Source organism: Proteus sp. GOKU (assembly GCF_015475555.1).
Classification (GTDB): domain Bacteria; phylum Pseudomonadota; class Gammaproteobacteria; order Enterobacterales; family Enterobacteriaceae; genus Proteus; species Proteus mirabilis_B.
In genome coordinates this window covers 3797672-4028357 of sequence record NZ_CP034105.1, presented here as the reverse complement: position 1 = coordinate 4028357, position 230686 = coordinate 3797672, and the positions used below count along the sequence as shown (strand labels likewise).

Here is a 230686-nt window from a genome sequence, read left to right as displayed (position 1 = left end):
GGGAAAACCAAAATCGTAATTTTCGATACCAACGGCGTATTCACGAATAAGAATAAGATTGTCATCAATGATAGGAACAATCATAACGGCTTCACGATTAGCTGGTTTCATTCGCTCATAAGTACGTTTTTCTCCGTTACTAAACTCCAGATTAACGGATTGGATCTGAAATAATCGAGAACGGGCGATGTTATCAACGCTTAATATATTGGGTTTTTTAAGTTCTTTCATAACAGTCCCTGGCAGAATAGAGATTAACCTGAATTTAACACATTAATGACAAAATAAATCTAACAATTAGATTTAGCTTTTAAAGGAAAATTGAGTACACTCCGCTATCCAACCTAGTTATTTATTGATTTTTTGAGAATATTATTATTTATTGATTCGCTATTTTACCTGAAGATAGCGTTGTTAGCGGATATAAACTTGATAAGAGATATAAATTATAACGCGACAGCAAAAATATAATCTATTGTATTTAAATAAAAAATAGAACAAAAGAATAGGAATTGCCTTATGTTAGGCAGGGTTTTAAATTTGTTATTGTTACTACGCAGCATCAGTATAAGCATGGGGAAAAAATGAGATTATCAGTCATTATATTGGCTATCTTGATGATAAGCCTATTTATAATGGCCGCCTTTCTATTCTTTAAAAGAAGGCGGCTTGATGGCTCACATCATCTCCCATCCCTCGCTAAACCTACTTATCGCAAGCTCACTTCTGATGACTATGGGCTTATTAGTGATTATTTATCTTATTTTGGTACCTCTGATTTCTCTTCTGGCTATTCATTACAAAACTTCCCCGAGATGCCAGTTAAAGGCGAAGTCGTTACTACATTAAGAAATATCGTTAATCGCTTTGCGGGTTCTAGTGAAGGATTAAATCATTGGCGTTACTATATTGATGCTGTTGAAATTCATATTCCCCCACTGCTTGTTCCTTATCTTCAGCAAGAAAACGTTCTTGATGTTGTCTGCACCCCCTCGATCCCCATCGTTGTGGGTGTGAATGGTCATTTCTTAAAAGATGAAAAAATTCATTTTTCTGCTTTAAGTTTAAAGCAGCTTTCTGAGCCAATATTGGCAAATGGTTCATCAACAATTCAAAAGAATGAAGGTGATGCGGCTCACTTATTACAAATCCGAGAAGAAACAAACGAAGAATATCGATTACATAACTCATCTGGTTTTTGGGATGGTTCTTTTATTTGTATAGGGTTTACGTTGTGCCTAACAGCCTTAATGATGCCTCAAGTTTTTCTTCCTTGGATCCTAGCGACCGGTAGTGCTTTTCTTGCTATTGGTGTTTTTCTGATCCACAACCCTTTGATCAAACCTCGTAAACAAGAAATCCACTGCTTTAAAGGACGTTTAAAGCGCTGGGGGCTTTTTGGTAACTTTGATCATGGGCAGGTAAAAAATGTTTCTTTAGGGGGGATTGATCTCATTTATCCGCCTCATTGGGAGCCTTACATTCAAAGCGATATTGATAAGGTGACTTATTTAGAAATGTACCCAAGTCATCATGTTGTAAAGCAAGGAAATTACCTTTCATTGCATGATGAAGAAAAAAATTATCCATATAAACGCTATATTAAAAATATTATCTTCGTTTTCTGGAGCCTGTTTATTATTGGCATGTTGTATCTCTATCAGCCTCTTTCTCTTTCAATGAAGCTCAGTTTTTCATGGCTTAAAGATACAGAACCTCACTTAGTCACCAATTTTACCGAGTTGGAAACAACTGATTTGCATGTCGGAGATATTATTCAAGCGAAAGGGGTTGGGATGTGTTATATGCCACCTAATTTATCAAGTAAGAATAATAAAACGATTTTTGCACCTTTTGATTGTTCGGGAATTTACTGGAATAACAGTAATCCAATGCCAATGCCTGAATCGAGCACGATAGAAAAAGCCGCTGCTTTATTGCATATGGTTGAAGAGCAATTACATCCTGTTTCTAATAACCGAGTTAACCCAAGTTTAGGGCAAGCTATTACTAAATCAGGGATGAACCTATTAGATAATTTTGATGGCATTGTGTTGAAAACACAGGATTTATGCCCAAGAGAAAACGAGTGTATTCGCCTTAAAATGGCGCTAGTAAACTTAAGTAATGTCAATGATTGGGCTGCATTAGTTCAACGAGCTGAAAGTGGTAAATTAACTGGAACCAATGTTTTATTGCGTGCAGTAAGTGCTGAGGCCTTGGAAAAGCTTATCGACACCACCACATCTTCTTTTATCTACCGAGAAATAGATAAAGCCGCAATACTGTTAAACAGTCCTCCACCGGGGGGGGTGCTGTTAATCAGTGATGAAAGAAAACAGCTTGTTGATTACGCTTCAAGTTCAAACTCTGTGTTTGAACCTACTCCGTTAGAACAGTGGCGAGAACTACAACGTTTATCCGATATTTTATTGCATACACCTTTTGATACAGGTGGAGTAATAACGGGCATGGTTGTCGATGCGAATGGTACGCTACAGATATTTTTACATAGCCTGCCTGATTCGATGACGATGTTATATTACATCGGGAATACGTTATTATTGTTTATCGCTATTGGGTTCTTAATATTGAACCTATTTCTTATCATCCGGCGTCGGCGACAAAATAACCAACGCATGAATAAAATCAGTCTCTACTATGAGCACTGTTTTTATCGCCCTCCTCAGTAAGTCCCTTGTTGTGGAAGGCTATGTGTTTACACTATCGCCTTCATAAAGAAGTTGAAGTTAAGGAGAAAGGGATGAGTCAACCATCGCAAGAAAGTGGCGTCCGTTTAGATAAATGGCTTTGGGCTGCACGTTTCTATAAAACGCGCGCAATCGCTCGCACAATGATTGAAGGCGGCAAAGTTCACTACAATGGTGTGAGAGGCAAGCCAAGTAAAATCGTTGAAGAGGGTGCTGAAATACGCCTACGACAAGGTAATGATGAACGGACAGTAACCATTCTTATGGTAAGTTCACAGCGACAAGGTGCTACGCAAGCACAAGCACTTTATTGTGAAACACCAGAGAGTATTGCTAAAAGAGAAAAAATTGCTCTAGCAAGAAAAATGAATGCGTTAACAATGCCTCATCCTGAACGTCGTCCCGATAAAAAGGAAAGACGCACCTTACTTCGCTTAAAACAGACAAATTTACAAGAATCGGATTAACCGATTCCCTGAAATGAGAGAAAATCATGTCTAAAAAAGACTCTTTATCACGTTTTTTATTTGAAAAAAACGCGGTACGTGGCGAATTGGTCAATGTGACTGAAACCTATCAATCAATGCTTGAAAATCACCATTATCCTGAGCCAGTTCAACACCTTCTGGGGGATTTGCTGGTGGCTACCAGTTTGTTAACAGCTACGCTTAAATTTGAAGGCGATATTACGGTTCAAATACAAGGTGATGGTCCTGTGCGACTGGCAGTGATCAATGGAAATAACAATCAACAAATGCGTGGTGTTGCGCGTATTGGGGATGATGTTAAAGCAGGTAGTAGCTTAAAAGAGATGATCGGGAATGGTTTTATGGTCATCACGGTAACACCTGAGAAAGGTGAACGTTATCAAGGGATTGTTGCTCTTGATGGCGAAACTATCGAAGCCTGTATTGATAACTACTTTAAGCAATCAGAACAGTTACCTACACGCGTATTCATTCGCAGTGGTACGCAAGCAGGCAAACCAGCCGCAGCGGGTATGTTATTACAAGTATTGCCAGCATCAGAAGAGTTCACCGCAGAACATACGGCTGAGCATTTTGAATTGCTCACACAGTTAACACATACAATCAAGGCTGAAGAGCTATTTACGCTAGATACTAAAGAGATCTTACATCGCTTATATCACGAAGAAGATGTCACTCTTTATGATCCTCAAGTTGTTGAATTCCATTGCACTTGTTCGCGAGAACGTTGTGAAAATACATTAGTAACATTGTCGAAAGAAGATGTGAATCACCTGTTGCAAGAACAGGGAAATATTGATATGGAATGCGAATATTGTGGAACACATTACATCTTCACAGAGAATGATATTAATAATATCAATAAGTTGGATGGGTCTGAATTGCACTGATTCGATTTAGCAAGACCATTTTATCCAAAGGACGCTATTTTGCGTCCTTTTTTATTCAACAATATTTCTTTAGTTTTGTGCATTAGCTCTCGTTCTTAACATAAAAAAATTATAAATTTTCAAAATATTGATAACAATCGCTGTTAATTACTCGTAACACCTTAATATTATTCGTAGAAAGGTCTATTTATCAGGAGCGAAACTATGAGCGTTAAAGGTCTTACCCCTAAGGATCTCCAGCAGTACGGTATTAAGGACACGAGTGAAATCATTTATAACCCAAGCTACGAGCTGTTATTTAATGAAGAAACCAAGCCTGGATTAACAGGTTACGAGCGAGGCACTCTAACCTCGTTAGGCGCTATTGCCGTTGATACAGGTATATTTACTGGACGTTCTCCGAAAGATAAATACATTGTTCGTGATGATGTTACTCGTGACACCGTATGGTGGGCTGATCAGGGTAAAGGTAAGAACGATAATAAGCCACTTTCACAAGAAGTGTGGGCTGACTTAAAATCGTTAGTTACTAATCAGCTATCAGGCAAACGTTTGTTTGTTGTCGATGCGTTTTGTGGTGCGAATGCGGATACACGTTTAAAAGTGCGTTTTATCACAGAAGTTGCTTGGCAAGCGCATTTTGTTAAAAATATGTTTATTCGTCCTGAACAAGAAGAGCTGGAAAATTTCACACCAGACTTTATTGTGATGAACGGAGCGAAATGTACAAATCCAAATTGGAAGGCACAAGGTCTGAATTCAGAGAACTTCGTTGCTTTCAATTTAACTGAACGCATTCAGTTAATTGGTGGTACTTGGTACGGCGGCGAGATGAAGAAAGGTATGTTCTCTATGATGAACTACTTCCTTCCTCTTAAAGGTATGGCTTCTATGCACTGCTCCGCAAACGTTGGCGAAAGTGGTGATGTTGCTATTTTCTTTGGCCTATCTGGTACAGGTAAAACAACTCTTTCAACAGATCCTAAGCGTAAGCTAATTGGTGATGATGAACATGGTTGGGATGATGACGGTGTGTTTAACTTTGAGGGTGGCTGTTACGCAAAAACAATCCACTTATCCAAAGAAGCTGAACCCGATATCTATGGTGCAATTAAACGCGATGCACTATTAGAAAACGTGGTTGTGTTATCTGACGGCTCTGTTGATTTCGATGATGGCTCAAAAACAGAAAATACCCGTGTTTCTTATCCTATTTATCATATCGACAATATCGTTAAACCCGTTTCCAAAGCAGGTCACGCTAAGAAAGTCATTTTCTTAACAGCGGATGCTTTTGGTGTGTTACCTCCTGTTTCACGTTTAACACCAGAACAGACGCAATACCACTTTTTATCAGGTTTCACTGCTAAACTTGCGGGAACTGAACGTGGTGTGACAGAACCAACGCCAACATTCTCTGCTTGTTTTGGTGCAGCATTCTTATCTTTGCATCCAACACAGTACGCTGAAGTATTGGTAAAACGTATGCAAGCATCTGGTGCAAAAGCCTACTTGGTTAATACAGGTTGGAACGGTACAGGTAAGCGTATTTCAATTAAAGATACACGTGCGATTATTGATGCCATCTTAAATGGTGATATTGATAAAGCACCGATGAAAACATTACCAGTGTTTGATTTAGAGATCCCAACAGCATTGCCTGGTGTTAACAGCGAAATCTTAGATCCTCGTGATACTTATGCTGATAAAACACAATGGGATACTAAAGCAGACGATCTTGCCGATCGCTTTGTGAAAAACTTCGATAAATATACAGATACCCCAGCAGGTCAAGCGTTGACTAAAGTTGGGCCAAAACGTTAATTTTTATTAGTATAAAAACATGGTATGAATAAAAACATAGCGTGAATAAAAACACCAAACTCATAGGATGTGATTTTGGTGTTTTTTTATTTTTGAGATTTTTGAGAAAAAAAATCCCTGAAATGCGAGAAGATTTCAGGGAATAGAAAAATAAAGTGAAATAGTTTATTAGAGAAAAAGTGGCTTTAGAGGGTGATAGCCCAACTATGCTGTTACAGGAGGTAAGTCAAACAGTAAGATTTCACTATCTTCATCACCAACGAAACGGATCATATCTTCATTAGCAATTGCTACACCATCACTGGTGGTCGCAATAATGTCATTAATCGTTATTTTACCTTTCACAACTTGTAGCCAAACATGGCGACCCGCTTCGGCTTGATATTGTGCTTCTTCACCTTTTTTCAGATTCCAGCGCCATAAGGTCATATCTTGGAAGACTTTTAAAGAGCCATCACGGGCATCTGGCGATAAAATGAGCTGTTTGCTTACTGTCGTATCAAAACGGCGTTGATCGTAACGTGGTGTGATACCGACGGTATTTGGCATAATCCAAATCTGGTAAAAATGCAGTCCTTTATCACTATTCGGATTATATTCTGAGTGAGTAATACCTGTACCTGCACTCATTATTTGAAACTCACCAGCCGGGACATTTTCTTTATTACCCATGCTGTCTTTATGCTCGATATTACCTTCAAGCACATAGGTTAAAATTTCCATATCTTTATGTGGGTGAGTACCAAATCCTTCACCGGGTATGACGCGATCTTCATTAATAACTCGTAGTGCAGAAAATCCCATAAAATCACGATCGTAATAATTTGCGAAAGAGAAGGTATGCCAGCTATCTAGCCAACCATGATTAGCGTGTCCTCTTTCACTTGCTTTGCGTAGATAAATCATAATGTGTTTCCTTCTCTGAAGTTGTTGAACACAGTTTACTCAATAGCGCAAAGTAAAAAAGCGGAGGAATTTAACCTGAGAATTCAAATAATTTGAATAAGAGGAAACAAAAACATCGAATAAGTTCTAGAAAAGAAAAAGCCAGCACCCGGCTGGCTAAAGTAAAACACTGGAAGCAATGTGAGCAATGTCGTTCTTTCATATGACCCTGAAGGTGGTGCATCTGAAAGTGTTATTGATGATAATAGTTCTCAGTATCATTTGTAAAGTCCTTTTTTTAAGCAAATTAGAAAAAAGAGTCAAAAAAGTCATAACTCACTGATTAACGAGTTATTTTATTTTAATAATTTTTTAAAACATTAATATAACCAAATAGTTAACAATATTCTTTATAGGGTCATTTATAGGAAAAAGAAGAGAAAATGCGGCATAAAACCAGAAAAAAGGAAAGGGTATAAGGTATTTTGGATCTCTACCAAGAAATACAAGAAGAAAAAGCCATCACTGATTGATGATGGCTGGTTTTTATTATGTATGACTTATAAGTTTAAAGAATTATAAAACTAATATTTATAACTTTAACATTTACAGATTTATTCATTATTACTCAACAAAAGTCGATTTGGATGTTGAGATAAGGCTCTGCGCACAGGCATAAGCTGAACTCCACGCCCACTGAAAGTTATATCCACCTAACCAACCCGTCACATCAACCACTTCTCCAATAAAATAGAGCCCTTTTACTTTTGTGGCTTCCATTGTTTTAGAGGATAGGGTTCGAGTATCTACGCCTCCTAGCGTGACTTCTGCGGTACGATATCCCTCAGTACCATTGGGTTGAACTTGCCATTCTTGTAGTAACGTTGCAATTTGCGTAATACGTTCATTACTAAGTTGAGTCAGAGAAATATCAGGTAACTGTTTGTTTTCTATTATTATTTCAATAAATCGCTTTGGTAATAAGCGAGAAAGCGTATTTTTTAATGATTGATTCGGATGCTCTTGACGTTTTTCTTGTAGAAAGCTTTCAAGATCAGTATTTGGAAGTAAGTTAATACTTACATACTCACCTGGTTGCCAATAATTAGAGATTTGCAAAATAGCCGGTCCTGAAAGGCCACGGTGAGTAAAAAGAATGTTCTCTTTAAAACTCGTCCCATTCTTTGCCGTCACAATAGCAGGTATAGCCACGCCAGATAGCTGGCTTAGTTGCTCAAGTTGAGGTTTATGCAATGTAAAAGGAACCAATCCTGCACGTGTTGGTAAAACTGGAAGCCCAAATTGCTCTGCAACTTTATAGCCAAAAGGAGTGGCACCTAAACCGGGCATAGAAAGTCCGCCACTGGCAATAACCACCGAAGGCGTCGTAATAGTTTTTCCATCAACAAAAACAGCAAAGCCTACATCTGTTTTCTCTATTTGCGTGACTTCGCTACGTAAGCGAACACTTACTTTCCCTTTTTGGCATTCAGTGAGTAATAAATCAACAATTTGTTGTGCTGAATCATCACAAAATAGCTGCCCTAGCGTTTTTTCATGGTAGGCAATGTTATGTTTTTGCACTAACTCAATAAAATCCCATTGTGTATAGCGAGCAAGTGCTGACTTACAGAAATGTGGATTCTCTGATAAGTATGCCGAAGGTTCGATATACATATTGGTGAAATTACAACGCCCACCACCTGACATTAGAATTTTACGGCCTGCTTTTTTACCATTATCAAGGACTAAAACAGATAATCCTGCTTGTCCTGCTAAAGACGCACAAAAAAGCCCCGCGGCACCTGCACCTATAATTACTGTATCGTATGATCCCACAATGATGTCTCGTTCTTGGTTTTCTCTGACTACTTAATCAATGATTTTCGCGTAAGATCAGAGTGTTTTTGTAAAATTATATGGAGAAATCTGCATTTTTCACCTAAATTCTTATTAGCAAGGAAAAAAATTGTCAGAAATTTACTTTTTTTTTATTTTTATTAATTAAATGATATATAAGGAATTATCTTAAAAAGGCTCTGATTTTCTTGGTTATCAAATCAAAAAAAGGTTAAATTTCGCTTCCACCGTTCGCATTTGTCGCTGATAATGCGCCGCGTTCATGTCCAACTAACTGGCTTAACGTCTATGCTACATTTGTTTACTGACCTAGAATTTCATACAGGTTTAATGTTGGTTTTAGCACTGTTATTTGTGCTATTTTATGAAGCTATTAACGGCTTCCATGATACCGCAAATGCGGTAGCAACTGTTATCTATACTCGTGCTATGCGTGCGCAATTTGCGGTCGTGATGGCGGGTGTATTTAACTTCCTTGGAGTTTTGCTCGGTGGATTGAGCGTAGCTTATGCTATCGTTCACTTGTTACCGACAGATCTTCTGCTGAATGTGAGCTCGGCTCATGGCCTTGCCATGGTCTTCTCGTTGCTGTTAGCCGCCATTATCTGGAACTTAGGTACATGGTATTTCGGTATTCCAGCATCAAGTTCACATACGCTGATAGGTGCTATCATTGGTATTGGTTTAACAAATGCTATCGTGACAGATTCGTCTATCGTTGACGCATTAAACATACCAAAAATGATCAGTATCTTCCTATCTCTCATTCTTTCACCAATTATCGGCTTGGTTATTGCAGGCGCGATGATTTTCTTACTGCGCCGTTACTGGAGTGGTACGAAAAAACGTCGTCGTATTCACCTGACACCAGCTGAACGTGAGAAGCAAGATGGTAAGCGTAAGCCACCATTTTGGACTCGTACTGCACTGATTTTATCTGCAGTTGGGGTAAGTTTCTCTCATGGTGCAAATGATGGGCAGAAAGGTATCGGTCTTATCATGTTGGTATTAATTGGCGTGGCGCCTGCGGGCTTTGTCGTCAATATGAGTGCGAGCGGATACGATATCACCAAAACTCATGATGCAGTTGTACACTTACAACAATATTATGAGAAACACCAGCCAGCACTACAACATGCTATTGAGAATACACCAGTAGTACCAGCACAAGCTGATGCTAGTGATACAGATTTCCATTGTAATAGCGCAAGAACGCCAGTTGTTCTGAATCAAACAGAACAGATGCTTGCAAATATTAGCTCTTATGATGAGCTAACAGCAGACCAGCGTGCTCAAATGCGTCGATTACTTATGTGTATCGCTGATACCGCAACAGAAGTGGCTAAATTACCAGAAACTAGCGCCCAAGATGCACGGTTCTTAAAAACATTGAGTCGTGACCTGCTAAACACAGTGGAATATGCTCCGATTTGGATCATTATCGCAGTGGCATTAGCGCTCTCTATCGGGACAATGGTAGGTTGGAAACGCGTTGCAGTAACAATTGGTGAGAAGATTGGTAAAAAAGGTATGACTTACGCTCAAGGGGTTTCTGCTCAGGTAACAGCAGCAGTTTCCATTGGTGTAGCAAGTTATACGGGTATGCCTGTATCAACAACACAAGTTTTATCATCTGCAGTTGCAGGTACCATGATTGTTGATGGTGGTGGTGTTCAAACGAAGACAGTGAAAAATATTGCACTGGCTTGGATCTTAACATTACCAGTTAGCATTGGTTTATCAGGTTTACTTTATTGGATATCACTGACATTTATTGTGAATAGCTGATAACAGTAACTTACCCAAGTTTGTTTATAAACGGTGACTTTTAGTCACCGTTTTTTTGTTTTTGTCGCTACCAGAAAAGCATCGCAATTAAACTTGCGACAGCCAAAATACAAAAACGGCTAACAAGATAAAATTGCCGATAAATTCGTTCGCAACGCATAATAACTTCAGGATTATGATGGTTGATGTATTGGCGTTGGTTAATATAGCGGATAAGTCGTAACTGTTTTGAAAATTGCCCATGCATAGTAAAAAATCCATTGCCATCTACCGATTGGTAAAGCAAAGGATCAGATTGGCGCAATATGGTGAGTAATACCCGAATAGATGAGAAATAACGCACCATATTAATTAGGCAAAGAATACAGAGTGCCCAAAAGACAACAATGACATTAAACATAATCCCCTCCCTAGAATAATAGATTCTGAGATGAGAAAACCTTTACCAACAAAGGTTACTTTTTTCTCTAATTTAAGTTTAGGCGAAATTAAGCAATAAACAAAAGTGACTTTTTCAAGTTGTTTCCTTTTTCAGAAAAAAAGATAAAAAATAACTCTAAAAGGGTGTTTTTGTTGTTTTTTATACTCAATTCTCATTATTATGATGATATTGTCGGTGAATGACATCGTGCTAATCTAAAATGGTGTATATTGTTATTTATCGATAGATGCTTTCTTGATGAATTTGACATAAGTTGTGATCAAGACGACATCTAACTTTCATCTTAAAACGTTATATTTAATACATAGGATTTAGGCTTAACCGCCTTTCCAACCGATTAATCAGCTTATGGAAGGAGTTCACGATGGCTTATAAGCATATTCTAGTGGCAGTTGATTTATCCCCTGAGAGTAACGTCTTAGTACAGAAAGCTGTATCTATGGCAAAACCCTATAATGCCAAAGTTTCCTTAATTCACGTTGATGTTAACTACTCTGATCTTTATACCGGTCTAATTGATGTCAACCTCGGTGATATGCAACAACGTATTACTGATGAAACCCGTAACGCGTTAAAAGATCTCTCTGATAAATCAGGTTATGAAATTCAGGAAACCCTGAGTGGTAGCGGTGATTTAGGTCAAGTTCTGGTTGATGCGATTAAGAAATACGATATGGATTTAGTCGTTTGTGGCCATCACCAAGACTTCTGGAGCAAATTGATGTCATCAGCACGCCAACTAATTAATACTGTGCATGTTGATATGCTAATTGTTCCTCTGAAAGATGACGAATAATAATCGCTTGCTTGTTTAAGCAAAAAAAATGCCTGCTTATGCAGGTATTTTTTTGCCTAAAATTCCCATTTTTCCTGCTGTTAAATAGAGTCAATCTTTTTTTTTTGTCTAATTATGAAAAAAATGTCTTGAAGTGTGAATGCATTTTAATGATATATTCAAGAAGCAAAACAACATCAACCTCACAAAACCCAAAAATATTCCGAATAAATGAGGTTATGCCAACATCACATTACACAAAAAAGGAATAGCTGAATGAATATATCTGGCTCATTATCTTCGTTTTTAGAAGGGGTAGAAAAATATAACGCTCATCAGCCTGAGTATCATCAGGCGGTTCGTGAAGTTTTTACCACTTTGTGGCCTTTTTTAGAGAAAAATCCACAATATCGTGAACAATCATTACTTGAGCGCTTAGTTGAGCCTGAACGTATTATTCAGTTTCGCGTCTGTTGGTTAGATGATAAAGGGCAAGTGCAAGTTAACCGTGCATGGCGTATCCAATTTAACTCAGCCATTGGTCCTTACAAAGGTGGTATGCGTTTTCACCCATCAGTGAACCTTTCTATCCTAAAATTCTTAGGTTTTGAGCAAACATTTAAAAATGCATTAACTACATTGCCGATGGGAGGAGCCAAAGGGGGCTCTGATTTTAACCCTAAAGGCAAAAGCCATGGGGAAGTGATGCGTTTTTGTCAGGCATTAATGACTGAACTTTATCGCCATTTAGGCGCTAATACGGATGTTCCTGCCGGTGATATTGGTGTGGGTGCACGAGAAGTTGGCTTTATGGCAGGAATGATGAAAAAGCTGTCTAATAGCAATGAATGCGTCTTTACAGGTAAAGGCCTTTCATTCGGTGGTAGTTTAATCCGCCCAGAGGCTACTGGATACGGCTTAGTTTACTTTACTAATGCGATGCTTAAACGTCATGGTATGTCTCTTGAGGGAATGCGTGTGGCGGTTTCCGGTGCAGGTAATGTTGCGCAGTTCACTATCGAAAAATGTTTAGAGTTAGGTGCAAAAGTCATAACCGCATCAGATTCAGGTGGCACTGTAGTTGATGAAGCCGGATTTACGACTGAAAAATTAGCTCGTCTCACTGAAATTAAAAATAATTACGGTCGTGTTGAAGAGTACGCAAAAGAATTTGGTTTAACGTATCTTGAAGGGCAACAACCTTGGGCTGTTCCTGTTGATATTGCTTTGCCTTGTGCAACACAAAATGAATTAGATTTAGAAGCAGCTAAGGTTCTTATCAAAAATGGTGTTAAAGCTGTTGCTGAAGGTGCGAATATGCCAACAACGATTGCAGCAACAGATGCCTTTATCGAAGCTGGTGTCCTTTTTGCACCAGGTAAAGCGGCTAATGCGGGTGGTGTTGCAACCTCTGGTTTAGAGATGGCGCAGAATGCGGCACGTTTAAGCTGGAAGGCAGAGAAAGTGGATGCTCGCTTACATCACATCATGTTAGATATTCACCATGCTTGTGTTAATTACGGTGGTGAAGGTAAGCAGACTAATTATATTCAAGGCGCAAACATTGCAGGCTTTGTTAAAGTCGCTGATGCAATGCTGGCGCAAGGCGTACTGTAAATTTCACCTATTCTGAACGGGTGTTAAACACCCGTCAGATTTCAAACCTATTTATTTTTTCCTAATGTGTAAGTGGTTACACACAAGGATAAATATCAAAACGGTGATTTTTGGTTGTTACATTGGCATGTGCAGGCTGATTATTTAATGGCTCTGCATAATCGGGTCGTTTTACGACGACACGCTTTTTCGCCAAAGTCATTGCAGGTTCGAGTAATGCATCTGCATCTTCATCAGCACCCACTAAAGACTGAAACACTCGCATCTCTTTTTTGACTAATGCGCTTTTCGCCTTATGTGGATACATCGGATCAAGATAGACGACATCAGGGGGAGGCGTGATCTCAGCCAGTGCTTGGGCTGAAGAGGCATGAATTAACGTCATTCTCTCTTGCATCCATTCGCCAATATCCGCATCAAGATAGGCTCGCTTTAGGCCATCTTCAAGTAATGCAGCAACGACGGGATGGCGCTCTACCATTCTAACTTTGCAACCAATAGACGCTAATACAAATGCATCTCGACCAAGTCCTGCTGTCGCATCAACAACATCGGGTAGATAGTCTTTTTTGATCCCAACAGCTTTTGCCACCGCCTCACCTCGACCACCGCCAAATTTACGACGATGTGCCATTGTACCCTCTACAAAATCCACATAGATGCCACCTAATTTAGGTTCGTCTTGTTTGCGTAATTCAAGGTGAGTAGGCGTTAACACTAAAGCCATGATCTGCGTTTCGTCGTGAACTAATCCCCAACGTTGCGCTAAATCAGATAAGGCGCTGTTATCAGCGCCTTCTTCACAAAGTAAACAGATATTCACATATCATCCTTTAATGCCGTAGCCTTTAAGCATAGCATCAAGTTTTGGCTCACGACCACGGAAGCGTTTGAACAGCTCCATTGGCTCTTCTGAACCACCACGAGTTAAAATATTATCAAGGAATGATTGACCCGTTTCGCGGTTAAAAATGCCTTCTTCAGAGAAGCGAGAGAAGGCATCAGCTGCCAGGACATCCGCCCATAAATAGCTGTAATAACCTGCGGCATAGCCACCGGCAAAGATATGGCTAAAGGCATGAGGAAAACGCGCCCACGGTGTTGAAGGAACAACAGAAACTTGCTCTTTCACACTAGTTAAGGTTTCCATTACACGAGCTCCCTTAGCGGGATCATATTCAGCATGTAAACGGAAATCAAACAGACCAAATTCTAATTGGCGTAATACAAACATTGCTGACTGATAATTTTTTGCTTTAAGCATATTATCAAGCATTGCCTGTGGTAATGGTTCGCCAGTTTCATAATGACCAGAAATAAAGGCTAACGCTTCTGGCTCCCAGCACCAGTTTTCCATAAATTGGCTTGGTAATTCAACGGCATCCCAAGGCACGCCATTAATACCTGCAACATCAGCGGTATCGATTTGCGTTAACATGTGGTGTAAGCCATGACCAAATTCATGGAACAGTGTGGTGACTTCATTATGAGTAAACAGTGCAGGTTTATCACCTACTGGCTTATTGAAGTTACAAGTGAGATAAGCAACAGGGTTTTGTAGCTTGCCATCTGCATGACGCATTCTTCCCATGCAATCATCCATCCAAGCACCGCCACGTTTGTGTTCACGCGCATATAAATCAAGATAGAAGCTACCACGTAAGGTATTGCTTTCATCATAAAGCTCAAAGAAACGGACATCATCATGCCAAGTGTCGATATCGTTACGCTCTTTGGCTGTTAAACCATAGATACGATGAACAACTTCAAATAAGCCACTTAGAGCACGTTGTTCAGGGAAGTAAGGACGTAGTTGCTCATCATCGATTGAGAATAGGTGTTGTTTCTGTTTTTCGCTGTAGTAAGCCAGATCCCATGACTCTAATTTATCAACGCCATAGTGTTCTTTTGCAAATTGAGTGAGTTCAGCTAACTCTTCTTCACCTTGCGGATGAGCACGTTGAGCTAAGTCAGTTAAAAAGCTAAGGACTTGCTCTGGAGATTCAGCCATTTTTGTAGCAAGTGATTTTTCAGCGTAATTTTTAAAACCAAGCAGTTGAGCAAGTTCGTGGCGTAGTGCGAGGATCTCGGCAATAATTTCGCTATTATCCCACTGACCTGCGTTTGGACCTTGATCCGAGGCACGCGTGCTATAAGCGATGCTCATCTCTTTTCTAAGTTCACGATTATCTGCATAGGTCATCACAGGAAGGTAGCTAGGCATATCAAGCGTTAACAGATAGCCGTCTTGCTCTTTAGATTGTGCGATAGCTTTTGCCGCATCAATAGCACTTTGAGGCATACCTGATAAATCTTCTACATCAGTAACTAATTTAGACCAACCCATTGTGGCATCTAATACATTATTACCGTATTTAGCACCTAACTCAGACATACGTGCGCTGATTTCACCAAAACGCTGTTGTTTCTCTTTTGGTAAACCGATACCTGATAATTCAAAGTCACGTAATGCGTTTTCAACCGCTTTTTTCTGTGGTTGAGTTAACGCATTAAAATCAGCACTTTCTTTAATTGATTTATAAGCTTGATATAAGCCTTCGTGCTGTCCCATCCATGTACTGAATTCAGATAGCAACGGTAAACTCTGCTCATACGCTTCACGTAGTTCAGCACAGTTTTTAACAGAATTTAAATGGCTAACAGGGGACCAAACACGAGAAAGTTTATCGCCTGCTTCTGCCAATGGTTGGCAAAGGTTATCCCAGTTAAATTGAGTATTATCAGCCAGTAATTTTTCAACTGTTTCACGATATGCGGTTAAAACTTCTTTTAGTGCAGGAACAACATGTTCTGGTTTGATAAGGGAAAATGCAGGTAATCCCGTTGTGCTAAGTAATGGATTTGACATAAAAAACATCCTGTATTTTGGTTTGCAGTGACGTAAAACACACCACTGAGTTTATTCGTTATAGATAGTAAGATGAGGATGAAACTGTATAAGTTCAATAGTATCGCGGTAATTATCGGAGGTTTTACTCAAAAACGGGATTATTTTATTTGAAAGGGGTTTTATTGATTTGATGCACTTGGGATTAAAAATAATTCAGCGTATAATCATCCCGTTATTTCCTTTTGACCCATTCAAAAATGGAAGATCATCGTCCCCGGTGGGGCGGCTGGACTTCAAATCCAGATGGGGCCGCCAGCGGTCCTTGGCAGGTTCGACTCCTGTGATCTTCCGCCACTTCTTGTTTTATCACTTCCCAATAAAGCCTCTTGTTATCTCTTTATCATATTGTTTTTTGGAAAAATAATAAGTTTATTATCTATTTACAGTCACCCTTATTTTTTGGATAAACATGGTATATTGTTACTCACGGTTTATTTATAACGTATAGAGTGGGGGCAGTGTAATGAGCGAAAATCTTCCTGAAGCACCACAGGGTGAATTTGTTTTATTTCGAAGTGAAGATGGTAAAACTCGCGTCGAATGCCGTTTTGAATCCGATACACTGTGGTTATCTCAATCATCAATTGCTGAGCTGTATGGAAAAGATGTTCGTACAATTAACGAGCACCTTGTTAATATTTTCTCTGAAGGAGAACTTGCTCAAAACGCAACCATCCGGAAATTCCGGATAGTTCGATTAGAGGGAAATCGTCAGGTTTCCAGAGAGATAGACCACTATAGTTTACCCGCCATTCTTGCTGTTGGTTACCGCGTCCGCTCTGTTCGCGGAACACAATTTCGTCAGTGGGCAACGCAAACGCTGGAGCAGTACTTGATCAAAGGGTTTGTGATGGAGGATGAAAGGCTGAAGGGGCAAGGGCGAATATTGCAGCGCTAAAAGACTTGCTGAAAGCAAGTAAGCAGAAGAAGTAGCTTTCAAGCTTTCGTGATACTTTACTTCCTAATCTTTTATCAGGATAACTGACGGTTCATAACAACGAAAAGTATATTAAGAACCTTTCAGTATTAGTCGATCATTACAGGTTTTAGTTGAGCTAATTATCTAACTAGAAATCAGTCTTAGAAAAACCGGTCATTCCCTCTAGACCCATTTCGCGGCCTAATGCCGTCATTGGATGGACAATTACCAAGCCTCGCACAGCTTTCTTCAGCTTACCAATATCAGCTTGTTCTTTCTTAGTGATGAGGCGTTTGAATGGCATATTCTCTAATTTCTGTGCTTCTTTGCTTAGTTTATTGTTACGTACTGCCTTCAGACGAACAATTTCAGCTTCCAGCTCTACTTTTTCTTTCTCAAACTCTGCGTATTTTTCCGCTTCTTCCGTCAGTGAGATACTTGCCATTTTATGACTAATAAGGTCTAAACGGTCGCTAAGGAGTTTAATTTTTGCTTTTTCAATTTCTTTCATTATTAATTAACCGTGAACAAATTTCTTGTTGGCAAGTATACACCATTCTGTGTAAGAGCGTGAAAAGGGGAACCGATTGACTGCTTTACACCAAAGCAGACAATACCTTCACTATTTTTTCTTATTGAGCATCGACTTTAAATCAGCAAAAGGATTATAGGTTGCTGCTCCTACATCATCTTGTGCATCTTCACCGGCGACAACAGTTGTGCCGTATTGGTCTGCTTCTGTGTATTTAGAGTGTTCATGATCATGGCAAAACAGACACAATAACTCCCAGTTACTACCATCTTCTGGGTTATTGGTATGGTCGTGATCAATATGATGAACGGTTAGTTCACGTAAGTTTGAATAGACAAATTCACGCGCACAACGTCCACATACCCACGGGTAGATTTTCAGTGCTTTTTCACGGTAGCCACTTTCTAACCGTGCATAGTTTTTTGGGATCAGAGCCATTGTTAGTATTACCTGTTATAAGAGAAAGTTTGACGATAGTTTTTCCAATATACTCTGAATGTACGGATAGGTTCAAATCTCACAATGTCTATTTCCCCTAATAAAGTTCCAATCTTACAATCTAATGCACTCTTAGAAATTACAGGTATAATTTCAAAAATTATTTATCAGATTTAGGCATAAAAATGGCAAAACTTACCTTACAAGAGCAAATGTTAAAAGCAGGGCTTGTGACCAGTAAAAAAATGGCAAAAGTCCAAAGAACGGCAAAAAAATCACGCGTTCAGGCACGAGAAGCGAGAGAAGCCGTAGAAGAAAATAAAAAAGCTCAACTTGAGCGCGATAAATTGCTGAGTGAACAACAAAAACAAGCAACTTTATCGAAAGAGTATAAAGCGCAAGTTAAGCAACTTATTGAAATGAATAGAATTACACCAAAAAAAGGCGATATTGATTTTAACTTCACTGACAATAATGTGATTAAAAATATTGTGGTGGATAAACTGACGCAATCTCAATTGATTAGTGGACGTCTCGCTATTGCTCGTCTGGATAATGCAGATAAAACGGAATACGCAATTATTCCAGCCAGTGTTGCGGATAAAATTACACAAAGAGATGTGGATTGTATTTTGTTAAATAACGCACTTAGCGAGACAGAACAAGATGAAGACGATCCTTATGCTGATTTTAAAATCCCAGATGATTTGATGTGGTAATCAGTAAAGTAGCTTATTAGTTCAAAGGCATAGTCTGTATAAGCATTGTGCTTTATACTGCATCTGGAAATTTTTGTAGATAAACGATTAAGTAGGCGATAATGGCAATGAACGGAATAATCACAAAGTGGTTTGAAGATAAAGGTTTTGGATTTATTAAAGATGAAAACGGTGATAACCGTTATTTTCATGTGATTAAAGTTGCCAACCCTGCTTTGATAAAGACAGATGCAAATGTCACGTTTGAGCCAACTACAAATACCAAAGGCTTGTCTGCTTACGCGGTGAAAGTGATCCCAGACAGCAAATACGTTTATATTGCAGGTGAGCGAGTTAAACTGACCTCCATTAAATCATTTCGAATTTTTAGTGAAGATGTGTCCGCAGATACGCATATCAATAAAGAAAACACCGTACTTTCTGTTGGTACTTTAATGAATAGTATCAGACCAAAATCAGCGGATAACTCTAATAATATGCGCACGTTAAGAAAGCTTGCGATCACCACAATGCACGGAACAGAAATCGTTTTCACTGAAGATGAACTTGATATCGATGAAACAATAAAAGCACTTAAACTGTAATTATCGATTTTTAAAACGGACTCTTGCTGTGCGCTTTTATTGGCGCTTGGCTAATGGGGTGAACAAAATGAAGTTCACTCGCATGAAGCATCAGTCGCGGAGTCCGTTCAGTTCCTTCCATCACTTTAATGAAATCGCTATCGCATCCACCATATAAATCACAACCTAAAATAGGATGTCCTATAAACTGGCTGTGAATACGAAGTTGATGTGTCCTTCCTGTTTCAGGCACAAATTGTACCCGCGTTAAAGGCAATAACGTCCCATCTTCTAACGTATGATAAAAACGCTCAATAACGTGATAACGAGAGCGTGCAGGCTTGCCATTAATCGGGCAAATTGACATGCGTGGAAATAGAGCGGGATCTTTTGCAATTGGTGCATCAATTATGCCTTCATTATCATCCACATGCCCACACAGTAGTGCATGATATATTTTGGTTACACTGCGCTGGCTAAATTGCTGGCACAAAAGGGCATTGATTGCTTTATTGCGTGCCACAACCATCAATCCAGATGTACCAAAATCAAGTCGATGAACAAGAGTACATCCCGGAAATAGCTTCACTAATCGATAATGTACTGAGTCTCTATTTTGTGGATTTTTTCCTGATAAGCTCAATAATCCTGTCGGTTTATTGATAAGGACTAAGTGTTCGTCTTGATAAAGGATCTCGATTTCATCATGGCAAGGTGGAGCAATAAAAGTATCGATAATCGTAGACATCAGCTTATCCGCAAAAAAGAAGGAAGTGGATGATAGCGAATTTTAGGTCAACAGGCGAATGTAGAGATATACTCTTGGTAATTCGAATATGGTGAGTATAAACGTTAATCCTTGGGGACAACTTATGAACAATGAAATCCACTTTAAATATTATGATATGGTCGAAGAGTATGCGATGGAATCGACAGAGCCAGTTGCTGAAGCAGAAGAAGATGCGCTTGCTCTCTACTTCCAGTTGCTACTTACTCGATTAATGAATAACGAAGAAATTAGTGAGAACGCACAGCAAGAGATGGCAAAAGAAGCGGGTATTGATAAAAAACGCATTGATGATATCGCCATGTTTCTTAATCGCTGGGGTAACGAATAACACGCATTGAGCTCATTAAAAAATGGGCTCAATATTATCCTAATTCACAAAATACTACTCTGCTCCTACATAACTGTATGATTTAACGTATACTCGTTATGCACTTTATTTCACATAAACTCGCAAAAAGAACAGAACTGCTTTTTTGATGCGTGCTGTTTTCATAAGATGTTTTAGATTAATTTATTGGGTGAGATATGCTGGATTTTTTAAAAAATTATGACAATTTAACCATCAGCGAAAAGAAAGTATTAAAATATCTCACCGATAATATTGCGGATATTCCGTATTTAAATATTAATGATTTAGTCGCTAAAACCTTTGTATCAAAAACGGTTATCATTAATTTATCGCAAAAGTTAGGATTTAGTGGATTTAAAGAGCTTAAATTCCAAATTAATAATTATATTCTGACGAGAAATAAAGTCGAAAAAACTAATGCAGCATCTTATAAAAAACAATTAGAAAAAAACATTCATAAAACATTTACCTTAATTAATGAAGAACAAATTCAGGAGTGCGCGAAAACCTTACGCCATTCTAGAAATATTTTTATTGTCGCAAGAGGTACGAGCAAAGCGGTAGGGTATTACCTTGAGCATCTATTGTTTGCATTAGGTCTACATTGCTTTTTTATTAATGATTACAACTTATCTGATTCGTTTACACGTCTTGTTAATGAAGACGACACAGTTATCTTTATCTCTCTTTCTGGTGGGACTAAAAAAATCATCGAGACAGCAAAAATTGTGCAGTTAAAAGATGCCAATATCATTAGTATGACGGCATTTAATACCAATGAATTAACCACTTATGCAACTCATGCTCTATTTTGTTTTGCTGATAATCATGATACTAAAAAAGATGATACTAAATCCCGTATTGGCTTTTTTATGCTGGTGGATTTACTGATTAATGAGCTGGAAAATCTACTTTAAAAAGAGATAACAGTGCCTATATTTCATTACTAAATACTCTTTTTAATGATTAAAGCGTGAATAGTATTAATATATCTCGTCAGATTAATCATCGTTTATTCTAAAATAGCCTTTCTTTTCAATCTTACTTCCAAGTCCTAAAATAAATATTATTTAATAGAATAAAATGATTTATTCACTGTTCTTTATTAAGTCGATAATTAATAAAAAGACCTAAGTCATAAAGTATGACCTGAGATAATATTTAAAACCAGCGCGTCATTCATTTCCTATAATCCCTAAGATAGAGTACCTCGGTAATTCTTTTATATTCGAGAAGTCATAAGGAAAAAAATATGGCCAGGAAAAAGTTCAGCGAATCTATTCAGCGCTTTGGTAGAACCCTACTTCTACCTATCGGCGTATTGGCACCTATTGGTATGATCTTAGGGATCAGTGGTGCTTTAGTTCAGTCTTATATGATTGCACGCTTTCCTTTCTTAGGAAATGAAACAGTTAATGCTCTATTAGTCAGTATCCGTACTATTGCAGGCGTAGTGTTTGACAATATTCCACTCTTATTTGCAATGGGTGTGGCATATGGTATGAGCCACAAAGATAAGGGGATCGCGGTCTTTGCCTCCGTTGTCGGCTATTTAACCTTGATAAGTACTATCAATATCTGGTTGGTATTGACAGGAAAACTTGCTGATCCTGCGATTATGACGCAGGTGGGGCAAATCAAGGTGCTTGGTATACAAACCATGAATATCAGTGCCGCAGGGGGGATTATCACAGGATTAATCGCCGCATGGGCAACAGATAAATTCTATAACCTTGAATTACCGACTGCATTTGCCTTCTTCTCAGGGAAAAAATCTGTCGCCATTATTATGGTCGGGTTGATGATCTGTGTAGGTGCATTACTGCCATTTATTTGGGAAGTATTAGTGATGGGCTTAACTAAGCTCTCGGCTGTCTTCTTAAGTCCTGTCGGACCTTTCTTTACCGCAGGTGGTGAGCGTCTATTTATTCCATTTGGTTTACACCACGTCTGGAACGTTCTGTTTAGATTTACCGAAGCCGGTGGTTCTTATGTGATTGATGGACAAACCTATGTGGGCGTTGTTCCAGCAATGACAGAAGTGTTATTTAACCAAGGGCCAAGCAGTGAATATTGGGCAATGATGCCAAGCCTGACACGTTTTATGGCTCAGCAACAAATGTTGGTGACGCTGTTCTTATTCCCGGCGATTGCATTAGCGATTTATAAAACCTCGAAAAAAGAGAACCGTGCTGAAGTTAAATCAATGCTGGTGACGATGGTCTTAACTGCAATGTTAGGTAACGTTACCGAACCGCTTGAATTTACCTTTGTCTTTATCGCACCGTTACTTTATTTAATTTACGCGATTATCGTGGGTATTGGTGCAGTTCTGCTCTCTTTTGCAGGTGTTGCGATCGGTTATATCCGAGGCACAGTCTTTGACTTCACTATCTTTGGTTTACTGTACGAACACACGAACTGGATCTTCTTAGTGCTGATTGGTAGTGCGCTTGCTGTTGTGACCTACTTCATTTTTTACTGGGCTATCGTCAAATTCGATATCAAAACACCGGGTAGAGAAGAATCAAGCAATATGAAAAATACGTTAATCAAAGAAAAGCGTTATGGCGAAATTGCAGAGATTTTAATCCAAGCGTTAGGTGGCAAACAAAATATTCGTAATGTTGATAACTGTATTACACGACTACGTATCGACATTAATGAAGTTAATCAAATAGATAAAGAATTAATGTTGGAGTCTGGATGTACAGCATTCTTCTTTCCGGCAGCAAACCATGTCCATGTCGTTTATGGCCCTAAAGTCGAATTTGTTCGCAATGCTGTTGATGAAGCAATGAAGAAATAAAAGGATACATGATGAGAGCGTTATACGATTCTAAAAGTAAAACAATCGACGATCGCGGTATAAAAAATCTGCTGTCCAATGAAGCTAAATATTCAACTTGGTTGATGTTTGAAGCAATGTTAGCGCAAGCACAAGCTGAACACGGTTTTATTCCACAGTCTGCCGCTGATGAAATTAAAGAAAAGGCGATTATTGAGAATATCGATTTCGAAGAGATGAACCGTATTTATCAAAAAATCGGTCATGGCTTTGTGCCTTTCTTAAAAGTACTGGTGAATGCATGCTCTGAAGAGAGCGGTAAATATGTGCATTACGGCATTACTACGCAAAACATACAGCAAAGTTCACAGCTGTATATGATGAAAACAGTACACGATAAGTTCATGTTATTGTTGAGCGAAATTATTGAAAACTTGTCAAATCTCGCTGAAAAAACAAAACATATGGTAATGGCAGGTAGAACACACGGTCGTCATGCTATTCCTATTACTTACGGATATAAAGTTTCAGTGTGGATCAGCGATTTTATTGATTGCTACCAGCGCATGAAAGAGAGTGAGAAACGTGTATTCACCATTATGATGGGTGGCGCAGTAGGTGCTTTTAACTCAATGCCTGAAGTGGGAATGAAAGTACAAAAACGCGTTGCTGAATTAGTGGGTATGCAAGCAATGGAAGTCCCATCACGTAACCTAAGTACGCATAAATTAGAGTACATGATGAACTTGGCACTGATGGCAAATATCTGCCATAAAATTGGTGAAGAAGTTTATAGCACCACATTAGAGGAAATTGCTGAGGTTTCTGAAGGGTTTACAAAAGGCACTGTGGGTAGTAGCACGATGCCTCATAAAATTAATCCAAAATTGGCGAAAGGTATTATTGCTAACTCACAGAAACTGTACTCGTTACCTAATGTTGGTATGTACTCTGCGGTAAGACCTTATGAAGGTGACAGCAGTTCTTATATGTTATTCGATGGCTTAATTGAAGAAGCATTAGAATTAACAACAGAAATCTTATTAAGAACGGAAGAGCTTTCAAGAACCATCGTTCCTCATGAAGAGAGAATGCTACATAACGTGATGAGAAATAAGGGTTTAGATAATACCGAATACGTTATGATGAAAATGGCAGAAAAATTAGGTAAAGATAAAGCGCATTCACTGTTATATGAAGAAGCCATTAAAACGGCTGCAGACGGTGAAGATTTTTATACTAACCTGATGAAGAATGAAACTATTACTGCGGCCTTTAATGCTGATGAAATTAAGGCAATGCTTGATCCTCGTTCTTATATCGGTTTATCCGTTGAACTTGCTGAGAAAGAAGCGAAACGTGGATTAGCGATTTCTAAAGAAATTAAACAGAGCTATAAATAAAGTCATCAAGTATCCATAAATAAGTCTTTATCAGTTATATCAGGAGCCACTCTATTGAGTGGCTCTTTTTTATTTAAGAGGTAAAAAAATGCCTTTTCCTATAAAAAGAACGATATGTTCAAAAAAATAAAACAATGTTTTATATTTTTATTGATGGTTGTGTTTTTTATTGATATCGTGTCCCTATAAAAGTGATGCATTTTCACACATTATCATTAATGCCTATCAAGGCTAGGAATTGAGGTTCATTATGCAAACTCGTCAAAGCATTCATAGCGACCATGCCAAACAACTAGATACAGAAGGCCTGCGCCGCGAGTTTCTGATAGAAGAAGTTTTTAGCCCTAATAAACTGACGATGACTTATAGTCATATTGATCGAATTGTATTTGGCGGAATTATGCCGGTGGACTCTACACTTACTTTTTCTAATGAGTTAGGTAAGTCTTTTGGTGTCACCTACTTCCTAGAGCGCCGTGAATTAGGCCTTATTAATATTGGTGGCGCAGGTGTGATTACGGTTGATGGCACAAATTATGAAGTGGGTAAAGCGGAAGCCCTTTATGTAGGAAAAGGCGCTCGCGATGTCAGCTTTAAGAGCGTTGACTCCGCTCATCCAGCTAAATTCTATTATAACAGCGCACCCGCACATACCACTTATCCAACACGTAAAATCACACAAGATCAGGCTTCTCCTGAAACATTAGGGGATGCAAGCACCAGTAATCGCCGTACTATTTATAAATACTTAGTTCCTAACGTATTACCGACCTGCCAATTAGTAATGGGTATGACCCAGCTAGAGGAAGGAAGTCTTTGGAATACCATGCCTTGCCATACACATGAACGCCGTATGGAAGTCTATTTCTATTTCAATATGAAAGAAGATGCAGCGGTATTCCATATGATGGGTAAACCAGATGAAACCCGCCATTTATTAGTTCACAACGAGCAAGCCATTATTTCACCAAGTTGGTCTATTCACGCAGGTGTTGGAACACAAGCTTATACCTTTATTTGGGGTATGGTGGGTGAGAATCAGGTCTTTAGCGATATGGACCACGTTGCGGTTCGCGATCTGCGCTAATCAGATAAATGTATTACTCATAATAAAGTAGCCACCAAGTATATGAATTGGTGGTACATATTTCCTATATTCGAGGTAATAGTATGATCCTGAATGCATTTGATCTGAAAGGTAAAGTCGCCATTGTAACTGGCTGTAATACAGGTTTAGGCCAAGGTATGGCATTGGGGCTTGCTCAAGCTGGTTGCGATATTGTGGGGATCAACCTTGTTGAACCGACAGAGACTATCGCTGAAGTAGAAGCACTTGGTCGTCGTTTTTTAAGTTTACAAGCTGATGTGAGTAAAACAAATGAGTTGCCGGGGCTGGTGGATAAAGCCGTCGCTCATTTCGGACATGTTGATATTTTAGTCAACAATGCCGGTATCATTCGTCGGGAAGATGCGATTAATTTTACAGAAAAAGATTGGGATGATGTTATGGATCTCAATATTAAAAGTCTCTTTTTCATGTCTCAAGCGGTGGCTAGAAAATTTATCGCTCAAGGCACTGGCGGTAAAATTATTAATATCGCATCAATGCTCTCATTCCAAGGTGGCATACGTGTGCCGTCTTATACCGCATCTAAAAGTGGCGTTATGGGCGTAACCCGTTTGTTAGCAAACGAATGGGCAAGTAAAGGCATTAACGTGAATGCTATCGCTCCGGGCTATATGGCAACAAATAACACTGCGGCTCTACGTGCTGATGAAGAGCGTAATGCGGCTATTTTAGAGCGTATTCCGGCTGAGCGTTGGGGCGTTCCAAGTGACATGATGGGGCCTGTTGTTTTCTTAGCATCTTCGGCTTCTGATTATGTTAATGGTTATACCATCGCAGTTGACGGTGGTTGGCTAGCGCGTTAATACGCTATTGTTGAAGAAGGCGCCCAAAGGCGCCTTTTTTCGTTGAGCTGTGATAAGGGGGTTGCATGTTTTTTGAAAATTATTGGTTTGCCCAAGGTATTGGTGTTCTGGGGTGCCTTATTGGTGCAACTGCCTTTATGCAACGACAAGATAGCAAACTGAGATTTCAGCTCACGCTCAATGGCCTTTTGATGTCTATTCATTTCTTTTTGATAGGCTCAACAGTCGGAGCTATTAACTGTTTACTTTGTGCAATCCGAAATTGGGTATCGGGCTATTCGCGTAATATTGGGATCATGTTGATCTTTATTGCTTTAGCATGGTTTTTAGTGATCCCAAAAATCATCCATCCAATACAATTCTTAACGTTATTCGCGACGACATTAACAACCTATGCACTATTTCGCTTTAACGGTATTGTGCTTAGATTGTGTATGTTAACCAGTACGTTATGTTGGTTAACGCATAATATTTGGGCAGGTTCAATTGGTGGAATAGTACAAGAAAGCCTTTTCTTGGTTGTGAATAGCCGAACTATTTTTAAACTCTATAAAGCGAAATTACAGGGTTCGTTATGACAAAGAAGAATAAAAAAATCCATTAATATATTATTAATGGATTTTCATTATAAACAAAGAGTTAGGTTTGATTTTTAAATGTTTTCAGCCAAGACATTGGTGTCTGTGTAGCTAAAAGGGTAGTCGTGGAAACCTAATCCAGCAGAAATATTTGCTGCTGCTTCATGTAATTGCGCGATTAACGCAACTTTATTCTCTTCTTGGAAACGAATTAAAGGTAGAGATAAAGAAAGGCCGGCAATAATTCTGCCCATACGGCTATAAATAGGCACAGCAAAACAACGTAAGCCATGTTCCATTTCTTCTTTATCTTCTGCGTAACCTTGTTTGCGAACTTGTTCTAATTCAACAAGTAAAGCATCGATATCTTTCAGTGTGTATTTTGTAAAAGGTTCAAAAGTCACATTAGCCAAAATAGCGCGAATTTCCGTTTCTGGAAGCCAAGCAAGCATAATTTTACCTAGCCCAGTGCTATAAAGTGGACGGCGACGACCAATGCGAGAATACATCTGTAAATTGTATTCAGAGTCTATTTTATGCAGATAAACAATGCTGTCTTCGTCTAATGTACCGAGATGAAGCGTTTCTTTGGTTAGTTTTCCAAGGCGATACATTTGCTCATCAGCAAGTTTAATCAAGTCTTGGTTTTCAAGTGCTTTTGCGCCTAACTCAAATAATTTTAAGTTAAGAGAATACTTATCTGTTTCACCTTCTTGGGAAACATACCCTAACGTTTTCATCGTTTGTAAAAAACGATAGACGGTGCTTTTAGACATCATGATCCGCAAGGATAACTCTGTCACACCAATCACTTTTTCCTCGCCAAGTGCTTGTAATATAGCGAATACTTTGAGTACAGAGGAAACTGAATCAGGAGTGTTTTCTATTTCAGACATTGTGAGTCCTAAAAAATGATTTATTGTTTCATTATATTTGAAATGCTACAAAAATTATAGCGATTAGCGATGATGATTCAATAAGCTTAACGAGTTTTCATCATGTAACGTGTTGCTAATCACAGTATTTTTAAATGAAAAATATCTAAATTTGATATTTTTTATGTGTGTATCACTTTGAATTTAAAGTAGATAGAGATAAATAGCCGTCATGGTTTTGTGTATGCTATTGGGTATCTGAGCACGCGATAACATGATGAGTACTTTATGGCTTTTTATGGATCTTCTTTAAACTTACTTTTTTATGCATTTTGAAAACAATGACAATATCACAAAATTAATGAAATGTTGTTTTAAATCTTTTTAATTGAATCGATTTAAAATAAAATGACCTTACTGCTAATGTGAAAATGGAAAGCGCTATGGCTATCAATGTGGCTGTTATTGGCGAATGTATGATCGAACTATCCGAAAATCAGGCGAATATTGTGCGCCATTTTGGAGGAGATACTCTTAATACTGCTGTTTATTTGACTCGCGCAAACCCCAATTTATCTGTTCATTATGTAAGTGCATTAGGTACGGATCCAATGAGTAGTGCCATGTTAGAGCAATGGCAAAAAGAAGGGGTACATACTGAATTAGTCCAGAGATTAGATAATAAATTACCCGGACTTTATCTCATAAACACGGATAACCAAGGAGAGCGTACCTTCCATTATTGGCGTAACGATGCCGCCGCGCGATATTGGTTACGATCACCAAAAGCCCCAATGATTTTTCAGCAACTGCTTGATTTTGATTATATCTATTTAAGCGGTATCAGCTTGGCGATTTTATCTCCTGAAGATAGAGAACTGCTTTTACAACAATTAGCTAAGTGTCGAGAAAAAGGTGTGAAAATCGCCTTTGATAATAACTATCGCCCAAGATTATGGGAAAGCCTCGATGCTGCGCAAAAAGCCTATCAAGCTGTATTGTCACTCACTGACTTGGCTTTTCTCACATTAGACGATGAATTTCTTCTTTGGGGGGATAGTGAAGAAGCGCAATGTGTGTCTAGGACGATTGAATTTGGTGTTGGGGAAATCGTTATTAAAAAAGGCGCAGAACCTTGCCTGATTATACAGCAAGGACATTGTGATGAAGTTCCCGCCATAAAACTTGATAAGCAAAGTGTGATTGATACAACTGCCGCTGGTGATTCATTTAGTGCAGGTTATCTTGCTACGCGATTAGCGGGTGAGTCAGTTGTAATGTCTGCGCGTTATGCACACTTACTTGCAAGTACGGTTATTCAACATCGTGGTGCGATTATCCCAATAGTCGCGATGCCACATTCTTCAATAAAAGCGCCACTTATTCATTCAACGAGACACACTATGTCAACATTACTTGAACAACTTTCGGCACTAAAAATTATTCCTGTTATCGCAATTAAAAATGCAGATGATGTTGTTGCATTGGGTAAAGCATTAGTTGAAAACGGTATGCCTAGTGCTGAAATAACTTTTCGTACTCCTGCGGCTGCAGAAGCTATTCGCCAGTTAAGAAATGAATTCCCGAAAATGATCATTTGTGCCGGTACGGTATTAACGAAAGCACAGGTTGATCAGGCAATCGAAGCCGGTGCAGATTTTATTGTGAGTCCGGGATTTAACCCTCGCATTGTGCAGTATTGCCAGCAAAGAGGCATTCCTATTATTCCGGGTATTAACACGCCAAGTTTAGTTGAAGAGGCAATGGAACTCGGCATTAATTTATTGAAGTTTTTCCCAGCAGAACTTTCTGGTGGTATTGGCATGCTTAAAGCGTTGAGTGCCGTTTATCCTGTCTCTTTTATGCCGACAGGCGGAGTTAATGCCAACAATGTGAAAGATTACCTCGCATTACCTCGTGTTGTTGCTTGTGGTGGTACATGGATGGTGCCTTCAGATCTCGTTGATAATCAAAAATGGGAAGAAATAGGCGCTCTTGCTAAAGAAGCAATGGCAGCTTTGTAATTAAATTTAAACATGGATTTAAGAGGGTAACCCAATGATCACTGGAAATTTAAAGCAACTCGATGCAACAATGCTGCCGCCTGCACTGTTAAAATTACTCACTCAAAAAGAGTTATCGTTAAACGCTTTGCAAGAGAAGAGTGAAGGGACATATAACATTATTAATAATGATGTTTTTTATATTATTTCCACACCAACTACCGATCGTGAAGAAAACTTAAAAAGTGAGTTTCATGATCATTATCTTGATATTCAAGTTGTGCTTAAGGGGCAAGAGATGATCTCTACCAGCACAACAATTACTTATCCTCATCAATATCAAGAGACAAAACCAGATCTGATTTTCTTAGATAACCCACCTATTACGACACGTTTATTGCTTGATACAGGGGATTTTGCCATTTTTTATCCCGGAGAAGTTCATCGACCTACTTGTCAGGTAAATGCTTCGCAAAAAATTAAAAAAGCGGTTTTTAAAATCAGCAAAACATGGCTGGTAACCCAGAAATAATAACTAGGATCTTCATCCTATTATTCCCCATTCTAAATATGATTATCGGCTACTTCCCTGCTTAATAAGTAGCCGATAATTCAGATTCAAAGCGAGTTTGTAGTTTATTCCAGAATATATATTTTCTATTTCTTTACCGCTAAATTATCTTTTTTAGATAATTTAATGCTTTTTTATCAATAGGTTATTGTATTTACAAAATTGAAAATATAAAAGTGGTAATCTATTTTCAAAAAATAGGAACGCCATTTCATTTTCTTGAATTCGATCACTGAAATATCGTCAAATTCAAGTAGGATTAGCACTATCAAAATACGCAAACCCATAAGGGGTTCACATGCATACAATGAATGTTTTGCCTAAGTTATCTCTTATCAGCACCGTTGTAGTCGCTAGTCTTTTTTTAGCGGGATGTGGTGAAGATGACAAAACAGATAGTCCTGTTATTTTGAAAACGGCTTTTAACCAATCTGAAAAAAATCCTCAATACAAAGCATTGGAAGATTTTAGTCAAAAATTAGAAGCTGCTACGGGGGGTAAATATAAACTCGAAATTCATCCTAATGAATTATTGGGTGACCAACGTGCCGCTCTTGAATTAGTTCAATCAGGTGCCATTCAATTGGCTGTGGTTGCCAATCCTCTTGTTGAAAACTACAACAAAAACTTCTCTGTTCTGGCGATGCCTTACATCTATAACGACTCAGAACACCAAAGAAAAGTTTTTACAGGCGATATGTTAGATGGCCTATTTAGCTCAACCAAAGGAAATGGTTTCGAGGTACTTACTGCCTATACCGCAGGTGCTCGTAGTATGTATGTGAAGGGAACACCTGTTCAAACACCTGAAGATATGAAAGGAAGAAAGATCCGGGTCATGCAATCTGACACTATGGTGAAAATGTTATCTTGCATGGGTGGAACAGGTGTTCCTATGGGACAGGGTGAAGTTTATTCCGCTATCCAACAAGGTGTTCTTGATGGCGCTGAGAATAATGAAATCACTTATGCTGACTTAAAACAGTATGAAGTTGCACCGAGTTTCTCTTATACCCGCCATGTCATGGTTGCCGACTTACTTATCGTGAATGAAGCATTCTTAAATAAGATGAGCCCTGAAGATCAGGCGACTTTCCGTAAGTTAGCAAAAGAAAGTACGGTTACTGAGTTTAATTTATTTAACCAAGCGTTAGACACTGCCCGACAATCTGCTATTAGCCAAGGTGCAACATTTACTGAGGTTGATATCAAGCCATTCCAAGAGCGTTGTAAACCGCTGCAAGAATCGATGCTGACCACACCAGAACAGAAAGATATCTACAATAAGATCCGCGCATTAGCCAACTAATGCCGTTTGTTGCAAGGGGCTAAGTTTTTAGCCCCTATTATAAGGATCAACCATGGAACCTTCAGAGAAATTACCCTCTTCAAACGACTCTAATACGCCTGTTGCAAAAAAGGATTTTTATACTTTTTTAACAAGCATTAAGCTAAAAATAGATACCATCGTCGCTTATTTTTGTATTTTTCTTGTGGGTTTAATGACGATATTGGTGACTTACCAAGTTGTGACCCGTTACCTATTTAACGATCCTAGTGCAGTCAGTGAAGTGCTTTCTCGCTACCTATTTATCTGGTTAATTTTAATTGGTAGTGCTTATGTGTTTGGATTACGTGAACATATTGCGATTACGTTTATGCGTGATCGGATGCCCTATAAAGTCCGTATTTGCCTTGAAATTTTAGGTGAGTTTGCCACAACCGCTTTTGTGTTATTGGTACTCACTATTGGTGGTTACATCGGTATGAGCCGCCAAATGGGACAATTGGATTCGGCACTGCAAATCCCTATTGGGGTTATCTATGCAGCTATACCTATAAGCGGTGTTCTCTCTGTTTTCTATTGCTTATATAACCAATATGGATTGGTTAGACAACTTTCTTCAAAGCAAAAGGTGTAACCATGGATATTGCAATTGTTGTTGCCCTAGTCATGTTTATTGGTGCATTCCTTCTCTTATTTATTGGTACACCAATCAGCGTCAGTATTGGACTCTCTTCTTTCTTCGCCATGGCAATGATATTGCCTTTTGATGGCGCTATTTTAACGTCAGCTCAACGCGTGTTTGTGGGGTTAGACTCTTTCGCTCTGTTAGCAATCCCGTTCTTTATTCTGGCGGGTAACTTAATGAATAACGGCGGTATCGCTATTCGCTTAATTAACTGCGCTAAGTTAGTGAGTAACTTTTTACCGGGGCCTTTAGCGCAAACTAACGTTGTTGCCAATATGCTGTTTGGCTCAATTAGTGGCTCTGGTGTTGCTTCTGCGGCGGCGATTGGTGGCATCATGTCTCCAATCCAAAAGAAAGAAAATTACGATCCCGCTTTTAGTGCCGCAGTGAATATTGCATCAGCACCAACGGGTATGTTAATTCCACCAAGTAACACACTGATTGTTTATGCCACCGTTGCAGGAAGTGTTTCGATTACAGCTCTGTTTATGGGTGGCTATATTCCCGGTATTTTATGGGGATTGGGTGTGATGTTAGTGGCAGGTTTTATTGCTAAACGTCGCGGTTATGTGGCCGAAAAAAATACCATGAAAGGGCAAGCGTTTAAGCTTGTGCTGGATGCTGTTCCTAGCTTAATGATGATTGTGGTTGTTATCGGTGGGATCTTAGGTGGGATTTTTACTGCAACAGAAGCTTCAGCCATTGCAGTTGTGTACTCTTTAATCTTAGGTATGTGTTATAAAAATATCAAAGTAAACCATTTGCCTGCTATTTTCTTAGCCACCGCAAAAATGACGGCAATTGTTATTTTGATGCTTGCAACATCATCCATTATGTCTTGGGTAATGGCATTTACTAAAATTCCTGCCATTATCGCATCAGGCTTACTCTCCTTTACTGATAGCTTCTTAGTTATCTTACTGATTATGAACTTGGTTTTACTGTTGGTTGGTACCTTTATGGATCCAACACCTGCGGTGTTAATCTTTACTCCAATCTTCCTACCGATTTGTGCTCAATTTGGTATGGATCCGGTTCAATTCGGTATCATGATGGTGTTTAACCTTTCATTAGGTACGATAACACCGCCAGTAGGTCCTATTTTATTTACCGGCTGTAAGATAGGTGAAATTAAGATTGAAGGTGTAATTAGACCGTTATTGCCTTTCTTCGCTGTGATTATTCTTGTGTTGTTATTAGTGACATATATTCCTGCAATTTCGATGTTCTTACCTCAAGCAATGGGATTGGTTGGGTAATATTGATAAAGCTGCTAGGGAAAAAAGTAATATAAAGTATCCAAAATAAAACAAGCCGATAATAAAAAGGCTGTTATAAAACAAGAAAAAAGAGAGGGTCATTTGACCCTCTCTTTATGTTTAATAAGCTGTTTTTATCGGGGATCTGTTTAGCCAATCAATCCATGAACTAAAATAATACCGATACAAATTGGACCAATATAACGCCACACCAGTAATAAGCTTTGACGTTTTAATCCAGTGATATTTTCAGGAATAAATGCATTCGCTCTACGTGACCAACCAAAGATCAAACACATTGCAATACCAAACAGTGGCATCAAAATATTGGAAGTCAGGTAATCCAACAAATCAAAGACTGTTTTACCCCCTAATGTCACATCACTCATCGGGCCGAAAGATAATGAAACTGGAATACCCATCAGCATAATTGAGGCGGTAACGACTAATCCAGCACGACGACGAGTCCACTGAAAACGCATCTGCACATAAGCCACGATATGCTCAAGTAATGAAATAGCAGAGGTTAACGCTGCCATTAATAACAAGACAAAGAAAGTCACTGCTAAAATATTACCGCCGGGTAAGTTGGCAAAATAAACTGGCATAGTCATAAAGGTTAAACCGGGGCCTGCATTCGGCTCTAAACCTGCGGCAGATAAGGCAGGGAAAATCATTAATCCGGCAAGTACACATACCATACAAGATAAAATAACCACCCACATACTGGAGTTAGCAATACCTTTGTTATCTGCTAAATAAGCACTGTAAGTGATATGAATACCTAAACCGATAGACAGTGAGAAGAAGGCTAATCCTAACGCATCTAATACGCCTTGTGGGGTTAGCTTACTAAAATCAGGGTATAAAAATAATTTTAAACCTTCAGAAGAGCCGGGTAAGCTGATACCAACAATAATCAATAAAATCATAATGATAAACAACATCGGCATCATGATTTTAACTGCTTTTTCTAATCCACGTTGTACACCTGCTAAAACCACGAAACAGGTTAATCCAGCAAAGGCAAGGTGAGCCAAAATAGGCCATAAAGGATCACTAATAAAGCGGGTAAAAATACCGGTTAATTCAGCGCTATCGGTAATATTCAACTGACCTGTTGCCGCCATAACGGTATAGCCAATTGTCCAACCACCAACAACACTATAAAAGCTATAAATACACCAAGAGCTGAATACACCAATAACGCCAATGATGACCCAATTGCGTCCCATCATTCTTTTAAATGCGTTAACAGCCTCAGCGTGTGTGCTACTGCCCAAAATATTCTCAGCCAGTAATACTGCAAGCCCAATAACAAAACTAAATAACAAGAAGACAATTAAAAATGCACCGCCACCATTATTGGCTGCGACATAAGAAAACTTCCAGATTGCGCCAATACCGATTGCAGAGCCTGCGGCTGCTAAGATATGACCGACTCGTGATGTCCATTGTTGGCTCATTTTGCCCCCTGTGTTATCGAATGAGTGATAGAGGCTATTGCCATACAGTGGCTTATTGGTAAGACGTTGTAACTCATCATCCTAATGGTGAAACTAAACATCATAGAAACTCCCCTAAAAAACAGTTCCACCAGTAGGGGCACAACAAAAAGCCACCTTACTGGTGGCTTTTGCAAAAAAATGAACGTGCTCGGCCACCTAACGAAGGAGTAGTAGGTTTAGGCCTAAGAGTCGGTTGTTGGTGTTCATATTCATCTTTTTGCTCTTTATTGAAATGGATATAATCGCAATGCAATATGAAATATTGTTTTTCAAAATGCGTATTTATTATTTATATCATAAATTCAAACTAAAGAAATAAATTTTATTAGAATTCAGTATTAATTTTTATTTCTAAATGTTTCGCTGATGCTAATTTCTTAATTCCGTAATAAATTAGCCCTATTTGTGCAAAGTGAGCACCGACAAAAATGACGAAACGATTATCAAATATTATTTTGTTTTTGTATCTCATTGATTATATTTTGAAAATTAATTGGCATAATTCCTGCTTAGTTGAACGTTCTTTATGACTCTTTTACTCCCTAGTTAGGGGAAAGGATATCAAATGAACAAAATCAACTCCGTCTGTCCTTACTGTGGCGCTGGCTGCAAAATCAATCTCTGTGTCGAAAATGGTCGCATAATCAAAGCTGAAGGTGCCAATGGTGTCACCAATCAAGGAGAACTTTGCTTAAAAGGGCTCTATGGTTGGGATTTTCTTAATGACAATAAACTTCTGACAGCCAGAATACATGAACCCATGATCCGCCGACAAAAAGGGGCTGATTTTGAAATTGTGAGTTGGAATGAAGCGATTCAATTTACTGCAAAAAAATTACTGGAAATAAAAGAAAAATACGGTGCGAAATCCATCATGTGTACTGGCTCTTCTCGAGGTACTGGGAATGAAACCAATTTTGTGATGCAAAAGTTTGTTCGTGCAGTATTAGGTAATAATAATGTCGATTGCTGTGCTCGTGTTTGCCATGGGCCTTCTGTTGCAGGTTTACAAGAGACATTAGGCAATGGTGCCATGAGTAATTCTATTGCTGATATTGAAGATTCAGACTGCTTATTAGTCTTTGGTTATAACTGTGCTGACTCTCATCCTATTGTGGCGCGCCGTGTGGTTAAAGCGAAACAAAAAGGTGCAAAAATTATTGTTTGTGATCCTCGTAAAATCGAAACAGCCAAAATTGCTAACCAATATTTACCATTAAAAAACGGTACAAATATGGCGTTAGTGAATGCATTCGCATATACGCTAATTGATGAAGATCTTTATGATAAGGATTACGTCAGCCGTTATACCGAAGGTTTTGATGAATATAAAAAACAACTCGCAGATTATAGTCCTGAAGCAGTACAAGATATTGTCGGTATCCCAGCCATTGAAATCCGTAAAGCAATGCGCACTTATGCAGGAGCTAAAACAGCAACTATTATGTGGGGCATGGGAGTAACGCAATTTGGTCAAGCAGTTGATGTCGTCAAAGGGTTGTCTGGTCTTGCGCTATTAACGGGTAATTTAGGTAAACCGCATGTTGGCGTCGCACCAGTTCGTGGACAAAATAATGTTCAAGGTGCTTGTGACATGGGTGTTTTACCTAACATGTTCCCAGGATATCAATATGTCACTGATCAAAATACGCGTCAGAAATTCGCTAAGGCTTGGAATATTCCTGTTGAACAACTTGATCCTGAAGTGGGATATCGTATTACTGAAGTACCTCATTTAGCGATTGAAGGTAAAGTGAAGGCTTACTACATCATGGGTGAAGATCCTCTTCAAACAGAAGCCGATTTAGGCTTAGTAAGAAAAGGCTTTGAAGCCCTCGATTTTGTCGTAGTTCAAGACATCTTTATGACAAAAACCGCAGAGCAAGCCGACGTGATTTTACCTTCAACCAGTTGGGGTGAACATGCAGGTATTTTTACATGTGCAGATAGAGGTTTCCAACGTTTTGAAAAGGCCATTGAAGCACGTGGCAATGTAAAACGAGATTGGGAAATCATTAGCTTACTCGCCACTGAAATGGGCTATCCGATGTCTTATGAAAATAATGAAGAGATCTGGAATGAAGTCCGAGCATTATGCCCACTCTTCTTTGGCGTCACTTATGAAAAATTGGCGGGTTTAGCGCATATTCAATGGCCTTGTACTGATATTGAAGATAAAGGAACACCTTATTTATATTCAGGTAACCAATTCACCACACCATCTGGTAAAGGCCAGTTATTCGCGACACCATGGCGAGCACCAGCTGAATTACCAGATGCCGATTATCCAATGATCTTATCTACAGTGCGTGAAGTGGGGCATTATTCTTGTCGCTCTATGACGGGTAACTGTAAAGCCTTGGCATCACTTGCGGATGAACCCGGTTATGTTCAAGTCCACCCAGAGATTGCTAAAGAAGTGGGTATTCGTGATCAAGAAATTGTCTGGGTTGAATCACGTCGAGGTAAGGTGATGTCTCGTTGCAATGTAAATGAGACAATCAATAAGCAAGCGATTTATATGACTTATCAATGGTGGATTGGGGCATGTAATGAGCTGACTCAGGATAATCTTGATCCTGTCTCTAAAACACCTGAAACTAAATATTGTGCAGCTAAAGTGATAAAAATTGCCGATCAAAAATGGGCAGAAAGCCAAGTTTCTCAACACTATCACACAATGAGAAGTCGATTAATAAACTTAGTGGAGCAAGCAAAAACAGCAGCACATTAAGTTAAGCGTTGATTTAAAATAGAAATGGAGGCGATTAAGCCTCCATTTTTCTCACATCTACTTTATAGAAGTAAAAGCAGTCTATTATTTTTGATTTGCTTTGTTTTCTGCTTCTTTTTTCTCTTCTTCTAAGATCTCACGATACCAGCGCGGGTGATGTTTTTTCGCCCAACCACGAGTTACCCAACCTTCAATCATGCTACGAATTGAACCTTTCACCCAAAACGCGGCATAAGCATGAACAAACACCGTTATGATAAGCAAAATAGCTGACAGTGAATGAGCCAGTAAGGCAATGCGAATAACAGGGATAGAGAAATAGTCCGCGAAATAAGGACGCCAAATCATGATGCCGCTAATGGTAAGCACGATAAGGCTGATACTTAATGTCCAATAAATCCCTTTTTGACCCAAATTATAATGCCCGATATCGCCGGCTTCTTCGTTTTGTAGCACTTTATGGATATTTTTCGCCCATACTAAGTCGTCTTTATCAACAAAGTTATGTTTTAGATATCTAAAAAACATAAAGATAAAGAAGAACACCATCGCAACACCCGCAAATGGATGCAGTAAGCGCGAAAGTTGTGGTGTACCTAAAATATTCATAAACCAGTTTAGAGATGGGAAGAAAAAGCCTAGCCCACTAAAGGTGGTAAAGATAAAGAAAATCGCCACAACCCAGTGATTAATACGCTCTGAGGCAGTATGACGAAGGATTTTATCGCTTTTCTTCTTCATTATTTCTGCTCCTCTTTATTCACTGAATTTTGTGATGCTTCCATCTCTTTTTGTGCCTCTTCTTCATCTTCTTCTGTGGTGTGGTTAGGACCAATACCTAAGTAATGGAATATAGCGCCCGCAAAGGTGGCAGCAAAACCAACCGCTGCTAATGGTTTCCAAATACCTTTCCAGAATTTAACCGTTGAGCTAATTTCTGGGTTTTCTGGTAAGCCATGATATAAGTTAGGTCTATCCGCATGGTGAAGTACATACATAACGTGAGTTCCGCCAACACCCTGAGGATCGTATAAACCTGCTTTGTCATAGCCTCGGGTATTGAGTTCTGCAACACGCTCGTTTGCAAGGTGAGTCATCGCTTCTTTAGAGCCAAAATGAATAGCACCTGTTGGACAGGTTTTTACGCAAGCTGGCTCTTGACCGACTTCAACACGATCAACACACAATGTGCATTTATAAGCGCGGTTATCTTCTTCATTAATACGAGGAACATCAAAAGGACAGCCCGCAATACAATAACCACAACCAATACAATGCTCTGATTGAAAATCAACAATACCGTTAGCGTATTGAATGATGGCACCTTCTGCGGGACAGGCTTTTAAACAGCCCGGATCAGCGCAGTGCATACAGCCATCTTTACGAATTAGCCACTCCAGCTTGCCGTTTTCTTCAACTTCAGAAAATCGCATCACGGTCCACGATTTAGCGGTTAAATCCATCGGGTTATCATAAACACCGACGTTAAGACCGACTTTGTCACGAATATCGTTCCATTCTGAACAGGCAACCTGACAGGCTTTACAGCCAATACAAGTCGTCACATCGATAAGCTTTGCTACTTCTTCTTTAAAGTCACGTACCTGTGGTGCTGGCGTGAGAGAATTAGTCGCAGAACGACGAATAATATCTTGAGATTGCAATGACATTAGTTTCCCCTTATGCCTTTTCGATATTGACTAAAAACGCCTTATATTCAGGTGTGAATGAGTTTGCATCACCCACTGATGGCGTTAATGTATTGGCAAGGAAACCTTTACGTGTTGCTCCCTCAAAGCCCCAGTGGCAAGGAATACCGATAGTATCAACGACTTTGCCATTTATCGTTAGAGGTCTAATTCGCTTAGTCACCACGGCTTTGGCTTTGATATAGCCACGTTTAGCGCTGACTTTAACTTCATCACCTTGAACAATGCCTTTACGTGAAGCAAGTTGCTCACCAATCTCAATAAATTGATCGGGTTGTGCAATGGCATTAATTAATGAGTGTTTTGTCCAGTGACGGAACAATTCAGTAATTGAGTAGGTTGTTGCCACATAAGGGAATTCATCTGCTTTACCTAAATGTTCAGCATCGTAGCTGTATAAACGTGCAACAGGGTTACGAGAGACTTTCGGGTGCAGAATATTATCTTCTGTTGGCGATTCAAACGGTTCGTAGAATTCAGGGAATGGACCATCAGCCATTTTATCAACAGCAAATAAGCGTCCCATACCTTCGGGTTGCATAATAAACGGGCCTACGCCGCTATTAGGTGCTGCATTGCTATAGTCTGGCACATCAGGACCAACCCATTGATTACCATTCCATTTGATAAGTTGACGTTTTGCATCCCAAGGTTGGCCTTGTGGATCAACAGATGCGCGGTTATATAACACACGACGGTTTTGCGGCCACGCAAAAGCCCAACCCGGTGTACAACCTAGCCCTGAAGGATCGGCGTTATCGCGGTTCGCCATTTGGTTGCCTTTTTCAGTCCAACAACCGGAATAAACCCAACAGAAACTTGCCGTTGAGCCATCTGATTTCAGTTGATGGAAACCATCAAGTTGTTGTCCTTTTTTAAACAACAATTTGCCTGTTTCATCAAAGATATCTTGCATGGCTTGACCATTCGCTTCTTTTGCGACTTCTTCTGGTTGTGGATCGTAAGGGTCAACGTAGTTCCAAGAAAGATTCATGATAGGCTCAGGGCAAACACCGCCTTCTTCACGATAAAGCTCGCGTAGACGCATTAATAAATGCCCTAAAATTTTACCATCGTGCCATGCTTGTGCTGGTGGTTTTGCGCCAGCCCAGTGCCATTGTAGCCAGCGGCCTGAGTTTGCAATCGAGCCATTTTCTTCAGCAAAACATGATGAAGGTAAACGGAAGATTTCAGTTTGAATATCTTGTGGTGAAACTTCATTCATCTCGCCGTGGTTTTGCCAAAAATTAGATGATTCTGTCACTAGAGGATCAATGACAACCATATATTTTAGTTTGGCTAATGCGGCGCTACATTTATTTTTATCGGCAAAGGCGGCTAATGGGTTAAAACCTTGAACGATGTAACCATTCATTTTTCCATCGATCATCAATTGGGTTTGCGCCATGATGTCGTAGCTTTTATCCCATTTTGGTAACCAGTGATAACCCCATTCGTTTTGTGCCGTTGCGTGCTCACCCCAGAAGCTTTTTAGCAAACTAATAAAGAAATCAGGGGTTCTTTTCCAGTAGTTAACTTGGTCTGCAACCACGGTTTTTGGTGTTACCTGAGATAAATAAGTCTCTAACGATGTCTGCTTCTCATTAGGCAGAGGCATATAACCCGGTAGGTTTAATGATAATAAACCCAGATCGCTATAGCCTTGGATATTAGAGTGCCCACGTAATGCATTCACACCGCCACCCGGCATACCCACGTTACCTAATAATAACTGGATCATACCTGCTGCACGGATAGTTTGAGCACCACCAGTATGGTGTGTCCAACCGAGGGCATACAAAATAGTCGAGGTTCTGTCTTTTACACTGGTGGAAGCAAGAGCTTCACAGATATAGGTGAAATCTTCTAAAGGTGTACCACAAAGTGTAGTAACAATTTCAGGGGTATAACGTGAAACGTGTTGTTTTAAAAGATTCCACACACAACGAGGATGTTGCAGTGAGTTATCTCTTAATGCCAAACCATTCTCATCAAGCTCATAGTGCCATGAGGTTTTATCATAGCTTTGATTCTCTTTATCAAACCCACTGAAAAGACCTTCATCAAAACTAAAATCTTCACGCACAATTAAAGAAGCATTGGTATAGGCTTTCACATATTCATGCTGAATTTTATTGTGTTCAATAAGGTAATGAATAACACCTAATAAGAATGCAGTATCAGAGCCGGCACGAATAGGAGAGTAAAGGTCGGCAACGGCAGCACTACGGTTAAAACGGGGATCGACAACGATAACCTTCGCATTATTCTTAATTTTAGCTTCGATAACCCATTTAAAACCGACAGGGTGCGCTTCAGCAGGGTTACCGCCCATGATCAGCACAACGTTAGCGTTTTTAATATCAACCCAGTTATTGGTCATTGCACCACGACCAAAAGTGGGCGCTAATGCTGCAACGGTTGGCGCATGGCAAAGTCTTGCCTGACAATCGATAGCTATCATGCCTAATGAACGAGAAAACTTATTATCTAAAATTCCGGTTTCATTACTGGCAGCAGAAGAACAAAGCATACCAGTGGTAAGCCAGCGGTTAACTTCTTGCCCTTTTTCATTATGGGTAACAAAGTTTTCATCGCGATCTTTTTTCATTAAACGGGCGATTTTATCAATCGCTTCATTCCATGAAATGCGCTCCCACTTATCAGAGCCCGGTTTACGATATTCAGGATATTTCAGGCGATTTTCACTGTGGATATAATCGACAAGCCCAGCGCCTTTCGGGCATAGAGAGCCACGGCTAACAGGATGATCAGGATCGCCTTCAATGTGATAAATACTTTTATCGACATTCTTTGCACCATCACCAAGGCTATACATCAAAATACCGCAACCCACAGAGCAGTAAGTGCAGTTATTACGGGTTTCAACGGAACGTAATAATTTATATTGGCGAGCATTCGCAATAGATACTTCAGGTGCCAAGCCGAGTAATGCAGCAGATGTGCCTGCCATACCGCCAGCACAGATCTTAAAGAAAGACCTACGACTGATTTGCATCAGTGTCTCCTTGATAAATTGATAAATAACATCCGTCCCGGGCGTTTAAAAAACGTCCAGTAAAGATACGATTTCATTTTTCAATCATTCAAGACAGACCTGAGTATCGTTTTGTGAACTCAATGTGATGAACTACTACTTAAAATGACGCTGGTGATTATAACGAGGAAAAAAAATAAATCCATACTAACAATGCGGATACAAAATATATTAAAAAATAACAATTTAGTTTGATTTCCATCATGTTAAATAACCAATTTTTCAATTAACACACAAGGTAAAAATGAGCATTTAATTGATTAAAAAGACTCTTGAAATAAAACTCCATTTTTACCTGTGTCATAAAATTTTTTTACTGTAAAAGAATTAACATTATATTCTGCATAAAATCTCAATAATAAATTATTGAGACTGTTTTCTATTCTATTGTCAGATTTTTATTCCTAAATTTGATTTAAAGAAAGTTGTAAAAATATAAGATTAAAAAATAGACATTTTGATCGCCTTCACAATTCAGAAAAGATCGATTTGAAGTTTAACTCCGAAAATAATTATATATTGGAGTGATATTTAAGATACAAGAAAAAACCCTACTTGATGACAATAATAAGAGCTAATAAGTATGAACAGAATAAAGAAAATATCTTACTCCTGTCTTTCTGTAATGCTAGTGTCGGCAATATTCACGTCTACTAGTTTTGCAGAAAAACTACCTAATTTACCTGTAACATTTAAAAGTGGTGCTGGAACAATCAGCGAAAATGTTATTTATGTTGGTTTGGGTACAGCGGGAAAATCATGGTATAAGCTTGATCTCAATCGTTCGACAAAACAATGGGAAAGAATAGCAGACTTTCCTGGAACACCAAGAGATCAATCTATTGCTCTAGAATTAAATAATAATATTTATATTTTTGGTGGAGCAGGAAAAGAAAATGAAAATAGCGAAACAATTAGTGCGCTTACAGATGTTTATCGCTATTTACCAAAAGAAAATAAATGGGAAAAGGTCAACACTCGAGCACCTTATGGATTAGTAGGGCATACGGGAGTTAATATTAACAATGATCAGGCTATTATTCTTGGTGGAGTTAATCAACAAATCTTTGACGGTTATTTCGTTGATTTAAATCGTACTAAATTGAATGAATCTGAAAGTAAAAAAATCACTAGTGATTATTTTAATAAGCCAGCTGAAGGTTATTTTTTTAATCGAAATATAATGGAATATAATGCTGAAAATAATCAATGGCGATTATTAGGTACTACGCCATTTAATGGAACAGCAGGCTCTGCATTAGCTTATGATGGCAATAAAATCACTTTAATCAATGGTGAAATAAAGCCAGGATTACGCACCAGTGAAGTGCAAACCGCCACATTAAAAAACAATCAATTACAATGGAATTCTGTTGCTCAGAAATTACCTGATCCTATGTCTAATCAGCCGCAGGACGGTTTAGCTGGTGCGTTTGCCGGTTACAGTATGCACACTTTACTTGTTGCTGGCGGGGCAAATTTTCCGGGAGCTCAGGCAAACTATTCACAGCAACATTACTTTGCACATCAAGGATTAGAAAAGACATGGCATAAAGAAATTTATGGCTTTATTAATAATCAATGGAAAATCATTGGTGAATTACCTCTTCCTCTTGGTTATGGCGTTACTGTTTCACATGATAATTCACTTTATTTAATTGGAGGCGAAACAAATAAGGGTGAAGCTGTTAATTCAGTTATTACTTTAACGATGAAAGATAAACAATTAATTATTGAATAATCTCTTCCTAAATATAAATTAAAATAATTCATAAAGATCTCCTTTGTTAATACAGGGGATCTCACCTTTTTGGAAAACTATTATGCTAAATAAAAAGAAGAAACTTTTATTGTCATGCTGTACTTTATTAATGTCATCTCAATTATATGCGACTACATTAGACTTTCGTCATGAATATGCAGACTCTACTCGAATTAATAAAGATAGAGTTGCATTTATTCACTCTTTTTCAAATGGTGTTGGTTTCTATATTGATGCTAGCGTTAAATCGGGTGGTGTAGATGGTGAGAAAGATAAACTGTTTAGTGATGTTGTTAATAATGCTATTGAAATGGGATTAAGTTATAACTATAAAATAAATAATCATATTACATTACAGCCTGGTCTTATTTTTGAAACTGTAACAGATACTTCTATATATAAACCCTATTTAAAAGCACAATATAACTTTGATAATGGGTTATATATTGCAGGACGTTATCGTTTTGATTATGCCCGTAAAACAAAACAAGGTGTTGATGATGAAAAAACAAATCGTCTTGATGGTTTTATAGGTTATAAATATAACAAATTTAAAGTGGAATATGATTATACTCAAATGTATAGCGACGCCATAAAATATGATAATAAAAAACGCAATTATGAGCATAACGTCGCTTTCTCTTATCAACTCAACAGTACTTTCACACCTTATATTGAAGTTGGCAATATGGCTGTAAGCCCTCTTAGTGATGCTCGCCAGACACGTTATCGAGTTGGGTTGCAGTTTCATTTCTAATTTAAGTTAAGTAATGCGGAATAAAAAAGAAGAAGAGTGGTGGAAACATCACTCTACTTTTATTTTATTTATTTATCAGTAAGTTGTGAGTCATTGATTATTGTTTGATCTTCTTCACAAATTACTGTTTCTCTGGTTGAGAAATTAAACTCCGTAAAATACTATAATTTGGAGTTACATTTCAAAAGAAGAGAGCAGTGAGTTCAAAATGGCGCTAATTGAAAAGATGACTAAAGATATTCAACAAAAAGGTGGACTGATTGTGTCTTGCCAGCCTGTTGATAATAGCCCAATGGATAAGCCAGAGATTGTTGCTGCAATGGCTCAAGCCGCGGTAAATGCAGGAGCAATCGCAGTGCGTATTGAGGGAATTGATAATTTAAGAGCAACTCGTCCTCTTATTGATGTGCCGATTATTGGCATTGTGAAGCGTGATTTACCTGATAGCCCTGTAAGGATCACTCCGTGGCTTAGTGATGTTGATGACTTGGCTAAAGCGGGTGCTGATATTATTGCTTTTGATGGTACTGATCGTGTGCGTCCTGTACCAGTGAAAACACTATTAGATCATATTCATCGTTTAGGAAGATTGGCGATGGCAGATTGTGCCACCTTTGACGAAGGCATGTATTGCCAAGAGTTAGGCACTGAATTTATTGGTTCAACGATGTCGGGCTATACCGGTGGTGAGATACCAAAGCTACCTGATTTACAACTTGTCACCGCATTGGCTGAAAAGGGATGCCGAGTGATTGCTGAAGGGCGTTATAACACACCAATGATTGCCGCAAGAGGAATGCAAGCTGGTGCTTGGGCTGTCACGGTAGGCTCTGCATTAACGCGCCTTGAGCATGTCTGTGATTGGTTTACTCAGGCATTAAAGTGGCAGCAGGAGTTAGATAAATGAATACATTAGCAATTGATATTGGAGGAACAAAAATTTCGGCGGCACTAATTAGTCGAGATAACCAATTGACACAACATACTCAGATAGCCACACCAGCAAGTGCATCACCAACGCAACTTTATAAAGCTTTAGTTGATATTACTACACCACTAAAAAGCTATGCAGATAGTGTTGCTGTCGCATCAACAGGGATTATTTGTAATGGCATTTTGACCGCATTGAATCCAGATAATTTAGGTGGACTAAAAGGTTTTCCTTTAAAAGAAACACTCATCGCACTTACAGGATTGCCTTGTTGGCTACTCAATGATGCTCAAGCAGCTACATGGGCTGAATATGATCATCGTCGTGAAACGATTTCTGATATGGCATTTATTACTGTATCGACAGGTGTTGGTGGTGGCGTTATTCAACAAGGACAACTCTTTACAGGAAAACGAGGTATTGCAGGTCATTTAGGTCACACGCTTGCCGATCCTCATGGCCCACTTTGTGGTTGTGGTCGCTATGGTTGTGTTGAAGCCATCGCTTCTGGTCGTGCAATTGCGTCGCAAGCGACACAGGAGCTTGCTGGAAAAGATGCAAAAGCGATTTTTGCTGCCTTTCACCAGGGAAATTCACAAGCAAAATCAATTATTGAACGTTCAGCAAACACTATTGCAAATTTGGTGACCGATATTAAAGCCACAACGGATGCTGATTGTGTCGTTCTTGGTGGAAGCGTTGGGTTGGCAAAGGGATATATCGAACTCGTTCAAGCTGCCCAGATAAAGCAACCAGTTGCATTACAAGTGCCGATATTATCGGCCCACTATCATCATGATGCCGGGCTCTGGGGCGCTGTCCTTTGGGCTAGAGAGCAATAAAAAAACTGTCGTAAAACTTACCTTTTACCCTACATATGGCAGGACTAAAAAATGCAATTACATGATTTTGGTTTTATTAACTATGCAGTGCTGTTTGGTTATTTAGCTGCAATGTTACTCGTGGGTGTTTATTTCTCTAAACGCCAAAAAACAGCGGATGATTATTTTCGTGGAGGTGGTCGAGTTCCAGGTTGGGCAGCAGGGGTTTCTGTTTTTGCGACTACTTTAAGTTCTATTACTTTTATGTCGATCCCAGCAAAAGCTTATACTTCCGACTGGACTTTTATTATCGGGCAATATTTGGCTATCGCTATTTTGCCATTAGTTTTTTATTTTTATATTCCTTTCTTTAGAAAATTAAAAATCACTTCGGCTTATGAATATTTAGAAGCACGTTTTGATGTACGCAGTCGTTTATTTGCCAGCCTTTCATTTATGTTATTCCATATTGGTCGGGTTGCCATTATTACTTATTTAACTGTACTTGCTCTACGCCCTTTTATGGGTATCGATCCTGTTGTCTTAATCGTACTAATTAGCTTGCTCTGTATTATTTATACTTGGATGGGCGGCATTGAGGGTGTTATTTGGACAGACGTTATTCAAGGGTTATTACTTTCAGGTGGTGCAGTTCTTATTTTTATTATGATCTGCTTTAAAGTTGATGGTGGATTTACTGAAATTTTCACTGCAACATCACAAGCTGATAAATTCTTTCCTACGACTCAATTTCGTTGGAGTTGGACTGATAGCACCATCCCTGTTTTGATGATCGGTTTTTTATTCGCTAATATTCAACAATTTACAGCAAGTCAGGATGTTGTACAGCGCTATATTGTGACGGATTCCATTGAAGAAACAAAACGTACACTGATAACAAATGCAAAATTAGTTGCCATTATTCCTATCTTCTTCTTTGCTATTGGATCTGCCTTGTTTGTGTATTACAAACAGAATCCTAATTTTTTACCAGAAGGCTTTAATACAGGAGGTATTTTACCTCTGTTTATTGTGACTGAAATGCCTGTCGGCATTGCTGGATTAATTATTGCAGCTATTTTTGCCGCTGCTCAATCTAGTATTTCGAGTAGCTTAAACAGTATATCAAGCTGTTTTAATTCTGATATCTACACTCGTTTAAGTAAGTCTGAACGCAGTGCCGAACAAAAAATGAAAGTCGCAAGATTAGTCATTATTGTTGCTGGCGTCTTTAGTAGCTTGGCTGCAATTTGGTTAGTTTTATCTGATGAGTCCGAAATTTGGGATGCCTTTAATAGTCTGATTGGTTTAATGGGTGGCCCAATGACCGGTTTGTTTATGCTGGGTATTTTTGTCAAACGTGCAAATGCAGGTAGTGCAGTTGTCGGGATCATTGTCAGTATTATTGCAGTATTAGCTGCGCGTTATGGCAGTGATCTTAATTTCTTCTTCTACGGAGTGATTGGCGCGATGTCTGTTGTTATTGCAGGAACAATTACAGCACCGCTTTTCGCATCAGCAAAACAAATTTCATTAGATGATAGTGAAACATCAGGAAACTAATAGGGAAAAATCTATGTTATTTGGGCACATATCAGATTTGGCTACAATGCCAGAAATGAATCCCGCGTTGCGTGATGCGGTGGAAAAAGCATTAGCACTTGATCCCGCTTCACTTGCTCCAGGTAGTTATAAAATCGATGGTGAAACGCTATTTATGAATGTAATGACGTTTGAAACACAGCCTCGTGAACAGAAGCGAGCTGAGTTACACCAGCGTTATATTGATATTCAAATATTGCTTAGTGGTGAAGAAATTATTGATTTTGGTATACAGGGTTCTGCTCAAAGTGTAACGCCTTATAATGAGGCTGATGATTACCAACTAACCGATACAATAATAGGTCAACAAACCTTAACGCTTTCATCAAGCATGTTTGCTGTTTTTATGCCCTATGAACCTCATAAACCAGGAATTTCGGCTGAAAAGGGTGCAAACACACTGAAGAAAGTCGTTGTTAAGTTAGATGTCACTGCATTGACTGACTAATAATTACTATTTTTATTAAGCGCTTTATTTCTGATGTATCAGTAAGTTGTATTCTGATGCTATTAAGGAATAAAGCGTTTTTTATTATCATATTATTGTATGAGCAAGGCTTTTTTTAACCTGTTGGAATTGGTACTCTTGTTGGCAGAATTTTTTTCCGTGTATCTTCTGCAACCAAGGATAATCTCCATGACAGAACAGGCAACGACTCGATTAAAGCCGGGTAAAATACTTGATACGCTAGGCGCAATGAAAAATAGTCTAACGCGAGTATCACAGCGTATTGCAGACTATATCCTGTTCCATCCTACAGAAGTTACTCAACTCTCTATTGCTCAACTTTCACAAGCGACAAAAGCGGGTGAAGCGACGGTTGTGCGTTTTTGCCGTACATTGGGTTATAAAGGGTTTCAAGATTTTAAAATGGATTTGGCGATTGAAATGGCGACCTCTGATAATGAAGAGTCACCTATTCTTGATGCAGAAGTGACCCATCAAGACGATATCCATACCATTGGTTTAAAACTTCAAGCAACGATTAATAACGTACTATCAGAGACATTGAATCTGCTCGATATGAAGCAAGTTCAAGGTGCTGTAAATGCTTTATTATCAGCAAATTATATTTTTATTTGTGGTGTTGGCTCTTCAGGAATTACAGCAGAAGATTTAAAAAATAAACTTATGCGAATTGGTTATCGTGTTGATGCTGTTACAAATAACCACTTTATGTATATGCAAGCTTCGTTATTAAAACCAGGCGATGTGGCTATTGGAATTAGCCATTCCGGTAATTCTCCTGAAACGGTCCATGCTCTTAAATTAGCTAAAGAAGCAGGAGCCAGCACGATCGCATTGACTCATAATTTAGGCTCACAAATTATGGAGTATGCTGATCATCATTTAATTAATGGTAACCGACAAGGGAAACTGCAAGGTGACTCTATTGGTACAAAAACAGCACAACTCTTTGTATTAGATCTTCTTTATACGCTATTAGTGCAAGCTCAGCCTGATATGGTTAAAGAGCAAAAATTGCGAACATTGAATGCGTTAAAACAGACTCACTCCGCATAAGTTTATCTCTACATTGTGTGATTTTTAGTGAAAATTGGCTAAAGATCACACTTTCATTTTTCTCTTCCTTTAATGCTCATTTCGTTATTGCGTTCTGAAGTATTGCTCCCTAATATAGAGTTAAGCTCCATAAAATTAATAGAAAAGAAATTAACCTCCAAAGGAAGTTATCATGAACAAACTCTCTGGACTGATTGCCGCACCTCATACTCCTTTTGCAACTGATGGTAGCGTTAATTATTCTGTCATTGATGAAATAGCAAAACACCTAATTGCAAGTGGTGTGACAGGTGCTTATGTATTAGGAACAACAGGCGAAGGTATTCATTGTTCTGTTGAAGAACGTAAGAAAGTAGCTGAACGCTGGGTTAATGCAAGTCAGGGTAAACTTGATCTTATTATTCATACAGGTGCATTAAGTATTGCTGATACGCTAGAACTTGCTCGCCATGCCGAAACCTTAGATATCAAAGCAACATCCGTTATTGGCCCTTGTTTCTTCAAACCGGGTAATGTTGATGATCTTGTAGAATATTGTCGTTTGGCCGCTGCTAGCGCACCTTCTAAAGGTTTTTACTATTATCACTCCACCATGTCAGGTTTAAATATTGATATGGAAAAATTCCTACAAGTAGCGGGTAAAACAATACCTAATTTATCTGGTATGAAATTTAATTCCCCGGATATGTATGAATTCCAGCGTTGCTTACGCGTAGATGGCGGAAAGTACGATGTTCCATTTGGTGTTGATGAATTTATTCCTGCTGGATTAGCCTGTGGTGCATCAAGCGCTGTCGGTAGTACATATAACTATGCTGCGCCATTATATCTTGAAATTATTGAAAAATTTAAAGCTGGTGATCATGAAGGCGTTACCGCTTGCATGGATAAAGTAATTGCGATTATTCGTGTTTTAGTCGAGTACGGCGGTGTTGCAGCTGGAAAAGTAGCAATGCAGTTACATGGTATTGATGTAGGCTCTCCTCGTCGTCCACTACGCCCAATGACCGCAGAGCAAAAAGCCGATGCATTAGCGAAGTTTAAAGCGGCTGATTTTCTGTAATCAATTTAGCTTTAATTGAATTATTTATAGATAGACCCATTTTTTAACATCTCTCCCCCTTTGATGTGACAGTGGCTTTTAGAAGAAAGCCACTTTTTTATTATTGACTCTAAAACTTGATTTTAAATGCCACTCAAACCAAAGTACGAGTTACTATTTTATTCTTATTAAGGTGTACGGATGGCATACGAATTCCTGACACAAGCAACACTCAAAAAACTGGCAACGGGTGAAACTTGGCAACGGCAATTAAATAACGAAAGTATTATTGATGTCAGCTTAAATGCAGGGCAATTAATGATTTCTCAGCCTGAAGTTGAGGAAAGCTTTATTCCTTTTAGTCAGAAACTAATAGCTTATTGCGAACAGCTTGCGCTTAAATTTCCCTTTATTGAATTTACTCAGCAACAAGAATTTCACTCCACATTATTAACGATTTTTAATCAACAAAATGAGCAGTTTAAACTGCAACGGCCCGTATTATTATCGTGGTGTCATGAGATTGCAAAAACCTTTAATCAAATAAAAAGTATCGAAATTTTATTTAATAACGTTGTACTTACATCCAATGGTAGTTTGATATTAACGGGTATCTCAGAGGAATTAACACGCTTTAGGCAGCAGATTTATCAGCAAATCCCAATTGAGAGTGCACTTCATAAAGACATTATTCATATCACGCTTGGGCGATTAGGTGAAAATACGTCATCAACAGAAATGAAGCAGCTTTATGATGAGTTAGAGCAAAACCGATCATCATTAATGCATCATACTATTAATACCCCAATCATTATTCGACATCCAAAATTTGTGGTAAGCAAAGGTTCGCTTTCATCTGAAGTGCAATTAGGTTTAACGATGGAATTTAATCAGTTATGGCCATTTCGGTGCTATTAATATTAAGTATTAAATAGCTATTTATCTTTTTGTGACTAAAGCGATATAGCTAATTAGTATATAATCCAGCGATTCTTTTTATTCGGATTATGTGTTTGGATTATGAATGTCAAATATCGTGCTGATGTAGATGGTTTAAGAGCGGTCGCTGTTATTCTGGTTATCCTTTTTCATTTGGATAATCGCTTAATTCCGTCTGGGTTTATTGGTGTTGATATTTTTTTTGTGATCTCTGGTTTTTTGATTTCGCTGATAATTAAAACTTCATTGTCACAAGGTAATTTTTCATTTCGTGATTTTTATAATCGTCGATTATGGCGATTACAACCACTTTATCTTGTTGTATTAATTTCAGTTCTAGTGATTTCTGGGCTTTTTTACCTACCTAGTGATTATTTAGATATTACAAATAGCGAGAAATATGCCTCAGCCTTTCTCTCTAATAAATATTTTGCGAGAGCGACAACCAGCTATGCAGCGCAAGATGCACTCTTTTTACCGTTATTGCATACATGGTCTTTAGCGATAGAGTGGCAATGGTATCTTTTTTTACCTTTTGCACTTTATTTTCTACATAAAATCAATGCAAAAGAAAGGATTAATCATTTTTATCTAGTGGTGTTAGTCACTGCTATTTCATTTATTCTGGTGTTTTATTACCAAAAAGATCAACCGAAAAACTACTACTATTTTAGTACGCGGATATTCGAATTTATGTTGGGAGCTTGTGTTGCCTACTTCCCAACAAAGATAAAACCTAATCAAAGAATAAATGACGTTATTAGCTTAATTGCGTTAGGTGTTATTGTTTGGGTTGCATTTCAAAACGATATTATTGCAGGTTATCCGAACCTTAATACGTTGTATGTTTGTCTTGGTGCTGCGCTAATCATTTATACCGGACAACATGGAAGCATTATTGAAAAAATACTCTCACTAAAGCCAATCGTGATTATCGGGTTATTATCTTTCTCTCTCTATTTATGGCATTGGCCATTATTTGCAGTTGCACGTTATATTGGTGTGTTTAATACAGAACTGCAAAAGGGATCGATGTTAGCATTAACCTTATTGCTATCGATTAGCTCTTATTTTCTGATTGAAAAACCGTTTAGAAGAAAGCGCTTAGCCTTTAAATATTCCATCACTCTCTTATTAATTATTCCTATTTTATTTGCTTTTGGGCTAAATGCATTGAATGAAAAATATCAAGGTATTGGAGCAAGGCTTGGTCAAAATTACGTTAATTTAGAAGAAAAATTGAATCAGTTTGATTATCCCAATCGAACTAAATGTATGAATTTTGAAGCCACTGATCCAGATAAAATGTGCCATATTGGTGAAGTAGGAAGTCAGAAAAAAGCCTTTTTATTTGGTGATTCTCATGCAAATCATTATTGGGGCTTTATGGATATTTTGGGTAAAGACGCCAAGATAGATGTATATGCACAAGCAACTTCATCGTGTATTACGCTTCCTAATATTTATCTTTATGACTGGTCTAATCATAAAAATACAGTTTATCAACGTTGTTACGATCAAACGGCGAAATATTATCAACTTATCAAGAATAGCCACTTCGATTATGTAATATTTGGGCAAGTTTGGAATAACTACGCGTCAAATCATGTCATTAATAAGATAGGTGATGTTAGAACCGTTGAAGAGTCTCGCAAACGTGTTGAGAAAGCGATGCGTGAAGCTCTTGATATGATTATTGCCACGGGCGCTAAACCTGTTTTTATTAAAACAGTCAATTCTATGCCAAGTGGTTTTATGACCTGTTTTTATGAAAATGCAAAATTAAGAAAGGATTTTGCAGATAATAACTGTAACCCAAAAAACTATAAAGGTGAGGGAAACACATGGATGAACCAGTTATTTGCCAAGTTAAAAAAGGACTATCCGACTTTAATTATCATCGACCCTAAAGACGTGCAGTGTGATAAAAATGTCTGTCTAACCGATATAGAAGGTGTGCCAGTTTATCGTGATGTAGGACATATTACAGACTATGCTTCAACAATCTTTGGCATGATGTATTTAGAACGTTTTGGTAATCCGTTAGTCGTGAAAAATCCTTAATAAGACAATTAATCGATCATCAAAATAATAAAAAAGTGCGCAGTTATCTTAGATAAAGCGCACTTTTTATTTTTTGAGTATATTAATGATCCAAAGAAACAGAATGAACATGTTCAAGCTGTTTTAATGAGCAATAAAATTCGGGTAAGGTAATTTTTTGCCGAACTAACAGTTTCAAGTTCACTTCAACGCGCTCTTTTTTAATATCGCGAATAGTCAGATTCTCAATGACATCTTTATGGCTTTTTAAATACTCAATTAAAAGAGGAACACCGCTTTCATGAGTAAATAACATGCGCACTTTAATCTTACCTAAGCGTTGGTTTTTCATCTGAAATAGCACCACTTGCGGGCTAAGTTGAATAGCCATAAAAAAGAGAACAGTCACAATCATGGCATGCCAATAAAAACCTGAACCACAAGCAATACCCACACCTGCTGAAGCCCATACTATGGCTGCGGTCGTCAGACCTGAAATTGCATCATCACGTCGATGTAATATAACGCCAGCGCCAAGAAAGCCGACACCGCTGATAATTTGTGCCGCTAATCTCATGGGATCACTACGAATATTGTCTGAAATATTGGCGTAATATTCTGCAGATTGAATAGAGACAATGGTTAATAAACAACTGGCAACGGCAATAATGACACAGGTTTTAAAACCGACAGGTTTTCCCTTTGATTCACGCTCTAAGCCAATAAGGCCACCCAAAATAAAGGCGGCCAGTAATTTAGCGATACTTGATAGTGATAAAGGGCCAATGCTGCCAACAAACTGAATTAATGCGTCCACGGTTTGCTCCTAACGTTGGCCTATTATTCTAAGACTAAGGAGTTACTGCACCTTCTGGTGCTTTCTTGTCTTCGTTATTTTTCTTTTTACTCACATCATCTTTAAAGAAGAAGATAAAGAATAGGGTGACAACGGCGGCAACGATTGCTGGATATATCCAGAATGTTGACCACTGTGGTAATGCAGCATCACCTGTTTCTGTTACGGTTGAATTAAAGATTTGACCACAAATAGTGGAAGCAAATAATAAGCCGAAACCATTAGAGACAATAAAGCGTAGGCCTTGTGCTTGAGCACGTATTTCCGGTTTGGCTTTGCGGTCAACATAGATATCACCAGCAGTAAAGAAGAAGTCCCAACATAATCCCTGTAACATTAATCCGATAACGATAAAATAAAACTCTGTATTTACCGCGGCATAAGAGAAGAATATTGAGCGAATGATCCAGCTAACAGCACCTAAAAGTAATGTAATTTTGAAGCCAAACTTCATTAAGAAGAATGACAATACGAACATAAACAGAACTTCACAGGCTATACCTATTTGCATAATAGACGCCGCGTTATTAAAACCTAATGCTTTAATAAAAACGGGAATATAAGCGGAGTAAGCTGTTTTTGGGATCATTAAAATAAAGATACTAAACATTAAGATAGCGAAATAACGATCTTTAAATAATGAAAGCGCATCTAAACATAAAATATCACGAGTAGAGAATGGCTTACCTTTTGCTTTCGGTGGCGTGTTAGGTAAGGTAAAGCAGTAGAAACCAAGTAAAACACCCACAGCAGAAGCGATATACCAAGTCATCGTACTACCAGAGAAGCCCATTTCACCTAATATAAATCCGATAGCCATAAAACCAAACGTACCGAATACACGAATAATAGGGAAATATTTCACGCCATTAATATGGGAGAAACTAATACTATTTGAAAGCGCAGTTGTTGGATAAAATAATAATCCAATAATGAAAATTAAGAATAAAGTCATGCCACTGTTTTGTGCTTCAATAAATTGAGGAACACAAATAATGACTGCGGCATTAATTAAATGAAGGATGCCCATGACTTTTTGTGAAGCAAAGAAACGGTCAGCCACCATACCAATAAATAATGGGGAGATAATGGTAGCGACACCTAATAAAGCGTAGGCATTACCAATAATGCTTGCCATACCATAGCTACTTAATACCAGCCCCATAGTCATATTCCACGCACCTTGCATGAAATATTGCACAAACATCATTATCAGTAAGCGAGAGGTTATTTTCATATCCATCATCGTTCTCCTCTTAATTTGTTTCTAACGTTAATCCGTCGTAGGCAACGCGGATATTATGAGGAGCACAAACAGCTTCTAATTCGTGATGAAGCAATTTGCCGCTATGTGAAATATGCGAAACGGCAATTTGTGTATCTTGATGTAAACAACCTTGCTGTTGCAGTTTTTCTTTCGCTGCAAATACCGTTTCTAGGCTCATATGATTATCGGTACGATCTTTACCATTGAGTCCATAAGTACATTCAAAAACAACGATATCTAGTGGTTTATTTTCTAACCATTTCCATGTTAATTCAGGGAACCAACCAGAATCATGTCCATAGAAAATAACCTTGCCATCTTTCTCAATATGATAAACATAGCAAAGTTCCCATTTCGCATGATTAGCGAGTAATGGTGTAATTTTATAGCCATTTCTTTCAACAGTAACAAAAGGAATTAAGCAGTGAAAAGCAAAACGCTCTTTGCTGTAACCAGGTAAAACTTCGATACAACCATTAATCGCGCGATCATTACCAAAAATATGAAGAGGATGGTTAATTTCAAAACCATAACCTTCCATTCGGCTAAACAAATCGCCAACATTGAAATGATCTGGGTGAGTGTGAGTGAACAGAAGGCTTTCAAAGTTGGTAGCATCCATTCCATCACGCATTAATTGGTAACTAAATGTAGGTGATACGTCGATTAACATAATGTCATCGACAATGGCAGAAGAGTGAGTTCTGATATCTTTCCCACCCAGTTCTCTTGCTTTCAGGCAGTGTTCACAACGGCAGAAGGGATTGGGTATGCCTTCTGAGGCAGCCGTCCCTAAAAAATGAAGTTTCATAAGAAATCCCCTTATCCTATTGTTTTATTATGATTTTATTAATTATCTGGTGTTGGCTATCTATAAGTTATAGATTAATTTGAACGTTCCAATAATAAAATGATGAAAATCATTTGCCAATAAATGAAGATCAGATCAGTGATCTCATTCAAATTAAATTTCTTATCATATTGATTAATATTGATATAGCTTTTAATTGATATTGATAATCATTTATTTTTGATAAGTAATAAACGCTTGTTTTATAAACAAATTAAAAATGGAACGTTCAAATCAATTAGCAGTAGTCGCGATAAATAATTCAGGTATGCTAGTGAAAGCAGAAATTGAGATGGAAAAAGGTCAATGGCAACGATTAAAGATATTGCAAAATTAGCGGGTGTCTCTCATGGAACAGTTTCTAACGTATTGAATAAACGTGGAAATGTGAGTGTTGAGAAAATTGAAGCTGTGTATCAAGCCGCCAAAAAAATGGGCTATCAATTAAATACGCAGGCTCAACTGTTAAGAACCAATAAAAGCCATAAAATTGCCATACTTCTACCTCAATTAGTCTCTGAAAAATATGCCGTTTTCTTTAATTCCTTAAGACAGTCTATTGCTCACTTTCCTGAGGTCACTTACGATCTTTTTTTAACTGATGATCTTGAAACTACAGAATTAGAGGCGTTACAGAAAATTGCAGCAGGTGGCTATAAACAAGTGATCACTGTTAGCTGTCTCAAAGATGCAAATATCTATTTTGACACGTTAAAATTACCGCCTTCTCAAGTTGCATTTGTTTATCGTGAACCTCTAAATACTCAACGATATTTCACACTCGATTTTGCTCAAGCAGCAGAAGCTATTTGCCAACAGATTGCAAAAACGACAGGTAAATTAGTGGGTATTTTTATGGGAAGTAGCGACTATTTAAATAATCAAAACTTTGCCAATGAATTACAAAATCGACTTTTAGAGAAGGCACCCAATAAGAAAAATGTGGTGCTTTGTGCGTCAGATGAAGAGAGTTATAAAATTGCGTTTGATTTCTTTTCTATGGAGCAAATCCCAGACATATTTATTGCTCAAGATATAGAGAAAGCACGTTATTTAACACAAGCCAGTTATTTCGGTAGCCATTATGATTGCCCTCCTATTTTTGCATTGAGCGACAATATTCCACCTGTACTAAAAGGGTTGTATTACTTTCCAATGAATTACGCTCAACTTGGGTTAGAAGTCATGGATGCATTAATGCAAGAAGAAGATGAAGGTGAAATAACTGAAAAGAATGTGACTTGTGTGCGTAATCAAAGTGACCATCTTTATACTTTAACTCCGGCAGTTATCAGTGAAGATAAAGCGGATATCAGTCTTAATTTACTGATTTTACCTAGCCCTTCAACCAGTGCATTAAAAAAGCTATTACCTCATTTTTATCGCCAAACAGGCATTAAAGTTAATTTAGCGATACACCCTTACGATGAAGTTTATCAAATATTAAGTCAGTTACATTTGCACCCATATTATGATTTATTGCGTATTGATATGGCTTGTTTTCCTTGGTTTGCAGAAAGAATATTACGGCCATTAGATAAAATCGGTAACGGATTAACAGACTTATTAAATAATTTTTCACTGCCTACTCAGCAGAAATTTAGTTTAGTGAATAATGTTGCTTACGCCATGCCTTTTGATGCCAGTGCGCAACTTTTGTTTTATCGGAAAGATTTGTTTGAAGATCCTATTTTAAAAAGAATGTATTACGAAAAAACAGGTAATGAGTTAACCGTACCGACAACATTTGAAGAATACGATAATGTGACGCAGTTTTTTACTGAACAACATGAAGAAGGACAATTAAGTCGTCCAATGGGAGCTTCAACAACATTGGGTAGTGCAGGGCTGATCGCAACAGAGTATTTATTACGTTATTACGCAAAAGGCGGGTGTTTAATAGGAAGTCATAATATTCCTAGATTGGAAATGCCTTTAGCAGGTGAAATATTAGAAGAATATTTAAAACAGTTGTCGATCACGGAGAATATTCATAATAAGTGGTGGAGTGAGTCGGTTAGACAATTTGAGCAAGGGCATCTCGCTATGCTTATCGCTTATATGAATTTATTTAACGATGTTGCTCATAGCAATATTTTACCTAAAACAGGTTTTGCACCTGTACCGGGAAGTATTCCGCAATTAGGCGGTGGCGTATTAGGGGTTTCGCGTTATAGCCAAAAATCACAATATGCAGAGCAATTTTATCGTTGGCTTTATTCCCCAATGGTTATGGATCACCTAATTTTATTAGGTGGAAACAGTAATCATCAAAATTTCAGTCATAACCAAGAAATTAGCCATCGTTATCCGTGGATGACATTGGCTTATCAAGAAATTAATAAGGGAATACGAGAATCATCAGTACCAAATGGCAAATTATTTAATTTACGCCAAGCAGAAACGATTATTGGGCAAGGTATTACTAATGTCGTTAATAATATTATGACGATAGACGAGACGATCGAATATATAAATCAGCGTTTGTTAATAGATACTCAAGGTGAGCGGTAGGTTTTACGGACCACTATAAAATAGCAGGGGATGATAAAATCCCCTGTATGTGAACTCTTATTCACCCGCTAATGCTCTTGGAAATAATAAGTTGTTTTCTAAGCTAATATGATTCATTAAATCGTCAATAAACTCATTAATACCATTATAAAGTACTCGCCATGTGGTGCAGGCTTCAGGTGGTGGTGTGACGTTTTTGGTAATAAATTTAATCACTTCAACAATTTCACCTGCATCATCATGTTCGTGTTCCATAACACTAATAGGAGCCCCAGCTTGGCTTCCCAATCCATTCTTTATCATAGGAAAGAGAATACGTTCCTCTTTCATCATATGGCTTGTTAGCTCTTCTAATAATAGTGTTAATTGGCGAGATAACCCTTTAGGGACAGTCGGTTTTGCTTCATGAACTCGTTCTACTTTTTCTGCTTGTAGAATAAGCTCCGGTAATTGTGCTCTGTGTTTGTCATGATAACGAACAATAATAAAATCAATAATTTCACTCAATGGTGCTTGTCGCCAATCTTTTTCTAATGGCTGTTCTGAAAGGGCAATTAATTTACTTTCAATTTCATCAATGTTGAGTCCTGCTTTCTCCGCAGATTTGCTTAATGTTCTTTTTCCTCCACAGCAGAAGTCGAGGTTATATTGGCGGAATATGGCACTGGCGCCAGAAATAGAGAGAGCCAGTTGGCCTAAAGGTTGATCACGTAAGTTCATAATTTCCTCGTCATACTTCAAGTTGCAGCGTTGTTGACTGCATTCATTCGCACTAGTCACATACTATTGTATGCTCCTAGCGGCTCGTTCATTTGTCGCCTAGCTGCACCTCGAATTATTTAGAGTGTTTCCTCGTCATACTTCAAGTTGTAGCGTTGTTGACTGCATTCATTCGCACTAGTCACATACTTATGTGTGCTCCTAGCAACTCATTCACTTGTCGCCTAGCTGCACCTCGAATTATTTAGAGTACCTACTCGTCATATTTCAAGTTGCAGCGTTGCTGGCTTTGTTTAGGGATATCACTATTCAAGTTATAGCGTTGCTGATTTTGTTTAGCGATATCACTGTTTAAATTAAGCGGACAGCGTTCTTAATAATGCAAAAGCTTCTTTTACTTGCTCTTCTGTGACCACAAAGGCGCGTAATACGTCGTTTTCATCAAAGCCTTTGGCGATAACACCCGATTGTGTTGTATTAATATTCCACGTTAAGTCATTACGAGCAGTTTCACCGGCAAGATGTAGTGGCATTAACGGTGTTTTCACCCGAATAATCATCGGTGGTAAATTAAGAGGTGCATTGTTTTCGCCCACAAGTGATTTTGCTAAATGCATCGCACTTAATTGTATTGGCTGTAAAAAGGGTAATAAATTACCGTTGATTTGTGCACAATCGCCCAAGGCATAAATATCGCTATTACTGCTTTGTAGATATTCATTCACAATAATCCCACGATCAGTATGCAAACCTGCAAGATGGGCAAGCTCTATATTTGGCGTGAGTCCTGTGGCAGCAATAACACAATCAACGGTTAATTGATGATGCTGGTTAAATGTCGCTAAAATACCGTTATCAGTTTGTGTTAATGACTGTAATGGTGATTTCAGCATTAATCGCACACCAATTTCAGTGAGGCTAGATTGCAAGCGTCCACTGAGATCGGAGGGGATCAGGGAAGATAATAATTGTCCTGAAATATCTGCAAGGATCACTTCTTTACCTGCCCGACTAAAGTCCATCGCTAATTCAGTACCAATTAAACCTGCACCTAAAATTAATACGCGCTTAGCTTGATGAATTTGTGCTTCATAAGTTCGATATTCTTGTTGGCTATTAAGCGTAAACATTAACTCATGGCCCGAAATAGCAGGGCAATAAGTTTTAGCGCCAGTCGCTAATACCAATTTATCGTAATACCATTGCTCACCTTGAGTGCTCTGAATACGTTTTTCATCCGTATTAATATCAACAATTTGTGTATAAGGATAAATGGCTAGTTGATATTGTTGCGCAAAGTCTTCAGCTGTTTGTTTTGTTAGATCATCCGCATTTTGAGCCTGACTAATAACATGGCTTAAATCCGGCTTGTTATATTCATCAATGCTGTCTGAGGCAATAAGGGTAATGGGAATATCTGCATTAAATTTGCGAATATTTTTGACTAATTGGCGCGCAGCAAACCCCGCACCAATAATCACAATCCCATTATTGAGAAGATCTGTACTCATTTTGCCTCCTTTGCAAGCGCATCAAAGACATCTTTTCCTAATGAGCATTCAGGACATAAGAAGCTATCAGGCACTTCGCTCCACGGCGTATTAGGTTGAACATTTTGCATTGGTTCACCTATTGCCGGATCGTAAATCCATTGGCACACACTACATTGCATACGTGGACCTAAATCGATAGCTTCAACACTTGTGGTAACTTCAGGTTGTGATGAGGTTGTACAACAAGATTGGGTCGCAGGAAGTGGCGCTAAAGCCCATTGACGTGCAATTTCACGGCCATACTCACGACAAATCTCTTGTGCTTGCATGTCTGGACGCCATTTGGTTTTTAGCGCTAGTGCGGTTTCAAATCCAGCATCCATTAAGCGGGTTTGAATACGGTCAACGGCACCACCATTCCAACCATAACTCCCAAAAGCAGCGGCTTTTTTATTACGAAAACGTAAGCCCGTCATCTCTTCAAGCATGGCGGCAATTTTTGGCATCATGACATTATTCATTGTTGATGAGCCAACAAGCACGCCTTTAGAACGAAATGCACTGGTGATAATGTCATTTTTATCACTTTTGGCGACGTTATAGCTTTTTACAAACACGTTAGGATCAATTTCATTGATACCTTGTGCAATGGCATCTGCCATCATACGGGTATTGTTAGACATGGTGTCATAGAAAATAGTGATGCGATCTTCTTGATAGTCTGCTGCCCATTTTAGATATAATTCAACGATTTGTGTTGGATTATCACGCCATACTACGCCGTGAGAAGTGGCAATCATATCGACAGGTAAATTAAAGCCTAAAATTTCATTAATCTTGGGTGTTACAAGGCGGCTAAATGGTGTCAATATATTGGCGTAATAGCGTTGGCATTGCTCAAATAATTCTGTTTGGTCAACTTCATCGTTAAATAAACGTTCATCACAATAGTGCTGACCAAAGGCATCATTACTAAATAAAATCGCGTCACCCGTTAAATAGGTCATCATGCTGTCAGGCCAATGTAGCATTGGCGTTTCAACAAAAATCAATTGCTTACCATTGCCAATATCAAGGCTATCGCCTGTTTTAACGATATTAAAATTCCATTCAGGGTGATGGTGATGACCATTGATTGAATCAATCGCATTTGCTGTGCAATAAATTGGGGTATTAGGAATAAAAGACATCAGCTCAGTAAGTGCGCCAGCATGATCTTCTTCTGCATGATTAATAATAATGTAATCAATCTCTTCCAGATTAATTTGAGCTCGTAAATTTTGTACAAACTCGCGACTAAATTTATGGTCAACTGTATCAATAAGGACATTCTTTTCTTCACGTATTAGGTAGCTGTTATAGCTACTTCCTAATAATGTTTTATATTCAGTACCATGAAAATCACGAACTTCCCAGTCACGTTGTCCAACCCAATTAACATTATTTTTAACATGAATAGCCATTTTGTATTGTTCCTTCTCATTAATCTTTTCATAGGGATATGTATAGATATAATCAAGAAGCGTGCCAGTTTTTATCTTGTTGTTTTAACTGGTTTTTTATTTTTGTGGTAATTTAAATATTGTCAATATGACTATCTTTATCATGTCAAAATGACCATAATAACAGTCATAATGACTATGAGGTGTTTTTATGGGCTTTTCCGTTGATGTACTGGCTAAAATTGCCATTGAGTTACAAAAAGATGTGGGTCATCAAGATAGGTTTCAGCGACTGGTGACCACGCTTCGGCAAGTGCTAAATTGCGATGCAGCCGCATTGCTTCGTTATGAGCCTCATCAATTTATTCCATTAGCCATAGATGGTCTTGTACCTGATGTTTTAGGTCGTCGATTTTTACTTGAAGGGCATCCTCGCCTTGAAACTATTGCGCGTGCGGGAGACGTGGTTCGCTTCCCTGCGGACAGCGATTTACCCGATCCTTATGATGGACTTATCCCAGATAGAGAGCATTTAAAAGTTCATGCTTGTGTGGGATTACCATTATTTGCAGGGCAAGATTTAATTGGTACGTTAACACTTGATGGAATGGACCCTCATCAGTTCGATACTTTTAGTGATGAAGAATTACGTTTAATTGCTGCATTAACCTCTGGTGCATTAAATAATGCGTTATTGATTGAGCAACTCGAAAATCAAAATATGTTATTTACGCCAACCAATACGTTTAAGCCTACAGTAAAAACAGAAATTATTGGTTTATCGCCTTCGATGATGCAACTGAAAAAAGAGATAGAAATTGTTGCCCCCGCAGATATGAATATTCTAGTGAGTGGAGAAACGGGAACGGGTAAAGAGCTGGTGGTAAAAGCCATTCATGAAATGTCTAATCGTGCAGATAATCCGTTAGTCTATTTAAATTGCGCGGCACTTCCTGAGAGTGTGGCAGAAAGTGAATTATTTGGGCATGTGAAGGGGGCTTTTACCGGCGCAATTAGCCATCGTAGTGGTAAATTTGAAATGGCAGATAATGGAACTTTATTTCTTGATGAAATAGGCGAATTATCATTATCACTCCAAGCTAAATTACTGCGTGTCTTACAATATGGTGATATTCAACGTATTGGTGATGATCGTAATTTACGCGTTAATGTGCGTGTATTAGCGGCAACGAATCGTGATTTATGGGAAGAAGTATTAGCGGGAAATTTTCGTGCCGATCTTTTCCATCGGTTAAGCATTTTTCCTTTACATGTTCCGCCATTACGAGAAAGAGATGAAGATATTTTGCTATTAGTAGGTTATTTCTGCGAGCAATATCGTCAGCGTTTTAATCTCACGCAAGTGATTATTAGTCCTGAATTACGTCTTTATTTATTACACTATTCTTGGCCAGGCAATGTGCGTGAATTAGAACATACCATTCATCGAGCAATTGTGTTGGCAAGAGCTGGAAATAAAACCGATAGCCTTATCTTACAAGTTAGCCATTTTGCTTTAGGGGCTGAAAATCCAGTTCACTCTACCTCTCAAACGTTACCTCCCGAAGACAAAAATCTAAAAGAAGCAACGGATGAATTTCAGCGAGATTTAATTAAACAAGCATTGCTACGTAATAACCAAAATTGGGCGGCAACGGCGCGAGAATTATCACTCGATCCCGCTAACTTACGTCGTTTAACCAAACGATTAGGATTAAAGTCGTCATAATTTAAAAAGAAATGTCTTAAACGAAAAAAGGTAATTTGGGTGCGTGGTCCAAATTACCTTAAATAATTATGTTAGGATGATAAGTTGTTAATAAATTTCTATTTTCTGAATGCGTTCACCGTGATGGTTACCAGTTCTGTTAATGTGCTATAAAATTGGCCATACCCACTCATTTTTAATTTATTTAAATAGTGAGGTAGCCATGTGGTCAAATGAAGGGATAATAATTCATTAACCGCTTCTTCTCTGTTTTCTGATGCTAATACCGCAGCTTGAAATAACATCAAACCGATATGATCAACAGGCTCTGGAAAAGGCGTGTTTACTTTTAAGCGTTCCCGTTTTAAAAACTCACTCAGTGCAAGGGTAGAATCCCCTTGTAATAAGCCTTCAGGATCTAAATAGACTGAGCCCCAAGGGGGGGCTGGCAATGCATTAGGACCAACAAAAAGATTTTGCCATTGGGTTTTTAATTGCTCTGTATCGATAGAAACAGAATCAATTAAACGTTCACACAAGCGGCTTTCAATTTTACAAGGCCACTGTGCTGCAAAATCCCCAGTTTTAAAAAAGTTGAGTGCCGTTTTATTGGTGTCATCATCAGGTGGGAATAAATAACAAATTCCCAATAAATTAAATGCAGCCGCATAATAAGAGAGTCTGCTCATAATTTTTGATACTTCCTTAAACAAACCCCAATTAATGAGGTTTGTTTTTTATTATTTAAACAACAAGCTCAATTACAATTAGTGAATTGAGTAGAAAACATAACGCAACATAAAGTCAGCGATAATCGCGATAACGCAACCAAGTGCAAAAATAGACTCGGTTGTTTTACCTTGATTTTTAGGGGCTAGGAATTTCACTAAACTATAGCCACAAGCCAATACTGCAAAGGTTGCTAAGATCCAGCATGTAGTACGTAATGAACAAATGGAGTAATACACTTGAATAGGTGATAACGGGAATGTCACCGATTTTTGGCTATATAACGTGCTAGTTAAATATTGCTCATAAAAAGGTTGATACAGTAATCGACCAATTAAGCTAAATGCCATTATTCCCCATAATTGCCATTTCCAGCGCATTGGGAAAGAGTCTTGGGGTATTTCAATACCTAACTTACTGCCTACGCGTTGTAATACTTTGATCAGCAAAAAGAAAATAGCCGCGCCAAGTGTTAACATCGCACCGAAGAACATCACGTAAGTATTAGGATCCATCCATGTCAAAATGGAGGTATGGCGGTAAATCGATGCCATGCAATAAATATCAAATAATCCAATCAGAATGCTGGTGCTTAATAACAGCATTGAGAGTTTGCGAGTGCGCCAGAGCCATAAAAAGGTTAATCCTAGACAACCGACAAAAATAGCAGTGACGGCGACTTCACGACTTAGCCAAGCAGAAAAAACATTTCTAATGGCATTGGGGGCATTTAATGGCACACCTAAGTGAGTAATTGAAGCGATAGAGCCTAAACCAGCTAATCCACAAATAACAAATAAGGCTAACAGCATAAAACGATAGTAGCTTTCTGCATTGAGATAATGAGAAAGGCGACGAGCAAAAAGCCCTGTTGTTAGCGCAAGACCAATGGTCGCATTCATCATAAATGTGAAGATTAATAATGACCATTCATTCATTTTCTTTCTCCCTTATTATTAATTCCGTCATTATTGGCACCCTGATGTGGGTTAATAACAAGGTTTGGATGCGTTATTTCAGGGGAAGGTAAACCCGTGACATAATCTAAATCGCCATAGCGTTCACGCAGTTCATCAATAGGACCAAATTGGATTGCACCTAACGGACAAGTCGCAACACAAACGGGTTGTTCACCTTTTTGCTGTAAATCGATGCAAAAGTCGCATTTTGACATCTGTTTGGTTTCTGGATTCATTTGTGGCGCACCGTAAGGGCAAGACCACGCACAAGCACCACAACCGACACATTTGTCTGTATCTACCATGACAATGCCGTCGCCTTCACGCTTATGCATTGCTGTTGTTGGGCAGTTTTTAACGCAGATTGGGTCATCACAATGGTTACAAGAGATAGATAACGTGTAAGCAAAGACATTATTGACCAGCGCACCTTTAGGATTGCGGGTATAACCGCCGCCAGTGATTTCATAAACACGACGAAATTTGCGTCCAACATCGAGGTTGTTTTTATCTTTACAAGCAACCTGACACGCTTTACAACCTGAACAGCGAGCGCTGTCGATATAAAACCCTAACTGTTTGTTGCTCACAGCGGGATAAACGATAAATTTACTCATGCTTTTGCTACCTCGACCAATAATGTTTGGTGAGCATTGCCGTGTGCCATTGCGGTGCTACGGGATGATGTTAATACGTTGGCACATCCACCTTGATCTATGCCTTTTGCATCAGGTTGCCACCAAGCACCTGCTTGCAGGGCGACGACACCAGGCATAATTCGTTGTGTTAATTTGACGGGAACCATCGTGATCCCACGATCGTTATAGACTTTGACTTTCTCACCTTCTTTGATGTTTCTATCTTGAGCATCTAACGGGTTTAACCAGAGTTCTTGGCGCTGTACTTCTTGCAACCAAGGGTTGGCAAATTGTGTTGAGTTTGCGCGGTTACGCCCTTTCCATGTGATAAGTTGTAACGGGAATTTATCTGTTAACGTATCTTCAGGACCTTCAATGGCGGGAACATAGTGAGAGAGCGCAGGAATATCGACATTATTCATGTCATATAAACGCTTAGAGAAAATCTCAATTTTGCCTGATGGCGTTGGGAATGGATTATTCTCGATATCTTGGATATTTTTCTCAAACGCCACATTTTGAGTATGTGGACGATGTTTTAATAGATGACGACGTTTAACTAATAACTCTTTAAAGGTTGGAATACCGTCTTCAGGGCGTTTAACACTCGCGTCATCAACTAAATATTCAATCCAATCACGGTCAGTCTCTTTGCCTTCGCTAAATTGCTCACCTACACCTAATTTATCGGCAACTTCACGTAACCAATCGTAGTCAGTTCGACGCTCAAATTCAGGCTCAATCACTTTTTCAGAAAGAATAATGTAGTCGCCATAGCTCCATGTACCACCGATATTCCAGCGTTCTAAGAAGCTGGTTTCTGGCAGTAAAATATCGGCGTATTTTGCACTTGGGGTTAGATAGAGATCACTACAAACGATAAATTCTACTTTTGATTCATCTTCAAGTACTTTTGCAGCATGAAGAATATCGGTATTTTGGTTTGTCATGTAGTTACCCGCCATTGAGAAAATCATCTTGATTTCAGTATCAAGTTTCTCGGCGTTCAGTAACCCATTTTGTGGCGTGACTAAATTCTTATCTTCACACGCTTGTACCCAGTTGGTGATATTGATTTTCGCTTTTACTGGGTTAGTTAATAGGCTTGGCCCTGCAATGGTTTTACGCAGTTCAGAGTTTAATGCCATGCCATAACCCGCAGCCCAACCACCACGAACACCGACATTACCAGTGATAGTCGCAAGTAATGTCGCACCACGCGCCGTCCGTTCACCACAAATATGACGTTGAGGACCCCAGCCTTGCATTAATGCCGCCGGTTTTGTCGATGCATATTCACGAGCTAATTGCTTAATGGTATCTGCTGGGACTTTAGTGATGGTTTCAGCCCACTCTGGGGTTTTCTTAACACCATCTTTTTTACCCATTAAATAGGCAACTAAAGATTCATTTTCACCTACACCTTCAGGCATTTGGTGTTCATCAAAGCCAACTGTGTATTTATCGATAAAGGCTTGATCGTGCAGATTTTCGCTTACGATGACATACATCATCGCATCCATCATCGCGTTATCTGTCGTTGGCAGTAACGGGATCCACTGATCAGCTAAAGAAGAAGCGGTATCTGAATAACGCGGGTCAACGACAATAAATTTAGTGCCGTTTTTCTTCATTTTTTGGAAGAAATGGTTTGAATGACCAAAAATCGTTTCGTTAGGGTTATGACCCCATAAAATCACAAGAGGCGTATTTTCTAACGTATCGAGTGTGCTACCACTGGCGGCTGTACCGTAAGTATAAGGAGTGACCGCAAGGGTATTACCGTTACTGACTGAGTGATAGTTTTCCAGAAAACCGCCTGTGATATTAAACAGACGACGTAACATATTCGCACCAGAGAAAATACCGCCAGTAACACCGGTACTTAAACTCACAAAGCGAGATGCAGGACCATATTGCTGATTAATACGTTGCATATTTTGTGCAATAAGGGTGGTTGCTTCTTCCCAAGTGATGCGTTCAAATTTGCCTTCGCCACGTTTACCAACGCGTTTCATTGGATATTTTAAACGGTCTGGATGATAGACAAATTTACGATAACCACGGCCTCGTACACAGGCACGCATGATTGGCATTTCTTCATCTAAATCAGCATCTGGGCGTGTACTAATACGGGTAACTTTGCCGTCTTTTACATGGGCACGAATGTCACATTTACCGCCACAGTCAAAGCTACTACAAGTTGAAACAACGCGTTCACCATCTTCGGTTGTTATTGATTTTACTGGGATAGCGTTATCTGTTGTCGCAGCAAAAGAGTTTGATGCGAGAAAAGGAAGGGTGACTAATGCTGAGCTCGCTTGAATAAAGTGACGGCGGCTAACATCGTTGAGAATGCTCTTTGTATCACTATCGTGATCGGACTGATTGCTCATAATGAACTCTACCTTAAACATAATAGGCGGATCCCGATATACCCGATACTTGATATAAAGAATGTGCGTGATTTTTCTAGGCTATGAATAAAGGGAATGTCTGGTATCCGCTGCATTATTATTGAATGCATAGATAATTGCAGAATGCTCGAAATAACATCTGCGAGAGGGATAGTAGTTGATTAATCTTTTGCCAACATTCTAAAACCAGACAATGACATTCGAATTTCAGCCTATTTACAAGGGGTGTTAAAAGTTCGTTTTTTGATTGTTAATAGGGTTTGTTAAATAGATATCAAGAAGGTTTAAATTTCACATAAGGTGTTTTCGTTGTTTATTTAAATATATAACGATTTTAATTATATAGGTCATTATTTGCCAGTGTGTAGAGTGTGGGATAACTGCTATATTAAAAGAACGAAAATAAAAAGAGAGTGACCCAAATTGTGAGAAATGTACCTTTAAAAAGCGTTGATTCACTTGACCGAGATGTTATTGCGCTGGGTACAGACTATTTGCCCAATACGTTGTTAGAAACGCATCAACATCGCCGAGCCCAATTTTTATACCCTGCAACGGGTTTAATTGAAGTGAGCACAGATGATGGTGAGTGGGTCATTCCGCCGTCTTGTGGTGTGTGGATCCCACCAGAAACTGGGCATGAAACTCGTATGTTAGATGTGAGTACTCGAAGCTTGTATATCGAGCCTTCCGCTGCTCCTCGTCATAGCAAACAATGTGAAGTTGTCAGTGTTTCCCCTCTTTTTCGCCAACTCTTGCTTGAAGCCGTAGATGTGCCCGCAGAATATGATAAAAAAGGGCGAGATGGACTTTTAATGCAGTTAATCTTATGTGAATTAGCGAAAGCAAAACCGTTACCGTTTTTTGCACCTATTCCACAAGACAGTAAATTAGCTAAATTATGTCGTGATTTTATTCGTAACCCAAAAATAGATTCTTTACCGCAACAGTGGGCAGATAAATTACATAAAAGTGAGCGCTCTTTTAGCCGCTTTTTCCGCCAACAAACAGGAATGTCATTTTCACAATGGCGACAACAAGTCTGTTTATTGAATTCATTAACACAAATCTTATCGGGACGCGGCATCACCGAAATTGCCTTTGATTTGGGTTATAACAGCGCTGGTTCATTCTCGACGATGTTTAAAAAACAGATGGGACAATCACCTTCTCACTTTAGTATGGATGCACTGGATATCGATAGGTTTTAATAAAATAATTATATTATTTCAATTTAAAATGGATGAGTCGGATAAGTTATTAGTTTTAAAAAATAGATATATTATTATTTTAATTTAGAAGTTAATTTTATTTAAATAAGTAAAATCATTCTTCTTAATAAATATTTTATTTATAAAATAGCCCTGTTATCTTGTCGTTGTTATAATGCCATCTCTTTTTAGATGGAATATATTTGTGGGATTAATAATTAAAGAACAGTGTGTTATCGTGAAACATGATTGCTCTGATTGGTTAATAACCCAGCCAGAAGGAAATCCAACCATTGAATATGCTAATGACTTGAAAGTTTATGCTGTTTTTAAACGACAATTTCTTTCTGGTAAACAAAGTCATAATAGAAAACAGCGGTTTTTGGGAGATAACTGTCCTTTAATTTACGCATTAAAAGGAAAAAATGGTTTATATACAAATATTTCAAGTATAAAAAAACTTAATTATAGTTTTGAAATAATTTGCACTAAAATTATGAAGCTAGAATCACAAGGATATCAATTAATAATATCAATACCATCTGCTCATAACATTAGTTATATCATAGCAAAACGGTTGGCAAAAAAATTTAATGCGTTACATTTAACTAATACGCTAAGAAAAATTACAGTTAATAATGCTTTTCAACTGCTTGATAGTGCAAATGTTAATGTTAAAGAAGCTAAAAGCCTCGAATTTAAAATTAAAATACAAGAAAAAGAGGTTGGAAATAATGGTAATTTTTCACTAAAAGGAATTCCAACGAAATATCGGGATATATTTCCACCATTCATTTTAAATGAACACTTATCACTCTCTTATAAACGAATAAGAATACTACTTGTTGATGATCTTATGGCGACTGGAACAACACTAATTACAGCAAGAGAAATAATCGCACAACAATATCCTAATGCGGTTATACATGCTATTTGTCTATTTAGTTCAATGAAACGGCAAAATCAAAGGCTTGATAATATCAAGATAAAAAGATATAAAGATGACACAGAGTGTGCTTGAGTCTCCTCGCTCTCAAAATCCAGATGAGACCCGCGTAAGCACCTGGCTGAGGTCAGCTTGTAAAGAGCAAATATCAGTAGATTAGGCAGCGGCTAATCCTTCAACAGAATTGTTGTCGTAGAGAAATACCGAAAAGGAGAGCGTAAGCTCTCCTTTTACTTTCTAATTTCTACAAAAAATGTGCAGATAGTTATTATTAAAACTATTTTACTCTCGTACCTTATTACGCAAGCAATAAGGCAGAGCCACTAAGCTAAATGCGGTAATAATTGCCGTCGCGGTTAATACCACGAAAAAGGCATTTTCAAAGGCTAAATTTGCTTGAGATATCACAAGAGAAGCAACGTCATTGGGTAATTTCTCTGCCACAATCAACGCTTCATCTAAACTGTCATATACCGCATCATCAACCGTTAATGAATCGGGCAACATCAGTTTTAAGGTGTATACCGTACTCATCAAACTGCCCATAAATGTCACACCAATCACACTACCAAGCTCATAAGCTACATCTTCAATTGATGCCGCCATTCCCGCTTGTCTATCTGCCACACTCAACATAATTGACGTCGATGCCGTGGTAAAAATAATACCTAAGCCAAAGCCGATTAAGAATAAGCTACCAATTAATACCATTGGAGATGTTGTTTGATAAACGGCAATTAGCCACAGATTTCCCACTAAAGTCAGCATAAATCCGGCAATAATTAAGCGAATTTCGCCTAAACGCACCAAGAAATAACCTGCCAATGGAGAAGCCAGTACGGAGCCAATAGGAATGGGTAAAATCACCAGCGCTGCATTAAGTGGGGTAAAACCTGCGACAAGCTGTAAGCGTTGGCTGAGCAGTAATTCAATACCTACAATGATCACCATAGAAAGCACAGCCATTAAAATGCCAATACTAAAAAAGCGGTTTTTAAATAGCCCAAAATCAATCATTGGGTGAGTTTGTTTACGCTGACGTAAGGTAAATAGAGTGAGAAAGATCACTGCAATCACGGTGGCAATCATGGCTTCACTCCACTGTGTATAAGGTTTTCCTATCTCTTTTAAGGCATAAATGGCGCTGATCAAACCCACTAAAATCAGTACTGAGCTTAAATAATCAATTTTATGATCACCATGTCCTGAAAACTTAGGGATAAGCCAAAAAGAAAACGGTAATACAAACAGAACAATGGGAACGTTAATTAAAAAGACGGAGCCCCACCAAAAGTTATTTAATAAAATACCACCAATTAAGGGTCCTAACGCCGCACCGCCTGAGGCAACAGCAGACCAAATTCCGATAGCAATAGCACGCTCTTGTGGATCGCTAAAAACTTGGCGCACTATTGATAGTGTTGCTGGCATACTCATTGCCGCGCCCACAGCTAAAAAACCCCGAGAAGCGATTAAAGCGGTAGCCGAAGGTGAAAATGCTGCGCACAATGAAGCGAGTGCAAATAGCGGTAATCCACTAATAAATAATGTTTTATGACCAATCCTATCTGTGAGCATACCTGCTGCGGGTAATAATCCAGCAACAATTAATGGATAAGCATTCATTATCCAAAGTTTCTCTGATGCACTTGCGTTTAAATCATGAGTTAAACGTGGTAATGCGGTATAAAGCACTGTTACATCAACAACAATAAGAAACAGCATGCTAGATACCAAAAGTAATACTATCCAACGTTTATAATCTTTTATCATAGAAATCTCAGTTATTTTTATGTGTATTATTTTTACTAGCGGCTATAATATAAATCCATACGACCGTATTGAAAAGAGGTTTTTTTATGGGACGTCAAAGAACTATTGATAGAGAAAAACTGCTAGAAGCTATCTTCGATATTGTGATGGAGCAAGGCGCGGCAGCGTTAACGATTGATACTGTTGCAAAAAAAATGGGGATCTCAAAAGGGGGCGTTCAATACTGTTTTAGCAGTAAAGAGGCGATGATTGATGCAATGTTTGATTTCTGGGAAGAGAGTTATGAAACTCAATTTAACAAGATAGTTGAAAGTGATAATTCCCCTGACAATCGTGTCGCTGCACATATCCATGCCACACATCATCACGATAAAGTCTCTTTTGCCAAAGGCGCTAGTTTGATGGCGGCGTTGCTACAAACTCCCGAATATCTACAAAGTACCAAAGAGTGGTATCAACAGCGATTAGCAGGTGTAGATACAACAACAGAAGCTGGAAAACGTGCACGATTGGCATTTTTAGCGACAGAAGGCACCTTTTTATTGCGTTATTTTGGATTAATGGATATTGATGATAATGAATGGCAATCTATCTTTGAAGATATTGATTCAGAGTTACTTCAGCAAGGGAAAAGGCAATAAAAAAGCACGCTGTTAATGAGAAGAACAACATGCTTTTTATTGAAGATAATTGGCTAAATGGCATTAGTAATACATAGCAATTAGCTTATTATCGAGCTCTTTAACGTCAACGGGTGTGTCGAAAATATCTTCGATAATATCCGCTTTCATGATCTCTTTGGGTGAACCGTGATAATACAGTTGTCCGTTACGCATGGCTAAAATATAGTCAGAGTAAACAGAGGCAAAATTGATATCATGAATAACGATAATAATCGTTTTTCCTAATTCATCTGCGGCTTTTCGCAGAAGTTTCATCATTATTACCGCGTGTTTCATATCAAGATTATTAAGCGGTTCATCAAGCATGACATATTCAGTATCTTGGCATAGTACCATTGCAACATAGGTACGCTGACGTTGCCCACCCGATAATTCATCGAGATAGCGATGACGAAATTCAGTCAGATTTAAAAAGGCAAGTGACTCATCAATCACTTTTTTATCGTCGAGCGTTAAACGCCCTTTACTGTAAGGATAACGCCCAAAGCCGACTAATTCTTCTACGGTTAAACGACTAACAAACTGGTTTTCTTGGCGCAGTATTGAGAGATTTTTAGCAAGAACATCGCTATCAGTTGCAGCAACATCCATGCCGTTAACGCTTACCATGCCACTTTCAGGAAGTAATAAACGTCCAATAACAGAAAGTAGTGTGGATTTACCCGCGCCATTAGGGCCAATGATCGAAGTAATACCGCCACGTTGAATTGTTGTTGTTATATTATCGAGAACGGTTGTGTCTTGATAACGTTTTGATATTTTGCTGATTTCAATCATATTAAAGTCTTCTTAACACCAAATAAATAAAGAACATTCCACCAACAAACTCAATCACAACAGAAAGTGTACCTGTCATTTTTAAGCCATACTCTAAAACCAGTTGCCCACCGATTAAGGCGATAGTACCTAGTAGGAAGGCGACAGGCATCAAGAAACGGTGCTGGCTGCTGCCACTGATATGATAAGCAAGGTTAGCCACAATTAAACCCAAGAAGGTTAACGGACCAACTAAAGCGGTAGAAACCGCAACTAAAACGGAAATCAGCAACAGGATATAAGTGGTCTGCTTGCGGTAATTAATACCAAGGTTAATGGCATTTGCTTGCCCTAATGCCATCACATCAAAGCTATAACGCATACGCCAAAGTAAAACACCAACAACCACAATAATCGCTAAAGCACAAAAGATAAGATCAGGCGTAGCGCGGGTGAAAGTGGCAAACATGCGACCTTGTAAGATGGAAAACTCATTAGGATCCATCAAGCGTTGTAATAATGTGGCGGAACTGCGAAATAGAGTCCCTAAGATAATCCCAATCATCAGGACTAAATTAATGTTAAAGCGTACTGAGCTAAACAACCAACGATAAAGTACAACCGAAAATAGCACGAGCAATGTCGATTCTAAGAAGAACTTTGATAGGTTCAGCATCCACGATGCAGGCATATCGCCTTCAAAGAAGACAAACACGGTTTGTAGTAACACAAATAGGGCTTCTAACCCCATAAGTGAAGGTGTCAGAATACGGTTATTCGCGATAGTTTGGAACAATATTGTGGAAACACCCGCAGCAAATGCCACCACAATCATGGTGAGAATAATGTAAGCGCGGTGAGTCAGAATATAAGAGATATTGCCGTTTAGGTTTATCGTCATAAATAACACAATAGATAATAACGATGCCCCTAATAATAACCAGATACGAGACATGGGAGAGAGGCGCATTTTCTTATGTTCGACAGCGCCAGTACATTTGCTAATTATGGATGAATTAACTTTTTGCATAACGTTGCTGCTTTAGTAGTAAGAAAAGGAAAATAATGGCACCCACAGCCCCTAAAATAACGCTGGCAGGAATTTCAAATGGGTAGCGAATAAGGCGACCAATCACATCACACAGTAAAACAATCGCGCCACCACTTAAGCAAACCCAAGGAATGGTTTTACGGATATTATCCCCCATCACTAAGCTCACCAGATTGGGCACAATCAAACCAAGGAAAGGCAATGCACCGACGACAGAAACCACAACGCCACTGATAAGCGCAATGATCGATAATCCTATTATCATGACTTTGCGATAATTCAGCCCCACGTTAATGGAGAACTCTCGCCCCATTCCGGCAACAGTAAAGCTATCTGCAACCCAACACGCCATGATTGCCAGCGCTCCAACAAGCCATAACAGCTCATAACGGCCTTGTAACACGCTTGAGAAATCGCCACTGGTCCATGCATCTAATGATTGCAGTAAATCGAAATATACCGCTAAGAAGATGGTGAGTGCGCCAATAACTGCACTGAGCATAATGCCGACTAAAGGCACTATCAGTGTTGTTTTTAAGGTGATCCTTTGCAGAAGCAACATAAACAACAAAGTACCAAGCAGGGCAAAAACAGTGGCAACCATCATTTTGGTAAAGATGCCAGCAGCTGGAAAGAGCAGCATGACGACTAATAAACCAAGACTTGCAGATTGGGTGGTTCCGGCAAGAGAAGGCTCAACGAAGCGGTTTTGGGTGAGCAGTTGCATGATTAAGCCTGCAACACTAATGGCTCCACCGGCGAGTAATAATGATAGGGTTCTTGGAACACGGCTGATAAAGAAGATATCGCGCATATCGGGATCAGAAAAAAGCGAAGCAGGAGTAATATCTCCTGCGCCGACAAATAGACTGATCATTGAGAGGATAGCGATACCTCCTATCCCCAATGATAAATGGAACGTTTTCATTCAGTTACTTTATTTTTTTTGATCCAATGCCTGATTAATTGTATCCATTAAGCGAGAGTAAGTTTGGATCCCGCCAGAGATATAAATGGAACTTGCATCAAGATAGATAACTTGGTCTTTGTTCCAAGCGTTTACTTTTCTGACCAGTGCATTATCAAGAACTTGTTGAGCTGGTTGTGAATCTTCACGACCAATTGCTGCATCACGGTCAATAACAAACATCCAATCTGGGTTCAGTTTTAACAGTAATTCAGAGTTAACGATGTTGCCGTGAGAACCTGGGCTATCAAAAACATAAGCTGGTTCAAAACCTAATACATCATAGATAAAGCCAAAGCGAGAGCCTGGGCCATAAGCAGAAATTTTACCGCCACTGACTAAAACCACCATTGCTTTACCTGCATCGGGTGTTTTGGCTTTTACGGTATCAATTTTGCTATGGAAATCAGCCAGTAATTTTTTAGCTTGTTCTTCTTTGCCAAAAATTTGACCTAATGTTGTTATGCGTTCAGCAAGGCTTTCAACGAAACGTTTAGGATCGATATCCATTGAAATCGCAGGTGCAATTTCACTTAATTTTGCATACGCATCACGAGCACGACTACCACTTAAAATTAAATCAGGTGCTGTTGTGCTGAGCTTTTCATAGTTCGGCTCAAATAATGCACCTTCATTGATATAGTCGTTCGGATTGGTGTACTTCTCTAAGAATTTTGGTAAATGAACATTCGTTTGTGGAAGACCAACAATAGAAACACCCAATGCATCAATAATATCGAGGGTTTCCATATTCATCACAACCACTTTTTGTGGATGTGCAGGGATTTCAGTTGTCCCTTGGAAATGTTCAATCGTGAGAGTTTGTTTCTCAGCTGATTGTGCTGTTGATGTGTCTTGAGCGTTATCACAACCTGCGATAACAAGTGAAGAAAGCAGTAAAAACAGTGGGCTTAATGACTTTTTAAACATTCTCTTTCCCATATTGTTGCAACACGAAATAACACGGATCTTTACAGCAGTGGCCTAAATGTCGATCCACAAAGAAGATGATAATACCATCAAAAGCATAAAGAGTAATGATACTAATTCACATTCTCATAATAATAAAGGATTAACTTGACTAAAATGGCGAAATTTTGCGAGTGGTCATCGGTGTAAATGGAAAAGACAAATTTCGTGACGTGAAAGAACTCTTCAGATTATTTGCTCAATTTGTGAAGAGTGTCAAAAGAGTAGGTCAAGGAGAGACAATTCTTAACCTATAAGAAATATCGTTAACTAGTATCATTGCGTATACTTCATTCAAGCAGAAACAATCCTTATTTTAATCTTACTTCGGTTTCTGTACTGACACAGTAATGAATGCACAAGAGAAAGCCTTGTTATCTCTAGGGTAAATCGTTGCCAACTCAAGAGGGTTTTATGCAAAAGAAATATATTTACTTATTTTGTTCTGCTGGCATGTCAACATCTCTTCTCGTGACCAAAATGCGAGCACAAGCAGAAAAATATGAAGTGCCTGTGGTTATTGAAGCATTTCCTGAAACCTTAGCAGCACAAAAAGGACAGGATGCAGATCTGATTTTACTTGGTCCACAAATTAGCTGGATGTTGCCTGATATCCAAAAATTACTCCCTAATAAACCGGTCGAAGTGATCGATTCTTTGTTATACGGAAAAGTAGATGGCTTAGGTGTGTTAAAAGCCGCTGTCGCCTCTATTAAAAAAGCATCTGCAACAACAAATTAATTTTATTTTTTATTTTTTTATTATTTCTATTCCAGTCAAAGAGCGAATTTTTCAGCAAGCCGAGCAATTAGCGGCATTTTAAGGGTATTTTTCTATGAGTAAGTTTATTGGTTCACTTGAAAAGGTACTCCTTCCTTTTGCGGTTAAAATTGGAAAGCAACCTCACGTTAATGCAATTAAGAATGGCTTTATTCGTTTAATGCCGTTAACCCTTGCAGGGGCAATGTTTGTACTTATCAATAACGTTTTTCTTAGTTTTGGTGATGGCTCCTTCTTTTATTCTTTAGGTATCCGCCTTGATGCATCAACAATAGAAACGCTCAATGGTTTTAAAGCCATAGGGGGGAATGTTTATAATGGTACATTGGGGATAATGTCGTTGATGGCGCCGTTCTTTATCGGAATGGCATTAGCAGAAGAGCGTAAAGTTGACCCGATTGCGGCAGGTTTACTTTCTATTGCTGCCTTTATGACAGTCACACCTTATAATGCAGGTGGTGCTTATGCAGTAGGCGCTAACTGGTTAGGTGGGGCAAATATTATTTCAGGTATCATTATTGGTCTTGTTGTGGCTGAGATGTTTACCTTTATTGTGCGTCGCAACTGGGTTATCCGTTTGCCTGATAGCGTACCGGCTTCTGTTTCACGTTCGTTCTCTGCATTAATTCCGGGTTTTATTATCTTATCAATTATGGGGATTGTTTCGTGGGGATTAGCGACGTATGAAACGAACTTCCATCAAATTATTTTAGATTCTATCTCAACACCATTAGCATCAATGGGCTCAGTGGTTGGTTGGGCATACGTTATTTTTACCTCTCTACTGTGGTTCTTTGGTATTCATGGTTCGCTCGCACTTGCTGCACTTGATAGTGGTATTATGACGCCTTGGGCGTTAGAGAACGTCTCCATCTATACTGAGTACGGTTCAGTAGAAGCTGCACTTGCAGCGGGTAAAACGTTCCATCTTTGGGCGAAACCGATGTTAGACTCCTTTATCTTCTTAGGGGGTACAGGGGCAACACTGGGGCTTATTATTGCAATCTTTATCGCCTCTCGTCGTGCCGATCATCGCCAAGTGGCAAAACTGGCACTGCCAGCAGGTTTATTCCAAATTAATGAACCGATTATTTTTGGTCTACCTGTGATTATGAACCCTGTGATGTTTATTCCATTTATTCTTATTCAGCCTATTCTTGCCGCTATTACTGTGACTGCTTATTACTTAGGGATAATCCCACCAGTGACAAATATTGCGCCGTGGACAATGCCAACTGGGCTAGGTGCTTTCTTTAATACCAACGGTAGTATTGCGGCACTGTTATTAGCACTATTTAACTTAGGTGTTGCCACACTGATTTATCTTCCTTTCGTGATTATTTCAAATAAAGCTCAAACTGAAATTGAAAAAGAAGAAAGTGAAGAAGATATTGCCAATGCATTGAAATTTTAAGTGATAGAAAACACAAGTGCAGAGGTTTCTCTGCACTTGCCAGTGTCAAAGAGGAAATATGATGTTAGATATTGAAAATGCCGTTGATAGCAGTGCAACTGATGATGAATTTGAAGAGATCATCATGGGGCTTATCATTAATTCAGGTCAAGCTCGTAGTGTGGCTTATGGCGCATTAAAAAAAGCCAAAGAAGGTGATTTTGATGGCGCTAGAAAATTAATGGAGCAATCTCGTGAAGCATTAAATGAGGCGCATAAAATACAGACTCGTTTAATTGGTGATGACCAAGGTGTTGGCAAAACAAAAGTTAGCTTGGTATTAGTTCACGCGCAAGATCATTTAATGACCTCGATGTTAGCCAGAGAGTTAGTGACAGAATTAATCGAGTTACATGAGAAGATAAAATAAGATGAATACTGTGGTGGAGTCATTGAGAGCACAAAGCGAAATACGCATGGTCTATGAAGATCAGCTATTTAATGGCAAAAACTTTCATGTCTTTATTTATAATAAAACAGAAAGTGTCAGTGGATTGCATCAACATGATTATTATGAATTCACCATTGTATTAACAGGGCGCTATTATCAAGAAATTAATGGTAAAAAGATTTTATTAGAGCGGGGTGATTTTGTTTTTATCCCCATCGGCTCTCATCATCAAAGTTTTTATGATTTTGGGGCAACACGCATTTTAAATGTGGGAATTAGTAAAGCCTTTTTTGATAAACATTACCTCTCGTTATTGCCTTCTTATTTTATCGCTTCACAAGTTTATGAATTAAAAAATGAGTTTCTTTCCTATATTGAATCGGTCATTGGCTCATTAAATTTCCGCCATACCGAATTTAATGAATTTATTGAAATTGTCACCTTTAATGTGGTGAATAGATTACGACACCATCGAGAAAATAGAACGCAAGATGATATTCCTTTATGGCTAAGAGAGACTGTAAGCGAGATGCATGACAAACAAAAATTTGGCGAAAATGCACTGGTTAATATGGTAATGCTATCAGGAAAATCACAAGAGTATTTAACTCGAGCAACTCGGCGTTATTACGATAAAACACCGATGCAAATTATTCATGATATTCGAATTAATTTTGCTAAAAAACAATTGGAAATTACAAACTACTCGATAACAGATATTGCTTTTGATGCAGGTTACAGCAGTCCAAGTTTATTTATTAAGACATTTAAGAAAATAACCTCGCTGACCCCAAATAGTTATCGGAAAAATTTATACAGTATTAAAGAAACAAACTAATTCATTATTAAGCGTAAGAAATTAATCAACAATAAAGATTAATTTTATTGAAAATAGAGAGAAAGAAGAAAATAAGCTTATTTTCTTCATGGCTCTTTACGCCTTAATTTCGCCATTAATACACAAATAACAGCACTATTACGCTGTATGGGAGTATTTTATGAGTCATAAATTAAAAATCGTTACCATTGGTGGTGGAAGCAGTTATACGCCTGAATTATTAGAAGGTTTTATTAAGCGTTATCATGAGCTACCAATCACAGAATTATGGTTAGTGGACGTTGAAGAAGGGAAAGAGAAGCTTGATATTATTTTTGAGCTTTGCCAGCGCATGGTAAAAAAAGCGGGTATTCCTTTAACCATTTATAAAACACTTAATCGCCGTGAAGCATTAAAAGAGGCTGATTTTGTCACAACACAATTGCGTGTTGGTCAATTGAAAGCAAGAGAGCTTGATGAATCTATTCCTTTAAGTCATGGCTATTTAGGGCAAGAAACCAATGGTGCTGGTGGTCTATTTAAAGGCTTGCGTACTATTCCTGTTATTTTCGATATTATTAAAGATGTTGAAGAAATTTGCCCTAATGCGTGGATCATTAACTTTACCAATCCAGCCGGTATGGTAACAGAAGCGGTTTATCGTCATACCAACTTTAAGAAATTTATTGGGGTTTGTAATATTCCAATCGGTATGAAGATGTTTATTACAGATGTTCTGAAGCTGACAGAAAAAGATGAACTCTCCATTGATTTATTTGGCTTAAATCATATGGTGTTTATTAAAGATGTCATTGTAAATGGTCAATCCCGTTTTCCTGAATTATTAGACGGTGTGGCTTCAGGAACATTAACCGCAGGCTCTGTGAAAAATATTTTCGACCTACCATTTAGTGAAGGTTTGATCCGCTCTCTTAATATGTTGCCATGCTCTTATTTGCTGTATTACTTCAAGCAAAAAGAGATGTTAGCGATTGAGATGGGAGAATACTATAAAGGTGGTGCTCGCGCTAAAGTAGTACAAAAAGTCGAAAAACAACTGTTTGAATTGTATAAAGATCCTGATTTAAATATCAAACCGAAAGAGTTGGAATTACGCGGTGGTGCTTACTATTCTGATGCAGCCTGTGAAGTGATTAATGCTATTTATAATGATAAACAAGCTGAGCATTATGTGAATATTCCTCATCATGGTCATGTCGATAATATTCCAGCAGATTGGTCAATTGAAGTGACGGCTATTTTAGGGCGTGATGGCGCTAAACCTCATCCACGTTTAACGCATTTTGATGAAAAAGTGATGGGATTAATTCATACCATCAAGGCCTTTGAAATCGCGGCGAGTAAAGCAGCTATTAGTGGCGAATTAAATGATGCTTTATTAGCAATGAACTTAACACCACTGGTACTTTCAGATAAAGATGCAGAAGTACTTACGCGTGAAATGTTATTAGCACATAAGGCACATCTACCTAATTTTGCTAAAGCAATTGCTGAGTTAGAAAAAGCTTCTCATTAATTGTCGGTAGAGAAAAATAAGTAATAAGGAGACAGAATGGCTGGTTTATTAATTGTGAATGCGGATGATTTCGGGCTTAGTAAAGGTCAAAACTACGGCATTGTAGAGTGTTTTCGTCATGGTGTTGTTAGTTCAACAACGGCACTTGTCAATGCCGAGGGAATTGAACACGCAGCACAATTGCGCCATGAGTTGCCCGGTTTAGGTGTTGGGCTTCACTTTACTTTGACGATGGGTAAACCGCTGTCTCCTTTACCTTCTTTAACGCGTGAAGGTGTGTTAGGAAAATGGGTATGGCAAATGGCAGAAGAGGGCGATTTACCGCTTGATGAAATTCGTGTTGAACTTAAAGCACAATATCAGCGTTTTATTGAGATCTTTGGTTGTGCGCCAGACCATATCGATAGCCACCATCATGTGCATATGTTTAAGCAAATTTTCCCTATTGTGGCGGAGTTTGCCAAAGAAAAATCATTACCGATGCGTGTTGATAGACCACTTGCACACAAAGAAGGGATTGATACCCAAGGCGTGATAAGTAGTGATGGTTTTGATAGCCAATTTTATGGTGATGAAATTACTCAAGCGTTATTTTTAAAGGTACTTGATGAATCGAAAGCACGTCATGAACATTCTATTGAAGTGATGACACACCCTGCTTTTGTGGATAACCCATTGCGAGCAAGTGGTTATTGTTTTCAGCGCCTAACAGAGCTTGAAGTATTAACAGATAGCGCATTAAAGCACGCGATTTTGGAAAGAGGTTATCAGTTAGGAACGTATCAAGATTTAATGTAGTGGGTTTTTAGACAATCGGAGTCTGTGTTATTCCCTGGTGTGAGTCTTTGGAAATTATAATTTAAATTGTCTTTTCGCCTCTGTTTTTAATTAGACAGAGGCATTTTTGTTTTTACGTGTTTTCATTAAGTAATAAAAATTAAATTCTGAAAAGTAATTTTCTTAATATAATAATAAAATAAGCACATATCATAAAATAATATGTGCTTTATATTAATTAAAAACGATAACCAATATTAGCAACAAAACCATCTAAAATAATTTTGCTATCGGTGTCTTTAAATTTAAAACGGCTATTTTCATACCCAAGAGAAATAGAAACCATCTCTGCTGGGTTAACGATTAAACCAGCACCCCAACTAAATGCATTTTTCTTTATTTTCTTTAATTCTGAATTATCAGATTTAAATTGAATTTGGCTCATACCTGCAGTGCCGTAAACACTAATAAACTCATTTAAACGTAGTGTAGGACCTGCCATTACAGAATAATAACGTGCATTCACATCTTTAAAGAAAGTATTAACTGGCTTATTCAGATCATATTCATTTTGAGCATATGTTGCGGTTGCTAAAATACCAAACTGTGAATTGATTTCTTGGCGAATAGAAAAAACACCACCATGTATCGGGTTCTGTCCTGCCATTTTAACTTGTGCATAACCCGCTGAAATTGTAGTTTTATCTAATTTAAAATCGTTTTGAGCATAAACAGAAGAAGTTGCTAATAAACCAGTTATAAATAAAGTTGATAGTAAATTTTTTTTCATTAGTTATATCCCATAAGTAAAATAATAAGAACGCATTATTAAGCGGATGGGATTATAATAATGAGTTTATTTTTAATGGAATAAAAAATAGCACTCTTATTTAAATAAGGTTGTTTTATTAAAGTGCTCTATTAATCATTATATAATTAATAATATATAAAAAATATAAATCACTATTTAAATATATAAATCATAGTAATCAAAATAAAAGAAAAAGGCTCTCTAAATAATAGAGAACCTTTTTAGATTTATTTAAGTCCTAAATCACTTTGCAAACTAAGTACTTGATTTTGTAAGTTCTCTAATTCAAGCTGTTTTTCCATCACTGATTTTGATGGGTTATTTTGTGCCGCTTTCATTTGCTTATCAATTTCATTGATCTGCTTTTGAATATCATTTTGCCCTTTGGTTTTTTGGCGAATTTGATTTAACAGATTATTCATTGATTGACTTAATGCACGTTGACTCGCTTGTTTACTTTTTAGATCTGCATTGGTCTGCTGTTTTTCTTTTTCAATGGCGGCAAGAACGGCTTTAAACTCGGTGTTTAATGCTTGTTCATTACCTAAAATCGCTTTTTTTTGTTCAATGCGATTGTCATAAGTCCCTGAATAATTACAGTTAAATTTAGTAATTATACTGACATCACCCGTTGTTGGATCACAATCAGCGGGATTGGTGACACAACCGCTTAAGAGTAAGGTCATGCCAACAAGGGAAAGAGGTAAAAATTTCATTATCATCCTTTTTAACGTTAACTAAGTTTTATTGCTGTACGTTGGGTATAAAGACTATCAAGTTCTTCTTGTAAAGAGGTTACTTGTTGTTTCATCCCATTGATTTGTTTATCAAGCTGTGCTGTCTTTAGGCCATCTTGACGACTTTGCGCAGCGATATCACGCCATTCACCTTCACGTTTTTTCATATCCGCTAAACGAGAACGCAGTGCTGCGATATTGGCATCAATACCTTTTAATTGTTTTTCAGCTGTGGCTTTATTAAGGCGTTGTTGTTTCATATCTTGCTCAATTTTTGCCAACGCTCTTTTATCGTCGTTGATTACGGCTCTTGCGGTATTTGAGGCACTTTGTAGGCGCTGATTCTCTTTTTTTACATCCTCTATCATCGAGTTGAGCATTTCTTCTTTCGAGGCATAATTTTGGCGCTTATTGTCTAAATAAGCATTTGCACCAATACCGACACCACAACCCGCGACCGCCGCGATAATCATACAGGCGCCTTTGTTATCAACATTAGCGACTAGGCAACTTAATGCACCAATAGCGGCACCACCAGCACAAGCCCCAATGCCAGATTTACTGAAAAACTCCATGTCACTGTTATTTTTCAAACGTGGATCAGCACCGCTATTACTTTGACATCCTGATAAGGCGAGTATGGCACTAATGCCAAGTACCGCCATGAGTCGTTTATTCATACCACACCTATCCCAAAGTCTCTGTTATTGTTTTTTGCACGCTTCAAGCCATTCGTTCCGTGAAACTTTACCGTTAGCCCAATATCCTTGGAGTCCCTGCATATACGTTGAAAGGTACGTATTTAAATTTGATTTGCCTCTGGCTTCCATTAATTGACGTACAACGTCAACTTGAGGTTTTACTAAAGAGGCATCATACGTTGTTGCCATATCCACTAATGTGTCTGCGTAATAACTCACGACAAAGTCGAGGGTTTTCTTATGTTCGTTAACTTGCTCTTGGCGTCGTTCACATGTGGCATCTTTTGTGCCAGCAGGGCAATTTTTCTCATGTAGTGCAATTAATCGATCATAGAACTCGCCATCATCTTTTAATTTAGTACATAAAAAAGCGCCTAATTGCAGTGAAGTACGGATAGCTTGATCACGTTGCTCATCACGCAGTTGTGCATTTGCTCGTAATGTATTTTTTAATTCAGCTAACTGTTTTTTCAGCGCTTCATCTTGTACTTGGGTTGAGAGCGTATTCAGGCTATTAATGGAATTATCGCTATTAGTTTTTGAGTTATTGCTCGCTGGTTTCTCATTCCCTAATTGTTGCCACTCTTTTTCTATCTCTTTAATTTTGTCACGTGATGTCAATGCAGGGGCAACAATGGCTAAACGAAAACCTGTATATTTGTTTTTATTTGCACCGGTGTTTGTGTAATAAGGCTCTTCTTGACGCCATGAACTGCGCATATCGCTTTCTGGGGTAAGATAGCTACCACCGCGCACAATAAATCCACCTGCTTGTCCGTGTAAGCGGTCGAGTTTATTTAATCTAAAAGGCTCAAACATCATTTCAGCAACATTACCCAACATGTCATGTAATCCTAATGGATTGGGTGATAACAAACCGGTGAGCTGTAATGAGCCATTAGCGGATTGACTACCCGCAGACCAAATATAGTTTTTGGTGCCTTCTGGCATTGGGAAACGCATATCACGAAACTCTGAAGCGGATACTTTTAAACCGCCACGTGCCGCAAATTCCCACTCAGTTTCTGTCGGTAATCTTGCGAAGCCTTTTGCGCCATCTTCAACAGGTAATGCTTCGGGATGATTGCTTCTTAGCCATTGGTTGTATTGGTCAGCAAATTGCATCGCTTCATACCAACTGATATTCACTTTTGGTAAACGTAATTTATTTGAAGCAACGGGGCACTCTTTACCATTAATCACGCTCTGCATGGCGTTATATTGCAGATCGGTAACGGGGTATTTCGCCATAAGGTAGTAACGACCTTTTTCTTTGCCTTTTAATGGAAAGCTACCCGCAATATGTTCTGCTCGAGATTGTTCTAAATAGCCCCATTCATCACCTTCTTGCCCTAAGGTCACACTGTAATCTTGTAATGGCTGGCTTAAGGGTATGGTTACTTGGCGAAAAACCATTGAACCTTCACAAGGGAAAGGCAAAGTAACATCATCAGGCAAAGCTTTAGGGTTAACAAATTTATCATCCCATTTGGCAGATGCGGTAAAACTGCTAGATAACAGCGCGAATGATAAAGTTAGAAGCGATAAATTAAATTTCACGTAAGCTCTCCGCAGGTTCAATCGAAACGGCACGCAGTGCACCAATACTTGCCACTATTAAGGCGACAAGTAAGGCACTACACATGGCAATCAATAAATCCCAAAACGTTAACTGACAAACAAAAGCTTGTTCAGGTAAATGTGTGCCTAATAATGTGGTGAATAAGGCGCTACCGATGCCATAAAGCCCAAGGGCTAAAATAAAGGCAACGCTTGTTAATAGCAGTGCTTGCAACACAATGTATAAAGAGACTGCAAATTGACGAAAACCCAATAGGCGTAATACCGCCATGTCTTTACGTTTACGGTCAATATTGGCAAGGAATGCACCAATTAATGAGGCTATACAGCCTAATAGTGATACCCAAGCAATCACGGAAAAAATAACGTTAAGGACGTAGCTGATTGCTTTTACAGAGTCTATTTGGCTTTTTTGTGTCATCACATCAATGTGTTGTTGTCTAAACCAATCATCTAGTGGTGCAATGGCATCTAAATTTTTTGCATAAAGGCGAGCTTTAGCAAACTGAGTTCTTGGCTTCGCTTCAAAGCCTTCTGTTACGCCAAAAAGAGGCGCTTGATAACCATCACGGTAATCTTCCATTGCCACTAAAACATCAAGAGAAACAAAGGCTGCCGCTCTTGAAAATTTGCTATCGCTGATAATGGCGGCAACAGTAAAGGTACGCTTGGCTCGTTCATTGACACCATTAAGCTTACGGCTGATAAATAAGCGCACACTATCGCCTACATTTGCTTGTAATTTTTGTGCTGCATTAGCAGAGAGCACTAAGGTGTCGGCATTTTGGGGAATTGCGACACCCTCTAATAAGGGATCGTTTTCTGCTGTCGGGATAACTTCAGCATTATCAATAAAACGTTGCCCATCAATCACAATATCGGCTTGAGTGTTTAAGCTACGTGTTAATGGGATAACAAATCGAACCTCATCTTTACGTGCAATATCATTAAACCAATTTTGTGGATAATTACCATTGCCTAACATACGTATTTCAAGGTTACGCGGATCATTGAGGAGTTGGTTGTGAAGCTGCGTCACAATACCGTTTTTTAGCCCAAACAGCAGTAGCAGTGGTGCGATAACTGAGACTAAAGAGAACACAATACAGAGTGCGACTTTGCGATCATAAATTAAGTCGCGCCAAGCGAGTGAACTGAGTAAGCCAAGGCGATTGGGATTAGTGTTATTGTTTGATAAAGACACTACCGCCCCCTTGTAGTTGTGCGTGATAGTGGCTAAATCCAAAACGCTCGACTAAAGACCAATCGTGACTGACAACCAGTGCAGAGATATCGAGCTGTTTTACCATTTCAACAATCAATGCATACAACGCTTGCGCATTATGAGGATCGAGAGCGGCTGTAGGCTCATCAGCAAGTAATAGAGCGGGCTCATGAGCGATAGCACGAATAAATGCAGCGCGTTGACGTTCACCAATGGAGAGTTGGCGAGGTAGACGACTCAGTAAAGGGCGTAATTGCAGATGGTCAATGGCGTGATCAAGCCAAGCAGAGTGCGGTGTTAATCCCAGCATCTTACGAGGTAATTGAATATTTTGCATGACGGTTAAAAAGGGAAGTAATCCGCCACTTTGGAGCATAAAACCCAATTTCTCAGCACGTAATGAAGCGAGTCGAGCTTGTTCATTACTTAACACCGCTTGTGTGATAATTAAATCGTCACCGAGTTGAAAATGAGTTAATTCATCAGGGCGTAAGATTAACCCTATCATTTCCAATAAGGTACTTTTACCACAACCACTTAATCCCGTTAGCGCGCCGATTTCCCCTTTTTCAAGGGTTAATGAAGGAAGCGCAACACGAAAACCATGTTGCGCATCACCACGCGTAATTGCCATGCCTTCAATCTGGATCATTAAGGCAAGTTTTCCAGTGGAACAGGATAAACGTGATCGCGAGGATCGCTTTGTGGTGCAAGGGATATCCAACGATCAACATCTTCATTATAACGTTGATAGTATTGTAATTTCGTATTTAGACGACGAATAAATTTCTCTTGCGCAAGACCATCCCAGCTTTTCCATGTCTCTTCATCTAAGCCAAGCACTTCACTTAAATAAGGGAGATTTTCGACATACTCACCCAGTAAGCCCATTTCACCTAATTTGGTCGCTGAGCCTTGTTTGATTTGATTTGGATCGTTACCCATCGTGGCGGCAATCGAACGTAAATCAGCAAACATATTGTCAGGAGAGATCAAACCTTCATTAGCGGCATTCACGATTTTTTTCATCACATCACTTAAATCGCTCAGCTCACTTTTAGTCAGTAAAACCTGCACTTCTGTTGTTGGGATATTTTGCTGTAATAAATCCCGATCACTTATCCATGCTTTAAAAACAGGAGGTGCTTTTGTACCTTGCTTCTCACCTAAATAAGCTAAACGCATTGCATAGCCTAAATCGTGTGCATCATTCAGTAAGGTATCTGTCTCTTTATTCTTGCTATAAGTAGGATCGGCATTTAACGCACTACCCACGGTGGCTTCGCCACGATAAGCGGTTTGAATTTGAGTGGTTACAGCGGTTGCTAAGCTGTCTACCATACGACCAAAACTATTCACATCCCCAGAGTTGATAGGGTAGTAAAGCGATTTGTGTAAGAACGGATTAAGCGTTAATGCTTCATATTGTGCTTGTGCAGATGCGTGATTTTTTGCACCTGATGGCGTTTTTAAATGCAGTGTATAAAGTGCAACACCGCGATAAGCTGCTTCTTGGCGAATTTGCTCTGCGTCGAGCTTAGTGGATGAAAGAGGATCATCTCCCGTTAATGCACCTGCATCAGTGATTAAAATAACGTAACGCGCACCAAAACGTGTCCAATCAACATCATCAAGCGCTTGCATTACACCAGCATAAGCATCTTCATCAAAACGACTACTTGAGACTTTAGCTTGGCGTAACTCTTTAACTTTATTTAGGAAATCAGGGCCATCTTTTACATCATTGGGGTTTACAAACATTTTACTGTCGTATTCCAATGCAGGGACGGCTTTGGTATTAGAGCGAAATGCTACTAAACCAAATTTTACCTTATCCAACATGTTGTCTTTTTCGACTTGTGCATAAACCTTTTGAATCGCTTCTTTGGTTCTATCAATGTAAGGGTCCATTGATATGGTCGAGTCGATAACAAACACGACTGCGGCAGAAAAACCTTGCATCATATTGTCAGCATCTTTGCTGTTAGGTGTTGCAGGTTTTGTATTGTTTGCCGTTGCATTCGCATTCTGTGCTTCTTTGCTATCTTTGGTTTGTGAAGAGACAGAAGCCACATTGAGGACACGCACTTTATAGCCTGCATCAGTAAAGACTTCATCTGAGCCTAATACAGGTAACAGATAAAAATTGCTTTTCTGATCAATCATATAATCGGGCTCTTTTGCTAAAACAGCCGGATTCACTTTCTGGTTTTTGATATCTGCTAAAAAGGGCTTGTACTGTTTTTCAGGTGTTGGGCTTTCAAGTAAGCTTTCAACCGTTTGCTTATCTTTGAAAAACAGCATTGGGTTACGACCCGCAGGGTTAGTAAACGCGAGTGTTAACTGCATTTTCCACTCTGAGGTACAACTTGCATTCATCCAACCACTGATATGACCTAAGCTATCAGGGCCAACTTGTAACCACTCATTGGCACCTTGTTTTTGGCGCTGATAAACATAAAAACGGCTAAATGCAGGTTGCTCTTTACCTTTTGCGCCAACAGTGTCAGCAACTTGGCAACCCGGGTAAGTTAATACACGTTGATAGAGAGTCTTTTTACCCTCTTGTAGTAACGGCTTTTTCTCTTCAGCACTTGCTGGCGCTGTCAGAATTAAACCGCTGAGAATAAGAGTAAGCCAATGCGCCTTTTTCATGCGACTTTCCTATTTTTTCAAAGCTTCAAGACGCGCTTTTGCGTCACTGTTTTGTGAGTCGTGATTAAGAACCGCTTCGTACCAATAAATGGCCGTTTCTTTGTCTGCACCAAAGCAACCTTGTGCTGACGCGGTTTCTGGATCGTATTCACGAGCGTAATTCAGTGCGATATCAACATCACCTGATTGTGCTTTATAAGCATATAAACGCTGAGCAACATCACATTGATTGTTCTGTTTCGCTTGTTCAATAGTTGCAAGGATAGTTTTGCTATCCGGTTGGCTCTGTATGCAACTTTGTACAAAGGCTAATGCGGTACCCGATTTCATATTTTCGACACTGCATACACTCGGTGTTGCGGGTTCGGGTGTCGGTTGTGGTGCTGGCTCGCCAGCAGGATTACCTCTTAGTAAGAAGAACCATGTTAAGACACCCGCTAAAATTAAGATCAAGATAATGGCTAAAATTAAGCCAATTTTTGATTTCTTCGGTGCAGGTGGTGTTGGTCGTTGTGGCGGTTCATCCACGTTGATTTCAGGGATAACCGGTTCTACTTCTTCAGGCTCAATTTTGAGAGGTTCTGGCTCTGGCTCCGGTGGTGTTTCTTCAATAATAGGAGCAGGCGGAACTGGCTGATTATCTAATGTCGCTGTTGATTTTAATGCTTCACTCTGACCTTGCGCTTGTGAGGCTAATACGCCATCACGAATACGTAATCGCCCGATATCTTGTGTTTCGTTATCGTCTTTTAACGTAAATTGATACGCCATTTGTAAATTACTAACGAGGGGATCAACGAGCGTTTTATCAAGAATGATTTGATAACCATCATCAGCATCTTCAAGTGAAAGCTGGTGGAAAAAGGCATTACCTACCCATTCCCCTTTATCATTTAAGAAATAGCGATCTTGGTTACGCTGAATGCTTAAATAAACAGGGGAAGCGTCACCTTCCCAATTACGAATACTTAATACCGCAAAGCCGGGACGAGCAGGTTGTACGGGTTTTAATTCTGGATTAAACACGAATTATGACTCCACGACGGATGATTTCATGGTTTGAATGATTTGACCTAATAGTGCGTTTTGTTCAGCACTGATCTCTCTTCCCGCAGAATGCCCTGCATTCTCAGTAATAACCGCTGATAAAGCGATAAGCCAATCAATCACAAATAAAAGGGTGTAGTTAACAGGGTTAGTAGGTAAGCGGACTAAACGCTCATCATCACCCCATTGCACACTAGCACTATCAGGTCTTTCAAAGATCTTATAGCCTGCATTGATTTTGCTATCAGGCTTCTCAACACCGTTATCTTTGAAATTAAACCAAGTAATAAAATCACCTAGCACATTATAAACACGAGATGATTGCTGTTCGGCTAAGTCATCACGACGAGCAATAGCTTCTGTCCCTGCAAGGGTTTTCAACATACGTTGTTCAACACCAAGGCGATTGATTGCAGTGATAAGTTCATCCACTAACAGCACCATAATTTCTTGATCAATGCCTAAATAGGTTAACAAAGTACTGTTATCAGGCAGGCTACGTAGATGGTTTATCCATAATGCCATTACTTTTTTAGGGTAAGTAACCTCATTGCCGTGACCTTTAGGGGCTTCATCTTCTTCTGGTACTAGAGAGATTGGCGCATCACTAAAGAGATCGAAAGCAGGTTGTTCCATAGCCGCAAAGGCGGAAACAGGGGCTTGTGTTGCCTTCTTGTCTGAAAGCGTATCGATAACCTCTTTTTCCTGCATATACAGGTCGTAGAGTGATTTACGAGAAGGTAACAGGTAATCCAGTAACGCACCTTGTAAATAAGGACGGCTTTGCATAAAGCGTAAAATAGTGGCTGCATTACGGCGTTTGACTTGAAGCTCTTCTTCACCACCTGATTGATACCATTTTTCAAGATGATGGCCGATTAAATCACGTTGAATTTCTTGCAGTTGTTCGCTAATACGTTCAAGTTTTAGTGATTTTAATGCGACGGTTTCAAGGTAGTCGGCAAGGCGTTGCATACCGCCATCGTTAAGCGCCAACATGGCATTCCATGCTTGGTCTGGCTCTCGAATATAGCGTTGGACCGTTTCATCTTCCGCAAAGGTTTTTTTCATCAGATGTAGCTGAGAAACACTGTCTTCATTTAGAACAGTTTCTTTGCCATTACTGATTTGAATAAACGGGGTAGGTACGCCCGGTTTACGCACTAAGAAGGTGTTATTAAATGCTTCACCGTTGATCCAATCTGATGACATCCATTCATATTGACCAAAGCGTTCTAACATCGCCATTTTGATCATGCCACCTTTACCCCATGATTGACGTAATAACGCTTCATTCATGGTTAAGGAGTTGGTAATACGCATATCAAACATGGTCATTGCCCAAATTAAACCTGAAGGGCGTTTGGCGCGCGTTAATGCATCTTTACCTTGGGTGTTATTGATCCATTCTGTGAGGACTGCACCGACTTCTTTCACATCTGATTGTTTGTTTGATGCGGTACATACCACTAACACATTCATCTCTTGGTTATCGGTATAACGTTCAAATAGATAGGCGACTTTACCCCGTAGAATAAGCTGTGCCAGCGGATTTGCACTGTCATCGTTAACTTGACGACGTACATCAGCCATAGTTTCAACCCCTAAACGGCCGCGATAGCCCGGGAAATCGAGCAGTTCAACGTGTTCAAACAGGGCTTTACTTGGTGTATCTAATAGCGGAACGACTAATTCAACCGTCAGCGCCGTTAATTCTGCTAACGAAAGCGTCACAGGAGCATCAATACGATCGCCATGAACAGGACAAATGCTGATCTGGCTATCATTGGCAGTATTGAGACGCTCTAACATATCCACGTTCATAATACTGTCTTTTTGTATTAACACGCCGTCTTGCTCTTTGACTAAAGAAGTGAGCGGAGCCAAAACAAGAGGTGCATTACCTAAAGAGGCAAGAGTGGTGCTAAAACGTTGATAAGCGGATGTCAGCTCTGCAATATCGCCCCATAAAACAGAAAAGAGTTTAGCGCGTTGTGCAATGCTGAGATAAGGCGCTAACTCAATCGCTTTAGGCCAATAGGTTGTTGCCAATTTTTTCTGGCTTTTTTCAGCATGACGTTGCAGATAATCCCATAACGAGACAACGTCATCATGAGTAATGCCAGCAACAGGTGTAGCACTGCATTGTGTGCTTAATGAATTGATTAAACGAGAAATTTTCTCGTCATCTAATTCAAATTCAATTTTTTCCTGATTAAAGTCATACAGATAGGCATTGGCGAGAATTTTAACTATCTCAATTTCGCTGAAAAGATGCAGCTCAACAGGAAACTCTTGCGTGCCTTTTGTGGCGTTGCGACTAAAGCGAGTCACTAAACCTGTGGCTTCTTTACCGCCACCCGGTGGGTTGATGTGGTCGATAAAATCAAGGGTTTTACCTGACATACTGGTTCTTAGGCGACCATCTTGCCCTGCGGCAAGTGCTGAAATCAGGTACGACTTTCCTGCTTGAGAAAGACCAAAAAAGCCCACAGACATTGGTCTCTGTGTTGCTAAACTGAGATTTTTTGCCATGTTACGGCTACGGCGCAGACGATAGATAAGGCTATCGGCTTCGGTATTTAAACGAGGTGCATTACCTCTTACTGCCGTTACCCAATCAATGGCTTTACCTGCGCCTTGATAAATGGCATCCCATTTGGCTGTTAACTGTTTTTCATCCATCATATTCATTTACCTAATACACTCCCGCTATCCAGCCAATAGGATGTTTCACCAATACCACTATCTGCTAACGTATTGAGTTTGAAGCTTAAACCGTTCTTATTAACGCCACCTTTGCCATTAATAAGCTCCATCTCTTCAATGCGTAATTTTTCAGATTTATTGTCATCATTATGGCCAGAAGCGCCTCTTTCTTCCCCTAGCTTGATATGCAATACGCTGTCTTCTTGGCTAAGTTGCTGTGCCAATTTCGGATTTTTAATGCGCAAGGTATAAAGAGGAGATGCAGGCCAACGGGCATTATCTAATTGACGGAAACCTAAGCGTATTCCGCCTCTGACTTCAAAATAGGTATCAGGATCAGGCTCAAATTTATCCTGAATATCACGGTAGTAAACGTCATTATCAGAAATGGTGTTGTTATTATCCAACATCCCTAAATAACGTACTGTTGAGTAAGTTTTAAAGTTACCTGTCGAGAAGTAAAAATTGAGTAAACGTGCATTTTCAGCCATTAAACACAACATCGCACCGACCGCTGCTGTTGATTTTGGATCGTCAATACGGCCTTTTTTGTTGAATGGATACCAACCACCTGTTTTGTAGCCATGTAATGGCAGAATACGAGAAGGTGGTACCGGCTGTAATACTTTTAATAGTGCTTGAATACCCGGTAAGCGAGAAGGGCGACCTGTCAGCAGTAAAACATCACAGGAGTAGTAATAAAGCACTTCACACAGGGCTTTTAAACTACGGGTGATATTAATGCGTTCACCAGAAATAAATTCGGCGTGCAATTGCGCAAAGTTAATTTGTACCGGCACATTTAAAATGGAGAAACTCTCGCCACCACCCAGCTCTTTATTGGTTGCGTCATCAATATAACGACGTACATGCTCTGTCGGTAGAACGTTAAGTAATTCACCAAAAGTACTGTTAATACCTTCATGTGGAACTAATGGATCGTAGTTTTCATATTGGCTTAAAATCTTTAACCCAATCGGATTAAAAATTTGTAGGGTAAGCTGTTGGCGCAACACTTGCTGCCCTGCATCTAAACCTTCACTACCAAAAAGAGAAGACATCAGAGCATCGGCATCAGAAATACCTGCATCCGTTAATGCTGTGCGTAATGCAGGTAATACGCAAATCTGGATGATATCTAATAAAATATCATCACCCGCAATTTTAAATCCTTCACGGAATAACTGTGTTGGAATAATTTTAACGTTGCTACCTGTACCCGTATCCAGTTTATAACGTGTAATAACGAGATCGGTTGTTCCGCCACCAATATCGATTGAGGCAATTTTTAACGTGCTATCACCCGTTAATGCGCGGTTATCTTCGCGCACTTGGCTGGCAAAGAAGGCTTCAGTACGCTCACCAAATTTAATTTGTGTTTCGTTGTAGAGGTAAACTAACTGGCCACAAGTGGCTTCATCCCATTTCACATGGATGTTTGGCATAGGGATACGACACTGTTCATCTTTGCCATCAAAACGTAGTTTTTCGTCAGTTGGGTCCCAATTCATTGCTTTCCAAATGAGTCCTAATGCGTTTTCCATACACGTTTCAAAAATGGCACGCTCTGGTTTTGGCATCGCTGGTGGAATAGTCAAAATGATATTGCGCAATTGACGAGGCGCACTTGCGTGACTCATTTTAAGGCGTTGAGCAGGGCTGTTCATTTGCGTTAATGCCTGCGCTAACACTTCGGTTAACATCATGGTCATTAATGAACTACGGGTATAGTTTGGTGTAAATACCGGCATGCGGAAGTCAGGCTCTAAACGGAATAACGGCTCACCGTGATCGTTTAGAAGGTATGTCATCGGAACCGCAGTTGCCAGTGGCTCTCTGTCGGTTTGACCAAAAGAGCGGCTAAAGCGCCAACCCGGAGAATATGGCGAATCATCCCATAAATAGCGTTTAGGGCTTGAAATACCCGTTGAACCTTCAGTACCTAAGCGTTGCGCAGCCATGCGGTTGGCTTCAGGGCCAACGCGACCAATCGTCGGCCACATAAAGGCATTATTGCGACCACTATTGACTGAGAAATCTTGTTTACCAAATTCAGCTTGCGCAAATTCAACACGGCTTTCAAATGGCTCATTATAGATTTGATAAGGGTGGCTTAAATCACGCAATGTCATTTCATAGAGTTGCGTTAGCCCTTTATTATCATTGATATGATCTTCAATTAAGATCCCACAGGTGCGTGAGTTACCCACATCAAGAATAAGGTCAACTTCAATCGCAGGCTCTTGCGGTTTGGTTTCGTTAATTTTGATTTCAGGTAAGCGTAGCTTCTCACCTAAAATATTGAGTAAATTGAGATAATGTGCCTGATGTTGAAACTCTTTGAGCGCCTCTTCAAGTTCATCATGGTACATTTTGGTCACAGCCAGCGCTCTTTCACTAAAGACTTCCTTTAACCAACCATCAATCCACGGTGTTTCAAGGAAGTTCTCAACTTCATAGCCCAAATAAGCCAACGCAAAAGCGACACCAGAGCGAACATCTTCTTCGTTTGGCGCCAGATAAGCTGTATTGGCGCGATTCGGTTCAATTCGAGTATCAAATGCCACAACAACGCGGTGTGTATGTCCATCTTCATCTGGCTCTGGCAGTTGATGGAACATCATTCTTACCCAGTTATCAGGGCCTTGAGAGAATGCGCGGGGTGGATTAAAACGGAAAAATGGTACTGGTAGCCATGTATCATTTAATAGCGTTAATGACTCTTCAAGGGAAAAGCTAAATTCAGCTTCTCTTGGTGTCTGAGGCTGATTTTTAGGTGCTGGGTAAAGATAGTTATCATCTCGTTCATTATAGATGAGTCGCATTAACGGGCCGTTTTCGCCTTTTTTAACAAACTCACCGTACTCTTTGCGCTGTGGTAGCTTAAAACCAAAATCCAGAAACTGAATATTACTGTCTCGGATAAGGGTAATTTTATCTTTATAATCGGTCAGTGGCGCTAACATGAATTAGTTATTCTCCCGCTTCATTGATAATGGGAATGGCTGATTGTTTTCATATTTCCCTTGGCAATCAGCAATATTTTGGCTTCCTGGTTGGCAAATAATATTTGGCATCAAATAGTTTGAACCATCACTACACAGAGCCTGACCTTGGTTATTAATATTTAATCCACCCTGATTGACGACGGCATTGACTGGTGCTTTACAGGTTACGCCATCACTGCGTGTCATGACGACTTGTCCTTTACCATTATCTAATTGGTAATTTAGGCTCAGTGGTTTACCTGTTTTTTGATCTTGAATTCCCGCCCCTGCTTTCCATTGACCATTTAGGAATTGGGTAGAGCCATTCGCTAACGCATTCGCCGGAATGGTCAGTGGTGTTGTGTTATCGGCTGTTGCAGGCGGTGTCACATCGGGTGGTGCATTGGGATCAACAGGAGGGGTAGGAGTGTTGTTCTCATTCCCTGTATTTTGATTGTTATCTGTTTTCGGTTGCTCATTTTGTGCCGCTGGATCAACCGGAGGTACGTTAGGTTGTTGCGCATCTTCAGGCAATGTTCCTTCAGGTAATGCACCTTGGTTATTGTCTGTTTGAGGATCAACCACAGGTAAACCCGTATTAGGATCAACGATTGCGCCGTTATCACTTGTACCATTAATCACATTCCCATTGGCATCAATGGTGCCTAATGTTCCTGTGTGAACCGTATTTGTTGGCACACCAACGGTGTGACCGTTAGTGACCACGGTGGGGACTTTCGGTTTTTCAAGAGTAGGATCGGGTAATTTAGGCGCTTCAATATCGGGTGTTTTAATATCGACCGTAGGTAATGCTGGCGTTGAAAAACAGCCTCTTAAGAAGAAAATCGCGAGTAGAAGTAATAATAAAGGTAATAGCCACCATAAGAAACGCCACCAAGGGCGCTTAGTGTCAGTAATAATGACTTTTTCTTGCACTGGTGGAACCACGGTTGATGTTGGTGCTATTGGCGCAACAGCGGGCTTTAAGCAAGCAACAGGGTCAACTCTAAGCTGTTGATTAGCACTGACAAAACCCCAGAAGGTAATAATAGGTTGGCCATCAACAATAAAAATATGGTTTTCATCAGGAAATTGGATAGTTTTACTGAGTAAGGCACCAAAAAGCTGACTTTCTTTATTTCCAGCCCTTTGCTGCTCTTGTTCACTAAAGGCGATTAAATCATCTTGATTCTTTTTCAGTAGCGCATAAGCGGCGGTGCGTTCTTCTTCTGAAGCCGCAGACCAAGGAATAACAGAGCCGTCAATCGGTGAATACCAGTCAATGCGCTCGCCAGTTTCATTTGGCTGAGGAATAGCAAGGCATTGAGAAATATGAGCCTTTCCTCTTAAACGCAGGGTTTCACGCAGCTGTAGTGCAGAGATATAAACAGCCTGTCCATTTTCTCCCATAGGGAGGTAACTTTCTAATTTACCACTTCGTAAGAATGCTTTATTCACGACGATCATTCCGCTAGGCAAGATTATCTATGGGTAAGTTGGCTTATCCGTAAATAGGCTTTAAGGCTAAAAATAAAGATATAAAATTTATATACATTTTATATTATCAGAAATTTGGTGTCTATCTAGCGGATTATTTAGGGTTAATTAACTGATTATTATTAAAGGATTTTTTATTTTTCTTGAGTGAAAATGGGAATATTAAGATGACGATGATGATAATTAAATAATGACATTACAGGTTGCGCTATATTTTCTTAAATATATGGATTAAATCACCGATATATTGGTTTTTGCATTAAAAAATAATGAAATAGAAGAAAAAAAAGACAAAATATAAAAGAATAAACTATTGGTAAGTGTCTAATTGCTGTGATAATAATCACAAAATAGGTTTATTCTGAATAATGAGAGAATAAGAAAAGAAAAAAACACACAATTAAGGAATGGTCTTAAATAGATAAGATATAGAGTTTGCCAGCGCCAATATAATAATAAAATACACGTAATACGTGAAAAATTCACCCTCAATATGAAATCAAAGAGGGTGAATTAAATATTAGAAACAGTAATCAATCATTATTTACAGTTCTTTGGAATATAATCTTCAATCGCTTTTCGAGTCATTAAAGTAACTTCATTAGCATTACGCGCCGTGAAGACTTTACCACCAGTGGCACTTGCCACACAGTTACCTGCGCCCGTGCCTAAAATATCAACTACATTAATGACGGCGCGGGGATGAGCTCGTTTTAACGTTCTGGCCGCTGCGCATGGGTCTTGATCGCAAGATTCTAAACCATCTGATAACAAGACAATAATAGTGTCACGATTATTACTTTTGATCAGAGAGCCTGCTCGTTGGATAGATTCGGCTAATGGTGTACCGCTATCAGGTTCAATACGTTTAATGTAGTTAAGCAATTTTGAGCGCTCATTGCCACCATAAGCCGGACTGGATTTCACTACACCGCAGTCTGATGCCACAACGGTGGTGATCTTCATATCTGAAGGAATGCTATTAATAATTTTTGTCGCTGCATTTCTTGCTACGGTGATACGACGAGGTTCGGCATCATAGCCCGCGAAGAGTTTTCCGGTGCTTGAGATAAAGTCTAAATCGTCTTCCGTTAAACTCATACTCAATGCCATTGAACCTGAAGCATCAAAGATAATAATCACTTGAGGTGCTAACTCTGCTGGACGTTCAGCTGGGCACATTTGCTTAATTTTGCTGGCTAAGCGATTTTCACAAGTCGCATTTGCTGTTTTCTCCGTCACACCCGCTTTTTTCAATTCATCTTGCACACAAGCTTCTAGTGGCGTGAGTTTTTTCACTGGTACAGGCTTAGGCACTGGAGCCGGTTCAGGTACAGGTTCAGGGATAGGCTCAGGTACAGGCTCTGGAACGGGTTCAGGAACAGGTTCTGGCTCAGGGATAGGTTCTGGTTTTGGCGGTATGACAACAGCTGGTTTCTCTTCAACCACAGGAGGAACCACTTTCGGATCAAAACAGCCTTTTAGCCAAGATGCCAGTAAGACCAAAAACAGCAAGAATAACAGCAGTAATAACCAACGTAGCCAGCGATTACGTGTTTTGGCGGGCACATCGGCGAGTGCGGCACCCGCAGCAGCTGCACTTGCACCTGCGGTAACTTGCGCAATAGGGGGGGGCAATGGTGTTGTGCGTGGCCACCATGTAATCACGGGTTGCCCATTAATAATATAGACACTTTCGCTATCAGGTAGCGTTGATGCTGTATCTAAAAGATGGCGCTCTTCATCCGTAATTCTATTTTGCGATGCTAATAGCGCCGTTTGCGTTTTAATATCGTTAAGGCGTTCATCTAAAATACGTCTTATTTCTTGCTGTTCTTGTCCTTGTAACGACGTTAAAGCGACAGGATTACCAGAAACCGGAGAATACCACTCAACAACGTCATCCGATTTTTTCTCTGGAGTCGCAAATAGAGAACGGTACTTAGTCGGAAAGTGTTGAGTTAGCAATTGAAGTAATTGCTGTTGATGCGTTAAGGCAAAATCGGCGCGGGTAATATCAGCCGTTAATCGTGAGATTCGATTCATATTTTAGAGAGCCTTATGTGACGGCTATATTCGTTTAAAGAAAGAAATTTAAGATAACAATATTATTGACTATAACGGTTTTATAAAAAAGGTGAAATTAAAGCGCTCACTTTTTTAATATAAGACAAAATTAATTTTTATTTCTAAATTCGCTCAATTTATTTCTCTATTTTAACAGGGGAAATAATCCATTTGCTTATTTATCGTCACGCCCATTAGGATGGTGTATTTATGTTAAAGCGGGAGATCGCAAATTGGCAGATCTTCCTTATTGAGTACTGGTGAATATTGATATAGCACATAGAGCATCTTGGGGTTACAAGGTATGTTACCCACACTAAAAAATAGCCAAATCATTCGCTTTTAGGGGAATTTATTCCTCTCTTTACGTTGATATAACAGCAGGTTTCTGATGACAAATAAAATAAATAATAACCAATTACTTAATGATGTAACTCGCTACTGGAATATCAGAGCTGAAAGTTATAGTGAGTCGAATCAACAGGAATTGCTGAGCGAGAAACAACAGAAATGGCGTCATCTGTTATTGGGGCATACCAAAGTAGGTGAAACCTTAAAAGTGCTTGATATTGGAACGGGACCTGGTTTTTTTGCCATTTTATTAGCGTTATCAGGTCATGAGGTGACGGCAATTGATGCAACGGAAGGTATGTTGCTGGAAGCCAAACAAAATGCGCAAACGCATAAGGCAAATATTCAATTTGTTCGCGGTGATGTACACCAACTGCCTTTTGCCAGCGAACAATTCGATTTAGTGGTCAGTCGTAACGTGACATGGAATTTAAAAGCACCTCAAAAAGCGTATTCGGAGTGGTTTCGAGTATTAAAACCAGGTGGCAGTTTAATTAATTTCGATGCTAACTGGTATTTACATCTCTTTGATGAAAGCTACTGGCAAGGTTTTGTGGCGGATAGAGAACGTTCAATTGAAAAACAAGTTGAAGATCACTACGTCAATACAGATACCAAAGAGATGGAGCGAATTGCTCGCCAATTACCATTAAGTCAAATTAAGCGTCCGCAATGGGATATTAATACCTTGTTAGAAGTCGGTTTTAGTCGATATATGATAGATACTCGTATTGGTGATTTCGTGTGGAACGAAGAAGAAAAAATTAATTATGGTTCAACACCGATGTTTATGATCCACGCACAAAAACAAAGAATAGATGATTAAAGGAGAATAACGTGAAGCCCTTACTTTCAGTGTTCCCAACACTATTATTAACACTTGCATGTGCTTTTCCTGCATTAGCAGACAAAAGTAATAATATGTTGGATTATGCCAGCACAAAAGATATTCGTGATATTAACCCGCATCTCTATTCTGGTGAGATGGCGGCTCAAAACATGGTATTTGAATCCCTTGTATTAAATACCGAAAAAGGCGTTGCACCTTATTTAGCAGAGCGTTGGGATATCTCTCCCGATGGAAAGAGCTACACTTTCTTTTTACGCCATGATGTGACATTTAGTGATGGCGAACCCTTTAATGCTAAAGCAGTAAAACTAAACATTGAAGCAGTACTAGACAACTATGAACGTCATGCGTGGTTAGAGTTAGTTCGTCAGATTGATAGCGTTGAAATTGTTGATGAATTCACGGTTAAATTAAATCTAAAAAACCCTTACTACCCAACCTTAACGGAATTAGGTTTAACTCGCCCTTTCCGCTTTATTTCGCCGAATTCTTTTATTAATGGCAAAACTAAAACCGGTGTTGCGAACTATGTGGGCACAGGACCTTGGGTATTAACTGAGCATAAAAAAGATCAATATGCTGAGTTTAAAGTTAACCCAAATTATTGGGGAGAAAAACCAGTACTAAATGGCGTGATGTGGCGAGTGATCCCCGATAGACAAACTATGTTACTTTCTCTGCAAAAAGGGGATATTCAGCTTATTTTTGGCGCAGATGGCGACATGTTAGATATGGATTCATTTGAAGCTCTGATGGCGTCAGATAAATTCAAAACGGAAATGAGTGCGCCGATCGCGTCTCGAGCTATTGTGCTTAATAGTAGCCGAGCAATGACATCTAGCCAAAAAGTACGCCAAGCATTGCAATATGCGGTTGATAAAGAAGGGATTGCCCAAGGTATTTTAGCGGGAAGTGAAAAAGTCGCTGATACTTTAATGGCGCGCAGCGTACCTTACTGTGATTTTGCTTCCCCAACCTATATTTATCGTCCAACAAAAGCGATTGATCTATTAGAGTCTGAAGGCTGGGTATTACCAAAAGGTAAGACTATCCGTGAGAAGCAAGGCGAGAAATTACAGCTATTGCTCTCTTATAATGTGAATAATGCTGTTGAGAAAGAGATAGCTGAACTTATTCAAGATGACTTTAAAAAAATTGGTGTCGGCTTAACGATTTTAGGTGAAGAGAAACAAGCCTATTTAGATAGACAAAAAAATGGTGATTTCGATTTACAATATTCGCTCTCATGGGGAACACCTTACGATCCGGCTTCTTTTGTTTCCTCATTTAGAATACCTGCTCACGCGGATTATCAAGGGCAAAAAGGATTGGCGAATAAAGCCCAATTGGATGCAATGATTGGCGAGTTATTAATTACACCTAATGAAGCGCGTCGTCAGGAATTATATAAAACCTTGTTTACCTCATTAGCAGAGCAAGCAGTTTATATTCCATTAACTTATTCACGTACTAAGGCTATCCATCGTAGTGAATTAGAAAATGTGGGCTTTAATCCATCTCAATATGAAATACCGTTTGAAAAGATGCGCTTTAAGCCTTAATTAATGCATCAATGAGATTAACCAAAATAAGTGTGGCTCGTAATATCAACGTGCCACACTGATCAAACCTTATGCTACGTTATATATTCTGGAGAGTGCTGGCTATCTTCCCACTGGCACTGATGATTTCATTTATTGCCTTTATTCTGTTGGAGTTAGCCCCATCTGATCCTGCGGAAGTCGCGTTACGCGTCAATGAAATAGTACCAACGCCCGAAGCTATTGAAGGGATGCGCCATGAGTTAGGGTTAGATAAGCCTTTTTTCACGCGTTACTTTTTATGGTTAATGTCAGGCTTACAATTCGATTTTGGTACTTCTTTTCTTACAAGAACGCCTGTTATTCAAGAGATGCTAAGGGCATTACCACCAACACTTTGGTTAGCCTCAACAGCGCTATTCTTTACGATTATTCTGGCATTACCTTTAGCATTATGGTGCGTGGCTAAACCTCAAAGTTTTACGGATAAATGCATCCGTTTTATTGTGTTTGTTTTAACGGCAATTCCTAATTACTGGTTAGGGTTGCTCTTAATTTGGGGCGTCGCGGTTTATTTAGATTGGCTGCCTGTCAGCGGGATGTTATCGCCACAGTCTGTTATTTTGCCCGCATTAGCACTCTCTTTAGGATATATCGGCACTTATTTACGATTATTACGCGGTGCGATGCTAAATCAATGGCATCAGCCTTATGTCTTTTATGCCAAAGCGCGTGGATTACCCGATAACCTTATTTTACGTCGTCATATTTTACGTAATTCGTTGTATTCCAGTTTAACGGCATTGGGAATGAGCATTCCGAAGCTTATTGCTGGTACGGTGGTGATTGAAAATATTTTTGCTTGGCCGGGAATAGGGCGACTATGTATCAGCGCTATATTTGGTCGTGATTATCCGATGATACAAGCCTATATTTTATTGATGTCACTGTTATTTCTCTTTTTTAACTTTCTGATGGACGTCATTCAAATGATGACTGATCCACGGTTAAGGAGATAATGATGTGGCAACTGTTTTGGCAACGACTTGCAAAAGATAAAAGCGCACAACTGTGCTTATTGGTGATTATGATTGTGGTTATCGCAGGAATATTCGCCCCTTGGTTGGCACCGCATGATCCCACATTAACCTCGATACGTTTGAAATTTAAGCCAATGAGTTTTGATTATCCGTTAGGTACGGATAATTTAGGACGCTGTATCTTTTCAAGATTATTGTTTGGTGTAAGAACAACGGTATTTTATGCCTTATTAGCCATGAGTGTGACATTAATAATTGGTTGGTTAATGGGAATGTTAGCCGGATTTTTTCATGGCAAGACAGATACATTAATTATGCGGTTATGTGATGTGGTTTTGTCATTTCCAGCAGAAATTATGATCTTGGCGCTAGTGGGAATAATGGGACCGGGTATTGGTAATATCTTAATTGCCGTTATTTTAGTGAAATGGGCATGGTATGCCAGAATGATCAGAGGGGTTGTTCGCCAATATTCTCATCGTAATTACATTGCATATGCACAGGTAATTGGTGCGCCGTCTAGTCATATTTTACGGCGACATCTATTACCGGTCACTTTCGCTGAAACTATTGTCTTAGCATCAACAGATATTGGTAGTGTTATCTTAATGATATCAGCTCTCTCCTTTTTAGGGTTAGGTGTACAGCCACCCACGCCAGAATGGGGAAATATGCTTAGTGAAGCAAAAAATGTCATGGTATTACACCCAGAGCAAATGTTACCCGCAGGGATTGCCATTACCCTTGTTGTCACCGCATTTAATTTTTGGGGTGATTTTTTACGTGATGTGTTTGATCCCGATAATCGTCAGTCAGTAGGAGAAAAGCATGAACAACTTACTGACGCTTGAGCATGTTTCTATTTTTCATCAAGAAAGTGGAAAAAAGCTGATTGATGATATTTCTTTTTCGATAAAACAAGGACGTACATTAGCGATTGTCGGAGAAAGCGGTAGTGGCAAAAGTTTGATGAGTAAAGCCATTATGGGGTTGCTACCTGAACAATTAGCAATGTCAGGAGAGATTTTTTTTGAAGGAAAGAAAATCAGCCATGAAGCACTTTCTCAACGTCGAGCTTTATTAGGAACATCTTTAGGTGTGATTGTGCAAAACGGCATGAGTGCCTTTGATCCCCTGATGAGAATAGGAAAGCAATTTTGCCAAACTTTAATCTACCATTTTTCCTATTCTAAAAAGCAAGCCATAGAAGAAACTCAGTCGGCATTATCTCATGTTTTTCCTTATCAATTTCAATCTATTATGCAGGCGTTTCCTCATCAATTAAGTGGCGGGCAACTACAACGTGTGATGATTGCGATTGCACTTGCTTTATCACCGAAGCTATTAATTGCTGATGAACCGACAACGGCGCTTGATGCACCACTTCGCCAAGATATTTTAAAATTGCTTCATCATGTCGTTACAACGCATCATTCAACACTGATTTTTATTTCTCATGACTTAGGGCTAGTTAATGAAATTGCCGACGATATATTAGTCATGCAAAGAGGTAAAATGGTTGAATGTGGCGATAAAACAACCGTTTTATCGCATCCAACACAAGAATATACGCGTTATTTAATTAATGCACGCCGACAGCTTTCATTACGCTTCGAGCAATTGATTAATAAAAAAATAGATTAATATCATCATAAAAGAGGGTTTATGTTATTAAACGTTGAGAATATTAGTAAGTTTTATACTCAAAAAAATAACACACTATTTGGTGAAAAAGTGAAGGTTATTGACTCACTCTCTTTTAATATTAATTCAAGTGAAGCCTTTGGTTTAGTGGGTGAAAGTGGCAGTGGAAAAAGCACGTTAGCGCGTTTAATTTGTGGATTAGAATTACCTGACAGTGGCGCAATCTCTTTAAATAATAAGCCCGTTACAAAACGACTTCATCGCCAAGGTATAATTAGTATTGTTTTTCAAGATTATATGACTTCCGTTAATCCGACATTAACGGTGGGCGAAATTATTGCTGAGCCGATTAAAATCATTAATCCAAGTATTAGCCATCAAGCATTGAAAACACTTATTTTTGCTTTTTTAGATAAAGTAGAATTACCTAAAAGTTGCTATACACGTTATATATTTGAACTTTCTGGCGGGCAGGCTCAAAGAGTCTGTTTATGTCGTGCATTAGCGTCTTATCCAAAACTTATTGTATTAGATGAAGCGCTTAGCTCCTTAGATATTCCCACGCAAGTTCAAATATTAGATTTATTAAAACAGTTAAAAGAAGAGTTTACACTCTCTTATCTTTTTATTAGTCATGATATTCAAACGGTGGCTTATTTCTGCGATAAAGTGATGTTTTTTTTACAAGGCAGGAATATTGAATTGTGTGAGATAAATAATTTAGGCAATGTTTCTCATGATTATTCTAAAAAGCTTATTCAATCTGTTATTTAATCAACAAACAGCAATGTCTTTAAGCATTACTGCTTGTTGAATTTAATCTATTTAGAGATTATTCATTAAGTGTTCTTGAACTGCTTTTGCATCATTTGAGGCATTGAAATCGATACCAAAATTCAGCGTGCCTTCTTTGAGTTCAATACTACGCGGTGTTGCTTTAGAACAGGTAATATTCTGTATTTTTTCTTTTACTGTTTCTTGTGCTATTTTCGAGCTATCACAAGTATTAATAACGCCTTTTAACCCTTCGCTACAATAACTATCAACACCTATTGTTTTTAAATCCTCAGCAGTAAATGCAGACCAATCAAAAGCAACTTTTATATTGGCATCACAGCTTTTATTTAAATCGACAACACGAGACTGAATATTCTCTTCGAATTTTTGTTGTAATTCTCTTTCAGCTAATGTCGCTGAAAAAGTAGAAGAGGAAATAAGTAGCAGAGAAAGACTAATAGCAATATTTTTCAACATAATAAATGCTCCAAAAAAGAATATATAAATTTAAGTTAACTCATTAAAAATAAAGTAATAGCGCGTTATAGCAATAGGAATATTATTGTTTTTCTTTATTTCATTATTTTTTGAATAATATCTCTTATTATTAGTGAGATATCTTTTAATAAAATCGTATTTATTGTCGAGATATTAACATTTCAATAAGTGCTTTTACTTATCTTATTAATTAAATGTTCGTTAGTTTCATAACGAACATAATCGATTCAGTACATCATTTAAATAACCCACAAAGCCAAATAAATAAATTATCATTAAAATCATGCAATTATGTTATCTATGTAGATCTGCATCACAAACTAATCTTATTGTGATTGTTTTTTCGTCATGCTCGAATTAACTTGCTAACTCGAAGTAGCAAAAATTAGCATAGCGTTAGCAAATGATGAGGGTTCGCATGGAACAACAATATTTTATTGGCGTTGATGTTGGCTCAGCCAGTGTCCGTGCAGCGGTATTTGATAGCAATGGAAAGCGTTTGGGCTTTTCTGTTCGCCCTATTGCGCAGTTCCGCCCAAAAACGGATTTCGTTGAGCAATCGTCTACCGATATTTGGCAGCAGGTTTGCACTACCGTAAAAGAGTCGGTGGCGTTATCTGCTATTGATCCTATCCATGTGAAATCTATTGGTTTTGATGCCACCTGTTCTTTGGTTGCTGTGGATAAGGACGGTAAAGGGCTTTCTGTTTCACCAAGCGGTAAAGCTGAGCAAGATATCATCATGTGGATGGATCACCGTGCTGTACAAGAAACAGTCACTATCAATCTGACCAATGATCCTTCATTGCGATATGTTGGCGGTGAAGTGAGTATCGAAATGGAATTGCCAAAAATTCTGTGGTTAAAAAATCATTACCCAGAGCGTTATGAAAATGTATGGCGATTCTTTGATTTAGCTGACTTTTTAGTATGGAAAGCAACATCAGGGGATGTCGCAAGTACTTGTACATTAACCTGTAAATGGAACTATTTAGCACATCAGGGACAATTTAGTGAGAGTTTGTTAGCCGATGTAGGTTTGGATGAATTATTAGAAAAAGTACCACAAACCATCCTTGCGTTAGGTGAACAAGCAGGTTGTTTAGATGAATCAGTTGCCAATGCGTTTGGCTTGCACACGGGTGTAATTGTTGCTTCAGGCATTATTGACGCTCATGCGGGTGGCTTGGCATTAACAGCATCACAACCTGAAGGGAGTTTGGCAATTATCAGTGGCACGTCTAACTGCCACATGATTGTGAGCCAATATCCCATTATGGTACCCGGTGTTTGGGGACCTTATTTTGGCGCGATGTTACCCGAATTATGGCTAAACGAAGGCGGTCAAAGTGCTGCTGGTGCGTTAGTTGAATGGTCTATCCGCCGTCATGAATCATGGGCTGAATTAGAGCAAGAAGCGAATGAAAAAGGCGTTAACTACTATGCCTTATTAAACGAAGCCGTCGCTGAATTGGAAGAGAATGAACAATACCCAACAGCACAGTTTCATGTTTTAGCTGACCATCATGGCAATCGTTCTCCGCGCGCAAACCCTGCCGCCAAAGGCATGGTAAGCGGATTAACGCTGGAAAGTGGTCGAGTTGCATTGGCTCGTTATTATCTCGCGACACTGCAATCTATTGCTTACGGTACACGCCATATTATCGACACGCTTGAAGATGCTGGACATCAAATTAATCGTATCGTGATGTGTGGTGGTGCAACGAAAAATCCATTATGGCTACGCGAATATGCCAATGCGACAGGTCGTGAAATTCATTTAGCACAAGAAGAAGATGCAGTGAATTTAGGGGCTGCATTATTAGGTGCAGTGGCATGTAAAGCCTTTGATGATTTCTCTAAAGCTGCCAGTGCAATGGTGCGAGAAGGTGGCATTATCACTCCAGATAGCGACACGTTTGCCTTCCATCAGGCCAAATATCAAGTTTATTTGCAGATGTATCAAGATCAGCAGCGTTATAACGAAATGATGTCGGATTGTTGACCACTAATTTTTCCGATTATGAACCGAGTTTACCTTACCAGGGATATCTTATGTTGAACTTAAATCTACCAAAATTACCGACAACCATCACAGCAGGTCAGAAAGAGATCCTGATGGTCACCAACGCAGACTTACGCGAGCCTGCAAACGTAACGTGCTGGCCTGTACAGAAAAAATTTGAAGATAAATTGGCTGCAGCATTAGACGCTCAAGGTTACAAAATGAAGCGTGCTCATGAAATTAATGAAGCTCGCGGTCATGGTTTTATCAGCAGTCAGCGTGAAGGTTGCGATATGTTTGCCGCAATCGATCCTGATGCACCGGTTATTGTGTTATTAACCGCATGGCAATATTCACACCATATTGCCTCTTCATTAGCACATCATCGTGGCCCTATTTTACTGCTGGCTAACTTTGATGGTACATGGCCGGGTCTGGTGGGCATGTTGTGTTTAGCGGGTACGATGACCAGTTTAGGTAAAAATTATTCACGTTTATGGTCAGAAGAGTTTGATGATGAATTCTTTGTAGATGGCTTAGCAACTTGGTTGAAATATGGTTATGTAAATCATAAGCTTAGCTATCTTACAGATATTGCGCCAACACACAGGGTAATGGCGACAGAAGCTGGCGAAGTGGGTCGTAAAGTCGGCGAATACATAATTAAAAATAAAGAAATAATCGGTTTGTTCGATACATTCTGTATGGGAATGATTAACGGGGTCTTCCCACAACAGGCAATGATCAATATTGGTATGCCAATTGAATCCCTTTCTCAATCTGCGTTACTGGTCGAAATGGCAAAAGTACCGACAGAATTAAGAGAGGCATGTTTACAGTGGTACGAAGATAACGGGATGACGTTTATGTTTGGTCAAGATGACAAAACTGAACTCACTCGTGAACAAGTGATGGAGCAGTGCGCCATGATGATTGCAATGGCGCGTTTCGTAAAACGTTTTGGTCTAACAGCGGTGGGTGTGCAATATCAGCAGGGCTTAAAAGATTGTTGCCCAGCGTCTGACTTTGCTGAAGGTGCGATTGGTTCAACCGCGCGTTTCCCACTGCCAGATGAAAACGGCGAGATTATCTGCCCTAACACGCCAATTCCTTGTATCAACGAAGTGGATATGGGTACGGCTATTCCTCAAACGATGTTATGGCGTTTATTAACATCATTAGGATTACCTGCTGAAACCACACTACATGACATTCGTTGGGGTAGTGAGTATGAAGGAACATTCTACTGGGATATGGAAATTTCAGGCTCTGTTCCTTTTGAACACCTTAAAGGTGGCCTAAAAGGCGCAACAGGTTATCGTCAGCCTCCGATGTTCTTCCCTAAAGGGGGTTCAACTATCGCAGGTCAAGGCAAAGCAGGGCGCTTATTATGGGGCCGTGCACACTATGAAGGTACTGATGTGATTATGCATATTGGTACAGGTGTGGCTGTGGAGTTACCTGAAGCAGAATTTGAACGTCGCCGTAAAGCAACTAACTACGAATGGCCATTATTAAACTGTACGTTAGATGGCGTAACTCGTGATGACCTTATGGCGGGACATCAAAGTAACCACATTACTGTGGCTTATGTTGATGAAGATAAATTGGCGTTTGTGCTAAAAGCATTTGTTGCTCAAGCACTGACTCAAGGTATCCAAGTGAAAGTGGCAGGTGATGCCATTAACTTACTGTAAGGAATTGATGATGAGTCAGCAAAAATACGTCGGTGTTTGGCCTGTTATGCTAACCCCTTTTGATGCCAAAGGGGAGATTGATTGGGCGTCATTAGAGCGCCTTGTAGACTGGTATATTGATTCTGGTGTACACGGACTCTTTGCCGCCTGCCAATCAAGCGAAATGTTTTATTTAAGTGATGAGGAAACTCAAGCACTCACCCGTTTTATCGTTGAAAAAGCAGATGGAAGAGTACCTGTAGTTGCTTCTGGTCATACTGCAACAGCATTAAGTCAGCAAAAAGAACAATTGCAGGCAATGGCTGGCACAGGCGTCGATGGCGTCATTATGATCAGTAATCGCTTGGCTCTAGTCGGGGAGTCGGATGATAAAGCGCTGGAAACACTGCAAGTCTTAACCAATGTGGTACCAAAAGAGATTGATTTGGGTATCTATGAATGCCCTTATCCTTACAAACGTTTGTTATCTGAGGAAATTGTAGAGTGGTGCGCACAAAGTAATCGCTTTACCTTTATCAAAGATACGTGCTGTTCTCTTCCGATGATAGAACGTCGTTTGGCATTATCAAAAGGGACTCGCTTGCATCTTGCAAACGCCAACAGTCAAACGCTATTAGCTTCATTCCAAGCAGGATGTCAGGCATATAGCGGTGTAATGGCAAACTTCCATCCAGAGCTTTATGTTTGGCTTTATGAGAATTGGAAGGATAAACCAGAGCAGGCTGCGGTGTTAGCAGATTATTTATCAACAGCAGCGATGACCGAAACACTGGATTATCCAGCATGCGCTAAATATCATCAGCGCCTGATTGGTAACTTCAGCACACTGGTCTGCCGTTCCCGTAACAGCAGTCAGTTTGAAAACTCATTTTTCCCTTCTGCCGTCAATAGCATGACTGCATTGGGTGAGAATATGAAGAAGTGGCTTTCGTTAGATTAATTTAGGACACAGGAGTAGGAATATGCCTTTCGTGATGAAGGAAACCCAGTTTGTGCTTGATAATGCACATTCACTTTTTAATCACTGCCATGCTTCAACGATTGTGCGTGTGCCTAACTCTGAGCGTTTGTTAACCGCTTTTTTTGCTGGCGATAAAGAAGGTAGCGGTAATACCGCTATCTGGCTGGTAATGAAAGAGGGTGATCATTGGCAACACGCTCAACCTGTTGTTAAAAATCCGGGTGTTGCGCACTGGAATCCAGTTTTACATGTTGACCCATCAACAGGTAATATCTGGCTGTTTTATAAAACGGGTCCCGATGTACATAGTTGGACGACCCAATACGTTATCTCGAAGGATGGCGGAAATAGCTGGAGTTTACCGAGTGAATTGGTTTCTGGTGATGTAGCACCTAGAGGTCCTGTGAAAAATAAAGTGTTAGTGATGTCGAATGGCGAGTGGTTGGCACCGGGATCGGTTGAGGATGACCAATTCTGGGATGCGTTTGTCGATATTTCGAGTGACAACGGTCAACACTGGTTGCGAGTAGATATTCCAATTGAACATCATAAAGGTGAACAAGCGGAACATGAAATCTGGCAGGGTTTAAAGGACGATGCCTTATGGGAGACTGATCTACAACGCGTTTTTCAATGGGATGGCGTGATACAGCCAACACTATGGGAATCCCGGCCTGGGCATGTGCATGCCATGATGCGGAGTACGCGCGGTACTATTTATCGTAGCGATTCAACGGATTATGGGCGCAGTTGGTGTCCAGCTTATGCAACAATATTACCAAATAATAATAGCGGCATTGATGTCGTCTCCTTCGCAGATGGTCAACTGGCATTGGTGTATAACCCGAATTCAGGTAACTGGAGTCGTCGTTATCCAATCTCTGTTAGTCTTTCATCCGATAATGGCAGTACTTGGTCTGAACCATTCGATTTACTCGATGGGGAAGGCGAATTTTCATATCCAGCTATTATTGCTGAAAACAATACCCTACACGTGACCTTTACTTGGAATCGAAAAAACATTGTTTATCAGCAGTTAATGGCTACTCAATAAAAATGTGGAGAAAGGGTTTTATGAAAAAGAGTCTACTCGCAGCGTTGGCGATTACGATGACACTGGGCATGGGGAACGCAGTTGCCCAACAGTTAACGTATCCTACAAAAAATATTGATGTTGTCATCCCGAAAAACCCGGGCGGTGGTACTGATACTTCAGCACGTACTATCATTGAATTTGCAAAAGATGTCATGCCAGCGGGACGTATTTTCGTTCCTGTGAATAAGCCAGCTGGTAATGGTTTAACTGGTCTGATTGAAGTTGCTAATGCGCGTCCAGATGGCACGAAATTAGTGATGACAACCGTTGAACTTGCGATGTTCCCACACCAAGGAAAATCACCAGTTACTTATAAAGACTTCACCCCAATCGCAACAACTATCGCTGATCCAGTCGTGTTAGTTGTTAATGCAGAATCACCTTATACCACGTTACAAGAGTTTATCGATGGCGCGAAAGCGAATCCGGGTAAACTGAAAGTGGGTAACTCAGGTATGGGTGCTATTTATCACTTAGCTGGCGTTAATATCGAACGTACCACTGGCGCTAAATTTAACCATATCCCTTACAACGAAGGTACAGGCCCTTCAATCGCTGCTTTAGTGGGTAACCACATCGATGGCGTCTTAACCACTCCGGGTGCCGTTAAATCTCAAGTTGATGCCGGTATTCTACGTGTTCTTGGTGTAATGGATGAGCGTCGTTTCCCATTATTCCCAGCAGTACCTACTTTCAAAGAAGCATTAAAATTAGACACTAACGTGAAAATGCGTGCTTGGGCAGTATTAGCAACAACCGCTAATGTGCCTGATAACGTGAAGAAAGAGTTAGTTGATGCATTCTCTGAAGTAGTTCAAAAACCTGGATACCAAGAAGCACTGAAAAAACAAGGTATTATGCCTGTATTTATCACTGGTGACGATGCTTACCAAATGATGAAAGAAGACCACGAGATGTATGCTGAGTTAATTTCAGCAACCCTGAAAAAATAACTTTTCTAATATTATAAACCACCCTACCTGTTATGGCAGGTAGGGTCGGGGAGATCCCGACATGACAAAAATCAATACAATCATCGGTGCGATTTCAGTGGCTTTCGGGGCACTAATTATCTATCTCTCCCGTGATATGAGCATGTTTGATGATTATGGTGTGCCTGGGGAGCGTTTTTGGCCTTATGGTCTTGCCATCTTATTTATTTTACTGGGGATTTTTCAATGGATTAGTATTGTGGTTGATAAAATCAAACACGTACATAAGTCTGTTGACCTGAGTTCTACCGCAGTTAAACGCGCTTATGGTTTAGGCATCTTTATGTTGGTCTATGCCGCAGGTCTGCACTTTTTTGGCTTTATTATTCCGTCACTGCTTCTTATCCCGGTCATTATGTGGCTGATGAATGAAAGAAAACCTATCGCACTGGTTATTATTCCGGTTGTAATGGTTGCCGCCGTTTATGTCTTCTTTGACATTATCTTTAATTCACCTCTGCCAACCTCCGTCTTTTTTGAGTAAGCGGTAAAGGAGCTTTGAGATGGAAATACTAGACGCTTTAATGGTCGTTTTCAGTCTGGAAACGATAACGATGATCCTGTTAGGGGTATTTGCGGGTATTATTATCGGCGCATTACCGGGCCTAACAGTGAATATGGGGATTGCATTACTTCTCCCATTAACTTACTCCTTCCAAGGAATGACGGGTATCCTCCTGTTATTAGGAATGTATTGTGGTGCCGTTTACGGTGGCTCAATTACTGCGATATTGATTAGTACGCCGGGTACTCCCGCTTCTGCTGCAACGGTATTGGATGGTTATCCAATGGCGAAAAAAGGTGAAGCAGGAAGAGCGCTGGGTTTATCTACGATGGGGTCTATGTTTGGGGGGATTTTTAGTACGATTGCCCTGATCGTTATTGCGCCTCAATTAGCAAAAGTAGCAACAGGTTTCTCTGCGGCTGAATATTTTGCACTGGCGGTATTTGGCATAAGTATTATTACCAGTGTATCATCGCAATCGATTGTGAAAGGATTAATGGGTGGCGCGATAGGTTTGGCTATTGCGACAATTGGACTTGATCCAATGACATCTGGACCTCGTTTCACCTTTGATACTGTGTACCTGATGGGTGGGGTTTCATTTATTCCTATCTTGGTTGGTCTGTTCGCTTTCTCTCAAGGCTTGATTAGTTTTGAAGAAGAGTACCGTGAACGTAAGCAGAAGAAGAGCGAAAAAATTAACGCGCGTATTCACCGAGTCTTACCAACATGGGCTGATTTTAAACGTGTGTTACCAACTTATTTTCGTTCATCTGCCATTGGTACAACGATTGGTGCAATTCCGGGAACGGGCGGAGATATCTCATCATTTATCTCTTATAACGAAGCAAAACGTTGGTCTAAACACCCTGAAGAGTTTGGTCACGGTTCGCCAGAAGGTGTTTCTGCACCAGAAGCCGGTGCAAACTCAGTAACAGGCGGAACCATGGTGCCTTTAATGACCTTAGGTATTCCGGGTGATGGTGCAACTGCCATTATCATGGGTGCATTTATGGTTCAAGGATTGGCATTAGGGCCTCAGCTCTTTACTGACAATCCAGTTGAAGTTAACAGCATCTTTATTGGCTTGATGATGGCGAATATTTTCCTCGGTATCTTAGGTTTCTTATGTATGAAACTCTTTGTTCGAGTGATGGATGTTCCGCGTCGCGTATTAGTACCAATTATCTTTGTATTATGTAGTGTAGGTGCTTATTCTGTGAACCATAGTATCATTGATGTATTCGTGATGATGGGGGCAGGGTTACTCGCTTACATTATGATTAAGCTCGATTTCTCCATGTCTCCTGTGGTTATTGGGATTATCTTAGGGCCGATGGCTGAATCAAACTTACGTCGTGCTTTAATGATGTCTCAGGGTGATTTATCTATCCTGTATACACGCCCGATTACAGCGACATTCTTAGGTATTGCGATACTGACGTTGATCCTACCAATTATTGGACCTTCGTTAAAAGCGATGTGGAAGAAATACCGAGCGAAGCCGGCTCAGTAAAGGTTAACTGGCCCTCATCATTAAGATGAGGGCAATATCAATGATGGAATATTAATGGCAAAAACAGTTGAACAGATTGCAAATGACCTGAATTTGTCTATTACCACAGTCAGATTGGTATTAAATGGCAAAGGTGATCAATACCGGATCAGTGCAAAAACGCAAAAGAAGATAGCGGACTATGTTGAGGTGTTTGGTTATACCGTCAATCATGCAGCTAGAAGCTTAAAGCTTAATAAAACAGATACCTACGGATTGGTTATCCCTCGTCTTTCTAACCCATTCTTCGCCGCTTTGGCTGAAAAATTAGAGATGCATTGTCACCAAATTGGTTGTCAGCTAACGATTAGCTGTACCTATGGTGATATCAAAAATGAAAATAAGCTCGTTAAATCAATGGATGAGCGTAATGTTGATGGTATTTTCATTGTGTCATCAAGCCGTAAAAATCAGCTACATCATGTGAAGCATCGTCAAAAACCATTGGTTTTTTTAGATAGAGATTTCTCTGTCAGTGAGGCTATTTGTGTCGCTTCAGATAACTGTGACAGTGGTGCGCAACTGACAAGAGCGATGATAAAGCGAGATGTACCAATTCATTTTTTTGCGGGTGATGCATTATTACCCACCATCGCAGCGCGTTTGCGCGGTTATGTGCAAGCCATAAAAGGGCATTATGGTGATGATAATCGTGTCACTGTCTCTTATGCTGAGCATAATACGACCAAAGATGGTGAGCAGATGATGAAACAGTATTTAGAGCAACATCAGCAAATACCTTCTCATTTTATTGCCTCATCATTGCCTATTCTTGAAGGTTTATTGAGTGTTATCCGTCAGCGTGAAGGAAGTATTCCTGCTCATCTTCATATCGGTACATTCGATGATCATGTGATGCTCAGTTTTTTACCTAATAATGTGTGGTCAATGAAGCAAGATGAAGCGTTATTAGTCGAAAAAGCCTTTGAAATCATGTCTGCAAAGATAGCCGGCACCGCAGTTAAATCCCCTGCATTAATAAAAACACAACTTATCGAGCGCCTAATTTCTACCCAATGAGTCAATTAAATCGCTTATTCGCCTCACTTTGTGAGTAGATTAGCCGGATTAATTGACTCATCACTGTATAAATAAAACACAATAGGAACATTAGTCTGTTCGTTTTATTGTTATTCTTTTTTTACTTTTACAAATGCGCGCTACTCTACTTATCTCGTTTTAACAAAAATAGGGGCTCTTGATTATCTGCAATCAGAGGCTCATAATTTAAGCGGATAGTTCCATTTTATTAATATAAAAGGATATTAAAGAAAGATGAACGATGATGTTGACCGATGTCCTGAGTGTGAAGTAAGGGCGTATTATACGAATGATTTTGTTCGTGTTTATCAAGCCTATTCAAATACTATTGCTCAGAGCGCAGTCGCAAACGGAACATTTGTTTCGCCCCCTTTTAGTATGACCCGCATGACTTGGGTAAAACCTTCCTTTCTTTGGATGATGTACCGCTCTGGTTGGGGACGTAAAGACGCTAATCAAGCTTCTATTCTTGCGGTTGATATTACGCATGGAGGCTTTCAAGAGATGCTGACACAAGGTGTTGTGAGTCATTTCGATCCAGACCGCTATGCCAGTGCTGAAATGTGGAAAGAAGCGTCAGAAACCAGTAATATCCGCATTCAGTGGGATCCTGAACGTGATATTTATCTGAATCGACTCAGTTATCGCACCATCCAAATTGGTTTGCGAAATCAAGCAGTTGAAAAATATTGCAAAGAGTGGATTGTGAATATTACGGATATTACCGATAAGGTACATAAAATAGATGCTTGTATTGCTAATGGTGATCTCGACACCGCATACAGCCTATTACCGGTAGAAAAACCGTATCACTTTGGTGAGTAATTCATCAAGATGTCACCCCGCTTAATTGGCGGGGTAATTGTAAGATAGGATCAGGCTTGCACAAGTTCAGGACGAACACCTAGCGTATGGCAAATAGCATAGGTTAATTCTGAACGATTAAGTGTATAAAAATGGAAGTCTTTGACGCCTTCACGGCTTAAAATCTTCACCATATCAATCGCAATCGAAGCACCTACCAGACTACGTGTTTCAGGATCGTTATCTAACCCATCAAACATTTTATGCATCCAACCCGGAATTTTCACATTGGTTAAACCCGCAAAGCGTTTTAGTTGTTTAAAATTCGTGACAGGTAAAATTCCCGGCACAATCTCAACATCAATACCTGTTGAAACACAGCGATCACGAAAACGTAAATAGCTTTCGACATCAAAGAAAAATTGAGTGATCGCGCGATTTGCCCCCGCATCGACTTTTCTTTTTAAGTTAATTAAATCTGCTTGTGCACTTTTTGCTTCAGGATGCACTTCAGGATAAGCCGCAACAGAGATATCAAAATCACCCACGCCTTTGAGTAAGTGAACTAAATCTGTGGCATACATATCGGGTTTTTGAGAGTTGTCTGGTAAATCGCCTCGTAAGGCAACAATATGTCGAATGCCACTTTGCCAATAATCTTGTGCGATATGTTGTAGCTCTTCACGGCTAGCATCAACGCAAGTTAAATGCGGTGCAGCTTCTAATCCTGTGCGCTCTTTAATTCCTTTAATAATCGAGTGAGTTCTATCTCGCTCGCCTGAGTTTGCACCATAAGTCACAGAAACAAAGCTCGGTTTTAAGGTATTTAAGCGCGCAAGAGATTGCCAAAGAGTATTTTCCATCTCTTCGGTACGAGGCGGGAAAAACTCAAAGGAAACTTGGATCTGACCATCAAGTTCGGCAAGATTTTGATTTAATGCTTCATGTTGGCTTGCGTGATAAAAGCTCATACCTGTACCTCATCAATCATGTCACTGTGTTGTTATTCTTATTTAAGTATCACTACCTATTTACCCATCTAACCATTTAGACGTCTAGATGTAGATTCTCTTAATTAGGCTATTTAGTCAACAACTATTCACCCTGTTTTTGATGAGGATAATTCAATAGAAATGAGAGAAAACTTCATGTTGAAGTTTTCTTTAATAAAGAAAATTAGCTTCACCATGCATAAGCTGTGTGATTTTTCTTCTACAATTAAATGAATTAACTTATTGAAGGGAGGCGAAATGATCACCTGTAAGCGAGTGTATAACGATAAAGAGGGAATCCATGAAGGTTATCGCGTATTAGTGGATAGATTGTGGCCAAGAGGCGTGAAAAAAACAGACTTTCATTATGATGAGTGGAATAAAGAGGTTGCACCTTCGACCGAATTACGAAAATGGTTTCATGCGGGTGGCGGTGATTTTACTGAATTTACCCAACGTTATATTGCCGAATTGACAGGCGCTCCTGAACATTGGCAACCCCTTCTTGTGATAGCAAAAGAGCAACCGCTAGTACTACTTTATTCAGGCAAAGATGAGCAACAAAATAATGCAACTGTGTTAAAAGCTTTTTTAGAAAAACAGTTAGCACACTGTTAATAATGAATAATTTGAGCGTTTGAGTAAAAAAGCAAAAAAAGTAAAAAAAGCAAAAAAAAAGTGGCGCGGTATTAGGCGCCACAAAAATTGCTAATAAAAACATCGAACAGAGTCAGAGAATATTTTTGCTACTCTTATGCAGTGTGTGTATTTGCCGCTAACCATTGACTAATACGTTGTTTTTGTTCGTCATTTAGCCACATGCCGAGTTTGGTACGACGCCAAATAGCATCATCAACTTCGATAACCCACTCATGTTTTACTAAATAACGTAATTCTGCTTCATACAGATTATGACCGAAGTTTTCACCCATACCTGCTAAATCAGTAATACCTTCAAGCAGTAATTCAGTGTTGCTACCGTAAGTGCGGGCAAAACGCAGTGCGAGTGCTTCTGGTAACCAAGGGTGACGTTGACGAATTAAACGAGAGTAACCATCACGATCACAACCTTCTAAATTACCGCCCGGTAATTGACCGTTTTTAGTCCACGGTTTACCCATATTAGGGAAATAGCTCACGAGTTTATCAACAGCGTGTTCACCTAATTTACGATAAGTCGTTAATTTACCACCAAATACAGATAACAGTGGTGTTTGACCATTATCATCGTGAACATCTAAGGTGTAATCACGGGTGATCGCTTGTGGAGAATCTGATTCATCGTCACATAATGGACGCACGCCAGAGTAATCCCAAACCACATCTTCTTTGGTTAACTGCTTTTTAAAGTGATCGTTATAGACTTTCAGTAAGTACTGAATTTCGTTGTCATCAATCGCGACATCTTTAGGATCGCCGTTATATTCAACATCCGTAGTACCGATGATAGAGAACTCATCCATCCAAGGAATAACGAAAACAATACGGTTATCTTCGTTTTGTAAAATATAAGCTTGCGGTTCGTTATGAGCGCGAGGAATAACAATATGGCTACCTTTAATTAAGCGGATGCCGTAAGGTGATTTCAGTTTTAAGCCTTCATCAAACAGCGTTTTAACCCAAGGGCCAGCGGCATTGACAAGTGCTTTTGATTGATAGAGCGATGTTTCACCAGTGCGTAAATCTTGCGCTTCTACCATCCATAAATTATTTTCACGCCAAGCGCGAGTGACTTTAGTGCGAGTGCGTACTTCACCGCCACGACGGACAATCTCTTGTGCGTTGAGTACCACTAAACGTGCATCATCAACCCAGCAGTCTGAATATTCAAAACCGCGTGTTAATTCTGGTTTTAACACAGAATTTGCACCGAATTTAATGCCTTTACTGCTTGGCAGGCTGACACGTTTTCCTAAATGATCATAAAGGAATAGACCAATACGGATCATCCAAGCTGGGCGTAAGTGTGGTTGGTGCGGTAGACGAAAGCGCATTGGAAATGCGATATGTGGTGCTAAACGTAATAATACTTCACGCTCTGCCAGTGCTTCGCTTACTAAGCGAAACTCATAATGTTCTAGATAACGTAAACCACCATGAATAAGTTTAGAGCTCGCGGAAGATGTCGCACTTGCTAAGTCTTGAGCTTCCAGCATAAGTACTGAAAGGCCTCGGCCAGCTGCATCCGCCGCAATTCCAGCGCCGTTTATTCCGCCGCCGATGACAATCAAGTCTTGAGTTTTCATAACATCCTCCTACGAATGCGCGAAACAATTCTTTAATGTTCGTTTTCGCTCATAATTGTAATGAAGTTTGATGAAAATGCCAACTATATAACTGATAAAAAACATAACCGCGTGATATGGATAACAATTTATTATCATATCCACATTTTTTGTGTGCCTATTAAAAATAAACAACATTGTTAATGTATTAATAAAAAAGACAGGTGATGTATCAAAAAAGAGTGTAAATAGAATGAGTTAATTAGAGTTTAGTAAAAAATAGGCGAAAAAAAAGTACCTAAGAAGGTACTTTTTGAGGAATTTATTCAATTAACATAATTCGAGTTGAACGTTGTGTTGCTCAACAATTTTTTGGATCCCTGCTGGTGGTTCTTGATCGGTAAATAAGTAGTCGATCAAATTCATATTGCCTAAATTCACCATTGCATTACGACCAAACTTAGAATGGTCTGTCACCAACATTACGCAGCGTGAGTTTTCGATAATTGCGCGTTTAGTTCGAACTTCATGGTAATCAAACTCAAGTAGAGAACCATCCATATCGATGCCGCTTATCCCTAAGATGCCGTAATCAAGACGGAATTGAGAGATAAAATCAAGTGTAGCTTCACCGACAATACCACCATCTCGCGTACGTACTTCACCACCGGCAAGAATTAAGCGAAAGTCTTCTTTGCCCATCAGTAACGTTGCCACATTGAGATTGTTGGTCACGATACGTAGGTTTTTGTGGTTAATTAAAGCATGCGCAACGGCTTCAGGTGTTGTTCCGATATCAATAAATAGTGTTGCACCATCAGGAATTAAGCTTGCTACTCGTTGTGCGATACGTGATTTTTCATCAGACCACATGATTTTACGATCATGATAAGCCGTATTTACGGAGCTTGAAGGTAATGCCGCACCGCCGTGATGACGTTGGATTTTGTTCTTTTCCGCTAATTCATTTAAATCACGTCGGATTGTCTGTGGGCTGACTTCAAAATGCTCCACCAATTCTTCAGTGCTGACATAGCCTTGTAGGCGTACCAGTTCAATGATGGCATCATGTCGTTGCGTTTGCTTCACAGGTATCCCCTAATGTTAAAAATATCATGTTAATTTTATTATGATCTACGAGATAATTGATGTCGATTATCCCACAAAGCCATCAATAAGCCGATAAGGAAGCCTGCAAAATGTGCAGTATTTCCGATAGAGTCACCTAAAACGCCCATGTAACCCGCAACAATCCACAAAATCGAAAAGCCGATTAAGCCTGTTGGAGCACCAATACCTTTTTCTGGATTACGTATTCCTGTTAAGCCTACATAGCCGATTAATGCGTAAACAACACCGGAAAGCCCACCAAAATTAGAGTCTGTAAACAGTGATTGTGCCCAATTACTAAAGAGCGCAGAAACGAGCATGATGACAAATAGTTTACCCGTACCTAATCGTTGCTCTGTTTGACTTGCGAGATACCACCACATCGCAAGGTTAAAGGCGATGTGCATCAGTGAGAAGTGAACAAACGCAGGGGTGATATAGCGCCAAACTTCAAAGTTCAAGCTCTCTTTGTAAGGCCACGCCAGATGGAGCATAACGTTATAATCGCCTGCTACTTGTTGCCAAATAAAAATAAGGATACATAAAATGACCACCAGTACCGTTAATGGGCCTGAGCGTTGCACCATATTTTTTATCGAAAAGGCAGGGCGATATTTTATACCCGTATTTTTCGGATCTCCGGTTTGCCAACTCGCGGCTTGGTAACGTGGGTGAAAAGGCTCACGTAAAAAAGTATTTAGTTCTTTTTCAACCATATCCAACTGATGTTGGTCTTCTAACCAAAGTGAGATCTGCTGATTTTCATTTTTTGCGTGAATTCGCACACCTTTCGTTGCCATATAATTGACAAATAAATCAGCTGCTTGAGGGTTAGAAAGCGTAATAATGTGGATCATTAACAAAACTCATCTGTAGTTATTGCAGAGAAGTTATCGCTTGTGGAAACTCTCTTAGCCATGCTTCAAAACCACCGTTGATACTATAAACGGTTTCAAAGCCCATATTGACCAGATATTGAGCTGCGCCTTGGCTGCTATGACCGTGATAACACATCACCATAACAGGAACATCAAAGTCAGCATCTTGTAAAAATTGGTTTAGCGTATCATTGGTGAGATGAAATGCGCCAGTAGCATGACCAATGCGGTAACTCTGAGGATCTCTTACATCAACTAAGATTGCCGATTGAGATGTCCAGAATTGATAGGCTTGTTCAATACTAAGAAATTGAAACTTATCCATAATTGTCTTATTTATTATATTGTTAATTGATTTATTTGTTCTGAGCGAGAGAACGATACATTTATCATAACGTCAAATGGGTAAAGATGACGTTACACTTTGTAAATGATTATTTTAATAAACAAATCCCCCATGATATCAGTGCAGGTGAGTATCATAGGGGATGTGATACTGAGGGATCAGTAGTAGGAGTGTTCGCCGCGTTGGTGTTCAGTTAAATCTTTCACACCTTTCAATTCATCTGGGAACAGGTTTAACAGCTCTTTTTCGATACCATCTTTTAATGTGACATCAATCATTGAACAACCGTTACAGCCACCACCAAATTGTAAGATAGCATAACCATCTTCAGTGATTTCCATCAAACTAACGCGACCACCATGACCGGCTAATTGTGGGTTAATTTGTGATTGCAGTACGTATTCGACGCGTTCAATTAACGGTGCATCAGCATCGACTTTACGCATTTTTGCGTTAGGTGCTTTCAGCGTTAATTGTGAGCCCAGTTGGTCAGTGACAAAGTCAATTTCTGCATCTTCTAAGAAAGGTGCGCTGATGTCATCAACATACGCAGAAAGTTTTTCGAACTTAATTTCAGTATCGTTTGGCTCTACGGCATCAGGTGGGCAGTATGAAACGCCACATTCAGCATTAGGTGTGCCTGGATTGATAACGAATACACGAATTTGGGTGTTGGGTTCTTGGTTAGCCAGTAGTTTGGCAAAATGCGCCTGTGCGGCATCAGTAATAATAATCATATCGTCTTGCTCAATAGTTGACTGTTCTGGTTGGTTATCATACGCCCAATTGGCGGTTAACTACAAGGTTCGGCAAATCGCCCATACCTCAACAGAGCGTGCTCCCGCACGAAATAACAAGGGTACTATGCTCTTTAATGTCGCGCCTGTAGTGATAACATCATCAATTAGTGCCAGATTTTTCCCTGATACCGACACTGTGTTATTTAATACAAATGCATTCTTTAAATTTTGTTGCCTTTGTTTGGCATTAAGATGCGTTTGCACCAGTGTAGCACGAGTTCTTATCAGGGTATTCGGTTGATAAGCACAATTTAGCCACCTTGCCAAAGGCTTAGCGATAGCTTCTACTTGCTCAAAGCCTCTAGACCAACGGCGATGATGATGCGAAGGAACGCTAATAATTCTGTCAGGTATCTGCACCAAGTTTTCTCGCCGATGTGAAAGCCATCGCAATAGAAAAAGTCGTGCAAGACATAAAGCTATTTGAGGGCGAGGTTGGTATTTATAAAGGTGTAATAATTTATTTAATGGCGGTTGATAGTCAGTGACTGTCAACATCTGTTTCCATAATGGAGGTGATTGCAAGCAGCGCCCACATAGCATCATAGAGTGAGATGAGGGATATAAACAGCATGGGCAGCGGTTATGCTGCTTAGGTAAATGTCGAATACAACTCGAACAAACACCTTTAGTATCATAATGTAAGGGTTGGCGACACAACCAACAATATCCTGCTATTGTTATCCACATAATGAAAATCCCTGTACTAAGAGAAGAGAGCATAACAATGAATAAATTGTATTGGCAGACAATGGGTGAAGGAAAAACGCATCTTGTGCTATTACACGGATGGGGATTGAATGCAGAGGTCTGGCAATCATTAATACCGCGACTAAGTTCGCATTTTACACTGCATCTTGTTGATCTCCCAGGATATGGTCGTAGCCAAGGGTTTCCTGTTCTTACATTAAAAGAGATGGCTGACATTGTTTTTACCAAAGCCCCCGATAATGCCATTTGGTTAGGATGGTCTTTAGGGGGATTAGTCGCCAGCCGTGTTGTTTTAGATAATCCCAATAATGTACAAGCATTGATTACAGTGGCTTCTTCGCCTTGCTTTGCTGCTCATGAGGATTGGCCGGGTATCAAACCTGAAGTGTTAAAGGGGTTTGAACAGCAGTTAAACGAGAATTTTCATCGTACAGTTGAACGTTTTTTAGCACTGCAAACATTGGGCACACAAAGTGCGCGTGAAGATATGAAGGCATTAAAGTCAGTAGTATTAGAGCAACCACTCCCTTCTGTCGAAGTACTTAATGGTGGACTAGAAATTTTGCGTACTGAGGATTTACGAGAAGAGTTAAAAACGCTGAGTTGTCCTTTTATTCGTTTTTATGGTTATTTAGATGGCTTAGTTCCTCGGAAAGTAGCTGGATTATTAGATGCTATTTATCCTCATTCACCTTCTGTTATTTTCCGTAATGCAGCTCATGCGCCATTTATTTCACATCCAGATGAATTTACTCAAGCGTTAATTGAGGCTTGTGATATTCAGTCGTGATTATCTTAACGATCTGCCTTTATTTAAGTTAAGGCAGATCTCTTTATGCAGATATTATTTATTCAATTTCAACAAAGGTATGAAACATAGGGGCATTTTTGATAGTGTCAGAAAGCGGACAAGTGTGTTCAATAAAATCAATAAACGCCTGTATTTCCTCTTTTGTATTATCGGCTTGGATAAAATAATGCGTTGAAAGACGACTTAAGCCAATTTTTGCACTCTTATTTTTTCCCATATATCCATCTGGATCGATCTCGCCTTTCATCTCAATACGGATATTTTTAAGCTTAATACGGTGAAGCCGTGCGAAGCTCTTAGCGACAATCCCTTTACATGCGCCAATTGAGGAGAGTAATGCTTCAATGGGATTAACACCACTGTCTTCACCGCCATAGGCAACAGGTTCATCGACAATTAGCGTAAATTGTCGTGAAGAACATTGCATTTGTAAGGGCGAAGATGCGTCATTAGTGATAACTGATGAAAACTCAATAATTGGCATAATATTATCCTTTAAAAAGGTAATGTTACTTTTAATATTAAATAAGTAGTGTCACTTATCATGCCAATTAAGCGTAGGTTATAGTCGAAAAATAGCGAGTTTAAACCTAATTTTTCGATAAACTTAATTCGTGCTCTATATAAGTTGCAATAATACGGCTACAAAGGGCAACTTGGTCGTTTATTTGTTCCTCTGTGATAACTGTTTCAGGTAGATAGAGTTTGTCGAAAAAAAGTTTAGTCTTTAGCATTTCAGTGAAATGTTGCGCTAATGGAAACAGCTGTTTTTCAGAGAGCGAAGGTAATATAGAACGTAAATTTTCAGTAAGATGTCCATATACTTTTTGCGGACCCAGTAGGTAGAAATTTTGACTTAATTGGGGATGATTTGCTGACTCAGCAATAATTAAACGATAGAGACCAATCGAACTAGAATTAAGCATTTTACGAATAAAGCAGGAGCCAAATTGGTATAACACGTCGTAAGGTGTGTTTATATGCTCTTGGTTGTTCTCGACGCTAAAAATATCATTAATTAATGACTCGATTACGGCAGAAAGTAACCCTTCTTTATCACCAAAATGCGCATAGAGTGTAGAGCGAGAGCCACCAGAACGGGTGATTATCATATCAAGGCTTGTTTTCTCGTAGCCATTTTCAATAAAGATCTCTGTTGCCGCTTTAATTATGGCGTCGGCTCTTTTTTTACCTCGTTCATTTAAAGGGGTAGCCTTGGCATTCTGTGCCATTTATTTTTCCTCTTCAGCATTTTGTGTGCAACAGGGATTTTTTCTAGATAGAAAATACGTGGTTTATATAGACTATTGATGTTATTGAAAATACTAAAATTAGTGAATATTCAATTTATTATCAATCTCTGGATCAGAATAGCCTATTTTTTATTTTCTGGATCTTAACAAAAAAATGATCAATTACGCAGAGTTGATCTTTATTTTTAATGTACTGTACTATACAGTACACTTTAAATGAGGTTAGGAAAAACAATGGTAAATAGTAAAAAAGTGATCCGCGGTGGCACGTTTATCACAATGGATAAAACACATGGCGACATTATTAATGGTGCATTATTAATCGAAGGAAATCGCATTACGGGTATTAGTCAGGCGATAGATGGCTTTGATTCTCATAAAGATGCTGAGTTTATTGATGCTCAAGGTGCGATTGTTATGCCAGGAATGGTGGATGCACACCGCCATGATTGGATGTCGCTTTTTCGTGGTGTATCAACTGAGGAATCATTGCCTGCATTTTTAATTAATACATTTTATGCTTTTGGTAGTGTCTTAACGGCTGACAATATGTATGCAGCGGTACTTGCGGGTAATATCAGTGCATTAAATGCAGGTACAACAACGGTTTATGAAGTTAACGATTGTGTGAATACACCAGAACATGCTCTCAATGCAATTCAAGCAATGAAAGATAGTGGTATTCGTGGTGTTTATGCCTATGGAATGCAAGTCTATGATTTCAAACCTATTGGCTTTAAATCTCAAGATGAGCGATTAGCGAACGTACGAGAAATCACGGGTAGCCAATTTAATGGACAAGATCGTTTGGAAATGGGAATGCTCATTTCTGATCTAGGCACAGTGCCTTTTGATATTTCAGCAAAACAGATCAAATTAACGGATGAGCTAGGTATCAAATGTGCGTCACATACAGGAGCTGCCAAGACCTCACTGTTGCTACGAGGATTACGCGAGTTAGACGACAGAGGCTTGCTTTTACCCGGTCATTTACATGCTCATAGTAATGGATTAACAGGTGAAGATTGGAAACTGGTTGCCAAAACTGGAGGGTATGTTGTCAGTACTCCATCAAGTGAATTACAAATGGGAATGGGCTTTTTGCCTTATCGCGCTTGTGTTGAACATGATATTCCTTTTGCATTGGGAACGGATTTAACTGGTGTGACAACCGATGATATGTTTACCCAAGTGAATATTGCGCTTCAAATAGAACGTGCACTTGCTAATGATAAGGTGCATCAACGCGATACCATGCCTTTTGAAATCACACCAACAGTAAGAGAAGCTTTGCACTGGGTAACATTAGGTGGTGCCGAAATTATGGGACTTGCTGATGAAATTGGATCACTTACTGAGGGTAAAAAAGCAGATGTGATTGTTATTCGCCATAAAGACGATTTTGTTCCAACCATGAATCCAGCTGGTTGTGTTGTACAAATGACGAAAGGCAGTGATGTTGATACGGTTATTGCTGATGGTGTTATTCGTAAACGTGATGGCAAACTTGTGGGATTTGATATGGCGAAAGTCGAAACACTCTCACAATGTGCATTTAATACGCTTTCTGAAAAATCAAAATCCTTTACAACGCTATCGGCACAAGAGGTTGAGAAGTTCTTCCGCCTTGCTGAACGTAAAGCCTCATTTAATTTTGCCCAAGCTTATAGCGATGACTATTTTGCTCATCAATTTAATGAGTAACTATTCACGATTACCCTTTCTCTTTTCACTTTTATAACTTAGTTCCGCCCTTAGTTAGTTTTGAATAATTGTCTGATTTAGCCCATGTTATGCCTTTTGGCTTAATATGGGCTCTTTTTTTATCTGAAATGATAACGTGTTTCAAACAGTATTATTTAGAGGATAACGTTGCTTTTGCTAATGGTTTTTTCAGTCGAAAAGCCAGTAATAACGCAATGATGCTCAAGGCTAATGTGAAATAAAATACGGCGTGTGTACCAAATGATAGGGCGGCGATAGCACTATTTTGTGATAAGGCGTTTTCACGAAAATAAGACATTAACGTAATGGCGATAGAGGTGCCTAATGCACCAGAAACTTGATATAGCGTGTTCCAAATAGCAGAGCCATCAGCATAAAGATCCGGCGTTAAATCGCTTAATGCGGTTGTTTGCGCTGGCATAATGACACAGGTTACGCCCATACAAAGCGACATAAAGGCGATAACAATTTTCCATGCCACAGTATATTCATTAATAACAACTAAGAAAATGCTGGCACTCAACAACATAAACAATGCACCTATAACGGCAAAAAAGCGGGCATCGTATCGATTATAAAGAAAACCAATTAATGGTGAAAAAATCACATTAATGATATTGCCGGGTAGTAATAAAATACCTGCAATCGCAGCACTGAATAGTAGAACGTCTTTCAAATAGATAGGAAGAATGATCGCAACGGATAATACGCTCATCATGCAAACTATCATCATTAATAACCCGACAACGAATATTGAGTGCTTAAAAATTTGAAGGTTAATCATTGGTGTTGCGAGCTGTTTTTGTCGCCAGCAAAACAGCAATAAACTCAAGATACCTATTAATACTGAACCCCAAACATTTACTGAAGTAATTGAATGTTCGGCTAATACAGCTAATCCATAAATCACACCAGAAAAACCGATAGAAGATAATAAGAGTGAAATAATATCAATACGAGGTTTTGTCAGAGTACCAATATGTTCCATTGAACGAAAAGCCAAGACTAAAACGGCGATATAACATAGCGCACTGATCCAAAAAATGGCATGCCAGTTCATTGAGGTTAAAATAAAACCCGATAATGTGGGGCCTAATGCAGGAGCCAAGGTGATTGTTAAACCAATAACACCCATAACAGCACCTCTTTGATAAAGAGGAAAGATCAGTAAAGCTGCACTCATTAATACCGGCAGGATAATCCCTGTCCCCGTTGCTTGAATAACACGTCCAATCATCAGGATAGCGAAATTAGGTGCAAGTGCGGCAACTACACAGCCTAATAGTGATATCAATAATGCGCTAATGATCAAACTTCTCGTATTAAACCACCGAACTAAAATTGCGGAGATAGGTACGAAGATAGCTAAAGTCAGTAGATATCCAGTCACAAGCCATTGTGCTAACCCAGCACTAATTACGAATTGTTCCATCAGATTTGTTAGCGCCATATTCAGCGCGGTTTCACCAAATAACCCCACAAATGTCCCTAACATTAAGACACTTATCATTGAACGGGGTTGAGTGACAATTTTTTCTGCTTTGTTCATTACATTTATTTCCTATTTATTATGTCAACTAGATTGACGTAATGGAAAATAACGGAAATGAAGAATATGATCAACTGAGTTGACAACTTTATTCTGTTATACTGGCAGAAAAAAGAGGATGAGAAGCATGGCTATTTCATTGGAACAGATTGATATTATTGATTTAATTAGTGAAAAACACACTTTGTTGCGTTCGCGCATTGATACCTGCTGGAACGCACAAAGTGATATCCATTTGGCTAATTCAGAATGGTATATCTTGTCACGTATTGTGTATGAACCCGCCACTATTGCTGAAATCAGTAAAACAGTCGCGATTTCCAGACAAGCCATTCATAAATTTATACGGCAATTGGAGCAAAAAGGCTTAATTAATGTGTTTGATATGAAAGACAGTAAGAAGCTAAAAGGTGTCGAAATGACTCAATTAGGTCGAGAATGCTATCAACGCTACGATGAGCTAAAGCAAGAGATCATCACCGAAATTGTGAGCATTATTGGTGAAGAAAATAAGCAGTTATTTGAGAAGTTATTACGCCAACCGTGGTTTAAAGAAGCACTGTAACAATGCCTCCCATAACAATGCCGCCCTTTTATTGAGGGCAGCAATAACTACTGACTATGCAAGTACATTCTCGAGGTGAAATGCAGTTTCTAGAATCGGTGCATTTTTTATTGTGTCGGCAACAGGGCAAGTGCGTTCAATAAAAGCGATAAATGCAGCGATCTCTTCTTCGCTATTATCTGCTTCAATAAAAAACTCGGTCGTAATTTTACTAAAACCGATTTTAGCTTCTTTATTTTTTCCGGTAAAACCATCGGTATCTAATTCGCCTCTGACTTCAATGCGAATATTTTTAAGATTAATTTGGTGCATACGTGCGAAGCTTTTTGCCACGATACCTTTACAAGCACCTAACGTACCTAATAGTGCTTCCACAGGATTCATTGCACTGTCTTTACCTCCCAGTGATACAGGTTCATCAAGTAAAAATTGAAATTGGCGTGACGCGCATTGCATTTGTAATCTGCCTTGCTCGCCTGTGGTGATCGTTGATGAAAATTCAGTTATTGGCATAATTTTTATATTCTTATAAAGTGAAATTAAATAGACGTCTTTACGTCTATATTTAATGGATTATGCCGCGATAGTTAGGAAAGTAAATCATTAAATAGGAAGATGAAAATGATTCATCTTGCGCATTAGATAAAAAAATCCCCTACATAATGAACTGGGGTCAGTTCATAAGTAAGGGATTTTTATGAGGCATTTATCAATTAGTTAAACTAGTTGATAAAGCTTTGTCTGGCAGGCAGTGGCTTCAGGGCAACTTTTACAGCTACCCGTAAGACAATCCTCGACATCGACTTCTTGAAGCTTACCCATCAATGTGAGCCGCTCTAACATTGCTTGCACCAACGGTTCAGGCATATTGAGTTGATGGCTGATAAGACGGGCATCGGCTCGACCATTAAGGGCGATACAATCACGTACTTCTATCAAACTGGCCATCTTACTTTTCCTTTGTCACTTAGTGACAGCTACCTTTTGAACAACATTGTTTAGTCAATGATGACTTATTGCTTAAGTTAATTGTTAGACGATTACGAGCATTACGCAACAAGATAAATAGAACTAAGTTAAATATCACAACCGCAGCAATGGTGATTGTACTGCTTTGTGGATGCTCGCTAAAGGTTGCGGTTTGATAGAACAGCGCAGCCAGTGAGTAAGCAATATTTAATCCCCAAAGAATAGAGAAGGTCATCCAGCCCCGGCTAGTTTCACGAGCGATAGCACCCATTACTGAAACACAAGGTACATACAGTAAAACAAAGATTAAGTAGCTATAAGCAGCAATGCCTGAACCGAATTTAGCGCCCATGGTTCCCATTGTGCCGGTATCCATTTCACCATCACCTTTACTGGCTTCAATTGGGTTAGAAAGTGCAGCTAAAGTGAAGGTCTCTTTTAAGCTATCCCATGTTTCACCAAAGGCATCACCAATTTCTCCCCACAGGTCGAATTCTTCAGGATCAAATGGCTCATTAACAATGCTTTCTGCGGTATAGAGGGTATTTAATGTTCCCACAACCACTTCTTTTGCCATCGCACCAGTGACTAAACCAACTGTTGCTTGCCAGTTATCATTGTGAACACCAATAGGTTGCAGTAATGGCGTGATAACTTTACTGACAGAAGCTAATGCAGAATCATTGATGTTATCCGCAGGTTTTCCAGAGAAGGTAAAGCTATTTAGCGCACCAATAAACATACTCGCAATAATGATGACTTTACCTGCACGTACAACGAAACCTTTTAGACGTTGCCATGTTTGCATGAGTAACGTTTTTAGGTGGGGAACGTGATAAACAGGTAGTTCCATCACGAAAGGTGACGCTTCACCGCGCATAATGGTGTGTTTTAGCAGCAAGCCAGTCAGGATAGCAACCACAATACCGAGAAGATAAAGTGAGAAAACAACACTCGCGCCGTTTTTACCAAAGAAGGCTGCCGCAAATACCGCGAAGATAGCTAAACGAGCACCACAAGACATAAACGGTGCCATTAATACGGTGATTAATCGCTCTCTTGGTGCATCAAGAGTACGCGCACCCATAATAGAAGGTACGTTACAACCAAAACCGACAATCAGTGGTACGAATGATTTACCCGGTAAACCCAGAGCCTGCATCAATCTATCCATAACAAATGCGGCACGAGCCATATAACCTGAGTCTTCAAGGATAGATAAAAAGAGATACATCATCCCGATTTGTGGCACTAATGGAAGAACAGTATTGATACCACCACCGACACCTTGAGCAAGGAAAATTGTCAGCCATTCAGGGAAGTTAAAAGTTGCACCAATCCATTGAATACCATGAATAAAGATAGCTTCAGAGCCACCTTCAAAAGCAGGTTGTAATGCACCACCGATGTTAATCGCAAGTACAAACATTAAATACATGACAAATAGGAAGATAGGTACGCCTAACCAACGGTTTAATATCACTTTATCGATATTTTGTGTCAGGATATTTGGCTTAATGGACTCCATATTAATCACTGCATGACAGATGCGCTCAATATTTTGATAACGGGCATCAGCAATGACTAATTCTGGTTCATTATTATGTTCGTCTTGAATTCGTTGACGAATAGCTTTGATATCTTCACTGGTGACTTGTGCACGTTGATGGGTATAGATATCCCCTTCTAAACACTGTAATGCCATCCAACGACGTTGCTGTAAATTAAACTCATCATGATTAATTTTTTCAGCAAGTGTCTCGACTTCATTTAATAACCATAGTGGATAAGAAGTCAGTAATTCTTGAGGTTTTTTCTTTTCAGCAGGGAAGGTATCAATGGCTTCCTTGAGCTTATCAATACCAGATGCTTTGGTTGAAATCATTGGAATAACAGGGCAACCCAGTTGCTCTGAAAGTGCGTTGATATCAATTTGCATATCTTGGTGTTCTGCAATATCGAGCATGTTTAATGCCACAATACATGGAATGCCAAGCTCAAGCAGTTGCAATGTCAAATAGAGGTTACGCTCAAGATTTGATGCATCAACCACGTTAATCAGCATGTCTGCTTCATTACTTAAAATGAAATGGCAGGCAATTTGCTCATCAAGAGATGTCTGTTCTGAAATTGTCGTTAAAGAGTAAGTCCCGGGTAAATCGACGAGCTCAATTTTATGATTTGCAGTTGTGAAACGACCAACTTTGCGTTCGACCGTTACACCCGCCCAGTTACCCACACGCTGACGAGAGCCTGTTAACTGATTAAAGAGTGTTGTTTTACCGGCATTGGGATTACCGATAAGGCCTATAGTGAGAGGAGTCATAATAGTGATGCCAATAGTTGTCTTGCCTGGTTGAATGAGAAATAACGATTATTTTTCGTTATGAACCACTTCGCTAAGATTAATGAGTGCGAGATCTTTTTTTCTCAAAATTAGGGACACTCGGTGCGTTTCTATTTGAATAGGATCACCCAGTGGTGCGATACGAATAACGTTAAACACAGCGCCAGGTAACATACCTAAAGATAATAGTTTCTGTCTGTATGCAGGGCTAATCTGAGGTGAGTAGCTCAAGATTTTATAACTGTGATTTGGGATCAGAGACATAATCGTCCTTCCACGAATATTGATACAAAAAATAATGATACTGATAATTATTAACGTGTATGAGAATTCACACAATAATAGTCAGGGTAATTATAATAAATATTTTTAATGCTAATGCGAATTATAATTATCCTTATTGGGTATAATTTAGCCTAGTCTACGCTTATCTACACTTGATTTAAATCAACCAGAGAAAAGATATTAGGATGAAAATAGGCTGTTTGCCTTATCTGTTACTAGACAAAAACAAAATGTGAAGAGTTGAAATGTCAACGTAGCAACAAAATAACAATCAGTTAATGATGTTAACGGGTAACAATATAAAAGTAGATTTTAAGAATATGAAGATCGCGAGCTTAAGTAAAAAGCTCGCGTTGTCATGGTGAAATACTCGCTAATTAGTGAGTTTGCTGGTGGCTAAAAAGTTGGTAAATATTGTTAGGGGTATAACTATCATCTTCGTATGAAACGACCCAATCAGTTATTAATGCGTTGTTGATAGGATAGGTTTCACCTTCTTGCATATCCTCAACGTAAAATGGCACGTTGAGTAATTTTGCATAAATGGTATCTCCATCACGAGACTGTGGCACAAACCACATATGCTCTAGCTCTTTTTCTTCCCCATCACCATAAGGAATACCGAACTTGATCATAAACTGCCAAGGGTTTTCGGTTTCTTCAGGTTTGTCTTTTCCTAATAACTTAGAGAGGAAACCACTCTTTTTCTCAACAGGTGGCTGATTATAGTTATCAAACATAGAAACGAAGTATTCCCAGCGTCGCTTGGCTTTTTCAGACATCTCATAGGTTTCTTCATTACTACGCAGTAGCATCATCGCTTGTTGTTCTTCATAACCTTTAAAGAAAGTTTCTAAAATTGGGTTTTCTTCATTGGTTCTAAATAGCATGGAAGAAGGATGTTGATGATATTCATCACGATCGGCTAAATCACCCAAGAAAATGCCATTTGGTGCGCCTTCAGTGTCATAACGCATTTCCTCTAAAGGTCTAAGGCTTTCAAGCGGTGTTGATTGATTAACATGGCGAATACCCTCTTCAAAAGGTAAGGCGACAAGATACTCTAAGCCTGATGATGTTTGGCCACAAAGCATCGGTTCACCAAATTCGATTTGGCGATGATTAATACTGTTGTTAACAAAGCAACGGAAGAGATCAGGAATACCATAGTAAGACTCAAGCATACTTGGAATAACTAAATCGACTTCGGTCAAGCCACAACGTGCTAATCCATGAGTATGGAACCAGAACATGGTTGGTGGATCATTTTCTGTATCATAGACAGCATGAATAACATATAAGCTTTCTACTTCAGGATAGAGATCGGGTGTTTCTAATTGAAAGCGGACCCACTCAGGCGTTAATGCTTTACCTGCTGCTGATTCATCTAATGCTAAGATCATTTCTGGTGCAATGATATTGAGAAAATTCAGTTGATGGCGATAACTTGCCAAAGGATGCAAGGTTTCAGTAAAAAGTGTTTCTAATAATAAATCTTGTGTTGTCGCATTTGCATGCGCAAGTAGTTGCGGCGTGAGTTCGTCAGTCGAATACATTGGGCGTATTTCGTAATCTTCATCACGAGGGTAAAGGCAGACAAAAAAATGTAATTCGTCATCACCATGCTGACAACGATAGAAAAAACCGTCATCAATATTTTCACTTAGGTAATTGATTTCACCATCAGTGTAATCTGTCTGTTCTTCTAGGCGTTGTTCAATAAGCGCATAGTTTAGTGGCTGTGCAGGGAAAGCCACTATACGAGAGGGCACTTTTTCTCCTTGCCCGGCTGCGATATCTAAGTACTGCTGTCTGTTATCCATGTTTTTTATCACTCGTATATTAAAGATAGAAAAATAGGATATCAGGGATAACAAGAGAGGAATAGATGGAGTTATCTGAGCTTAAGGTTGTTAATTAATCTATTGTTAATGGTGAGGATTAATGAAAAATAAAAAAGCGGGTATTTTATAAAAAAATAACGGATATCAACAGGTTATTGATATCCGCTAGATATAAGGTAATCAAGGAAAATGATTAGCCTTTTGATTATTTACCTTTCAGTAATTGCATGATGTCTTCAGTTTTTTCTTCATCGTCATCATCTTCAAACTCAATACCTAGCTCAACCATTAATTCGTCAATGCGATCAAGGGTTTTCTCAGTATAGGCCTGTTCTTCTGCATTGAGTTTTTCACCGTTTTCAAGACGAGACAGTAATTCATCTAAACGTGCATCGTTTTCTAACAGGTCTAATTCTTGCTCAGGCGTTAAACGAACTGGCTCTGCTTTAACTGGCGCAGGTTTTTTCTTCACGACTTTTGGTGCATCACCTACAATCAGAGGGATCGGTTTTTTGCTACCAATGCGTGGATCTTTCGGCGCTGTATTTTTAGCTTGCTGTTTATTTTCCGCTTCCTGCTGACGGTTACCGGCAGGATTGCCACGGTGTTTCTTTTGACGTTTACGTTCACGTCCTTCCGCGTTCAGCTCTTCACGCGATTTCTTACGTGCTTTAGCTGCGGGCTTTCTTTTAATCATATTCATAATGGTAACTCGATAGTGATCTTCTTGGTTGCGCAATCTATCAGAAACAAATTTTCAATAAAAGCGCAAATTTAAGACAATTTAATTTTTGCTCACGTACAATGTGCGGTTCGTTTCACTATACTTTACTGTGTTGTGACATCATTTAACGACTAAACTAAATTAATTAACTTAAATTTCTATTTATTATGACATTATCATCTGCGCAATTTCGTAAACCAGTATATTGGTGGGTTATTGGTTATGCGGCAATTTGGATCTTAGTGAGTTATCTTTTTGACCCTACAGTGCCTTATGATGCCGTAGAGGCTGTCAATTGGGGCACTAACGGAGGGTGGGGTTCCCCTAAAAATCCTTGGTTTGTTGGCTTTATAATGACACCAGCTATTTACGGCGGTATCGATTTTAGCTTTTATTGGTATTTTATCCACTTTATTGTCATTGCTGTTGGGCTATTAGGCGTTTGGAACTTAGCCTATAAGTTGACACAAAATACTAACTTAGCTTGGTTTGCTATGTTGGCGCTTAATTTATCTGGCGTTATCAACTTTGATATTATCCCTTATAACGATAACTATATTCTAGTTGGTTGTTGGGCATGGGCGTTCTATTTTTTCCTTTGTGCTATTAATGACAATCAAAAATATTGGATTGGTTTTGCCATTACGATGGGTATCGCCACAATGGGGAAATATTCATCATTAGCTTTTATTGGTTCCGTATTTTTATCAAGCCTTTTTGTGCCTAAGGTTCGAGCAAGCTACCGTTCTCCTTATTTCTATATTGCGTTGGCTATTTGGTTTGCTTTTGTTATTCCCAATTTTATTTGGTTATGGCAAACCGATTTCGCCGCTTTTAAGTGGGTCGATTCACAAATCGAAAGCCGTTTTAATTTACGTACCACTCGTGCTGCACTCACTGTTTTTTACCCAGTGATTTTAATGTGGGGAATTTTACGTTTTTATGGTGGACGTGTGAGTTGGTCTGCTTCTAAAGATAGCCAGTTACTCAATTTTATTTTTCTGTTCCCATTAACGATTATTTTTATTTGGTTTAGTTTTCATGAAGGGGGACGTATTAGCGAATGGCTACAACCCTTTATGTCGATTGCGACGGCACTTTTTGTCGGCTCAATTAGTGTCACACCCAAACGTTCGTTACGTGGTGCACTGTATGGTTTAGGTGTTTTCGGGATGTTGGTTGTTTCTGGTTATACCGTCGTTCAAGCCGCTAATGTGCGTAATGCAGGTCAAAAATTTATTGGTGTAAAAACCTTTGTGCAAGATGTTGAACAAGCTTGGCATCAGCATTATCACACTCCACTTGCGTATGTGGGTGGTGAATATATGCATGAATGGGTAACTTTTTATGGCAAAGATAGGCCATTATCTTCACAGCCATGGGTGTTAGAAGCGAATGTGCAGCCTCCTAATATTTATAATCGACATATCACACTTCAACAATTAGAAGAAAAAGGTGTCGTATTGGTCAGTGAAGTCGGCTATTACTGTGAGAAAGCACATTTTGATGAAGGCTTAAAGTATTGGCCGAGTTTAAAAATAGCCGATACTCAAGAGATAATGTTTCGCGCTGAGCCCGATGCCATTACTGAGCCAGTTTGTATCGCTTTTGTGGCGCCAAAAACACATAAGGAAAAGTAGAGATGCGTTACGCTGATATTCAAGTTGAAACAGAAAGATTAAGATTGCGTCCTTTTGAAATGGGGGATGCTGAAGATTGGTTTAAGATCATGAGTTCAGCTGAAGTGACGCGTTATTGGAGCCATCTTCCTTGGCAGTCACTGCAAGAAGCGCAGGAAGATATTATTCAAGATATCACGCATATGGAAAGAAAAGAGTATCTGCGCTTAGCGGTGATAGATAAAGCAACAAATGCACTGATGGGCATGTGTGTTTTTTTTAATCATTACCCTAATTCACGACGTGGAGAAATTGGGTATTGCCTTGATACAGCTTATCAAGGTAAAGGCGTTATGAAAGAAGCGATGGTGGCATTTATTACGTATCTTCAATCTCATCTATCTGTTCGTCGTTTAGAAGCGGATATCCACCCTGATAATAAAGCATCAGCTGCGTTGTTAGCAAAATTAGGTTTTGAACAAGAAGGGTATCTAAAACAGCGTTGGATAGTCGGTGATGAGATTTCTGACTCTATTATTTTTGGTTTGTTGTTGCCTACAATAGATAAAGCCTAATTAGGGGGAGTCTATTAGGCTGGATATTGCAAGTAAAACGACTCTTTCGCCAAAATCGCCTTCTGGGATATTTAATTTTTCTATGAAGGCGAGATCAACACTGAAATCTATTGAAGAAGGCCTACTCCAAATATAAGCGCTGTTTGTTATAAGAGATTTTCTATCGCATTCATAAAACATCAATTCACCATCAGAAAAGTATTTATGTGATAGCGTATTATTATGACAATGCATAACATAAAGCGTAATATTTTCTGAATTTGATAAACCAATTGCCCATAAACTCATGCCACCCAGAGTTTGCTGAGTATCACTAATTACGCCACCGTAAATTTCAATTATTCTTAAATAAATTGCGACTGAAATACCTAATGAACGGTATTCATTATCTACATAAGCAGATTCTATTTGAGGTAAATTAGATGAAAATAATATTGGTGTGGATAAATTAAAACTCATTACATAATTAGCAACAATAATATTATTTTTTATATCTTTAACATATAACCGATTTAATTCAGAACTAACGTTTTCTCTTAATAATAAATATTCTTTTTGATCATTATCTAAAATTATTCCTAATTCATCTATTTCACCAAAATCCTCGCTGTTATCTGGATTAATGAGTCGTTTATCATGGCGATCAATTAATATGGGTGGCATTCATTTGAGCCTTTTTATGCTGTGAGTTAAAAGTCTTAATCATTTTTTTAAGCTTTCTATGATTAAAAAGCTTTTCATAGTGTACTTTATATTTATTATTTATTTTATTTGAAAAAGACTCAGATACAACACTAAATCCTTTTTTATTTTTAGATGGTGCTAATTGAATTTCAAGAATAGGATATACATTATCCCAAATAGCTGTTTCTTCCCAGCCATCATTAAGGATTAAGACTCTAGGTCTTGTTTCACGCTCTTTCATTATTCTAACTTCGAAATTAATACCTTCACTATCTTTAATTTCACCAATTAGAATAGTTCTACTTGCTATTGTATGAGGTGAACGTTTATTCATTTCTCCCCCCTAATAATTAGTAAACTTAAAGTTATTATGATGAATATAATGTTTAGTAAATAAAATAACTATTAAGAAAATTATTTATTAAATATCATTATAAATAACCATAACGTTCCCTTTATAGTATTTTAGTGATGTTTAAAAATAAAGCAAAACTTGTCACCTGATAAAAAATAGGAAAAGCAATAGCCCGTAGACTATTGCTTTGGAGTGCAGTTTAGAAAAGATTGTTCAAATCAATCACATGAGTATCAATCAGCAATATTTTTAAAATAAATAGCAGTGAAACAATCACAACACATAGATTAATTTCTTTCCAGCGGAAAGTCCCTATCTTCATAACACAATAAGCAATAAAGCCTAGTGCGATACCTTCGGTAATTGAGAAGCTAAATGGCATCATGACTGCGGTGATAAAAGCAGGAACGGATTCTGTTAAATCATCCCATTTCACGCGTGTAAGGCTGGATGTCATTAATACACCCACATAAATCAGTGCGCCTGCTGTCGCATAGCTTGGCACCATACCTGCTAGTGGTGATAAGAAGATAGCGAGTAAGAAAAGAATACCCACAACAACGGCAGTTAAACCTGTGCGACCACCGACAGAAACACCGGAAGTACTTTCGATAAATGCGGTTACAGAAGATGTTCCCATTGCAGAGCCTGCAACAGAACTCAAGCTATCGACGTATAACGCTTGTTTCATTCGTGGAAACTTGCCTTTGTCATCAGTTAAACCTGCTTTATCAGTGACACCAATTAATGTGCCTGAAGAGTCAAATAGGTTCACCAACATAAAAGCAAAGATCACACCAGAAAGACCGATATCTAAGGCGCCCATAATATCAACTTTACCAACAACGGTTGTGATAGAAGGAGGAACAGCGAAGATACCTTGATATTGAACATCACCTAAAAGAAGACCAATTACAGTGGTGATAACAATTGAGATAAGAATAGCGGCATGAATATTACGAGCAGCAAGAATAGCGATAATAAAAAAGCCTAATGCACCTAATAATACGTTATGAGAAGCAAAATTACCGATAGTAACGATAGTGTCATTATTAGGAATAATAATACCGGAGTTTTTTAAGCCCATCATGGCGATAAAAAGACCGATACCGCTAGTAATACCAACACGTAAACTCAGTGGAATATGGGCAATTATCCAGTAGCGAATACGAAAGAGAGTCAGTAAAAATAGCCCTACGGCACCCCAAAAAATCGCACCCATAGCGACTTCCCATGAGTAACCCATAGCACCAACGACGACGAAGGCAAAGAATGCGTTTAAGCCCATTGCAGGTGCAACGGCAATAGGTAAATTTGCCACTAATCCCATTAAAATACTGCCGAAAGCCGCAATTAAGCAGGTCGTCACGAAGACGGCTTTGATATCCATATTGGCAGCAGCAAGAATTTGAGGGTTAACGAAGATAATATAAACCATCGTTAAGAAAGTCGTGATACCCGCAATCAGTTCGGTGCGAGCGTTTGTGCCGTGTTCTTGTAGCTTAAACAGGCGTTGGAGCAAACCCTGTGATCCAGAATTTGGTGATGACATGCTCATAGACAAAAGATCCCAAAAAAAATGTTTTTCGCTTTATCCTACACAAATAAAACAATAACTGCACCTAAAAAAGTAATCGATTGCGTAGAGCGCTACAGCGAAGGCATTAAAAATAGATGGAGATATTTAATAAACTAAGTGTAGTTTAGTGCTAATAATTGTATGACGTCAAAATGGCACATTTTATTTACTTTGTTAAAATTTGATCATATTATCTTGCTTGAAAAGTGAGCTGTTTTGAAGTTTTACTAGTTTTATAAATAACAGCTATTAAATAAGTTTTAATAAAGAGGTGGAGGAATTATGCCTACTTTATCAAATGAAAGGATCACAACACGTATTAGTCCCGAAATGAAAATTTTGTTAGAAAAGGCTTTATCATTATCAGGTTATACGAGTTTAAATAGTTTTATTGTACAAGCAGCTATTGCTGAAGCTAAACGGCTAATCGAGCAAGATATGCGTATTAAACTTTGTCAGGAAGACGCTTTAGATTTTATTAATGCATTGGAAAAACCAATCGAAATAAATGATCGCTTCCTTCGTGCCGCGCGCAAGCATAAGGAAACAATTCTTGATGAAAATAAGTCCTCTGAATAGAAAAATACATGATAGAACATCTTTTGATTGTGGCGATAAAACACTTAATAACTACTTGAAAGCAATATCCAATCAACATCATGAAAAAGATTTAGCACGTACTTTTGTATTAACAAGTGAAATCGAGCCTACAAAAATTAAAGGATTTTATTCATTAGCATTGTGTACTATCGATTTAGATGAATTACCGCAAGAAATCGGGAAAAAATATCCCAAAGAGCTCTATTGCGTATTAATCGGGCGGTTAGTAATTAGTCAGCAGTATCAACGCCAAGGTTTAGGGTCTATTTTATTAGTTGATGCTGTAAGAAAGGCAATAAATTCATCAGGTAATATTCCAATACCCATGATTATCGTAGATGCAAAACATGATATTGCAAAAAGTATGTATCAAGGATTAGGTTTTTCTTCATTTAGCCAAAATGAATATCGTTTATTTATGACTATGGCGAATGCTAAAGCGGTAATAAGTCTAGTTGATAATGAATAAATTAATTATAAAGAGACTCACTTATTTTATTAAAACAATAAGTGAGTCTCTTTTGTTTATCCCACTTCTTTCTTAACAAATGATTGTTGTTTAAACGGCAACACCATCTGCCAAAAAGGGCGCTTTTCTTTTTGTGTGGAAAATAATTTCGCTACTCTATTGGCAATAATTTCCAATGAAAAACAGAGAATAAAATAGATAAAAGCAACGAATAGAAAAACCTCCATTGGATAAACCATACTGCGGTTATTAACTTGGGTCGCTAAGAAAGAAAGTTCACCTACACCCACCACATAAGCTAGTGAAGTATCTTTAATTAAGGCTATCCACTGATTAATAAACGAAGGCACCATCATGCGTAATGCTTGTGGTAATACGATATACCACAACACTTTCCAGCGATTAAAACCTAACGATAACCCTGCTTGCCATTGCCCTTTTCCAATTGCCAAAATACCAGCTTTAACGCCATGCGCAATATAAGACGATGTAATTAAAGCCAATGCACAAATTACGGTGGTAATTTCAGGAATTTCCATTCCTAATACAACGGGCAATAAAAAATAGACCCAAAATATCAACATAATGACAGGAATTGCGCGGAAAAAACCTAAGAAAGCTGCAAAAAGGTTAACCCAGACACCTCTGAGCATAGCCAAAGCAATGCCACCTAATGTACCCAAAATAATTGATGCAATACCTGCAATGATGCTGATAAAAACGGTCAGTGCTGCACCTTCTAAAGGCCCATCAGGATAAGCACCAAAGAGTAAGTACTGCCAGTTATCAGCAATAACAGTAAAGTCCATATTAATACCCTTGTGCTAATTTACGTTGCTGATGCCATTGTCCCCAAGCTTCCATCAATGCGATTGCTGCAATATAGAGGATCGTTGCAACACCAAAGGCTTCAAAGGTGCGTAGTGATTCTGTTTCGACTTGCCTTGATGCGTAAGAAAGCTCCGCAACACCAATAGCCATCGTCAGTGATGAGTTTTTTATCACATTCATGTATTGACCCAATAAAGGGGGAAGAGCAATACGAAAGGCTTGAGGTAAAATCACATAGCGCATAGATTGCCACTGAGTTAGACCTAATGCCAAAGAGGCATACTTTTGTCCTTGCCTAACACCTTGAATACCGGCTCTTAGCTCTTCGGCAATAAATGGCGTTGAGTAAAATGTCAGACCCACAATACCCGCCAAAAACTCAAAAGAAGGCCAAGAAAGCGTTATACCTAAAAATGTAATCTCATGAGGAGTGTTTAACCATACCATGGCGCTTTGTGGCAGAATTTCTCCTGATGCGAAATACCAAAAGAATAACTGCACTAACAGCGGAGTATTACGAAATAGAGAAGTATAAGTAGTAGCTAACCAGCGTAATGGTGCAAAAGCGCTATCTCTTGCAGCACTAAGGGCAAAGCTCATTAATGTTGCAATGACAATAGTCCAAAAAGAGATAAGCAAGGTGATTAGAAAACCACTCCAGAGCCAATTTAAATAGTGTGGCTCAAGAAGGTAATGTGAAAGAAATTGCTCAAACATATAATAGGCCTATTGTAGACACCAAACCCCGCAAAAGCGGGGTAGGTGTTTTAATAAAGGAATAACTTTATTTTGATGAAAGAAGAAAGTTATTACGCTTTAAAGATCAAGATTGTGGTGTTTGCTCTGATAGTGGGGCAAATTTAAAATCACCACGAGGTTGAGCTGATTTTGTTTCAGGGCCAAACCAACGATTGTAGATCTCGTCGGCTTTACCCTCTTTTTCCAATCTTAATAGGGTGTTATTGATTTCGTTAATTAAACGCTCTTCACCTTTAGCGGCTGCAACTGCTTGGTATTCACGGGTAATGCTAAATGATGACACTTCAAAATCGGCTTTAATGGCATCAGGAAGATTTGCTAATAAACCCACTAACTTCGCATCATCTTGTGTGATGGCTTGTACGTTACCGTTACGTAATGCAGCAAAAGCCAGTGGTGTATCGTCATAAGAGATAACTTTGGTGTCAGGATAGCGTTCACGTAATGTGATTTCTTGAACAGTACCTTTATCAGCACCAATACGCAGTGAGTGAATTTGTTCTGGGTTGGTTAAAACCCCTTTACGTGCAATAAATTTTTGTCCGGTTGCAAAGTAAGGAACAGAGAAATCAACTTGTTTAGCTCGCTCATCGGTAATGGTGAAGTTAGCTGCGATTAAATCGACTTTTTTAGAACTTAAAAGTGGGATACGGTTTGCTGGGTTTGTTGGACGCAGTTCCAGTTTTACACCTAAATCTTTGGCGATCTCATTGGCGATATCTGCATCATAACCTGCGAGTTTTTTGGTTTGAGGATCAATAAACCCAAATGGAGGATTACTGTCAAAAATCGCGATACGTACTACACCTGCTTTTTTTATATCATCGAGCTTATCTGCTTTTGCAATACCAGAGAAAAGCACAGAGCCTGCAATTAATGCGGTTGCCAAGACACGTAATTTCATTATTCACCCCAAAGAAAAGAATTATCATCGTTATGTTGGATATCACGCTATCAAGTTGATCTAAGTTCATAAAATAATAAAAATTGATATGGATATGCTTTTAAGGAATAAGATGGAAAAAAGTGTTGAGCGAAAGCGGTATTAATTTATAGAGCATAAAAAACAGCGACATGAGCGCCGCTGTTTTGAAGAGAAGAAAAAGAGAGAGAAATTTATTTAGAAGCGTTGCTATCGTCATTTTTTGTGAGCATTTTTTCTACTTGGTCGCCCCCTAAATGGCGGAAATCATGACCTTTTACGTAATAGAAAATAAACTCACAAATGTTCTGACAACGGTCGCCAATACGTTCAATAGAACGCGCACAAAATAGTGCTGTTAGCACGCTAGGAATAGTGCGAGGATCTTCCATCATATAAGTCATCAATTGACGGACGATACCTTCATATTCGTTATCAATTTTAGCGTCTTCACGATAGATACGCACTGCTTCATCCAAATCCATACGCGCAAATGCATCAAGAACATCGTGAAGCATTTGTATGGCGTGTTGACCTAAAGATTCTAAGCTCACGAGCAGTGGTTGATGTTGGTGTGAAAACTTTTCAAGTGCGGTTTTACAGATTTTTTCAGCAACGTCACCAATACGTTCTAGTTCAGCGATCGTTTTTGATATCGCCATAATTAAACGTAAATCACTCGCGGTTGGCTGGCGTTTAGCAATAATTCGCATACACGCATCATCAATGGCGACTTCCATCATATTGACGTTATGGTCACCTTGAATGACTTCATTTGCTAATGCTTGATCCTGATTATGCATCGCCGTAATGGCTTTTTTCAGTTGCTCTTCAACAAGCCCACCCATAACCATCAGCTCAGTACGGATATGCTCTAACTCAGCATTAAATTGACCAGAAATATGCTTATTGTGATTTAAATTATCCATTTAGTGCCTCGTTATCAGCCGTAACGCCCAGTGATGTAATCTTCAGTTTGTTTTTTCGCAGGACGCGTAAATAACGTATCCGTATCGCTAAATTCAATTAACTCGCCTAAATACATAAATGCAGTGTGATCAGAACAACGTGCCGCTTGTTGCATGTTATGTGTCACGATAACCACGGTATATTCTGATTTAAGTTCACTGATAAGTTCTTCAATACGACCAGTTGAGATAGGGTCAAGTGCTGAACAAGGCTCATCAAGTAATAAAACCTCAGGGCGAATAGCGATACCGCGTGCTATACATAAACGCTGTTGTTGACCACCAGACAGACTATATCCACTCTGATGTAATTTATCTTTGGTTTCGTTCCATAATGCGGCTTTAGTCAAAGCCCACTGAACACGTTCATCCATATCAGCGCGAGACAATTTTTCGAATAAACGTACACCAAAGGCGATGTTGTCATAAATCGACATCGGGAACGGTGTTGGTTTTTGGAATACCATTCCGACTTTGGCACGTAATAACGCAATATCTTGCTTATCTGTCAGGATATTGTTGCCATCTAGCAGAATTTCACCTTCTGCACGTTGTTCGCCATAAAGCTCATACATTTTGTTAAAAGTACGCAGTAAGGTTGATTTACCACAGCCAGAAGGGCCGATAAATGCAGTCACCTTATTTTTGGCAATATCTAAAGAGATATTTTTCAGCGCATGGAATTTACCGTAGTAGAAGTTCAAATCACGAACTTGAATTTTATTTCCTGCGTTATCATTAGCCATAATCATTCAACGTCTCTCTTACTTAACTTTCTGCGTTAACCGTGCTTGCGTTTAGCAAATAGCACGCGCGCAATAATATTGATAAATAGAACACAGAGGGTGATAAGTAATACGCCAGCCCAAGCAAGCTCTTGCCATTGTGCAAAAGGACTCATGGCGAACTTAAAGATAGTTACAGGTAAGTTAGCTATCGGTTCGTTTAAGTCTGTGCTCCAGAATTGATTTGATAGTGAAGTAAATAACAGTGGTGCAGTTTCGCCTGCAATACGCGCAATCGCTAATAACACACCTGTGATAATGCCTGATACCGAGGCTTTTAAGGTGATTTTAGAGATCATCTTCCACTTTGGTGTCCCTAATGCGTAAGCGGCTTCGCGTAAGCTATCAGGTACTAACTTCAACATATTTTCAGTGGTGCGAATAACGATAGGAATTTGCAGTAACGCTAATGCGATAATTCCCGCCCATCCTGAAAAGTGCTGCATCTGTGCGACAACAATGGTGTAGACAAAAAGCCCGACAACGATTGACGGCGCTGACAGCAAGATATCGTTAATAAAGCGTGTGGTTTCAGCAAGCCATGAACGACGACCATATTCAGCAAGATAAATCCCTGCAAGAATACCCAATGGTGTTCCAATCACTGTTGCCCAAAGGATGAGTAATCCACTACCGACAATGGCATTCGCCAATCCGCCACCATCAGTATTCGGCGGAGGTGTCATTTCAGTAAAAAGTGCAAGTGACATGCCATCGAAGCCTTTGGTAAACGTGGAGAATAAAATCCATGTTAACCAGAAAAGACCAAATGCCATGGTAGAGACAGATAAAAATAGCGCGATACGATTTTTTTGACGACGCCAAAGTTGGCGTTTATGGCGTACACGCAGCTCGTTTTCTGTTTGAACTCGCAATGAAGAAGAGGATGTTTTAGACATATCAGCGCGCTCCTTCATTTCTTGATAAACGTAATGTCATAAACTTAGAAATCGCAAGAACGATAAAGGTGATGACAAACAGGATAAGCCCTAATTCCATTAATGCAGCAGTGTGTAATCCCGTCTCAGCTTCAGCAAATTCATTCGCTAATGCAGACGTGATACTGTTACCTGGCATAAATAACGAGGCAGAGTCTAATTGGTAGGTATTACCGATGATAAAGGTTACCGCCATAGTTTCACCTAAGGCACGTCCTAATCCCAACATAACACCGCCGATAACGCCATTACGGGTATAAGGTAGAACGATATTCCAAATCACTTCCCATGTTGTACACCCAATGCCGTAGGCAGACTCTTTCATCATGACAGGCGTCTGTTCAAACACATCACGCATAACAGAAGCGATATAAGGAATGATCATGATAGCGAGGATAACGCCTGCAGCTAAGATCCCGATACCAAAAGCAGGGCCAGAGAAAAGCTCGCCAACGATAGGAATAGAAGAAAGCACATTACCTACCGGCTCTTGGAAATAGGTTGCAAAGAGTGGTGCGAAGACAAACAGTCCCCACATACCATAAACAATACTTGGAATAGCGGCGAGTAACTCAATAGCGATACCTAACGGGCGTTTTAACCAATTAGGCGCTAATTCAGTTAAGAAAAGAGCGATACCAAAGCTGACAGGAACGGCAATAACCAGTGCGATGACTGAAGTTACAATGGTGCCGTAAATGGGTACTAGTGCCCCAAATTCCTGAGCAGGAGGATCCCACTCTTTCGACCATAAGAATGAAAGGCCAAATTGTTGAATACTTGGCCATGAGGCGAAAATCAGTGAAACAATGATACCTGTTAAAAGCAAAAGTGTAATCAACGCAGCTAGACGAACTAGTGCGCTGAAAATAACGTCCCCTCGTTTACTAGGGGCCTTTATTACCGTTGTATGCTCGGCCATAAAGCCTCTTTTAATTTATTACCCCCTGTTTTGCAGGGGGTGAACGTTAACTTATCTCTTAATGGTTCCCGATTTTATTAGTAAATCGGTTTACCATTACTGTCTTTAATACTTGTTTTCCATGCTGCACGAATTTGCTCTACAACTTCTGCGGGTAGTACGGCGTAATCTAGATTTTTCGCTTCTTGATTACCTTTGTCGTAAGCCCAGTTGAAGAAATTCAGTACTTCTTTACCTTTTTCTGCATTTTGCTGTTTCTGATGCACTAAGATAAAGGTGGTGGAAGTAATCGGCCATGCGTTTTCACCTTTCTGATTAGTCAGGTCTTGTGCAAAGCTTTTGCTCCAATCAATTTTTCTTGCTGCGGCACTAAAACTGTCTGCTGTTGGTGCGATTGCCTCACCGTCAGCGGTGACTAATTTAGTATAAGCAAGGTTGTTTTGTTTCGCGTAAGCATATTCAACATAACCAATTGAACCTGGTACACGTTGAACGAATGCCGCGATACCATCATTCCCTTTTCCACCTAAGCCTGTCGGCCATTTAACAGTAGAGCCAGCGCCTACTTCATCTTTCCATGCGCTATTTACTTTTGATAAGTAGCTAGTGAAAACGAAAGAGGTTCCTGAACCATCTGCACGGCGAATAACTGCGATATTTTGGTCTGGTAATTTTACGCCCGGATTAAGTTTAGTGATGGCAGGGTCGTTCCATTTTTGGATCTTGCCTAGGTAGATATTACCGATAGTATCGCCATCTAAGGTCAGTTCACCTGATTTGATACCAGGAATATTGACTGCCATAACAACGCCACCAATCACGGTAGGGAATTGGAATAAACCGTCAGCTTGTAATTTATCGTCTGCTAATGGCGCATCAGAAGCACCAAAATCAACGGTATTTGCAATGATTTGTTTTACACCACCAGAGGAACCAATGCCTTGGTAGTTAATTTTGTTACCCGTTTCTTTCTGATAGGAATCTGCCCATTTAGCATAAACTGGGGCAGGGAACGTTGCGCCCGCACCAGTCAGCGAGGTCGTTGCCTGTGCAGAAAGAGCGGTCATTGAAAACGCAGCGGCAATGACACTAGTCAGGGTGGTACGCATCAGTTTCATAATCCCTCCTGTGGGATAGGTAGAATAATTTTCGACATCTATCAACTTCGGTTACGGTACGCACAGACAATAGGTCAGTTTGATGACAATTAAATGTCTTAATTGTGACAGTTTTATGACAAAGCAAAAAAATGATGAAATATTTATAGGAGGAGAGAAATTAGAATGGAGATGGCGTAATAAAAAAGCACTTCAATACTTGAAATAGAGAGGACTAATCATCCTCATCTTCACGCTCTTTTAATGGGAAGTTAGCTCGAATTAATAATCCGCATTTAATGCTATCATCAAGCTCAACATAACCACCATGAGCATCCATAATACGGCGAATAATGGATAAACCTAAACCTGCACCCGTTGAACTACGCGCTTGCTCACCTTGAACAAAAGGTTGGAAAAGACGTTGTCTATCTTCTTGTGGGATACCGGGGCCATCATCTTCAACTTGGAACCAAGCATATTCTTCATTTTTGCCACTTGAAACGCTTATCCAGCCATTACCATAGCGAGTGGCATTCACAACCATATTGGTAAGTGCTCGTTTTACCGCAATAGGGTTAGCTGTGATATTAATAGGTTCAGGATGAAGATGTTCTTCACTGATTTTCCCTGAATTAGATTCGGCTGAAATGACTTCTTGCAATAGATTATTCATATCACACAGCTCTAAAGACATCTCTTTACCCGTGCGCATATAGTCTAAGAATTGCCCAATAATGGCATCACAATCTTCGATATCTTTATTGATAGAGTCTGCGAGGTAACTATCTTCGGGACTCATCATTTCCGTTGCTAGACGAATTCGAGTCAATGGCGTACGCAAATCATGGCTGACACCTGCCATAACGAGCGTTCTATCATTATCTAATGAGCGAATTCCTGATGACATCTGGTTAAAGGCACGAATAATTGAGCGCATTTCAGAAGAGCCAGATTCAGGAATAGGAGGAGGAATAACTCCTTTTCCGATGCGACGCGCTGCATATTCCACTTCATTAAGTGGGCGATTTTGAAAACGACTATAGAGCCAGAAAAAAGCGACAACGATAATAATAAAAATAATCGCTTGCCGATAAACGGGGAGTAAGAAGTTTTGCCCTAATTCAGTCAACGGAACACGTATCCAAAGCGAGGGAGACATATGTGTATTGACCCATAAAACAGGGTATTCCAGCGTATTCTCGATCCAAATTTCGGTTTCTCCCCCCAGATATTCAGTCATCTGCTCACTTAATTCATCATCTATTTTTGCCCAATACAGGCCTTCTTCAAGTGCTGCTTTTTTATCAAAGAAAGAAATGCCTAATTCGTTATAGATTTTATTGCGTAAAGCAGGGGAGATTTTTAGCGGGGTGCCATCAACGAGGATCAATTCTTCAGGCATTAAAGTGCGTATTTCATACGCTAATACTTTATTGAATTGCTGAAGGCTTGGCCCAACAATAAGATGCTGCACAACGATATAACTGGCTATCAAGCTAAAAAAAAGTAGCGAGATAACCAGAAATAAAGAGCGCGTCAGTTTATTGTGAGGGGAAAGCCTCAGCCTTCTCATTGAGCGCTGGTTCCATCAGGAACAAAGACGTAACCAAGACCCCAAACCGTTTGAATGTAACGAGGGTGTGTTGGATCTTCTTCAATCATGCGACGTAAACGAGAAATTTGAACGTCAATTGAACGCTCCATAGCACTGTATTCTCGACCACGAGCAAGGCTCATTAATTTGTCACGAGACAGTGGTTCACGAGGGTGTGATACCAGTACTTTCAATACAGCAAATTCACCACTCGTCAGAGGCATATGCTCTTCTTCGTGGAACATTTCGCGTGTACCAAGGTTCAGCTTGAACTTACCAAAAGAGATAATGGCGTTATCTTGTGAAGGCGCGCCCGGTAATTCATTTGCTTGACGACGAAGAACAGCGCGAATACGTGCCAGTAGTTCTCTTGGGTTAAATGGTTTTGAGATGTAATCATCAGCACCAATTTCAAGCCCAACAATTCTATCAACCTCTTCCCCTTTCGCTGTCACCATAATAATAGGGATAGGGTTGTTTTGGCTTCTTAAGCGGCGGCAAATAGATAGACCATCTTCACCTGGAAGCATTAAATCGAGCACAATAAGATGGATAGATTCGCGAGTGAGCAGACGATCCATCTGATCGGCGTTTGCAGCAGTACGGATTTGAAAACCCTGCTCTGTCAAATAGCGCTCTAAGAGTGAACGTAGACGTAAATCATCATCCACGATTAGCACTTTATAACTTTCTTGCATTTTTTAAGCTCCCGAAGTGCAAATGCTTTTATTAGCGAATTCTATCATCGATAAGAATATTAAACCAAAACCAAAGAATAAATGTTAATAATTTATAGATAAAACTTGTTCATTAGCCCTAAGGAAGGGGATAAAACTATTTATTTATCTTATTCCGAATGATATTTGATAGATAATACGCAGTAATTAACTTCACCACCTGGTGTCTGCACACTAATTTCATCATCAACTTGTTTACCAATGAGCGCTCTGGCAACGGGTGAATCAATAGAAATCCACTGTTTTGCTGGATCAAACTCATCGGGACCCACAAGTCGAAAAGTTTTGACGTTTTCGTCATCATCTTCAAGCGTGACCCAAGCACCAAAGTAGACTTTTCCTTCTTGGCGAGGATCAGGGTCAACAATTTTTAGTTCATCAAGGCGTTTTGATAAAAAACGAACACGTCTATCAATTTCACGTAATCGCTTCTTTCCATAAATATATTCAGCATTTTCTGAACGGTCGCCTTGTGCCGCTGCTTCTGAAACCGATTGTGTAACACGAGGGCGCTCTTCTTTCCAAAGATATTTTAGCTCTTTGTCTAAGGCATACCAGCCATCGCGAGTAATATAGTTACTTTTTGCCATTACGAATAAAAACTATCATCAACATTGAATTTCATAAAGGTACTATAGCGTGAATGTTAAAATAATCTGTTAATTTCCTCATAATTGTCGAGCTAGATGGGAAATTTGCCAAATTTTTTTAGTGCTCTGCGTGTATAATAGCCATCTTTTTTAACTATTCCTCTCGGTAGGTAAATATTTTATGAATGAATCATTAAGCCGAATTATTGCAGATGAGCTCTCGGTTAAGCCCCAGCAAGTCCTTTCGGCGATAACGTTACTGGATGAAGGGAATACGGTGCCATTTGTTGCCCGTTATCGTAAAGAGGTCACAGGCGGATTAGATGATACGCAATTACGTCAATTAGAAACTCGCCTCGGTTACCTACGGGAACTCAACGATCGCCGCCAAACAATTTTAAAATCAATTGAAGAACAAGGAAAGCTGACGCCTGAATTGCGATCTTCAATTAATGAAACTCAAAGTAAAACAGAGCTTGAAGATCTCTATCTTCCTTATAAGCCTAAGCGCCGTACTCGTGGTCAGATTGCGATTGAGAATGGATTAGAACCCTTAGCGGATTTACTGTGGAATGAACCACAAAATAGCCCAGAAGAAGCGGCAGTCGCTTATATCAACACAGAAAAAGGTGTTGATGATACGAAGGCAGCTTTAGATGGTGCACGTTATATTTTAATGGAGCGTTTTTCAGAAGATGCCGGATTATTGGCAAAAGTTCGTCAATATCTATGGAAAAATGCACATCTTGTTGCCAAAGTGATTGAAGGTAAAGAAGCCGAAGGGGCGAAATTTAGTGATTATTTTGATCACCATGAGCCAATCGCTAATGTTCCTTCTCATCGCGCATTAGCGATGTTTCGTGGTCGGAATGAAGGGATACTTCAATTATCACTCAATCCAGATCCGCAATTTGAAGAAGCGCCTAAAGAGAGCTACGGTGAACAACTGGTCACGGAACATTTAGGATTACGCTTAAATAATCAACCTGCTGATAGTTGGCGTAAAGCTGTTGTGAGTTGGACTTGGCGTATTAAAGTTTTAATGCATATTGAAACAGAATTGATGGGCCAATTACGAGAAAAAGCGGAAGAAGAAGCGATTAATGTTTTTGCTCGTAACCTTAATGATCTACTGATGGCGGCTCCTGCTGGCATGCGTGCCACAATGGGGCTCGATCCTGGTTTACGTACTGGTGTTAAAGTTGCGGTTGTTGATAGCACGGGTAAATTAATTGCTACAGATACAATTTATCCACATACAGGACAAGCTGATAAAGCAGCGGCAAGTGTAGCTGCGTTGTGTATTAAGCATAATGTTGAACTGGTGGCGATTGGTAATGGTACGGCATCTCGTGAAACAGAGCGCTTTTTTGCTGAAACAGTAAAACGTTATCCAGAAGTCAAAGCGCAAAAAGTGATTGTCAGTGAAGCAGGTGCATCGGTGTATTCTGCGTCAGAGCTTGCGGCTAATGAATTCCCTGATTTGGATGTTTCTATTCGTGGTGCGGTTTCTATCGCGCGTCGCTTACAAGATCCGTTGGCTGAACTTGTAAAAATCGATCCTAAATCGATTGGGGTTGGTCAATATCAGCACGATGTTAGCCAAACATTATTAGCGAGAAAACTTGATACTGTTGTTGAAGACTGTGTGAATGGTGTTGGTGTTGATTTAAATACAGCATCAGTACCGTTATTAACGCGTGTTGCAGGGCTTAGCCAATCTATTGCTCAAAATATTATTAGCTGGCGTGATGAAAACGGTCGCTTTGTCGATAGAAAACAGTTGCTCAAAGTGGCGCGTTTAGGACCGAAAGCCTTTGAGCAATGTGCTGGCTTCTTGCGTATTCGTGATGGTAAAAATCCGCTAGATGCCTCAACGGTTCACCCTGAAGCGTACCCAGTCGTTGAAAATATCCTGCAATCTACACATCAAAAAATTGATGATTTAATGGGTAATAGCACTTTAATTTCACAAGTAGATGCAAGAGCATTTATTACAGAGCAATTTGGTTTGCCAACAATTAATGACATCTTAAAAGAATTAGCAAAACCGGGACGTGACCCTCGTCCAGAGTTTAAAACTGCAACCTTTGCTGAAGGTGTCGAAACGATGAATGATTTAGTCAGTGGCATGATCCTTGAAGGAACTGTGACTAACGTGACTAATTTCGGTGCATTCGTTGATATCGGTGTACACCAAGATGGTCTGGTTCATATCTCTTCTTTAGCAGACAGATTTATTGAAGATCCACATACAGTGGTGAAAACCGGAGATATTGTTAAAGTTAAAGTTCTTGAGGTTGATTTAGCTCGTAAACGCATTGCACTGACTATGCGTTTAGATGAAGTCGCAGGTGATAGTGATAAAAAACAATCATCATCAAATAATGCGAATTCTGCTAGAAACAACAAAGGACAGAAACCAGCTCGCAATAACCGCCAGACAATAAATAATGGTAATAGTGCGGGAAATAGTGCAATGGGTGATGCTTTAGCTGCCGCATTTGGAAAAAAACGCTAATAGCGCATTTATTGCTACCGTATTAGTCGGTAAAAAGAGTAAAAATTATGAGCGTGATATAACTAATATTGGTTATATCACGTTTTTTATTACACATTATTTAGATGTTGCTTTTAGATAAAAATATTTATAAAAACTAATTAAATAGCAACGTAATACAAATTCTTTTTCATTTTTTTATAAGTTTAATTTTAAACTGACTTAAGGGATATTGATAAAATAATAGATAAAGCATTCTCTATTTTATCTCTATATTTATTTGTTGTTATTTTTATCACCCATCTTCTATTCTCCCCGCCGCTGATTGCCTTTATATTATAAATAAGAGCTGATGTATCTTTTAACCTTATTATTACTGAGGTTTATAAGTGTGGGCTTTATGAGCTAAAACTGAAAATTATTATTTCCGTTTATATCAACTCTACTTCAATTAATAGAATGAATATCTATAGGTTTATTTCACCTTTATTGGGTTATTAATATGAATTTAAATAAATTATCACTTGGTTTGATCTTGGTTTCTGCATCATTACTTGCAGGATGTGCATCAGAATCTTCACGCTCTTTAGAAGTTGCTAAAGTTGCAACCTATAACACAACTTATACCGGCACTAAGAGCGCTATTTCTATTGGTAAGTTTGATAACCGTTCTAGTTATATGAATGGAATATTCTCTGATGGAGTTGATAGATTAGGAAATCAATCCAAAACGATTTTAATGACGCACTTACAGCAAACAGGGCGTTTTAATGTATTAGATAGAACTAACTTATCTGAATTAAAAGAAGAAGCGGGCATTAAAGGCCAAAGCCAACAGTTAAAAGGTGCAACATATGTTATTACTGGCGATGTCACTGAATTTGGCCGTAAAGAAGTTGGTGACCGTCAATTATTCGGTATTTTAGGTCGTGGTAAAACACAAGTTGCTTATGCCAAAGTGAACTTAAACGTTGTGAATGTGAATACATCAGAAGTGGTGTTCTCATCTCAAGGTGCGGGCGAATACGAGCTTTCTAATCGTGAAATCATTGGGTTTGGTGGAACAGCAAGCTATGACTCAACACTTAACGGTAAGGTACTTGATTTAGCTATTCGTGAAGCAGTTAATAACTTAGTTGCAGGCATTGAAAGCAATGCTTGGCAGCCTTCAAAATAATGCACATTTTATAAGGATATAACGATGTCAAAATCATTAATAAGCCTTGTTTTTGGTGCATTATTACTAACGGGCTGTGCAAGTGGTCCTAAACCACTTTATAACTGGGATAGTTATCAACAAGTGGTGTATCAGCACTATCAACAAAGTGAAAGTGATCCTCAAGCACAAATCGATGCATTAAAGAAAAGTATTGAGCTTTCTCGTGCCAAATCATTAGGTATTCCACCGGGATTACATGCACATTTAGGTATGTTATACGGTGCAACAGGGGCGTTAGATTTAGCGATGGCTGAATTTAATGAAGAGAAAGCACTTTACCCAGAATCAGCGGAATTTATGGATCGCCTGATGAAAAATAAAGGAATGCAAAAATGAGTCGCTTATTCACTTTAATTTGTTTGGCTTTTGCGCTGGTATTAACGGGATGTGCTCAGCCTGTTAAAACAGATTACTCCGCATTTAAGCAGAGTAAACCAAAGAGCATTTTAGTCTTGGTGCCCCAAAACCATACAACAGAAGTTGGAGCTGGACACAGTTTCTTATCTCAAGTGACGTATCCTTTAGCGGAAGCAGGATATTATGTGTTCCCTGTTGCTGTCGTTGAAGAGACATTTAAGCAAAACGGCTTATCCATGGCTGGGGATATTCATGCAGTAAGTCCTAATAAATTACGTGAAATCTTTGGCGCTGATGCTGTTTTATACTTAGATATCACCGAATTTGGAACGTCATACCAAATTATTTCTAGTGATACGCGAGTTACTGTCGCAGCCAAGCTTGTTGATCTTCGTAATGGTGGTGTGTTGTGGAGTAGTTCTGCAACGGCATCAAGTACAGAAACAGAAGGCTCATCAGGTAGTTTAGTCGGGATGCTGGTTTCAGCGGTTGTGAATCAAATCGTGAATACAGTATCAGATAAAAGCTATCAAATTGCGGGTATAACCAGTGTTCGCTTACTTTCTGCTGGAAATGCGAATGGCATTCTGTATGGTCCTCGTTCTCCTAATTATGGTAAAGAAGCAGAATAAATAAATGCTATAAAATAAGCATAATAAAGAGAAAGGCTCTGCTTATTAACTTTAAAATAAGTAGAGCCTTATTTTATTTGTAGGTATAAATAATAATTATTCTTATTTGGTGCTAGGTAATGCTACATATATTTATTGTAAGATAAACGTGAAGTAGAAGAGTGAATAAAAGAGATGAATTGTTATTGAAGAGATAAACCATCCTTGGTTGCTAGTCCGTTTCCTTCCGTGGTTAATAATCCATAATTCGGGTATATAAAAGAGACTGATTAAATAAGAGAAACGTCAATTAGAATAAGATAAGGTATGGGGGATGCTATCTTTCCTTGTAATATAGCGACCTTTATTCTTTAAATGAGCCTCAAATTTAAATCAAAACACGACCTAGTTGGATATTAATCAATGTTTGTCTCTAGGATATGTAATATTATAATTTAGGTAAAGATATAATTGTTACTATTATTATAATCATCGAATTAAGAGGGAATAAAAGAATAATAAAACTAATATAACGAGATATTTAATTAATTTAAATCGTATTTTGAGTAATATATCGTTTTAAACTCGGCGTAAAAGTTTTCTTCTGATATTTCGCGATGAATTAAAACTACTAACATATTGAATAAACTTAATTTATTCATGAATATATTTAATGGATAAGACTATTTTTACATAATGTGATTTACATCACGTCGTATATTTGAGTGTTATCACCTATCAATAAGAAGAAAGGGATTTATACGATACCTCTTTCGATCATATTCAGTTCTCGATTTATTGGTTACACTATTCTTTCAGATATTCATAATGTCTGTTTGCTGGTATGAAATATCAGCGGTTCACTTTTGGAAGGTAGAGGCATGTCAGAACAAACAATTATTTGGGATCTTGACCTGATCCATAAGTATAACTATTCAGGTCCTCGCTATACATCATACCCAACAGCATTAGAGTTTAATCAGCAATATGGCGATGATGATTTTATCAAAGCGACTCAACGTTATCTTGAGCGCCCTTTATCGCTTTATATTCATATCCCTTTCTGCCATAAGCTGTGCTATTTCTGCGGCTGTAATAAAATTATTACGCGGCATAAACATAAGGCAGATGAATATCTTGATGTTTTAGAAAAAGAAATTATTAACAGGGCTCGTTATTTTAAAGACAGAAAAGTGACTCAAATGCATTGGGGTGGGGGCACACCTACTTTTCTGGATAAGCAACAAATTAGCCGATTGGTTTCGCTATTACGTCACCATTTTCATTTTGTTGATAATGCAGAACTCTCTATTGAAATCGATCCTCGTGAAATTGAGCTAGATGTTATCGATCATCTGCGCCATGAAGGATTTAATCGCCTAAGTATGGGTGTGCAAGATTTCAATAAAGAAGTACAACAAAAAGTCAATCGTGAGCAAGATGAAGCGTTTATTTTTGCATTGGTAGAGCGTGCGCGTGAAGTGGGTTTTCACTCCACCAGCATTGACTTAATTTATGGTTTACCTAAGCAAACCAAAGAGAGTTTTGCCTTTACATTAAAACGCGTTATTGAATTATCACCCGATAGATTAAGTGTTTTCAATTATGCACACTTACCTAATTTATTCGCTGCTCAGCGTAAAATTAAAGATGAAGATCTCCCTTTAGCTGAAGAAAAATTAGAAATATTACAAGAAACAATTTCTACGCTGACAACAAACGGCTATCAGTTTATTGGTATGGATCACTTTGCTAAACCTGATGACGAATTAGCCGTTGCTCAGCGCAAAGGTATTTTACATCGTAATTTCCAAGGCTATACCACTCATGAAGAGTGTGATTTATTAGGCATGGGAGTTTCTGCAATAAGTATGTTAGGCGATAACTATGCGCAAAATGAAAAAGTATTGAAAGAGTATTATGCGCGTGTAAATAGTGAAGGGAATGCACTATGGCGAGGTTTATCTCTGACTAATGATGATTGTATTCGTCGAGATGTAATTAAAACCTTAATTTGTAATTTTAGTCTGCGTTTTTCTGATATTGAAAAAATGCACAATATTGTCTTCCATGACTATTTTAAAGAAGATTTAGAATTACTTGTGCCAATGAAGGATGATGGTTTAGTTGAAATAACAGTAGACGGTATCCAAGTTACACCACGAGGACGTTTGCTAATTCGTAATATCTGTATGTGTTTTGATACCTATTTACGAAATCAAATGCGCCAACGTCAATTCTCGCGTGTTATTTAATCGATGAAGGGGTAGAGGATCAATATTCCTCTATCCCTAACTCTTTTAATTTACGGGTTAATGTATTTCTTCCCCAACCTAATAATCTTGCCGCATCTTGTTTATGTCCTTGTGTGTATGCCAAGGCACTAAGTAATAATGTGCGTTCAAATTGAGGTAGGGCATCTGTTAAGATATTTTCTTTTCCTTCCCCTAATGCTTCATCTGCCCATAATGAAAGGTGCTGTGACCAATGTTGAGAAGAAGCAATTCGACTGATATTTTTGGCTTTCTCATCAGGTTGGCGAATTTCTTGTGGTAAATCTTGAGGCATTATCTCTTGGCTTGCCGTCATTACGGTTAACCAGCGACACACATTCTCTAATTGTCTGACGTTACCTGACCAGTTGTATTCCATCATTATTTGCAAACTTTGCTGATGAAGCGCTTTGGTTTCGACACCTAATTCTTTTGCTGTTTTTTGTAGAAAATAGCGTGCTAAGCTGGGAATATCTTCCGTTCTATCTCGTAATGGGGGTAACTGAATACGTATTACATTGAGTCGATGATAGAGATCTTCACGAAAATCACCTGCTTGAACTCGCTTTTCTAAATCTTGATGTGTAGCGGCAATAATACGTACATCGACTTTTACAGGGGCATAACCACCTACTCGATAGAATTGCCCTTCAGCAAGGACTCGCAGTAAACGTGTTTGAATATCAAGAGGCATATCGCCAATTTCATCAAGAAACAGTGAGCCGCCATTCGCTTGTTCAAATCGACCTTGTCGTACTTGAGAAGCACCTGTAAATGCGCCTTTTTCGTGACCAAAAAGCTCTGATTCAATCAGGTCTTTAGGAATGGCTGCCATATTTAAGGCGATAAAAGGAGAGGAAGATCTTGGGCTGTGGCGATGTAATGCATGTGCCACTAATTCTTTCCCTGTCCCTGATTCCCCATTAATCAGCACACTAATTGAAGAGCGAGAAAGCCGACCAATAATACGGTAAACCTCTTGCATTGCAGGTGCTTCGCCAATCATATCTGAAACTGATTGCAATGAAGTTTCATCGTTATTCGGTTGTTTTTGCTCGCGATAATGAGTAATGGCGCGATCAATTAGTGCCAACGTTTCGTCGATATCGAACGGCTTTGGTAAGTAATCAAATGCCCCTTGTTGATAGGCATTAACAGCCGCATCGAGATCAGAATGTGCCGTCATAATAATCACGGGCAGAGTTGGATATTGTTCTTTAATTATTTTTAGAAGAGATAAACCATCAATATCAGGCATACGAATGTCTGATAACAATACATCAGGTATTTCTGTATTAAGTGCATTAAGCACATCATTCGCATGTTCAAAGGTTTTACATGACAGACCTTCACGAGAAATAGCGCGTTCAAGTACCCAGCGAATAGAGCTGTCATCATCAACAACCCATACATTTCCTTTTTGCATTGGTTATCTCCTACTTAATTGGTAAATAAATAGAAAATTCAGTATTTCCGGGCCAACTGGTAAATTCAATTTTACCTGCATGCTGATCCACTAAATTACGTGCAATAGATAACCCCAACCCATTGCCACCTTCTCGACCGCTCACCATAGGATAAAAAAGCGTATCTTGTAGATGAGGAGGAATGCCATCACCGGTATCAATCACATCAATGCGAGCAACAAGGCGATGGCGTTCGCCATGAAGCGTGACTTGAAAAGCAGTACGGGTACGTAAAATAATCGTCCCTCCTGTTTTTTCAACGGCTTGTAAAGCATTGCGTGTAATATTTAGGAGTACCTGTTCTATTTGATCTGGGTAATGTGATAACTCAGGTAAACTCGGATCGTAATCTTTCAATAAGGTGACATTTTCAGGGCATTCAAGGGAAATAAGCTGAGCTACGCGCTCCACAACATGATGAATACTCTGATGGGTTTTTGTCCCCGGATGTTGAGGACCAAGCAATCTATCCACCAGCACCCGTAGGCGATCAGCTTGTTCAATAATGACTTGCGTGTATTCCGTTAAGGCAGGATCAGGTAAGGATTTTGCTAGCAATTGAGCTGCACCTCGTAATCCTCCTAACGGGTTTTTAATTTCATGTGCCAGCCCCCTAACCAATTCCCTAGCAGCCATTTGTTGGGCTTGTTGGATCTGCTCTTGGCTTAACCGGCGTTGACTATCCATAGGCGCCAGTTCCAGCAAAATATGTTGCTCGGAAATAGGTTGGGCACTGAGCGACATTGTGTGTGATTGGTTATTGACAACCAATATCACTTCATTGTCGGTAAAGCTTTGTCCATTCGCTAATGTTTCACGCATTAAATCAGCATCAAAAGAGTAATAGCTGAAAAGGGCAGTGAAAGGCGTTTCAAATAGTTTTCGACGGCTTTGTGCTAAAACCTGTAACGCAGAATGATTTGCGTAGCAAATAATAAACTCTTTGTTGATAACCAATACAGAGTGTATCAGTGAGTCTAAAATTAATGTGTTGTCAGGTAAGTCTGCCGTTTCCATATTGAATACCCCATTGCACCATTTTAGTGCATCTTACCTTTATTACATTAATGAACCAATGCGTAAGTGAAAAGACTGACTCCTTAAGTGGGAGAAAAGTGCCCATCCGAAGATGGGCAAAATAGCTTCACGGCAAAAAAAACAGTTTTACATCTAGGCTTAAGTGTTTATTAGTAAAAATAGTCTTAAGCGCTGTAATACATTTCAAATTCAAGAGGATGCGGAGCCATACGTACACGTTGTACATCAGCACGTAATAATTCTAAGTAAGCATCAATAGCATCATCAGTAAATACACCACCGCGAGTTAAGAATTCACGATCTGCATTTAATGTATTTAATGCTTCTTCTAATGAACCTGCGACAGTTGGGATCTCTTTCGCTTCTTCTGGTGGTAAGTCATAGAGGTTTTTATCCATAGCATCACCAGGGTGAATTTTATTGATAATTCCATCAAGACCAGCCATTAACTGCGCAGCAAACGCAAGGTAAGGGTTTGCTAACGGATCTGGGAAACGAACTTCAATACGGCGCGCTTTCATGCTAGCAACAACTGGAATACGAATTGACGCTGAACGGTTACGTGCAGAGTAAGCCAGCATTACAGGTGCTTCAAAACCCGGAACTAAACGTTTGTAAGAGTTAGTGGTTGGGTTAGTAAATGCATTTAATGCACGAGCGTGTTTGATAATACCGCCGATGTAATACAGCGCCATTTCAGATAATCCGCCGTATTTGTCACCTGCAAACAGGTTTACGCCGTTTTTAGACAGTGACATATGGCAGTGCATACCTGAACCGTTATCACCAACTAATGGTTTTGGCATAAAGGTCGCTGTTTTACCAAATACGTGAGCCACGTTTTGTACCACGTATTTATAAATTTGAGTTTCATCTGCTTTTTTGGTCATGGTATTAAAGCGAGTAGCCACTTCATTTTGACCCGCAGTTGCTACTTCATGGTGATGAGCTTCAACAACTAAGCCCATTTCTTCCATGATGTTACACATAGTAGAACGAATATCTTGTGATGAATCAACGGGTGGCAGTGGGAAATAACCCCCTTTAACCATTGGGCGGTGACCTTTGTTACCGTCTTCATATTTGGTATTGGTGTTCCATGCAGCTTCAATATCATTGATAGCGTAAGAAGCGCCTGAAATATCGTTTTTGAAACGAATATCATCAAACAGGAAGAATTCTGGCTCTGGCCCAAACAGCACTGTATCTGCGATACCACTTGATTTTAAATAGTCTTCAGCACGTTTTGAGATTGAACGTGGGTCGCGATCGTAACCTTGCATTGTGCCAGGTTCTAAAACGTCACAACGAATAATCAGGGTTGGATCTTGGAAAAATGGGTCAAGCATTGCAGTTGTTGCATCTGGCATCAGCACCATGTCTGATTCGTTAATGCCTTTCCAGCCACCAATAGAAGAACCATCGAACATTTTTCCTTCTTCAAAGAAATCATCGTTAACCTGATGAGCCGGAATAGTAAGATGTTGTTCTTTACCGCGGGTATCAGTGAAACGTAAGTCAATATATCTAACTTTATGTTCTTCAATCATGGATAACACATGTTCAAGGGACATAGGAACTCTCCTGGCGAATGGTTTTATTGAGTGCAGTGGCCTTACACATTTTTCGGTGAATTTTTTGCTCACCTAAATTCTATTGCGAAAAGCATGCCAACTTATCTAAAAAGGGATATATACTGTATTGATGAAGTTTAGTGTAGAATATCTCCTGTGATTTTTTAATTATTGCACAAAGTTGGTGCAAATTAAGCCTAATTAATTGCACTATTTTGGTGCAATTGAACGGATGCTACTAAATTCTGAGGCGTGAAAAGGATCACAATTCAATTAATTGCATATTGTTAAGCAATCATTATTGTGATCTTGTTTAGTCTCTCGTCTAAAGCGTGTACAATACTGCGCTTATTTCTACAATGCCTGAGGCAAATTTTGTGATCGAAAACTTGCGTAATATCGCCATCATCGCCCACGTTGACCATGGTAAAACAACTATCGTCGATAAATTACTACAGCAATCTGGTACGTTCGGTGAACGTGAAACCGTTGCTGAGCGCGTGATGGACTCAAATGATCTCGAAAGAGAGCGCGGAATTACTATTCTTGCGAAAAATACAGCGATTAAATGGAATGACTATCGTATCAATATCGTAGATACCCCAGGACACGCCGACTTCGGTGGTGAGGTAGAACGCGTTATGTCTATGGTAGACTGCGTTCTATTGCTGGTTGACGCGATGGATGGCCCAATGCCACAAACTCGTTTTGTGACACAAAAAGCGTTTGCTAACAACTTAAAACCAATTGTTGTTATCAATAAAGTTGACCGCCCTGGTGCGCGTCCAGACTGGGTTGTTGATCAGGTATTTGACCTGTTCGTAAACTTAGGCGCAACTGACGAACAACTTGATTTCCCAATTATCTATGCATCTGCATTAAATGGTATTGCGGGAACAGATTACAATGACATGGCTGAAGATATGACTCCGTTATATGAAGCTATTGTCAAATATGTAGAGCCACCAAAAGTTGATCTGGAAGGCACATTCCAGATGCAAATTTCTCAGTTGGACTACAACAACTACATGGGTGTTATCGGTATCGGTCGTATCAAGCGTGGTAAGGTTAAACCTAACCAGCAAGTTACTATCATCGATAGCGAAGGTAATACTCGTAACGGTAAAGTCGGTAAAGTGTTAGGTCACTTAGGCTTAGAACGTATCGAAGTTGACGTCGCAGAAGCTGGCGATATCATTGCCATCACAGGCTTAGGCGAACTGAATATTTCTGATACGATCTGCGAAACAGGTGCTGTTGAAGCATTACCTGCATTAGCCGTTGATGAACCAACTGTTAGCATGTATTTCTGTGTTAATACTTCACCTTTCTGTGGTCGTGAAGGTAAGTTTGTGACTTCTCGTCAGATTTTAGATCGTCTGAAAAAAGAGTTAGTCCATAACGTAGCATTACGTGTAGAAGAAACTGAAGATCCAGATGCATTCCGTGTATCAGGTCGTGGTGAGCTTCACCTGTCAGTTCTGATTGAAAATATGCGTCGTGAAGGTTACGAATTAGGTGTATCTCGTCCTAAAGTTATCTTCCGTGATATTGACGGCCGTAAACAAGAGCCTTTCGAACAAGTTACTATCGATATTGAAGAACAACACCAAGGTGATGTGATGCAAGCGATGGGTGAGCGTAAAGGCGAAATGCGTGATATGCAACCAGATGGTAAAGGACGTGTACGTTTAGACTACATTATCCCTAGCCGTGGTCTGATTGGTTTCCGTACTGAATTTATGACCATGACATCAGGTACTGGTTTACTGTACGCAACATTCAGTCATTATGATGATGTTCGTCCGGGTGAAATCGGTCGCCGTAATAACGGTGTTATGATCTCTAATGGCCAAGGTAAAGCCGTTGCTTACGCACTGTATAGCTTACAAGACCGCGGTAAATTATTCGTGACTCATGGTGCAGAAGTTTATGAAGGCCAAGTGATTGGTATTCATACTCGCTCTAATGACTTAACAGTAAACTGCTTAACGGGTAAAAAGCTGACTAACATGCGTGCTTCTGGTACAGATGAGGCGACAACGCTGACTCCACACCTGAAACAAACATTAGAACAAGCATTAGAATTTATTGATGACGATGAGTTAGTTGAAGTAACTCCGCAGTCTATCCGTCTGCGTAAGCGTTATCTGTCAGAAAACGATCGTCGTCGCGCTTACCGTAGCAAAGACTAATTCGTTATTCTGATAACATAATTCTTAGGGCGCGTTAGCGCCCTGAGTTTATACTCGTCATACTTCAAGTTACAGAGGAGTTGACTACGCTCAGTTAGTCGAGTCACATAGCTTATCTATGTTCCCCGCCTATCTTCACTTGTTGCCTATCTGTAACTCAAATTATTTAGAGTATAGGTACTATAGGTACCATAAGACGAATGCGGTGGAGTATTTGCCACCGCATAAGTTTTTCTCTTCCTGCCTCTCTTTTCTTACCTTTTATTCCTCAAGTTGCATTTACAACTTAAGTGTTGTTTATAACTCAAAATACAACTTATAAGTTGTTTTTAAGTTGCAATACAACTAAAGTGTTGTAAAAATCACCAATACAATATCGAAACACATATGAAAACGATTAATGAAATTGCCAATTTAATAGCTGAACAACGTAAAAAATTAGGCATAGAGCAAAAAGATATGTATTTACGTATTGGTATGAAGCAACAACAATACCAACGCATAGAATCAGGCAATGATATTAAGCTCTCTACCTTACTACGGGTACTAGAAGGATTAGATTTAGAGTTATCAATTAAGGCTAAAAATTCTAATGTAAACTCGGCAATTGCAAATACGGAGATAGCCAACAGAAGCAAAATTGATTTGGACGATGACGTGGATGATCTCGATTTTTGGTTTAAGAAAAAGGAATAACCAATGATTAAACAGGTTGAGAAAGTGGAAGGTCTTAATATTCAGTTACATGGCATTGATGTTGCGATTATTGCACATTATGCTGGTGGGAAAAATATACTGACATTTAATCCCCATTTTGTCGATATGCCAAAAGAAAGTCGACCGAGTTTCACATTAAGACAGTTATTTGATCCTGAATATTTAACTAAGCCTCAAATTCGCACACAGAAAATCTCGCCTGTGCTATCTAACTTGCTACCTGAAGGTGTATTAAGAGAATACATTGCGAATGTATTGAAATGCCATATAGATAATGAATTTGCCATTCTTGCTTATTTAGGGGCAAATTTACCCGGTGCTATTTTAGTAACACCTATAAAAGCAGGAGCGGTTCCTAATTGGGCACAGTTGCATGATGATTTTAAAATCATACAAAAATAAATAAGAAGAAGGTGTTTTATCATCACATCACAACTTCATTGTAGATAATGATGCTTTTAGTCTCATTTTTCGTCTCTCCCTATTCTGGTTTTATGTTTTACAAAAAAATTAAGTGTGATTATTGTACTTTTTTGGTGTTTAAGCCTGTTCAGTAAAGCGATTTATGATTAAAGTAAAATGAGTTTTCTATTATGGAGAGGATTTATGCTTTATATCTTTGATATGGGTAATGTGATTATTGATATCGATTTTAACCGGGTATTCGCAGTATGGAGTAAACTCAGTGGTGTTCCATTAGCGAACATAAAAAAGAACTTCACCACAGGAGAGATCTTTAAATTACACGAACGCGGCAATATTACAGACATCGAGTTTGCAGAAGAAATCAGTTCAGAATTAGAAATGAATTTAAGCTTTGAACAGTTTGCTGAAGGATGGCAGGCTATTTTCGTCGCATTACGCCCTGAAGTCATTGATATAATGAATAAGTTAAGAGAACAAGGACATCGGGTCGTGGTGTTATCAAATACTAACCGTTTACACCAAGACTACTGGCCGGAACACTATCCTGAAATAGCTGCCTCAGCAGATTTCCTCTATCTATCTCAAGATATCGGTATGAGAAAACCTGATCCTGAAATCTATAAATATGTTTTACAGTCTGAAGACGTCGAAGCACAGAATGCCGTTTTCTTTGATGATGTGAAAGCCAATGTTGATGCAGCCATTGCTGTGGGTATGAAAGGTGTACATGTCATTGATAAACAAACTGTCATTGACTACTTTAAAGATTATGATTTTTCTCTCCCAGTAGAAGAATAATGCTATTGTAAGGATAACAATGGATTGAATTTGTTATCCTTTTTTATTGATTTATTTTGGAGAGAGTATGATCGCGTTAATTCAACGAGTGACACAGGCAAAAGTGGATATTGCAGGTGAAACAGTCGGCGCTATTAATCAAGGTTTGTTGGTTTTATTAGGTGTAGAGAAAGACGACAACGAACAGAAAGCCAAAAGATTATGTGAAAAAGTGTGCGGTTATCGCATATTTAGCGATGAAAACGACAAGATGAACCTAAATGTGCAACAAGCAGGTGGTAGTTTATTAGTCGTCTCTCAATTCACCCTTGCCGCAGAAACACAAAAAGGAATGCGCCCTGGTTTTTCGAATGGTGCCCCCCCTGAATTAGCGAAAGATCTCTACCACTACTTTATAGAACAATGTCAGCAACAAGGTTTAGAAACACAAACAGGCCAATTCGCCGCGGATATGCAAATCACACTGACTAATGACGGTCCAGTCACCTTTTGGTTGCAGGTATAACGTCAAATATGTCGTGATGTTAAAAGGAGCTCAGATATGTACCATTTACGAACCCCAAAAACAGAGGCGGAATTTGATGCCTATTATGCTTTTCGCTGGGAAATGCTTCGTAAACCTCTACATCAACCTGAAGGCTCTGAAAAAGACGGTTATGATACCCTTGCTCATCACCAAATGGTTGTCGATGAAACCGGTCAACCTGTCGCGATTGGACGGCTTTATATTAATGCGGATAACGAAGGCGCTATCCGCTTTATGGCAGTACGTACAGATGCGCAAGGTAAAGGCTTAGGCACTCTTGTTGCTATGGCGCTAGAGTCATTGGCTCGCCAAGAAGGTATAAAACGGATCGTATGTAGTGCAAGAGAAGAGTCTGTAAACTTCTTTGAAAAATTGGGTTATGAAAATTGTGGTCTAGTCACAGGCCCACAAACTACACCCATTAAGCACTTCTTTATGAAAAAAAGTATTGAGTCTTTAGATGACATTCTTCATCGACCAGATTGGTGTGCTGAATTACAAAAACAGTGGCATCAACATATTCCTTTAAGTGAGAAAATGGGATTACGTATTACTCAATATACGGGAACTCGTTTTTATACCACTATCCCAGAAGCGGGAAACCAAAACCCTCATCACACTATTTTTGCTGGCAGCCAATTTTCACTCGCAACATTAACCGGTTGGGGATTGATTTGGCTATTAATGCGAGAGCATAAGTTACAAGGTGATATTGTGCTGGTGGATGCTCATATTCGTTATCGCAAACCTGTATCAGGACGTCCTGCGGCCGTTGCAGATATGGAAAATTTAAGCGGGGATTTAGGGCGATTAGCGAAGGGCAGTAAAGCTCGCATTAAGCTAGATGTTGATATTTGTGGCGATGAAGGTGTTGGTGCTGTTTTTAGTGGTACTTATATTGTATTACCTTCACAAAATAAGCAATGTTAAGTGTGCTTATTTTAATTAATTGAATTTAATCTATTTTTTACCGATCTTATCGACGTTTTTGTTATCTTTTCTACGTTAAAGCGTGGGGATAATCAATCTATGCTCTAATGCTTATTTTATAGTGTTTCTATCGCTATCCAATTGATGTATATTTCGCAGTTTACGGAGGGAAGCATGGACACCAATTTATCTACTCGTCTTAATAAATATATCAGTGAAAGCGGGATCTGCTCACGTCGTGAGGCTGACCGTTATATTGAGCAAGGACTTGTCCTTATTAATGGCAAGCGTGCCGGTATTGGCGACCAAGTATTTGCGGGCGATGAAGTCAAAGTCAATGGTCGGTTGATTGAAGCACAGGATAACTCTGAGCTAGTTTTGATTGCACTGAATAAGCCAGTAGGTATTGTCAGTACCACAGATGATGGCGAGAAAGATAATATTGTTGACTATGTTAACCACAGTACTCGTATTTTCCCAATTGGACGTTTAGATAAAGACTCTCAAGGGTTGATTTTCCTGACCAACCACGGCGATTTAGTGAATAAAATCCTACGTGCAGGTAATGATCACGAAAAAGAGTATCTCGTGACAGTGAATAAGCCGATTACTGATGAGTTTATTCATGGTATGGGTGCTGGTGTTCCTATCATGGGACAAAAAACCAAGAAATGTAAGGTTAAGAAAGAAGCGCCGATGGTGTTTCGTATTACCTTAGTTCAAGGGTTAAATCGTCAAATTCGTCGTATGTGTGAATATTTTGGTTATGAAGTCACTAAGCTTGAACGTATTCGTATTATGAATGTGAGCTTATCAGGATTGCCTGTCGGTGAATGGCGTGATTTGACGGATGATGAGCTGATTACCTTATTTGAATCGATTGAAAAATCGACTTCTGAAGCACCGCCAAAACCAAAGCAAAATAAGCCGAAAAAACAAATTAGTAGCAATGCAAAAGCATTGGGTATTCATATTCCTCAAACAAAAACCAAAGAAACGGAAAATAATTCCCGTAAGCGTTTTGTTCAGCCTGGTCGTAAAAAGAAAAAACGTTAAGTTCATCTTTGAAGATGCGATAAAAACAAAAAAACACCTGAAAGGGTGTTTTTTGTTTGTTCTATTTAAGACAAATTACACATCGATAAAATTAGTCTAAATCAAGCTCATCTAATTTATTTTGGCGACGTTCAAGTACGATAGCTGCAAGTTCAGCATCCATAACTCGCTCAATCAATGCATCATAATCTTCTTTAGAAAGGCAATAGAACAACGGAGTTTTGTTGTCATCACACACAAGCAGTGTGCTGTTATCTTCAAGTGCAGTTAAAGGAGATTGTTGAAACACATTTAAAGATATTTTTTCAGGGGAAAAATCTTCGTCAGACATGAAAACTCCACAATAAAGAAAAGGGCAATAGCGCATTGTAACGCTTTTTATAAAGGGAGCAATCCGTGCTCCTGCGAAAGATCAATATTATAGGTGATTAATTATTTCGCCATTTTGTATCACTGAGTTGAGTATTTGTTGCTCACCTTTACTTCCAGTTAATGTACCATTAAGTGTTGATTCCACAGGGCTTGAACGTAAATCCCCTTTCAATTTTAATGTGAATTGGCCTATTTCGTCAGAGTAGGTTGTTTTTAAACCCAATGTGTAAGGCGTTGATAAAGGTACATTTAGTCCATTAGCAATAAGTGAGAATTGGCGCTGTTGGTTAGATTGTACTAAACCGGCTGAACCTCGAACAATGCCGTCACCAATAAATGCTGAATATTGCTCAACGATAGCGTTGTCTTGTTGAGTGACAATTTTTAAATCAGGGCGACGTAATTCAATACGATTTAATGTACCACTATCAGCATTAAATACCGCTGAGCCTTGCCATAATCCCCATTCCCCTTCTTTTGCAATCACTAAATTTTGCAGTTTTCCTGTTAAGTTGGTGAATTGGAATGGAAATTCTGGCGTGATATCAATCAAGATGGATTGATTGATAGATAACTGTTCGATAGTGATATTTTGAATATTACTCTTATCATCTATTGGTTTAGTTAAAAAAGTGAGCCAATTTTCAGGTAGTGTATATAAAAGGCCTGATAATGTGGCGTCTTGGATCGTAATCGTTTTATTACCTTTATTCCAATTACCAGCAAGCTTAATTAAGCCTTTCTCGTAGCGTAGGCTGAGGCTATCTAGATTGAGTTGATGATTTTGTTGATTAAGTTTTGCGATAAGATCAGTGAAGTGTTCATCTTGAAAAACAACATCATTTGTATTGAGTTCACCAGTTGTAAATGAAAGAGCGTTATCCCAACTAAACTGAGAAAATTGCCCATCAAAACCGCTGACTGCCCACTGTTTTCCTTCAGCAGTAAAATCAACAATATTAAGTGCTCTTATACTAATACGAGGGTATTTAGAGAGAGACTGAATTAATTCGTTAAAGGTTTGCGAGGATTGCCAGCGCAAGCCATTCATATAAACTTCATCAAATTTCCATTGATTATCTTGATATTGCCCGCTCAAAGATAGTGAGCCATTAAGTAAACGAGTACCTAATTTCTCTATTTGAATATTATTAGGTTGATATTGCCCAGAGATAATAAAATTACTGAATTCATTATTATTTACCATGCCATTAGCAATAGAAAATTGGAAATGGCCTGCTCCTATTAAATCGGTTGATGTTGGGAGCCACGGCGTAATACCGCCCGTCACTTTCTTGGCATCAAAAGAAAAATCAGTTTTTTCACTACTTAGTGCCATATTTTTAAATTGTAAGATATCGGCACTTAAGGGTATTGAAGGTGTTTTGTCTGCAAACTCAATATTGCCATTTTCTAATGTGATTTTTTGTAGATGAGAAGGTGTGGTAAAAAATTGCCAATTAAATCGAATTTGTGCTGATTTAGCCGATACGGTGGCTTTATCTTGTTTAGGATTAACGAGGAGATCATGGACAATGACTTGCTCGGGTTGCATAAGATCATGCTCAATACCTGAGAAGCGAATATCATAGTCAGTGTATTGTGTCAGCCATTCACTGGTTTTCTGCGCGCCCCACTGAGTCTGAATAAAAGCGTAAATTATAATAATAAATAAAATAACGATAAGTATCAGAGATACCAAACTTTTCATCAGCCAGCGCATAACCCTTCTCCTGTTTTATACTCCATCAAAACATTATACAGTTATGCCTGAAAACTAGGCGATGCTCAAGTATTCATCGGATAGATCAAAGAGATTTCACTCATTTATTAAGGATGTTAGATATTCTGGATGTCAGGTTTTCCGTATTGGGTAATTGTTTTAAATGACTATTTATCTCCTCTAGTATTTTCATAACCCATTGAGCATGTTTTGTTTCTGTTGTACTTAATTTTTGCAGCTGAAGTTTGTTACTGTAGTTAATTAATCGAGAAATCAAATCATTAGGTTCAAGACTGCCAGAACGGTAAACATCGTGAAGATTAGGTGTAATGTAAGATTGATTCTGTAAGTAATTAAATGAATATTTAAGGGCATCCACTGTAGGCTTATTAAGATATGGATTGGTTAAAAACGTATCTAAATCTTTTTTAATATGCTCTAAATTGAATTCAGCAACAGACTTATTTCCTAAATAAGTAAATTTATGCTCACTATTAAATAATGAAAGAATAGAGTCTTTGAGATAAGTAAAAAATTGCCCAATAGTTTGTATATGAAAATCTTGAGTAGACGGATAACTTTTTAAGTATTCGAGTGCAGGGTTTTTAATTGGGTTCAATGGTGTAGCCATGTTATTTTCCTTTGATTTTCAGTATTGAGATAAAGATTTACCGTAACGCAAAGGACAATACTTTTATAAAAATACCATTGACCTAAAGATGATAAATAAAGCGCTATTTTCATAATCCCAAATAGCGCTTTACTCATTTGTTGCGAGTTAATCATTATTTTTCTGGTGGGAAAATCAGATTTAAAATAATGGCTGTTAAACCGCCCGCAGCAATACCTGATGATAGCAATGTTTTTAGCCAATCAGGGGCAAACTGTAATATTTGAGGCTGTTGCGAAACGCCTAAGCCTACTGCAAGTGAAATAGCAAGGATCATGATAGCTCGGCGGTTTAATGCCTCTTTAGACACAATACGTACACCGGACGCAGCTATCGTACCGAACATCACTAATGTGGCTCCGCCTAATACTGGCTCAGGAATTCTTTGTACAAATTCAGCAACGAAGGGAAATAAACCCAAGATAACAAGCATTGCCGCAACAACATAACCTACGTAACGACTAGCAACACCCGTTAATTGGATCACACCATTATTTTGACCAAAACAAGAGTTTGGAAAGGTATTGAAAAATGCTGAAACCATGGAGTTAATTCCATTAGCTAATACGCCCCCTTTAATGCGTTTCATATACAAAGGACCGCTGACGGGTTGCTCTGAAACATCAGACGTTGCTGTGATATCACCAATAGTTTCTAGCGAAGTGATCATAAACACCAGCATTAAAGGAATAAGTAAATGCCAATCAAATGACAGCCCATAATAAAATGGCTCAGGAATAGTCATAAAAGGCGTTTCTTGATGTTCTGCGGGTGTGGGTAACATATCTAAAGCCCAAGCAAGAACATAGCCCACAGCCATTGCAATGACTAAAGAAGCTACTCGTAAGTAAGGATTTTTTTGTCGATTAAGTAAAATAATAACGATAAGAACAGAGCCTGCTAATAACAAGTTTTGTGGTGAACCAAAGGTATTGTTCTCGATGGCTGCATAACCACCACCAATAGAGGTTAATCCAACTTGAATTAAAGAGAGGCCGATTATCATCACTACGACACCTGAAACCAACGGTGTAATGATACGTCTTGCTAAGTGAAGTACACGAGAAAGAATAATTTCGGTTAGTGAGGCAACCATTAGAGTACCAAAAAGGGCTGCCATCATTGTTGGAATATCAACCCCACCATTTTTAAGTGCTAATCCCCCCATAATGAGCGGAGCAACAAAGTTGAAGCTCGTTCCTTGAATTGATAACAATCCTGAACCTATCGGCCCCCAAGCTCGAATTTGAATAAGAGAGGCAATGCCTGATGCAAATAAAGACATGCTGATAATGCGTTGGGTATCGTGTGCAGGTAGTCCTAATGCTTGGCAAATGAGGATCGCGGGTGTAATAACCGCGACAAACATGGCTAAAAGATGTTGGCAAGCAGCAAAAAGGGTTTGTGGTAATGGCGGTTTTTCTTCTAAAGCAAAAAGAAGTTCGCTATTTTTTTTAATTGAAACGTCACTATTTTTAGGCAAATTTTGATTTTCTGAAGTAACCATGGTGTGAATTTCTTATTCGGCAAAAACGGTATTTTAATGATCTGCGCCACAAAAGCAATCGTTTGCGTAAAAATGATGTTATCAAAATGCATAAGAGGCGCTCACATTTTTATATGTTTTAACTTGTGTTTGTCTCCGTTTTTTTTTCTAATCGGGGATACCTGCTTTTGGCGTTGTTTATGGATGAACTTAGCGTCGTAGTATTTTTATATAAAATTAACAAATAAGACGGGGTACATAAATGTATCATCTTGATGTTTATGGCACGCTGGTTGCGGCCACTTTGGTTCTCTTGATCGGACGTAAGTTAGTGAAATCTGTTCCTTTTTTAGAACGGTATACGATCCCGGAACCCGTTGCAGGTGGGCTACTTGTTGCAGTTCTTCTATTAGCATTCAAATCTTTTATGGACTGGGAAGTGAGTTTTGATCTCTCACTTAAAGATCCATTAATGCTAGCCTTCTTTGCAACAATTGGTTTAAACGCAAACCTCGCGAGTTTAAAAGCGGGAGGAAAAGCGCTTTTTATTTTCGTCTTTGTTGTTGTTGGATTGTTGTTTGTACAAAACACAGTCGGTATTGCATTGGCAGAAATGTTAGGCCTTGATCCATTAATGGGATTACTGGCTGGTTCGATTACTTTATCGGGTGGTCATGGTACTGGTGCTGCTTGGGGTAAAACCTTTGTTGAAAACTATGGTTTTATGAGTGCGTCTGAAGTGGCGATGGCTTGTGCGACCTTTGGTTTAGTTTTAGGGGGATTGATTGGTGGCCCAGTTGCACGCTACTTAATCAAAAATATCCCAACGCCAGGATTAGGCGCCGACGACCATGAAATGCCAACTGCGTTTGAGAAGCCGACAACAGGCAGAATGATCACTTCAATGGTTTTATTAGAAACTATTGCGATGATCTCTATCTGTTTAATGGCGGGTACTTTCCTTTCTCAATTGTTAGAAGGTACTGCATTCTCACTACCGACCTTTGTGTGTGTTCTGTTTATTGGCGTTATTTTAAGTAATAGCCTTTCAATGCTTGGGTTCTACCGTGTTTTTGATAGAGCCGTGTCAGTCTTAGGTAACGTAAGTTTGTCGTTATTCTTAGCGATGGCATTAATGAGCTTGAAATTATGGGAGCTTGCATCACTGGCGATACCAATGCTGGTTATCCTTGGTGTTCAAGCGGCTGTAATGGCGCTGTATGCGATTTTTGTGACTTTCCGTGTTATGGGTAAAAACTACGATGCTGCGATTTTAGCAGCTGGTCACTGTGGTTTTGGTTTAGGTGCTACACCAACTGCGATTGCGAATATGCAAGCCGTGACAGACCGTTTTGGACCTTCTCATCTTGCGTTCTTAGTCGTACCTATGGTCGGTGCATTCTTCATTGATATTGTGAATGCAATAGTGATTAAACTGTATCTGATGCTACCGTTTTTTACACCTATAGTTGCAGGGTAGTTTGGCTACTATAAATTAAAATAGCTTCAAAAACGTTAAAGAGCACCTCAATGTTGAATATCGACATTGAGGTGTTTTTCTATGTGGCATTTAACTTACGAATATTTCGAGATCAACTTAAAGTGAGTTCAAACGCACGCTAAGGCATGCAAAAGAGTAATCTTAAGCTTGGCTATATTGTGTCTTGGCAGGTAGCCAGCGTTCGATTAAGGCTTGAGAATGCTTAGGATAGTGCTGATGCAGGTAACGAGCGATACGTTGCACTTCAGGAACAAGCCCTTGATCACGTAATAAATCAGCGACCTTAAATTGTGCATTACCTGTTTGCTTAGTACCTAAAAGCTCGCCGGGGCCACGAATTTCGAGATCTTTTTGTGCAATGACAAAACCATCATTGCTATCCCTTAATACCTGCAATCGCAAACGTGCTGTTTGAGTGAGTGGTGTTTTATACAACAAGACACAATGAGAGGCGATAGCACCCCGACCTACACGCCCGCGTAATTGGTGTAACTGTGCTAGCCCTAGTCGTTCTGGGTTATCAATGATCATCAAACTTGCATTAGGTACGTCAACGCCAACTTCAATCACTGTTGTTGCAACTAAAAGTTGCAGCTCATTCTCTTTAAATGCCGCCATTACAGCTTGTTTCTCTGCGGGCTTCATTCGCCCATGTACCAATCCTACTTTGATTTCAGGGAGTGCTATTGTAAGTTCATCATAGATAACTTGGGCCGCTTGCGCTTCAAGCACTTCAGAATCTTCAATTAGGGTGCATACCCAGTAGGCTTGTCGATCCTCTTCTGTGCAAGCCAGTCTGATGCGTTCAATAATGTCATTACGGCGAGTATCGGGGATAGCGACAGTGGTAACAGGTGTACGCCCCGGCGGTAATTCGTCGATGATAGAGGTGTCCATATCAGCATAAGCGGTCATCGCTAATGTGCGTGGGATTGGCGTTGCTGTCATCACCAATTGATGAGGGTGAAAGCCTTGCTCTTCACCTTTTTTCCATAAGGCAAGGCGTTGATGCACACCAAAACGGTGTTGTTCATCAATAATCACTAAGGCTAGAGAGTGAAATTTAACTTGTTCTTGGAAAATCGCATGTGTTCCAATAATGATTGAGACTTCACCATTCGCAATAGCATTTTGCTGCGTTTCGCGGGCTTTCCCTTTCTGTTTTCCTGCCAACCAACCTACTTGGATACCAAAAGGCTCAAACCATTTCTTAAAGGTTAATGCATGTTGCTCTGCCAATAATTCTGTTGGTGCCATTAAAGCCACTTGCTTGCCATTAGCAATAGCACGTAACGCACTTAATGCGGCCACTAGTGTTTTACCTGAGCCTACATCTCCTTGGATCAATCGCATCATTGGATAGTCTTTTTCTAAATCTGCTTCTATCTCATTAACGACACGTTGTTGTGCATTAGTCGGGGTAAAGGGGAGAGAGGCGAGAAACTGCTGACGTAATGTCGATGTATTTGGCATAAACAATGGCTCTGCACGATAAGATTGTGCACCAGCTCTTGCATTGAGCATACCTAGATTGTGAGCTAGCAATTCTTCAATAATTAGCCTTTTTTGCGCAGGATGCTGTCCTTTCTCAAGTTCTGCAAAAGCAATATCAGGAGGCGGATTATGCAGTGTACGTAATGCAGTAGCCAACGGCGGTAAGCCGTGAATAAATTGATCGGGTAATAGTTCGTTAATAGCGCAGGTATCAAGTAATTCTAATGCTTGCTCTATTAATTTACGTAATGATGTTTGGCGTAAGCCTTCTGTCGTTGAATAGATGGGAGTGAGCGTTTCTTGCAGTTTAACTTCAGAGCCTGCAACTTTGATTTTGTATTCAGGGTGAATAATTTCAGGACCCCGACTTCCTCGTTTAACTTCTCCATAAGCAGTGACTTGTTTACCCTGAGCAAGGTTATTTTTCATCGCCGCTGTAAAGTTAAAAAAGCGAAGTGTTAAAATTCCAGAGCCGTCAGAAATTTGACAGGTCATCATTTTACGACGACCAAAACTGACTTCAGTTCTTAATATTTCGCCAGAGACAGTGGCAGGAATACCGGGAAGGAGATCACTGATAGCATAGAGGTGCGTTTGATCTTCATAACGCAAAGGAAGGTGGAGTAACAAATCCTCAATAGTCACAAGCCCTATTTTTGCCAGCTTGTCTGCCTGACTTGCACCTACGCCGTGAAGAGTGGTTAAGGGGATTGCATCAAGCAGTTTTCCTTTCATGGGATCAATACTCCGTCTTTTTTAATTTCCTAAGTTGTTTTTGCGTCATTTGCATTTCCGCCCACCATGATTCAGGGGCTTCAATTTCACCGCTGCCATTAATATAAGGGCGAGGCAGTCCTTTACGACGAGAAACTTCTGCCAAAACCGGGTATCCGCCTTCAAAGAGAAGAATTTGCTGTTCTTCTTCTGTTAAGGTGCTCTCTGTTCGGTTATACATACCCGCAGCCTGACGTTGGCGTTGTGCTTCATATAAAATTAGTGCACTGGCGACAGAAACATTTAGGGATTGTACCATTCCCATCATCGGCACAATAATATCTTGATCTGCAAGCGCGATAGCATCTTGTGAGATACCCGTTTTTTCTTGTCCCATAATAATACAAGTTGGGCGCGTGTAATCAATCTCACGAAAATCAACCGCTTTATCTGAGAGATGAGTCGCAAGAACTTGCATACCTTGGGCTCGAAAGGCGTTAACCGCGTCTGTGATAGTAGGATGAGTTTCTACATTGACCCAGCTATTACTTCCTGCTGCGGGGGAAACTAACATTCGCATTTTTTCTTCAGGCCAAATAGCATGAATTTTAGGAATGCCCACAGCATCAGCCGTTCTGATAACGGCTGCAACATTATGGGATTTATGCACTTCTTCAAGGCAGACGGTAAGATCAGGCTGCCGCATCGCCATCATTTGGCAGATGCGGGCATATCGAATTGAATTCATGACTAGTTTTTATTACGGCTAACGCGCAGAACGTCTGGCATGATGCGAAGTTTACGCATGATATTGGCTAATTGAATTCTGTCTTTCGCCGTTAAGCGAATAAAAGCACAATATACGCGACCGTCTTTCTCTTCTGTATTCATACTTTGAATACTTGAGTTAGCATCGTTAATAGCTGCGGTTAAGTTTGCTAAAGCGCCTTGGTGGTTAATCATATCGACTTTAATTTCAGTAATGAAATCGCTGTTGATCTCTTTATCCCACTCGACAGGCATGAATTTTTCAGGCTCTTTTTGGTAACCACGAATATTACGACAAGATTCATGGTGAATAACCAAACCTTTACCTGGGCTAATATGTGCAACGATAGGATCACCCGGAATAGGGCGGCAACATTTAGCGAAGGAGATTAATACGCCATCAGCGCCTTTAATTGGGAGTTTAGGTGTTTCATCATTGGTTGTTTCTGTTTGTGCGTTTTCATCTTGATTTTGACTATCAATCAATAAATTACGCGCAACAACAACGCTCATGGTATTACCTAAACCAATTTCAGCCATTAAGTCGTCGATTGAATGAAGCTTCATACGCTTCAACTCGCGCTCAATATTTTCAGCTGAAATATCAGCAAGCTTGTGCTCGCCTAATGCGTGATTAAGTAAACGACGACCTAGATTAATAGAGTCTTCACGTTTTAGGTTTTTCAGTAGTTGTCGGATTTTAGAGCGTGCTCTTGAACTGACAACAAAGTTTAGCCAAGCTGCATTGGGTCTTGCACCTGGAGCGGTAATAATTTCAACCGTTTGTCCGGTGCGTAGCGATTGTGAAAGTGGGTAAGGTTGTCTATCAACCCTTGCACCTACACAGGCATGACCGATATCAGTGTGTACAGCATAAGCAAAATCGACAGGAGTAGCGCCTGTTGGTAATTCAACAATGCGACCTTCTGGCGTGAAAACGTAGATTTCATCAGGAAAGAGATCTGATTTTACGTTCTCAATAAATTCAAATGAGCTACCCGCGCTTTGTTGCAATTCAAGTAAACTTTGCATCCAGCGTTGAGCTCTAACTTGTGCAGTTGTGCCCGGTTGTTCACCTTGCTCTTTATAAGCCCAATGTGCTGCAACCCCCATTTCTGCCATTTGATCCATATCTTCAGTACGAATTTGCACTTCGACAGGCACCCCATGAGGGCCAATAAGTGAAGTATGAAGAGATTGATAGCCGTTGGCTTTTGGGATTGCAATATAGTCTTTAACTCGACCGGGACGCGGTTTATAAAGACTGTGCATTTGACCTAAAACGCGATAACAGGTATCGACTTCTTTCACGATCACGCGAAAGGCGTAAATATCCATGATCGAGTGAAAACGTTGCTCTTTTAACAACATTTTCCGATAAATAGAGTAAAGGTGTTTTTCACGACCGTTAACTTTGCATTCGATATGCGCTTCTGTCAGGCGACCTTCAATTTCAGAGAGGATTTTATTAATCATCTCTTTACGGTTGCCTCGAGCTGCTTTAACGACTTCTTTGATTACACGGTAGCGATTAGGATGTAGCGCCTCGAAACCCAGCTCTTCAAGCTCTGTCTTGATATGGTGTATACCTAAACGGTGTGCGAGAGGGCTGTAAATTTCGAGTGTTTCGCGAGCAATACGGCGACGTTTATCTGGGCGTAATGATCCCAGTGTGCGCATATTGTGAGTTCGGTCTGCCAGCTTGATCAAAATGACGCGGATATCTTTTACCATCGCCATAATCATCTTACGGAAGTTTTCAGCCTGAGCCTCTTTTTTGTCTCTAAACTTCAACTTATCAAGTTTAGACACCCCTTCAACAAGATCGGCAACCGTACTACCAAAGAGGCTTTCGATATCTTGGAAGGTTGCAGGTGTATCTTCGATAACATCATGCAACAGCGCCGCCATCAGCGTTTGCTGGTCTAATCGCATATCTGCGAGAATACACGCAACCGCAACAGGGTGAGTAATATAAGGCTCACCACTTGAACGAGTTTGTCCCTCGTGGGCATTTCGGGCGACGATAAAGGCTTTTTTAAGTTGTTCAACTTGCTCCGATGGCAAGTATTTTTGAACGATTTGATTCAGGCTTTCAAACAGGTACAAGGCAGACCTACCCCTATTTTATAAAACGATTAACGACGACCTTCCGCAATCGCTGAAACAGCTTGTAATTCTGCTGCTTCTTGCTCTTGCTGCTCTTGACGTTCACGAGCATCAAGAATTTTACCGTTAATCAGGCCTTCTTCGATTTCACGTAGCGCGATAACAGTCATTTTATCATTTTCTTCTGGAACTAAAGGATCTTTAGCGCCAACTTGTAACTGACGCGCACGACGTGCTGCGACCAGAACGAGGTCAAAACGGTTACCAATTTTCTCTACAGCGTCTTGAACGGTTACGCGTGCCATATTTGTGTTACTCCACCATTAACGAAATGACTGGGCATAATACTGAAAGTTAACTCAGTCTGCCAATAATTTGCTGATTAAATCACCATGTCGTAGCGTTTGACGATCAAGGCGTAATTTTTCTGAACGAATAATTGATTGTAAATCAGCAAGCGCAGTATTGAAATCATCATTAATCAGCAAATAATCATACTCATTAAAATGTTCCATTTCCGATACAGCTTGCGACATACGTTTTGTAATCACTTCTTCGCTATCTTGTCCACGTCCACGAAGTCGGCGGTAAAGCTCTTCTTTTGACGGTGGCAGAATAAAAATACTGCGAGCTTCTGGCATCGCTTTACGCACTTGCTGTGCGCCTTGCCAGTCGATATCTAAAAAGACATCTACACCACTGGCTAAGATTTCTTTGATAACTTTGCCGGATGTTCCGTAATAGTTACCAAAAACACAAGCATGTTCGAGGAAATCCCCGCTGTCTATCATGCTTTTAAATTCTTCTTCAGTAACAAAGAAGTAATGTTCACCATGGTTCTCTCCCGGTCGCATTGGGCGGGTTGTATGAGAGACAGAAACCTGAGTGTCATATAAAGGCTGTGTTTTTAACAGCGCTTGAATAAGACTTGATTTACCCGCACCGCTTGGAGCGGAAACAATATAAAGTGTTCCTTGGATCATGATGACTTTCTGAATTTGACTGGAGAATTAAGTATAAATACATGTTTAGGGAGCAAATCCCCCATATAGTATACACATACAATGAATGACATACAGTGCCCATGTTTAATACAGGGCCATTTTTTTCTTATTAAATTCTATTTTCTGAATATAGAAACAAGAGAAAAATTAAACTATGTCAATATTAACATAGAATTAAAGGCTCAGTGATAGGAATTACCTTTTATCACAATAGCGAAAAGAGATTATATTTTGAGATACCCCACAGAATCAAAAAGAACCGCTGTCGTTAAAACAGCGATTCGTTAATCTTGATTCTCGTAATTAAAGACAGGTAAGCCTAATTTATAACGAATTGCGAGAAGTCGAGCTGTTAACCCTGCAATTAGGGTAATGATGATAATGACGTCTCTTGGTAACGGTGTATAAAACAGTAATCCCATATAAAGCCACGCAGCACCAAAAGCGATACCGGCATAAATTTCTTTTTGGAAAACTAAAGGAATGGTATTACAAAGCATATCTCTTAATACGCCACCAAAAGCACCCGTAATCACCGCAGCAATAGCAGCAATAATTGGGCCATAGTCCATATCGAGTGCGATTTGCGCACCGATAATAGAGAAAACCATTAGACCAATGGCATCTAAGATAAGAAAGAGTCGCTGTAGGTGTTTCATCATGGGAGCAACCCACATGGTGATAACAGCAGCACATGCAACAGTGACGATATATTCAGGGTGTTTTACCCAACCCAGCGGGTAATGGCCGAGCAGAATGTCTCTGACAGAGCCACCACCAATGGCAGTTGCAGAGGCGATAATAATAACGCCAAAAACATCCATTTTACGACGACCAGCAGCAAGCGCACCGGTCATGGCTTCTGCAGTAATACCAATAATATAGAGAACACTAAGTAACATGATTTTCTAATTTTCTGACTATTTAGTGAGGGTAGAATAATTACCTTGCGAAAAAGTCTCGACTGAATTTTTTTAGTGCCAGGTAAAATTAATTAGTTTTTATAATGTGGAAATTTATTTCCCGATAAGGATAAATATGTCTTTTCAGGAACACCAGATTACGTTTGATAGCCGTCATCATCAGCTAACTAATATAAATGTTTGGACGCCAGATAGCCAGTGGTTAGTCTATGATGTACGTCCCAATGGGGGATCTTTTACAGGTCTAACCATAGAAAAAATTCATGCGAAAACAAAACAGCAACAGATCATTTACACAGCAACACAAGGGGCACATGCAGGGGTTGCGACAGTAAGCCCAACAGAGCCCGTGCGTTATGCCTTTATTCATGGGCCAGAAAACCCAGATAATGAATGGCATTATGACTTTCATCATCGTCGAGGTGTGATTGTTAATGAATCAGAAAATAATCGTGCATTTAATATCGACGCTTGTTCGTTGACATCACCTTATCAAGCCGGCGCATTACGTGGCGGTACACATGTTCACGTCTTTAGCCCTGACGGCACACGTTTAAGCTTTACCTACAATGATCATATTATGCATGAACTGGGGAGCGAATATGATCAACGTAATGTGGCTGTTGCTGTGCCACTAAAAGCGGTTAATGTCGCTAAAAAACATCCTCGTGAATATGACGGTGAATATTTTTGCACTGTAATAAGCCAAACTGTTGCTTATCCACAAAAGGGAAGCGACGAAATTAATAAAGCTTATGAAGAGTGTTGGGTTGGTACTCAAGGTTATATAAAGGCTGATGGTTCACAGCAGCGTTGGGCTATTGCATTTATCGGCGATACCATGAGTGAAAATGGTGATAAAGTCGCTGATATTTTCTTAGTGGATTTACCTGATGATAATCAGGCTTTCAGTGTTGAAGGTGATAAACCATTGGCAGGAACGGATACAACAATGCCCGCAGTGGCTAAAGGTATTCATCAAGTTCGCCTAACAAATACAGCAAATAGGAAGTATGCAGGTGTTTTAAATCAGCCTCGCCACTGGTTAAGAAGCTCGCCAAAAGGTGATGCGATTGCTTTCTTGATGAAAGATGATAACGGCATTGTGCAGTTATATACGGTATCACCGAGTACGAAAGAGATAAAACAAGTCACTTCGCAGGATTGGGATATTCAGTCTGCCTTTACGTGGAATAGTAACGGACAATATCTCACCTTTATTTGTGATAACAGCGTGATGCTATGTAATGTGAAAACGGGTGAGTTAACTCGATTAACAGAAAGAACAGCACAGGCACCAAGTAGTGATGCAGTCGTATTCTCTCCAAATGACCAATATATTGCATTTATGCGTGATATTGATGGTTATCGCCAAATATTTACAGTAGAGACTGGGTTGTAAAGTTTTATCGTATATAAATAAGGTATCTTAAATAATAAGATACCTTTTAATTTAATAAAAAACTAATAGTTTAAATATGAATTAAAATATTTGTTTATTTTGATTTGTTTTATTATTTTTTCTATTTTAATTTATTGTGCTAAATTACTAAGCTTTAGTAAGATAATAACTAGTAATATTTAAAAATAATTTATTATAAATGGAATGATATGTAAAAATGGAATTGAATTTATGCTGGTGGAATATGGGATTATCTCCACCAATAAGGTCAAGTAAGCAAATAGATATAGAAGATATTGGATTGGCAAAACAATATCTTAGAAAAATAATAAAAGAGAGAACGCTTGATATAGTTGCACTTTGTGAGATTTCTAAAAGAGAAAACATAGATTTCAAACAATTAGCTTGCGAATTAAACATGGAATATATCGATTTATCAGGAAAGATAGGGCGTATACTTATTGATATTTCTATAATGTACAATATGAATAAATTAGCATTTATCTCAAGTAAGTTTTTAACTAAACTTCAACCTGATAATAGAACAATAAGAGTGGGCGTCAGTGTTTCATTTAAAGATCTTGAAAATCAAAAAATGATCACATTCTTTTTATCACACTGGCCATCTGTACTAAGTGCTGATGAAAAAACTAGGCGTATAGCTGCCCAAGAGTTGAGAAATAGTATTGATAAGCTATTTGAAAATAAAGGAAAAGACACACAAATTATTTGTATGGGTGATTATAATACTGAACCTTATTCTGATGTGATGATTAATATATTATATGCAACAAGAGACTATCACATCATAAAAAAGAAAAGAGAATTATTATTTAATCCATTTTGGTATCTTTTGTCGGATAAGAAAACGAATAACTTAGGTACGTATTATTATAATTCAGCATCAATAAATCGATGGTATGTTTTTGATCAAATGATTTTCTCTTCTTCATTTTTATATGGGAAAGAAGACTGCTTTAAGTTAGATCTCGAACAGCTTGATTTCTATCGGATCTTAAATGATGCTAATCACTGCCTCGATGATATTTTCTTTAAAAAGTTTGATCATTATCCAATATTTTGTAGGGTTTCACATGAACGATGAAAATAATTTTTTTGAAAAGATAAAAGCTTCATTGGATAGAGCATCCTCTATTATTGATATAAAAAATAAAATAGAGAATAAAATAAATATAGTTATCGAAAAATTAGAAGTGATCACTAATAATAAAATTAAAGTATTATTTAAAGATAATCATCATTACAGTCCTAAATTTATTAATAGCGAAAGACTTATTTATATTGATAAATTAAATGCAAGTGATAAGTCTGGGTTTATATTATTTGGCTATAGTTTTAGTAAAATAAATGGTTTTCCTATTGAAATAGAAACCGAAATTGAATCTTTTTATGCGGAGAATATTGATGATTTACTGCATATTATTGTGAGTATTATTGATAAAGAATCGATAAGAATAATAATATTTGATAAAAAACCGGCATTGCTTTCACAATGCCGGTTTATCTACTAACAAGTATTTAGTAGAAATAATCTTAGATTGAAATTGCTTTATTATCTATTAAATTCAAAAGTCTCAGTGCTGCTCCGTTGGGTTTAATTTCGTTCCGCTCCCATTTTGATACACTCTCTTTTGTCATATTTAGTATTAAAGCAAGAGACGATTGCGAAATGTTATTTTGCTCGCGAATTCTTTTTATATCTTCACCACTCATTGGAGTCAGGTGAGCATATCTTTCTTTTAATTCTTTGGCTTTTATTCTGGCTGCAATTCGTCTAGCCGATTCTCCATCGGTTATTCCCGCAACTTCCATTTCTTGTGCAAATTTCAGCATTTCTTTCATTTTATCAGTCATGTTTAACCTCCGTTAAAAGGCCTAGTGCAATCATCTTATCTATTTTATTTTTAGTTGCACTGAAGAGATCTTTTGCCAGATCTTTATAGGATTCTAGCTCATCATCTGTAATTTCTTTCGCTTTTTTAGAACTTAAGTGAGATTTTTTCCATCCATCAGCAAAGAATAAATTACTTCCCTGTTTATAAAATATAATTGTTCTAATTCCACTACTCTTTCCTTTTCCTTGGATACAGATCCGTTTTTTGATAATCCCACCACCTAAGTCAGCTTCAAAGTGTCCTGCATATACTTCGTTGGCAATATCTATTAAATCAGCATCATTGATAGGTATTTTCTTGAAATTATTTTTGAACATCTTTGTTTTATAGATAACCATCACTTCCTCTGTGGTAGTTTTTACTATGGTAAATTTTACCACTGTAATTTTCTATGTAAATAAATCTTTTTTATGTCAATCCTATTAAAAATGAATAAAAAAACCGGCATTGCTTTCACAATGCCGGTTTCTGTTTTCTGAGGTTTACAACTTATTGTAAAACAGAAATATCCGCGACTTTTAAGAACAGTTCACGCAATTGGCTTAACATGGTTAAACGGTTGATACGAACAGCTTCGTCTTCATCCATTACCATGACTTTATCAAAGAAGTTATTGACCACATCACGTAATGAGGCAAGTTCAACTAATGCTTCTTGGTATTTGCGCTCTGCAAATAATGGTGCCAATTTATCTTGTAATACAGAAAGATTAGCTGCTAATTGAACTTCTTCTGGTGCTTTTAAGACGGAAGCTAAAACAGTGTCATTCAGTTTTACATCAGCGGATTTTGCTAAGATGTTAGAAACACGTTTATTGGCTTCTGCTAATGCAGAGGCTTCGTCTAATGTACGGAAGTAAGTTACTGCTTTAACGCGAGCATTGAAGTCAGCAGGTTGTGTTGGGCGACGTGCTAATACAGCTTGAATAGTATCAATGCTGTAACCCAGTTCTTGATACCAAGAACGGAAACGACCTAACATAAACTCAACCACATCACTGACCACATTTTTATTAGTCAGCTTGTCACCGTAAAGGCGAACCGCTTCTTGTGTCAGCTCTTCAATATCTAACGGTAAATCTTGCTCAACGATAATACGTAAAACACCCAGTGATGCACGACGTAGAGCAAATGGGTCTTTATCCCCTTTAGGATGTTGACCAATACCGAAAATACCCGCAAGTGTATCCATCTTCTCTGCAATAGCGAGGGCGCTAGCAACAGGATTAGAAGGTAATTCATCACCCGCGAAACGAGGCTGATATTGTTCTTTCAATGCAACCGCGACTTCTTCGGCTTCACCATCATGACGCGCATAATGCATACCCATAACACCTTGGGTATCTGTGAATTCGAACACCATATTGGTCATTAAGTCACATTTTGACAGTAAACCTGCACGGGTTGCTTTATTAACATCAGCACCCATTTTGCCAGCAATAAAGCCAGCTAATGCTTGAATACGGTCTGTTTTATCACGCAGTGTGCCTAAATCTTTCTGGAATAATACGGTTTCAAGGCGTGGTAAGTTATCTTCTAAACGTTGTTTACGGTCAGTTTTGAAGAAGAACTCAGCATCAGCTAAACGAGGACGCACTACTTTTTCGTTACCGCTAATGATCTGTTGTGGATCAGAAGATTCAATATTAGTGACAAAAATAAAGTTAGGTAATAATTTGCCTTGCTTGTCATAAACAGGGAAGTATTTTTGGTCACCTTTCATGGTATAAACCAGTGCTTCAGCGGGAACTTCAAGGAATTTTTCCTCAAATTTTGCTGTTAACACAACTGGCCATTCAACCAATGAAGTGACTTCTTCGACTAAGCTATCGCTTAAATCTGCGATACCGCCAAGTTTTTCAGCAGCAAGACGAGCATCATGAAGAATAATTGATTTACGTGTTTCGTAATCAGCAATAACTTTTCCGCGCTCATAAAGAATTTCAGGATACTGATCTGCATTATCAATAGTAAATTCAGCTTCACCCATAAAGCGGTGACCACGAATAACGCGATCGCTTTGGATACCTAAAATTTCACCATCAATAACGGTATCACCTAATAATAAGGTGACGGTATGAACAGGGCGTACAAAGTGAGTTTCTTTATCACCCCAGCGCATTAATTTTGGAATTGGTAATTTTGATAATGCATTGCTTACCATGCCAATCAGTAATTGGTTAACAGCTTCACCTTTTACTTCTGCACGATAAAATAACCATTCGCCTTTATCTGTTGATAAGCGCTCTGCTTGGTCAACAGTAATGCCATTACCTCTTGCCCAACCTTCAGCTGCTTTTGTCGGTTTACCGTCAGCGTCAAATGCTTGAGCAATCGCAGGACCACGTTTTTCAATGGTTCTATCTGCTTGTGATTTCGCCATATTAGCCACTTTAATGGCTAAACGGCGAGGCGCTGCAAACCAAGATACATCACCATGAGTGATATTTGCGTTATCCAGTTCAGCAGTAAAATTAGCAGCAAAAGATTCGGCTAAAGAACGAAGCGCTTTCGGCGGTAATTCTTCTGTGCCGATTTCCACGAGGAAAGTCTCAGTTGTCATGATAGCCTCTTACTTTTTACACATAGGGAAACCAAGCGCTTCACGAGAAGCATAATATGCTTCAGCAACCGCTTTGGTTAAAGTACGGATACGTAAAATATAACGCTGACGCTCTGTCACAGAGATAGCTTTACGTGCATCCAATAAGTTAAAGGTGTGTCCTGCTTTTAAAATACGTTCATAGGCAGGTAAAGGCAGAGGTTTTTCTAACTCTAACAACTCACGAGCTTCTTTTTCATATTGCTCAAAGCAAGAGAACAGGAAGTCTACGTCGGCGTATTCAAAGTTATAGGTTGATTGCTCAACTTCGTTTTGATGATAGATATCGCCATAGGTGGTTTTACCTAATGGACCATCACACCAAACTAAGTCATAAACGCTATCAACACCTTGAATATACATGGCAAGACGTTCTAAGCCGTAAGTGATTTCACCCGTAACAGGCTTGCATTCTAATCCACCGACTTGTTGGAAATAGGTAAACTGCGTCACTTCCATGCCGTTGAGCCAAACTTCCCAGCCTAAGCCCCAAGCACCTAAAGTTGGGTTTTCCCAGTTATCTTCCACAAAACGAATATCATGAATTGTTGGGTCTAAACCTAATTCTCTTAATGAACCAAGATAAAGTTCCTGAATATTATCAGGTGATGGCTTAATGATAACTTGGAATTGGTAATAGTGCTGTAAGCGGTTAGGGTTTTCACCGTAACGTCCATCTGTTGGACGACGAGAAGGCTGTACATAAGCCGCAGCGATAGGCTCTGGGCCTAATGCACGTAAACAAGTCATTGGGTGTGATGTGCCCGCACCCACTTCCATATCTAATGGTTGGACAATGGTACAGCCCTGGCGAGCCCAGTAATCCTGTAGTGTCAGGATAAGACCTTGAAAGGTTTTGGTATCAAACTTTTGCATGTTATATCCGCATGGCGATACATAGAATAAAAAGAAAGGTTTCAGTATACCTTCTAGACGAAAGATATACAGCAAGGAATGCGGGCAATTTTCCCTCGATCAAAAAAATAATCCCTTAATTGACTTTATGACTATGCTCAAAGAATTAGATTGAATTTTTTTTCACCTATTTACATGTATATTTATACAGTATATAAAATGGTACTATTACAAGTTATTGGTAACAAGGAATGAGAAAATGAATAAACAGCGTTGCGATTGGGTAACCAGTGATCCTGAATATTTGGCATATCATGATGATGAGTGGGGTAAACCTGAACGAGATAAATACAAGCTTTTCGAAATGATCTGTCTTGAAGGTCAACAAGCTGGGTTATCTTGGTATACCGTACTTAAGAAAAGAGAAGGTTACCGCCGCTGTTTTTTTAATTTTTCACCCGAAAAAATTGCCAAAATGACAGATAAGGATGTTGAAGCTTTATTGCAAGATCCCGCAATTATTCGTCATCAAGGAAAAATTAACGCCATTATTAATAACGCTCGTATTTTCATGGCAATGGAAGAACAAGGTGAAGATTTTAGTCAGTTTATTTGGCAATTTGTTGATAATAAACCCATTATTAATCAGTGGAGCGATATATCTCAAGTACCTGCATCTACTGAAATCTCGGATAAAATGGCAAAAACGTTAAAGAAAAAAGGCTTTAAATTTGTTGGTACAACAACGTGCTACGCATTTATGCAAGCCGTTGGTATGGTAAATGACCATATTCTCTCTTGCTTTTGTCGCCAAGAAGAGAATAAAAACGCCAATAAAAAGTAAAATATGAGTTGAGTTATCTTTAATCGAGAGTGTTATTGGCTTTATATTTCAATATTTAAAATCATATTAATATTACTATTCTATCATTTCGATTATAACTATTGATGCAGGTTAAAGCTCGCGGTATGGTATTTCTTAACGAGAAAGCAACATAGAAGATACCTGCAAAGATGACTCAACTATCACAATTTGGGCAAAAGTTTGCTCAGCACTCAGGCATTGCTCGCTTGATGCAAGACTTAAATGAAGGAATACGTACACCCGGTGCTGTGATGCTAGGGGGCGGAAATCCTGCTCATATTCCTGAAATGGATAACTATTTTCGTCAGTTGCTTAAAGAGATGACCGAAAATGGCTCATTAAGTGATGCGGTTTGTAACTATGATGGTCCGCAAGGCAAAGATGCCATGTTACAAGCGTTGGCGGCATGTTTAAAAGAGAAGCTAGGCTGGAATATTTCGGCAAAAAATATTGCACTAACTAATGGCAGCCAAAGTGCTTTTTTCTACCTATTTAATTTATTAGGTGGCACAACCAAAGATGGGAAGAAACGTAAAATTCTTTTCCCAATTGCCCCTGAATATATTGGTTATACTGATTCTGGATTAGAAGAAGATCTGTTTGTTGCGAATAAGCCAACAATAGAAATGTTGCCAAATGGACAATTTAAATATCATGTCGATTTTGCTCATCTTGAAATTGGTGATGACATTGCCGCTATTTGTGTTTCTAGACCAACCAATCCAACAGGTAATGTAATTACTGACGATGAAGTTGAAAAGCTAGAGGCTTTAGCTAAACGGCACAATATCCCTCTGATTATAGATAATGCTTACGGTGTTCCTTTTCCAGGTATTATTTTCACTCAAGCAACACCTCGTTGGAATGACAACACTATCCTTTGTATGAGTCTGTCTAAGTTAGGCCTACCGGGAGCACGTTGTGGCATTATTATCGCCAATGAAACGCTGATTTCAGCTATTACAAATGTTAACGGCATTATTAGTCTCGCACCCGGTGGAATTGGGCCTGCAATGGCATTAGAAATGCTAAAACGCGATGATTTAATGCGGTTATCTCAAGATGTGATAGGGCCTTTCTATCATCAACGAGTACTTGAAACTATTAATATTATCCGCCGCTACTTACCTGAAGAGCGTTGTCTTATTCATAAGCCGGAAGGTGCGATCTTTTTATGGCTTTGGTTTAAAGATTTACCTGTTTCTTGTGAAGAGCTTTACCGTCGTTTGAAAAAACGTGGTGTATTAATGGTGCCGGGACATTACTTCTTTCCGGGATTAGAAAATTCATGGGATCACGCTCATCAATGTATGCGGATGAATTACGTGCCTGAGCCTGAATTGATTGAGAAAGGAATAAAAATTCTGGCTGAAGAAATCGAGAACATCTATCAGCCAGTGAATATCTAATAAAAATGCCCCTTCAGCGAGAAGAAGGGGCAAAGACAATAACGAGGACTTTTGAGCATAAGTTTGACGGAAAGAAATTGATTACTAAAAATTTAGCAATCCGTCTCAATCTAAATTTCTTAGCACGAGAACTATTAAAACAGACATTTATAAAATCTATGGCTTAAATAAGAGCCATTCATTGCCTTAATTATCCCTCTGCTAAGCCAAATGTGGATTTTGATAACAAATTTGGTTCAACTATTTAATATATTTATTATTTTTACTACAAAGTCCATATAATAAGTGCCATTAATTGTGGTGTTATGATGCGTAAAAACATTGCTAAAGGATAAACTGTGGCATAGGAAAGCGCGGCAGCCCCACTTGAGCTATGAATTGAGTTTGCGAAGGCTAATGCAGGGGGATCGGTCATTGAACCAGCCAACATTCCGCAGAGGCTTAAATAATTAAGCTTAAAGAAGACTCTGGCAATCACACCGACAATCAATAACGGTAATAATGTAATCAAAATACCATAACCAATCCAACTCAAACCTTGACCATAAATTAATGTTTCGACAAATTCACCGCCAGAGTTTAGCCCTACCACAGCAAGAAACATGACAATACCCAACTCTCGTAATGCCAAGTTTGCACTTGGAGGCATAAACCAATAGAGCTTACCAAATGTACCAATACGTCCTAAAATTAAGGCAACAACAAGAGGACCACCAGCCAAACCTAATTTAAGAGCCACAGGAATACCGGGAATAAAAATAGGAATAGAGCCAAGTAGAACCCCTAAGCCGATACCAATAAAGACAGGAAGCATTTGGACTTGTTCTAATTTCTGACGGGCGTTACCTAACAGAACTGTAATGGCTTCAATAGATTCAGGGCGTCCAACAACATTAAGAATATCCCCGAATTGCAACATACTATTATTACTTGGAATAAGTTCGATACCTGCGCGGTTCAATCGAGTCACTACAACATCGTATTTTCTTTTAAGATCCAGATCTTTTAAACGTTTACTGAGCACGGAATCATTCGTTACAACGACTCGTACTGATTGAAGTAAATTTGTTGATGTTGAAAGTGAAGCATCGACCTCTTCACCAAGTATTAGGCGAACTTTATTGAGATCTTCTTTTGAACCGACAATATGGAGTAAATCCCCTAACTGAATAATTGTTGATGGCATCGGTACCATAATGTTATCTCCACGCTTTAAGCGGGAGCAGACGATGGCATCTTCATTGAGTAGAGGAATATCTTGCATTAATAAGCCATCTAAATTGGGGTTTTTAATCGCAATATTAATGGTATGTAGTGCATCTTTAGTGCTGTGTTGTTGGTTACTAAAGGCTTTTGCTTCTTCATCAATGTTGATTTTAAAGAACACACGAATAAGCCACATTACGAGTAGAATGCCACAGATACCCATAGGATAAGCCATGGCATAGCCCATTCCCATTTGTCCCACAGAAGTTGGGTCAACATGCAGATCTGTCAGTATTTGTTGCCCAGCACCTAAAGAAGGCGTGTTGGTAACAGCACCAGAAAAAATACCCAAAATAATAGGTAAAGGAACGTCAAATAGACGATAAATAGAAGCGGTTATGATTGAGCCAAGAAGAATAATTAAGATGGCGAAGGCGTTTAGTTTTAAGCCTGAAACACGTAGTGAGGAGAAAAAACCCGGACCGACTTGGATACCAATAGTATAAACAAAAAGAATAAGCCCAAATTCTTGAATAAAATGAAGAGTTTGTGCATTAAGCGAAAAGTTATAATGCTGAGCAAAGTGGCCAATAATAATTCCACCAAAAAGAACACCACCTATCCCTAGGCTGACTCGATAGATTTTGATATTGCCAATCCAAAGACCTAGAGCGCCTGCTAATGACAACATCACCATTGTTAATGCAATATCACTCATAGAAAAGATCCTGTACCCAAAAATAAAAATGAGAAAATTTGAGCTAAAACGATAAACCTATTTTGGCAAAGAATAATGAAAGTCGCTGTGTCTTATCGCACAGATCTAGCATATATAGAGATAAAACAAACAAGAAAGATAAATATAAAGCTAAAATGTTTATTTAAAATAATGAAGGTTGAATTTTAATATCATAGAAACATAATAATTAATAATATTATTATGCTTTTTAAAATTAGATAAAGTGAAACTTTTTCACGCGAGACTTATTTATTTAATAACTAAAAAATTAAGCTTTTTTATATCATCTTTCTCTTGTCCTGTAAGAGAAAACAGGTTTAACTATATGATAAAAAGCGTTGACTACGGATCTCGTTTTATAGGTGCCCTATGATATTCAGAACGACAAGTAAAAATTTAACATTAGTCACATTTTTGACGACATTACTGACAGGTTGCTCAAGTGTTATGACTCATGCTGGTCCGAATAAAGAACTTTATTCAGGGACAAAAAATAACATGACAATGCTAAAAGATGATGAAACTGGATGGGCAATGAAACCATTGGTTATTCTCGATCTTCCTTTTAGTGCCGTATTAGATACTTTATTATTACCTTATGATTATTATACTCAGGGTGATGATAAAAGTGATAATTCACCTAAAGAACGCATAAAAAGATTGGAAAGTACAACTGCGAATAATAATCATGAAAATAAGAATTAATATCAAATTAATGACTAAATAATAAATAAGTAATTATATTTAGTCATTATCTGTTTATTTGATTATTTATTTAGTACCGTTTCTTCTTTAGGTCCAAACATTTTATTCAAACTATTAAGCTCTTGCATTTCCTTGTCACATATTACTTTTTGTTCTGACAGAGGCGCTGTCATTATCTGCTTTTTGCTTTGCTCGAAGTTAGCCTTAATCTCCGGCATATTATGTTTTAGATCTTCTCTTTGAGAAATGTACTGAATAAATCTATCCGCTTCTTTAAAGTACACTCGGCAAGCATGAACTGTAGATGCTTGAGCTGGAAGTGTGGTTGACAATAAAAGTAATGCGACACCCCACCAACGTTGTTTCATTCTCTAAACTACCTACCTTATTTGACATAAGGGAATTATATAAAAAGCACACTAATTAGACGATAATAATTAAGAATAAATTTGTTATTTTTTTTCATTTTTTATGGGTAACGTAAAGAAAGCCATAGTAAAACGAAGATAGACAGGTAAGCTTGTTACAATAACGCTAAAATTCACCTCTTTTTATGATAAAAAAGTTAAAAATCAACCGTTTTGGTTGAAAACCATACGAACAGTCAGGAGATACTAAAAAAGTATTGACGGAGTGGGCTTCAGGCAGTAAGATGCACCTCGTTTTCGGCGAGTAGCGCAGCCTGGTAGCGCAACTGGTTTGGGACCAGTGGGTCGGAGGTTCGAATCCTCTCTCGCCGACCATATTAAGAAACCCCGCTTTTAAAGCGGGGTTTTGTCGTTTTAGCCTCACTAAAAATACCTCTCTGTTTTTTGCTCTCACCATAATAGTGCTTTCTCTCAATCATTTTACTTCTATCCCATCCATACCTTGCATTCGAAGTTCCTATTAAGTTTAAAAACAGAAATTCATGGAAATATTTTCCAAATCAAGAGAAATATTGGCTGGAAATGCAGTAGGTTTCGCTGATCTATAAAGTCATTTAGGCATTAAACTATTTTAGAAGTTTTTTAATAAACAGCCTAAAGACGTCTGTAAATTTTCTTCTAACGCCACTTTTTATGGGCGATAGAACTTCTGGTAATATTTAAAGAATATAAATTTTTCACTATGAAAGAATTAAAATCATTAATAACAGACTGAATTTCATGGTCTTATCTAGTTAAGTGATTTGCTAAGAGGTAAAAATTGATACTTTTCACTCTATTTGCTTGATTAAAACTAAAATCAGTATCCTCTAGTAAGATAATTATTTTTCTTCCATAACAGAATAAAGCGCCAAGTTCTTTGTTTCATTTCAAAATATTCGTTCAATATTTAAGCGGTTAATCACAAATTATGGCTTTTTTTAAAATAGTCATTTTACTTAAGGATTCCTTAATGTGTGGTTTTATTGACTAGATATTAGTCAGAGACTTATTTTTTTATTCTGAGTTTGTTCAATATTTGTTTCATTTGTGTTTATAACGAGTTCTTTTTACCTTCTAACACCTTATTGACGTAAGGGGATACAGTTGGTTAATTGAACAATGACAAAATAAAAAGGTATTCCGTTTTTAAACAGGAAACCAAAACACAACAGAACAATTTCGGAGAGTAATGATGAAAAGCTCCAAAAAACAGACAGGAATTTTGACCGCTACAATTGGATTGCTCGCATTAGCTGTTTCTGCGGGTGTGCAGGCAAAAACATTGGTGTATTGCTCTGAAGGCTCACCTGAAGGATTTAACCCTCAGTTATTTACCTCTGGAACAACCTATGACGCAAGTTCAGTGCCTATTTATGACCGTTTAGTTGAATTTAAACTGGGTACAACAGAAATCATTCCAGGCTTAGCTGAAAGTTGGGATGTGAGCGATGATGGTAAAGTGTATACCTTCCATTTACGTAAAGGCGTGAATTGGCATAATAGTAAAACTTTTAAGCCAACACGTGAATTTAATGCGGATGACGTGATGTACACGTTTATGCGTCAAATGGACCCGAAACATCCTTACCATAAAGTGTCTGGCGGAAGTTATGAATACTTCTCCGGAATGGATATGAACAACATGATCGAGAAAATCGAGAAGGTTGATGATCATACCGTTCGTTTTGTTTTAACGCGTTCAGAAGCCCCTTTTATTGCTGATATGGCAATGGACTTTGCTTCTATATTATCCGCTGAATATGCGGATAACATGATGAAAGCAGGTACACCTGAAAAAGTGGACTTAGATCCTATCGGTACAGGGCCTTTCCAATTACAGCAATATCAAAAAGACTCTCGTATTCTTTATAAAGCGAATGACCAATATTGGGGTAAAAAACCAGATATTGACCGTTTAGTCTTCTCTATTACACCTGATGCCTCTGTACGATATGCAAAACTGCAAAAAGGTGAGTGTCAGGCAATGCCTTTCCCAAATCCTGCTGATATTGCGAAGATGAAACAAAATAGCGATATCAATCTATTAGAACAACCGGGCTTAAACGTGGGTTATATCTCTTTTAACGTTGAGAAAAAACCACTGGATAACCAAAAGGTTCGCCAAGCATTAAGTATGGCGGTGAATAAAGACGCCATTATTGAAGCTGTTTATCAAGGCGCAGGCCAGAAAGCGAAAAACCTCATTCCTCCTACAATGTGGGGTTATAACGACGATATCGTCGATTACGAATATAACCCTGAAAAAGCCAAAGCGCTGCTAAAAGAAGCGGGTCTTGCAGATGGCTTTACTATCGATTTATGGGCAATGCCAGTACAGCGTCCTTATAATCCAAATGCCCGCCGTATGGCTGAAATGGTACAAGCGGACTGGGAAAAAATTGGTGTTAAAACCAAGATTGTAAGTTACGAGTGGGGCGAATATCTCAAACGTGCTAAATCTGGTGAACACCAAGCAGTGATGATGGGTTGGACGGGGGATAATGGGGACCCAGATAACTTCTTTGCTACGCTATTTAGTTGTGCCGCAAAAGAGCAAGGATCGAACTATTCAAAATGGTGCTATAAGCCATTTGAAGATCTGATCCAACCTGCTCGAGTTGCAGCCGATCACGACAAGCGTGTTGAACTCTACAAACAAGCTCAAGTGGTTATGCATGATCAAGCACCTGCACTGATTATTGCTCACTCGACCGTTTATGAGCCTGTGAGTAAAAAAGTAGAAAACTATGTGGTTGATCCGTTAGGCAAACATCACTTCGAGAATGTCTCTCTTAAATAATAGCAATACCTAATCGTTGGATTGCCTTAAGTACGGTGTCTTTCTTTATGAAAGGCACCGCTATTCAATAATAACGAATACATTCAGTACACTGTGGGCGCAGGGGACTTTCCCCTGATTTATCAGCGCTATCTTTTAGCTGATGTTTGAAAAGAGAATTAGGATATGCTGCAATTTATCCTTCAACGTTTGGGACTTGTGATCCCTACGTTTATCGGAATTACATTACTGACGTTTATCTTCGTCCATCTTATTCCCGGTGATCCGGTAATGATTATGGCGGGTGAACGTGGCCTTTCTCCAGAGCGTCATGCTTATTTAATGGCAGAGTTGGGGCTGGATAAGCCTTTATGGCAACAATATATCAATTACCTAAATGGTATTTTCCATGGTGATTTGGGTATCTCATTAAAAAGTCGCATTCCTGTATGGGATGAATTTTTACCTCGCTTTAAAGCCACTTTAGAACTTGGCGTTTGCGCCATGATTTTTGCGGTTTCAGTTGGGATCCCAGTTGGTGTTTTAGCTGCGGTAAAACGTGGGTCTATCTTTGATCATACTGCGATTAGTGTGTCATTAGCAGGTTACTCCATGCCAATTTTCTGGTGGGGGATCATGTTAATCATGTTAGTGTCTGTAAAATTAGACCTAACACCTGTCTCTGGACGTCTTGCTGATAGCGTCTTTTTAGATGACAGTAATCCACTTACTGGATTTATGCTGATTGATACCTTTATTTGGGGTGAGGAAGGGGATTTCTTAGATGCCGTTCATCACATCATTTTGCCTGCCATTGTATTAGGAACCATTCCTTTAGCCGTTATCGTGCGTATGACGCGCTCTTCAATGCTTGAAGTATTAGGCGAAGATTATATTCGTACTGCAAGAGCAAAAGGTTTAAGCCGTGCTCGCGTCATTCTTATCCACGCATTACGTAATGCGATGTTGCCTGTTGTCACCGTTATTGGATTACAAGTCGGGACAATGCTGGCTGGCGCAATCTTAACAGAAACCATTTTCTCATGGCCGGGATTAGGACGCTGGTTGATTGATGCCTTACAGCGACGTGACTATCCCGTTGTTCAAGGTGGTGTGCTTTTAATTGCAACGATGATTATCTTCGTCAATCTGTTGGTTGATGTTCTTTATGGCATTGTAAATCCTCGTATTCGCCATAAAAAATAAGGAATGCATAAATGACTGAAAATAAAGTAACACCGGTCATCAGTGCACCGGCTCCCATGACGCCCTTCCAAGAATTTTGGCACTACTTTAAACAAAATAAAGGTGCCGTTGTTGGGTTAATCTATATTGTAATTATGTTGCTTATCGCATCACTTGCAGGTTTTCTTGCACCTCATGCCCCTAATGAGCAATTTCGAGATTTCTTATTGGCACCTCCTGTTTGGCAAGAAGGCGGAAGCTGGCAATTTATTCTAGGTACAGATGATGTTGGCCGCGATATTCTTTCTCGCTTAATGTTTGGTGCTCGCCTTTCATTATTAGTGGGCTGTATCGTTGTTGTGCTATCACTTATCTTAGGAATTATTCTAGGGTTAGCTGCGGGTTATTTCGGTGGTCTTGTAGATATCGGCATTATGCGTGTTGTCGACATCATGCTGGCATTACCAAGTTTATTATTGGCGTTAGTATTGGTCGCTATTTTTGGTCCCTCTATTGTTAATGCTTCTATCGCATTAACTTTTGTTGCCTTACCGCATTATGTTCGATTGACTCGTGCTGCTGTTTTAATTGAAGTTAACCGTGACTATGTGATTGCCTCTCGTGTTGCAGGCGCAGGTTCAATGCGTCAAATGTTTATCAATATCTTACCTAACTGCCTTGCGCCTTTAATTGTTCAAGCCTCTTTAGGTTTTTCTAATGCAATCTTAGATATGGCGGCATTGGGCTTTTTAGGTATGGGCGCGCAACCACCAACTCCTGAATGGGGAACCATGTTATCTGATGTGTTGCAGTTTACACAAAGCGCATGGTGGGTTGTGACGTTTCCTGGTCTGGCGATTTTGTTTACCGTATTAGCCTTTAACTTAATGGGTGATGGTTTACGAGATGCGCTTGATCCGAAATTAAAGCAGTAACGGAGTAAGAACATGGCATTACTAAATATTAATCAACTATCTGTTCACTTTGGTGATGAAGATACTCCGTTTAAAGCGGTAGACCGAATTAGCTATCAAGTTGAAGAAGGGCAAGTGGTCGGCATTGTAGGAGAATCTGGTTCGGGTAAATCTGTTAGCTCGTTGGCGATTATGGGGCTTATTGATTTTCCGGGACGAGTGAGTGCACAAGAGCTCTATTTTGATGGTAGAGATCTTATGAAAATCTCTGAATCAGAACGACGCAATTTGGTTGGTGCTGATGTTGCGATGATTTTCCAAGATCCAATGACAAGCTTGAATCCTTGCTTTACGGTTGGCTATCAAATTATGGAAGCGTTAAAAGTCCATCAGGGTGGAAGCCGTAAAACACGTAAACAACGTGCTATCGATCTCTTAACGCTGGTGGGTATCCCTGATCCGGCTTCTCGCTTAGATGTTTATCCACACCAGCTTTCAGGGGGAATGAGTCAGCGTGTTATGATCGCAATGGCGATCGCTTGTCGCCCTAAATTATTGATTGCTGATGAACCGACCACTGCGCTGGATGTGACTATTCAGGCACAAATCATAGAGCTTTTGCTCGACTTACAAAAACAAGAAAATATGGCACTGGTGTTGATCACTCATGATCTCGCATTAGTGGCAGAAGCTGCAGACACTATTATTGTGATGTATGCGGGGCAAGTCGTGGAATCTGGAAAAGCATCAGAAATTTTTAAAGCGCCTCGCCATCCTTACACTCAAGCATTATTAAGAGCACTCCCAGAGTTCGCGAGTAATAAAGCACGATTAGCATCACTACCGGGCGTTGTACCGGGACGTTATGATCGACCAACAGGTTGTTTACTCAATCCACGTTGCCCATATGCTCATGATGAATGTTATAAGATTGAGCCTGAATTAAAAGAACTTGGAACGCATCGTGTGAAATGTCATACACCGTTAGATAATGCAGGGAGACCAACTCATGGCTGAAGTTAATCCAAATGTATTAACTCCCTTATTAAAAGCTGTCAATTTAGCAAAATATTACAGCGTGAAAGGCGGGCTTTTCTCAAAAGAGAGAACAGTTAAGGCCCTTGACGGTGTCTCTTTTGAATTAGAGCGGGGTAAAACCTTGGCAGTTGTTGGTGAATCCGGGTGTGGTAAATCTACATTAGGTCGATTATTAACGATGATTGAGATCCCTACTTCCGGTGAGCTTTCTTATCGTGGGCAAAATTTGCTAATTAAAGATAAATCGGCTGAGAAGTTACGTCGTCAGAAGATCCAAATTGTGTTTCAAAATCCTTATGGATCATTGAACCCGCGTAAAAAAGTGGGACAAATTTTAGAAGAGCCTCTATTGATCAATACAACACTGAATGCTTCTGAGCGTAAAGAAAAAGTATTATCAATGATGGCTAAAGTTGGATTAAAAACAGAACATTATAGCCGATACCCACATATGTTTTCTGGTGGTCAACGTCAGCGTATTGCTATTGCGCGTGGCTTGATGCTTGATCCAGATATTGTGGTAGCGGATGAACCGGTTTCTGCACTGGATGTATCAGTTCGTGCTCAAGTACTGAATTTAATGATGGATCTGCAACAAGATATGGGGCTCTCTTATGTTTTTATTTCCCATGATCTTTCGGTTGTTGAGCATATCGCCGATGAAGTTATTGTAATGTATTTAGGGCGTTGTGTAGAAAAAGGAACAAAAGCACAAATTTTTGAAAATCCACAGCACCCTTATACGCAGGCATTATTATCAGCAACACCAAGATTGACACCTGAATTAAGACGAGAGCGCATTAAATTAACGGGCGAATTGCCAAGCCCATTAAATCCACCACCGGGTTGTGCTTTCGCTGCTCGTTGTCGTCGTGCATTTGGACCATGTAGTCAATTACAGCCAACATTAAAAGAGTATGACGGTCAGCTTATTGCTTGTTTTGCCGTGGAGCAAGATAACGCAATAGTTTAAATAAACTCATCTCATTAAATAAGAGCAATATATTGATTTATATTGTTCTTATTTTTTCATTAATAATATTTAATTAATCTTAACTAAATAATCTAATAATGATTTGATAGATATCAAATATTATATTTATGTGAATTTTTTAAAATATAAACTTCAACAATATTAAAGATAAATAATATTTTCCATTAAGAAATATACTGTGCTTAGAATTGTGCTTTAACTCTGGATTAAGGGTTTAATAGTGTTTAATTTTATATGCCCTGGTGTTTTTTAGTGAATTGTATCTTTTCATTAATATAAAGTAGATTTGTTGTAAATAACAAAGAGAGTAAGATTTTATTTTTATTTTACTATTTTTATATTATAACTATACTCAAATAATAATAATTATATATTTATCTACTTTCATTTTAATGGATAGGCGCTTTTTATAACGTTATTTTCTTTATTGAGAGTGATACATAATCACAAAAATACAGTATAATCACTCTGATCAGACATGTATATTGGAAATAGCAACGATGAAACCTCATCTTAAACATTCATTAACAATAAAACAGATGGCCGCTGTTGCGGGCGTTACGTTGGTGACTATTGCTATTTTTATCAGTATTCAACTTGTTTATTTGATAGATCAACGTCGTGAAGATTATCAAAATCAGCTTTTTAATGCCGGTGTAAGTATCCAGCAACCACTCGCTGATGCATTGTTACGGTCAGATTTGAACGATGCTAAACAACAGATAGTTGCACTAAAAGCAACGGGGATTTTGGGTAAAGCGATTGTCATGCAACCCGAGAATGTGCAAGTAATGAATTTAGATTTTGCACCCAAAAAAGAAGTCTCTGAATTTTCAAGTTGGCTTTTTGGTATTCCCGTTGAAGCTGTTATTCCTTTACAGCCATTAGGTATTACTTCAACAGATGATAAGTCCTATAGTGGTCATCTCATTTTACAGGCTGACACAAACCGTTTTTATCGTTTTGCCAGTAATACTGTCGCATTGATGCTAACAACATATCTGTTGATGGGGCTTATTCTGACGGTTGCTATTAGTTGGTGTATTAATCGTATTGTTGTAAAACCTTTACGCCAAATCGCCGTCACCCTCAATAAAGATAGCCAAGTTTCAGCGTTATCTTGTCCAAAATCACATTGTGATGATGAGATTGGTTTGCTGGTTAAAGGATATAATCATCAAAAATCTGATCAAAAATTGCCGAAGGTCTGAACCTTCTTACGCCATAATGAGTCTAATCACTATAGTGATTTCATTTCATGTTTCTGTGGTGATAAAGAATGATAATACAAAAAATAGACATCCAACATCTAACATGTCTTTTGGCACTTATTGTTAAACCTCATAAGTGGTTTAATACCAAGGATTAATACAACAGAGGTTCACATGCAGGGTGTAATGACACGAATTTTATTGGGAAGCGTTATGTTCGGCGCTGTTGTTTGCCAAGTTCAAGCAGAGGCTTTACAGCCTGATCCGGCTTGGCAAGAAGGGCGACTAGCAAATGGCTTTCAGTGGCAAATCTTACAAACACCGCAACGTCCAAATGATAGAATACAGATCCGTTTATTAGTCAATACGGGGTCTTTATCGGAAAAAAGCAGTGAAACGGGTTTTTCATCCTTGGTGTCCAAACTCAACGTTTTGGAAAATACAGGTTTAACGCCAGAAAAACGCGATAATCTATGGAAAAATGCGTTAGATCCTGACTATCCGTTGCCTCCAATGATCGTTTCATACGATTTTACTGTTTATAATCTAAGTTTACCGAACAACCAGCCTGAGTTGTTAAAGGATGCGTTTGCATTATTAGCAGGTATTGCTAAACCTGCACAATACACAGAAAATGCGGTTCGTAACGCAGTTCAATCACCGCTTCCGATTGCAACATTTCCTCTTAATATTGAAGATCCTATCTGGCGCTCACGCCTTGAAGGCTCTAATTTAAAAGGCCACAATCCAGGTAAACCCGTTAATCAATCTGTAAATACCAAAGAGTTGTCGGATTACCAACAGCGTTGGTATACCCCAGATATGATGACGCTTTATGTTGCAGGTAATGTTGATAACCGTGTATTGACTGAAAGTATTAATCAGGCTTTTTCATCTCTATCAGGAAAGCGTGTAACGCCAGTTCCAGTGCCTGTTCTTGCTGATATGAAACCTGAAACGTTATATGTGCAAGAGCCTATGCGTGCAAAAGACCAGATTGCTTTAATTTGGGATTTAGATTGGTCGCCAGTAAAAGACTCTGACACGTTAAATAAATATTGGTTAAGTGATTTAGCTCGTGAAGTAATTTTTGTACATTTAGGTCGTAGTCTTGAACAACGCAAAGAAAACGACAGCACTCAAATTAACATTGATTGCCGAGTACAATATCAGCGTGCAAGTTGCTCTTTAAATCTTGATACTGCTACAGCACACATTCCTGCATTAGCATCATGGGTAGGAGAAGAATTGGGCCGCTTGCGTAACCAAGGTATCAGCGACGAACTATACCAAGAGTTACAACAAGAGAAACAACTTCAATTAACTCAATTATTTGCGCGTTATGCAAAAACCAGTACGGCTATTTTAATTAATCAGCGCTTGTTATCGCAACAAAGCAATATTATTGATATTCCACCTGAACAATATCAGCGTTTACGCCAAGCATTTTTAGCTGGCTTAACAAAAGAGACCTTAAATCAGGAGCTTTCAAGAGTTTTATCTGAAGATATTGCTTTTGTACTAACGCAAAGTGGTGAAACGCCAACTGTAAATCTAGGTGAGTTGCGTATTCAATTTGAAAAGCAAGTTCATCCAGAAACGGCAAATACACCGGCTCCTGTTGCAACTAATGCTACACCAAATAAAGCAGTTGAAACCCCAGCGGCGGAAACAACACCGACGAAGAAATCGTAGTAGAACAGAAATAGGCTGATATTGAAAATATATCAGCCATAAAGCAAACAAAAAGCCAAAAGTGTTATCGATACACTTTTGGCTTTTTATTTGTTTGATCTTAAAGACGTTTAAACGCTTCTTTAATAATAGCTATCAAATCTTCACGGCTATTTCTCTGGGTTGTAAAACCTGCAATAGCAATCTGTTTTTCAGGTAAATAATAAGCTACCGAGCCCCAGTAACCAAGGTGATAGTAAAGTGTGCCTAGGCTAGTTTCTTCAGCCATTAAACCTAAACGGTAATTTGCAGCACCAGTATGCGAGCCTTGCCATTTCATCTCTTTCAAGGTTGAGGGATGTAAGTAAACTCTATCTTCGAAGAGATCAGCTGTAAATTCAGCTAATTCAAGGGTTGTCATCACAAGTCCGCCGCCGCCAAAAGCGTCCATTGAAGGATCAATATGAGTACCTTCATGCTCACCTGTAAATTGTCTAGCGCGCGCTTTAGGGGGCTTAGGTTGTAGCTCCAAACCTTCCCACCATGTTTGTGGTAAATTTAAGTCTTGAAAATGCAATAATTCACGAACGGCGATGGCCATATTTTTTCTCATAAACTGAGAAAGAATATCACCTAACAAAATGTAGCCTGTATCTGAATAAATAAAGCGTTTTCCTGCTGGGATAATGGGAAAACCTTGTTGAGCATAGCGTGCTATTTGCTCTTCTCGTGTCCATTTATGAGAGGGATCTTTAATCACCTCTTCAAGGTAAGCTTCATTTGCATGATCGAATAAACCACTACTGTGGCTTAATAAATGACGTAGTGTAATGGTTTTGAGATCATACCCTAGCTCTAATAATGTCTGTTGATAATTAGCACTTAAATACTTAGTTATGTCATCATCAAGGGATAGAGCATCTTGTTCCCATAAACGTAAAAAAGCGGCAGCAAGAAAGGTTTTTGTATTACTAGCGATTCGAAAAGGCGTATCTACAGTTAATTTTTTCTGGGTACTTTCGTCAGCAAATCCGTGTGCCATACCAAAGGGGTATTGAATACCAGCACCTGTGATATAGATAGCACTTGCTGAAGGTAAGGCATGAAAAGCATCAGTCATTGATTGAACCATAGTTACTTCCTTATCTGTCAGGAAAATAAATCAGCAAAAAGGGTGTACTTGGCACCCTTTATTTATATTGCAGAACTCTTTATTTACTTTTTGTTGCTGCTCGTAATTCTGTTACTGTTTTACCGCCTATTCCCCAGTTGTCTGTTTCAACTTCATCAATTACCACAACAGTGGTTGCTGGGTTTTTGCCTAATACATCAACTAAAAGTTGTGTCGCACCTGCAATAAGTTGCTCTTTTTGCTCTGCGGTTGCACCTTCGCGTGTAATTTTAATATTAACGTATGGCATTGTTTTTCCTTATTACGTTATTTATAGGCGGTTAATGCAGGGAATTAACCATCTAGTTTTATCATAAAGTTAAGATGTTGATTGCGTTTCAGCCAACTGTTCTTTACGCATATTTGGGCCATCAGTAGCGATCCACGCGGCACAAAAGAGCGTTAATCGGGCAAAAAAGTAGAAAAAAGCCATTAAACCTATCACTGAACCAAAAGCAGCACCTGATGGTGAGCTTGCAATTTTGGGTAGCATCCATGTCATTACCGATTTCAATATTTCAAAACCAATGGCAGCGATAAGAGTGCCTTTAATAAGTGAAATACGCTTTGGTTGGTGGCGAGGTAGGATCCACAATATCCATAAAAATAGTAAATAGTTTGCAGTAATAGAAATGGTTAAGCCGATTGTTGTCCATGCGGGGGTTAGCCATTCAATACCGTCTAATCCCAATGTATGAACAATCATCCTTTGGGCCGAACCTGCCACTGAAGTAAGCGTAATCGTGACAATTAACGCAAAAAGTAAGCCAATTAGCGCTAAAAAGTCACGAAAATAGCGGAAATAGATTTTTTCTTGCTCTTCTTTATTTCTTTCCCATACGGGGCGAGATTGCGCCAAAATGGCTTGGCGTAAATTACCCACCCAATTGACACCAGAATAAAGTGCAATCGCTAAACCGGTTAAACCAACCGTTGTACGCTGGCGAACTGCGGTATCAATACTCTGTTGAACTGTGGATGCAAGCGTTGGATCATCAATACTATTTGCAACACCTGTAATTAATTTAGCGAGTAAATCTGGGTTTGAGGCTAAAACGAAACCCGCACAAGCAAAGGAGAGCATTAATACAGGGATTAATGATAAAAATGAAAAATAGGTAATAGCGGCACCAAACTGATTTCCCATTCTGTCAGTAAAGCGTTCGGCGGTGCGAATTAGATGTGCAATAAAAGGAATGTTAGTAATAAAATTACTGATTTTTATCCCAACACCAATGGCTTTTTTTCCGCCGTGAAGCCCTTTTTCCAGCCCTTTCTTGAGTGGCTGAGTCAGTTGAGTTTTTTCATTTTCTGTTTTGGGTTGATGCTCTTCTGACATATATCCTCTTTAATTAGATCTGTCCATTTTTAATAACTGAGTGTCACTACTATAGTTTTCATTCAAAAATATCATAGCTTAATTTCTATTACACACCTTATGCTTATTGTAATTAGCCACTGATTTAGGAGATGTATTTGTTTGTTCTGGCTTAAGTGTAGATGATGCACTATCAAAAGGCGTAGATAATCTTGTACTTAATAAAGAATAAAAAACCAATACAGCAATTCTGAAATTAAGTTTAGTTTAATAAGAGAATGGCTACTCACTTATTGTTTTATTCTGTATTTCACAGTCAAATAAGGAGTAGGCATTAATTACTGATGACAACTACTTTGTCAGTAGATTTAATTCTGCTTCAATTGCTTTTAAATCTGCCTTTTCTTCAGCCAGTTTTCTTTCTTGCTTAGCAATTTTGTCTACATCACCTTTAAGTTGTGCTTCTTTTAATTCAAGTTCGCGCTCTTTAACATCAAGTTGTTTTTCGCGTAATTCAAGGCGTGTATTTTCAACCACTTTTTCAGGTGTGCAATAGCGTTCAACATTTTGCAATGCTCGCTCTAAACCTTGGATACGATATTGATTACCATGTGCTTTTGCATATTCCATCTGTTTTTGGATATTCTGTTTTTTTATCTCACAGCCATTGGCTGGTCTATCTGCATAAGCATTGTTTGCGAGTAAACTTAAAGTTATGGCTGTAAAAAGTAATTTTTTCATCTTTATACCCTATTTAAACTTAAGTGAAATATAGACTTATCATAACGGCTGAATGCTAAGACACAACGTTTCTTTCGCTTTCAATGAAGAAGTTCGGCTTTTTCTGATACACTGAGTTTAATCACGATTTCAGAGTAAATTAATTACTAAGCTATACTTATTTCTAACGGAAGATAAAGAATGCTGAGCTATCGCCATAGTTTCCATGCTGGCAACCACGCCGATGTTTTAAAACATATTGTTCAAACACTCATCATTGAGTCTTTAAAAGAGAAAGAGAAACCTTTTCTTTATCTTGATACTCATGCTGGCGCTGGACGTTATCAATTAACCAATGCTCACGCGACTCGTACTGGCGAATATTTAGAGGGGATCGCACGCTTATGGCAACAAGAAGAGGTGCCTGAGCTTATTTTGCCTTACCTCGAAGCGGTTGGAGAATTAAACGCAAGCGGAGAATTGCGTTATTACCCAGGATCTCCTTTATTAGCGGGTAAATTACTAAGAGAACAAGATTCCTTAGTACTAACAGAATTACATCCAACGGATTTTCCTTTATTACGTACTGAATTCTCTCGTGACGAGCGAGCTAGAGTTTCTCGTGAAGATGGGTTTGGTCAATTGAAATCTAAGTTACCGCCTTCAAGCCGTCGCGGATTCGCATTAATTGATCCTCCTTATGAACTTAAACAAGACTATTCTGCTGTTGTTAAAGGTGTTGTTGACGGTCATAAACGTTTTGCGACAGGAACTTATGCGATTTGGTATCCAGTTGTTCATCGTCAGCAAATTAAACGTATGTTAAAAGAGCTTGAAGCAACAGGGATCCGTAAGATTTTACAAATCGAATTAGCAGTAAAACCCGATAGTGATCAACTTGGAATGACGGCATCAGGCATGATTGTGATTAATCCACCTTGGAAATTAGAATCACAAATGAAATCAATACTCCCGTGGTTACATAAAACTTTAGTTCCTGAGGGTATTGGGCATACATTAGTTGAGTGGGTTGTACCAGAATAAGCATCTTTATTATTGTTTTTGCCTATTACTGTAAAAGCTAAAATCTGACGTGCTATGTTTTAAATTTTGTCATAATAGACATCATGATATGAAAGACTTAGCCTGTGAGTTACCTATTTTTCTACAGATAAATGGATCAGAGAAATGACGAGCAAACATTACGATTATATCGCCATCGGTGGCGGTAGTGGCGGTATTGCATCAATTAATAGAGCAGCAATGTATGGTCAAAAATGTGCATTAATTGAAGCGAAAGCATTAGGTGGCACTTGTGTAAACGTGGGCTGTGTACCTAAAAAAGTGATGTGGCATGCAGCGCAAATTGCCGAAGCTATTCATCAATACGGCCCTGATTATGGTTTTGATACCACAGTGAACCGTTTTGATTGGGATACTCTCATCAGTAGCCGTTCTGCTTATATTGACCGTATTCATCAATCTTATGACCGTGTCTTAGGCAATAACAAAGTTGATGTTATCCAAGGGTTTGCTCGTTTTGTTGATGCCAATACTATTGAAGTGAATGGTGAGAAGATCACTGCTGATAATATTCTGATTGCAACAGGGGGGCGTCCTGTTCAACCTAATATTCCGGGCGCTGAGTATGGTATTAATTCTGATGGCTTCTTTGAATTAAAAGCCTTACCAAAACGCGTTGCAGTTGTTGGTGCCGGTTATATTGCTGTTGAACTTGCAGGTGTGTTAAATGCTCTAGGTAGCGAAACACATCTATTTGTACGTAAACATGCACCACTGCGTAATTTCGATCCATTAATCGTTGAAACACTGTTAGAAGTGATGGAAACCGAAGGGCCTAAGTTACATACACATGCTATTCCTAAAGCTGTGATTAAAAATGCAGATGGAAGTTTAACGCTACAACTAGAAAACGGCACAGAGCAGACAGTTGATACCTTAATCTGGGCAATTGGTCGTGAACCTGCAACAGATAACCTGAATCTGGCAGTAACGGGCGTTGAGTTAAATGAAAAAGGCTATATCAAAGTCGATAAATTCCAAAATACCAATGTAAAAGGAATTTATGCTGTTGGCGATAATACAGGGGCGGTTGAATTAACGCCTGTTGCTGTTGCTGCAGGGCGTCGTTTGTCAGAGCGTTTATTTAACAACAAACCTAACGAACACTTAGACTATTCAAATATCCCAACCGTTGTATTTAGTCATCCTGCTATTGGTACTGTTGGTTTAACAGAGCCTCAAGCAGTTGAGCAATACGGTGCTGATCAAGTCAAAGTATACAAATCATCTTTCACAGCAATGTATAGTGCTGTGACTCGTCATCGTCAACCATGTCGTATGAAGTTGGTTTGTGTTGGTGCAGACGAAAAAATCGTGGGTATTCACGGTATTGGTTTTGGTATGGATGAAATGCTACAAGGTTTTGCGGTTGCACTGAAAATGGGCGCAACGAAGAAAGACTTTGATGATACTGTGGCAATCCACCCAACTGCAGCAGAAGAATTTGTTACGATGAGATAAGCTATTTCCATTTATATCGCTTAAGCTTATTTTCATTATTACGTAAAAAGCTAGAGTTAACTCTCTGGCTTTTTTTATTGTAAATTTGTACTGATCCCCGTTTTGTTTCGAACTCAAACATCTTCTTTTCTACGTATTTTCCAAAAAGCATATTCGTCTACAAACTAACCAATAAACCAGTCAGTAAGTAAAATCACTTATTTTGTAAAAAAAAGGTTATTACCTAGCCGATATCCTCTTTTTATTTTATGCATTTGTGCGATGAGTTTTGCTTATTTTGTAAACAAATATTGACAGGTTTACAGACTAATTTGTATCGAAATGTTAATTAAATAAACAATTATATTTTTTATTAACAATTTGAGGTTTGATAATTATATCTTTATTTATCATAAAGTAATGGTTATTTGCTCAGGGAGGGAATGTCTCTAAATGATGTTTTTTTATGAGAAAAAGCGATTGAAGTAACCATATTTTATCTATGGATATTGTTGTTGAGGGAAATGGTTAACAAATAATTATAATTATTAACAATGTAATGAACTATGATAATATCCACTTTTAAAGATACAAATTAATAACATTATAAATATAAATGGTAAATCCATTACTGAGGTAGAAGATGAAAATTTCAAGGAGAAAGCTGCTTTTAGGTGTTGGTGCTGCGGGCGTTTTAGCTGGTGGTGCTGCGTTAGTTCCAATGGTTCGCCGTGATGGCAAATTCGTTGAAACTAAATCTAGAGTATCATTTGTCGAAGGTACAGAGGGTGCTCTGCCTAAAGAGTCTGATGCAGTGATTATCGGTGCTGGTATCCAAGGTATCATGACCGCTATCAACCTTGCAGAACGTGGCATGAGTGTCACTATTTTAGAAAAAGGCGAGATTGGCGGTGAACAATCGGGCCGAGCATACAGCCAAATTATTAGTTATCAGACATCACCAGAAATTTTCCCATTACATCATTACGGGAAAATCTTATGGCGTGGAATGAACGAGAAAATTGGTGCTGATACCAGTTATCGTACACAAGGTCGAGTAGAAGCCCTTGCTGATGAAAAAGCGTTTGATAAAGCTCAAGCGTGGATCAAAACAGCAAAAGAAACGGCTGGATTTGATACACCATTAAATACTCGCATTATTAAAGGTGAAGAGCTATCAAACCGTCTTGTTGGTGCGCAAACACCATGGACTGTAGCCGCTTTTGAAGAAGACTCAGGTTCTGTTGATCCAGAAACGGGAACTCCTGCATTAGCTCGCTACGCTAAGCAAATCGGCGTAAAAATCTACACCAACTGCGCGGTAAGAGGCATCGAAACTGCGGGTGGTAAAATTTCTGATGTTGTAACAGAAAAAGGCGCAATTAGAACATCTCACGTTGTTCTTGCGGGTGGTATTTGGTCACGTTTATTTATGGGTAACATGGGCATTGATATTCCAACGCTGAATGTTTACTTATCACAACAACGTGTATCAGGCGTTCCGGGTGCACCTCGTGGCAACGTGCATTTACCAAATGGTATTCACTTCCGTGAACAAGCCGATGGTACTTATGCTGTCGCACCACGTATTTTCACAAGTTCTATCGTGAAAGATAGCTTCTTGTTAGGGCCTAAGTTCATGCACCTGTTAGGTGGTGGTGAGCTGCCATTAGAATTCTCTATCGGTGAAGATTTATTTAATTCATTCAAGATGGCAACATCTTGGAAATTAGATGAAAAAACACCGTTTGAACAATATCGTATTGCAACAGCAACACAAAATACTGAGCACTTAGATGCTGTATTCCAAAGAATGAAAGCAGAATTCCCAGTATTTGAAAAATCACAAGTTGTTGAACGTTGGGGTGCTGTTGTTAGCCCAACATTTGATGAATTACCAATTATTTCTGAGGTCAAAGAATACCCAGGTCTGGTTATCAATACCGCGACAGTATGGGGTATGACCGAAGGCCCAGCAGCAGGTGAAGTGACTGCTGATATCGTAACGGGCAAAAAACCAGTTATTGATCCAACGCCATTTAGTATGGATCGTTTTAAGAAATAAGTAACCCCTTGTTTTACTGTAAATTAAACATGTTAAGGAGTTTTCATGCGCTATAAAAGTTTACTTGTTGCCCTACCTTTTATTTTTGGTGTAGCAAGTGCGAATGCGGAGGGTGTTGTGCACCATAAATTAAACGGTATGCCTATTTCGGAATCTGTTGAAGTTAGTGCAGGTAACAACCTTGTTTTCTTAAGCGGAAAAGTACCTGCTAAGAAATCAGCAGATGCGCCAGAAGGTGTATTAGCTTCTTATGGTAACACTGAAGAACAAACTATCAGTGTATTAGAGCAAATCAAAACTCACTTGAATGAACTTGGCTTAGACATGAAAGACGTTGTTAAAATGCAAGTCTTCTTAGTCGGTGGTGAAGAAACTAAAGGTGAGATGGACTTTAAAGGCTTTATGGACGGTTATTCTAAGTACTTTGATGCTTCGAAAACTGAACAACTGCCAGCTCGTTCAACGTTCCAAATCGCTAAACTGGCAAATCCAGCATGGCGTGTAGAAATTGAAGTTATCGCTGTTCGTCCTGCAAAATAAGAACGGTAGCTTTTACTCAATTTTGAAGTAAAACATAATCGAATAAAACGCCAAAGAGGGGCAACTTTCTTTGGCGTTTTTTATGGTATTGGTAGGGGTACCAAAACAATGTGCTGAAAATTAAAAGAAAATTTTGAAAAAACTGAAGTATTAAGACAAAGTGTTATTACATTTTAATTTTACAAGATTTAACTACTTTCACCTTGAATAAATTTCACTGGAATAACAGAGACGCTATCTGTTATTTTTTTATTCTCAATTAATGCACTAATCACTTCTACGCTTTTTTCAGCTAATCGTTCAAAGGGTTGTTCAATACAAGTTAATTGGCGCAGTGTCTGATTTAGCCAAGGGCTTCCATCGTAAGCAACGATTTTTAATTGTTCTGGAATGGCAATATTTCGTCTTGTTGCTTCATTAAATAATGCCATTGCTGGAATATCAGCGGCAAAAATGGCATCAATATCTGAATGCACAGAAAGTATTTTTGTGGCAAAAGAGTGAAAATAATCTTTCTCTTCTTCTTTCCAATTTACTTTGCATGGAATAGGTTTAATACCTGCCTGAATAAGCGTTTCTTTAAAAGCTAAACAGCTTTGGTATGAAGGTGTTGATGATAAATAACTTGAGTTATCTTCAATATAGAGGATTTTTTGGCAACCTTTTTGAATAAGGTGTTCCGCTGCTAATCGACCGCCAGTATGGTGATCAGAGCAAACTAATGGAATATCACGAAGATGACGATCTAGTGTTACCACAGGCCTTTGAATATGCTGATATTCACTATCATCCAATAACAGATATTCTGCAATAATACCGTCGATCTGACCGCGTTTAAGCATATCAAAAAATATACGTTCGCGTACTTTGCTATTTTGTGTTGCACATAACATCATGCTATAGCCATTTTCAGCGAGCTTATTCTCAATAAAACGGGTTACTGTCGCAAAATAAGGGTATTCAAGGCTATTAATAATAACACCAACAACGGCACTTTTTTGTTGATATAAATTTCTTAGCCAAGTATCGGGAATATAATCTAATTCCTCTACCGCTTTCTTTATTTTTTCTCGTGCAGCTTGAGATACATAACCACTGTTATTTAATGCTCTAGAGACAGTACTTGCTGCGACATTGGCTTTTTTTGCGACATCACGGATCCCGGCCATTGAGTATGCTGTTGCTCCTTTCAATTAGTTGATGACCTAATATATCTTAATATGATTATGACAAACCCATCTTTATTGAGGTAATTGTGTTTTTTTAGTATGAGCCATTTCACATTTTAGTATGTTAATTACCTTCCTCTCTCTTTTAGTGCTTATAGTATCTTATATTAACTATGGAACTGTTCCATATATACTAATTACCTTAGTGAGGCGAATATGTCTAATACTTGGTGGAAAGAAGCGGTGGTCTATCAAATTTATCCCAAGAGTTATTATGATAGTAACGGGGATGGTGTTGGGGATTTAGCAGGGATCACAGAGAAATTAGATTATATTCAGTCACTCGGTACAAATGTTATTTGGTTATGTCCCATTTTTAAATCGCCAATGAAAGACAATGGTTATGATATTGCAGATTATTCTGTTGTCGATCCTATCTTTGGGGATAATAACGCGTTAGATAAGCTTATTAGCGAAGCTAAAAAACGAGATATTAAAATACTGTTAGATTTAGTATTAAATCACTCTTCTGATGAGCATCCGTGGTTTAAAGCGGCAATTGAAGATCCTAATAGCCCATATGCCGATTATTATATTTTTAAACAATGGGATAAACCGACTCCCCCTAATAATTTACGCACTTATTTTGACTGCTCTGTTTGGAGTCGTGTTGGAAAAACTAATCGTTGGTATTTCAATTCATTTGGTCCTGAACAGCCGGACTTAAATTGGGAAAATCCACAATTACGTAAAGACATTATCAATATGATTAATGTCTGGATCAAAAAAGGTGTTGCTGGATTTCGTATTGATGCGATTGGTAATTTAAAAAAATCTCCTGAAGCCTTATCTGAATATCAATTTGAAGCTGATAAAGATGACGGTTCTGCATCTTTAGTGCCTTGGGTTTTAAATCAACCTGGTATTGATAAGTTCTTAACGGAATTAGTTGAGAATACTTTTAAGCCTGCAAATAGTATGACAGTTGCAGAAATTGATGTGCCCGAAAAAGATTTACGTGCTTATGTTGGTGAGAATGGTTATTTCTCGATGGTATTTGATTTTAGTATTGCTGACTTAGATATTCGCAATGAAAAGCCATTTACCATTAATCCAATCACGGGCGAAAGATTAAAACCTGTCTTTATTAAAAGCCAATTAGATACTCAACGAGTAGGTTGGGGCGCGCCTTATTTAGAAAATCACGATCAACCGCGTTCATTAAATAAATTTCTCCCTAAAGGAGGCATTAATCCGATTAGTGCCAAAATGTTAGCGACATTTTTATTAACTCAACGAGGAACGCCTTTTATTTATCAAGGGCAAGAAATCGGTATGACAAATTGTCCGATGACATTAGAGGAACATGATGATTTGCATGTTTTTAAATTGCATAAATGGGGCAATAAATTAGGTTATAGCGACAAGCAAATTGTTGAATACTTTAATGGTCGTAGCCGTGATAATTCAAGAACACCTTTCCAATGGAATAGTGAAATAAATGGGGGTTTTAGTACAGGTAAACCTTGGTTAAAAGTTAACCCTAACTATGTCGATATTAATGCGCAGCAAGAAACACAAGATAAGCACTCTCTTTTCGCTTATTACCAACAATTAATTGCATTAAGACGACATTCAGAGATCAGTGATATTCTGATTTACGGTGAGTTTTTACCATTAGATTCACCAGAAAATGTGATTGCTTTTAAGCGTACTTATAAAGGTAACTCAGTCAATATTTACTGTAATTTTAGTGGCGAAGATAAAGCACTAACCATTAAAGCTAAAGATATTTATTTGCATAACAGCCCAATAGTGGAAGATGCTCAAGGCAACCTTATTCTTCAGCCTTATCAAGCAATTATTTTTGCTTAGATAAGTAAGTTCAATATTTTTATGGAGTTGATTTTATTAAATAAGATAAAAAATTAATTTTTAATTTAAATAAATTCATCTTCATGATATTAATGTTATTTAAGGTGGTATAATTTTTTAAGAGATAAAGTCACATGAATAAATCTTTGAGTGATGAGGATTTAAAAAATATTGCTGATGTTGTCAAAGATATAATTTTCGTTCCTAGGAATAGAAGAAAAATATCTATATTCTTATGTGGCGCAGATATAAAAAATAGCGAAACAGCTCGCTCAAAAATGGCTACTATTCTGAGTCATTATCCTAGATATGAGTTATTGTATCCTGAGGATCTTTTTGATGATTTGTTAGCAGGGCAAGGACAGCATAGTTTACTAAAACTCGAAAGTATCTTGGCGGATAATGTTGATGCAATTGTTTTATTTCCAGAAAGTCCTGGCTCATTTGCAGAAATTGGAGCTTTCTCTAATAATGAAAAATTAGCTCAGAAAATGATTGTTTTATCAAATCAAAAATATAAGAGTAATAAAAGTTTTATAAATTATGGTCCATATAGATTGATAAAATCATCAAAAACTGGAAAAGTTGTTCATATTAATTATGAGCATTTGACAAACCCAATAGAAAGTGATCGAATTTATAAAAATATTAATAACTACATTGCAAAAATCAGAAGAGAGTATCCAGTAGAAAAAAATGTAGCGAATATACTTGAAGCCGAAAACTTTATTCTTCCGTGTATTTATTTGCTAGATAAAATAGATAATACGATGTTATCGAAATTGATTGGCTATGCAACGAAGCAAGATAAAGTATTATCAGATATCGCAACAAAATCTTCATTAGGTAGGTTGGCTTTAAAAAAATATATTTCTAGAACGGTATCTGGATATCAAGTGACTTCACTGGGGGCTGATTATGTTAGAAATACTTTTAATAACAAAAATCTAGATAAAGTAAGAATTGAAATATTAAATGCAGAAAATCGTAGAAATGCGAGTATACGCTATGATAGGATTGTAAACGGTATACACCCTTAGCGAATGAACATAATGTTCATTGGATAGCGTTTCGCTATCCTGCACATAATCTGATTTTATGCCGTATGAAAATGTGCATCACCAGAATACCGTAGTTTCTGGATCTGCACATTTTCCTCCGCGTCTTGAGGCGTAAGGGTGTAATACCACATGACTTCAAAAAATATTTATAGCCTAAAAAACCTTGGTTTACCTGCAATGGTATCAGTGGATGATTTTGCTAATGAATCTAGGCTATCATCAGCTAAAATTCGTTACCTTTCAGCAACGGCAGATCTACACTATAAAGTATTTTCAATTCCTAAAGTGACTGGTAAATCTCGTTTAATTTCTCAACCATCAAGAGATCTTAAAGCTATACAAGCATGGATTTTAAGAAATATATTGGATAAGCTTTCATCATCGTCTTGTGCTAAAGGATTTGAGAGAGGCTCATCTATTTTAGATAACGCCCGTCCTCATATCGGATCCAATTATATTTTAACTATAGATCTTGAAAATTTTTTTCCTAGTATTGCAGCATCTAAAATATATGGAGTATTCAGTTCAATAGGTTATAACAAGCAACTATCAGTCCTATTAACTAATTTATGTACTTATAAAGGGGGATTACCTCAAGGTGCTCCAACATCACCAAAACTTGCAAATTTAGTATGTGCAAAACTGGATTCTAGGATTCAAGGGTATGCCGGACCTAAAGGTATCGTTTATACTCGTTATGCTGATGATATGACTTTTTCAGCGAATACAGCTTTAAAAATTACAAAAACAAAACAATTTATTGGAACTATCATTTCTGATGAGGATTTTAAAATTAATTCTCAAAAAACTGTTATTAGTGGAACAAAAAAACAAAAAAAAGTAACTGGACTTATTCTCTCTGAAAATAGCTTAGGTATTGGGCGGGTAAAATATAGAGAAGTGCGGGTTAAATTACACTATTTGTTCACTGATAAGTTAAGCAATTTTTCTTACATGAATGGAATGTTGGCATATATATATTCTGTGGATAAAAAATCGTACAATAAACTATTATCATATATAGCAAAGTTAAAAAATAAGTATCCAAACTCTATTGCTGTTAATTTTATTAATTCAAAAAATAAATAATCAAAAATAAAGCGCCTTTATAGGGCGCTTTATTATTTGAGATTTTTATTTCATACGCTTCAGCCAATCTGCAATAAACTCTGCGATAGCCTCAGGTGCGTTGATATCGAGTAATGGAAAATCGACGTTTAAATCACAATCACTGGCGACTGCAATAACATGCTCATCAAGTAAATCATTAAAATTCCGTTCGTTGATATGGCGATAAAGAGCAATTTTAGGAATAGTTTCGCCTTTAAATCCTTCCACTAAGATTAAATCCAGCTTACTCGCATCAAAGCGAGAAGCGAGGTAATACAAATCTAATTCTGGGAGTTCTGGCGTTTCAGTCATTAATGCCCAACGTTGTTGGCTTGCGACTAATGTTTGGTCTGCTCCAGCTTTTCTAAGTTCGTAGCTGTCTTTTCCGGGTTTATCCACATCCATATCATGATGAGTGTGTTTGATCATGCCTACACGAATTTCTCTTTTGCGTAATTGTGGAATAAGCTGTTTTAGTAGTGTCGTTTTACCTGTTCCACTCCACGCCGTGATCCCTAAAAGGGGTAAATCTACTTGTGCCATATTTTTCATTCCTATTTTTTTAATTTGTTGGCTTTTTCAATATCGTCAGGGGTATTTAAATTAATAAAAGCATTTGCTTGATCTGCGAACAAAACAGGGTGCGCATTTATCTGCTTCATAAACAACATTAATTTTCGATCTCCTTGTGCTAAATAAGCTTCTAGCATAGGAATAATACGACGATTTAACAGTGCTAAGGTAGGATGCTCTCTTTCACCATCATCAACATAAACGGCTAATGCCTCTCCTCTTTGTTCATAGAGTTTTTCAACTAAATCAAGAGGAAAATAGGGGACATCACAAGGTACAAAGGCAACCCAAGGTGTTGATGCTTGCTTTAATAACGTAAGCATGCCAGCTAAAGGCCCTGAAAATCCCTCTATTTCATCTGTAATAACGGGATATTGGCTTTGGCGATATTGTTCTAAATTTCGGTTAGCACTAATCAGTATGCTATCAACTTGAGGTGCTAGTTTTTGGGCTATATGGTGGTATAAAGGCTGTCCATGTAGAATTTGAAGCCCTTTATCAGCACCTCCCATTCGTGTTGCTTGCCCACCCGCAAGTATACCACCTGTAATATTCTTCATTTTCATATTCAATATTTGTGAATAAATTGGCTAAAATTTCCGAACGATTTTTATCAAGTAAAGACGATATACTAATAAAAAATATCGACTTAATGAGATTTCATGTAAAGCGACAGCAATTTTTATCAAAAAAGCGTAATCTTTACGCATATTGACAGAGGTTTCCTTTTTCTATCGGATAATAATTGGTACTTTGTTGTTGTAATTAATAATAAGGATTTTTTGTATGAAATGTCACCGTCTTAATGAAGTTATGGAATTACTGCACCCAGTTTGGGAAGAGAATTCTGATTTAAACTTAGTTCAATTATTGCAGAAACTGGCTGATGAAGCGGGTTTTAAAGGTCAATTATCTGATCTGACTGATGATATTTTGATTTACCATCTGAAAATGCGTGGTTCAGCACCAACAGATGTGATACCAGGACTGAAAAAAGATTACGAAGAAGATTTTAAAACCGCCATTTTACGTGCTCGTGGCGTGATTAAAGATTAAATTCAGGATAGAAAATGGAAATGTCTGCCTCATTTAATTTTCAGGGACTTTCACCTGATCACATTTGGGACGCGTTAGTTAAAATTGGTTTTTATCCTGAATCAGGGTTAACGGAATTAAATAGCTATGAAAATCGTGTTTTTCAATTTATGGATGAACATCGACAACGTTATGTGGTGAAATTTTATCGCCCTCAACGCTGGTCGTATGAACAAATAAAAGAAGAACATGAATTTGTTTTAGCATTAAAAGAGGCTGAAGTATCCGTTGCTGCCCCTTTAATGATTAATAGTGAGACAATTCATCTTTCTGATGATGGCTTTTATTTTGCAATATTCCCCAGCATAGGGGGAAGAGCATATGAAACTGATAATTTATTTCAACTAGAAGAAGTAGGACGCACATTAGGGCGCATTCATCAAATAGGTAGAAAAAAGAGTTATGAGTATCGACCGACAGTTTCTATTGCAGAATATCTGATAGCGCCAAAATTAGAATTTGAAAGTAGTGCGTTAATTCCTAATAACCTCAAACCCCAATTTATAGAGGTTATAGATAAACTTATTCATGATGTGCGTCCTAGAATTGAGGACTCTGCATGGCAAATATTACGGCTACATGGTGATTGCCATCCCGGTAATATATTGTGGCGTGATGAAGTTGTAATGGTTGATTTTGATGATTCCCGAATGGGACCTGCGGTACAAGACTTTTGGATGCTATTAAACGGCTCACGGCAAGAGCAGGTTATGCAATTAGATACGATCCTTGAGTCTTATTATGAATACCAAGATTTTGATTTACGTGAATTATCATTAATTGAACCACTAAGAGCGATGAGAATGGTGCATTACCTCGCATGGGTATTAAAACGCTGGAATGATCCTGCTTTCCCTCGCGCTTTTGTTTGGTTTAAAGAGCAAGATTTCTGGTTTAAACAATTAGCCTTATTCAAGGGACAAGTGGAGCAATTAAATGAGCCTCCTTTACAACTTAGTCCAATGTATTAATTCTTAGGAGACGATGAGAAATGAAAAAGATTTGGCTGGCGTTAGCAAGTATGGTATTGGCATTCAGTGTTTCTGCTGCCGATATTTCTGAAGGAAAACAGTACACTAACCTTTCTAAACCTGTTGCTTCGGCGCCTGATGTTGTTGAGTTTTTCTCTTTTTATTGCCCACACTGCTATCAGTTCTCTGAAGTGTATAAAGTTAATAGCACTGTAGAAAAGAATGCGCCAGAAAATACCAATGTTGTTCGCTATCACGTTGATTTTTTAGGGCCTTTAGGTAAAGATTTAACGCGTTCTTGGGCTGTGGCAATGGCATTAGGTGTTGAAGATCAAGTTTCTCCAGTTTTATTTAAAGGAATTCAAGAGACTCAATCTATCCGTTCTGTAGACGATATCCGTAATGCCTTTATTAACGCTGGCGTTAAAGGCGAAGATTATGATGCTGCAATGAATAGCTTTGTGGTGAATTCTTTAGTTAGCCAACAACAAAACGCTGTCGCTGATTTCCAAATCAATGGTGTTCCAGCCATGATAATTGGCGGTAAATATAAAATGAAAAATGATGGTATCAGCGCAAAATCACCAGAAGAGTATGCAAAAACATATTCCGAGATTGTGAATCAATTATTGCTGAAAAAATAATATAGGCTTAATCTTTTCCTATATGGACTAAGTAAAAGTATATAGATTTTATATGAAAAATAGCACTCAAGAAATAGGAGTGCTATTTTTTTTACTTTCATATTTTTGTCATAATATAACTATCCACATTAATAAAAAATACTATGATTAATTTATAATATCTTAATGAATTCTCTAAGTGATTGATTTTTTAATTGTGTTAATAAATTGAAAAGAAGCCTAACTTATTAATATAGAGAGAGTTACAAAACTACTCACAGAGTTATCCACAGGTTGTTTTATGCTGGTTAAAAAAATAAAGTCTTAGTAGGAAAAGATGACACTAATATGGCCGTTAATATTAATGATGAGTCAATGGCTTTATCTTAAATGCTTTCTAAATAAAGTCGTCAGTTTGCTGTTTAGTCTTTATTTCTAATTAGGATCAGATTAATGGGAGTGGTTTTTGATAAAAAAGTACTTTAATTAATATTAATTTATCTTTCATACTTATTTTTTCTGTTAAGTTCGGCTAATAATAAATAATTGAGTATTCAAGCTGAATTTCTGCATTTAAGAACAGGTAATATTCGTCTATTGGGCTGTGATGTGGCATTCTAGTCATATCAACGAACCTCAGAACAATGATGAACAGATTATGGTCCAGATAGCAGAAAACCCCTTTATCCTTGTAGATGGCTCCTCATATCTTTACCGCGCCTATCATGCATTTCCACCGCTAACCAATAGCCAAGGTGAGCCAACTGGTGCGATGTATGGCGTGTTGAACATGTTACGTAGCCTGATAATACAGTATAAACCAAGCCATGTTGCGGTTGTGTTTGACGCTAAAGGTAAAACATTCCGTGATGAGTTGTATGAGGAATATAAATCTAATCGTCCTCCAATGCCGGATGATTTACGTGAGCAGATAGCGCCTTTACATGAGATGGTGCAAGCAATGGGTTTACCCTTGTTATCTATTTCAGGCGTGGAAGCAGATGACGTTATTGGAACATTGGCACTAAAAGCGGCGGCTGATGGACGTGATGTTTTAATAAGCACAGGTGATAAAGACATGGCGCAATTAGTGACGCCAAAGATCACGCTTATTAATACCATGACCAACGTTATTTTAGGCCCTGATGAAGTTAAAGAAAAATATGGCGTTCCTCCTGAACTGATTATTGATTTCCTCGCATTAATGGGTGATTCATCAGATAACATCCCTGGTGTTCCGGGTGTGGGTGAGAAAACCGCATTAGGTCTTTTACAAGGACTTGGTAGTTTAGATGATATCTATCAACAGCTTGATAATATCGCAACCTTGAGTTTCCGTGGTGCCAAAACACTTGGCGCAAAAATGGCGGAGCATGAGAAAGTGGCAAAACTTTCTTATAAGCTGGCAACGATTAAAACGGATGTTGAACTCGATAAAACGTTTGATGATTTAGTGGTTAATGAGCCAAATTTAGATCAACTATTAGATATGTTCACGCGTTATGAATTTAAACGCTGGATAAGTGATCTTCAAAATGGTGGCTGGTTAGCACAACGTAGTACACACAAAGTCGCAGTGCCTTACACCTCAGAAACTGTAAAACCCAAAGAAGTACCTGCGTCAGCTAATTTCCCTGTTATTACACAAGAGAATTATGAAGCTGTCTTAACGCACGAGAGCTTAGCGCGATGGGTTGAGCTTCTCAAAAAGGCACCGGCATTTGCATTCGATACAGAAACTGACAGCTTAAATAATATTGATGCTCGCTTAGTCGGATTGTCTTTTGCTATTGAGCCGGGTAAAGCCGCTTATATTCCACTGCGTCATGAGTATTTAGATGCTCCAGACCAGCTTCCAGTTAATGATGTACTAGCGGCATTAAAACCTATTTTAGAAGATAAAAATATTCTAAAAATTGGGCAAAACTTGAAGTTTGACCGCGGTATTATGGAAAATGAAGGTATCGAATTAAACGGTATCCATTTTGATACAATGTTGGAATCTTACGTATTAAATAGCGTAAGTAATCGACATGATATGGATACGTTGGCTGAAAAACATTTAAACCATAAAACCACAACATTTGAAGAGATAGCAGGTAAAGGTAAAGGCCAACTGACTTTTAACCAAATCGAGGTTGAGCAAGCAACGTTATATGCTGCTGAAGATGCGGATATCACTTTATTACTTCATCAAGCGTTGTATCCTCAAATAGAAGCCATCGAGCCTCTTAAACATGTTTACCGCGATATCGAAATGCCATTAGTTCCTGTGCTTTCTAGAATGGAACGCAAAGGGGTATTAATTGATGCTCAAGTGTTAGCTGCTCAATCTCAAGAGATCACACAACGTTTAGCTGAAATTGAAAAAGAGACATTTGCGTTAGCGGGACAAGAGTTTAATCTCTCTTCACCTAAACAGTTACAAGAAATCTTATTTGATAAACTGCAATTGCCAGTTATCAAGAAAACCCCGAAAGGGGCACCATCCACCAATGAAGAAGTATTGGAAGAGTTAGCGCATAGCCATGAATTACCTCGCTTAATTTTAGAGCATCGTGGTCTTGCAAAACTAAAATCAACCTATACTGATAAATTGCCATTAATGGTGAATAGTAAGACGAAGCGTGTACATACTTCATATCATCAAGCGGTGACGGCAACGGGTCGTTTATCTTCTCGCGATCCGAATCTTCAAAATATCCCAGTGAGAAATGAAGAAGGACGTCGAATTCGCCAAGCATTTATTGCGCGTGAAGGTTTTAAAATTGTTGCTGCCGACTATTCACAAATCGAATTGCGGATCATGGCGCATTTATCGCAAGATAAAGGTTTGTTAGATGCCTTTGCGCAAGGTAAAGATATTCACCGTGCAACCGCATCTGAAGTATTTGGTATACCTTTAGAGGAAGTGACCTCTGAACAACGTCGTAGTGCGAAAGCGATCAACTTTGGTCTTATTTATGGCATGAGTGCATTTGGCTTATCACAACAGATTGGTGTTGAGAGAAGAGAAGCTCAGCGTTATATGGATCTCTATTTTGAACGTTACCCTGGTGTCTTGGACTATATGGAGCGCACACGTAAACAAGCTTCTGAACAAGGCTATGTTGAAACGTTAGATGGTCGTCGTCTCTATTTACCAGAAATAAATTCAAAGAATGCAATTCGTCGTAAAGCTTCAGAGCGTGAGGCAATCAATGCCCCAATGCAGGGTACTGCTGCTGATATCATCAAAAAAGCGATGATTGCTGTGGATAACTGGATTTGCAATGAATGCCCTGATTATGTGCATATGATTATGCAAGTACACGATGAATTAGTATTTGAAGTGCGAGAGTCTTACTTAGAGAACGCAAATATCATGATCCACAAATTAATGGAAAGCAGTATGGAATTAGCTATTCCGTTAAAAGTTGAAGTGGGTGTAGGTAATAATTGGGATGAAGCACACTAGATTTTAAATATTATTCTTAACGAGAAAAGGGCACAGGATTGTGCCCTTTTTTGTTTATGCTTTGGTGTTTAGATCAAGCTCTGATTCTTCAAATTCAAGAAAGTCTTCGTGCAAACCTTGGATTAATCTATCCGTTGTTGTGCCTTTGTTATCGAGTTCCATCAAAGACCAACCTACATTGTCATTCACGTCATAAAGATAACCTTGATCAAGCATATCAATCACTTTACCAATGATTGATTTACCATAGAAATGCAGCAATTCCTTAAGTTCTTGCTTATCAAATTGGGAAGCTAGCTTTTGGTGTACTTCGGTTGCTTCATCAGAGTAACTCTCTATTTCACTGAGATTTCCCTCAACATCACGATAGATATCTGTGAGTCCTTTTAACACAAGGAAGCGTGCAAATTGTGGAATGTTTTCTTGTAATTCACTATTTGCCCATGATTTTGGGTTTGTTGCACCGGCGGCTTTGAGTTGTTCACATAAATCCTTAAATCGACTATTTTCCATTTGTTCCTCAAGTGATTTACTGATGAGATTTTAAATCTATTGTATAAGGGATGGAGAGAAAAACAGTGAGAATTTATCTGTATTAGACCTGAAAAAAGAAAAGCTCGGTTAATTACCGAGCTTTTTTATGTCAAAACTTATCAAAATGTGAAAAAGAGATAAGTGAATAATTAAGCAACTTGTGAGTCGATCAGTTTGCTCAATTTCTTCTGTTTTTTCTCAATACGTTGACGTTTTAACGGAGATAAATGGTCAATAAAGAGTTTGCCATCAAGATGGTCTAACTCATGCTGAATGCAGCCTGCAAACAAATCAGAGGCTTCAAGTTCAATTTCATCACCATTTCTATCCAATGCCTTAACCTTTAAGAAGCGGTAACGCTCTGTTGGGGCAAAAGAATCTGGAATAGATAGACACCCATCCATCATATCCATCACTTCATCTTCAGTGCTGATAATTTCAGGATTGATAAGTGCAATCGGTTGATCTCGGTTTTCAGAAACATCAATTACAACAATGCGTTTAGATACATTAACCTGAGGTGCCGCTAAGCCAATACCTCGTTCTGCATACATGGTTTCAATCATGTCATCGATTAATGTGCGTATTTCGTCATCTACTTTTTCCACTGGTACTGCGACTCTACGCAGACGCTCATCTGGAAAACGCAGGAGCGTTAATACAGCCATGGATACCTCATTTTATCGCTAATTACATATTTACTACGGTCTCGCGATAAGCGTATCACAAAATCATTAAGGATAAACCGCACCTTTTGTGTGATTTGTTCTATTTTTAATCATATTCACACAAGTGATTAAAGTCTCATAATTATGTAATTAAACTACATTTATTTATGGTTTGAATACATAAATACATTGCTGAATCGTGTCTGCATGTGAAAAAAAATTACAAAAGGGCTTTTATTAACCAATAAAATAGAGTACATTATCTCTCGTAGGGTACAGAGGTAAGATGTTCTATCTTTCAGACCTTTTACTTCACGTAATCGGATTTAGCTGAATATTAGCTGCCCCAGTCGACTTTATTTCGACTGGGGCATTTTTTTGCCTAAAATTCACTGGAGTGGTTTGTGCGAGAAGTGAAAGGGAAAAGTGATTTCCCTTTTATCAATAGAAGATCAGAACGCTATCGTTGAGGAAAAAGAAGATAATTAAGCGTTATCATCATTTGTAGGCTGCTCTTCTGAACCTGAAAACCATTCATTAAGTGTGTTACGTAGCTTATCAATACCAATTTTTTTCAATGATGAAAAATATTCTACGCGGATATCGCCTACTTTATTTGCCAGCTCTTCACGTACGCTCATTAACTGCTTTTTACGCGCACCTGATGCGAGTTTATCTGCTTTAGTCAGTAAAACCAGAGTAGGAAGTTCTGAGCCTACAGCCCAGTCAATCATTTGCATATCAAGATCTTTTAATGGGTGACGGATATCCATTAAAATAACGACACCTTTTAGGCACTCTCTTTTTTGTAGGTATTCACCTAAAGAGCGTTGCCACTTACGTTTCATTTCTTCAGGAACTTGAGCATAGCCGTAGCCGGGTAAATCGACTAAGCGTAAACCTTCTTCAATTTGGAAAAGGTTGATTAATTGAGTACGGCCTGGCGTTTTACTGGTTCTGGCTAATCCATTTTGTTGGGTTAACGCATTTAAAGCACTGGATTTACCGGCATTAGAGCGACCCGCAAAGGCAATTTCAATTCCTGTATCTAGTGGTAAATGACGGATATCAGGCGCACTGATGATGAAATGTGCTTTTTGGTAGTTAAATTGGGCCATTATGGTATAAACCTCTCTGAAATAATGCGGCTTTTCATGCATACTCATTTCAATTTTGCATGAAAATGAATATCTAAAATATTTATTTGCTCTATTTTGGCGCAATTTAATGACTTATAACAGTGCTTAAAAATTAAAATTTACCCTGTTATAACGTAATTAGACTTATTGAGCGTAAATAAAGGTAAATGATTGGCACTATTTACCTCAGCGAATTAGAATCGCTGCATATTAAGTAAGTTGTAGACTATTAAAGTAAAGGATCCCTGCATGTTAAAACGTTTTCTTGTCACCTTCGTTACCGCTTGCACTTTAACAACAGCGACTTTTGCAATGGCAACGGGAGAAACCTTCGTTAAATTAGTCACCTCTGAAGGCAATATTGAAATATCACTGGATAATAAAAAAGCCCCAATTACAACGAAAAATTTTATTCAGTATGTCGAAGATGGATACTATAACGGCACCACTTTTCATCGTGTTATTCCAGGTTTTATGGTTCAAGGCGGTGGTTTTACTGCTGATTTACAGCAGAAACAAACCAGAGCGCCAATTAAAAATGAAGCCGACAATGGTTTACGCAATGTAAAAGGTTCTATTGCCATGGCGCGCACGTCAGATAAAGACAGCGCAACCAGCCAGTTCTTTATTAATGTGGCTGATAATGCATTTTTAGATCACGGCCAGCGTGATTTTGGCTATGCCGTATTTGGTAAAGTTGTGAAAGGAATGGATGTTGTTGATAAAATTTCACAAACTCCAACTCGTAATATTGGACCTTACCAAAATGTGCCTGTAAAAACGGTCACTATTTTATCTGCGGAAGTCGTAAAACAATAAACGCATTATTAGGATAGGATATTTACTTATTCTGATAAGATAAAATGCATATAAACCGGAATGAATGTTTTCATTCCGGGGTTTTTGGTACGAAAAAAATATTTTTTATCCTTCCTTTTTTCGTGTGATCTCCTGCAATAAGTATTCACTACGCTATTAATCACTCTATTCATCATCAATTACCGTCATTCTTGTTATTGCGCAATAAATCAGCAGGTTTTCTTGCTTACTATTCATATTTTATACCTGTGCTATGATAATCGGCTTTGTTGTACCCAAGTCGGTTAAACAACGAGCTATTTTGGCAAATCTACACTCGCTTTAAAATAGTAATAAAATAGATAATGAT

205 protein-coding genes, 2 tRNA genes and 2 pseudogenes (1 of these 209 only partly in view) are annotated in these 230686 nt (G+C 38.8%); 108 read left to right on the top strand and 101 right to left on the bottom strand.

Translation table 11 applies throughout. From position 1 onward, the window contains the following. A protein-coding gene (nudE, locus tag EHE21_RS18380) for an ADP compounds hydrolase NudE (RefSeq protein ID WP_194951484.1) crosses the window boundary here: on the bottom strand, window positions 1-231 show its start. 321 nt of this gene lie to the left of the window's left edge; only the first 231 of its 552 coding nucleotides appear in the window; it begins with the start codon at window positions 229-231; its stop codon lies beyond the left edge, outside the window. A gap of 353 nt (window positions 232-584) precedes the next feature. Here nudE and umoB point away from each other — a divergent pair, with 353 nt between their 5' ends. From umoB to pckA, 4 genes are all read left to right on the top strand, one after another. After that, window positions 585-2693, top strand: a complete 2109-nt coding sequence (umoB, locus tag EHE21_RS18375) for a flagellar biogenesis regulator UmoB (protein ID WP_088494210.1) — start codon at window positions 585-587, stop codon at window positions 2691-2693. 71 nt (window positions 2694-2764) lie between these two features. Further along, entirely contained in the window at window positions 2765-3178 is a 414-nt protein-coding gene (gene hslR, locus EHE21_RS18370; protein WP_194951483.1) for a ribosome-associated heat shock protein Hsp15, read from the top strand. A gap of 26 nt (window positions 3179-3204) precedes the next feature. After that, on the top strand, window positions 3205-4089 hold the full coding sequence (gene hslO, locus EHE21_RS18365) for an Hsp33 family molecular chaperone HslO (RefSeq protein ID WP_194951482.1): 885 nt from the start codon (window positions 3205-3207) through the stop codon (window positions 4087-4089). A 204-nt stretch (window positions 4090-4293) separates the two neighbouring features. After that, the gene (gene pckA / locus EHE21_RS18360) at window positions 4294-5913 is read left to right on the top strand and encodes a phosphoenolpyruvate carboxykinase (ATP) (protein ID WP_088494213.1); all 1620 of its coding nucleotides are present in this window, start codon (window positions 4294-4296) and stop codon (window positions 5911-5913) included. Between the two features lie 204 nt (window positions 5914-6117). Here the strand turns inward: pckA and EHE21_RS18355 are convergent, their stop codons facing one another. Together EHE21_RS18355 and EHE21_RS18350 are read right to left on the bottom strand one after the other, a co-directional pair. Then, a complete protein-coding gene (locus EHE21_RS18355; protein WP_194951481.1) occupies window positions 6118-6819 on the bottom strand; it encodes a pirin family protein in 702 nt (233 codons plus the stop codon). A gap of 603 nt (window positions 6820-7422) precedes the next feature. Then, window positions 7423-8637 carry an NAD(P)/FAD-dependent oxidoreductase gene (locus EHE21_RS18350; protein WP_194951480.1) on the bottom strand — a complete coding sequence of 405 codons (1215 nt, stop codon included), beginning with the start codon at window positions 8635-8637 and terminating at the stop codon, window positions 7423-7425. 309 nt (window positions 8638-8946) lie between these two features. Between EHE21_RS18350 and pitA the strand changes: the two genes are divergently transcribed. Further along, window positions 8947-10446, top strand: coding sequence for an inorganic phosphate transporter PitA (gene pitA, locus EHE21_RS18345; RefSeq protein WP_088494216.1), 1500 nt, complete (start codon window positions 8947-8949; stop codon window positions 10444-10446). 67 nt (window positions 10447-10513) lie between these two features. Here the strand turns inward: pitA and uspB are convergent, their stop codons facing one another. After that, the gene (gene uspB, locus EHE21_RS18340; protein ID WP_075672586.1) at window positions 10514-10846 is read right to left on the bottom strand and encodes a universal stress protein UspB; all 333 of its coding nucleotides are present in this window, start codon (window positions 10844-10846) and stop codon (window positions 10514-10516) included. A gap of 406 nt (window positions 10847-11252) precedes the next feature. Between uspB and uspA the strand changes: the two genes are divergently transcribed. Both uspA and gdhA read left to right on the top strand, forming a co-directional pair. Continuing rightward, window positions 11253-11684, top strand: a complete 432-nt coding sequence (gene uspA / locus EHE21_RS18335; protein ID WP_023583131.1) for a universal stress protein UspA — start codon at window positions 11253-11255, stop codon at window positions 11682-11684. 255 nt (window positions 11685-11939) lie between these two features. Beyond that, the gene (gene gdhA / locus EHE21_RS18330) at window positions 11940-13280 is read left to right on the top strand and encodes an NADP-specific glutamate dehydrogenase (RefSeq protein WP_075672585.1); all 1341 of its coding nucleotides are present in this window, start codon (window positions 11940-11942) and stop codon (window positions 13278-13280) included. Between the two features lie 76 nt (window positions 13281-13356). Here gdhA and rsmJ read toward each other — a convergent pair whose 3' ends face one another. Both rsmJ and prlC read right to left on the bottom strand, forming a co-directional pair. Beyond that, window positions 13357-14103, bottom strand: coding sequence for a 16S rRNA (guanine(1516)-N(2))-methyltransferase RsmJ (gene rsmJ, locus EHE21_RS18325; RefSeq protein ID WP_194951479.1), 747 nt, complete (start codon window positions 14101-14103; stop codon window positions 13357-13359). Window positions 14104-14106: 3 nt separating this feature from the next. Beyond that, window positions 14107-16149: an oligopeptidase A gene (gene prlC / locus EHE21_RS18320; protein WP_194951478.1), complete on the bottom strand. Its 2043-nt coding sequence runs from the start codon at window positions 16147-16149 to the stop codon at window positions 14107-14109. 241 nt (window positions 16150-16390) lie between these two features. Here prlC and EHE21_RS18315 point away from each other — a divergent pair. Together EHE21_RS18315 and EHE21_RS18310 are read left to right on the top strand one after the other, a co-directional pair. Beyond that, window positions 16391-16485: transfer RNA gene (locus EHE21_RS18315), tRNA-Sec, on the top strand. Between the two features lie 169 nt (window positions 16486-16654). After that, window positions 16655-17062: pseudogene (locus EHE21_RS18310) on the top strand (virulence RhuM family protein); the annotation flags it as partial. Between the two features lie 196 nt (window positions 17063-17258). Here EHE21_RS18310 and EHE21_RS18305 read toward each other — a convergent pair. Together EHE21_RS18305 and yajD are read right to left on the bottom strand one after the other, a co-directional pair. Beyond that, window positions 17259-17621, bottom strand: a complete 363-nt coding sequence (locus tag EHE21_RS18305) for a YibL family ribosome-associated protein (protein WP_194951477.1) — start codon at window positions 17619-17621, stop codon at window positions 17259-17261. A 111-nt stretch (window positions 17622-17732) separates the two neighbouring features. Then, window positions 17733-18080, bottom strand: coding sequence for an HNH nuclease YajD (gene yajD / locus EHE21_RS18300; RefSeq protein ID WP_006534437.1), 348 nt, complete (start codon window positions 18078-18080; stop codon window positions 17733-17735). 185 nt (window positions 18081-18265) lie between these two features. Here yajD and EHE21_RS18295 point away from each other — a divergent pair, with 185 nt between their 5' ends. Then, window positions 18266-18799 carry a DUF2058 domain-containing protein gene (locus EHE21_RS18295; RefSeq protein ID WP_194951476.1) on the top strand — a complete coding sequence of 178 codons (534 nt, stop codon included), beginning with the start codon at window positions 18266-18268 and terminating at the stop codon, window positions 18797-18799. A gap of 101 nt (window positions 18800-18900) precedes the next feature. Continuing rightward, a complete protein-coding gene (locus tag EHE21_RS18290; RefSeq protein ID WP_194951475.1) occupies window positions 18901-19383 on the top strand; it encodes a cold-shock protein in 483 nt (160 codons plus the stop codon). Between the two features lie 10 nt (window positions 19384-19393). Here the strand turns inward: EHE21_RS18290 and EHE21_RS18285 are convergent, their stop codons facing one another. Continuing rightward, complete coding sequence (locus tag EHE21_RS18285; RefSeq protein WP_194951474.1) at window positions 19394-20110, bottom strand: RluA family pseudouridine synthase; 717 nt, start codon at window positions 20108-20110, stop codon at window positions 19394-19396. A 124-nt stretch (window positions 20111-20234) separates the two neighbouring features. Here EHE21_RS18285 and EHE21_RS18280 point away from each other — a divergent pair, with 124 nt between their 5' ends. The 7 genes from EHE21_RS18280 (at window position 20235) to EHE21_RS18250 (ending at window position 27202) form a co-directional block, all read left to right on the top strand. Beyond that, the gene (locus EHE21_RS18280) at window positions 20235-20480 is read left to right on the top strand and encodes a DUF2543 family protein (protein ID WP_088494225.1); all 246 of its coding nucleotides are present in this window, start codon (window positions 20235-20237) and stop codon (window positions 20478-20480) included. A 197-nt stretch (window positions 20481-20677) separates the two neighbouring features. Beyond that, window positions 20678-21418 carry a MurR/RpiR family transcriptional regulator gene (locus tag EHE21_RS18275; protein WP_098941581.1) on the top strand — a complete coding sequence of 247 codons (741 nt, stop codon included), beginning with the start codon at window positions 20678-20680 and terminating at the stop codon, window positions 21416-21418. Window positions 21419-21753: 335 nt separating this feature from the next. Continuing rightward, window positions 21754-23310, top strand: coding sequence for a PTS transporter subunit EIIC (locus EHE21_RS18270; protein ID WP_088494227.1), 1557 nt, complete (start codon window positions 21754-21756; stop codon window positions 23308-23310). An 11-nt stretch (window positions 23311-23321) separates the two neighbouring features. Beyond that, the gene (locus tag EHE21_RS18265; protein ID WP_194952725.1) at window positions 23322-24692 is read left to right on the top strand and encodes a class-II fumarase/aspartase family protein; all 1371 of its coding nucleotides are present in this window, start codon (window positions 23322-23324) and stop codon (window positions 24690-24692) included. Window positions 24693-24942: 250 nt separating this feature from the next. Next, window positions 24943-25779, top strand: a complete 837-nt coding sequence (gene kduI / locus EHE21_RS18260) for a 5-dehydro-4-deoxy-D-glucuronate isomerase (RefSeq protein WP_166540459.1) — start codon at window positions 24943-24945, stop codon at window positions 25777-25779. A gap of 83 nt (window positions 25780-25862) precedes the next feature. Beyond that, window positions 25863-26624: a 2-dehydro-3-deoxy-D-gluconate 5-dehydrogenase KduD gene (gene kduD, locus EHE21_RS18255; protein WP_088494230.1), complete on the top strand. Its 762-nt coding sequence runs from the start codon at window positions 25863-25865 to the stop codon at window positions 26622-26624. Between the two features lie 65 nt (window positions 26625-26689). Then, window positions 26690-27202: a YgjV family protein gene (locus tag EHE21_RS18250; RefSeq protein ID WP_194951473.1), complete on the top strand. Its 513-nt coding sequence runs from the start codon at window positions 26690-26692 to the stop codon at window positions 27200-27202. Between the two features lie 74 nt (window positions 27203-27276). On the opposite strand, the gene kdgR is transcribed toward EHE21_RS18250, so the two are convergent. Further along, a complete protein-coding gene (gene kdgR, locus EHE21_RS18245; protein ID WP_088494232.1) occupies window positions 27277-28098 on the bottom strand; it encodes a DNA-binding transcriptional regulator KdgR in 822 nt (273 codons plus the stop codon). A 422-nt stretch (window positions 28099-28520) separates the two neighbouring features. Here kdgR and EHE21_RS18970 point away from each other — a divergent pair. The 6 genes and pseudogenes from EHE21_RS18970 to EHE21_RS18220 all read left to right on the top strand — a co-directional run. Further along, a pseudogene (locus EHE21_RS18970) lies at window positions 28521-29435 on the top strand (sugar kinase); the annotation flags it as partial. After that, a complete protein-coding gene (locus tag EHE21_RS18965) occupies window positions 29430-30101 on the top strand; it encodes a bifunctional 4-hydroxy-2-oxoglutarate aldolase/2-dehydro-3-deoxy-phosphogluconate aldolase (protein ID WP_324187752.1) in 672 nt (223 codons plus the stop codon). The pseudogene EHE21_RS18970 and the gene EHE21_RS18965, both read left to right, overlap by 6 nt. A gap of 34 nt (window positions 30102-30135) precedes the next feature. Continuing rightward, window positions 30136-30612 carry a YhcH/YjgK/YiaL family protein gene (locus tag EHE21_RS18235; RefSeq protein WP_194951471.1) on the top strand — a complete coding sequence of 159 codons (477 nt, stop codon included), beginning with the start codon at window positions 30136-30138 and terminating at the stop codon, window positions 30610-30612. A gap of 337 nt (window positions 30613-30949) precedes the next feature. Continuing rightward, window positions 30950-31960, top strand: a complete 1011-nt coding sequence (locus tag EHE21_RS18230) for a TRAP transporter substrate-binding protein (protein ID WP_194951470.1) — start codon at window positions 30950-30952, stop codon at window positions 31958-31960. Between the two features lie 52 nt (window positions 31961-32012). Further along, a complete protein-coding gene (locus EHE21_RS18225) occupies window positions 32013-32573 on the top strand; it encodes a TRAP transporter small permease (RefSeq protein ID WP_194951469.1) in 561 nt (186 codons plus the stop codon). A 2-nt stretch (window positions 32574-32575) separates the two neighbouring features. Then, entirely contained in the window at window positions 32576-33883 is a 1308-nt protein-coding gene (locus tag EHE21_RS18220; RefSeq protein ID WP_194951468.1) for a TRAP transporter large permease, read from the top strand. Between the two features lie 149 nt (window positions 33884-34032). On the opposite strand, the gene EHE21_RS18215 is transcribed toward EHE21_RS18220, so the two are convergent. Beyond that, on the bottom strand, window positions 34033-35349 hold the full coding sequence (locus EHE21_RS18215; protein ID WP_194951467.1) for a sodium-dependent transporter: 1317 nt from the start codon (window positions 35347-35349) through the stop codon (window positions 34033-34035). A gap of 607 nt (window positions 35350-35956) precedes the next feature. On the opposite strand from EHE21_RS18215, the gene fdhF reads away from it, so the two are divergent. Further along, window positions 35957-38125: a formate dehydrogenase subunit alpha gene (fdhF, locus tag EHE21_RS18210; protein ID WP_194951466.1), complete on the top strand. Its 2169-nt coding sequence runs from the start codon at window positions 35957-35959 to the stop codon at window positions 38123-38125. Between the two features lie 84 nt (window positions 38126-38209). Here fdhF and fdoI read toward each other — a convergent pair whose 3' ends face one another. Genes fdoI through fdnG form a run of 3 tightly spaced genes read right to left on the bottom strand, consistent with a single transcriptional unit; the run spans window position 38210 to window position 42853 of the window. Next, window positions 38210-38869 carry a formate dehydrogenase cytochrome b556 subunit gene (gene fdoI / locus EHE21_RS18205; RefSeq protein WP_194952718.1) on the bottom strand — a complete coding sequence of 220 codons (660 nt, stop codon included), beginning with the start codon at window positions 38867-38869 and terminating at the stop codon, window positions 38210-38212. Next, entirely contained in the window at window positions 38866-39795 is a 930-nt protein-coding gene (fdxH, locus tag EHE21_RS18200) for a formate dehydrogenase subunit beta (protein WP_099659236.1), read from the bottom strand. Before fdxH ends, fdoI begins: the two co-directional genes overlap by 4 nt. Window positions 39796-39805: 10 nt before the next feature. Beyond that, a complete protein-coding gene (fdnG, locus tag EHE21_RS18195) occupies window positions 39806-42853 on the bottom strand; it encodes a formate dehydrogenase-N subunit alpha (protein WP_194951465.1) in 3048 nt (1015 codons plus the stop codon). A 622-nt stretch (window positions 42854-43475) separates the two neighbouring features. Here fdnG and EHE21_RS18190 point away from each other — a divergent pair. The 10 genes from EHE21_RS18190 to EHE21_RS18145 all read left to right on the top strand — a co-directional run bounded on the left by EHE21_RS18190 (window position 43476) and on the right by EHE21_RS18145 (window position 54335). Continuing rightward, the gene (locus EHE21_RS18190; RefSeq protein WP_194951464.1) at window positions 43476-44633 is read left to right on the top strand and encodes an N-acetylneuraminate epimerase; all 1158 of its coding nucleotides are present in this window, start codon (window positions 43476-43478) and stop codon (window positions 44631-44633) included. An 82-nt stretch (window positions 44634-44715) separates the two neighbouring features. Continuing rightward, a complete protein-coding gene (locus EHE21_RS18185) occupies window positions 44716-45411 on the top strand; it encodes an oligogalacturonate-specific porin KdgM family protein (RefSeq protein ID WP_194951463.1) in 696 nt (231 codons plus the stop codon). Between the two features lie 208 nt (window positions 45412-45619). After that, on the top strand, window positions 45620-46318 hold the full coding sequence (locus tag EHE21_RS18180) for an N-acetylmannosamine-6-phosphate 2-epimerase (protein WP_088494243.1): 699 nt from the start codon (window positions 45620-45622) through the stop codon (window positions 46316-46318). Then, a complete protein-coding gene (gene nanK, locus EHE21_RS18175) occupies window positions 46315-47184 on the top strand; it encodes an N-acetylmannosamine kinase (RefSeq protein WP_194951462.1) in 870 nt (289 codons plus the stop codon). The genes EHE21_RS18180 and nanK overlap by 4 nt, the downstream gene beginning before the upstream one ends. A 51-nt stretch (window positions 47185-47235) precedes the next feature. Further along, window positions 47236-48726 (top strand): sodium:solute symporter, encoded by a 1491-nt coding sequence (locus tag EHE21_RS18170; RefSeq protein ID WP_088494245.1) that lies wholly within the window; start codon window positions 47236-47238, stop codon window positions 48724-48726. 13 nt (window positions 48727-48739) lie between these two features. After that, complete coding sequence (gene nanQ / locus EHE21_RS18165) at window positions 48740-49213, top strand: N-acetylneuraminate anomerase (RefSeq protein ID WP_194951461.1); 474 nt, start codon at window positions 48740-48742, stop codon at window positions 49211-49213. Between the two features lie 189 nt (window positions 49214-49402). Then, window positions 49403-50290 (top strand): MurR/RpiR family transcriptional regulator, encoded by an 888-nt coding sequence (locus EHE21_RS18160; protein ID WP_088494247.1) that lies wholly within the window; start codon window positions 49403-49405, stop codon window positions 50288-50290. Window positions 50291-50462: 172 nt separating this feature from the next. After that, the gene (locus tag EHE21_RS18155) at window positions 50463-51353 is read left to right on the top strand and encodes a dihydrodipicolinate synthase family protein (protein ID WP_194951460.1); all 891 of its coding nucleotides are present in this window, start codon (window positions 50463-50465) and stop codon (window positions 51351-51353) included. Window positions 51354-51533: 180 nt separating this feature from the next. Beyond that, window positions 51534-52250, top strand: a complete 717-nt coding sequence (locus EHE21_RS18150; protein WP_194951459.1) for a hypothetical protein — start codon at window positions 51534-51536, stop codon at window positions 52248-52250. Window positions 52251-52352: 102 nt separating this feature from the next. Continuing rightward, on the top strand, window positions 52353-54335 hold the full coding sequence (locus EHE21_RS18145) for an acyltransferase family protein (RefSeq protein WP_194951458.1): 1983 nt from the start codon (window positions 52353-52355) through the stop codon (window positions 54333-54335). A gap of 82 nt (window positions 54336-54417) precedes the next feature. Here the strand turns inward: EHE21_RS18145 and EHE21_RS18140 are convergent, their stop codons facing one another. The 3 genes from EHE21_RS18140 to EHE21_RS18130 are packed head-to-tail and all read right to left on the bottom strand — an operon-like array spanning window position 54418 to window position 57248. Then, window positions 54418-55131 carry an MgtC/SapB family protein gene (locus EHE21_RS18140; protein WP_088494251.1) on the bottom strand — a complete coding sequence of 238 codons (714 nt, stop codon included), beginning with the start codon at window positions 55129-55131 and terminating at the stop codon, window positions 54418-54420. A 34-nt stretch (window positions 55132-55165) separates the two neighbouring features. Further along, window positions 55166-56413: an MFS transporter gene (locus tag EHE21_RS18135; RefSeq protein WP_194952716.1), complete on the bottom strand. Its 1248-nt coding sequence runs from the start codon at window positions 56411-56413 to the stop codon at window positions 55166-55168. Between the two features lie 13 nt (window positions 56414-56426). Then, complete coding sequence (locus EHE21_RS18130; protein WP_006534465.1) at window positions 56427-57248, bottom strand: MBL fold metallo-hydrolase; 822 nt, start codon at window positions 57246-57248, stop codon at window positions 56427-56429. A gap of 345 nt (window positions 57249-57593) precedes the next feature. Here EHE21_RS18130 and EHE21_RS18125 point away from each other — a divergent pair, with 345 nt between their 5' ends. Next, entirely contained in the window at window positions 57594-59801 is a 2208-nt protein-coding gene (locus EHE21_RS18125) for an extracellular solute-binding protein (protein WP_194951457.1), read from the top strand. Between the two features lie 57 nt (window positions 59802-59858). On the opposite strand, the gene ytfE is transcribed toward EHE21_RS18125, so the two are convergent. The 3 genes from ytfE to norV all read right to left on the bottom strand — a co-directional run bounded on the left by ytfE (window position 59859) and on the right by norV (window position 63477). Then, window positions 59859-60521, bottom strand: a complete 663-nt coding sequence (gene ytfE, locus EHE21_RS18120; protein ID WP_194951456.1) for an iron-sulfur cluster repair protein YtfE — start codon at window positions 60519-60521, stop codon at window positions 59859-59861. Between the two features lie 356 nt (window positions 60522-60877). Continuing rightward, a complete protein-coding gene (norW, locus tag EHE21_RS18115; protein WP_194951455.1) occupies window positions 60878-62032 on the bottom strand; it encodes an NADH:flavorubredoxin reductase NorW in 1155 nt (384 codons plus the stop codon). Then, entirely contained in the window at window positions 62029-63477 is a 1449-nt protein-coding gene (gene norV / locus EHE21_RS18110) for an anaerobic nitric oxide reductase flavorubredoxin (RefSeq protein WP_194951454.1), read from the bottom strand. The genes norW and norV overlap by 4 nt, the downstream gene beginning before the upstream one ends. A 190-nt stretch (window positions 63478-63667) precedes the next feature. Between norV and norR the strand changes: the two genes are divergently transcribed. Continuing rightward, entirely contained in the window at window positions 63668-65185 is a 1518-nt protein-coding gene (norR, locus tag EHE21_RS18105; RefSeq protein WP_194951453.1) for a nitric oxide reductase transcriptional regulator NorR, read from the top strand. A gap of 98 nt (window positions 65186-65283) precedes the next feature. Here the strand turns inward: norR and dmsD are convergent, their stop codons facing one another. The 4 genes from dmsD to EHE21_RS18085 form a co-directional block, all read right to left on the bottom strand. Further along, the gene (dmsD, locus tag EHE21_RS18100) at window positions 65284-65853 is read right to left on the bottom strand and encodes a Tat proofreading chaperone DmsD (protein WP_194951452.1); all 570 of its coding nucleotides are present in this window, start codon (window positions 65851-65853) and stop codon (window positions 65284-65286) included. Between the two features lie 78 nt (window positions 65854-65931). Beyond that, entirely contained in the window at window positions 65932-66831 is a 900-nt protein-coding gene (locus EHE21_RS18095) for a dimethyl sulfoxide reductase anchor subunit family protein (RefSeq protein WP_194951451.1), read from the bottom strand. Next, the gene (locus EHE21_RS18090; protein ID WP_075673997.1) at window positions 66828-67469 is read right to left on the bottom strand and encodes a DMSO/selenate family reductase complex B subunit; all 642 of its coding nucleotides are present in this window, start codon (window positions 67467-67469) and stop codon (window positions 66828-66830) included. The genes EHE21_RS18095 and EHE21_RS18090 overlap by 4 nt, the downstream gene beginning before the upstream one ends. Beyond that, the gene (locus EHE21_RS18085) at window positions 67466-69886 is read right to left on the bottom strand and encodes a DMSO/selenate family reductase complex A subunit (protein ID WP_194951450.1); all 2421 of its coding nucleotides are present in this window, start codon (window positions 69884-69886) and stop codon (window positions 67466-67468) included. The genes EHE21_RS18090 and EHE21_RS18085 overlap by 4 nt, the downstream gene beginning before the upstream one ends. A 446-nt stretch (window positions 69887-70332) precedes the next feature. Between EHE21_RS18085 and EHE21_RS18080 the strand changes: the two genes are divergently transcribed. Continuing rightward, window positions 70333-71118, top strand: a complete 786-nt coding sequence (locus EHE21_RS18080) for an AraC family transcriptional regulator (RefSeq protein WP_088495979.1) — start codon at window positions 70333-70335, stop codon at window positions 71116-71118. Window positions 71119-71323: 205 nt separating this feature from the next. Then, window positions 71324-72139: a phosphoribosyltransferase gene (locus EHE21_RS18075; protein WP_194951449.1), complete on the top strand. Its 816-nt coding sequence runs from the start codon at window positions 71324-71326 to the stop codon at window positions 72137-72139. Between the two features lie 207 nt (window positions 72140-72346). Here EHE21_RS18075 and EHE21_RS18070 read toward each other — a convergent pair whose 3' ends face one another. Next, window positions 72347-73837 carry an MFS transporter gene (locus EHE21_RS18070; protein ID WP_194951448.1) on the bottom strand — a complete coding sequence of 497 codons (1491 nt, stop codon included), beginning with the start codon at window positions 73835-73837 and terminating at the stop codon, window positions 72347-72349. 86 nt (window positions 73838-73923) lie between these two features. On the opposite strand from EHE21_RS18070, the gene EHE21_RS18065 reads away from it, so the two are divergent. Then, entirely contained in the window at window positions 73924-74478 is a 555-nt protein-coding gene (locus EHE21_RS18065) for a TetR/AcrR family transcriptional regulator (protein WP_194951447.1), read from the top strand. A 63-nt stretch (window positions 74479-74541) separates the two neighbouring features. Here the strand turns inward: EHE21_RS18065 and EHE21_RS18060 are convergent, their stop codons facing one another. From EHE21_RS18060 to EHE21_RS18045, 4 genes are read right to left on the bottom strand one after another with little or no spacing between them, the layout of a single operon-like run. After that, on the bottom strand, window positions 74542-75297 hold the full coding sequence (locus EHE21_RS18060) for an ABC transporter ATP-binding protein (protein WP_194951446.1): 756 nt from the start codon (window positions 75295-75297) through the stop codon (window positions 74542-74544). A 1-nt stretch (window position 75298) separates the two neighbouring features. Then, entirely contained in the window at window positions 75299-76306 is a 1008-nt protein-coding gene (locus EHE21_RS18055; protein WP_099076071.1) for an iron chelate uptake ABC transporter family permease subunit, read from the bottom strand. After that, window positions 76293-77255: an ABC transporter permease gene (locus EHE21_RS18050; RefSeq protein WP_075674003.1), complete on the bottom strand. Its 963-nt coding sequence runs from the start codon at window positions 77253-77255 to the stop codon at window positions 76293-76295. The genes EHE21_RS18055 and EHE21_RS18050 overlap by 14 nt, the downstream gene beginning before the upstream one ends. A gap of 9 nt (window positions 77256-77264) precedes the next feature. Further along, window positions 77265-78224: a siderophore ABC transporter substrate-binding protein gene (locus EHE21_RS18045; protein WP_194951445.1), complete on the bottom strand. Its 960-nt coding sequence runs from the start codon at window positions 78222-78224 to the stop codon at window positions 77265-77267. A 453-nt stretch (window positions 78225-78677) separates the two neighbouring features. On the opposite strand from EHE21_RS18045, the gene EHE21_RS18040 reads away from it, so the two are divergent. From EHE21_RS18040 to chbG, 6 genes are all read left to right on the top strand, one after another. Continuing rightward, window positions 78678-79004 (top strand): PTS sugar transporter subunit IIB, encoded by a 327-nt coding sequence (locus EHE21_RS18040; RefSeq protein WP_069369489.1) that lies wholly within the window; start codon window positions 78678-78680, stop codon window positions 79002-79004. Window positions 79005-79098: 94 nt separating this feature from the next. Further along, complete coding sequence (gene chbC, locus EHE21_RS18035; protein ID WP_088494267.1) at window positions 79099-80457, top strand: PTS N,N'-diacetylchitobiose transporter subunit IIC; 1359 nt, start codon at window positions 79099-79101, stop codon at window positions 80455-80457. A 61-nt stretch (window positions 80458-80518) separates the two neighbouring features. Beyond that, complete coding sequence (chbA, locus tag EHE21_RS18030) at window positions 80519-80866, top strand: PTS N,N'-diacetylchitobiose transporter subunit IIA (RefSeq protein WP_088494268.1); 348 nt, start codon at window positions 80519-80521, stop codon at window positions 80864-80866. Between the two features lies 1 nt (window position 80867). Beyond that, window positions 80868-81725 (top strand): transcriptional regulator ChbR, encoded by an 858-nt coding sequence (gene chbR, locus EHE21_RS18025; protein ID WP_088494269.1) that lies wholly within the window; start codon window positions 80868-80870, stop codon window positions 81723-81725. A 160-nt stretch (window positions 81726-81885) separates the two neighbouring features. Then, entirely contained in the window at window positions 81886-83241 is a 1356-nt protein-coding gene (locus EHE21_RS18020) for a 6-phospho-beta-glucosidase (RefSeq protein ID WP_194951444.1), read from the top strand. 36 nt (window positions 83242-83277) lie between these two features. After that, window positions 83278-84039, top strand: coding sequence for a chitin disaccharide deacetylase (gene chbG / locus EHE21_RS18015; RefSeq protein WP_194951443.1), 762 nt, complete (start codon window positions 83278-83280; stop codon window positions 84037-84039). Between the two features lie 217 nt (window positions 84040-84256). On the opposite strand, the gene EHE21_RS18010 is transcribed toward chbG, so the two are convergent. The 12 genes from EHE21_RS18010 to EHE21_RS17955 all read right to left on the bottom strand — a co-directional run bounded on the left by EHE21_RS18010 (window position 84257) and on the right by EHE21_RS17955 (window position 102014). Beyond that, the gene (locus tag EHE21_RS18010; protein ID WP_194951442.1) at window positions 84257-84808 is read right to left on the bottom strand and encodes an Ail/Lom family outer membrane beta-barrel protein; all 552 of its coding nucleotides are present in this window, start codon (window positions 84806-84808) and stop codon (window positions 84257-84259) included. Window positions 84809-85056: 248 nt separating this feature from the next. After that, a complete protein-coding gene (locus EHE21_RS18005; protein ID WP_227718962.1) occupies window positions 85057-85545 on the bottom strand; it encodes a hypothetical protein in 489 nt (162 codons plus the stop codon). Between the two features lie 17 nt (window positions 85546-85562). After that, complete coding sequence (locus tag EHE21_RS18000; protein ID WP_088494275.1) at window positions 85563-86246, bottom strand: hypothetical protein; 684 nt, start codon at window positions 86244-86246, stop codon at window positions 85563-85565. Between the two features lie 24 nt (window positions 86247-86270). After that, window positions 86271-87827, bottom strand: coding sequence for a formylglycine-generating enzyme family protein (locus tag EHE21_RS17995; RefSeq protein ID WP_194951441.1), 1557 nt, complete (start codon window positions 87825-87827; stop codon window positions 86271-86273). After that, the gene (locus EHE21_RS17990) at window positions 87817-89052 is read right to left on the bottom strand and encodes an ABC transporter permease (protein WP_194951440.1); all 1236 of its coding nucleotides are present in this window, start codon (window positions 89050-89052) and stop codon (window positions 87817-87819) included. Before EHE21_RS17990 ends, EHE21_RS17995 begins: the two co-directional genes overlap by 11 nt. After that, window positions 89033-89725, bottom strand: coding sequence for an ABC transporter ATP-binding protein (locus EHE21_RS17985; protein WP_194951439.1), 693 nt, complete (start codon window positions 89723-89725; stop codon window positions 89033-89035). Before EHE21_RS17985 ends, EHE21_RS17990 begins: the two co-directional genes overlap by 20 nt. After that, window positions 89725-91728, bottom strand: a complete 2004-nt coding sequence (locus EHE21_RS17980) for a vWA domain-containing protein (RefSeq protein ID WP_194951438.1) — start codon at window positions 91726-91728, stop codon at window positions 89725-89727. The genes EHE21_RS17985 and EHE21_RS17980 overlap by 1 nt, the downstream gene beginning before the upstream one ends. A 9-nt stretch (window positions 91729-91737) precedes the next feature. Continuing rightward, window positions 91738-92754: a hypothetical protein gene (locus tag EHE21_RS17975; protein WP_194951437.1), complete on the bottom strand. Its 1017-nt coding sequence runs from the start codon at window positions 92752-92754 to the stop codon at window positions 91738-91740. Between the two features lie 3 nt (window positions 92755-92757). Further along, the gene (locus tag EHE21_RS17970) at window positions 92758-95463 is read right to left on the bottom strand and encodes a putative virulence factor (protein ID WP_228766716.1); all 2706 of its coding nucleotides are present in this window, start codon (window positions 95461-95463) and stop codon (window positions 92758-92760) included. A gap of 2 nt (window positions 95464-95465) precedes the next feature. Continuing rightward, complete coding sequence (locus EHE21_RS17965) at window positions 95466-98450, bottom strand: virulence factor SrfB (protein ID WP_194951435.1); 2985 nt, start codon at window positions 98448-98450, stop codon at window positions 95466-95468. A gap of 3 nt (window positions 98451-98453) precedes the next feature. Further along, window positions 98454-99929: an SrfA family protein gene (locus EHE21_RS17960; protein WP_194951434.1), complete on the bottom strand. Its 1476-nt coding sequence runs from the start codon at window positions 99927-99929 to the stop codon at window positions 98454-98456. Between the two features lie 579 nt (window positions 99930-100508). Then, on the bottom strand, window positions 100509-102014 hold the full coding sequence (locus tag EHE21_RS17955; protein ID WP_194951433.1) for a vWA domain-containing protein: 1506 nt from the start codon (window positions 102012-102014) through the stop codon (window positions 100509-100511). Window positions 102015-102426: 412 nt separating this feature from the next. Between EHE21_RS17955 and EHE21_RS17950 the strand changes: the two genes are divergently transcribed. The 6 genes from EHE21_RS17950 (at window position 102427) to EHE21_RS17925 (ending at window position 108235) form a co-directional block, all read left to right on the top strand. Continuing rightward, window positions 102427-103212, top strand: a complete 786-nt coding sequence (locus EHE21_RS17950; RefSeq protein WP_088494284.1) for a class I SAM-dependent methyltransferase — start codon at window positions 102427-102429, stop codon at window positions 103210-103212. A gap of 11 nt (window positions 103213-103223) precedes the next feature. Continuing rightward, on the top strand, window positions 103224-104798 hold the full coding sequence (gene nikA, locus EHE21_RS17945) for a nickel ABC transporter substrate-binding protein (RefSeq protein ID WP_194951432.1): 1575 nt from the start codon (window positions 103224-103226) through the stop codon (window positions 104796-104798). Window positions 104799-104869: 71 nt separating this feature from the next. Beyond that, window positions 104870-105796: a nickel/cobalt ABC transporter permease gene (gene opp1B / locus EHE21_RS17940; protein ID WP_194951431.1), complete on the top strand. Its 927-nt coding sequence runs from the start codon at window positions 104870-104872 to the stop codon at window positions 105794-105796. A gap of 2 nt (window positions 105797-105798) precedes the next feature. Beyond that, the gene (opp1C, locus tag EHE21_RS17935) at window positions 105799-106668 is read left to right on the top strand and encodes a nickel/cobalt ABC transporter permease (protein WP_088494287.1); all 870 of its coding nucleotides are present in this window, start codon (window positions 105799-105801) and stop codon (window positions 106666-106668) included. Continuing rightward, window positions 106646-107461: an ABC transporter ATP-binding protein gene (locus EHE21_RS17930; protein WP_194951430.1), complete on the top strand. Its 816-nt coding sequence runs from the start codon at window positions 106646-106648 to the stop codon at window positions 107459-107461. Before opp1C ends, EHE21_RS17930 begins: the two co-directional genes overlap by 23 nt. Before the next feature lie 21 nt (window positions 107462-107482). Further along, window positions 107483-108235 carry an ABC transporter ATP-binding protein gene (locus EHE21_RS17925; RefSeq protein WP_194951429.1) on the top strand — a complete coding sequence of 251 codons (753 nt, stop codon included), beginning with the start codon at window positions 107483-107485 and terminating at the stop codon, window positions 108233-108235. A 51-nt stretch (window positions 108236-108286) separates the two neighbouring features. Here the strand turns inward: EHE21_RS17925 and EHE21_RS17920 are convergent, their stop codons facing one another. Then, window positions 108287-108715 (bottom strand): hypothetical protein, encoded by a 429-nt coding sequence (locus EHE21_RS17920; RefSeq protein WP_194951428.1) that lies wholly within the window; start codon window positions 108713-108715, stop codon window positions 108287-108289. A 439-nt stretch (window positions 108716-109154) separates the two neighbouring features. On the opposite strand from EHE21_RS17920, the gene EHE21_RS17915 reads away from it, so the two are divergent. From EHE21_RS17915 to EHE21_RS17875, 9 genes are all read left to right on the top strand, one after another. Continuing rightward, window positions 109155-110741, top strand: a complete 1587-nt coding sequence (locus EHE21_RS17915) for an FGGY-family carbohydrate kinase (protein ID WP_088494291.1) — start codon at window positions 109155-109157, stop codon at window positions 110739-110741. A gap of 50 nt (window positions 110742-110791) precedes the next feature. Next, window positions 110792-112438 carry a signal transduction protein gene (locus EHE21_RS17910; protein ID WP_194951427.1) on the top strand — a complete coding sequence of 549 codons (1647 nt, stop codon included), beginning with the start codon at window positions 110792-110794 and terminating at the stop codon, window positions 112436-112438. A 10-nt stretch (window positions 112439-112448) separates the two neighbouring features. Continuing rightward, on the top strand, window positions 112449-113378 hold the full coding sequence (locus EHE21_RS17905) for a dihydrodipicolinate synthase family protein (RefSeq protein WP_036914337.1): 930 nt from the start codon (window positions 112449-112451) through the stop codon (window positions 113376-113378). 22 nt (window positions 113379-113400) lie between these two features. Continuing rightward, on the top strand, window positions 113401-114453 hold the full coding sequence (locus EHE21_RS17900; RefSeq protein WP_088494293.1) for a sialidase family protein: 1053 nt from the start codon (window positions 113401-113403) through the stop codon (window positions 114451-114453). A 20-nt stretch (window positions 114454-114473) separates the two neighbouring features. Next, window positions 114474-115448: a tripartite tricarboxylate transporter substrate binding protein gene (locus EHE21_RS17895; protein WP_228766714.1), complete on the top strand. Its 975-nt coding sequence runs from the start codon at window positions 114474-114476 to the stop codon at window positions 115446-115448. 61 nt (window positions 115449-115509) lie between these two features. Next, a complete protein-coding gene (locus EHE21_RS17890) occupies window positions 115510-115971 on the top strand; it encodes a tripartite tricarboxylate transporter TctB family protein (protein ID WP_194951425.1) in 462 nt (153 codons plus the stop codon). A gap of 19 nt (window positions 115972-115990) precedes the next feature. Next, window positions 115991-117508 (top strand): tripartite tricarboxylate transporter permease, encoded by a 1518-nt coding sequence (locus tag EHE21_RS17885; RefSeq protein ID WP_069369516.1) that lies wholly within the window; start codon window positions 115991-115993, stop codon window positions 117506-117508. Between the two features lie 54 nt (window positions 117509-117562). Further along, a complete protein-coding gene (locus tag EHE21_RS17880) occupies window positions 117563-118567 on the top strand; it encodes a LacI family DNA-binding transcriptional regulator (protein WP_194951424.1) in 1005 nt (334 codons plus the stop codon). Window positions 118568-118822: 255 nt separating this feature from the next. Next, on the top strand, window positions 118823-119413 hold the full coding sequence (locus EHE21_RS17875; protein WP_194951423.1) for a DUF4291 domain-containing protein: 591 nt from the start codon (window positions 118823-118825) through the stop codon (window positions 119411-119413). A 50-nt stretch (window positions 119414-119463) separates the two neighbouring features. Here EHE21_RS17875 and metF read toward each other — a convergent pair whose 3' ends face one another. After that, on the bottom strand, window positions 119464-120363 hold the full coding sequence (gene metF / locus EHE21_RS17870) for a methylenetetrahydrofolate reductase (protein ID WP_088494299.1): 900 nt from the start codon (window positions 120361-120363) through the stop codon (window positions 119464-119466). Between the two features lie 279 nt (window positions 120364-120642). Between metF and EHE21_RS17865 the strand changes: the two genes are divergently transcribed. Further along, a complete protein-coding gene (locus tag EHE21_RS17865) occupies window positions 120643-121002 on the top strand; it encodes a DUF488 domain-containing protein (RefSeq protein WP_194951422.1) in 360 nt (119 codons plus the stop codon). Window positions 121003-121136: 134 nt separating this feature from the next. Here the strand turns inward: EHE21_RS17865 and glpD are convergent, their stop codons facing one another. The 6 genes from glpD to gntX all read right to left on the bottom strand — a co-directional run bounded on the left by glpD (window position 121137) and on the right by gntX (window position 126433). Then, window positions 121137-122630, bottom strand: a complete 1494-nt coding sequence (gene glpD / locus EHE21_RS17860) for a glycerol-3-phosphate dehydrogenase (protein ID WP_088494301.1) — start codon at window positions 122628-122630, stop codon at window positions 121137-121139. Between the two features lie 309 nt (window positions 122631-122939). Then, window positions 122940-123698 carry a DeoR/GlpR family transcriptional regulator gene (locus EHE21_RS17855; protein WP_006534541.1) on the bottom strand — a complete coding sequence of 253 codons (759 nt, stop codon included), beginning with the start codon at window positions 123696-123698 and terminating at the stop codon, window positions 122940-122942. A gap of 38 nt (window positions 123699-123736) precedes the next feature. Beyond that, a complete protein-coding gene (glpG, locus tag EHE21_RS17850; protein WP_194951421.1) occupies window positions 123737-124576 on the bottom strand; it encodes a rhomboid family intramembrane serine protease GlpG in 840 nt (279 codons plus the stop codon). 19 nt (window positions 124577-124595) lie between these two features. Continuing rightward, window positions 124596-124922, bottom strand: coding sequence for a thiosulfate sulfurtransferase GlpE (gene glpE, locus EHE21_RS17845; protein ID WP_069369522.1), 327 nt, complete (start codon window positions 124920-124922; stop codon window positions 124596-124598). A 179-nt stretch (window positions 124923-125101) separates the two neighbouring features. Further along, a complete protein-coding gene (gene nfuA / locus EHE21_RS17840; RefSeq protein ID WP_023583208.1) occupies window positions 125102-125680 on the bottom strand; it encodes a Fe-S biogenesis protein NfuA in 579 nt (192 codons plus the stop codon). Between the two features lie 60 nt (window positions 125681-125740). After that, window positions 125741-126433: a DNA utilization protein GntX gene (gene gntX / locus EHE21_RS17835; protein ID WP_194951420.1), complete on the bottom strand. Its 693-nt coding sequence runs from the start codon at window positions 126431-126433 to the stop codon at window positions 125741-125743. Between the two features lie 37 nt (window positions 126434-126470). On the opposite strand from gntX, the gene bioH reads away from it, so the two are divergent. Next, window positions 126471-127244, top strand: a complete 774-nt coding sequence (gene bioH / locus EHE21_RS17830; protein ID WP_194951419.1) for a pimeloyl-ACP methyl ester esterase BioH — start codon at window positions 126471-126473, stop codon at window positions 127242-127244. A 58-nt stretch (window positions 127245-127302) separates the two neighbouring features. Here the strand turns inward: bioH and EHE21_RS17825 are convergent, their stop codons facing one another. Further along, window positions 127303-127749, bottom strand: coding sequence for an OsmC family protein (locus EHE21_RS17825; protein ID WP_194951418.1), 447 nt, complete (start codon window positions 127747-127749; stop codon window positions 127303-127305). 106 nt (window positions 127750-127855) lie between these two features. Further along, complete coding sequence (locus tag EHE21_RS17820; protein WP_194951417.1) at window positions 127856-128497, bottom strand: TetR/AcrR family transcriptional regulator; 642 nt, start codon at window positions 128495-128497, stop codon at window positions 127856-127858. A gap of 255 nt (window positions 128498-128752) precedes the next feature. Between EHE21_RS17820 and EHE21_RS17815 the strand changes: the two genes are divergently transcribed. Further along, window positions 128753-130222, top strand: a complete 1470-nt coding sequence (locus EHE21_RS17815) for an amidohydrolase family protein (RefSeq protein ID WP_194951416.1) — start codon at window positions 128753-128755, stop codon at window positions 130220-130222. A 151-nt stretch (window positions 130223-130373) separates the two neighbouring features. On the opposite strand, the gene EHE21_RS17810 is transcribed toward EHE21_RS17815, so the two are convergent. After that, window positions 130374-131792: a DHA2 family efflux MFS transporter permease subunit gene (locus tag EHE21_RS17810; protein ID WP_228766713.1), complete on the bottom strand. Its 1419-nt coding sequence runs from the start codon at window positions 131790-131792 to the stop codon at window positions 130374-130376. 127 nt (window positions 131793-131919) lie between these two features. Between EHE21_RS17810 and EHE21_RS17805 the strand changes: the two genes are divergently transcribed. Further along, window positions 131920-132357: a MarR family winged helix-turn-helix transcriptional regulator gene (locus tag EHE21_RS17805; protein ID WP_194951415.1), complete on the top strand. Its 438-nt coding sequence runs from the start codon at window positions 131920-131922 to the stop codon at window positions 132355-132357. Between the two features lie 54 nt (window positions 132358-132411). On the opposite strand, the gene EHE21_RS17800 is transcribed toward EHE21_RS17805, so the two are convergent. From EHE21_RS17800 to yihI, 6 genes are all read right to left on the bottom strand, one after another. Continuing rightward, window positions 132412-132870, bottom strand: a complete 459-nt coding sequence (locus EHE21_RS17800) for an OsmC family protein (protein WP_194951414.1) — start codon at window positions 132868-132870, stop codon at window positions 132412-132414. 204 nt (window positions 132871-133074) lie between these two features. After that, on the bottom strand, window positions 133075-133305 hold the full coding sequence (locus EHE21_RS17795) for a FeoC-like transcriptional regulator (RefSeq protein ID WP_194951413.1): 231 nt from the start codon (window positions 133303-133305) through the stop codon (window positions 133075-133077). A gap of 19 nt (window positions 133306-133324) precedes the next feature. After that, complete coding sequence (gene feoB / locus EHE21_RS17790; RefSeq protein WP_194951412.1) at window positions 133325-135652, bottom strand: Fe(2+) transporter permease subunit FeoB; 2328 nt, start codon at window positions 135650-135652, stop codon at window positions 133325-133327. A 48-nt stretch (window positions 135653-135700) separates the two neighbouring features. Further along, entirely contained in the window at window positions 135701-135937 is a 237-nt protein-coding gene (gene feoA, locus EHE21_RS17785; protein ID WP_036914344.1) for a ferrous iron transporter A, read from the bottom strand. 398 nt (window positions 135938-136335) lie between these two features. After that, window positions 136336-137781: a DUF4026 domain-containing protein gene (locus EHE21_RS17780; RefSeq protein WP_194951411.1), complete on the bottom strand. Its 1446-nt coding sequence runs from the start codon at window positions 137779-137781 to the stop codon at window positions 136336-136338. Window positions 137782-138007: 226 nt separating this feature from the next. Then, window positions 138008-138505 (bottom strand): Der GTPase-activating protein YihI, encoded by a 498-nt coding sequence (gene yihI, locus EHE21_RS17775; protein ID WP_088494309.1) that lies wholly within the window; start codon window positions 138503-138505, stop codon window positions 138008-138010. A 188-nt stretch (window positions 138506-138693) separates the two neighbouring features. Here yihI and EHE21_RS17770 point away from each other — a divergent pair, with 188 nt between their 5' ends. Both EHE21_RS17770 and EHE21_RS17765 read left to right on the top strand, forming a co-directional pair. Beyond that, the gene (locus tag EHE21_RS17770) at window positions 138694-140166 is read left to right on the top strand and encodes a glycosyltransferase family 39 protein (RefSeq protein WP_194951410.1); all 1473 of its coding nucleotides are present in this window, start codon (window positions 138694-138696) and stop codon (window positions 140164-140166) included. 2 nt (window positions 140167-140168) lie between these two features. Next, window positions 140169-140720 (top strand): GNAT family N-acetyltransferase, encoded by a 552-nt coding sequence (locus EHE21_RS17765; RefSeq protein WP_194951409.1) that lies wholly within the window; start codon window positions 140169-140171, stop codon window positions 140718-140720. Here EHE21_RS17765 and EHE21_RS17760 read toward each other — a convergent pair whose 3' ends face one another. From EHE21_RS17760 to EHE21_RS17750, 3 genes are all read right to left on the bottom strand, one after another. Continuing rightward, entirely contained in the window at window positions 140721-141383 is a 663-nt protein-coding gene (locus EHE21_RS17760; protein WP_194951408.1) for a hypothetical protein, read from the bottom strand. Continuing rightward, window positions 141364-141738, bottom strand: coding sequence for a hypothetical protein (locus EHE21_RS17755; protein ID WP_194951407.1), 375 nt, complete (start codon window positions 141736-141738; stop codon window positions 141364-141366). The genes EHE21_RS17760 and EHE21_RS17755 overlap by 20 nt, the downstream gene beginning before the upstream one ends. A gap of 220 nt (window positions 141739-141958) precedes the next feature. Then, the gene (locus tag EHE21_RS17750; protein ID WP_194951406.1) at window positions 141959-143317 is read right to left on the bottom strand and encodes an NCS2 family permease; all 1359 of its coding nucleotides are present in this window, start codon (window positions 143315-143317) and stop codon (window positions 141959-141961) included. A gap of 303 nt (window positions 143318-143620) precedes the next feature. On the opposite strand from EHE21_RS17750, the gene EHE21_RS17745 reads away from it, so the two are divergent. Together EHE21_RS17745 and EHE21_RS17740 are read left to right on the top strand one after the other, a co-directional pair. After that, the gene (locus EHE21_RS17745) at window positions 143621-143917 is read left to right on the top strand and encodes a DUF1778 domain-containing protein (RefSeq protein WP_109408979.1); all 297 of its coding nucleotides are present in this window, start codon (window positions 143621-143623) and stop codon (window positions 143915-143917) included. After that, complete coding sequence (locus tag EHE21_RS17740; protein WP_194951405.1) at window positions 143895-144407, top strand: GNAT family N-acetyltransferase; 513 nt, start codon at window positions 143895-143897, stop codon at window positions 144405-144407. The genes EHE21_RS17745 and EHE21_RS17740 overlap by 23 nt, the downstream gene beginning before the upstream one ends. A gap of 56 nt (window positions 144408-144463) precedes the next feature. On the opposite strand, the gene EHE21_RS17735 is transcribed toward EHE21_RS17740, so the two are convergent. The 11 genes from EHE21_RS17735 to greB form a co-directional block, all read right to left on the bottom strand. After that, a complete protein-coding gene (locus tag EHE21_RS17735) occupies window positions 144464-145216 on the bottom strand; it encodes an amino acid ABC transporter permease (RefSeq protein WP_194951404.1) in 753 nt (250 codons plus the stop codon). Window position 145217: 1 nt separating this feature from the next. Beyond that, window positions 145218-145955 carry an amino acid ABC transporter permease gene (locus EHE21_RS17730; RefSeq protein ID WP_088494314.1) on the bottom strand — a complete coding sequence of 246 codons (738 nt, stop codon included), beginning with the start codon at window positions 145953-145955 and terminating at the stop codon, window positions 145218-145220. A gap of 106 nt (window positions 145956-146061) precedes the next feature. Then, the gene (locus EHE21_RS17725) at window positions 146062-146901 is read right to left on the bottom strand and encodes an ABC transporter substrate-binding protein (RefSeq protein ID WP_036933789.1); all 840 of its coding nucleotides are present in this window, start codon (window positions 146899-146901) and stop codon (window positions 146062-146064) included. A gap of 212 nt (window positions 146902-147113) precedes the next feature. Then, on the bottom strand, window positions 147114-147848 hold the full coding sequence (phoU, locus tag EHE21_RS17720; protein ID WP_194951403.1) for a phosphate signaling complex protein PhoU: 735 nt from the start codon (window positions 147846-147848) through the stop codon (window positions 147114-147116). 14 nt (window positions 147849-147862) lie between these two features. Continuing rightward, window positions 147863-148639: a phosphate ABC transporter ATP-binding protein PstB gene (gene pstB, locus EHE21_RS17715; RefSeq protein WP_088494316.1), complete on the bottom strand. Its 777-nt coding sequence runs from the start codon at window positions 148637-148639 to the stop codon at window positions 147863-147865. A 29-nt stretch (window positions 148640-148668) separates the two neighbouring features. Beyond that, window positions 148669-149571 (bottom strand): phosphate ABC transporter permease PstA, encoded by a 903-nt coding sequence (gene pstA / locus EHE21_RS17710; protein ID WP_228766712.1) that lies wholly within the window; start codon window positions 149569-149571, stop codon window positions 148669-148671. Window position 149572: 1 nt separating this feature from the next. Beyond that, window positions 149573-150532: a phosphate ABC transporter permease PstC gene (pstC, locus tag EHE21_RS17705; RefSeq protein ID WP_088494318.1), complete on the bottom strand. Its 960-nt coding sequence runs from the start codon at window positions 150530-150532 to the stop codon at window positions 149573-149575. A gap of 77 nt (window positions 150533-150609) precedes the next feature. Continuing rightward, a complete protein-coding gene (gene pstS, locus EHE21_RS17700) occupies window positions 150610-151650 on the bottom strand; it encodes a phosphate ABC transporter substrate-binding protein PstS (RefSeq protein WP_088494319.1) in 1041 nt (346 codons plus the stop codon). 214 nt (window positions 151651-151864) lie between these two features. Further along, on the bottom strand, window positions 151865-153205 hold the full coding sequence (gene envZ / locus EHE21_RS17695) for a two-component system sensor histidine kinase EnvZ (protein WP_194951402.1): 1341 nt from the start codon (window positions 153203-153205) through the stop codon (window positions 151865-151867). After that, on the bottom strand, window positions 153202-153924 hold the full coding sequence (ompR, locus tag EHE21_RS17690) for a two-component system response regulator OmpR (protein WP_036933800.1): 723 nt from the start codon (window positions 153922-153924) through the stop codon (window positions 153202-153204). Before ompR ends, envZ begins: the two co-directional genes overlap by 4 nt. A 149-nt stretch (window positions 153925-154073) precedes the next feature. After that, window positions 154074-154553 carry a transcription elongation factor GreB gene (gene greB / locus EHE21_RS17685; RefSeq protein WP_006534574.1) on the bottom strand — a complete coding sequence of 160 codons (480 nt, stop codon included), beginning with the start codon at window positions 154551-154553 and terminating at the stop codon, window positions 154074-154076. A gap of 181 nt (window positions 154554-154734) precedes the next feature. Between greB and EHE21_RS17680 the strand changes: the two genes are divergently transcribed. The 5 genes from EHE21_RS17680 to hemN all read left to right on the top strand — a co-directional run bounded on the left by EHE21_RS17680 (window position 154735) and on the right by hemN (window position 161495). Next, window positions 154735-157074 (top strand): Tex family protein, encoded by a 2340-nt coding sequence (locus EHE21_RS17680; RefSeq protein ID WP_194951401.1) that lies wholly within the window; start codon window positions 154735-154737, stop codon window positions 157072-157074. Window positions 157075-157555: 481 nt separating this feature from the next. Beyond that, the gene (locus EHE21_RS17675) at window positions 157556-158230 is read left to right on the top strand and encodes a CsgG/HfaB family protein (RefSeq protein ID WP_194951400.1); all 675 of its coding nucleotides are present in this window, start codon (window positions 157556-157558) and stop codon (window positions 158228-158230) included. A gap of 24 nt (window positions 158231-158254) precedes the next feature. Next, the gene (locus tag EHE21_RS17670) at window positions 158255-158608 is read left to right on the top strand and encodes a DUF4810 domain-containing protein (RefSeq protein ID WP_194951399.1); all 354 of its coding nucleotides are present in this window, start codon (window positions 158255-158257) and stop codon (window positions 158606-158608) included. Beyond that, entirely contained in the window at window positions 158605-159261 is a 657-nt protein-coding gene (locus EHE21_RS17665; protein WP_088494323.1) for a DUF799 domain-containing protein, read from the top strand. Before EHE21_RS17670 ends, EHE21_RS17665 begins: the two co-directional genes overlap by 4 nt. An 860-nt stretch (window positions 159262-160121) precedes the next feature. After that, on the top strand, window positions 160122-161495 hold the full coding sequence (gene hemN, locus EHE21_RS17660) for an oxygen-independent coproporphyrinogen III oxidase (protein WP_194951398.1): 1374 nt from the start codon (window positions 160122-160124) through the stop codon (window positions 161493-161495). Between the two features lie 19 nt (window positions 161496-161514). Here the strand turns inward: hemN and glnG are convergent, their stop codons facing one another. From glnG to glnA, 3 genes are all read right to left on the bottom strand, one after another. Beyond that, window positions 161515-162939 carry a nitrogen regulation protein NR(I) gene (glnG, locus tag EHE21_RS17655; protein ID WP_088494325.1) on the bottom strand — a complete coding sequence of 475 codons (1425 nt, stop codon included), beginning with the start codon at window positions 162937-162939 and terminating at the stop codon, window positions 161515-161517. Between the two features lie 10 nt (window positions 162940-162949). After that, window positions 162950-163996 carry a nitrogen regulation protein NR(II) gene (gene glnL / locus EHE21_RS17650; RefSeq protein WP_075671278.1) on the bottom strand — a complete coding sequence of 349 codons (1047 nt, stop codon included), beginning with the start codon at window positions 163994-163996 and terminating at the stop codon, window positions 162950-162952. A gap of 185 nt (window positions 163997-164181) precedes the next feature. Beyond that, window positions 164182-165591, bottom strand: a complete 1410-nt coding sequence (gene glnA, locus EHE21_RS17645) for a glutamate--ammonia ligase (protein ID WP_088494326.1) — start codon at window positions 165589-165591, stop codon at window positions 164182-164184. Window positions 165592-165950: 359 nt separating this feature from the next. Here glnA and typA point away from each other — a divergent pair, with 359 nt between their 5' ends. The 7 genes from typA (at window position 165951) to rluF (ending at window position 172239) form a co-directional block, all read left to right on the top strand. Further along, window positions 165951-167786 carry a ribosome-dependent GTPase TypA gene (typA, locus tag EHE21_RS17640; protein WP_023583239.1) on the top strand — a complete coding sequence of 612 codons (1836 nt, stop codon included), beginning with the start codon at window positions 165951-165953 and terminating at the stop codon, window positions 167784-167786. A 387-nt stretch (window positions 167787-168173) separates the two neighbouring features. Next, on the top strand, window positions 168174-168482 hold the full coding sequence (locus EHE21_RS17635) for a helix-turn-helix domain-containing protein (RefSeq protein WP_194951397.1): 309 nt from the start codon (window positions 168174-168176) through the stop codon (window positions 168480-168482). 3 nt (window positions 168483-168485) lie between these two features. Beyond that, complete coding sequence (locus EHE21_RS17630) at window positions 168486-168905, top strand: HipA N-terminal domain-containing protein (RefSeq protein WP_194951396.1); 420 nt, start codon at window positions 168486-168488, stop codon at window positions 168903-168905. Between the two features lie 204 nt (window positions 168906-169109). Next, the gene (yihX, locus tag EHE21_RS17625; RefSeq protein ID WP_194951395.1) at window positions 169110-169727 is read left to right on the top strand and encodes a glucose-1-phosphatase; all 618 of its coding nucleotides are present in this window, start codon (window positions 169110-169112) and stop codon (window positions 169725-169727) included. A gap of 67 nt (window positions 169728-169794) precedes the next feature. Next, window positions 169795-170232 carry a D-aminoacyl-tRNA deacylase gene (gene dtd / locus EHE21_RS17620; RefSeq protein ID WP_088494329.1) on the top strand — a complete coding sequence of 146 codons (438 nt, stop codon included), beginning with the start codon at window positions 169795-169797 and terminating at the stop codon, window positions 170230-170232. Window positions 170233-170268: 36 nt separating this feature from the next. Then, window positions 170269-171183, top strand: a complete 915-nt coding sequence (gene fabY / locus EHE21_RS17615; protein ID WP_088494330.1) for a fatty acid biosynthesis protein FabY — start codon at window positions 170269-170271, stop codon at window positions 171181-171183. Between the two features lie 174 nt (window positions 171184-171357). Further along, complete coding sequence (rluF, locus tag EHE21_RS17610; RefSeq protein ID WP_194951394.1) at window positions 171358-172239, top strand: 23S rRNA pseudouridine(2604) synthase RluF; 882 nt, start codon at window positions 171358-171360, stop codon at window positions 172237-172239. Window positions 172240-172330: 91 nt separating this feature from the next. On the opposite strand, the gene EHE21_RS17605 is transcribed toward rluF, so the two are convergent. The 4 genes from EHE21_RS17605 to EHE21_RS17590 all read right to left on the bottom strand — a co-directional run bounded on the left by EHE21_RS17605 (window position 172331) and on the right by EHE21_RS17590 (window position 176511). Continuing rightward, window positions 172331-172570 (bottom strand): hypothetical protein, encoded by a 240-nt coding sequence (locus EHE21_RS17605; protein ID WP_088494331.1) that lies wholly within the window; start codon window positions 172568-172570, stop codon window positions 172331-172333. 87 nt (window positions 172571-172657) lie between these two features. Next, window positions 172658-174334: an AsmA family protein gene (locus EHE21_RS17600; protein WP_194951393.1), complete on the bottom strand. Its 1677-nt coding sequence runs from the start codon at window positions 174332-174334 to the stop codon at window positions 172658-172660. Window positions 174335-174434: 100 nt separating this feature from the next. Next, window positions 174435-174965 (bottom strand): hypothetical protein, encoded by a 531-nt coding sequence (locus EHE21_RS17595; protein ID WP_194951392.1) that lies wholly within the window; start codon window positions 174963-174965, stop codon window positions 174435-174437. Window positions 174966-175119: 154 nt separating this feature from the next. Continuing rightward, window positions 175120-176511 carry a uracil-xanthine permease family protein gene (locus EHE21_RS17590; RefSeq protein WP_194951391.1) on the bottom strand — a complete coding sequence of 464 codons (1392 nt, stop codon included), beginning with the start codon at window positions 176509-176511 and terminating at the stop codon, window positions 175120-175122. A 241-nt stretch (window positions 176512-176752) separates the two neighbouring features. On the opposite strand from EHE21_RS17590, the gene gltS reads away from it, so the two are divergent. After that, entirely contained in the window at window positions 176753-177970 is a 1218-nt protein-coding gene (gene gltS, locus EHE21_RS17585; RefSeq protein ID WP_194951390.1) for a sodium/glutamate symporter, read from the top strand. A 162-nt stretch (window positions 177971-178132) separates the two neighbouring features. Here the strand turns inward: gltS and recG are convergent, their stop codons facing one another. The 6 genes from recG to EHE21_RS17555 form a co-directional block, all read right to left on the bottom strand. After that, window positions 178133-180220, bottom strand: a complete 2088-nt coding sequence (recG, locus tag EHE21_RS17580; RefSeq protein WP_194951389.1) for an ATP-dependent DNA helicase RecG — start codon at window positions 180218-180220, stop codon at window positions 178133-178135. Window positions 180221-180224: 4 nt separating this feature from the next. Then, entirely contained in the window at window positions 180225-180947 is a 723-nt protein-coding gene (gene trmH / locus EHE21_RS17575) for a tRNA (guanosine(18)-2'-O)-methyltransferase TrmH (protein ID WP_194951388.1), read from the bottom strand. A gap of 2 nt (window positions 180948-180949) precedes the next feature. Then, window positions 180950-183076: a bifunctional GTP diphosphokinase/guanosine-3',5'-bis pyrophosphate 3'-pyrophosphohydrolase gene (gene spoT / locus EHE21_RS17570; protein WP_075671312.1), complete on the bottom strand. Its 2127-nt coding sequence runs from the start codon at window positions 183074-183076 to the stop codon at window positions 180950-180952. A gap of 29 nt (window positions 183077-183105) precedes the next feature. Continuing rightward, complete coding sequence (gene rpoZ, locus EHE21_RS17565) at window positions 183106-183381, bottom strand: DNA-directed RNA polymerase subunit omega (RefSeq protein ID WP_004246820.1); 276 nt, start codon at window positions 183379-183381, stop codon at window positions 183106-183108. Window positions 183382-183435: 54 nt separating this feature from the next. Beyond that, window positions 183436-184059: a guanylate kinase gene (gmk, locus tag EHE21_RS17560; RefSeq protein ID WP_023583250.1), complete on the bottom strand. Its 624-nt coding sequence runs from the start codon at window positions 184057-184059 to the stop codon at window positions 183436-183438. Between the two features lie 305 nt (window positions 184060-184364). Next, window positions 184365-184982 (bottom strand): trimeric intracellular cation channel family protein, encoded by a 618-nt coding sequence (locus tag EHE21_RS17555; protein WP_088494339.1) that lies wholly within the window; start codon window positions 184980-184982, stop codon window positions 184365-184367. A gap of 136 nt (window positions 184983-185118) precedes the next feature. Between EHE21_RS17555 and EHE21_RS17550 the strand changes: the two genes are divergently transcribed. The 3 genes from EHE21_RS17550 (at window position 185119) to EHE21_RS17540 (ending at window position 187937) form a co-directional block, all read left to right on the top strand. After that, complete coding sequence (locus tag EHE21_RS17550; RefSeq protein ID WP_194951387.1) at window positions 185119-186405, top strand: DUF3748 domain-containing protein; 1287 nt, start codon at window positions 185119-185121, stop codon at window positions 186403-186405. A 217-nt stretch (window positions 186406-186622) separates the two neighbouring features. Continuing rightward, a complete protein-coding gene (locus tag EHE21_RS17545) occupies window positions 186623-187510 on the top strand; it encodes an endonuclease/exonuclease/phosphatase family protein (RefSeq protein ID WP_194951386.1) in 888 nt (295 codons plus the stop codon). Continuing rightward, window positions 187500-187937, top strand: a complete 438-nt coding sequence (locus EHE21_RS17540; protein WP_194951385.1) for a hypothetical protein — start codon at window positions 187500-187502, stop codon at window positions 187935-187937. The genes EHE21_RS17545 and EHE21_RS17540 overlap by 11 nt, the downstream gene beginning before the upstream one ends. A 22-nt stretch (window positions 187938-187959) precedes the next feature. Here EHE21_RS17540 and EHE21_RS17535 read toward each other — a convergent pair whose 3' ends face one another. The 4 genes from EHE21_RS17535 to glyQ all read right to left on the bottom strand — a co-directional run bounded on the left by EHE21_RS17535 (window position 187960) and on the right by glyQ (window position 191798). Further along, complete coding sequence (locus EHE21_RS17535) at window positions 187960-188280, bottom strand: helix-turn-helix domain-containing protein (RefSeq protein WP_088494342.1); 321 nt, start codon at window positions 188278-188280, stop codon at window positions 187960-187962. Beyond that, window positions 188273-188701 (bottom strand): type II toxin-antitoxin system RelE/ParE family toxin, encoded by a 429-nt coding sequence (locus tag EHE21_RS17530; RefSeq protein WP_228766711.1) that lies wholly within the window; start codon window positions 188699-188701, stop codon window positions 188273-188275. The genes EHE21_RS17535 and EHE21_RS17530 overlap by 8 nt, the downstream gene beginning before the upstream one ends. A 109-nt stretch (window positions 188702-188810) precedes the next feature. Then, window positions 188811-190883 (bottom strand): glycine--tRNA ligase subunit beta, encoded by a 2073-nt coding sequence (gene glyS, locus EHE21_RS17525; protein ID WP_194951384.1) that lies wholly within the window; start codon window positions 190881-190883, stop codon window positions 188811-188813. A gap of 9 nt (window positions 190884-190892) precedes the next feature. After that, window positions 190893-191798, bottom strand: a complete 906-nt coding sequence (gene glyQ, locus EHE21_RS17520) for a glycine--tRNA ligase subunit alpha (RefSeq protein WP_004246832.1) — start codon at window positions 191796-191798, stop codon at window positions 190893-190895. Between the two features lie 238 nt (window positions 191799-192036). Here glyQ and EHE21_RS17515 point away from each other — a divergent pair, with 238 nt between their 5' ends. Together EHE21_RS17515 and EHE21_RS17510 are read left to right on the top strand one after the other, a co-directional pair. After that, entirely contained in the window at window positions 192037-192621 is a 585-nt protein-coding gene (locus tag EHE21_RS17515) for a DNA-3-methyladenine glycosylase I (RefSeq protein WP_194951383.1), read from the top strand. 170 nt (window positions 192622-192791) lie between these two features. Continuing rightward, window positions 192792-194051 (top strand): valine--pyruvate transaminase, encoded by a 1260-nt coding sequence (locus tag EHE21_RS17510; RefSeq protein ID WP_194951382.1) that lies wholly within the window; start codon window positions 192792-192794, stop codon window positions 194049-194051. Window positions 194052-194316: 265 nt separating this feature from the next. Here the strand turns inward: EHE21_RS17510 and EHE21_RS17505 are convergent, their stop codons facing one another. Continuing rightward, a complete protein-coding gene (locus EHE21_RS17505) occupies window positions 194317-195975 on the bottom strand; it encodes a putative transporter (RefSeq protein ID WP_088494346.1) in 1659 nt (552 codons plus the stop codon). Window positions 195976-196365: 390 nt separating this feature from the next. Between EHE21_RS17505 and EHE21_RS17500 the strand changes: the two genes are divergently transcribed. Continuing rightward, window positions 196366-196701: a YceK/YidQ family lipoprotein gene (locus EHE21_RS17500; protein WP_088494347.1), complete on the top strand. Its 336-nt coding sequence runs from the start codon at window positions 196366-196368 to the stop codon at window positions 196699-196701. Between the two features lie 62 nt (window positions 196702-196763). On the opposite strand, the gene EHE21_RS17495 is transcribed toward EHE21_RS17500, so the two are convergent. Beyond that, complete coding sequence (locus tag EHE21_RS17495) at window positions 196764-197069, bottom strand: DUF5339 family protein (RefSeq protein ID WP_088494348.1); 306 nt, start codon at window positions 197067-197069, stop codon at window positions 196764-196766. Window positions 197070-197367: 298 nt separating this feature from the next. Between EHE21_RS17495 and EHE21_RS17490 the strand changes: the two genes are divergently transcribed. The 8 genes from EHE21_RS17490 (at window position 197368) to EHE21_RS17455 (ending at window position 206927) form a co-directional block, all read left to right on the top strand. Then, a tRNA-Pro gene (locus EHE21_RS17490) sits at window positions 197368-197444 on the top strand. A gap of 859 nt (window positions 197445-198303) precedes the next feature. Then, entirely contained in the window at window positions 198304-199911 is a 1608-nt protein-coding gene (dppA, locus tag EHE21_RS17485) for a dipeptide ABC transporter periplasmic-binding protein DppA (RefSeq protein WP_088494349.1), read from the top strand. Window positions 199912-200076: 165 nt separating this feature from the next. After that, the gene (dppB, locus tag EHE21_RS17480; protein ID WP_075671336.1) at window positions 200077-201096 is read left to right on the top strand and encodes a dipeptide ABC transporter permease DppB; all 1020 of its coding nucleotides are present in this window, start codon (window positions 200077-200079) and stop codon (window positions 201094-201096) included. Between the two features lie 11 nt (window positions 201097-201107). Then, window positions 201108-202010 carry a dipeptide ABC transporter permease DppC gene (gene dppC / locus EHE21_RS17475; RefSeq protein WP_075671338.1) on the top strand — a complete coding sequence of 301 codons (903 nt, stop codon included), beginning with the start codon at window positions 201108-201110 and terminating at the stop codon, window positions 202008-202010. A 12-nt stretch (window positions 202011-202022) separates the two neighbouring features. Beyond that, window positions 202023-203006 carry a dipeptide ABC transporter ATP-binding protein gene (dppD, locus tag EHE21_RS17470; protein ID WP_194951381.1) on the top strand — a complete coding sequence of 328 codons (984 nt, stop codon included), beginning with the start codon at window positions 202023-202025 and terminating at the stop codon, window positions 203004-203006. Then, window positions 202999-204000, top strand: a complete 1002-nt coding sequence (gene dppF, locus EHE21_RS17465; RefSeq protein ID WP_194951380.1) for a dipeptide ABC transporter ATP-binding subunit DppF — start codon at window positions 202999-203001, stop codon at window positions 203998-204000. The genes dppD and dppF overlap by 8 nt, the downstream gene beginning before the upstream one ends. A 521-nt stretch (window positions 204001-204521) precedes the next feature. After that, on the top strand, window positions 204522-205232 hold the full coding sequence (locus EHE21_RS17460; RefSeq protein WP_088494354.1) for a HAMP domain-containing protein: 711 nt from the start codon (window positions 204522-204524) through the stop codon (window positions 205230-205232). 186 nt (window positions 205233-205418) lie between these two features. Continuing rightward, window positions 205419-206927, top strand: coding sequence for an insulinase family protein (locus EHE21_RS17455; protein ID WP_228766710.1), 1509 nt, complete (start codon window positions 205419-205421; stop codon window positions 206925-206927). A 100-nt stretch (window positions 206928-207027) separates the two neighbouring features. Here EHE21_RS17455 and EHE21_RS17450 read toward each other — a convergent pair whose 3' ends face one another. The 4 genes from EHE21_RS17450 to EHE21_RS17435 form a co-directional block, all read right to left on the bottom strand. Next, window positions 207028-208038 carry a serine hydrolase domain-containing protein gene (locus tag EHE21_RS17450; RefSeq protein ID WP_194951379.1) on the bottom strand — a complete coding sequence of 337 codons (1011 nt, stop codon included), beginning with the start codon at window positions 208036-208038 and terminating at the stop codon, window positions 207028-207030. 79 nt (window positions 208039-208117) lie between these two features. Further along, entirely contained in the window at window positions 208118-208327 is a 210-nt protein-coding gene (locus tag EHE21_RS17445) for a 2-hydroxymuconate tautomerase family protein (protein WP_006534633.1), read from the bottom strand. Window positions 208328-208396: 69 nt separating this feature from the next. Next, window positions 208397-209416, bottom strand: a complete 1020-nt coding sequence (yhjD, locus tag EHE21_RS17440; RefSeq protein WP_194951378.1) for an inner membrane protein YhjD — start codon at window positions 209414-209416, stop codon at window positions 208397-208399. A gap of 330 nt (window positions 209417-209746) precedes the next feature. Next, the gene (locus tag EHE21_RS17435; protein WP_194951377.1) at window positions 209747-210136 is read right to left on the bottom strand and encodes a DUF1090 domain-containing protein; all 390 of its coding nucleotides are present in this window, start codon (window positions 210134-210136) and stop codon (window positions 209747-209749) included. A 180-nt stretch (window positions 210137-210316) separates the two neighbouring features. Between EHE21_RS17435 and EHE21_RS17430 the strand changes: the two genes are divergently transcribed. From EHE21_RS17430 to EHE21_RS17415, 4 genes are all read left to right on the top strand, one after another. Continuing rightward, window positions 210317-211159, top strand: a complete 843-nt coding sequence (locus EHE21_RS17430) for a 23S rRNA (adenine(2030)-N(6))-methyltransferase RlmJ (protein ID WP_088494359.1) — start codon at window positions 210317-210319, stop codon at window positions 211157-211159. Window positions 211160-211303: 144 nt separating this feature from the next. After that, entirely contained in the window at window positions 211304-212659 is a 1356-nt protein-coding gene (gene gorA, locus EHE21_RS17425) for a glutathione-disulfide reductase (RefSeq protein WP_099075969.1), read from the top strand. Between the two features lie 622 nt (window positions 212660-213281). Continuing rightward, entirely contained in the window at window positions 213282-214703 is a 1422-nt protein-coding gene (locus EHE21_RS17420; RefSeq protein WP_194951376.1) for an NAD(P)/FAD-dependent oxidoreductase, read from the top strand. A 45-nt stretch (window positions 214704-214748) separates the two neighbouring features. Continuing rightward, the gene (locus tag EHE21_RS17415) at window positions 214749-215243 is read left to right on the top strand and encodes a RidA family protein (protein WP_069369589.1); all 495 of its coding nucleotides are present in this window, start codon (window positions 214749-214751) and stop codon (window positions 215241-215243) included. A gap of 188 nt (window positions 215244-215431) precedes the next feature. On the opposite strand, the gene EHE21_RS17410 is transcribed toward EHE21_RS17415, so the two are convergent. Continuing rightward, window positions 215432-216412, bottom strand: coding sequence for a LacI family DNA-binding transcriptional regulator (locus tag EHE21_RS17410; RefSeq protein ID WP_194951375.1), 981 nt, complete (start codon window positions 216410-216412; stop codon window positions 215432-215434). 216 nt (window positions 216413-216628) lie between these two features. Here EHE21_RS17410 and EHE21_RS17405 point away from each other — a divergent pair, with 216 nt between their 5' ends. From EHE21_RS17405 to EHE21_RS17395, 3 genes are all read left to right on the top strand, one after another. Continuing rightward, complete coding sequence (locus tag EHE21_RS17405) at window positions 216629-218287, top strand: alpha-glucosidase (RefSeq protein WP_194951374.1); 1659 nt, start codon at window positions 216629-216631, stop codon at window positions 218285-218287. A 134-nt stretch (window positions 218288-218421) separates the two neighbouring features. Continuing rightward, window positions 218422-219327: a retron St85 family effector protein gene (locus EHE21_RS17400; RefSeq protein WP_194951373.1), complete on the top strand. Its 906-nt coding sequence runs from the start codon at window positions 218422-218424 to the stop codon at window positions 219325-219327. A gap of 150 nt (window positions 219328-219477) precedes the next feature. Then, window positions 219478-220437 carry a retron St85 family RNA-directed DNA polymerase gene (locus tag EHE21_RS17395; RefSeq protein ID WP_194951372.1) on the top strand — a complete coding sequence of 320 codons (960 nt, stop codon included), beginning with the start codon at window positions 219478-219480 and terminating at the stop codon, window positions 220435-220437. A gap of 45 nt (window positions 220438-220482) precedes the next feature. Here the strand turns inward: EHE21_RS17395 and mobB are convergent, their stop codons facing one another. Together mobB and mobA are read right to left on the bottom strand one after the other, a co-directional pair. Continuing rightward, the gene (gene mobB, locus EHE21_RS17390) at window positions 220483-221001 is read right to left on the bottom strand and encodes a molybdopterin-guanine dinucleotide biosynthesis protein MobB (RefSeq protein WP_194951371.1); all 519 of its coding nucleotides are present in this window, start codon (window positions 220999-221001) and stop codon (window positions 220483-220485) included. 11 nt (window positions 221002-221012) lie between these two features. Further along, window positions 221013-221597, bottom strand: coding sequence for a molybdenum cofactor guanylyltransferase MobA (gene mobA, locus EHE21_RS17385; protein WP_088494366.1), 585 nt, complete (start codon window positions 221595-221597; stop codon window positions 221013-221015). A gap of 220 nt (window positions 221598-221817) precedes the next feature. Here mobA and EHE21_RS17380 point away from each other — a divergent pair, with 220 nt between their 5' ends. The 4 genes from EHE21_RS17380 (at window position 221818) to polA (ending at window position 227177) form a co-directional block, all read left to right on the top strand. Then, window positions 221818-222087 carry a YihD family protein gene (locus EHE21_RS17380; RefSeq protein ID WP_075673332.1) on the top strand — a complete coding sequence of 90 codons (270 nt, stop codon included), beginning with the start codon at window positions 221818-221820 and terminating at the stop codon, window positions 222085-222087. 14 nt (window positions 222088-222101) lie between these two features. Next, a complete protein-coding gene (locus EHE21_RS17375; protein ID WP_194951370.1) occupies window positions 222102-223097 on the top strand; it encodes a serine/threonine protein kinase in 996 nt (331 codons plus the stop codon). 20 nt (window positions 223098-223117) lie between these two features. Continuing rightward, window positions 223118-223741, top strand: a complete 624-nt coding sequence (gene dsbA / locus EHE21_RS17370; protein ID WP_194951369.1) for a thiol:disulfide interchange protein DsbA — start codon at window positions 223118-223120, stop codon at window positions 223739-223741. 637 nt (window positions 223742-224378) lie between these two features. Further along, window positions 224379-227177: a DNA polymerase I gene (polA, locus tag EHE21_RS17365; protein ID WP_194951368.1), complete on the top strand. Its 2799-nt coding sequence runs from the start codon at window positions 224379-224381 to the stop codon at window positions 227175-227177. 54 nt (window positions 227178-227231) lie between these two features. On the opposite strand, the gene EHE21_RS17360 is transcribed toward polA, so the two are convergent. From EHE21_RS17360 to yihA, 3 genes are all read right to left on the bottom strand, one after another. Then, window positions 227232-227690, bottom strand: coding sequence for a hypothetical protein (locus tag EHE21_RS17360; RefSeq protein WP_194951367.1), 459 nt, complete (start codon window positions 227688-227690; stop codon window positions 227232-227234). A 170-nt stretch (window positions 227691-227860) separates the two neighbouring features. Further along, window positions 227861-228379 (bottom strand): peptide deformylase, encoded by a 519-nt coding sequence (gene def, locus EHE21_RS17355; protein WP_075673328.1) that lies wholly within the window; start codon window positions 228377-228379, stop codon window positions 227861-227863. A 485-nt stretch (window positions 228380-228864) separates the two neighbouring features. Beyond that, on the bottom strand, window positions 228865-229497 hold the full coding sequence (gene yihA / locus EHE21_RS17350) for a ribosome biogenesis GTP-binding protein YihA/YsxC (RefSeq protein WP_075673327.1): 633 nt from the start codon (window positions 229495-229497) through the stop codon (window positions 228865-228867). A 270-nt stretch (window positions 229498-229767) separates the two neighbouring features. Between yihA and ppiA the strand changes: the two genes are divergently transcribed. After that, window positions 229768-230337: a peptidylprolyl isomerase A gene (ppiA, locus tag EHE21_RS17345; protein WP_072064793.1), complete on the top strand. Its 570-nt coding sequence runs from the start codon at window positions 229768-229770 to the stop codon at window positions 230335-230337. The last annotated feature ends 349 nt before the right edge of the window (window positions 230338-230686 follow it).

Excerpts from the sequence above, each read along its gene's own strand:
- EHE21_RS17955 (WP_194951433.1), bottom strand. The coding sequence starts at position 102,014 with ATGAATCGAATCTCACGATTAACGGCTGATATTACCCGCGCCGATTTT.
- norW (WP_194951455.1), bottom strand. The coding sequence starts at position 62,032 with ATGAGTACAGATCTTCTCAATAATGGGATTGTGATTATTGGTGCGGGG.
- opp1B (WP_194951431.1), top strand. The coding sequence starts at position 104,870 with ATGCTACGTTATATATTCTGGAGAGTGCTGGCTATCTTCCCACTGGCA.
- EHE21_RS18305 (WP_194951477.1), bottom strand. The coding sequence starts at position 17,621 with ATGAAAGAAATTGAAAAAGCAAAAATTAAACTCCTTAGCGACCGTTTA.
- recG (WP_194951389.1), bottom strand. The coding sequence starts at position 180,220 with ATGAAAGGAAAACTGCTTGATGCAATCCCCTTAACCACTCTTCACGGC.
- ppiA (WP_072064793.1), top strand. The coding sequence starts at position 229,768 with ATGTTAAAACGTTTTCTTGTCACCTTCGTTACCGCTTGCACTTTAACA.
- EHE21_RS17435 (WP_194951377.1), bottom strand. The coding sequence starts at position 210,136 with ATGAAAAAATTACTTTTTACAGCCATAACTTTAAGTTTACTCGCAAAC.
- glpD (WP_088494301.1), bottom strand. The coding sequence starts at position 122,630 with ATGAAAACTCAAGACTTGATTGTCATCGGCGGCGGAATAAACGGCGCT.
- pckA (WP_088494213.1), top strand. The coding sequence starts at position 4,294 with ATGAGCGTTAAAGGTCTTACCCCTAAGGATCTCCAGCAGTACGGTATT.
- dppB (WP_075671336.1), top strand. The coding sequence starts at position 200,077 with ATGCTGCAATTTATCCTTCAACGTTTGGGACTTGTGATCCCTACGTTT.
- pitA (WP_088494216.1), top strand. The coding sequence starts at position 8,947 with ATGCTACATTTGTTTACTGACCTAGAATTTCATACAGGTTTAATGTTG.
- EHE21_RS18265 (WP_194952725.1), top strand. The coding sequence starts at position 23,322 with ATGAGAGCGTTATACGATTCTAAAAGTAAAACAATCGACGATCGCGGT.
- EHE21_RS18275 (WP_098941581.1), top strand. The coding sequence starts at position 20,678 with ATGCTGGATTTTTTAAAAAATTATGACAATTTAACCATCAGCGAAAAG.
- nfuA (WP_023583208.1), bottom strand. The coding sequence starts at position 125,680 with ATGATTATTATTACTGATGCCGCACAGGCGCATTTTGCCAAACTACTG.
- EHE21_RS17950 (WP_088494284.1), top strand. The coding sequence starts at position 102,427 with ATGACAAATAAAATAAATAATAACCAATTACTTAATGATGTAACTCGC.
- EHE21_RS18160 (WP_088494247.1), top strand. The coding sequence starts at position 49,403 with ATGACAGAACAGGCAACGACTCGATTAAAGCCGGGTAAAATACTTGAT.
- EHE21_RS18215 (WP_194951467.1), bottom strand. The coding sequence starts at position 35,349 with ATGAGCCAACAATGGACATCACGAGTCGGTCATATCTTAGCAGCCGCA.
- nanK (WP_194951462.1), top strand. The coding sequence starts at position 46,315 with ATGAATACATTAGCAATTGATATTGGAGGAACAAAAATTTCGGCGGCA.
- pstS (WP_088494319.1), bottom strand. The coding sequence starts at position 151,650 with ATGAAACTGATGCGTACCACCCTGACTAGTGTCATTGCCGCTGCGTTT.
- envZ (WP_194951402.1), bottom strand. The coding sequence starts at position 153,205 with ATGAGAAGGCTGAGGCTTTCCCCTCACAATAAACTGACGCGCTCTTTA.
- EHE21_RS17825 (WP_194951418.1), bottom strand. The coding sequence starts at position 127,749 with ATGCCAATTATTGAGTTTTCATCAGTTATCACTAATGACGCATCTTCG.
- dppA (WP_088494349.1), top strand. The coding sequence starts at position 198,304 with ATGAAAAGCTCCAAAAAACAGACAGGAATTTTGACCGCTACAATTGGA.
- EHE21_RS18020 (WP_194951444.1), top strand. The coding sequence starts at position 81,886 with ATGAGTCATAAATTAAAAATCGTTACCATTGGTGGTGGAAGCAGTTAT.
- EHE21_RS17750 (WP_194951406.1), bottom strand. The coding sequence starts at position 143,317 with ATGAGCATGTCATCACCAAATTCTGGATCACAGGGTTTGCTCCAACGC.
- pstA (WP_228766712.1), bottom strand. The coding sequence starts at position 149,571 with ATGTCTAAAACATCCTCTTCTTCATTGCGAGTTCAAACAGAAAACGAG.
- polA (WP_194951368.1), top strand. The coding sequence starts at position 224,379 with ATGGTCCAGATAGCAGAAAACCCCTTTATCCTTGTAGATGGCTCCTCA.
- chbC (WP_088494267.1), top strand. The coding sequence starts at position 79,099 with ATGAGTAAGTTTATTGGTTCACTTGAAAAGGTACTCCTTCCTTTTGCG.
- EHE21_RS17970 (WP_228766716.1), bottom strand. The coding sequence starts at position 95,463 with ATGATGGATGAAAAACAGTTAACAGCCAAATGGGATGCCATTTATCAA.
- EHE21_RS17515 (WP_194951383.1), top strand. The coding sequence starts at position 192,037 with ATGAATAAACAGCGTTGCGATTGGGTAACCAGTGATCCTGAATATTTG.
- EHE21_RS17925 (WP_194951429.1), top strand. The coding sequence starts at position 107,483 with ATGTTATTAAACGTTGAGAATATTAGTAAGTTTTATACTCAAAAAAAT.
- EHE21_RS18285 (WP_194951474.1), bottom strand. The coding sequence starts at position 20,110 with ATGTCTACGATTATCGATACTTTTATTGCTCCACCTTGCCATGATGAA.
- EHE21_RS17755 (WP_194951407.1), bottom strand. The coding sequence starts at position 141,738 with ATGAATAAACGTTCACCTCATACAATAGCAAGTAGAACTATTCTAATT.
- EHE21_RS17675 (WP_194951400.1), top strand. The coding sequence starts at position 157,556 with ATGAATTTAAATAAATTATCACTTGGTTTGATCTTGGTTTCTGCATCA.
- metF (WP_088494299.1), bottom strand. The coding sequence starts at position 120,363 with ATGAGCTTTTATCACGCAAGCCAACATGAAGCATTAAATCAAAATCTT.
- glnA (WP_088494326.1), bottom strand. The coding sequence starts at position 165,591 with ATGTCCCTTGAACATGTGTTATCCATGATTGAAGAACATAAAGTTAGA.
- norV (WP_194951454.1), bottom strand. The coding sequence starts at position 63,477 with ATGGCTATTCATGTTAAAAATAATGTTAATTGGGTTGGACAACGTGAC.
- fdnG (WP_194951465.1), bottom strand. The coding sequence starts at position 42,853 with ATGCAAATCAGTCGTAGGTCTTTCTTTAAGATCTGTGCTGGCGGTATG.
- EHE21_RS18290 (WP_194951475.1), top strand. The coding sequence starts at position 18,901 with ATGGCAATGAACGGAATAATCACAAAGTGGTTTGAAGATAAAGGTTTT.
- EHE21_RS18055 (WP_099076071.1), bottom strand. The coding sequence starts at position 76,306 with ATGCAAAAAGTTAATTCATCCATAATTAGCAAATGTACTGGCGCTGTC.
- yihI (WP_088494309.1), bottom strand. The coding sequence starts at position 138,505 with ATGAATATGATTAAAAGAAAGCCCGCAGCTAAAGCACGTAAGAAATCG.
- EHE21_RS18220 (WP_194951468.1), top strand. The coding sequence starts at position 32,576 with ATGGATATTGCAATTGTTGTTGCCCTAGTCATGTTTATTGGTGCATTC.
- dsbA (WP_194951369.1), top strand. The coding sequence starts at position 223,118 with ATGAAAAAGATTTGGCTGGCGTTAGCAAGTATGGTATTGGCATTCAGT.
- EHE21_RS18270 (WP_088494227.1), top strand. The coding sequence starts at position 21,754 with ATGGCCAGGAAAAAGTTCAGCGAATCTATTCAGCGCTTTGGTAGAACC.
- hemN (WP_194951398.1), top strand. The coding sequence starts at position 160,122 with ATGTCAGAACAAACAATTATTTGGGATCTTGACCTGATCCATAAGTAT.
- opp1C (WP_088494287.1), top strand. The coding sequence starts at position 105,799 with ATGTGGCAACTGTTTTGGCAACGACTTGCAAAAGATAAAAGCGCACAA.
- EHE21_RS17495 (WP_088494348.1), bottom strand. The coding sequence starts at position 197,069 with ATGAAACAACGTTGGTGGGGTGTCGCATTACTTTTATTGTCAACCACA.
- rpoZ (WP_004246820.1), bottom strand. The coding sequence starts at position 183,381 with ATGGCACGCGTAACCGTTCAAGACGCTGTAGAGAAAATTGGTAACCGT.
- EHE21_RS17880 (WP_194951424.1), top strand. The coding sequence starts at position 117,563 with ATGGCAAAAACAGTTGAACAGATTGCAAATGACCTGAATTTGTCTATT.
- uspA (WP_023583131.1), top strand. The coding sequence starts at position 11,253 with ATGGCTTATAAGCATATTCTAGTGGCAGTTGATTTATCCCCTGAGAGT.
- glyQ (WP_004246832.1), bottom strand. The coding sequence starts at position 191,798 with ATGCAAAAGTTTGATACCAAAACCTTTCAAGGTCTTATCCTGACACTA.
- EHE21_RS17680 (WP_194951401.1), top strand. The coding sequence starts at position 154,735 with ATGAATGAATCATTAAGCCGAATTATTGCAGATGAGCTCTCGGTTAAG.
- EHE21_RS17430 (WP_088494359.1), top strand. The coding sequence starts at position 210,317 with ATGCTGAGCTATCGCCATAGTTTCCATGCTGGCAACCACGCCGATGTT.
- EHE21_RS18005 (WP_227718962.1), bottom strand. The coding sequence starts at position 85,545 with ATGAAATTTTTACCTCTTTCCCTTGTTGGCATGACCTTACTCTTAAGC.
- EHE21_RS18060 (WP_194951446.1), bottom strand. The coding sequence starts at position 75,297 with ATGATTGAAATCAGCAAAATATCAAAACGTTATCAAGACACAACCGTT.
- umoB (WP_088494210.1), top strand. The coding sequence starts at position 585 with ATGAGATTATCAGTCATTATATTGGCTATCTTGATGATAAGCCTATTT.
- yhjD (WP_194951378.1), bottom strand. The coding sequence starts at position 209,416 with ATGTCAGAAGAGCATCAACCCAAAACAGAAAATGAAAAAACTCAACTG.
- EHE21_RS18235 (WP_194951471.1), top strand. The coding sequence starts at position 30,136 with ATGATCACTGGAAATTTAAAGCAACTCGATGCAACAATGCTGCCGCCT.
- EHE21_RS17985 (WP_194951439.1), bottom strand. The coding sequence starts at position 89,725 with ATGATCCAGATTGAAGGCATGGCAATTACGCGTGGTGATGCGCAACAT.
- EHE21_RS18150 (WP_194951459.1), top strand. The coding sequence starts at position 51,534 with ATGGCATACGAATTCCTGACACAAGCAACACTCAAAAAACTGGCAACG.
- feoA (WP_036914344.1), bottom strand. The coding sequence starts at position 135,937 with ATGTCTCTGATCCCAAATCACAGTTATAAAATCTTGAGCTACTCACCT.
- EHE21_RS17450 (WP_194951379.1), bottom strand. The coding sequence starts at position 208,038 with ATGGTTCAATCAATGACTGATGCTTTTCATGCCTTACCTTCAGCAAGT.
- EHE21_RS17915 (WP_088494291.1), top strand. The coding sequence starts at position 109,155 with ATGGAACAACAATATTTTATTGGCGTTGATGTTGGCTCAGCCAGTGTC.
- typA (WP_023583239.1), top strand. The coding sequence starts at position 165,951 with ATGCCTGAGGCAAATTTTGTGATCGAAAACTTGCGTAATATCGCCATC.
- EHE21_RS18125 (WP_194951457.1), top strand. The coding sequence starts at position 57,594 with ATGGCAACGATTAAAGATATTGCAAAATTAGCGGGTGTCTCTCATGGA.
- kduI (WP_166540459.1), top strand. The coding sequence starts at position 24,943 with ATGCAAACTCGTCAAAGCATTCATAGCGACCATGCCAAACAACTAGAT.
- EHE21_RS17895 (WP_228766714.1), top strand. The coding sequence starts at position 114,474 with ATGAAAAAGAGTCTACTCGCAGCGTTGGCGATTACGATGACACTGGGC.
- bioH (WP_194951419.1), top strand. The coding sequence starts at position 126,471 with ATGAATAAATTGTATTGGCAGACAATGGGTGAAGGAAAAACGCATCTT.
- dppD (WP_194951381.1), top strand. The coding sequence starts at position 202,023 with ATGGCATTACTAAATATTAATCAACTATCTGTTCACTTTGGTGATGAA.
- feoB (WP_194951412.1), bottom strand. The coding sequence starts at position 135,652 with ATGACTCCTCTCACTATAGGCCTTATCGGTAATCCCAATGCCGGTAAA.
- EHE21_RS17910 (WP_194951427.1), top strand. The coding sequence starts at position 110,792 with ATGTTGAACTTAAATCTACCAAAATTACCGACAACCATCACAGCAGGT.
- EHE21_RS18000 (WP_088494275.1), bottom strand. The coding sequence starts at position 86,246 with ATGAATAAACGACTCATGGCGGTACTTGGCATTAGTGCCATACTCGCC.
- EHE21_RS18135 (WP_194952716.1), bottom strand. The coding sequence starts at position 56,413 with ATGGATATGAAAATAACCTCTCGCTTACTGATAATGATGTTTGTGCAA.
- EHE21_RS17555 (WP_088494339.1), bottom strand. The coding sequence starts at position 184,982 with ATGTTACTTAGTGTTCTCTATATTATTGGTATTACTGCAGAAGCCATG.
- EHE21_RS17510 (WP_194951382.1), top strand. The coding sequence starts at position 192,792 with ATGACTCAACTATCACAATTTGGGCAAAAGTTTGCTCAGCACTCAGGC.
- EHE21_RS17455 (WP_228766710.1), top strand. The coding sequence starts at position 205,419 with ATGACACGAATTTTATTGGGAAGCGTTATGTTCGGCGCTGTTGTTTGC.
- EHE21_RS17545 (WP_194951386.1), top strand. The coding sequence starts at position 186,623 with ATGGAATTGAATTTATGCTGGTGGAATATGGGATTATCTCCACCAATA.
- EHE21_RS18295 (WP_194951476.1), top strand. The coding sequence starts at position 18,266 with ATGGCAAAACTTACCTTACAAGAGCAAATGTTAAAAGCAGGGCTTGTG.
- EHE21_RS17460 (WP_088494354.1), top strand. The coding sequence starts at position 204,522 with ATGAAACCTCATCTTAAACATTCATTAACAATAAAACAGATGGCCGCT.
- EHE21_RS17540 (WP_194951385.1), top strand. The coding sequence starts at position 187,500 with ATGAACGATGAAAATAATTTTTTTGAAAAGATAAAAGCTTCATTGGAT.
- EHE21_RS17500 (WP_088494347.1), top strand. The coding sequence starts at position 196,366 with ATGATATTCAGAACGACAAGTAAAAATTTAACATTAGTCACATTTTTG.
- pstC (WP_088494318.1), bottom strand. The coding sequence starts at position 150,532 with ATGGCCGAGCATACAACGGTAATAAAGGCCCCTAGTAAACGAGGGGAC.
- EHE21_RS18225 (WP_194951469.1), top strand. The coding sequence starts at position 32,013 with ATGGAACCTTCAGAGAAATTACCCTCTTCAAACGACTCTAATACGCCT.
- EHE21_RS17885 (WP_069369516.1), top strand. The coding sequence starts at position 115,991 with ATGGAAATACTAGACGCTTTAATGGTCGTTTTCAGTCTGGAAACGATA.
- EHE21_RS18180 (WP_088494243.1), top strand. The coding sequence starts at position 45,620 with ATGGCGCTAATTGAAAAGATGACTAAAGATATTCAACAAAAAGGTGGA.
- gorA (WP_099075969.1), top strand. The coding sequence starts at position 211,304 with ATGACGAGCAAACATTACGATTATATCGCCATCGGTGGCGGTAGTGGC.
- EHE21_RS17740 (WP_194951405.1), top strand. The coding sequence starts at position 143,895 with ATGAAAATAAGTCCTCTGAATAGAAAAATACATGATAGAACATCTTTT.
- EHE21_RS18045 (WP_194951445.1), bottom strand. The coding sequence starts at position 78,224 with ATGTTTAAAAAGTCATTAAGCCCACTGTTTTTACTGCTTTCTTCACTT.
- EHE21_RS17760 (WP_194951408.1), bottom strand. The coding sequence starts at position 141,383 with ATGCCACCCATATTAATTGATCGCCATGATAAACGACTCATTAATCCA.
- nanQ (WP_194951461.1), top strand. The coding sequence starts at position 48,740 with ATGTTATTTGGGCACATATCAGATTTGGCTACAATGCCAGAAATGAAT.
- EHE21_RS17605 (WP_088494331.1), bottom strand. The coding sequence starts at position 172,570 with ATGTCTGACGAAGATTTTTCCCCTGAAAAAATATCTTTAAATGTGTTT.
- EHE21_RS17795 (WP_194951413.1), bottom strand. The coding sequence starts at position 133,305 with ATGGCCAGTTTGATAGAAGTACGTGATTGTATCGCCCTTAATGGTCGA.
- gltS (WP_194951390.1), top strand. The coding sequence starts at position 176,753 with ATGTATCATCTTGATGTTTATGGCACGCTGGTTGCGGCCACTTTGGTT.
- EHE21_RS18145 (WP_194951458.1), top strand. The coding sequence starts at position 52,353 with ATGAATGTCAAATATCGTGCTGATGTAGATGGTTTAAGAGCGGTCGCT.
- EHE21_RS18155 (WP_194951460.1), top strand. The coding sequence starts at position 50,463 with ATGAACAAACTCTCTGGACTGATTGCCGCACCTCATACTCCTTTTGCA.
- EHE21_RS17360 (WP_194951367.1), bottom strand. The coding sequence starts at position 227,690 with ATGGAAAATAGTCGATTTAAGGATTTATGTGAACAACTCAAAGCCGCC.
- ompR (WP_036933800.1), bottom strand. The coding sequence starts at position 153,924 with ATGCAAGAAAGTTATAAAGTGCTAATCGTGGATGATGATTTACGTCTA.
- EHE21_RS17630 (WP_194951396.1), top strand. The coding sequence starts at position 168,486 with ATGATTAAACAGGTTGAGAAAGTGGAAGGTCTTAATATTCAGTTACAT.
- EHE21_RS18065 (WP_194951447.1), top strand. The coding sequence starts at position 73,924 with ATGGGACGTCAAAGAACTATTGATAGAGAAAAACTGCTAGAAGCTATC.
- EHE21_RS17395 (WP_194951372.1), top strand. The coding sequence starts at position 219,478 with ATGACTTCAAAAAATATTTATAGCCTAAAAAACCTTGGTTTACCTGCA.
- EHE21_RS17745 (WP_109408979.1), top strand. The coding sequence starts at position 143,621 with ATGCCTACTTTATCAAATGAAAGGATCACAACACGTATTAGTCCCGAA.
- chbG (WP_194951443.1), top strand. The coding sequence starts at position 83,278 with ATGGCTGGTTTATTAATTGTGAATGCGGATGATTTCGGGCTTAGTAAA.
- EHE21_RS17810 (WP_228766713.1), bottom strand. The coding sequence starts at position 131,792 with ATGAACAAAGCAGAAAAAATTGTCACTCAACCCCGTTCAATGATAAGT.
- ytfE (WP_194951456.1), bottom strand. The coding sequence starts at position 60,521 with ATGAACTTACGTGATCAACCTTTAGGCCAACTGGCTCTCTCTATTTCT.
- EHE21_RS17905 (WP_036914337.1), top strand. The coding sequence starts at position 112,449 with ATGAGTCAGCAAAAATACGTCGGTGTTTGGCCTGTTATGCTAACCCCT.
- EHE21_RS18185 (WP_194951463.1), top strand. The coding sequence starts at position 44,716 with ATGCTAAATAAAAAGAAGAAACTTTTATTGTCATGCTGTACTTTATTA.
- EHE21_RS18130 (WP_006534465.1), bottom strand. The coding sequence starts at position 57,248 with ATGAAACTTCATTTTTTAGGGACGGCTGCCTCAGAAGGCATACCCAAT.
- EHE21_RS17420 (WP_194951376.1), top strand. The coding sequence starts at position 213,282 with ATGAAAATTTCAAGGAGAAAGCTGCTTTTAGGTGTTGGTGCTGCGGGC.
- EHE21_RS18085 (WP_194951450.1), bottom strand. The coding sequence starts at position 69,886 with ATGAGCAATCAGTCCGATCACGATAGTGATACAAAGAGCATTCTCAAC.
- EHE21_RS17900 (WP_088494293.1), top strand. The coding sequence starts at position 113,401 with ATGCCTTTCGTGATGAAGGAAACCCAGTTTGTGCTTGATAATGCACAT.
- EHE21_RS18040 (WP_069369489.1), top strand. The coding sequence starts at position 78,678 with ATGCAAAAGAAATATATTTACTTATTTTGTTCTGCTGGCATGTCAACA.
- EHE21_RS17875 (WP_194951423.1), top strand. The coding sequence starts at position 118,823 with ATGAACGATGATGTTGACCGATGTCCTGAGTGTGAAGTAAGGGCGTAT.
- yihX (WP_194951395.1), top strand. The coding sequence starts at position 169,110 with ATGCTTTATATCTTTGATATGGGTAATGTGATTATTGATATCGATTTT.
- EHE21_RS17670 (WP_194951399.1), top strand. The coding sequence starts at position 158,255 with ATGTCAAAATCATTAATAAGCCTTGTTTTTGGTGCATTATTACTAACG.
- EHE21_RS17980 (WP_194951438.1), bottom strand. The coding sequence starts at position 91,728 with ATGAAAAAGGCGCATTGGCTTACTCTTATTCTCAGCGGTTTAATTCTG.
- chbR (WP_088494269.1), top strand. The coding sequence starts at position 80,868 with ATGAATACTGTGGTGGAGTCATTGAGAGCACAAAGCGAAATACGCATG.
- def (WP_075673328.1), bottom strand. The coding sequence starts at position 228,379 with ATGGCTGTATTAACGCTCCTGCGTTTTCCAGATGAGCGTCTGCGTAGA.
- EHE21_RS17920 (WP_194951428.1), bottom strand. The coding sequence starts at position 108,715 with ATGTTGAAAAATATTGCTATTAGTCTTTCTCTGCTACTTATTTCCTCT.
- yihA (WP_075673327.1), bottom strand. The coding sequence starts at position 229,497 with ATGGCCCAATTTAACTACCAAAAAGCACATTTCATCATCAGTGCGCCT.
- EHE21_RS17820 (WP_194951417.1), bottom strand. The coding sequence starts at position 128,497 with ATGGCACAGAATGCCAAGGCTACCCCTTTAAATGAACGAGGTAAAAAA.
- EHE21_RS18280 (WP_088494225.1), top strand. The coding sequence starts at position 20,235 with ATGAACAATGAAATCCACTTTAAATATTATGATATGGTCGAAGAGTAT.
- EHE21_RS18050 (WP_075674003.1), bottom strand. The coding sequence starts at position 77,255 with ATGAAAACGTTCCATTTATCATTGGGGATAGGAGGTATCGCTATCCTC.
- EHE21_RS18010 (WP_194951442.1), bottom strand. The coding sequence starts at position 84,808 with ATGAAAAAAAATTTACTATCAACTTTATTTATAACTGGTTTATTAGCA.
- EHE21_RS17815 (WP_194951416.1), top strand. The coding sequence starts at position 128,753 with ATGGTAAATAGTAAAAAAGTGATCCGCGGTGGCACGTTTATCACAATG.
- EHE21_RS17445 (WP_006534633.1), bottom strand. The coding sequence starts at position 208,327 with ATGCCATACGTTAATATTAAAATTACACGCGAAGGTGCAACCGCAGAG.
- EHE21_RS18090 (WP_075673997.1), bottom strand. The coding sequence starts at position 67,469 with ATGAGTAAATTTATCGTTTATCCCGCTGTGAGCAACAAACAGTTAGGG.
- EHE21_RS17865 (WP_194951422.1), top strand. The coding sequence starts at position 120,643 with ATGATCACCTGTAAGCGAGTGTATAACGATAAAGAGGGAATCCATGAA.
- dmsD (WP_194951452.1), bottom strand. The coding sequence starts at position 65,853 with ATGAGCAGACTCTCTTATTATGCGGCTGCATTTAATTTATTGGGAATT.
- gdhA (WP_075672585.1), top strand. The coding sequence starts at position 11,940 with ATGAATATATCTGGCTCATTATCTTCGTTTTTAGAAGGGGTAGAAAAA.
- EHE21_RS18070 (WP_194951448.1), bottom strand. The coding sequence starts at position 73,837 with ATGATAAAAGATTATAAACGTTGGATAGTATTACTTTTGGTATCTAGC.
- prlC (WP_194951478.1), bottom strand. The coding sequence starts at position 16,149 with ATGTCAAATCCATTACTTAGCACAACGGGATTACCTGCATTTTCCCTT.
- EHE21_RS17890 (WP_194951425.1), top strand. The coding sequence starts at position 115,510 with ATGACAAAAATCAATACAATCATCGGTGCGATTTCAGTGGCTTTCGGG.
- EHE21_RS18355 (WP_194951481.1), bottom strand. The coding sequence starts at position 6,819 with ATGATTTATCTACGCAAAGCAAGTGAAAGAGGACACGCTAATCATGGT.
- dtd (WP_088494329.1), top strand. The coding sequence starts at position 169,795 with ATGATCGCGTTAATTCAACGAGTGACACAGGCAAAAGTGGATATTGCA.
- EHE21_RS18230 (WP_194951470.1), top strand. The coding sequence starts at position 30,950 with ATGCATACAATGAATGTTTTGCCTAAGTTATCTCTTATCAGCACCGTT.
- gmk (WP_023583250.1), bottom strand. The coding sequence starts at position 184,059 with ATGATCCAAGGAACACTTTATATTGTTTCCGCTCCAAGCGGTGCGGGT.
- mobB (WP_194951371.1), bottom strand. The coding sequence starts at position 221,001 with ATGGCACAAGTAGATTTACCCCTTTTAGGGATCACGGCGTGGAGTGGA.
- EHE21_RS17965 (WP_194951435.1), bottom strand. The coding sequence starts at position 98,450 with ATGTTAGCGCCACTGACCGATTATAAAGATAAAATTACCCTTATCCGA.
- yajD (WP_006534437.1), bottom strand. The coding sequence starts at position 18,080 with ATGGCTCTGATCCCAAAAAACTATGCACGGTTAGAAAGTGGCTACCGT.
- glnL (WP_075671278.1), bottom strand. The coding sequence starts at position 163,996 with ATGGAAACGGCAGACTTACCTGACAACACATTAATTTTAGACTCACTG.
- dppF (WP_194951380.1), top strand. The coding sequence starts at position 202,999 with ATGGCTGAAGTTAATCCAAATGTATTAACTCCCTTATTAAAAGCTGTC.
- EHE21_RS18965 (WP_324187752.1), top strand. The coding sequence starts at position 29,430 with ATGCCACATTCTTCAATAAAAGCGCCACTTATTCATTCAACGAGACAC.
- EHE21_RS17505 (WP_088494346.1), bottom strand. The coding sequence starts at position 195,975 with ATGAGTGATATTGCATTAACAATGGTGATGTTGTCATTAGCAGGCGCT.
- greB (WP_006534574.1), bottom strand. The coding sequence starts at position 154,553 with ATGGCAAAAAGTAACTATATTACTCGCGATGGCTGGTATGCCTTAGAC.
- glyS (WP_194951384.1), bottom strand. The coding sequence starts at position 190,883 with ATGACAACTGAGACTTTCCTCGTGGAAATCGGCACAGAAGAATTACCG.
- EHE21_RS17380 (WP_075673332.1), top strand. The coding sequence starts at position 221,818 with ATGAAATGTCACCGTCTTAATGAAGTTATGGAATTACTGCACCCAGTT.
- EHE21_RS17375 (WP_194951370.1), top strand. The coding sequence starts at position 222,102 with ATGGAAATGTCTGCCTCATTTAATTTTCAGGGACTTTCACCTGATCAC.
- EHE21_RS17725 (WP_036933789.1), bottom strand. The coding sequence starts at position 146,901 with ATGAAATTACGTGTCTTGGCAACCGCATTAATTGCAGGCTCTGTGCTT.
- EHE21_RS18095 (WP_194951451.1), bottom strand. The coding sequence starts at position 66,831 with ATGAATGAATGGTCATTATTAATCTTCACATTTATGATGAATGCGACC.
- EHE21_RS17730 (WP_088494314.1), bottom strand. The coding sequence starts at position 145,955 with ATGTTTGAGCAATTTCTTTCACATTACCTTCTTGAGCCACACTATTTA.
- EHE21_RS17595 (WP_194951392.1), bottom strand. The coding sequence starts at position 174,965 with ATGGCTACACCATTGAACCCAATTAAAAACCCTGCACTCGAATACTTA.
- EHE21_RS17635 (WP_194951397.1), top strand. The coding sequence starts at position 168,174 with ATGAAAACGATTAATGAAATTGCCAATTTAATAGCTGAACAACGTAAA.
- EHE21_RS17930 (WP_194951430.1), top strand. The coding sequence starts at position 106,646 with ATGAACAACTTACTGACGCTTGAGCATGTTTCTATTTTTCATCAAGAA.
- EHE21_RS17410 (WP_194951375.1), bottom strand. The coding sequence starts at position 216,412 with ATGGCCGGGATCCGTGATGTCGCAAAAAAAGCCAATGTCGCAGCAAGT.
- fdhF (WP_194951466.1), top strand. The coding sequence starts at position 35,957 with ATGAACAAAATCAACTCCGTCTGTCCTTACTGTGGCGCTGGCTGCAAA.
- rluF (WP_194951394.1), top strand. The coding sequence starts at position 171,358 with ATGGACACCAATTTATCTACTCGTCTTAATAAATATATCAGTGAAAGC.
- EHE21_RS17405 (WP_194951374.1), top strand. The coding sequence starts at position 216,629 with ATGTCTAATACTTGGTGGAAAGAAGCGGTGGTCTATCAAATTTATCCC.
- EHE21_RS17415 (WP_069369589.1), top strand. The coding sequence starts at position 214,749 with ATGCGCTATAAAAGTTTACTTGTTGCCCTACCTTTTATTTTTGGTGTA.
- EHE21_RS17735 (WP_194951404.1), bottom strand. The coding sequence starts at position 145,216 with ATGGACTTTACTGTTATTGCTGATAACTGGCAGTACTTACTCTTTGGT.
- glnG (WP_088494325.1), bottom strand. The coding sequence starts at position 162,939 with ATGCAAAAAGGAAATGTATGGGTTGTTGATGATGACAGCTCTATTCGC.
- norR (WP_194951453.1), top strand. The coding sequence starts at position 63,668 with ATGGGCTTTTCCGTTGATGTACTGGCTAAAATTGCCATTGAGTTACAA.
- EHE21_RS18250 (WP_194951473.1), top strand. The coding sequence starts at position 26,690 with ATGTTTTTTGAAAATTATTGGTTTGCCCAAGGTATTGGTGTTCTGGGG.
- kduD (WP_088494230.1), top strand. The coding sequence starts at position 25,863 with ATGATCCTGAATGCATTTGATCTGAAAGGTAAAGTCGCCATTGTAACT.
- gntX (WP_194951420.1), bottom strand. The coding sequence starts at position 126,433 with ATGTGGATAACAATAGCAGGATATTGTTGGTTGTGTCGCCAACCCTTA.
- EHE21_RS17535 (WP_088494342.1), bottom strand. The coding sequence starts at position 188,280 with ATGACTGATAAAATGAAAGAAATGCTGAAATTTGCACAAGAAATGGAA.
- chbA (WP_088494268.1), top strand. The coding sequence starts at position 80,519 with ATGTTAGATATTGAAAATGCCGTTGATAGCAGTGCAACTGATGATGAA.
- pstB (WP_088494316.1), bottom strand. The coding sequence starts at position 148,639 with ATGATTATGGCTAATGATAACGCAGGAAATAAAATTCAAGTTCGTGAT.
- phoU (WP_194951403.1), bottom strand. The coding sequence starts at position 147,848 with ATGGATAATTTAAATCACAATAAGCATATTTCTGGTCAATTTAATGCT.
- trmH (WP_194951388.1), bottom strand. The coding sequence starts at position 180,947 with ATGAATTCAATTCGATATGCCCGCATCTGCCAAATGATGGCGATGCGG.
- hslR (WP_194951483.1), top strand. The coding sequence starts at position 2,765 with ATGAGTCAACCATCGCAAGAAAGTGGCGTCCGTTTAGATAAATGGCTT.
- EHE21_RS18170 (WP_088494245.1), top strand. The coding sequence starts at position 47,236 with ATGCAATTACATGATTTTGGTTTTATTAACTATGCAGTGCTGTTTGGT.
- EHE21_RS17805 (WP_194951415.1), top strand. The coding sequence starts at position 131,920 with ATGGCTATTTCATTGGAACAGATTGATATTATTGATTTAATTAGTGAA.
- uspB (WP_075672586.1), bottom strand. The coding sequence starts at position 10,846 with ATGTTTAATGTCATTGTTGTCTTTTGGGCACTCTGTATTCTTTGCCTA.
- fabY (WP_088494330.1), top strand. The coding sequence starts at position 170,269 with ATGTACCATTTACGAACCCCAAAAACAGAGGCGGAATTTGATGCCTAT.
- kdgR (WP_088494232.1), bottom strand. The coding sequence starts at position 28,098 with ATGTCTGAAATAGAAAACACTCCTGATTCAGTTTCCTCTGTACTCAAA.
- glpG (WP_194951421.1), bottom strand. The coding sequence starts at position 124,576 with ATGATCCACATTATTACGCTTTCTAACCCTCAAGCAGCTGATTTATTT.
- EHE21_RS17665 (WP_088494323.1), top strand. The coding sequence starts at position 158,605 with ATGAGTCGCTTATTCACTTTAATTTGTTTGGCTTTTGCGCTGGTATTA.
- EHE21_RS17600 (WP_194951393.1), bottom strand. The coding sequence starts at position 174,334 with ATGCGCTGGCTGATGAAAAGTTTGGTATCTCTGATACTTATCGTTATT.
- EHE21_RS17765 (WP_194951409.1), top strand. The coding sequence starts at position 140,169 with ATGCGTTACGCTGATATTCAAGTTGAAACAGAAAGATTAAGATTGCGT.
- EHE21_RS17780 (WP_194951411.1), bottom strand. The coding sequence starts at position 137,781 with ATGGATAACAGACAGCAGTACTTAGATATCGCAGCCGGGCAAGGAGAA.
- glpE (WP_069369522.1), bottom strand. The coding sequence starts at position 124,922 with ATGGATAAGTTTCAATTTCTTAGTATTGAACAAGCCTATCAATTCTGG.
- hslO (WP_194951482.1), top strand. The coding sequence starts at position 3,205 with ATGTCTAAAAAAGACTCTTTATCACGTTTTTTATTTGAAAAAAACGCG.
- EHE21_RS17770 (WP_194951410.1), top strand. The coding sequence starts at position 138,694 with ATGACATTATCATCTGCGCAATTTCGTAAACCAGTATATTGGTGGGTT.
- EHE21_RS17800 (WP_194951414.1), bottom strand. The coding sequence starts at position 132,870 with ATGCCAATAACTGAATTTTCATCAACGATCACCACAGGCGAGCAAGGC.
- EHE21_RS17550 (WP_194951387.1), top strand. The coding sequence starts at position 185,119 with ATGTCTTTTCAGGAACACCAGATTACGTTTGATAGCCGTCATCATCAG.
- EHE21_RS18190 (WP_194951464.1), top strand. The coding sequence starts at position 43,476 with ATGAACAGAATAAAGAAAATATCTTACTCCTGTCTTTCTGTAATGCTA.
- mobA (WP_088494366.1), bottom strand. The coding sequence starts at position 221,597 with ATGAAAATGAAGAATATTACAGGTGGTATACTTGCGGGTGGGCAAGCA.
- EHE21_RS17590 (WP_194951391.1), bottom strand. The coding sequence starts at position 176,511 with ATGGTTACTTCAGAAAATCAAAATTTGCCTAAAAATAGTGACGTTTCA.
- dppC (WP_075671338.1), top strand. The coding sequence starts at position 201,108 with ATGACTGAAAATAAAGTAACACCGGTCATCAGTGCACCGGCTCCCATG.
- EHE21_RS17400 (WP_194951373.1), top strand. The coding sequence starts at position 218,422 with ATGAATAAATCTTTGAGTGATGAGGATTTAAAAAATATTGCTGATGTT.
- fdxH (WP_099659236.1), bottom strand. The coding sequence starts at position 39,795 with ATGTCATTGCAATCTCAAGATATTATTCGTCGTTCTGCGACTAATTCT.